Raw genomic sequence first — 230,686 nt, forward strand, 5'->3', positions numbered from 1 at the left:
AGCCTACGCGTGTGCATTAAGCAAAATTTATACCTTTGGCCCGACATTCCGTGCTGAAAATTCCAATACCAGCCGCCACTTAGCGGAATTCTGGATGGTCGAACCCGAAGTCGCATTTGCAGAGTTGAATGACATCGCCAAACTTGCTGAAGATATGCTCAAATATGTCTTTAAAGCGGTTCTTGAAGAACGTCGCGATGATCTGGAATTCTTCGCCCAAAGAATCGACAAAGATGTGATTAGCCGTCTGGAAAGCTTTGTTGAATCAGATTTCGCACAAGTTGATTACACGGACGCGATTCAAATCCTATTGGATTCAGGTAAAGAATTTGAATTCCCGGTTGAATGGGGCATCGACATGTCTTCCGAACATGAGCGCTACCTTGCTGAAGAGCACTTTAAAGCGCCTGTCGTTGTGAAAAACTACCCGAAAGATATCAAAGCATTTTATATGCGGATGAATGATGACGGTAAAACCGTTGCCGCGATGGATGTACTCGCACCGGGAATTGGTGAAATTATCGGTGGTTCTCAGCGTGAAGAACGTTTAGACATCCTAGATAAACGGATGCTCGATATGGGGATCGAACCAGAAAGCATGGGCTGGTATCGTGACTTACGCCGTTACGGCACAGTTCCTCATTCAGGCTTCGGCCTCGGATTCGAACGGTTGGTCTCTTACGTCACCGGCATGGGTAACATCCGCGATGTGATTCCGTTCCCGAGAGCACCACGTTCGGCTAACTTCTAATTCAAATATGAATTCGAATCCGAAGATTCGTTTTAATCTGCACAATGCCATCGTCCGCGGTGGCATTTTTTATTGTTCCTTTGATAATTTTTGGTAACGGCAAAACACCGAAAGGTCGTTTTCCATGCACGAAAAACAGAATCAGCAATTATTTAACTTTTTTCACCGTGTGACGGTTGTAACAAGATCGCCGTAGAGGTATAAATAATTGCATCACGATGTCACGAAACTGGCATAAAAATTCACTATTTCCTTTCAATTTTACACGGATGAAAAACATGTTTGAAAAAGTTGTCGCAGCACCGGCCGATCCCATTCTTGGACTCACTGAAGAGTTCAAAAGCGATCCCCGTCCAGAGAAGATTAATTTAGGGGTCGGAATTTATAAGGATGAATCCGGTCAAACTCCGATCCTTGCGACAGTAAAAAAGGCGGAAGCCATACTGCTCGAATCAGAAAAAACCAAGTCTTATCTGACCATTGAAGGTATGGCTGATTATGCACTGGCCGTGCAAAAACTTCTGTTTGGAGCAGATGCGGAAATCGTCACCAGCCAAAGAGCCAAAACCTCTCAGGCACCGGGCGGAACCGGTGCACTCCGTGTCGCGGGTGAATTCATCAAACGTCATATGAGTGGCGCTAAAATCTGGATCAGCAATCCGACTTGGGCGAACCATAATGGCGTGTTCAAAGCTGCCGGTCTCGAAATCGCACAATACAGCTACTACAACGCAACAACCAAAGATAAAGATTTTTCAGCGATGGTTGCCGACCTGCAAGGCGCACAAGCCGGCGATATCGTGTTATTACACGGTTGCTGTCATAACCCGACCGGTATCGACCCGACGGTTGAAGAGTGGGAAACCCTCGCTAAGCTTGTGGCAGAGAAAGGACTGATTCCGCTGTTCGATTTTGCTTATCAAGGCTTTGCAACAGGGGTTGAAGAAGATGCCGCAGGTCTGCGTATTTTTGCCCGCTACAATAAAGAACTCCTCGTCGCTAGCTCGTTTTCGAAAAACTTCGGGCTGTATAACGAACGGGTCGGTGCATTCACACTGGTGGCAGAATCAAAAGAGATTGCAACGACTGCATTCTCTCAAGTGAAAGGCATTATTCGCTCAATCTACTCCAACCCACCGGCTCACGGTGCTGCTGTCGTCACGACGATTCTGAATCATCCGGAACTCTATGCTGCGTGGATTAAGGAAGTGGCAGAAATGCGTGATCGCATTCAGGAAATGCGCGATCTATTTGTTGCAACGTTGAAAGAGCAAGGCGTTCAGCAAGACTTCAGTTTCATTGCCCGTCAAAATGGCATGTTCTCATTCTCAGGCCTGAGCCCTGAACAAGTGGCACAGCTAAAAAATGAGTTTGGTATCTATATTGTCGGCTCCGGCCGGATTAGTGTCGCTGGCATGACCAAGAACAATATGTTGCCTTTATGTAAAGCGATCGCAGCGATCATTTAATTCGTCGCGACGATATCAATAACCTATTGGTGCCCATAAAAAATATCCCGGAAATCTCCGGGATATTTTTTATCAACAGACTGATATCATTAAGCAATATGATAGACTGCACACAATTTGTTACCGGATGGATCGCGCAGATAAGCTAAATATAACTCCCGTTCGGAATGAGCACGTACCCCCGGTGGATCCTCACAAGTGATGCCACCATTTTCGATTCCCGCTTGATGCCACGCATCAGCTTGTTCTGGGCTTGAAACGCTAAAACCAATCGTCATCCCATTCCCCGGCGTTGCTTCCTGACCATTAATTGGCGGAGTGACAATCAGGACACCCTCGGAATTGGCATAGATACAACGCCCTTTCTCATCAATCACGCCTGCCGGGTAATCTAAAGCGGCCAAAATGGCATCATAAAACGTTTTTGATTTTTCAATATCGTTTGAACCAACGACGATGTGACTAAACATGATATATCCTTTTGTGCATAAAATCCGAGTTATCTTGCTATAAGGATATCCAACTGTCTAGGGGTTGTTGACCTTTCGTGGTTGAATCTTGTTCAATCTGAACGGGTATTGATCGCGGCGCGGGGCATGGCGCTTAGAGATGTTCTCATAAATCTTAATGAGTCCGGCAGTCCCAACGTTTTGAAGAACGCATTCTTTGCTGAATCATTTCGACACGCATTGGTTTGTCAAAATAATATCCCTGAACCAGACACCCTGTCGTCGTCTGGTTGGTCAATGCCAGTAGTTGTGCGTGGGTTTCGACACCTTCAGCAACCACACCAAAATGAGCTGACTGCCCAATCGCCAGTACGGTTTTAATCAGAGTGCAACTCTCTTCACTACATAACATTTTATCGATAAAACTTTTATCGATTTTAACTTCATCAATCGGGAGTTGATTGAGATAACTAAGAGAGGAGTAACCTTTACCGAAATCATCCAGTGAGATGCGAATCCCCACCCGTTTCAAAGAGAATAAAACCTCTCTGGCCTGCTGAAACTCGCGAATCAAAACACTCTCTGTAATTTCAATATGGATACGACTGATATCAATCCCCACATGTTTAATGATTGCGACAATATCATCGACAAACCCCGGTGTCAGAAGCTGTTTAGCGGATACATTGACATTCAAACTTAACGCATAACGACCATTGGGGCTCAACATCAGAACCTCCCGACAAGCGCGTTCAAAAATATAGTTTCCCAAGGTATAAAACAGACCGGTATCTTCCGCAATATGGATAAACTCCTCTGGTTTCACCGTACCAAGGGTATCATTATCCCATCGCACCAAAGCCTCCAGACCAAGCACATTCCACGTTTTGACATGGACTAACGGCTGATAGCAGATAAACATTTCATGTTTACGTAAGGCATGTTGCAACTGAGATTCAATCGCGAGGAAATGTTGCAAATGTGCATGAATCTCCTGATTGTAGAAGACAACGCTCCCTCTCTGTTTTTTCTTCGCCTGATAAAGCACAACATCGGCTTTATTTAATAATTCCTCGGCCAGCTTCCCGTCATCGGGATATAAACTGGCTCCGATACTGCATGTCGTTTGTAATTGAGTTCCGCTCAACTCAAAAGGCTCATCGAACACCCGTTGTATCCGCGAAACTTTATGTTCCGCATCCGCTTTGTGGGAGAGCGACGAAAAGCAAAAGACAAACTCATCGCCCCCAAATCTTGAAACCAAATCATGCTCACCCAGTAAGTGGCGGAAACGATCAGCCACGTTCATCAATAACTGATCGCCCAGCGCATGACCATAGGTATCATTAATTTTCTTAAACTCATCCAGATCAACAAACACAATCACCAGGTATCGCATCTGTGATTGAGTATGCAGCCTGGATATTTCCTTTTTAACACCCTTCAAAAACATCATCCGGTTGGGTAATGAGGTCAAGACATCATGCATGGCCATAAAATGCATCTGATCCCGGGAATCTTCCACATGCTCAATATGCTGACGAATTTTTTCCTGATATCGGTGAAAACGGCCTGCGATCAACCGACCAATATAAAAAGACAGTAGTAAAACGATACCGGAGAACAACACACTGAAAATAACGATATTCCACAAGGCCTGATCACTTTTCTGTTTAATCTGGGTGAATTTCTGCTGGAAGTAATCATCAAAACGCACCATCGGGAATCCGGCAACAACATGCCATCCCCAATCCCCCAGACTTTCGATATAAAGCATGGACTCATCATCCAATGAATTGTCATTGAACATCATTTGTCCGCGTACAAAACGGTTGGGAAGATGTGATTGTACCAATGACTGCCAAGTATCGGTGAACCCTTCAGGTAACACGATACCTTGCAGTTGTCTGCCGATGTAGGTTGATTCATTATCCGCCAAAATCCGACCAGACTGATCAGCTACCGCTATCATATATGCCCCACCATTTTGGTGGCGAACATGTTCATATGGGTATTGGTTAATCCACTTAAGTAATGACTGCTGGACGTTGTGTTCCATATCCGCGACATTCTCAACCGCACCAACAACCCACCCCAATGGGGAAAAATACTTACCGAATCCCATTTTCTCTCTCTGGCTTGGCTTCGACAAAGATGAGGAAAATTGGGACTGAACATCCCAGCGAAAAAAAGATTCGCCCTGATGTTCAATCTGTCTCAGAAAATCTTCCGAGACGGATGTGTCGGGGTGAAAAGAGGCCGGTAAAACTTGAACATCCTCCGGCTGTGTACGCAACATTCCCGATCGATGACGGGACTGAATGAAGAAATAGCTAGAACGAGGGAGCTCACCTTGAGATTGAAGCGCCTGCGTGACCGCAAGTTTAATCTCTTCTGGAGAAAGGGTATTATTCTGATAATAAAGGTGACGAATGAGCTCATACGCGTCGTAGACCCGTTGACGGACTTGATACTGAAGGTGTTGCATCAAGTAAGCTTTTTGCCGATCGAATTCTTTATGAATCAATGCAACATGCTGCTGCGTCAACAACTTCTCTGAGAGCATCATCTCATGGTACAACGCACTGCTATTTTCAGCTAACCGCTGCCGATCCGCTTCATACAAATAACCATTCAGCACAAGTGCCAAACAACCAACGACAAATATTGGCGCCAGTTGAATAATCCTCAATAAATGTCGCTCATTTTCCAAAGGCGAATTTGCACGATTCATAGCCGCGAATTCTCAAATCATATTTAGCATTGTTTTTTCAACCGCCTCCCCACTATTGCGGGAGGTTTAATAAAATACGTATTATCAATTTATTATTTAATAAGTTATTTATAGCAGATTAACTTGTTTAGATTATAAAATCATCAACAATGTTGCACTCAAGAATTGATTTTAACCAAGTGTCTCAAAATTGATGGCTGACGCTCAATGAGGATTTTCCCGGCTCTGACAGACCAAAGCACCTCACTCTGATTTCTCAAAACAGAAACATCATCGGTACCATCCAAAATAATCAAATTCCCAGGTTTTCCTTCAGCAATCCCATATTGATCAGCAATATTTAACACTCGAGCACCATGGTCGGTAATAAAGCTTAATGCGTTCACCAAATCTTCATACCCCATCATATGACAGGCATGAATCGCAAAATCTAATTCACGTAATAATTTCCCATTTCCTAAGGTGTACCATGGGTCTTGTATCGAGTCTTGCGCCAACGCAACATTGATTCCGGCCCGATGAAGCTCCTTAACCCGAGTAATTCCTCGTCGTTTCGGAAATTCGTCAAAACGTCCCTGTAAATGCATATTCTCCGTCGGACAAGAAACAAAATTGATTTGTGACTTTTTCAATAAACGAAATAATTTTGAACAGTAGGCATTATTATACGAGTGCATGGCCGTTGTATGACTGGCGGTGACCTTAGGCCCCATATCCTGTTCTAATGCCACGGTTGCCAACACTTCAAGAAAGCGAGAATTTTCATCATCAATTTCATCACAATGTACATCGACCAACTTCCCGTTCCGACGGGCAAATTCGACCACCCAGTGCATCGACTCAACACCGTATTCTCGGGTAAATTCAAAATGTGGAATACCACCGACGACATCAATACCAATCTCTAACGCTTTTTCCATCAATGCTTTACCATTCGGGTAAGAAAAAATACCTTCCTGAGGAAAAGCAACGATTTGCAAATCAAGATAAGGTTGAAGTATCGGTTTCAGTTGATTGATCGCTTTCAGCGCTGTTAATTCAGGGTCAGTCACATCGACATGGGTACGGACATACTGAACCCCGTTGGCAATCAGCAATTCAGCCGTAGTAAGCACGCGTCGTTTGACATCATCGATATCCAGCAATGCCTTTCTTTCTGCCCAGCACTCAATTCCCTCAAAGAGCGTGCCACTCATATTCCAACGCGGTTCACCGGCAGTCAGCACCGCATCTAGATGAATGTGAGGTTCAACAAATGGGGCGCAACATAGTTTCCCCATGGCATCAATATCCGCAGCTTCCTCAAGCAAACCGGACTGCAATTGAATCTTTTGAAAAATCCCTGATTCAATTTGAATCGAGTACAGTCCTTCAGAGCCTCTTAAACGCGCATTGATAATTTTCATCTCTTATTTCCCTTGATCATCGCTTTTATGGCAACTTTATCCATAAACTTGCCCATAGGCATAAACGTGTCCATAAAAAAGAGCCCCGTTCGAGACTGACCAGAGCCTTCCTATTACGTAACAGTCATTGAATGATTGACCGTATTTCAGAGTTTGAAGCGAGAAATTTCTCGACCCAATTCAGTCATCAGACGATGCACTTCCTGCGCTTCTTCAGCCGCCAATTGCGCTTCATGGGTCATTTGATCGCTCACTTCACGAACAGATTCGGTATTTCCATTAATATCCGCCGTCACCAAAGATTGTTCTTCTGCTGCGGAAGCAATCTGTGCTGCCATATCACTGATCATCGTAATCGATTCACTAATCATCTGCAGTTTGTCACCCGTGTGATTGAAATCTTGCACACTATTTTCAACTAAATGATGGCTGGCCTGCATGACGTTGACAGCATTGTTGGTGACTTTCTGCAACCCTTCAATCTTCGACTGAATTTCTTCAGTGGATGCATGCGTTCTTTGCGAAAGCACGCGCACTTCATCAGCAACAACGGCAAAACCGCGTCCTTGATCACCCGCTCTCGCCGCTTCAATCGCAGCATTCAAGGCTAACAGATTGGTCTGTTCGGCAATCGCCCGAATCGTCGAAAGAATGGTTGATATTTCGTTCGCATGAACTTCCAGATCACCGACAATCCCGGCCGCATGTGTCAGTTCTTCAGCCAACTGGTTAATCGATTTCAGGCTCTTCTGCATCTGCTCATAACCTTCCGCACCCAACTCGACTGACTGGTTGGCATTTTTCGCGGTATTTTCAGCATTACCGGCAATTTCAGCCGTTGCAGAAGCCATTTCAGTCACCGCGGTTGCAACCATGGTGATTTCATCTTGCTGGGTCTTCAACTGCTGACTACGCTTCGTCGCAGCCGATGCTGCACTGTCTGCTTTCTCATTCAGGCCAATCGACACATCGTGAACTTTTTCCACCATCGCATGAAGCCGATCGACAAATTTATTGAATCGATCGGCCAACATACCGACTTCATCCTGACGATTAACATCCAGACGCTTGGTCAAATCACCATCGCCTTCGGCAATCTCAGCCAGTGCCTCGCTAATGTCACCAATCGCTTTGAGCTGGCGGGAGAGCACCCATGATATGAATAGGGCAATGACGACAAGGATCACGACAGCAATGATGATTTGATGCAGCAACAACGAATTCATCGGTTGTTCCAACGTGGCCCGATCCATAATCATGATCAGCATCCAGTCAGTGTGTGCAATGTTTTGCCCCATCACCACTTTATCTTTACCGTCGATATCGACGAACAGTGGTTTCCCGGAATCAGCGGCCTGAGACAGAGACTGAGTATTCAACTGTGGGATCGCTTCGCTAATCGGTTTTAGGATGAGGTCTTTGTTCGGATGGGCAACGACTGTCCCTTTCTTATTCACCAGAATCGAATAGCCGTTTCCTAATACTTTCATGTTTAAGACGTCATGGATTAACTGATCCAACGCCAGATTCGACGCCGCGACACCAATGAACTGACCATTCTGCCGAACCGGATCGGCCAAGGTCACAACCAGCTTTTTCATCGTCACACTGACATACGGATCAGTCGTGACCGCTTCGTTCTTTGACTTCGCCAGTTTATACCAACCTCTGACTCGGGGATCATAGCCGGGTTTGTTCAAAGAAGGGTCTTGTCGATACATCTCCCCTTTCTCATTACCGTAATAACTCAAACCGAATCCACCAGATTTCAACGTTTGTCTTAAATGAGGGACGACATCTAAAGACGGATCGCGTTCGATTTCTGCTTTTAATCCTTCGATAGCCAGTTGCTTGTCATGAAACCATCCGGCAATGCCTTTCGCATAAGCCTGTAATGTATTGCGACTTTCACTCTGAATCGCACGCCAACTGTCTTGCTTAAATGATTGATAGCTGATGACCACTAAAATGGTTGCTGTCAAAGTAATTGCAGCAACCACAGAAAGAACTATCTTCCGCTTCAAACTCAATTGCATAGGAAAAACTCCCTAAGTTTGTGAAACATTTTTATCTGTTATTTTTAATCAATAACTCATAATGAAGTGATGGCGGAATCACTTCCCCCTACCCATAATTTTTTATTACTGACTTATTTCTCACGACCAACTCATTTCGTATACACTGATGTACTTACTTCCCATCAGTAGATAAACAATACAAAAATACAAGAAAAGATATGTGAAGCGTCTCTAACTCAAGCATTAAAAGACGTTCCATATCTAATATATTGCAGTCCATCATATCGCTTAATACCAAAATTCCATCCCACCTAGCCGTACGTTCATGAGATAAAAATCGTTATTTGCCGCCTTTTAACGACATGGATTAAGTTTTCTTGAGTAAAAATGTTTATGAATGCGACACTTATCGTTGTGAGCCAGAAAATAGCTCGGGGATAAAGATAGCAATTGAAGTAAACAGACGCAGATGACGCCATGAAGACATCACTAAATGGAGAGGAAAACGCCGGACCGTTATTCGAATCCGGCGTCAGATCAGAGTTTGAAGAGTTCAGAGTTTGAAGCGAGAAATTTCTCGGCCTAATTCAGTCATCAGACGATGTACTTCCTGCGCTTCTTCAGCCGCCAATTGCGCTTCATGAGTCATTTGATCGCTCACTTCACGAACAGATTCGGTATTTCCATTAATATCCGCCGTCACCAAAGATTGTTCTTCTGCTGCGGAAGCAATCTGTGTTGCCATATCACTGATCATCGTAATCGATTCACTAATCATCTGCAGTTTGTCACCCGTGTGATTGAAATCTTGCACACTATCGTCAACCAAATGATGGCTGGCCTGCATGACGTTGACAGCATTGTTGGTGACTTTCTGCAACCCTTCAATCTTCGACTGAATTTCTTCAGTGGATGCATGCGTTCTTTGCGAAAGCACGCGCACTTCATCAGCAACAACGGCAAAACCACGCCCTTGCTCACCCGCTCTCGCCGCTTCAATCGCAGCATTCAAGGCTAACAGATTGGTCTGTTCGGCAATCGCCCGAATCGTCGAAAGAATGGTTGATATTTCGTTCGCATGAACTTCCAGATCACCGACAATCCCGGCCGCATGTGTCAGTTCTTCAGCCAACTGGTTAATCGACTTCAGGCTCTTCTGCATTTGCTGATAACCTTCCGCACCCAACTCGACTGAGTGGTTAGCACTTTTCGCTGTATTGTCGGCATTACCGGCAATTTCAGCCGTTGCAGAAGCCATTTCAGTCACCGCAGTTGCAACCATGGTGATTTCATCTTGCTGGGTCTTCAACTGCTGACTACGTGTCTTCGCAGCCGATGCTGCACTGTCTGCTTTCTCATTCAGGGCAACCGACACATCGTGAACGTTCTTCACTATCGCATGAAGCCGATCGACAAATTTGTTGAATCGATCAGCCAGCATACCGACTTCATCCTGACGATTAACATCCAGACGCTTGGTCAAATCACCATCACCTTCGGCAATTTCAGCCAGCGCTTCACTAATGTCACCAATCCCTTTGAGCTGTCGGGAGAGTACCCATGATATTAATAGGGCAATGACAATCAGGATCACGACCGCGATGATAATTTGATTCAGCAACAACGAATTCATCGGTTGTTCCAACGTGGCCCGATCCATGATCATGATCAGCATCCAGTCGGTATGTGCAATGTTTTGGCCCATCACCACTTTATCTTTACCGTCGATATCGACGAACAGTGGTTTTCCGGAATCAGCGGCCTGAGACAGAGACTGAGTATTCAACTGTGGGATCGCGTCACGGATAGGTTTTAGGATCAGGTCTTTGTTCGGATGAGCAACGAATTTCCCTTTCTTATTCACCAGAATCGAGTAGCCGTCTCCTAAAACTTTCATGTTTAAGACATCATGCGTTAACTGATCCAACGCCAGATCCGACGCTGCAACACCAATGAACTGACCATTCTGCCGAACCGGAGCGGCCAAGGTCACAACCAGCTTTTTCGTCGTCACACTGACATACGGTTCAGTGGTGACCGCTTCGTTCTTTGACTTCGCCAATTTGTACCAACCTCTGACTCGGGGATCATAGCCGGGTTTGTTCAAAGAAGGGTCTTGTCGATACATTTCCCCTTTCTCATTACCGTAATAACTCAAACCGAATTCACCAGATTTCAACGTTTGTCTTAAGTGAGGGACGACATCTAAAGACGGATCACGTTCGATTTCTGCTTTTAATCCTTCGATAGCCAGTTGCTTGTCATGAAACCATCCGGCAATGCCTTTCGCATAAGCCTGTAATGCATTGCGACTTTCACTCTGAATCGCACGCCAACTGTCTTGCTTAAATGATTGATAGCTGATGACCACTAAAATGGTTGTTGTCAAAGTAATTGCAGCAACCACAGAAAGAACTATTTTCCGCTTCAAACTCAATAGCATAGGAAAGACTCCCTAAGTTTGTGAAACATTTTTATCTGTTATTTTTAATCAATAACTCATAACGAAGTGACGGAGGGAATCGCTGCCCTCTATCCATAATTTTTTATTGCTTATTCAATTTTTTACGACCTACCCAAATTTTCACGACCAACTCATTTCGTATACAGTGATACTCTTATTTCCTGACGATAGATGAAAATCCCAAAAGATATGCGAAGCATCTCTAGTTCAAGCATTAAAGAGAGGTTCCACATTTGATATATTGCACTCAATCATTTATTAAAACCAAGATCTCATACTACTTATTTGTATAATGACGAGATAAAAATCGTCATTTGCCACATTTTAACAACATTGAATACGTATTCTTGAGTAGACATGTCAATGAAAGCGATACTTATCGTTATGTGTCAGTGTCAAAAAAACTGCTCGGGGACAAGATAACAATTAAAGTAAACAGACGTAGATGACGCCATGAAGACATCACTAAATGGAGAGGAAAACACCGGATCGTTATTCGAATCCGGTGTCAGATATAATTCACTGGCGGGCCGCTAGCGTTGCAGCAATCGGATCAACAATTTGGGTCAACCAAAGATGAGAAAGCTGTTGGGTCATGGCTGGATAACCACTCTGTTGCATCATCTCCACACTTTCAAATGACGCTTCATGGAGCAACTGTTTTGACGGTGACCAAAGTGACCAGTGTCCGGATGCGGTGATTTTTCCATGTCTGTCAGCATGAAAGCGATAGACCTCAATATCCAACAGTAAGTGAGGCCGGATGTATTGATAAGAAGGAATCCATGTGAGCATCGGTAATCGTTCTTTCAGTCGTCTCAATGTCATTTTTTCCAACTGAGAACTCAGCGACTCCGCCCATAAATGTTGTGATGCCAGATAAACCTGCCCGTCGGGATCGACCATGACAATATTGGGTTTTTCCAGATATCCCGGTATCTTGATTGCTTTGATCTGGATCGGCTGACTCATATTCATCTTAGCCGATGTTTTCAGCGCCGAAACCCGTTCCGGCATCGGAAGCAGGTATTGCATCGTTTCTAATGCGGCGTTATTTGCACATCCACCAAGTAATATCAATATGACCGCTAGTACTACAACTTGCCCTGTCAATCTCATTTAGCACTCCCTTTGGTCACTTTCGGCTCAATATCCGCTTCACTCTGTTTGCCGAAAATAATCGAGTTCGGCTGGCGATGTAAATCCTGTAGTAGTGGATATAATGTTTCAAGGTTACGCTGTACGGCATCAAGGCTTTGCTGAATATTCTGCCCTAAAGCACCTTGTGCCTGATAATCACTTAACGTTTCATTCAAGGTTTCCAATACACTTACCAACCGATCCGGAATCTCCTGGGTATTTTGTTGCGACAACAGTTTTTTCAGGCTCTTGCTTGCTTCATGTAACTCGTTAAAAGTGTCATCGGCCGCAGCCAGCGTTTGATTCAGCCGCCCGACAGTTTGCTCCATCGGCAACGCAGCCAGATGATCGAGAATCAGCGTGATTTTCTCCTGCATTGAAGCCAGAGAACTACTGACCGTCGGGAAAACCGGATATCCGAGATACATCGTTTCCGTCATCGGTTTGGGATCTTTAACAAACACCACCGACACCACTTTTGCGCCGGTCAGCAAATTACTGCTGCTCAATGTGGCTCGCATCCCCTGATCAAATCCTTGTGCCAACATCTTGCGCCACTCATCCAGCTTAATGATTTTTTCACTCAAATGAGATGCGATTCTTTGCGGCTCCAAACGGACCAAAATCGGAATCGACGGCATACGAATATCCTCGGAACTTTCAATAACCCCCCCACGAAACGGTACTTCTTTCACCGTTCCCAGACGGATCCCGTTATATTCCAGTGGTGCCCCCGGTAGCAGACCACTGATACTCCCCCGAACTAACATGATGTAATCAATGTATTTGTCATAGCGATTATTGGCTGCTGCCTCTTTAGAAGAGAACAGACGAAATTCGGTTAAATCTTTAACGGATGAACCAGCGTCCCGAGCGTTTGTCATACCAAATGAAATCCCACCGGAAAACAGCGTCTGTAAAGAGTCCATCCGCACTTCCACCCCTTTTGCGGTTCCTTCAACCACCAGTCCCGGTGTCATCCAGAACTGCACATTGCTACGGACTAAAGCATCATAAGGCGCATTCACAAAAATATGATACGTAATCGCTTTTCGTTTCACATCGAAACCAACATTCTCAATGTAGCCGACTTCAAATCCACGAAAATGGACCGGTGAACCCACCTCCATTTTCGCATTGTCCGTTGAATAGAGTTTCAGCCGAATCCCCTGATTATCAGCCGTCGATAACGGGGGTTGTTTCAACATGGTAAAGTGTTCGCGTTTTTCACCACCTCTCCCCGGATGGATGTTAATAAACGCACCGGAAAGAATCGTCCCCAAGCCACTGATACCTTCTTTACCGACTCTGGGTTTCACCACCCAAAACTTGCTTTTACTGTTTAACATCGCCTCGGAACCCTGCTCCATCCGGATGCGGATAATCGCATGATTAAAGTCATCACTGAGATGAATATCGGTGACTTCTCCGACATCCACATTGTGTGCTTTCACTTTGGTTTTTCCCGCGACCAGCCCATCTGCACTTTCTGCGACAACGGTAACCTCCGGTCCTTGCCGGGACCAGTTTTCAACCAACATCCACCCAGCGACAATCGCGGCAATTAAAGGCACGAACCAGATCGAATTAAAATGCATCCGGTGAGCGGATTCCGTAACAGATGATGAGCGACTCAAATGGTTATCTCCTCAGATTTATCCCAGATCAGACGGGAATCGAACGACATTGCTGCCAGCATAGTCAGAATAACCACAGCAGCAAAAGAAATAGCGGCAACACCGGGAATAATATTCATCATGGCGCCAAGCTGAACCAACGCTGACAAAATCGCGACCACAAACACATCAACCATTGACCAGCGACCGATAAACTCTGTGATGTGGTAGATCTGCTGAGTCGGTTTTTCACGCTCGCCATGACCAAACCGAATTTGCCAACAGAGCCAGAACAACATCAAAATTTTCATCACCGGCACCAAAATACTGGCCACGAAAATCACACCGGCCACGAGATATGACTTCATTCCCCACAATAAAATAACACCGCCCATGATGGTTGACGGCTCACTACTCCCCAGAAAGGTCGTAATCATAATCGGAAACAAATTGGCAGGAAGATATAACGCACAAGATGCAAATAATAACGCGAGCGTACGATTGATGCTGCCCTGTTTACGCTGATGGAGAATATGATGGCAGCGAGAACACTTATGCGTGTCCGCTGGCACCAATGCACCACAATACTGACACCCTTTGAGTCCCTGAGATAAGGCGGAGCCGGAACGGACAGCGACCGTTGGCGCCGGGCCACATAAACAATGCCAAATCCAACGCTTATCGACAAAAGAAACCGTTCTGAATAAACAGATAGTAAAGGCACAGAAAGCCCAAAAAGACAGCCCCAACTCAATTTCAGCCAAACTATGCAGTTTGACTAATGCAACTAACCCGCCGAGCAAAAAGACATCGACCATCAGCCAAGGTTGCAGAGCACTTATCGTATGAGCCAACCCATAATGAATGGCTCTAAGTCGCCCTTGTTGCAAAGCCAGGGCGATCAAAAGTACCGAGATCAGATAGACAATCGGTAACACCAGCAAAGTAAGGGCCACAATAATACCAAGTGAGATGTAATGTTCTCCCAGAAGGCCATAAACACAATCTAACAAGGTGATCCGCTGATGACTGCCTTGCGAAGAAAACCCGAGAAAAACAAAACAAAGCGACATGATAAACATCAACACCGCTGAACATCCGTTACTCAGCAACTGCTGTGGTGCTTTCGGATGACACGTGACAATCAAATGACCACAACGGGCACAATGCAGTTGTTCGCCGGCCTGCATCGCTGGCATCACATTCACCCAGTCACAGTGATCACAAGCAGTTGCTTGTTCATGGCATTTCCCACTACTCATCCCTGTTCCTCTGTCACTATTTGGTTTCCTAGCCGCCAAAATTCGTGAATCATTCGCATTCATCGTCGAGTTTACCCACGATATGCAAACCTGTAAAAGTAATTGTTATCACAAATTTGCGCTGATCCGTTATTCCATTTTATGGACGGTGAATGCACTTTTGTGGACAACGATGCCGACACCCACTGACCACCCTCTCTCATTCACCGCTAGATGACATCATCCAATACCGCCACTTTGCATTCGGTTCATACCTATTATTCTCAAAAGTAAGGCAGTCATAATAAAATATTGCAAACAAACGCGAGTCATCTCTAAAGAATATATTGATGTGTGATTTATCAATGCGTATGATTATCGGTATGTACAGATTCATATGAGATCAATCCCTTATTGTCTCTGTTTGTCTGTTGTCCTTATATCCTTGTTTTCATGCATCAATATCACCAGTATACGCGCCTGATATGATATAGCTCTTCTCATACTGACAGCCATGTACGATGCATGTGTTTGTTGCGGTAATTTAATTTGTTACGGTAATCCAACATGAAAGAAAAAATAGCAACGCTCTGTGGCTGGATGTTGATGCTCAGTTTAACGCTCTCCGTCACATCCACGTTTAGTGATTCGGTTCCGGCCTACTGGGCTGGCGTCCCGATCTGGCTGGCTTCCTGCTTGTTAATTCCGGTCCTGAAAGCCACGCAGAAAAGGCAAATATTCATTTTACTGGGGATCGGCTTGGCGGGATTGCTGTTCGGGATGTTGAATCAAGCTGACATGACCTACGTCTTCAAAGCGATAGAAGCCAATCAAAAAGTTATTAATATGCTGATTGGTGTCGGTTTTCTCAAAATTTTTGCCACCGCAAGTATCCACAGCCAAGAAAACTTACCAAAAGGTAAAGGGGCACTGCTTCGGACCTTGCTTGGCACACACCTCTTCGGTGCCGTGTTAAATATGTCTTCGGTGATTATTGTCGGAGATCGGCTTGCCAGTCAGCGCCGTATGACACCATTACAAGGGATATTATTGCTCCGGGCATTCTGCATCTGCGCATTCTGGTCGCCTTTCTTTGCTGCGATGGGATTAGCGCTGATCAGTTCTCCTGGCGCACAACTCAGTACACTGGTGCTGTATGGGATTCCGATTAGCATTGCCGCAATCGCTTTCAGTGCCTGGGAAATTCTCAGGCAGCCGGACGCGGGCGAACTACACGGTTATCCGATTGCCCGTCACTCATTGTGGATGCCTTGTTTACTGGCTTTCATCGTGATCGGAATGCATGAATGGCAACCGCAAGTCAGTGTTCTAACACTGGTCACGCTGACAGCGATTCTGTTTATTTTCATTTGGTTACTTACCTGTGATGGCGTTATAGGGCTATTTCGCTTCAAGCAACATATAGAGTCAGGTGTTGTCGGCTCCGCGGGTGAAGTGGTGTTATTCGCAGCCGCAGCGTTGTTGGCGTCAGGAACGGCTGCAACCCTAACATCTCTGGATATCCACCTTGCCCCGGCGCATTTCGGCCCCATGGAGGCCAGTATGACCTTGATGATTCTGGTTACGCTGGCAATGACGGGGATGCATCCGGTCACAAGTGTGGTACTCGCCGGAAGCCTGCTCGCGCCATCCGTTCATGATCCGAATCTGTTAGGTATGACTTTATTGATGGGATGGTCACTCGGCATCTTACTTTCTCCGTTCTCCGGTGTTCAACTCAGCATTCAATCCCGCTATGACATCAGTGCGATCAGCCTGCTGAAAATGAATTGGCGTTACGCGATTACCATGCTGTTATTGTGCTTTGCATTGCTGTGGTTTTATCAGTTTTCGCACTGATGAGTTGATAGAAAAGATAGGGTCATGACCAAAAGATGGGTTAATTGTCCTGTCACCGACTGTTCCGGAGGCCGTCTGAACTGACACAAATCAGATACGACATGGTGACGAGCAGCCTCCGGTAACAGTATGCGTAACGCGTTGTTCGATTCAATTTCTGATTCTGAACGATTCGGTCAAAATCACGCCGCCGATAAAGACAGACCGAGTGATTGTCTCAGGTAGGCACCGGCTCCCAGTAGGCCCGGCTCTTTATGAGTAATCAGGAAAACGGGAATATTCTCTAGATAAGTATTGAACCGCCCTTTATCTTCAAACGCAGTCCGGAATTCAGAATTCAACAAGAAATCGACAAAGCGCGGTACAACCCCACCGGCAATGTAAACCCCGCCCAAAGTTTCCAGATTCAATGCCAGATTTCCGGCAAAGCGCCCCATCAAGACACAAAATAGATTCAGAGCTTTGCGACAGTCCGCTTGCGTGTCTGCCTGTGCGTGTTCAACTACATCTTTCGGAGTGAATGCTTCCGGTGTACGTCCGTCAGCACGAACAACCGCATGATAAAGGTTGACAATCCCCTGCCCCGATAGGCATCGCTCCGCCGAAACGCGACCAAAATCTTTACGTAACTCAGCTAAAATCCGGTCTTCTTCCGGACTTCCCGGAGCCAGATCCACATGACCACCTTCACCCGGCAGGCTGAGCCATTGCTCACCCACTGGCAGCAAATGCGCCACACCCAGCCCCGTACCGGCACCGTAAACGGCAATCGGCTTTCCTTTGACCGCAGCCCCGTGACCCACTTTCACCACATCGGACGCCGCCAGAACCGGAATCGCCATCGAGACCGCCGTAAAATCATTGATCACCTGAAATGTTTCCAACCCGAGGTTATGTTGCAGGGCTTCAATCGAAAATTCCCAACTATGATTGGTCATCGAAACCCAGTCACCTTGTACCGGACAAGCAATCGCAATACAGGCTTGCTGAATTGCCACTTCTGAGTCGTCAATATAATGCTTGATCACGGACTCAAGACTCGGATATTCGGCACAAGCATATGTTCTGGCTTGACTCACTTTCCCTGATGCCAGTTCGCATAATGCCAAACGAGCGTTTGTGCCACCAATATCGCCAATCAACGCAAATTGATAGGACATAAAATCCTCCATTAAAATTCAAATCCAAAAAATCAAAAATGCCGGCAAAATGCCAACACAAAAAACAAAACGACACAACTGACGACACAACTGGAGAATCGCCAGATGAGGTTGGGAGTTCCTCCCTATTCTCTCGCGTTAATATCACGTTCGGTTATTTTCACAACGAATGCGGCATTCTATCGATTTCAACCCAGCGAACCTGAGATATGCGTCAAAGCTAACGGATAAATCATCCGTCGCTACACATTTTTAGCTGTGCCATTTCAGTCAAACCATTTTCACTCAAATCATGTTCAACGAAACCATATTTGGCAAAACCATTATCATTTGGCAAAACCATTGTCATTTGGCAAAACCATTGTCATCTGAACCGAGCGGATAGGTAATACAGCTACTGAATCACCAGACTACCATCATCATTGAAATCCCAACAATCGCCATACGCGACTTCCCATAAGTAACCATCGGGATCAGAAAAATAGCCACTGTAGCCGCCCCAAAATGCGTCCGTTGCCGGTTTTTCCAACCGAGCGCCAACACTAACCGCCAGTGCCAAGACTTCGTCAACTTCTTCTTTCGAACGCGTATTATGAGCCAATGTAATGCCAGAAAAACCCGGGCTGTGGGATGCATACGCCGGTGAAATATCCTCGGCCAGCTCATCCAACGGATACAGTGCCAGACACACGCCACCGGTTTTAAAGAAAATGATACCATCCGCTGGTTTCTGGGGGGAAGAAAAGCCAAGTGCTGAATAAAAATCATATGAGGCTTCTAAATTTTTCACACCAAGTGTGATGATACTAATCCTAGGTTCCACCGAATACTCCTTGATACATCAATCACTCATATATCACGCAACCATGTGTCGGTAATCAATCCTTGACCAAAACATAGTGGTGAAATGACACGCCCTCTATTCTAGCCTAGCAAATCTGTGAAAAAACATCGTTAAAATGCAAATAGTCAGGCGTGTTCTCAAAAAATCAACATGGCTTACTGATAACAATGAAATTGAATCCATATAATTATCAACAGACTTTAATTTTTGAAGCACAATGTTACAGCGGTATGATCGCAATATCTTTTTGAACCCGAGAACATATACATTTGAGACACTCAACTCATACGCCATGCTCGGAATACTCATTTTCCGTATGGCTATCGATGGTAATCATGACGGCATCCGGACGCCAGTATTCAAACTCACAATCGATAATGGCTCCGTCTTGTTTATAATTGACTCGACAAATTTTCAGAACCTGTTGTCCGGCAGCAATATTCAACGCTTTCGCAACGATTGGTGTCGCTGCTGTAGAGATCACATCAAAACGGGAACGACTCGTCACATAACCATATTTGTGCTGATATAGCCCCGTCAGTGACTGCGTCAGATTTTCTTCGAGAATGCCGGGGAACCAATGTGCAATCAGACAGTTTTCAACATACAGCACCACTCGGGTATCGATAAAACGTAATCTTTGAATAATGTGGAGTGGCGTCATCTCGTTGAGTGCCAACAATTTAGCCTCCTCACTGGTCGCCATTCGGCTCTGAACTTGAATCACCCGAGTCTCAGCAAGGCGGTTTTGTTCGTTGACCATCTGATGAAAGTGACTCCGTGACAATGGGTTATAATGTACTCTTGGCGGTGAGACAAACCATCCCCGCCGCTCTTCCCGATAAATTAAACCTTCCGTTTCTAAAGACGCCAATGAATCTTTGACGGTAATTCGTGTCGTTGAGAACAAGTCACATAACTCTCGCTCTGAAGGCAATTTCTGGCGGCTGGTCATCGTCCCCCCAAGAATCTGCTCCCGAATGACATCTCTGATTTTAGTTAACTGTGTCATCTGTATTTTTCACCTGAACTAGTCCAAAGCAGACATGATTCAATGTAAGAGTTCATCTCAAAGCAGGCAAGAAGACCGCGCTAATATTCATCAATCTGTCATAAATAATTTAGAAAACAGCCAAGGAATCGTCACATTTGCCGCATAGGATGAAAATTAAACAAACTGAACTAGTCCAAAGGATGGCTTTATGAAACCATGTCGCACTTCCCGAATGATATGCACAACATCATCACTGATTACCCTCGCGCTGACATTTAATGTCACAGCACAAACACAATCTATAGATGAACTGGCTGCGGCCGCAAAAGCGGAAGGAACCGTTTACAGCGTCGGCATGCCTGATAGCTGGGCCAACTGGAAAGATACCTGGCGCGATCTGAATACCAAATATCACCTCAAGCACCAAGATACTGATATGAGTTCAGCCCAAGAAATAGCCAAATTTGCGGCAGAAAAACACAATGCCACCGCAGATATCGGTGATGTTGGCTTTGCTTTTGGGCGTATTGCCGTGCAAAAAGGTGTCGCACAGCCTTACAAACCGTCAACTTGGCAGCAAATTCCTGACTGGGCAAAAGATAAAGACGGCTATTGGGCGCTCGCCTACACGGGCACAATTGCATTCATGTCAAACAACAACTTGGTTAAGAACCCGCCCAAAACTTGGGCCGATTTACTCTCCGGAAACTATAAAGTGACCATCGGCGATGTGGGTGTCGCATCTCAAGCCAATAATGCTGTTTTAGCTGCTGCATTTGCCAATGGCGGCAATGAGTCCAATTTAAAACCAGCACTAAAGTTCTTCGGAAAACTGGCAGAACAAGGCCGTTTATCTTTCACTGATCCCAGTCTGGCAAACCTTGAAAAAGGAGAAGTCGAAGTCGCAGTGTTGTGGGATTTCAACGCCCTCAACTACCGCGATAAAATTGACCGCTCTCGTTTTACGGTCAGCATTCCACAAGATGGTTCTGTGATTTCCGGCTATACCACCATCATCAATAAATACGCAAAACACCCAAATGCGGCAAAACTCGCGCGGGAATATATCTTCAGTGATCAGGGACAAATCAATCTTGCGAACGGTTATGCGCGGCCGATCCGTACCAACATTGCGCTCCCGGCAGAAACCAAAGCCAAATTACTCGATAATAAACAGTACAAAAGCGTCCATCCTATCCGCAACTTTAATGCTTGGGAAAAATCAGCCCGCCGTCTGCCACGTCAATGGCAGGAAAATGTCCTCATCCATCAGCAGTAAGGCAGCACGATGAACAATAAAGTGATCCTTGTTGTTCTCGACGGCCTCAATCTTTCAGTAGCCCAGCAATGTCTGGGCTACCTGAATAGTTTGACTACGTCTCAGCAAGCGATGTTATATCCAATCACCTGTGAACTCCCGTCTTTGTCTCGCCCTCTCTATGAGTGTTTGTTAACTGGCATCCGTCCGGTTGAAAGCGGCATTGTTCACAATCATATTCACCGCCGCTCTCATCATGAGTCGGTCTTTAGTCTGGCAACGCAGCAAGGCAAAACAACCGCGGCTGCGGCTTATCACTGGTTCAGCGAATTATATAACCGCTCACCGTACAATCCGGTCGAGGATCGTGTCACCGATGATCCGGCGCTCAATATTCAGCATGGGCGGTTTTATCACTGGGATCACTACCCCGATGAAGCACTATTCTTGGATGCCGAATATCTGCGTCGCCATTATGATCCGGATTTTTTACTGATTCACCCAATGAATATTGACGATGCCGGTCATCAGGCAGGCCTCGATTCAGCGCATTACCGGAATATGGCGCGCAAAGCCGATATGATTTTGTCCGACTTCTTGCCGCACTGGATTGAAGCAGGTTATCACATTCTGATCACCAGTGACCACGGTATGAACAATGATTGTTCTCATGGCGGAACCCTGACAGAAGAACGCGCCGTCCCACTGTTCGTCATTGGTGAGCGCTTCAGTCATCAACCGACACATATTGCCCAAACTGATATTTGCGGAGTCGTCTGCGAATTGCTCGGACTGGTTCACAACAAACCGATTGCCAGAGGCCTGCTGCAATGAAGCCAAAAGAAACCCCAATGCTCCCGTTCACACCCCGCTCCCGAATTCGGCTGAAAAAATGGCAACCATTGTTGTGGTTGATACCATTTGCGGTGGTGTTCTATCTGTTTCAGATCTCGCCGATGTTGTGGGTCGTCACCAATAGTTTCAGCGACGGCACACAACTTTCATTTGACAATTATCGCGAGATCTTTGACTCACCGTTTATTCTGCAAGGCTTCAGCAATAGTTTATGGCTGGCATTATGGTCCAGTTTGATAGGTCTGTTCATTGCAGCGTTGTTGGTCTCATCCCTACGGCATCTGAATAACGGCGTCCGAGATGCCGTTATTGCATTTACCAATATGAGCAGTAACTTTGTCGGCGTGCCGCTCGCGTTTGCTTTCATTATTATTCTCGGCACCAATGGCGCCCTGACGCTGATTTTACGTCAGCTCGGTATCTTAGATGACTTCAACCTGTATGGCCGCTGGGGGTTGTTGGCAATTTATACTTATTTTCAGATCCCACTCGGCGCATTGCTCCTTTACCCGGCATTCGACGCCCTGAAAAAAGACTGGCAAGAAGCCGCAGCATTACTCGGGGCTGATACCCGTCAATACTGGTTCAAAATTGCATTGCCGATTCTGGCTCCGGCGTTGTTCGGAACATTCATTATCTTATTCGCCAATGCCATCGGCGCTTATGCCAGCGCGTATGCGCTCACCCTTGGTAACTACAACTTGATCACAATTCGAATCGCGAGCCTTGTCTCCGGTGATTTGTTCCTCGAACCGAACCTTGCCGCAGCCATCTCGGTCTTGCTGATCGTCATTCTGGCCTTTGTCACCATAATTAACCAGTGGCTAATTGTGCAAAGTGATCACACCCAAAGTGACCGCCGTCGTCGTCGCTCAACAAAATCCCGTTCACTCATAAGGAAAGACCATGCAAAACACGCATCAGATCTATCATAAAAGTGTCGTGTACGGCATTCTCCTGACGTTACTGATCCCCATCGCAGCCACATTTGTCTATGCCCTTTCGGCCCGCTGGGGGGCTTCGATCCTGCCTGAAGGGTTTACCTTGCACTGGTATTTACAGCTGCTCAGCGACCCGCGTTTTCTCGCTGCATTCGGCCGTTCATTATTTGTCTGTATCACAGCACTGCTCCTTGCAACGGTGCTAATTCTACCGATGATTTTCGTCATTTTTTATTACTATCCGAAATTGGATAAAGTGATGAACATCCTGATTTTACTACCATTTGCCGTACCACCGGTGGTCTCTTCCGTCGGTCTGCTTCAGCGCTACGCGGATAGTGAGATTGTGTTGGTCGGTACGCCGTGGATTCTGATTGGCACCAATTTCACGATTGCTCTGCCCTTTATGTACCGGGCGATTGCCAACAGTATGATGGCGATTCACCTGCGAGATTTGATTGATGCCGCTCACCTGCTCGGAGCCAGCACCACCAAAGCATTTTGGTTCATTATCTTACCCAACCTAAAAAAAGGGCTGATGGCCTCACTCTTTCTGTCTTTTTCATTCTTACTGGGCGAATTTGTGTTTGCCAATATTCTGGTCGGTACCCGCTATGAAACATTGCAGGTTTATTTGTACAACATGCGCCAGACCAGCGGTCACTTCACCTCAGCATTAGTGATGACCTATTTCTTCTTTATTTTTGTCTGTACGTGGCTTGCCAGTCGCTTCAACCGAGGAGTACAACAATGAGTTATGTCCGCATCAATCACCTTACCAAAGCATTCGGTGAGCATACCGTTTTTCAAGACATTCAGTTGACTATCGAGCAAGGAGAATTCATCACCCTACTCGGCCCCAGCGGTTGCGGGAAATCCACACTATTGCGTTGTATTGCCGGACTTGATCCCATCAACAACGGTGAAATCTGGGTCGATGGCAACAACATCTCCCATCAGGTACCACAGAAAAGGGCAATTGGCATGGTGTTTCAATCTTATGCTCTGTTCCCGAATATGACAGTGGCCGACAACATTGGCTTCGGTTTGAAAATGAAAGGGACCGACAAGTCAACGATGCAGCAAGAAATCCAACGCTTTATCGAATTGGTGGAATTGAAAGGCAAAGAAAAACATTACCCGCATGAACTCTCGGGGGGCCAAAGACAACGGGTTGCTTTAGCCAGAGCCCTGATTGTCCGGCCAAGAATTTTGCTGTTGGATGAGCCACTTTCAGCCCTCGATGCCAAAATTCGTAAGATCTTGCGCCAGCAAATCCGAACGATCCAAAAAGAGTTGAATCTCACCACGATTTTTGTCACCCACGATCAAGAAGAAGCGATGCAACTCTCGGATCGGATTTTCCTTATGAATCAGGGTGAAATTGTGCAGCAAGGCCGTCCTGAAAGTATTTACACCCAACCTGCCAATACGTTTGTGGCCAAATTTATGGGTCACTACAATCTTATCGATGCGCAAACGGCCAACGCATGGTTTGGGCTCGAAAGCAGCAGTCAGGTTGCCATTCGTCCTGAATCGATTTACGTCAGAGAACCCGGACGCCACTATGAATCACATATTTCAGCCCCTCAGACCGCAACAGTGGTAAGTCATCAGTTACTTGGTAATGTGATTCGCTATACAACCGCGATTGGGACTCAGCATCTGACCGTTGATTTGCTCAATCGCTCCTCAGAAAGGTTGTTTCCCGTTGGACAATCGCTGGAACTTTTATTTAACCTGAACGAAATACAACCCGTGAGAGACTGATATGTCTAACCCTTTGTACGTTTTTGATATGGATGACACCCTCATTGACGGTGACTGTGCCATGATCTGGAATGCGTTTTTAGTTGAGAAAGGCATTGTCACTGACCCTGAGTTTCTGGCAAAAGATCATGCCATGATGGATTTATACGCAGCCGGAGAGATGGATATGGCAACATATCTGGACTTTACCCTCGCCCCACTGACCAAACTGCCGCAAGCCACGGTCGATGCACTGGTCGAAGAATGCATCACGACGCGAGTGCTGCCACGACAATTCCGGGAAGCACAGCAGCTCATCGGGCAATTGACGGCACAACACAGACCGATGTTAATTATCTCCGCCACCGTCAGTTTTATTGTCCGTCAAGTCGCACAGAAAATCGGCATTCCCGATGCGATCGGGATTGATTTGGTCGTCGAGAATCAGTGCTATACCTCGCAAATCGATGGCATTCCCAGCTACCGAGAAGGCAAAATCCGACGACTGAACGACTGGATTGCCGCCCAGCCACAGTCATTCTCAGCAATTCATTTCTATACCGATTCAATCAATGACTTACCGCTTTGCCAGCAGGCTGATTACGTTTACCTCATCAACCCGGCACCGGTACTCAGTCAACAGGCCGAAGGTAAGCCGCACTGGCATATTTATCATTGGGAAAAGACTGAGTCGAACGTCGAAAAAAAGACAGGATCGAAAAACATTGTGAGCGGTAAAATGATGCTTGAATAACAGATAAAAGCTCATCATCAATACTGATATTCACCGCCGTTCATGTCCTCAATTCACCGCGCCAGCGTCTCAGGTCAATTCTTTCATTCTGCTCGTACTGGCGCATCCCGTGTGAATCCGCTACATTGTCAGCCATTCATGGCAAAGCATTACACCGACGATTCAATGGCAAAAAGCGGACAACATGGCGGTAACACACGGCAAATGGCCGAAAAGTATGGCCAAAAAGCAGAAGACATATTAGATTTTAGCGCGAACATCAATCCGTTGGGAATGCCTCAATCCTTACGGGATGCCATTATCAGTCAAGTGACTTGTGTTGAACGCTATCCGGACATTGACTACCAACATCTGCATCAAGCAATTGCCCGTCACCATGCTGTGCAAATCAATCGTCCTGACAGCGATTTTCCAGCCAGTTATGTCATCGCAGGCAACGGGGCAACCGAACTGATTTTTCAGTGGGTACAACAGACACAGCCCCGCCGAGCATTGATTGTTGAACCGACATTTGCGGAATACCGTCAGGCACTGACACGTATCGGGTGTGACATTGAGCGTTTTGTCTTAGTCGAACAGGAAGGATTTGCTGTCACCGAGCGCTTATTGGCAGCACTGCATGAGGGATTGGATTGTCTGTTTCTCTGCACACCGAATAACCCGACCGGCCTGATGCCGCCGCCAGCCCTGCTGCAACGGATTTTAAACCGCTCGGCTGAACTTGGGATTCAGCTCTTTGTCGATGAGTCCTTTATTGATTTTCTGCCGCAACATCGGGGACTCGCCGATGTCCTTGATCGTTATCCAAACCTGTTTTTACTCCGTTCCATGACGAAGTTTTACGCCATTCCGGGGCTGCGGCTTGGCTATCTGTTATCTGCCAATCAACCCATGCTGGCAGCACTGCGTGACACACGAGAGCCGTGGACGATCAATGCATTTGCGGCACTGGCAGGAGACATCCTCTTACAGGATCACACCTATGCGCAGCAGACTTATCATTGGCTGCAACGTGAGCAGCACACATTATATCAAGGGTTATCACAATTTCCGGCGCTAACGGTCTACCCGCCAACGGCCAACTATATTTTCTTTCGCCTCAACCAGGCCGATTTCGATTTACAACATGCACTGATGCAGCACAACATTTTGATTCGTCACTGCGCCAACTACCACGGCCTGTCGGCACAATACTATCGCGTGGCAATTCGGACTGGTGAGGACAATCAGCAATTACTTGAGGCACTCAGGGATGTGCTTTCCCATGGCTAAAATTTAAGCGCCTCTCAGCAACGTCTTTTAACAACGTCTTTTAACAACGTCTTTTAACAACGTCTTTTAACAACATGGGTAAACCGGCAGCCATAAACGTCACTTGTTCAGCCATCTCAGCAATCGCCTGATTCATCCATCCGGCATGATCGACATACAGCCGAGAGATCTCCCCCATCGGAATAATGCCGAGACCGACTTCGTTGGAAACACACAAAATTGTGGCCGGAGAGTCCTGCAACGCACTGACTAAGGCCTGCACCTGCTGCTCGATCATCGCCTTAGATGCCGTCTCGCCATCGTTGTAAATGACGTTATTGAGCCACAAAGTCAGGCAGTCCACCAAGACGATATCCTGCGGCTGAAACTGTGCCAGCGTTTGTGCCAACATGAGCGGAGATTCGTGGTTACACCATTCGGGCCCGCGGCGACGCTGATGCTGTTCAATTCGCTGCGTCATCTCCGGATCAAACGCAATTGCGGTCGCAACATAATGCAGTTGTGCGGTGACGCCTTGTGACACTCGCTGTTTGAGCAGCGCCAATGCCTGCCGTTCCGCATAGCTGGATTTTCCGCTCCGCGCCCCACCGATAAAAAGAGATACTGCCATAGATAGATTGCTCCCCCGAGTTAACCCAATGATTCTGCCCGAACGGGCAGGAAAATCAATGAGATTGGGAGACGGTTTTAGTCTTATGGGGATGAAAGCGGCTTATTGACCGCTTTTGATTGTTGGATGTGAATATGGTGGAAATATAGGTGTTTGGGACGCAATCACATTCATTGATTTCATTAGCATTTTCGAACACGCCCCAGTTACTTTTGATAGATGTCAAAAGTAACCAAAAGCATCTTTTTGGGTTCAGCGCGCGTAATCAGGGGCGGATTGATTCGCATCCTGCTCAAGCAATCCTGAAAAATCGTCCATGATTTTTCCCCTGAGAGCATCGATCAATTTGGCTTTAAAAATGTTTCACCCAATTCAAATCAACCACCAAACCAAGAAAACCATTCAAGGATGAATGGTTAGGCTTTTCCGGGCAGGACGTCCGTAAAAGCTGGTTCTGGACAACGCACGACCAAGCCAAACAAAAAAAGATTTTCTGGTTCGTCTTTCATCTCTGAAAGATGAACTGGCGCACAGAGCACCGATGCATCTGAAATCACTGACGCTGATTGTGCGTCAAATTTGGGAGCCAAAGGCTAAGAAGATAAAAGGTGTTTGGGGGAGAAATGGTGGCTCTGTGGTTTGGAACGCAATGACTTTCTTCGGTTTCATTAGCATTCTCGAACGCGCCCCAGTTACTTTTGATAGATGTCAAAAGTAACCAAAAGCATCTTTTTTGGTTCAGTGCGCGTAATCAGGGGCGGATTGATTCGCATCCTGCTCAAGCAATCCTGAAAAATCGTCCATGATTTTTCCCCTGAGAGCATCGATCAATTTGGCTTTAAAAATATTTCACCCAACTCAAATCAACCACCCTACAAAGAAAACCATTCAAGGATGAATGGTTAGGCTTTTCCGGGCAGGACGCCCGTAAAAGCTGGTTCTGGAAAGCGTGTGACCAAGCCAAACAAAAAAGATCTTCTGGTTACTCTTGCATCTTGGCAAGAATAACTGGCGCCCAAACAACATTCATTTTTTAATACGTTCCAGTACATTAGCCCGAGCGTCTTCGTTAGAAACTCCCATACCTGAAGCAAGTTGTGCTTCTGCCGCTCGCATTTCTTCAAGTAATTCTATTTTTTCTTGCATTGCTTCATATTCTTCTACATCCAGAACCACAGCAACCCCCTTGCCCCTTTGAGTAATCACCAGCGGACGCCGAGTCTCATTGATTTGTTTGATAAACGAAGCCACACCGGAACGAAATTCAGATAACGGTTTGATGTCTTGGTCAAAGCGAATACGTTTCATTGCAGAAATCTCTATTTGTACGTAATTATGTACAAATAATAGTTCAACCAACCGTAACAAACAAGGTGACAGGGAAGCCAGCTTGAAATGATTAAATTGTGGTTTGGTGTGACCAATAGTAAATCTGTTGGTTTGGGACGCAATGACTTTCTCCGATTTCATTAGCATCCTCGAACGCGCCCCAGTTACTTTTGATAGATGTCAAAAGTAACCAAAAGCATCTTTTTGGGTTCGGTGTGCGTAATCAGGGACGCTTTTATTCGCTCCTGCTCACGAAAAGCTTAAAATTCATCCATGAATTTTACCCTGAGTCTAGTAAATCCTCTCCCTGTCTCTCTGCAAAGAAAATTAATGAAATCTGAATCATTAGGGAGAAAACCTCAGGACGAGGTTTTCAGGATTTTCCGGATAGGGACATCCGTAAAATCCGTGCCCGGACAGTACGTGACTCAGCCAAACAAAAAGATCTTCTGGTTACTCTTGCATCTCGGCAAGAGTAACTGGCGCACAGAACACCGATGCCTCTGAAACCGAAAAACGAGATTGTGCGTCACATTTCAATGCCAAAAGCTACGAATCAAACGATAGCCCTCAATCCCCGATTCTCCCCCGACAAACCTGCTCGGTTAACACCTGCAAGCGCTGTACTTCTGTCTCCAGATAATTCAACTCTTCTTCGGTAATTTCATAATGCTCCGAATAGCGCGCATCAATATAGGCGCGTTGCAGACGCCGGAAGCTGCGGCGGTGGAATTTGTTGTCCATCGGGAAAATCTCAGCAAAGGCCAGATCGATTTGTGAACAGAATTTCCCCAACTTTTCGATATTGTGGGATTTGGGTAAGTAATTGGTGCAGGTCAGTAGCGTGCAGGCGAAAAACCGTTCCGTCGATTGATGCAAGAGAAAAGCCGCTTGTTTTAACTTACCGCGATTTTTATCAAATCGATAAGTCACCAGAAAATCAGAAGCACTTTCAAACCACTGCTCATAATGCTTACGGGCAATCTCCCGTAGCTCGGTTTCGCTCAAATCCCCCGGCTCCGCCAACGGTTTCGGCGTCGCGGCAAACAGTTCGATTCCCTCTTCGCGGATATCTTTAAAGAAATAATGACCCTGTTGCAGTCGATTATTCACTTCGTTCAAATCATGCACAATCAAGCCCAATGGTGCCGATTTCACTTTGCGATCAATTTGCTCTTCCGCCCGCTGCCAGACCACATAATCTTCAACCAAAGCAGCTTTGTTGACGATCACCAGAATATCGTAATCGCTGATATAACCATTGACCGGATCCTTGACCCAACTGCCTTTGGCATGGCTGCCGAACAGAATAATTTTCAGAATGCGAAACTCGCTTTTACTCCCCGTTTTACCTTCAAGATAGTCGTCCAGCGTATCGCGCAGAATAGTCGAGATCGTGGCAAGCTCTTGCTGTTTAAATTCAGGCAGGTGATCGAGGGAGGTTTTCATAAAACGTGCTTCGCTTTGGTGGATAACATAGCTATAGCATAAAAGAAGCATTCAGCAAAAAACACTGTTTATCATAGTTTTAGTATTGTTGAAGGATAAAATGCGACGGATTTCTTGCTTTATCTTGTTGTCAGTGCTGGTAAGAGCGGACGATACAAAGATAAAACGAACGCTAACATAGGTAAAAATGAATGATTACCGCCATACTCGTTAGGTGCGTAGCCAAAGTTGGTAAAAGTCTGTTTCATTGTGCTTGGGATTCTTGCGCACGAACTCCCAACCATGGCGCTTATAGAATGTGAGAGCTCGATGGTTAGTTCTGCTTACTGAAAGTACAGCACGCAAACAACCCGCTTTACTCAAAGTGCTTACAATATAATCCTGCACTTTTGGAGCGAGTCCTGAACCACGAAAATTCGGCTTTAAGTAAATGAGATGCACATAGCCAGTCTCCGGCTCAGGTGAAAAACTGCGAAACTCTAACTGCCCTGCAAACTGACCATCCACAAATACATGGATATAGAACCATTCTGATGTTGCTAACCGGTCTAAGACTCGTTCACGATAACCGCTGATGAAGTCGTCGAAACCATCGTAATGCCCAAAACTACAAAAGTATGCATCTTTTCTCGCAGCAACGCATAATTCAAAATCATCAATGTTTATCTGCCGAAAAGCAATTTCCATACTTACCTTTTCCTTCAAGCACCTAACGCCGCAATAAGCGGACTAAAATAGTGGGTTAAAATGTGGAGCAAAGCGAAACGTAACCTACCGTTTTAGTTCCGTTTAATTGCCTTGTTAGCTTTTATTTAGTTAGCCGTTATTTGGCTTTCTATTGGTGGTATCTTCCAATCGCTTCAAAAGCAGTTTTTTTAATTCGTTCATGTTTTTATATTCAGGGCAATTGTATGCAGCCAAATCGAAATGAATAGAAGTGTTTTTCTTTCGGTAGAGAATAACTCTCCTGCCCAAAGAATGTGCATAACCAATTTCGTAGTAGACACTAGGTCGCTCGTTGGTTAAATCACCAAGTAAAAATTCACTTGTCTTTATCTCTTCGATAATTTTTTGGTTATGACATCCTCGTGTTCAATATCATCCGCGCGAATAGCTTTGATACCAAATTTACTGAAACATTCTTTATAAACCTCATAAATATCTTCAAGTTCAGGGTTATTCTGATCAATTGGCATCATTATAAAAGCCGTATTTGGCCTATATAATTGATGAAGATTTGGATTTTTTGTTATTAACCCGTCAGATATTTGAATTGGAGCAACCTCAATAAGTTGAAGCATTCCTTCTAATTGTTCTAAACAATAAAAAAATGTTTTACTTGCATCATCAGGGTGGTCAGGTTCGTCTTCTGACTGTCCAGGAGGATTCACACCTAAAACTGAGCCTTCATCATGTATTACTTCTATTTCCCACGATTTATACTTTCTGAGCCTAAGAGCGGATCTCATTTTTTTTGCATAACGCCCAATATCTTTTTCATCTGATTTATCAAGTATTGGTGAAGCTTTGAGGAGTGGTAAGATCAATGATATTGCTTCGAGCATCGTCTTCTGCGTATCTAGTGAGTCATCTTGTAAAACCTCTGATAATTTATCCCAAAAAGTACTTGCGGTTTTTGCTCTCACAGGCCAACCATGCTCGTCTACTTTTTCTCCACAAACTATCTTCGCAGAAGAAAAGAAAGAAATGGCTTTTTCTCTAAGGTTTTCTATTTTTTCTTGTAATTTTTTGATTTCCAAAAGACTCATTCCTTATGAAAGCTAATGCCACGCTAAGCGGACTAAAATAGTTGGTTATAATGTGTAGCGAAGCGGAACCTAACCAACTGTTTTAGTTCCGTTTAAGCGTCTTGTTATGCACTTATCTTGTATTCCTCAAGGGATACTGCATTTTCTATATCAGTTTTATATGAGCGAAGTAAGAAGAGTATTTCATCTGCTAATTCCCTAAAGCCTTCTGAGTCAACATCCAAATATTCACCATGAGCTATATAATTTCTCCTATTTAATAGACTCTCATCAATGAGATGATATCGAGATTCATAAGCTTGAGTGTTAATACCAATCGAGTTGGCTATGTTCGCGAAAACCTTCGAACTAAGATTAAATTCAGTTCGAATAGCAGATTCAATTTTCAGTTTAGCCCTTTCATCAAGCTCGTCACGCAGGAACTCTAGAGTAGATATAGATACGTTAGAGTTCTTCGAACTCACCAAATCGTTGATTTTTCGTTTCACTCCAAATACAACAAAGCAAGATTTTAATTTTCTATACGTCAATGACTGCCCGTTAACGAACTCTAGATAATATGTTGATGCGTTTTTTACAAATCCTTCCCAGTGGCCATACAAAAGCGGTATAGCAGCCCTGACAGCAGTCTTCTTATTTAGATTTTCAGAAGTTCGGACGACAATTTTGAGATTTGCGATTTCTTTTAACCGCCATGAAAACTCGCTATCTAAAGCATTTTGCAATTGATTTATCGTTCTAATTTTACTCATGGCTTGAAAAAACCTTTAGCCATAGGAAGAAGTTTAGAAAGGCGTGTTGTACCGCGAATCCCTGCACCAGAATTTTTCTCAAATACAGGGTCACTCCATAAGTCTTTCGCTCTAGTAATTACGAATTCCTTTTGCTCGTCTCGCCCTTTATGTTCGATTTCGTCAAGGTTTTGAGAAATTCCAAATGCAATTGTTTCATAGAGTGACATGAGAAATTTTCCACCAAAACTATGGCCACCCCAACGTTTAAACGCATTATCCCCGAGCGAGTCATTCAGCAAGCTAAACGTTTTCTTAAATCGTGTTTCCTCCTCACCCCAGTCGATTTCATCATTTTTTGAGATTTCTACTAGAGCTTCATCAAGGTATTCATGAACATCTAAGCCTTTTTTATATGGATGATGTTTAAATGCAAAAAATCTAAGAACAAGCTCAACCCCAGCTTGTTTTTCAACTGCTTTTTCTGTTTGATTTACTGTTTTTGTAAAGTCGTCAATTTCAGCTAACTTTTTCAAGAGCTTGTAAAATTCAGCGTTGATCATAACAGCAACACAATTTCTAACTTCTTGTTCAGAGAGTTGTGCGCCACCCGTATTTAATCGCTGAAACAGTTCATATTTGGCATTTTCATCGCTTTCTTTAAGGAGAATTTCGACACGAATTCTGGCTCTCTTAATCTGCATTTGCATGCTCTTGTCTATTGCCGAGTCTCCTTCATTCCAGACTTGCCAACGTTTATCAGACAAGCTAGGCAAAAACTTCGTCCCCTCTAGTGTACTTGGTTCTACTTTTTCTCCTTCAGGGCCTTTTAAAACCCCTGAGAACTCTAAGATAGTGGATAGCCGCTGAAGGCCATCAATTAACTCCCAATTCCCATCTTTATCTTGGAATACGAAAATTGGGGGGATTGGAATACTTAATAGTATCGACTCAATGAATCGCGTTTTCCTAGTGACATCCCAACGAAATAGCCTCTGAAACTCTGGGTTGATCTTTAATTCGTCATCTTTATACAAATTCATGACTTCGCCTAAAGACATATCATAGCCGTCAGATACGATCTCTTTCCTTGCTTTCTTAATTTCTTTCTCGAGACTCATTAATTTTCCTTTAGGATTCTAATCTTTGATTTGCATAACGCCGCCTTAAGTGGTGAGTAATAGTTGGCTAAATGTGAAGCGAAGCGGAACCGAACCAACTGTTACGAATCCGACTTTAAGGCCTTGTTAAGTGGCGAACACACAAACATGATTAGCATTAACTTGCACTACTGAAAAGCAATAGCTAGAAACACCTATTATTTCATATTTTCTTCGCAGTATAACCAAGTTTATTTTTTTAAAATTTACACATTATGAATAATAGTCACATGCAATGGCAAAAATTTCAGAAGATAAAATTAAAATTATCAAGGAGAAAGCATGAGTATACCAAAAATCGTTCATATTATATGGGTTGGAGGGAAAAGCCCTATAACAAGTGCAACTGGACTTAAATCAAATTTAGCCAGAATTATTAATTGGAAAGAAAAACTTACAGGTTGGGAGGTAATTCTATGGACCGAAACTGAGAGAGCATTAACTGGCCCTGCATTTAATACATTAATCGAAAATAAAATCAAAGTGCAAGATATATCATCAGTTTTAAAAGATTTTGAAGAACCCTGGTCACAGTTTGTTCATGATGAACTTTTCGGCAGTCAAGCTAATTTTGGGGCGGCAAGTGATATTTTACGAGTTGCCATTTTGGTCAAATTTGGAGGTTTATATACAGATCTTGATAACTTTCCTGGAACCAATATAAATAGCATGAATACACTTGCATCCAGCCAAGACCTCTATGTAGGTTTATATGAAAATCCAGCAGTTTTTTGTAATGCAGTTTTGGCGGCAAAGAAGGGTAGCCAGTTTATGAAAGATTATATGGCAGAAATAGTTAATGAATATAGGCGAATGTATTCGCCATCATTAGCCGACATTGAGTCAATGCCGATACTCAGCCCTCTTAAAGAAAAAATAAAGGAAAGTTATAATTCATTCAAAAAAGTTGGCAATGAAAAATATACAAATCGACTACTCGATGCTTTGACTAACTTTAACATTATATACCACAGGAAAATAGATCGATTAAACACAACAATCAACATGACTGGACCAAGAATATTAAGGTGGTGCATAGAACGTCACTTCTTCAATTATTCAGATGATTACGTTGAATATATAAAATCATATAAAGATTATGAAGTCTTTACCACTCAAGCCAATAAATTAAAAGATAATTATATTCCCATTGATGTAATCAAAATAACATCCGAAAACAGCTGGGGGGGAAAAGATAACTTAGATTTATTAATTGATCAAGCTAACAAAGATCTTGAAAAACTGGTTGATAATATTACTAGTGACTGGTTAAACGATGTCGATTAGCCATTTAACAGTTTATTATACAGAACCACTCTACAGGAATACTTCTGTATAACTTACTGACACTCGATGAAATTTCTGTCCTAATCGCATGAAAATACAGACAAAATGCCAGTAAAAAATAACATTACATCAGAAATCACAGCATTGTGCTGTCTAATCTGCGCACGAATGATTTACCAGTGCTACCACCATTCGGAACATCTCGTATAAGTTCCATTTGTTCTCGAATAAGCATCGAAACACCATACATAGCATTGAATAAGTTGTAGAAAATCGCCAGAAAAAATTGACATAAACATGGCATTTTTTTTGATATGGATAATGTTTGTACAAAATTGCAGCGTTTTAATCATCAGGAAATTGTTTTTTTAGCACCTCGTTCCCACGCTCCGCGTGGGAATGCATGCCTGACTTAGAAGTGGCACGCAAAGTTCAGCGCTTGTACCACCCCCGGTTATCATCCAGTGCATCATCCGCAGTAAGCGATCAGTTTTGGCAGGAAGGTGTACACCCTGAATGAATACAAAGTGATGAAATGATGCATCAGAAGGTTGAATCGATTCACCAACCTCCGGTTAAAATAGGCTAGGTCGATAAAGAGACCCACTAGCGTTATTTCAGTGCTCGTCATTATGAAAACGAAACAGGACGAATTGATATCTGCCAATCATGGTAATTTTTGGCTCGGTATGTATTCCCACGGAGGACCGTGGGAACAAGAGTAAAACAATCAAGTCGGCTTCTAAAATGTTTCACCCAATTCAAATCAACCACCCAACCAAGAAAATCATTCATGGAAGAATGATTAAGCTTTTCCGGGCAGGACGCCCGTAAAAGCTGGTTCTGGAAAGCGTGCGACGCCGTCAAACAAAAAAAGATTTTCTGGTTCGTCTTTCATCTCTGAAAGATGAACTGGCGCACAGAACACCGATGCCTCTGCAATCGAAAAACAAGATTGTGCGTCAAATTTGGGAGCCGGAGGTTAGGAGGGGGAATATTAAAAACAGATTCTAGACAACGTGCGACGCCGTCAAACAAAAAAGATTTTCTGGTTCGTCTTTCATCTCTGAAAGATGAACTGGCGCACTGAGCACAAATGCCGCTGAAACCGCAGAAAGAAATTGTGCGTCAAAATTCATAGCCAAAGGCTAAGAGGGGGAATATGGAAACTTACGGTAAATCTCTTAACTTTCTGGCCGGGTTCCCCGCGTAAATCCCTTTCTCAGTAATGTCCTTGGTCACTACACTCCCGGCACCAATCACAGCACCATCACAGATATGAACAGGCAGCACGGTTGCATTCGACCCGATTGTCACGTTGTCTTCAATCACGGTACGCCCCCAATTATCTGGGTTTGGATCTGGCTGGCCGTTCTTAAAAAGGTCGTTAGCAAACATCACCCCATGCCCGACGAAACAGTCGTTGCCAATCGTGACGTACTCACAAATAAAAGTATGCGACTGTACTTTTGTCCGGGCACCAATGACTGCGTTCTTTTGTATTTCGACAAACGGCCCAACAAACACATCATCCTTGAGCTCACAGCCATAAATATTGGCAGGCTCAACAATCGTGACGTTTTCACCACAGGTTATATCTTTAATTTGAGCGTTTAAAATTCGTGGGGTTGTCATCGTGTCTCCAAATTTGTAGGGCCGTTGTATAAAGCATTCTGAGCCGATGTTGTAACGACATACACCTAGGTGGTTTTTACTTTCCCGTTGGGAAACATATCAACTGCTTCTTGTTAAGTATGCGTATTAATCTTATTTTTTTAATACTTCACTGTTTATAATTGCCACCAATTCATTAGAACTAATGCCGACTCGAAATGGCGCTGGTATGTTCAACAATATTGCTGACGGATCATCTCCTGTTTGCTGTCTAACAAATGCCATCTGTTCAGCTATTTCATCAAATGATTCTCGACTATCTAAAAGATAAAGCAGGCTGTCTAGGCCAAAATCAATACTGCCCTCCTTGCCAATATTCAAGGTCCGTTTCAGTAGTTTTATGAAAATACGAGAAAACAATCCGACTTCTGAAGTGTAATTGTCTATCCCTTTAACAATAAAAACAGCTTCATCTGTTTTGCCACCATCATGACTAGTGGTATTGATCCATGCAGGACCAATAGCGTGCCAAGGCAAAGTTATTCCTATTGAGGATAACCAAAGGCCACTTTCTGAAAATTCGACCAAGCCTTTATCCCTCCCGCGAAGCAACACACTGACAAACAGAGCAAGAGCAAAACCAGAAAAGACCATCCCGAGAATTCCAATGAGGTTGATTTTAATATCATTATCGCGTAGTGCCAGAAAGCAGCATAATATAAGAAACAACCCGCCCCCCCAGACTGAAAGATGCATTTTTAAAGTCGGCTTAAGTGCTATCGGTTTAGATAAACCATTTTTTTTATACTGTTCATATGGATTCATAATTTTTCTACCAAACAAAAATTACAGAGTTTTCGCCTAATCCTGAGTATAGAGCTCAGTTTTAAAAATAGATTGCGCTATATTTATCGCACCTAAATCATTGATTTTTAATATTATCAATTACAATAATTATTACAAGGCCATTATTTCTCAAAATATCGATACCTCTGAAACCGAGGAACAAATTATGCGTCAAATTTCGGAGGCGGAGGCGGGGTATATATAATTGAGATGTAGCAGTTTAGTGCGCAATTGATTCCATTTCACAAGATTCGCCTTGTTACATAATACAAAACTTTGAGGCGGCTGGTGCACAGCGTAAGCCGTTCCAGCCGCAGTCGTGCCTTATATGGCACACACCGTTCTCATGGCAGCGGTGTCAGTTTTGCATTCTGGTATTGGTCATCAATCACAATCGCCAATCAACGTCCAGGATGCATCACTGCCAGGGACACTGTTGGTGTACCAGTTCGCTTGATATAGCGTGTTTTGATAAACCATTTGATCACCGGCATTAGCGTGATTATAGCCACTACCGGGCCAGTCACTAGCAGGCCAGTTGGGGTAAACATTAATACCGTTGCAACTGTTGCCCGGAGGGTTATCCGATGCACCGATCTCGATATCACCCGCAGCCGTTAATAGTGTAATAAAGTCCAGTTTGGCGCCATCTTCGCGACGTTCGATACGCAATGTATGGTTGCCTGCCGCAAGGTTATCGAAAGTCCCCAGTGTGAAAGTGTTCCAGCCACTGGTTTGTTTGTTGTTTTGAACCATCCAGTTGCCATCATCCAGTTTGAAATAAAACGAGTCATCGTTGGCGTTTGGCAGGTTGGCGCGGATCTGCAGTTGGATAGCAGTCGACTGCGATAAGCTAAAGGGGATTAAAACTTGGCCACTTGCATCATCCGATGCGGAATTCAGGAATTGATCACCGTTATTGGGCCAGACAATATACTGCGCTCCGGCATCTGATAACACGGAAAACGGCGCGAATCGTTCTTGGCTCGACAAGCTTTCCAGTTCGACTTGAGCGGAGGAACCTTCGGAGCCGAAACCCTGCCCGTTAATCGTAACTCGGTAACCATAAAGCGGATTAAAAACATCAACGGGTACAGTGAGCGAACCGTTAAACACAGTTTCTACCGATTGCATCGCGGTAACGGGCCCGGCAACAGGTGTATCTTTATTTGCCCAAGTGACATATTCCACTGTCACATCGACAGTATCGCCAAAACTGGCAGGGATATTGTTGAATACAACATTCGCAGTACCGGTAAAATTACCGCCGAGACAGATACTGGCGGAACCGGACTGGGTGTCTAAGTTGGCGAAGCCATCCAAACCATCACCATTTTGATGGGGCGGCGTAACATTGAGCATGTTGCCCGTCATATCCCCATACCATTTGTACAGCCACCAGCCACCACCGCGTTGGTTATTGGCCGTTAGCAGGCTACCGAGTCTGCCTGGCAGGTTGGTGAACCACCAAGAGATATTCGCCGATTCCACCCGATTGCGCTCAAATTTTGCAATAAATGGTACGGATACCCCGGGTGCGCCTTCATATTTGTGCGTGTCATGGGAATATTCGTTGATGCTGATGGGACGGGGTGAAATACCCAGCGCCCTTTCCCGGGCACGGTAGTCGGCAATATTTGCCGTGATATTGTCTGAGCCACCCAGTTCGTGCCAGCTGATCACATCGGGCAGACAGTTGTTTGCAACGCAGTATTCGAGAAACGCCTGAATGTATGAGGCATGATACCAAGCCGCTGATGGGCCGATAATGCGTTCACCGGGATCCTGACTGCGAATCAGGTCATAGGTGGGTTTCCATAGTGATGATTTGAAGTTTCCGTTCGCATCGTCATCCCAGGTAATATTGGGTTCATTGAAAATTTCATAACCGTAGTAATTATCTCTTCCTGAGGCACGCTTGTCTGCGATAACCGAGCGAACTCTCGCAGACCAATGTGACCAGCCCGACCACTGATAAGGCCAGCCGGGCAGTAAATCCGCTAAGCGGACAGTCACTTCGGCGGTGGTATTCGCTAATCTTTTCGACACGGGGATAGCAGCACCAATCGGCTGCTGGTACCCCGCCCCACTTCTGGCGGGTTGCGTATACATTCTGGGATGAAGCGGCGCGACATCGCCATTGATGTCTGTGGGTAAACTATCAGTGATACCGTAAAGTGCGCCAGATGCGGCGTGTGTAACGGGACCAATCGGATCTGACATGTCGACAGTGAGTGTTTCATTTTGTGCGTAAACACTCGTACAAAATAACAACAGCGCACCGCACAAAGCCGAAAATCGTTTTTTGATCATCGTTTTGAATCCTTGACTAAGTTGAGGTAAGTACCGACATTCTTTTGAAATGGCGTGTTTCATCAGAAAAACATGCAGGGAAAACTTTTCTCTTTATTGCTATGGTCGAGCGTGGACTCGCCTATCCATGCTCACATATTGAGAAAGCCATTGTTTAAGATGCTGGAGAATAAGAAAATAAACAAAAAAGGTTTAAATGTTTGTAATCCAAATCGTTAAATACTTTTTTTAAATCGTTAAAGTTTATGAAATAAATTGCACCTTAATCGTTGAGATTCTCGCCAGTACGCTTAGGAGAATAGCGACACTCAAAGGCCACATTTTGTGGCACAGATCACTAATACTCCGTCTTAGAGTCCTTAAAGCGGTTCAGCCTGAATGTTTTCGGTGCGCAGCCGTACTCCTTTTTAAACAGCATATTAAAGTAAGTCACATTCGCATAACCAACACCAAGGGCGATCTGTTTGACGCTAAGATGCTGCTCTTCAATCAGTAGTCGCGAAGCCTCTGCCAGACGAAGTTTATTCACGTATGCGGTAAAAGTGAGACTGAATTCAGCTTTTAGGAGCTTATTAATTTTTGAGCGGGTTGTTCCCAGAGTGGCTGCGGCACTTTCAATATTGATCTCTGGGTTGATGTACTCAACGGCAATATGGGAAAGAAGCGCCGACTTCGGATCGTCAGGTTGCTGTTTGACCGACAACTGCTGATAAGCAATGAAGGGACGATTGGTATTCACTTGTTCTTTTGCGCAGCATATTTTTTCCTGTACATATAATTTCATTAAAAAATATGCCAAGACTAACCAAGCAACGACGATGAGCGCAACACTCCCCCACACATAGCTGACGTTCTCCGAAACCAGTACCAAATCGGATATTTCAACTTTCGAGTGACTTCCTCTTGGGCTTTGGAGCGAGTTATTGATAGAAAAACCGTGCGTCCTTCGTAAATCTGCAGTGCGATCTGTATACGCCAAACCATAGCGCTCAAGCCACCAGTCAGCGGAATCCAGATCATTTAATTCGAATGATATTTTACGGCTTTGCTTATTGCAGGTTAGAAAATCGAGGCTAACGCGATAGGTTTCTGGTTTTCCAAGTTTTGTCACATGGTCAACATAGGTATAGAGCGCAAAAACGAGAATATTTTCAGGATCACATTGAATACGAAAACTGATTCTGGAATAAGAACTGAGATCGATCAAATCACTCACATCTTGTGGGTCGGCAAGATTGATAATAAAAGAGGTATAGGGATATTTCTCCTCCGTAGAAACCCAAAAATCGAAGGTGATAGGCTGCGACGTTTCTCCACTGTTTAACACCACGACCTTGTCGTCTTGTTGCTGATCTGGCGGCTCAGTCCCGTAAAACCAGTTGATATCACTATTCTCCAGCGGCAAAAAAGCGGTTTCATGGGTGGAAAGGAGCACCCCTGCGTATAGCAAAATAGCGGATAGAACAAGGAGAACAGCAACACAAAGTAACGCTTTGCGATAAAATAATGTCATTCTTTTGATATTCTTTTTATCCATTAATGAATGTCTGATATATAAAAACATGCGAACCGGAAATAACAGACGTCGACCCATAACTCTGGGTATTTAAATCCAAACAGTGTGACGTCAAAGCCGCAACACTGTGTAATTCAGTCAAAGGTTACCCCATGTCGCTATATATTATCCGTTAATAGCGTTTGATTTTTCAGTAGCCGTTCTACTGTCTGCCGTCGGTATTTAAATCACCACCAATCATAAATTCCATTTGAAATTGTATACAATCTGCATCATGCTCTGAAACTTGTCATCATCCAAACTTTTACTCATGGAGAGATTAAAACAATGCGGATTCTCGTTGTTAACCCGAATACGACAGCCAGTATGACCGAAAAAGCCTGTCTTGCTGCCCGGCAAGTTGCCTCTGAGGGGACTGAAATTATCGCCGTGACTTCGGCACACGGGCCGGTTTCAATTGAAGGATATTATGATGAGGCGCTGGCTGTCCCCGGGATGCTTCAAGCCATTCAGGCACACGAGAATTTCGATGCAGTGGTGATTGCCTGTTTTGATGACACGGGTCTGGACGCCGCTCGTTGTGTCACCGATAAACCGGTGATTGGCATTGGTGAAGCGGGTTATCGGGTTGCTTCGATGCTCGCCAACAAATTCAGCGTCGTCACAACCCTCGCCCGCTCTGTGCCTGCGTTGGAACACAATTTATTGCGTTATGGAATGGAAAGACAATGTATCAGCGTGCGTTCTTCTGAAATCCCAGTGCTTGAATTAGAATGCGACGGCTCAGATGCGATGCAGAAAATCGGCCAGGAAATTGAGCAAGCGATTGTCGAAGATCGGGCGGAAGCAATTGTCCTTGGTTGTGCCGGGATGGTTGATCTGGCGGAAAAACTATCGGCTCAGTTTGCAATCCCGGTGCTTGATGGGGTCACTTGTGCCGTGTCGCTGTGTGAAAGTCTGGTCAGACTCCGAGTCAAAACCTCGCGTCAGGGCGGCTATGCGCCGCCACCGACTGAGAAAATGGCAGCATCAGCCTTTCACGCCACCAGCCGTCAGACCACCGACTAACCAGCGTTGCGCTAACAAGAACACCAGAGTGATCGGCAGTGCCGATAATACCGCTGCCGCAGCAAAATCGCCCCACAAGTAGTTTTGCGGATAAAGGTACTGCTGCATTCCGACCGCTAGTGTGTACTGATTAATATCAGACAGGAGCAGGGATGCTACCGGAACTTCACCGACTGCGGCAATAAACGACAGAATGAAAACCACAGCAAGAATCGGTACGGACAGCGGTAACAGCACCAGACGGAAGGCTTGCCACGGGGTTGCACCGTCCAGTGCTGCGGCCTCTTCCAGCGAGCCATCAATGGTTTCAAAATAACCTTTGATGGTCCATACATGGAGCGCAATTCCCCCCAGATAAGATAAGATCAGCCCACCGTGGGTGTTCAATCCGAGGAAAGGAATATACTGACCTAACTTATCAAACAGAGCGTAAATCGCCACCAGCGCCAGCACTGCCGGAAACATCTGGAAGATCATCATCGCCTTTAAGATGAGACTTTTTCCCCCGAATTTCATCCGTGCAAACGCGTATGCCGATGTGGTGGATAAGGCGACGATCAGCACCGAGGAGATCGTCGCAACCTTGACCGAATTCCACAACCAGGTCAAAACCGGAAATGGTGGTGGAGTTACACTCCCGTCAGCATGAGTAACTGCAAATCCCAATGCTAATTTCCAATGCTCCCAAGACGGATGTTCCGGAATGATACTCCCAGTGGCAAAGTTACCTTCCCGTAATGAGATTGCCACGATCATCAGCATCGGAAAAATAATCAGCGAGAGAAAGAACCATAAGCCAATATGGGTTGCCCAGACTCGGTATTTCAAACTTTTTCCTTGAACCATTGCCATCATGCAACTCCTTAATCTTGTCCTGTCCGAGTGAAACGAAGATTGATTAATGCCAATGCACCCACCAGTAAGAAGATCAGTGTTGCAATCGCACTGGCCAGACCGAAGTCCCGACCGCCACTGCCCTCAAAGGCAATCCGATAGGTGTAGCTGACCAGTAAGTCCGTATAGCCGGCCGGCTCGGTCGTCCCGATCATATTTGGCCCGCCGCCGGTCAGCAGATAAATCATCACGAAGTTATTAAAATTAAACGCGAAGCTGGCAATCAAGAGCGGCGTTAACGGCTTGATCATCAACGGAAGCGTGATTTTCGTAAAATTGTACAACGGCCCTGCGCCATCAATCGCTGAGGCTTCATAGAGATCTTCGGGAATCGCTTTCAGTAATCCCATACACAAAATCATCATGTAGGGAAATCCAAGCCAGGTGTTGACCGCAATCACCATAACCCGAGCCATGATGGGATCGGAAAACCATGCCGGTTTGAGACCGAACAGCGCATTCAACACCATGTTGATTTCACCGAAACTCTGATTAAACAACCCTTTAAAAATAAGAATCGAAATGAATGCCGGTACTGCATAAGGCAAGATCAGTAGCACACGATAAGCCGACCGTCCGCGCAGCGCTTCCCATTGCACGACGCTGGCAAGTACCAAACCGATGATCAGGGTCAGCCCGACGGTTAGCGCGGAAAAAGCCACCGTCCAGATAAAGATGCTGATGAACGGTTCTTTAATCCCATCGTCCTGCCACACCCGCTCAAAGTTAGCCGTCCCGATTTTGACAATAAATCCCGGAGATATCGGGGTCTTATCAAACTGACCATGCTGATCAACCGGCTGATAAAAGCCGATATCCATGTTGGGCTTGAGTAATTCACCATTTTGCTGATTACGCAGCGTCATCCCATCATCGAGCAACTGATATTTGGGGAAAATGGCTGAAAACCGACGTAACCCATTCATCCGAATCGTTTGTTTGTCCGGGGTAACTAATTTCAGCCCGGACAGTGTATCCCGATGTTGAATCACGGTTTTGAGTGACTCTTTTGTCCATCCTTGCGGAGACTGAATCGGTGTTAAGGCCAACTGTTTAGCCGGATGGCGACCCAGTGAAAATGCCGGAGTCGCCAGTAACTGCTCTCCGTTGCGGATCACCAAACGGTAGCCGTTTTGCGCGTGATACAGGGTAAAAGGATAGTTCTGACCGCTTTGATAAGTCTGATCAAGTAAGACTGACTGCGCGCGTTCTAAAGAAAGCTGGTTTTTTGCGCTGTAATTGGTGAAGGAGAGTCCGATGGTGTAAACCAGCGGAAACATAATAAACAGGATCATGCCTGCAATGCCGGGATAAATATAACGATGCGCATATGTTTTCCGGCTGCCAAAAATGTACAGTGCCAGCGCTGTCAGAACAATGGTCAACAACGCAAACGCAATTTCACCACGCGCATACATCATGATACTGGCATAACCGTTCAGGCTGCCTATCGCAAACAGTATCACCCACTTGATTTTATGACCGGTACTCAAACTGCCGGGGTCTGCTTTCTGAACGAATTGCATAAAACTTCCTGAAATTTAATCAAGCTAATTCAGGTCAGGTGAGACCAAACCACGAACCATCATCGATGGCGCATACCGGTTTCATATCACCTGACTCATTTCCATTAATGTGCAATTTGCTTTTGCGCATCAGCTAATGCCGAGTCAACCGACTGACGTCCATCAACCACATTGATAATGGCATTTTTCATCGAGCTCCAGAATGCATTCATCTGCGGTATATTCGGCATAATCTCACCATCGGTCGCATTGTACATCGTGGCAGCAATGCGCGGATCGTTGGCAAGTTTCTTCTGATAAGATTTCAGAGCAACTGCGCCCAACGGCTTATCTGCATTCACCATCGCCAGACCGTCATCAGTCAACAGATAGTGCTCAAGAAATTCAACGGCAAGATCTTTATTGGGTGAGGCGGTACTGATCCCGGCGGACAACACACCAACAAATGGTTTGGAATTTTTGCCATTAAATTTAGGTAGCGTGGTGACACCGTAATGAATACCGGATTTGTCAATGTTGCCCCAGCTCCACGGCCCGTTAATCGTCATAGCCGTATTGCCCTTGGTGAACTCAGACTCAGACACGGAATAATCCATATCCGGTGAAATGACGTGACTGTCGATCAGCCCTTTCAAGAACGTCATCGCTTTGCGAACGCCGGGTTTATTCACCCCGATATCCTTGATGTCATAGCCCTTATCACTGCTGAATTTAAACGCGTACCCGCCATCAGCCGCCAGCAATGGCCAAGTAAAGTACGGTTCTTTCAAATTCCACATAATCGCGCTTTTACCCTGTTTGCTCAGCTTGTCATTCAGTTTAGCAATATCCTCCCAGTTTTTGGGCGGCTCAGGTACCAGATCTTTGTTATAAATCAGCGACAGTGACTCTACCGCGACCGGATAGCCGATGAACTTGCCGTGATACTGGACCGCATCCCATGCGAAATCGAACATGTTTGCTTTCAGTTCCGGGGACGGATGAACCTCCGCCAGCAATCCGGCTTCAGCGTATCCGCCAAACCGATCATGCGCCCAAAACACGATATCAGGCCCGTCACCGGTTGCTGCGGTCTGCGGGAACTTATCCTGTAACCCGTCCGGGTGCAGTACCGTAACCGGAATCCCCGTGTCTTGTTCAAATTTTTTACCAACTTCCGCCAGACCGTTGTAGCCCTTGTCTCCATTAATCCATATTGTGAGCTGTCCTTCCGCAATGGCAGCATTTGCACTCAAACTCAGACTCAACGAGCCTAAAGCTGTACAGGTACAAATCGCGACAGCATGTAGGGTCTTTTTCATGCGCTTATCCTTATTTTTCAACTTGTCGTAGGAGGTGATGACATATGATGAAAAATATTGCGTCGTTCCTCATCATCCTGAGCCCTACGCCCCTGAGATATAACGGTATTTTCGTGACTCCCATCAACATCTGTGCCACTGAATCACTTAAATGTTGGATAAAATGTGATTGATGACACTTTTCCGTCTGATTTCCGGCCAACGCAAGCCTGCCGTTCTCTCATCCCTCCCCTGATGCTAATCCTTCGCCGTCCACCCTGAGGTTCCGTGCGGCAGGAGGATGCACCGCAGCGTCCTTTCACGCATACTGTTCTCAAATCACCGCGCATTCCCAAATTATCGCGCCAGGTGGAACAATACCCGATAATGAGTCACAGTTACTGAGTATGACTGCACCCATTACATGTCACAAATCTATATTTGAGTTAAGGATGATCGAGATGGCAAGTGTCACCCTGAAAAATGTATCGAAGGCTTACAATGATGTCGTGATTACCAAGGATGTGAATTTGGAAATCAACGATGGTGAGTTTGTCGTTTTCGTCGGCCCGTCAGGATGTGGTAAATCCACCCTGCTACGCTGTATTGCCGGCTTAGAAGATATCACCTCGGGTGATTTATATATTGGTGAACAACGCGTCAATGATATTGAACCATCCAAAAGAGGTGTCGGGATGGTTTTTCAATCCTATGCCCTTTATCCCCATCTGAATTTGTATGACAACATGTCGTTTGGCCTCAAACTCGCCAAAGCCGATAAAAAAGCAATCCACGCCCGCGTCGTTGAAGCGGCTGAAATTCTCCAACTCGGCCACCTGCTGGACCGACAGCCCAAAGCATTATCCGGTGGGCAACGTCAACGAGTCGCCATTGGCCGGACATTGGTCTCAAGACCGAATGTATTTCTCCTTGACGAACCGCTCTCGAATCTCGATGCGTCGTTACGGGTCAATATGCGCAGTGAGATTACCAAATTACAGCGCCAGCTCGGTTGCACCATGATTTATGTCACGCATGATCAAGTTGAGGCCATGACTATGGCCGATAAGATCGTTGTGCTTCAAACGGGGTCTGTTGCTCAGGTCGGCCAGCCGCTGGCGCTCTATCATTATCCTAAAAACCGTTTTGTGGCAGGGTTTATCGGCTCACCGAAAATGAATTTTATGACGGTGAATGTCGAAGCTGTGGAGTCCGAGCGAGTGATGGTGCAATTACCCAACGGTGAAACGTTCTGGATTCCGGTCAAAGGCGATCAGGTTCATCCGGGAGAACGGATGTCTTTAGGGATTCGTCCGGAACATTTAATCAGTGCTGAATCCGCCTCATTTACGGTATCGGGCACCGTCCAGATCGTCGAAAAACTCGGTAACGAAACGCAGATCTATCTGCATTTGAAAGGCGCTGATGCCAATGTAATTTATCGGGCGATGGATACTCTTGATGTCGAAGTCGGTGATGCATATACGATTGGTATCGAACCGAACCGCTGTCATCTGTTCCACAGCGACGGCAGCGCTTGTCCGAGATGTTATCGTGAAAAAGGTGTAGATTTCGAGGCTGCTTATCACGATTGATACCAATGAATTCGTCGCGTCATGATTCAGGCGTGATGTCTCCCAAACCAAAAACCGGTTCTCATCTGAGAACCGGTTTTTCATCTCTGCATGACCAATCACTTCAGGCAGCGCGAATCTGAGTAAGCTTCACCAGCATTTGCCGAATAGCCGGTGACGAAAACATCGTGGTTAAATCAGCCGTAAGTTTTCTCCGCCAGTTAGGATATTGATCAACAGTCCCCGGCACATTAACCGGCTCATCCATCGCCAGCAGGTCTTCAAGCTGAATACTGACCAGCGCCGAACGACCCGAGGCCACATGCAACTGGATTAACTCACCCAATAATGGGTCCATGACCAGATGTTCTTCAGCCGCCGCCGTTGGCACCTGACCGGTGCTATCTTGTCCTTGCGCGTTTAACATCCCCAGCGCTTGCAACACGCCATGACGAATTTGTGCACGGTCTTGACGCAATTGTTCGAGTTGCGTCTCATCGGGATAAAGCCCCAGTTGCTGCCCCAATGACAGATCAGAACCATGCCAAAACCCTCTCAGTGTCGGCATATCGTGTGTACATAAAGCCGTCATCGACTGATAAGGATAGTCTGACGGTGGTGTATACACGCCTTGCTGAGATTTTTCGAAGAAAAATACTTTATATGAATGGATGCCTGCGGTTGCGAGAATCTCCGCCATCTGCGTCGGAACCGTGCCTAAATCTTCACCAATGACCGCACACTGATGTCGGTGGGATTCCAAGGCCAGAATCGCCAGCAGATGCTCAACCGGATAGTAAACATAAGCCCCCTCTTTCGCTGTTTTCCCCTCGGGTATCCACCACAGCCTTAACAATCCCAGCACATGATCAATGCGCAAAGCCCCGCAATGCTTCATATTGGCTCTGAGCAAATCAATAAAAGGGCGATACCCGTGTTCCCGCAGCGTGACCGGATGAAATGGCGGTAGTCCCCAGTCTTGTCCGAGCGGCCCGAGAATATCCGGTGGCGCACCGACACTCACCGCTTTGACCAGCGTATGATGATTGCCATCAACCCAGGTATCACAACCATTTCTGCTGACACCAACGGCCAAATCGCGATATAAGCCAATCGCCATACCCCGTTCCCGTGCCATTGATTGTGCTTCTTTCAACTGGCTTTCAGCAATCCACTGCAAGTATATGTGAAACTGAATTTCGTCCTGATGTGTCTCAATAAAGGCTTGTACCGTCTCGCTCTGATAATCTTGATATTCCGACGGAAACTGTGCCCATCCTCGAGGTTGGGGCGCCTCATTCGTCTCGTCCCCGCTCTGGCCGAATGTTTCGGACAGCACATGAAACACCGCCAGCGCAGTCAAACTATCCCCGCCCTGCGCCACAAACCGCATAAACGCTTGTGCCCGCTCAGAACGATGCGTCAGATGACGATGACGAAACTCCTGATACAACAACGGCAACACCATCATTTTGAGGGTGTTCACTTCGGTGTAATCAACCCATGGTTTGGCTCTTGTCTGCTCCAGCCGGTGCTGAAAATCGGCACTGCCGACCAACGACTGCGCGGCATGGCTGAGGACAAATTCAGGCACCGAACTGACATCGATATAGAGCGTATTTAACCAGAATCTTGAAGAGGGGCTATAAGGACTGGCAAATTCCGGACAAGCCGGGAAAAGCGTATGCAGTGGGTTGAGCCCGATAAACTGAGCCCCTTGATCTGCAACTTCGGTGATCAGCTGTTTCAGATCACCAAAATCGCCGATTCCCCAGTTATCTTTACTACGGAGCGTATAAAGCTGAATACTCAGCCCCCACATTTTCTGGCCTGACAATAATGCGGGCTGTTTATAACACGCAACCGGCGCAATGATCAGCAGACTCTCCTCAAAATGACCATTACGTTTGTCTCTCACCCACAATTGATGGTAGCCCTGTGCTAACCCGGTGATCCGCAGCGTCACGGTGCCGTCACTGTCGCGGTGATCCGCAAGGAGGTGTGTGGCCACTTCCCCATCAAGATACTGATGGTCTTCTGTTCGGATCTGCCAGGAGAAATGCTCATATGAAGCATCGCGGCCGATGCTAAGTGTGATATCGACGGGTTGCCCGTCGCCACGAACAACGATGACCGGCTCTGACAACCGAGATTGATGTTTGTGGATTGCTGATGCCATGAGTCGGGCATCTTCTGACATATCATAGCCCATAATGGCAAGAATCTGACGCAACGTCTGCTCGGGAACTTCCGTTTCATTACCCCATGCATCCGTGTAGCACTTGGCAATCCCGGCGAGATCGGCCACATGCTCCAATGTTGGTTTTGTTATCATGTTTCACTCCAATGACATTGCATTGATAAAAATTCATAAGATGAATGAGCCGAGGCGAAATACTCGGCTCCGATACACCATGTCATTCGATTGCTGAATTAACGTTTGACGGGTTGCAGCCGCCAGATCGTCTCCACATAATCGCGAATCGACCGATCCGAACTGAATTTACCCACCAATGCCGTATTTAAAATCGCTTTGCGGGCCCAACCCTGCACATCACGGTACTGGCGGTCCACCGCTTCTTGTGCGTCAACATAAGCGCGGAAATCGGCCAGACACAGATAAGGGTCACCGTCACGTAATAAGGTGTCGTACACCGCTTTTAATCCGTGTGGACTTCCCGGTGTGAAATCGTCAGTGTTAAGCCAGTCAAGGCTTGCTTTCAGGAGCGGGTCAGCCCTGTAGTAAGTGTCGGGGTCATAACCGTCTTTCAGGCATTGATTCACCTGATGCACGTTTAAGCCAAAGATAAAGATATTTTCGTCACCGACCTCTTCGCGAATTTCCACATTCGCCCCATCCATCGTCCCGATCGTCAGCGCACCGTTGAGTGCCAGTTTCATGTTGCCGGTCCCGGATGCTTCTTTCCCTGCGGTTGAAATCTGCTCAGACAGATCCGCAGCGGGAATGATCAATTCTGCAATGCTGACCCGGTAATCGGGAATAAACACAACTTTCAGTTTATCGTTGACTCGCTCATCTTGATTGATGGTCTCAGCCACCTGATTGATGGCATAGATAATCTCTTTGGCAAGGTGATAACCGGGGGCGGCTTTGGCAGCAAAAAAGACCACGCGGGGCACCATATCAAACGTCGGTTCATGTAACAGACGGTGATACAAAGACAAAATATGTAGCAGATTTAAATGTTGACGTTTGTACTCATGCAGACGCTTGATTTGTACATCAAACAACGCATTGGGATTAATCTCTAACCCGAGATTGGTCAGCACCCATTGCGCCAAACGTTCTTTATTGGCTTTCTTCGTCGCCATAAATGCAGCCTGAAAATCCGATTCTTCGGCATAATCAGCCAACGCTGCCAGATGGTCGAGATTGTCTTCCCACCGGTATCCGATTTTATGACGGATCAGCGTCGCCAGATCGGGGTTGCAATAGGTTAACCAGCGACGCGGGGTAATCCCGTTGGTGACATTACGGATTCGGTTAGGGAATAACGTATTGAATTCAGGGAATAATTCTTTTTGCACCAGCTCCGTGTGCATTGCGGCAACACCGTTGACCGCATAAGAACCGACGACACACAGATTGGCCATTCTCACCATTGGCTCTTTCTCCGTGGAGACGATCGCAAGCTTCGCTTGCTTGTCGGTATCACCCGGCCACTGTTGCTCGACCTGTTTCAGGAAATACTGATCAATTTCCGTGATGAGCGCCATATGTCGAGGCAGTAACTTGGTCATCAGAGATTTGCGCCAAGTTTCTAAGGCTTCTGGCATCAGAGTATGGTTGGTGTAAGCAAAAACCTGCGCACAAATCGACCACGCAGTTTGCCACGCCAGATCTTTCTCATCGATCAAGAGTCGCATCAGTTCGGGAATCGCGATTGCAGGATGGGTGTCATTCAATTGGATGGTTTCATAATCGGGTAAACTCTCCCAATCGCGTCCGGCTTGTTCGTGACGAGCAACAATGTCACCGATGGATGCCGCACTATGAAAGTATTGTTGCATCAGGCGCAAAACTTTACCTTGTTCATGGTTATCATTCGGATAAAGCACTTTGGTCAGGTTTGCCGCTTCAATCATGCGCCGCTGCGCTTCAATATAAGCACCTTCATTAAACTTATCGAGCGAGAACCCTTGTTCTGCCCGGCATTCCCATAAACGCAACGGGTAAACCGTGTGACTCTTATATCCGACAATCGGAATATCCCATGCGATCGCTTTTACAATTTGGTCCGGCAGCCAACGGTGCTTGGTTTTACCTTGATGTTGATAGGTTTCAACATGGCCGAAGAACCCGACTCGCCGGGTCAGTTCAGGGCGCATCCGTTCCCACGGGTAGCCCTCTTCTCCGCGCCATTCATCCGGTGCTTCCTGTTGTCGCCCAGCGACAAAAGACTGTTTGAACAATCCATATTCATAATGTAACCCGTATCCGACTGTGGGGTATTCCTGAGCAGCGCAGGAGTCCATGAAGCAGGCGGCTAAACGCCCCAACCCACCGTTGCCGAGTGACGGATCACGCTCATGCTCCAATAAATCAGACAATGATTGTCCCAGTGTTTGCATGACATGCTCAACCTGCGCATACACATTCATGTTAATCAGCGCATTGCCCGTCAGACGTCCCATCAGAAATTCGAGTGACAGATAATTCACATGTTTTGCGTTGCGAACCCGAGGATCATGTTCCGTATCGACCAGATCGGCAATGGTCATTTCAGACAACACTCTCACCATCGCCAAGTACCATGACCGGGTGCTTGCATGTTCAATCTCTTGCGAATAGGTGGTCTTCAAATGATGTAAGACACTCTGTTTGAATGCCTCCGGCTCAAAAAGATTGGTTGGTTCATTGTTCATGACTATCTCACTCTTTACAGCATCTTGCGTAATTTAAGGACTAAAGGTATGGGTATATCCTGCATAGTCCTGCGTCATGAAACATCCTCCCGCTGAAAGGGAATTGTGGTAGGAGTCAGTGGGCGTAGAGCCTGATGATGGCCCGATGGCTCAAAAAGGCAGCATCCAATTCATAAAATTGTTATAAATTTGTGTATTAAGAAGTCGATCAAGTTCCAGACCGTACGCACCACGCTAAACTACCGAGCATTGATGCAACTTGAAGATATAGTGCAGAATTTATGTGGATTCCATCAAAACTGACACGTCCGAGTCGTCTACACCATGCGATCTCTCGACAACGGGTACTCGATACCCTGCGCCATGCGCATCGATGTAAAGTAGTGTTGTTTCGCTCACCAGCCGGTTATGGTAAGACAACCATGGCAGCACAGTGGCTTGCCGATAGCCCTGCTGTCGGCTGGTATAGCATCGATGACGGTGACAATGATTCGTTTCGTTTCATCAATTACTTTATTCAGGCGATTAATATCGCCACCGGCAATGGCTGTCCGAATAGTCAGACCCTTGCCGAACGCAGCCAGTACTCTTCCGTCTCTTCTCTGTTTGCTGAACTCTTTCATGAAATTCAGGATGTCACGCAACCTTGCTATCTGGTTCTTGACGACTACCACTTGATTGATGATGAGAAGATCCACGAAGCAGTGCGTTTCTTTATTAAACATATGCCGGACAACATGACGGTGGTCGTCACCAGCCGTGCCAATCCGCCGTTGGGTATTGCGAACCTGCGTGTTCGCGATCTGCTCATCGAGATTGATCACGATATACTGGCATTTGATGAAGAAGAAACAACCCGCTTTTTCAGTCAGGTGGTTCACGATGAATTTGATTCGGAAACCGTCAGTGAGCTGCGGCATTATGTCGAAGGCTGGCCTTCCGCCCTACAATTGATCGCGTTACAGGCCAAGCATCAGAATCGCTCGTTGGCTCAGTCACGGCAGTCGGTCGCTCGGTTCAATCATGATCATCTGTGGGAATACTTAATTGAAGAAGTGTTTGCTTATATTGATAGCGACACACGGTTGTTTCTGTTGCAATGTGCGGTTCTGGAGACCTTCAACGATGTATTGGTTGCTGAACTGACCCAGCGCAGCGATGCATTGAACATGATTGAGTCTCTCAACCGTTATGGCCTGTTCATTCATCGGCTGGAAAGTGAACAAAACTGGTATCGCTTCCATCACCTGTTTGCAGAGTTTCTGACCCATCAACGGCATAAAATCATTCCTGATGAGGAACAACGATTACATAGCCGGGCCGCTCAGGCTTGGCTTAAATTGGATATTCCTCATCAGGCGCTGAAACACGCACAGCAAACCAATAACAGTGATTTGACCACCCAGATTTTGCTCGCTCACGGCTGGCGCATGTTCAATCATGGTGAGTTAAATATTCTGGAAACAGCAATGGATGAACTCGATGCCGAGCATCTCTACGCCGGTGTGAAATTGCCGTTACTTCAGGCGTGGTTAGCCCAGAGCCAGCACAGCTATCCCCGGGTCGAGGATATGCTGACGCAGGCCGAACATGAGATGTGTCTGAGAAACATCTCGATTTCTCAGCCGGAGCAAGGACAAATCAACACGCTCAGAGCTCAGGTTGCCATCAACAAGAATGATCCGGAACTCGCATCGGAACTGGCTGAACTCGCCCTGAGTCAGTTGGCAACGACCGATTTTCGCAGCCGGATTATTGCTACCTCGATTGTCGGAGAAGTCAATCACGTGCATGGGGAGCTCAACCGAGCGCTTTCTCTGATGCAACAAACCGAGAAGTTAGCCCGACAGCATCAGGTTTATCATCAGGCATTGTGGGCTTTAATCCAGCAGAGCGAAATTTTGCTCGCTCAGGGGTATGTTCAGGCCGCCTTCGAGCTACATGAGTCAGCTTTCAAACTGATTGAAGCCCAACAGTTACATCAGGTACCGTTACATGAATTTCTGCTACGGCTCCATGCGCAGATTCTCTGGTGCTGGAATTCACTGGATGAAGCGGAAGTCTTTGCCCAAAAAGGGATTCGAGTACTGGGTAACTTAGACATCAGTAAACATCTGCATAGTTACTCGATTCTTGCCCGTATTGCGATAGCCCGCGGAGAAATTGATCGCGCGGCAAAGTTTGTGGCGCAGATAGAAACGTTGTTGAGCCAATCCAGCTACCATATTGACTGGACTGCAAATGCCTCGTTCGCTTTACTGCTCTACTGGCAAGTCCGGGATGATGCCGACGCAATCGAAACATGGCTCGCTCAGGCTTCCCGCCCTTCGGAAGCGAAAAATCATTTTTTACAACTCCAGTGGCGTAATATCGCACGGGCTCAGATCTATACCGGCCAACTGGAGAAAGCGCAGCAGAGTCTGGCGTTTTTGCAGCATGAAGCGCAACAATCCGAACTCTTTACCGATACCAATCGTAACCTGATTGTCGAAGCGGTACTCGCGGTGCATCAGCAACAACCACAAGTGGCTGAAACCGTGTTACGACAAGCCTTAAAGATGACCAATCAGACGGGTATGGTGGCGGATTTTCTCATCGAAGGACAACACTTATATCCGATCTTACAGCAACTGCTGCAAGGTGAAACGCTTGAGGATTTAGAAAAGCATCGCGCTAAATATTTGCTCCGTGAGATCGCCCAGAAACAGCGGAGTCGTTCATTGCATTTCGATGAGGAATTTATCGATAAGCTGCTGAACCATCCCAAGGTTCCTGAGTTGGTTCGCACTAGTCCATTGACACAACGTGAATGGCAAGTGCTTGGCCTGATCTATTCAGGTTTTAGCAATGAGCAAATCTCTCAGGAGCTGGACGTTGCGGGAACCACGATCAAAACCCACATTAGAAATCTCTATCAGAAACTGAATCTGACCAACCGTAAAGAAGCCATAGAAACGGCTGAACGATTACTGAGCTTAATGGGATACTAAATAACCTCGCCGACGGACGTGTGGTGACCGCTGCACGGCCGTTTTTTTGTTGACCGGCCAGTCACCAAATCGGGTGTATTTCACATTTTTGCACATTGATGTTCAAGGTAATCCCGGATTGCTAAACGATTAAATGCGATACGGATCACTCAATTACCGGGAGTTTGTCACTGCGCTTCCCCTTCCTCCACCCCAGATTTGTGATTCAGCTAACATTGTATCGCGATTCCTTTTTTTCTCCGCCTCTCTCATCCCAACGCTTCCTCCATAGATTTCACGCCAGAAGAGGAAGTCAGGCCCTGTCGCATTCCTTATCTTGTTCTCTAGTCAGAACAAATTCGTGATGAGTCGGGATTTGTTCGAACGACGCAATCACATTTTTCCTCTCCGCTGCCCCCCGGTTCGGCACCATCCATGGGTATCAGCGGAGAACATAGGAATAATCACAATAAACAGGAGCAAATCACATGAAGAAGGTAAGCTTAATTGCTTTAGCCATTTCCGGAGCAGTGCTTTCAATGCAATCCTCAGCCGAAGACAAAGTTCATGAAGGCTGGACAGTCAATGGTTATGGTCACCTACTATACAATGTCGGCGAATCACTCTCTTTAAACGACAGCTATGGTCACCGCAGAGACTATCACGCGGCTGGCGCTGCATTTTCCGGTAACCCGACACAGATCGAATTCACGGTCACCAAAGGCCAGAATTTTGATTCCGGCTCCTGGGCGAAATATGTGTTAAAAGCGGAGTACGGCAATAATGAAGGAGGGAATGGCCGCGGATTTTATACCTCATCTTCAGGCAATGAAGGACACTTGGAAAGTGGTCAGGTGGAATTCAAAGAGGCTTACATTGAGCTGGGCGATTTATCCTACTTTGCCGATGGACTCAGCCTTTGGGCAGGTCAACGTTATCTGAACCGTCAGTCAGGCATCATTACGAAAGAGTTCTGGAAGCAATCTTCGGGTGTCGGGGCCGGGGTTCAGTATCATGACGCCGGATTTGCGGTCATGTCAGCGGATCCCGGTGAAGGCAGTTGTACACTCTCGGGGGCAAACGTCAATTCCAAACAGTGTTCTTTAGATAGTGACGGACGGAGTACCACCCTCACTTCGGCTGATTTTTACTATTACGGTGTTAAAGGATTGGGGGGGAAATTCGATTTTGATCTGAAAATCACTTCGCGTAAACATGTTGATGAGTCGAGTACCGCCAAAAATGGTGTCGGGGCGGCGATTACCTACCATCGCGACTATTACGGCTTCGATGGTTGGTCAACGACGGCTATTACTTACGGAAAAGGCGTTTCTGCCAACCGGGGGGTCAACTTCGGTCAGTGGAGCGGCAACTGGAAAAAAGATGACCGTTCTCTGTTTCTGACATCTTATGGGGTCGCCAATATTGCTCAGGATATTCAATTGGGTACCGAAGTCACTTATTGGCAACTGGATAACAACACCACTCACGATGTCTGGGGCTCTAAAGACGGGGTGTCACGCCTGATTGTCGGTGTCACTCCCTCTTATCGAGTGAATGACAACTTCCGTATGGAAGCAACCCTGACCTACGCACTGGAAAGTCTCGGTGCAGCCGGAACATGGGGACGTGAAGATGCCGATACATCATTTTATACCGCCACTTTAGCGCCGGTTCTGACGGTTAATGCAGATTACTGGGGACGCCCACAGATCAAACCCTATATCACTTATATGAAATCAAGCGATAATGGTTATGCTTGGACCTCCGGTGATGACAACACGGAAACGCGTGTCGGCATCGAGGCTGAAATTTGGTTCTGATACCAGATAAACCATGGTGAAAACAGGCAACCGCATGGTTGCCTGAATCGGCCGTTACCGAACATAACGATTGTCGAACATAACAGGAAGCAGGAAGTCACTATGCAGAAAATGCAGCAACTGATCCATTTCTCCTTGGCACTATTGATGGTCTCTGGGTGCTCAGCAACAAAACAGGTTCAGAATATCGTTTCCCCGCCTGCTGAAGACGCCGTGTGTTGTACCCGTTATCAAGATGTTTACTGGACGCCACTGAATGCCAACGACGACATCAAACTCAAGATTGATTCATCGTCTCCGGTGCGGCATTTCAGCAGCGGGCGCTCATATTTTGGTGCATTTCAATTTTCGCCACGTTCCGGCACGGTCAAACTGACGCTCAAGAGTTTGGTATTCCATGATCAGATATTCATGCCAACGCTGGTGTTCCTTGATGCCGACTACCATCCGCAAAAGACGTTTCAGATCGATTCACATCAACTTCGGTTCAGCGATGTATTTGAAACCGATCGACTCGAACAGAGCTACCAAATTAATGCCGAACAGACGCCCTATCTGATTATTTTTACCCAACCGAATCAAGTCGGTAAAACCATCACCATTCCCCACCCCGCAAAACGACGCGCGATTGAAGATGGTGCACCACTGCCGATTGTCACAGATATCTCAGTCACCACCGGCTATCAGGGCTCCCTGACGATGAGTGTGGCAACAGAGTCGATTCGTCAACATGCTCTCCAACAATCTCTGCCCACATCAGGTAACCGTACGATGGTAAATCGACCGATATCTCCGAAGCCAGATGTTAAGAGCAATTCATGGCAACATACTGCACCACCACAAACAGAATCCACGCATTATTATCAGTCGGCCATCGAACATGCGGTGAGTCATCACGATATCGCCAAAGCACTGGCGCTGTTAGATGAGGCAAAAACACTCCGCATACCAAATATTCAGCAGACGTTTATCCATGCAATCAATACGATGCAAGCTGAAAAATGCGGGAAGTAACACGACGGTTTCGTAACATAACCCGTTTGATAGTGCTGGAATGGTTCAGTAGACTGAAGAATAGAGGGAGAAGGTACAATAAAGCTCGTTATTGTGACTGCACCCATCAAAACATGCGACCAATCTAGATAGATAAAGATTGAACTTATTGAATGATTTACTATTTTTACCAGAATAAAGCATAGAATGGTTGTTATATCGTATAATCAATCACCACGATCTCGACTCAAACAATCATAGATGAATACTATGTCGGTTTATGTCGACAAAGCAGAGTAACGAAGAGTTGTACAGAAAAGAAATACAGAGGAGATAGTAAGAATTGGTGCGTCTGAGTGGACTCGAACCACCGACCCCCGCCATGTCAAGGCGATACTCTAACCAGCTGAGCTACAGACGCATAGAGATGTAGATATACTGTTGCATATGGTGCGTCCGAGTGGACTCGAACCACCGACCCCCGCCATGTCAAGGCGATACTCTAACCAGCTGAGCTACGGACGCATAATAATGCAGATATGTTCTTGTATATGGTGCGTCCGAGTGGACTCGAACCACCGACCCCCGCCATGTCAAGGCGATACTCTAACCAACTGAGCTACGGACGCATCAATTAAGAACGGAGAGGATATTAACGACAGTCTTAACGTTGTGCAAGAAAAATTTCCCTGAAAATTAACCGATTGCCTTTAAGTTCATCAACATGAATCTTTTTTGCGCAACCCCAAGCATTTTTCGTCGAAATTTCATTACTTTTCCCGATGCATACGAATTGTAATTCGAATCCAATTTTGTGACATTAACCCAAAAAACTAGTTGAAGTATTACAATGATTGCGTAACATACCTCAATTGGCTAGAACATATGCAGAACGCTCTTAAAATGGATGACCGATTACCTAATAAATCATATTTGCTCAGAACTTCTGTGCTTTCCGGTATCAGTCTATTTTTAACATTGATAGCATTGTTCTACGCTCTCTTCCACGTCATTCATCGAAACGAGTTATTCCTGGCCTCCATTGAAGGTATTCTGTCCGTTTATTCTTACTTCATTTATAAGCAGCTCAAACAAAAGCGATATCCCAAGCAGTACATTCTTTATTACGCTTATTATCTGATGTTCATGCTGCTGGTCGGGACCTACTTTCAACCGATTGCTCAGGGATTATTCGTCTGGAGCTGCCTTGCCCCGATCGTGCTGTATCTATTACTCGGTATCAAACACGGCATGTATACCAGTGGTTCGTTCTTGATAATTCAGTCCTCAATTATTGTGATGAAGCTGAGCCAAGACGGCAGTTACAGCATGATAGAAAGCATGTTTAATCTAGTCCTCTGCTATATCGGGATTTGGATTGTGTCGCATCTTTATGAATCCAATCGTTCCGATATTGAAAACTCACTGATGTATCTGGCTTCCAGAGACTCCTTGACCGGTGCACATAACCGCTTATCGCTGTCAACATCGTTCCATCGTTTTACGAGTACAAAAAAAGAGCAACAGCATTTGAGCTTGCTGATCCTCGATATTGATTACTTTAAACAGATTAATGATCGCTTTGGCCATGATATCGGTGATAAGGTTTTAATCGAAACCAGCCTACTCATCAGCCGGATCGTCGGTGATGAAAACCTATTTCGAATTGGCGGAGAAGAATTTTGTGTCACTTTGCTTGATATAGACTTGGATGAAGCGAAAAAAATCGGTGAACAACTTCGCCATACCATCAGTAATCATTTGTTCAGCTTCGGTGACAAACGTTTACAGTTAACGTTAAGTATCGGAATTTGTCGTTACCGCAATGGAGACAACCTTTCTGATATTTTGAAACTGGCAGACATTGAACTTTATAAAGCGAAAAAAAATGGCAAGAATCAAGTGCGGATTTGTCAGGGAGATTCACAGACCTCACTTAACGATGATGTTGAGTATAAATCGGCTTAATACCTCATCGTAAACTTAGTTCGTTTCCTCATTATCTTCATACACGACGTTGTAATTCTCCGTATAATTGCAGTGAGGTTGGCGACTACATGTAAAGAATCGTCTCCCTTTATGGTCGCCTTGCGTCGCCACCCGAATGATCATCGGGCTACCACATTTTTTACAAAACCGAACTTCTTTATCCGCTTCAATCAGATCGATATGCGCTGCCAAAAGTCGCCGCAAGCGACTCACCTGATAACTATATTTGATGGTCGTGCCAATCAGAGGGATATTGGCAGACCGACAGACACTCAATAATAGTTTTTCGCGCTCGATCTTAGCTTTACTTAACGATTTGCCATTATCGAGTTCAATGACCGCACGAGCTTCAAATGTTCTGGGGTCACAGACAACAAACTGAAAGCTATGTTTTGAAATCTTATGACTGGCAATAAAAATATCTTTTTTCTTTTTCAGTCCCGTGGGGACCAATACCTGCGCCATATTCACTTTGGCAAATACAACACCCTGATCTCCGACCGCTTCAATTAATGCACGGTAAAATATACTTTCAGCGGGATTGAGCAGCGGTCCGAATCGTCGATAACTGAACTCTTTCGTGTCATCTTTTTTAATGATGTAACGCTGAGCAAAAAGAAAGAACAAGACTAACAATGCAACAATAATAAAAATGTTCAGCATCGTAATTCAATCCCCCCAGTGATGCACCTAAATACAGACCAGAAACGTACCACCAAAAACATCACATAATAAACAGTCTGATAAAACAACAGCATATCCAATCAACAGAAACGCTGAATCAAAACCGGACAATATGAAATAACTGCTTTAAGTCTGATTACTCAGTCTCAAAAATATACTGATCCATCATACCCACCAATCTACCGATCTCCGGTTTGGTAATTGTATCATTGGCTCCCAATGTCAATGCTTTATGACGGTTATCATCACTCATCAGCGAAGAGAACATCACAATGGGAATATCACGATATGAGTTATTATCTCTCAACCGTTTCACCAAATGCATCCCATCCATACGAGGCATTTCGACATCGGTCACCACAGCATCAATCAGTTCCCGAACCTGTACACCTTCTTTCGCTGCGGCTTGTTCAATATTCATGAGTTTTTCAAAAGCTTCACCACCATCTTTACAAGCAATAACGTTGTAACCGGCAGAACTCAGTGTGTCTTGGATCAGACTACGAATGAATGCGGAATCATCGACAACCATCACGGTTTTCGCATTTCTCTTGCTCACCATTTTCTGGTTCAGGTCAATGCTTTTATCCACTCTGACATCATATTTCTCCATGCTCAGTTCAGGGTTAATATCTGCAATGATTTTTTCAAAATCCAAAATCATAATCAGATGCCCTTCTTTGCGCACAACGGCAACAACACAATCCTGCTCACCAGCTTCAAGAAACTGGCTTGGCGATTCGACGTCATTCCAAGAAATACGATGAATTCTGCTAACACTGTCGATTAAGAAGCCATTCGTCATCCGGTTAAAATCCGTCACGATAACAAACTTGCTCTCAACATCCGGTGACTTCGGGATACCAAGCCAACCGGCCAGATCAACCAACGGGGTTAATATATCCCGAGAAGAAAATACCCCGATCATATGAGGCTGAGCATTCGGATAATCTGTAGTATCCGGAACTTGAATGACTTCCCGGACTTTTGCAACGTTAATACCATAGTAACAAGTTTTAGTGCCACCATTCGGTAGACGTTTCTCTATATGAAACTCGATAATTTCAAGCTCATTGGTGCCGCTTTCTGTCAAGATTGTACTAGTTGGATTACTCATACCGCTCTACTTCTATTCTGGATTGACCCGGGCTGTAAAAAAACAGCAATTTTAGCATTGTTATTGTAGATCTTATCTACCCGACTATCGCTATTTTATTGATGAATAAACGAAAGAATATGACCAGTATCTGATTGTTTCATCTCAAACAAAAAGTTTTTTTCATCAGAGCAATGCCGATCACATAGATGTTCCGCATTCATATTGTCAGGGTTTTGTAAAAATAACAATAAATTCATCAGCTAAGTCAGCGTCAGTATTATGGACAAATTGACTGAAGCACACCACAGATGCAAGAGACTGTTATTACGAAAACAACTTTAGAAATTTCATTATAAATTTTGGCAAAGATCACAAGGAAATGATGATTTATGTCCTCGGTCTCACCATATAGATTGTATACTTTTTATACGAAGTGTTGGAACTATTGCATATATTATAAATATCATCCAAAAAGTATGTGATACACCGAGAAAAGATTGGAAGAGTAATAATAGAAGGAACATATAATGAGACGTGATGAGCTAGGTATTTGTTTATCCCATGAGATGCTGGTAGACAATTTAGATTCAACTTTTACTTGTATCCGGGCTTATAAAGCCGTAGTCGATGATGTCGATGATTTACCGCCTTTGCTTGCATTTCCTCAAATGAAAGGCAAAGACGTCCTATTGTCGATGAAAGGCAAACATAAGCTTACATGGCGCGCAGATTTCTTCTGCCCAAGTTTTCATAAATAAATCTGACTACGATTCTGTCATCTCATCTCTTGTTACCACAGATAGGCTAATCATTCAGTGTGAGCGTTTATCTGTGGTGATTTTCGTCATATTTGTCTCTACGATTTTACTTTTTCCATCGTTCAGTATGAAATTGGCAGCCCCTAATAACAATCAAATATCAGCTCACATGTAGACTTGATTTTTTCTCGACATATGTGATCGATTCGGTTAAGTTTAGATGTATAGACGTCCAGATAGATTTATTGTGAGAATGATACTGTGCCGATAAAGATTCCTGATCAACTTCCTGCAACTGATGTTCTTCTGCATGAGAACATTTTCGTCATGCATGAATCTCGAGCTTCTACTCAAGAAATCAGACCCCTCAAAGTACTGATACTAAACCTGATGCCTAAAAAAATTGAGACCGAAACTCAATTTTTACGCTTGCTCTCCAATAGCCCCCTGCAGGTAGATGTTGAACTTTTGCGAATTGATAATCGTCCGAGCCGCAATACGCCCGAAGAACATTTAGATATGTTTTATCGGCAATTTGAGATGGTGAAAGACCGTTACTTCGACGGATTAATTGTGACGGGTGCACCGCTGGGATTGGTAGCTTTTGAGGATGTCGTCTACTGGCAGCATCTGGAATCCATCATCCAGTGGGCGAAAGATCATGTGACTTCAACTTTATATGTCTGTTGGGCTGTTCAGGCAGGACTCAATATTCTCTATGGATTGCCAAAACTAACACGTAAGGAAAAGCTCTCCGGAGTCTATACCCACTCCTTACAGAAAGATTTTCATCCCCTGATTCGTGGATTTGATGACTCTTTTCTTGCCCCGCATTCCAGATATGCAGATTTTCCTGTCGATTACATTCGAGAAAATACCAGTCTCGATATCCTTGCGGCTTCAGAAGATGCAGGGGTGTATCTGGCAACCAGCCCGGATAAACGTCATGTGTTTGTGACCGGTCATCCTGAATATGATGCCTTCACACTACACGGTGAGTACGTCCGGGATCTAGGCGAAGGCTTGGAGCCAACCATTCCGGTTAACTATTACCAGAATGATAACCCCGACAATCCACCCATCGCCAGTTGGCGAAGTCACGGACATTTGCTGTTTTCAAACTGGCTTAACTACTGTGTTTACCAGCAAACGCCTTATGATCTGGAACATTTCAGTGAAGATAAGTTCACCAACGACGATTAAAACAACGCCATTTCATCCAAGAGCGGCCGGTTGAGGCCGCTCTTTTTTTATCTGCGTCGCAAGATATTCACTGCCATATTTCATCGCTGCTGAATCGCTATATCATCCGTCGGATAAATAAGAGCGTGATTGAGCGGAGGCCATATGACACGTCGATTCATTCTAGGGTGCTGGTTTGTCATTTCAGGTTGCAGCCATACGATCCCCTCATCTTCTGAGCATGACCGGATTGCAGATGCCAGAATTACGCTAAGTATTGCTTACCTTCAACGTCATGAACCTCAAAAAGCGCGGTTCAATCTGATACAGGCTGCCAAAATCGCACCTCATTATATTCGATTACAACTCGCACAAGCCTATTACTATGAAACGGTAGGTGAAACCGATAGAGCCAAACAACAATATGTACTGGCACTGAATGAGCACCCGAACCATCCGGATGTATACAACAACTATGGGACATTTTTGTGTAAACAGGGGGAGATCAAACGGGCCCAACACTATTTCGCTCAAGTTTACTCGAGAGCAAACTATCCTCAGATTGCCGCCAGCTATGAGAATGCCGCACTCTGCTCACTTAAATCCGGAAATGCATCACAAGCAAATCAATATTTTTTACAGGCACTGAATCATGATCCCAAACGATTCCAGTCTCAGTTCTACCTCATCCAGATGGCAATCAAGGCCCGGCAATTTACTGTTGCCAGAACTCGTCTTGCTACGTTTATTCAAGATTTCGGAACAACAAAACAATCGCTGGCATTTCAGCATCAATTAGAGCAGGAGATGAATCGCCATCGCTAATCACGAGGTGTTCTCGGCCAACGCATGGGATGATAGGGTTTCAACTTATGTCGTTGTTTGTAATGGAGGCGTCTGCGTTTTAAAACATATTGTGTGCGGTGAATCCGCAAATATTCTCGGATGATCAGCCGAATGAATAAAATCAGTCCAACCGCAAGCATAATCCCAATCACGATCAGAGCCGGGCGGCATAACCAATCAGGTTTACATGGCGCGTAAAAAAAAACCTGAATATCCATTATTATGCTCCTTTCAGCATAGCGGACTCTACATATTATTCAGGCACAAGTAACGAATTACCTTCGCTTTCTTGGTCGCTTAGGTCGTTTTGAACGTTGGATGACGCGTTCAGATTTCAATCGATGCCTTTCTTTGTAATGCAATCTACGACGTTCCTGAACATATTTGGTTCGATTTTTAATACGGATATATTCACGAATAACGAGGATAATTATCCAAATAACCACACTCGCCACAACAACGTAGAATGTCAACATCAAAGACCGACATAACCAGTAAGGTTGACACGGCAAGTACATATCAGCATTCATTTCAACCTCCCCGATTGCTAGTTCAGTCTGAAACGAGCTGCTTTAAACCTAGCACGATTTCAACGTATGTACATTGTTCTGACTAACATTTTACACTCTCATATTCACTGCATCTTTAGACACATGGTTTTTCACAAACTGAATAAAGGCCTGATTTGCATAAGACAGATAACCATCATTACGCCACGCTAATGCCAAATTCACTGGCACCGGAGGGTCAAAAGGAATCGCACGAACACTCGGTTCCTGATCTGTCACCAACTCCAATAATGCACTGATTGCATATTCACATTTTACAATCCTTAAAATCATCGGTAACAGATTGGTCTCAAATGAAATCTGAGCATGAAAATTATGAGTCAAACAGGCTTGCTCAATAAATTCACGATGGTAATACCCTGATTGAAAGGTAACCAATTCATGTTGTAAAAAAGTATCTAAGCGGATATGGGAGGAATCGGACAATTCATGGTGTTGACTCACAACAGCGACCATCTGAGATGTCAGTAAGGGATCAACACTCAGTCCCTCCGGGATATCTCGGTTTAAAATCACACCGATATCCAACTCTCCGGTCAACAACATATTTCGGATAGATTGACCACCAGCCTCAACCACCGTCATTTTCAGATTCGGATAGTGACTCTTAAAAGCCATGACAATTTCAGGGAAAAAATAAGACCCGGTCATACTCGGCGTTCCCAGACGAACTTCCCCTTTCACCAGACCTTTCAGCTCATTCATCGCCAAATGCGCATCATCAACCTGTTGTAAAATACGTTGCGCGTACTCATACAGTATCTTTCCTTCATCAGTCATACTCACTTTACGCTCATCTCTTTTGAGCAAACGCGTTCCCAACTGCTGCTCAAACTTTTTAATCGAAATGCTTAAAGCTGACTGAGCAATATGCAGCGATCGAGCCGCTGCGGTAAAACTCCCGAATTGGACAATTGCGGTGAAATGTTTCAGCTGACGAATTTCCATAATATATAAATTATATAGCAACAATATTTTTAATATATTTTATTAATTAAGGTACTAATGTTACGTTGGTCACAGGATAAACGACAGGACAAATGAATGATCGAATGCCATACCCCCCAATATCGTCAGGTTTCTTTTGGATTAGCTTTCGGTGCTTTCATTGTCTTTTGTAATTTATATCTTTTTCAGCCTATTCTCCCCCATATGGCCGAGCTCTATCAGTTATCGGAAACGAAAGTAAACTGGCTTTTTGCAGCATCGACCTTAGCGTTAGCTGTTACATTAGTACCTTGGGCAATCTGTTCCGAAGTATTCGGACGCCGAAAAATCATGATGATTGGCTTACTGACTTTTCCTTTACTTGGCCTTGCCCTTTTGATTCATCCGACATGGTGGACTCTTATCACGGCACGGGCACTGACCGGTGTCGCGATTGCTGCTTTTGCCTCCGTTGCTGTCGCTTATATGGTTGAGGAATTTTCACCTCAGGCTTTTCAAGCTGCGATCGGAAGCTATATTGCAGCGAATTCTTTGGGAGGGATCTGCGGACGGATTGCAGGAGGCAACCTCACCGATCTGTTCAGTTGGCAAACCGCTGTCGCGGTGGTCAGTGTCTTGAGTATCGCTGGCACATTATATGTGTATTTCAAGCTCCCGCCTCAGCAACACTTCACCCCCCGGAAAGGACAGCTTTTACAACATCAACGTTCCGTATTAATGCATCTTCGCCAACCTAAGCTATGGCTGGCGATGTTGTTTGGTGGGGCAAATTTTGCTCTGTTTGTAAACTTGTACTCCGTGATGGGATTTCGTTTAGTTGCTGCACCCTATTCGATTCCTGTCGGACTGGCATCACTGATCTTCGTTTGTTATCTGGGAGGAACACTGAGTTCACGTCTTACAGCTCGCTGGCTCAGACATCACAGTACCGTTGCCGGCATGATTGCCGGAACATGCCTGAGTTTATCCGGCATGTGGCTTGCAATGATTGAATCACTGCCAATGCTCGTTATTGGTTTAATTTGTATTAGCTCAGGCGCCTTCTTCAGCCATACATTGGCTTACGCTTGGGTAAGTCAACATGCCAAACAAGCAAAAGCAACAGCGACCGCGCTTTATTTGGTGCATTATTACTTGGGAGGAAGTCTTGGCGGGTTCTTTCTGATTGCATGTTGGCAGCATGGCGGCTGGCATATGGTCGTTGCCGGAGGTACGGTCATTTATCTGCTGCTGTTTATCTTATGCTGGCGCCTGAAAGAGTTTGAAACTTTCCAGACACAACAACATACGAACTCGATCTAAATTTCATGGTATTCTGCCTGCAAATTTTTCCACGCAGTGACTTCATACTATGAACTCCCAATCAGAGCATGCATTGATTCATCAAATGGTCGAACAATGGCTGACGCAAGTTGTCATCGGCCTGAATTTATGTCCTTTTGCAGCCAAACCGTATAAAAAGAAACAGATCAAAATCCATATCAGTCAAGCGCGGCAAGATGAGCAATTACTGGAAGATATCTATCAGCAATTGCTCGAATTAAACACGACTCCACCTGAACAATTGGAAACAACACTGGTTGTTGTACCTCATTTTCTTGCATCATTTGAGGATTACAATCAGTTCATTGACTGGATCGACGCCCTCATCATGCAATATCAATGGGAAGGCATTTATCAAGTTGCGACTTTTCATCCCGATTATTGCTTTGCCGGCAATCATCCTGAAGATGATGACAACCTCACCAACAAATCCCCCTATCCGATTTTTCATCTCATCCGTGAAGAAAGCATCGAGAAGGTTCTGACTCACTACCCCCACCCCGAATTAATCCCTGATCATAATATTCGGCGGATAAAAGACCTCGAACCTGAAGAAAAAAATCGATTATTCAGCTATTTGATGACCAATCATTGCAAGTAATACAGACAAAAAAGCCAGTGCGGAACTCCCACACTGGCTTTAATATTTCCGCAAAAATGCAGCGACGTGATTAACCGTGATATTTCACCGAGAACTCATGGTCATTAATAATCACTGCAATGGTGCTACTCGCATTAAAGCTGGAATCATAACCAAAGTCAGCAACATTCACATCGTTGATACTCAGGTGAGTCTGTCCATGCTCAGTTGTCACTTCAACATGTTGATCCAGATATTGCTGAATTGCATCATTATCCTGGTTATCTAAGGCATCGGCTAGCAGATTAGACAAGTCAATCGCATCTTCAGAACTTTGGAAATCCTGAATTTCATCAACAGAAGAAGAGTCCAGAACAAACAGATCTTCACCTGCGCCACCAATCATCACATCAGAGCCATCCCCATGAGCGTCATCTTGTGAACCACCAATCAAGATATCATTACCAGCACCACCGGAGAGATAATCATCCCCCATACCACCAATCAAGATATCATCACCGACACTACCAGAGAGATAATCATCACCCTGACCACCAATCAGAATATCATCGCCGTCCCGGCCATATAAATAATCATCACCTCTTTCACCCTCAAGCAGATCGCCATCACCACCATAACTACTGATAAGTGTGTCATCACCATTTCCGCCGTTTAGCCAATCGGTACCACCGAGTCCACCATCAATCCAGTCGTCACCGTTATGGCCATCAATATGATCATTGTCGGGTGAGCCGACTAAGTGATTGCTGTGATTGTCACCGTCAGTTTGCCAATAATGGTCAGCTGCAAATTGATCGATTCGGTCCTCATACCCTGCTGCCATTGCCTCATGATCAGTGATCACATCAACAGAACCGGCAGCAGTTACATCACCATTTACAGTTGGATAAGCGTCACTGCCAAGTACGGAATAATCACCCGTAACACCGTCCGTTACATCAGCCAACGAAACCGTTAATTGATGGGCTTCACCCTGATCCCAATAAATTATTTCAACAGTCTGATAGCCGGATCCATCCACGGTAAAGGTAAAGGTATCGGTTGTCGCAGACTGAATACCGTCATATGCAGCGACAACGACGCCATTAATCTTAACCTGATAACCGTCATCCGCGGTGACTTTCATTGAATAAGTGCCACTATCAAGCGCAACACCACCAGTCAAACGAACAACAGCATCTGATGAATTTTCCTTATTGTTGAAAACCACAGAGCTATCATCACCGGTATCTTCCAGCCACTCTTCGAGATTGGTGCGACCATTCAACCAGTAGGATGCATCATATCCCCCTAAGTCATGCGCAAATAAATCACTCTGATAATTGACTTGGGTCGAGGTAAATTCAGCATTCGGATCCTGATTCTGGATAATCCCCAATGCATCAGCAAGGCTATCGACATTATTCCAGTGATTAGACCAATCTTCCTGATAATTATAAAACTCACCATGAAGGCCTGAGCTCAACGGTGCGGCAGAATTTCCGGACACTTCGAAGTTGAGTGAACTGGTTGCACTATCGCCATCATTGTCCGTGACCACATAGTTAAATGAATCAGTTGCCGTTGTCCCTTCATCCAGAGCCGCCAGAGCATCTTCATTGACATCGTAGGTATAATGACCATCAGCGTAGACAGTAAGTGTACCGTATTCCCCATGGATTACCGTGTCACCATTATTCTCTGTCCCTGATTGCCACACCACGGAAGCCATGCCGTCAGCACCCGCATCATAATCGACCGTTCCTGTTACCATTTGGTCAGGATGAGAATCCGGAGGAGTGTTCAGACTAGCAACGAGCGTATAGGTTTCGGTTTCACCTTCTGCTGTCACGACAGATTTCGAAATTGTACCGTCGTCATTCTTAAAGCCTTCAATATCCAATCGATACATAACCCCATCGATTTCGACATCAACGTAATCCGTCGTCAACGTAATTGAATCACCATCAGTATTCGTGTTATTTGAAGTCTCATCATGATCAACATTTAAGTGAATGGTAATCGACTGGGTCACCCCATTCACTGTCACCTGAGTAACGACTGTTAATACCGTACTATCCAGTGTCGACTCATTGCTCAATACCGAACCATTGTGGTGCACTAAGGTCGCCAGTTCAAATGGCTGCCCCTCAGTATAATGATGCGATCCTTGCTGTGATGACACTTGATAAGAGGAGTAACTACTATCCCCCGGTCCCGAGGTTCCCCAAGTAATACTTGAATCCGTTTGTTGAGTGTGCCAACAGCCATTATCAAAAACAGAATTCCCCAATGACACTGTCGTCCCGGAAACCGAAAAATCAAAAGGCGCACCATCAGTTTCAACCACAACGTCTGTCGTATGGGAATCCGGTGAATCATCTTCAATCGAGACTTGAATGGATTGAGTTGAAACCGTTTGACCATCATCTGCAGAGATACCGAAATCAACTTGAAGTGAATCTTCACCTGATGAGTCAGGATGATCAACCGGACCTTGCATATTAACCGTATATGAATAGTCGCCATCTCCCTCATCGGAAAGACTAATCGTCATCACGGTTTCACCATTTGCCTGACCAATCAAAGAACCATCTTCCAGCAACGTCCAGATGATCGCGATACCATGGCTATATAATGCCGTTGTTGGCGCAACAAGTGACAATGTCACAGAAGAAGAGTCCGGATCAGAGACAGAAAAAGATCCTGAAGCTTGTCTGGCATTTGTTGTATCACGACTACCGGTCGTATCGGGGTTCCCCTGATTTAAACCTTCCTCAGAAATCGAGACTTGTTTTGCCGAATCATCCAAAGCAATAACAGGCGCATTATTCGTACCGGTAATATCAATCTCGATTTGCTTAGCGGTGCCGTCACTTGCCGTCAGGGTAATGGTATCAGTGACCTGCTCGCCATCCGCTAGGGACTGGGCTTTACTTTGATCTAAGGTATAAGTCCATTGACCGTTCACCAAGGTCAAACTACCGTAAGTACCACTGACCGTCGTATCGGCAAACGTCGGATTATCACTGGCATCTGCATCCGTAATCGCGATCGTACCACTGACCTGTGCCACATCACCGATATCCCCTTCGGTCACGCTGCCGCTGAAGGTGCCGGTCACCACCGGCGCATCATCGGTACCGGTCACGGTAATGGTTAGCGTCGTCGTCACCGTCGCATCATGATCATCAGTCACAGTGACAGGCACTTGAATGACTTGCGTCTCGCCTTCCGCCAAAGCGTCATAATCAGAGGCATCAAAACTGTAGGTGCCATCGGCATTTAAGGTCAAACCGGGCACGTATGATTCGGTGCTATATGTCAGACTGGCATCATCCGGTAAATCCACATCGGTCGCCGTGATACTACCGGTAATCGTCGCGTCTTCAGTCACCGAGTCAGTCACGGCCTCTGCTACCGGTGCATCATTGGTACCCACCACCCGAATAGTCAGTGTCGTGGTCCCTGTCGCGCCAAGATCATCAGTCACCGTGACCGGTACTTCGATTATCTGTATTTCACCCGCAGTCAACGCATCATAGCTGGATGCATCAAAACTGTAAGTGCCATCAGCATTGAGCGTCAAGCCTGCCACATTCGACTCGGTACTAAACGTCAGACTCGCGTCATCCGGTAAATCGACATCGGTGGCGATAATGCGACCAGTAATCGCATTATCTTCCGCTACAATCCCCGCAGTTGTATCCACCACCGGTGCATCATTGGTTCCGGTCACAGTAATTGTCAGTGTCGTACCCGTCTCCGCACCGAGATCATCGGTAACCGTGACAGGCACTTCAATCACCTGGGTCTCGCCTTCCTCTAAGGCGTCATAACCGGAAGCATCAAAACGATACGTCCCATCAGCATTGAGCGTCAGGCCTAACACATTTGATTCGGTGCTATACGTCAGACTGGCATCCGCCGGTAAGTCTACATCGGTCGCCGTAATACTGCCGGTAATGGTCGCGTCTTCCGTCACCGAGTCAGTCACTGCCTCTACTAGCGGCGCATCATTGGTACCCACCACCCGAATAGTCAGTGTCGTGGTCCCCGTCGCGCCAAGATCATCGGTCACCGTGATCGGTACTTTGATTATCTGTATTTCACCCGCAGCCAACGCATCATAGCTAGATGCATCAAAACTGTAAGTGCCATCAGCATTGAGCGTCAAGCCTGCCACATTCGACTCGGTACTAAACGTCAGACTTGCGTCATCCGGCAAATCAACATCGGTGGCAATGATATGACCGGTAATCGCGTTATCTTCCGCCACTATCCCCATCGCCGTATGAGCTTGTGGCGCATCATTGGTGCCGATTACGGTAATCGTCAGTGTAGTGGCCGTCTCCGCACCCTGATCATCCGTCACTGTGACAGGCACTTTAATGACTTGCGTCTCACCTTCTGACAAATGGTCATAACTGGAGGCATCAAAGCTGTAGCTGCCGTTCGCATTGAAAGTTAGGCCGGACACTGTTGATTCGGTGCTATACGTCAGACTGGCGTCATCCGGTAAATCCACATCGCTCGCGGTGATATTGCCACTGATAGTCGTATCTTCACTAACCGAGCGGGTTACCGCCTCGGCCACTGGTGCATCATTGGTCCCGGTGATGGTAATCTTGATATCTTGTGTCGTGCCATCACTGGCCGTCAGGGTAATGGTATCCGTGACGATTTCATCCTGAGCCAGAGACTGGACTTGCTGTTGATTTAAGGTGTAGGTCCATTGACCGTCAACCAGAGTCACACTGCCGTAAGTGCCACTGACCGTGGTATCGGCAAACACCGGCGTATCCCCGGCATCCGCATCCGTAATCGCAAGACTGCCACTGACCTGCGCCACATCACCGATATCCCCTTCGGTCACACTGCCGCTAAAAGAGCCGGTCACCACCGGCGCATCATCTGTGCCGGTCACTGTAATCGTCAGGGTGGTGGTCGTCTCCGCACCCTGATCATCAGTCACTGTGACAGGCACTTTAATAACTTGCGTCTCACCTTCTGACAAATGGTCATAGCCGGAGGCATCAAAGCTGTAAGAGCCGTCCGCATTGAGTGTCAGGCCTAACACATTTGATTCGGTGCTATATGTCAGACTGGCGTCATCCGGTAAATCCACATCGCTCGCGGTGATGCTGCCACTGATGGTCGCATCTTCACTGACCGAGCGGGTGACCGCCTCGGCCACCGGCGCATCATTGGTGCCCACTACCGTAATGGTGAGCGTGGTCTCGGCTGTCGCACCGCGATCATCGGTGACCGTGATCGGTACTTCGATCACCTGTTTCTCACCTGCGCCCAGGGCGTCATAACCAGAGGCATCAAAGCTGTAGCTACCGTCCGCATTGAAAGTCAGGCCGGACACCGTTGATTCGGTGCTATATGTCAGACTGGCGTCATCCGGTAAATCCACATCGCTCGCGGTGATGCTACCGGTAATGGTCGCATCTTCACTGACCGAGCGGGTCACCGCCTCAGCCACCGGCGCATCGTTGGTGCCCACCACCGTAATAGTGAGCGTGGTCTCGGCTGTCGCACCGCGATCATCGGTGACGGTCACGGGTACTTCAATCACCTGTTTCTCACCTACAGCCAACGCATCATAGCCGGAGGCAGCAAAGCTGTAGCTGCCGTCCGCATTGAGTGTCAGGCCTAACACATTTGATTCGGTGCTATACGTCAGACTGGCATCATCCGGTAAATCCACATCGGTGGCGGCGATATTGCCGGTAATGGTCGCATCTTCACTGACCGAGCGGGTTACCGCCTCGGCCACCGGCGCATCATTGGTGCCCACCACCGTAATGGTGAGCGTGGTCTCGGCCGTCGCACCGCGATCATCGGTGACGGTGACAGGCACTTCGATCACCTGTTTCTCACCTACAGCCAACGCATCATAGCCGGAGGCATCAAAGCTGTAGCTGCCGTCCGCATTGAGTGTCAGGCCGACAACATTCGACTCGGTGGTAAACACCAGATCTTGCCCGTCGGGTAAATCGACATCGGTCGCCGTGACACTGCCGGTAATAGTCGCATCTTCACTGACCGAGCGGGTCACCGCCTCGGCCACCGGCGCATCGTTGGTGCCCACCACCGTAATGGTGAGCGTGGTCTCGGCTGTCGCACCGCGATCATCGGTGACGGTCACGGGTACTTCAATCACCTGTTTCTCACCTACAGCCAACGCATCATAGCCGGAGGCATCAAAGCTGTAAGAGCCATCCGCATTGAGTGTCAGGCCGGACACCGTTGATTCGGTGCTATACGTCAGACTCGCATCATCCGGTAAATCCACATCGGTCGCGGTAATATTGCCGGTAATGGTCGCATCTTCACTAACCGAGCGGGTTACCGCCTCGGCCACCGGCGCATCATTGGTGCCAGTGATGGTAATGGTCAGTGTCGTGGTCACTGTCGCGCCGCGATCATCCGTCACGGTCACGGGTACTTCAAACTCTTGTGTCTCACCCACACCCAGCGCGTCATAACCAGAGGCATCAAAGCTGTAACTGCCGTCCGCATTGAGTGTCAGGCCGGACACCGTTGATTCAGTGCTATACGTCAGACTGGCATCATCCGGTAAATCCACATCGGTGGCGGTAATATTGCCGGTAATGGTCGCATCTTCACTAACCGAGCGGGTTACCGCCTCGGCCACCGGCGCATCATTGGTGCCCACCACCGTAATGGTGAGCGTGGTCTCGGCTGTCGCACCGCGATCATCGGTGACTGTGATCGGTACTTCAATCACCTGTTTCTCACCCGCAGCCAGCGCATCATAGCCGGAGGCATCAAAGCTGTAAGAGCCGTCCGTATTGAGTGTCAGTCCAGACACCGTTGATTCGGCGCTATATGTCAGACTCGCGTCATCCGGTAAATCCACATCGGTGGCGGTGATATTGCCGGTAATGGTCGCATCTTCACTAACCGAGCGGGTCACCGCCTCAACCACCGGCGCATCATTGGTGCCCACCACCGTAATGGTGAGCGTGGTCTCAGCCGTCGCACCGCGATCATCGGTGACCGTGATCGGTACTTCGATCACCTGTTTCTCACCTGCGCCCAGGGCGTCATAACCAGAGGCATCAAAGCTGTAGCTACCGTCCGCATTGAAAGTCAGGCCGGCCACCGTTGATTCGGTGCTATATGTCAGACTGGCGTCATCCGGTAAATCCACATCGCTCGCGGTGATATTGCCACTGATGGTCGTATCTTCACTAACCGAGCGGGTTACCGCCTCGACCACTGGTGCATCATTGGTCCCGGTGATGGTAATCGTCAGGGTGGTCGTTACTGTCGCACCACGATCATCCGTCACGGTCACAGGTACTTCAATTTCTTGTGTTTCACCTGCGCCCAGGGCGTCATAACCAGAGGCATCAAAACTGTAGCTGCCGTCCGCATTGAAGGTCAGGCCGGACACTGTTGATTCGGTGCTATACGTCAGACTGGCGTCATCCGGTAAATCCACATCGCTCGCGGTGATATTGCCACTGATAGTCGTATCTTCACTAACCGAGCGGGTTACCGCCTCGGCCACTGGTGCATCATTGGTCCCGGTGATGGTAATCTTGATATCTTGTGTCGTGCCATCACTGGCCGTCAGGGTAATGGTATCCGTGACGGTTTCATCCTGGGCCAGAGACTGGACTTGCTGTTGATTTAAGGTGTAGGTCCATTGACCGTCAACCAGAGTCAGACTGCCGTAAGTGCCACTGACCGTGGTATCGGCAAACACCGGCGTATCCCCGGCATCCGCATCCGTAATCGCAAGACTGCCACTGACCTGCGCCACATCACCGATATCCCCTTCGGTCACACTGCCGCTGAAAGAGCCGGTCACCACCGGCGCATCATCTGTGCCGGTCACTGTAATCGTCAGGGTGGTGGTCGTCTCCGCACCCTGATCATCAGTCACTGTGACAGGCACTTTAATAACTTGCGTCTCACCTTCTGACAAATGGTCATAGCCGGAGGCATCAAAGCTGTAGCTGCCGTCCGCATTGAAGGTCAGGCCGGACACCGTTGATTCAGTGCTATACGTCAGACTCGCGTCATTCGGTAAATCCACATCAGTCGCCGTGATATTACCGGTAATGGTCGCATCTTCACTAACCGAGCGGGTGACCGCCTCGGCCACCGGCGCATCATTGGTACCCACCACCGTAATGGTGAGCGTGGTCTCAGCCGTCGCACCGCGATCATCGGTGACGGTGACAGGCACTTCGATCACCTGTTTCTCACCCGCAGCCAACGCATCATAGCCGGAGGCATCAAAGCTGTAAGAGCCGTCCACATTGAGTGTCAGGCCGGACACCGTTGATTCGGTGCTATACGTTAGACTGGCATCATCCGGTAAATCCACATCGCTAGCGGTGATATTGCCGGTAATGGTCGCATCTTCACTGACCGAGCGGGTGACCGCCTCGGCCACCGGCGCATCATTAGTGCCCACCACCGTAATGGTGAGCGTGGTCTCAGCCGTCGCACCGCGATCATCGGTGACTGTGATCGGTACTTCAATCACCTGTTTCTCACCTACAGCCAACGCATCATAGCCGGAGGCATCAAAGCTGTAAGTACCGTCCGTATTAAGCGTCAGGCCGGCAACATTCGACTCGGTAGTAAACACCAGATCTTGCCCGTCGGGTAAATCGACATCGGTCGCCGTGACACTGCCGGTAATAGTCGCATCTTCACTGACCGAGCGGGTCACCGCCTCGGCCACCGGCGCATCGTTGGTACCCACCACCGTAATGGTGAGCGTGGTCTCGGCCGTCGCACCGCGATCATCGGTCACGGTGACAGGCACTTCGATCACCTGTTTATCACCCGCAGCCAACACATCATAGCCGGAGGCATCAAAACTGTAAGTGCCGTCCGTATTGAGCGTCAGGCCGGCAACATTCGACTCGGTGGTAAACACCAGATCTTGCCCGTCGGGTAAATCGACATCGGTCGCCGTGACACTGCCGGTAATGGTCGCATCTTCCGCCACTATTCCCACCGCAGTCTGCGCCTCCGGTGCATCATTGGTACCCACCACCGTAATGGTGAGCGTGGTTTCAGCCGTCGCGCCGCGATCATCGGTGACGGTCACGGGTACTTCAATCACCTGTTTCTCACCTACAGCCAACGCATCATAGCCGGAGGCATCAAAGCTGTAAGAGCCATCCGCATTGAGTGTCAGGCCTAACACATTTGATTCGGTGCTATACGTCAGACTCGCGTCATCCGGTAAATCCACATCGGTGGCGGTAATATTGCCGGTAATGGTCGCATCTTCACTAACCGAGCGGGTCACCGCCTCAACCACCGGCGCATCATTGGTGCCCACCACCGTAATGGTGAGCGTGGTCTCAGCCGTCGCACCGCGATCATCGGTGACCGTGATCGGTACTTCGATCACCTGTTTCTCACCTGCGCCCAGGGCGTCATAACCAGAGGCATCAAAGCTGTAGCTACCGTCCGCATTGAAAGTCAGGCCGGCCACCGTTGATTCGGTGCTATATGTCAGACTGGCGTCATCCGGTAAATCCACATCGGTGGCGGTAATATTGCCGGTAATGGTCGCATCTTCACTGACTGAGCGGGTGACCGCCTCGACCACTGGTGCATCATTGGTCCCGGTCACGGTAATCGTCAGGGTGGTCGTTACTGTCGCACCACGATCATCCGTCACGGTCACAGGTACTTCAATTTCTTGTGTTTCACCTGCGCCCAGGGCGTCATAACCAGAGGCATCAAAACTGTAGCTGCCGTCCGCATTGAAGGTCAGGCCGGACACTGTTGATTCGGTGCTATACGTCAGACTGGCGTCATCCGGTAAATCCACATCGCTCGCGGTGATATTGCCACTGATAGTCGTATCTTCACTAACCGAGCGGGTTACCGCCTCGGCCACTGGTGCATCATTGGTCCCGGTGATGGTAATCTTGATATCTTGTGTCGTGCCATCACTGGCCGTCAGGGTAATGGTATCCGTGACGGTTTCATCCTGGGCCAGAGACTGGACTTGCTGTTGATTTAAGGTGTAGGTCCATTGACCGTCAACCAGAGTCAGACTGCCGTAAGTGCCACTGACCGTGGTATCGGCAAACACCGGCGTATCCCCGGCATCCGCATCCGTAATCGCAAGACTGCCACTGACCTGCGCCACATCACCGATATCCCCTTCGGTCACACTGCCGCTGAAAGAGCCGGTCACCACCGGCGCATCATCTGTGCCGGTCACTGTAATCGTCAGGGTGGTGGTCGTCTCCGCACCCTGATCATCAGTCACTGTGACAGGCACTTTAATAACTTGCGTCTCACCTTCTGACAAATGGTCATAGCCGGAGGCATCAAAGCTGTAGCTGCCGTCCGCATTGAAGGTCAGGCCGGACACCGTTGATTCAGTGCTATATGTCAGACTGGCGTCATCCGGTAAATCCACATCGGTGGCGGTAATATTGCCGGTAATGGTCGCATCTTCACTGACTGAGCGGGTGACCGCCTCGACCACTGGTGCATCATTGGTCCCGGTCACGGTAATCGTCAGGGTGGTCGTTACTGTCGCGCCGCGATCATCCGTCACGGTCACAGGTACTTCAATTTCTTGTGTCTCACCCGCGCCCAGCGCGTCATAACCAGAGGCATCAAAGCTGTAGCTGCCGTCCGCATTGAGTGTCAGGCCGGACACCGTTGATTCGGTGCTATACGTCAGACTGGCGTCATCCGGTAAATCCACATCGGTCGCCGTGATATTGCCGGTAATGGTCGCATCTTCACTGACCGAGCGGGTGACCGCCTCGGCCTCCGGTGCATCATTGGTCCCGGTCACGGTAATCGTCAGTGTCGTGGTCACTGTCGCGCCGCGATCATCCGTCACGGTCACAGGCACTTCAATTTCTTGTGTCTCACCCACACCCAGCGCGTCATAACCAGAGGCATCAAAGCTGTAAGTACCGTCCGCATTGAAGGTCAGGCCGGACACCGTTGATTCGGTGCTGAATGTCAGACTAGCATCATCCGGTAAATCCACATCGCTAGCGGTGATATTACCGGTAATGGTCGCATCTTCACTGACCGAGCGGGTCACCGCCTCGGCCACCGGCGCATCGTTGGTACCCACCACCGTAATGGTGAGCGTGGTCTCGACCGTCGCACCGCGATCATCGGTGACGGTGACAGGCACTTCGATCACCTGTTTCTCACCCGCAGCCAACGCATCATAGCCGGAGGCATCAAAGCTATAACTGCCGTCCGCATTAAGCGTCAGGCCGGCAACATTCGACTCGGTGGTAAACACCAGATCTTGCCCGTCGGGTAAATCGACATCGGTCGCCGTAATACTGCCGGTAATCGTCGCATCTTCCGCCACTATTCCCACCGCGGCCTGCGCCTCCGGCGCATCATTGGTGCCCACCACCGTAATGGTAAGCGTGGTCTCAGCCGTCGCACCGCGATCATCCGTCACGGTCACAGGCACTTCGATCACCTGTTTCTCACCCGCAGCCAGCGCATCATAGCCGGAGGCATCAAAACTGTAACTGCCGTCCGCATTAAGCGTCAGGCCAGCAACATTCGACTCGGTGGTAAACACCAGATCTTGCCCGTCGGGTAAATCGACATCGGTCGCCGTGACACTGCCGGTAATCGTCGCATCTTCCGCCACTATTCCCACCGCGGCCTGCGCCTCCGGCGCATCATTGGTGCCCACCACCGTAATGGTAAGCGTGGTCTCAGCCGTCGCACCGCGATCATCCGTCACGGTCACAGGCACTTCGATCACCTGTTTCTCACCCGCAGCCAGCGCATCATAGCCGGAGGCATCAAAACTGTAACTGCCGTCCGCATTAAGCGTCAGGCCGGCAACATTCGACTCGGTGGTAAACACCAGATCTTGCCCGTCGGGTAAATCGACATCGGTCGCCGTGACACTGCCGGTAATAGTCGCATCTTCCGCCACTATTCCCACCGCAGTCTGCGCCTCCGGTGCATCATTGGTACCCACCACCGTAATGGTGAGCGTGGTTTCAGCCGTCGCGCCACGATCATCGGTGACTGTGATCGGTACTTCAATCACCTGTTTCTCACCCGCAGCCAACGCATCATAGCCGGAGGCATCAAAGCTGTAGCTCCCGTCCGCATTAAGCGTCAGGCCGGCAACATTCGACTCGGTGGTAAACACCAGATCTTGCCCGTCGGGTAAATCGACATCGGTCGCCGTAATACTGCCGGTAATAGTCGCATCTTCCGCCACTATTCCCACCGCGGCCTGCGCCTCCGGCGCATCATTGGTGCCCACCACCGTAATGGTAAGCGTGGTCTCAGCCGTCGCACCGCGATCATCCGTCACGGTGACAGGCACTTCGATCACCTGTTTCTCACCCGCAGCCAGCGCATCATAGCCGGAGGCATCAAAACTGTAACTGCCGTCCGCATTAAGCGTCAGGCCGGCAACATTCGACTCGGTGGTAAACACCAGATCTTGCCCGTCGGGTAAATCGACATCGGTCGCCGTGACACTGCCGGTAATAGTCGCATCTTCCGCCACTATTCCCACCGCAGTCTGCGCCTCCGGTGCATCATTGGTACCCACCACCGTAATGGTGAGCGTGGTTTCAGCCGTCGCGCCACGATCATCGGTGACTGTGATCGGTACTTCAATCACCTGTTTCTCACCTGCAGCCAGCGCGTCATAGCTGGAGGCATCAAAACTGTAACTGCCGTCCGCATTAAGCGTCAGGCCGGCAACATTCGACTCGGTGGTAAACACCAGATCTTGCCCGTCGGGTAAATCGACATCGGTCGCCGTGACACTGCCGGTAATAGTCGCATCTTCCGCCACTATTCCCACCGCAGCCTGCGCTTCCGGTGCATCATTGGTGCCTACCACCGTAATGGTGAGCGTGGTCTCGGCTGTCGCACCGCGATCATCGGTGACCGTGATCGGCACTTCGATCACCTGTTCCTCACCTGCGCCTAGGGCGTCATAACCAGAGGCATCAAAGCTGTAGCTGCCATCCGCATTGAGTGTCAGGCCGGACACCGTTGATTCGGTGCTATACGTCAGACTCGCGTCATCCGGTAAATCCACATCGGTGGCGGTAATATTGCCGGTAATGGTCGCATCTTCACTGACCGAGCGGGTCACCGCCTCGGCCACCGGCGCATCATTAGTGCCCACCACCGTAATGGTGAGCGTGGTCTCGGCTGTCGCACCGCGATCATCCGTCACGGTCACGGGTACTTCAATCACCTGTTTCTCACCTACAGCCAACGCATCATAGCCGGAGGCAGCAAAGCTGTAAGAGCCATCCGCATTGAGTGTCAGGCCGGACACCGTTGATTCGGTGCTATACGTCAGACTCGCGTCATCCGGTAAATCCACATCGGTGGCGGTAATATTGCCGGTAATGGTCGCATCTTCACTGACCGAGCGGGTGACCGCCTCGGCCACCGGCGCATCATTGGTCCCGGTCACGGTAATCGTCAGGGTGGTAGTGACTGTCGCACCACGATCATCCGTCACGGTCACAGGTACTTCAATTTCTTGTGTTTCACCTGCGCCTAGGGCGTCATAACCAGAGGCATCAAAACTGTAGCTGCCGTCCGCATTGAAGGTCAGGCCGGACACTGTTGATTCAGCGCTGAACGTTAGACTAGCGTCATTCGGTAAATCCACATCGGTGGCGGTAATATTGCCGGTAATGGTCGCATCTTCACTGACTGAGCGGGTGACCGCCTCGACCACCGGTGCATCATTGGTCCCGGTCACGGTAATCGTCAGGGTGGTAGTGACTGTTGCGCCACGATCATCCGTCACAGTCACGGGCACTTCAATTTCTTGTGTCTCACCCGCGCCTAGGGCGTCATAACCAGAGGCATCAAAGCTGTAGCTACCGTCCGCATTGAAAGTCAGGCCGGACACCGTTGATTCAGTGCTGAATGTCAGACTGGCGTCATCCGGTAAATCCACATCGGTGGCGGTAATATTGCCGGTAATGGTCGCATCTTCACTGACTGAGCGGGTGACCGCCTCGACCACCGGTGCATCATTGGTCCCGGTCACGGTAATCGTCAGGGTGGTAGTGACTGTTGCGCCACGATCATCCGTCACAGTCACGGGCACTTCAATTTCTTGTGTCTCACCCGCGCCTAGGGCGTCATAACCAGAGGCATCAAAGCTGTAGCTACCGTCCGCATTGAAAGTCAGGCCGGACACCGTTGATTCAGTGCTGAATGTCAGACTGGCGTCATCCGGTAAATCCACATCGCTCGCGGTGATGCTGCCACTGATGGTCGCATCTTCACTAACCGAGCGGGTCACCGCCTCGGCCACCGGCGCATCGTTGGTCCCGGTCACGGTAATCGTCAGTGTGGTCGTTACTGTCGCGCCGCGATCATCCGTCACGGTCACAGGTACTTCAATTTCTTGTGTCTCACCCGCGCCCAGCGCGTCATAACCAGAGGCATCAAAGCTGTAGCTGCCGTCCGCATTGAGTGTCAGGCCGGACACCGTTGATTCGGTGCTATACGTCAGACTGGCGTCATCCGGTAAATCCACATCGGTCGCCGTGATATTGCCGGTAATGGTCGCATCTTCACTGACCGAGCGGGTGACCGCCTCGGCCTCCGGTGCATCATTGGTCCCGGTCACGGTAATCGTCAGTGTCGTGGTCACTGTCGCGCCGCGATCATCCGTCACGGTCACAGGCACTTCAATTTCTTGTGTCTCACCCACACCCAGCGCGTCATAACCAGAGGCATCAAAGCTGTAAGTACCGTCCGCATTGAAGGTCAGGCCGGACACCGTTGATTCGGTGCTGAATGTCAGACTAGCATCATCCGGTAAATCCACATCGCTAGCGGTGATATTACCGGTAATGGTCGCATCTTCACTGACCGAGCGGGTCACCGCCTCGGCCACCGGCGCATCGTTGGTACCCACCACCGTAATGGTGAGCGTGGTCTCGACCGTCGCACCGCGATCATCGGTGACGGTGACAGGCACTTCGATCACCTGTTTCTCACCCGCAGCCAACGCATCATAGCCGGAGGCATCAAAGCTGTAGCTGCCGTCTGCATTGAGTGTCAGGCCGGACACCGTTGATTCGGTGCTATACGTCAGACTGGCATCATCCGGTAAATCCACATCGGTGGCGGTAATATTGCCGGTAATGGTCGCATCTTCCGCCACAATTCCCACCGCGGCCTGCGCCTCCGGCGCATCATTGGTGCCCACCACCGTAATGGTAAGCGTGGTCTCAGCCGTCGCACCGCGATCATCCGTCACGGTCACAGGCACTTCGATCACCTGTTTCTCACCCGCAGCCAGCGCATCATAGCCGGAGGCATCAAAACTGTAACTGCCGTCCGCATTAAGCGTCAGGCCGGCAACATTCGACTCGGTGGTAAACACCAGATCTTGCCCGTCGGGTAAATCGACATCGGTCGCCGTGACACTGCCGGTAATGGTCGCATCTTCCGCCACAATTCCCACCGCGGCCTGCGCCTCCGGCGCATCATTGGTGCCCACCACCGTAATGGTAAGCGTGGTCTCAGCCGTCGCACCGCGATCATCCGTCACGGTCACAGGCACTTCGATCACCTGTTTCTCACCCGCAGCCAGCGCATCATAGCCGGAGGCATCAAAACTGTAACTGCCGTCCGCATTAAGCGTCAGGCCGGCAACATTCGACTCGGTGGTAAACACCAGATCTTGCCCGTCGGGTAAATCGACATCGGTCGCCGTGACACTGCCGGTAATAGTCGCATCTTCCGCCACTATTCCCACCGCAGCCTGCGCTTCCGGTGCATCATTGGTGCCTACCACCGTAATGGTGAGCGTGGTTTCAGCCGTCGCGCCGCGATCATCGGTGACCGTGATCGGCACTTCGATCACCTGTTCCTCACCTGCGCCTAGGGCGTCATAACCAGAGGCATCAAAGCTGTAGCTGCCGTCCGCATTGAGTGTCAGGCCGGACACCGTTGATTCGGTGCTATACGTCAGACTGGCATCATCCGGTAAATCCACATCGGTGGCGGTAATATTGCCGGTAATGGTCGCATCTTCACTGACCGAGCGGGTCACCGCCTCGGCCACCGGCGCATCATTAGTGCCCACCACCGTAATGGTGAGCGTGGTCTCGGCTGTCGCACCGCGATCATCCGTCACGGTCACGGGTACTTCAATCACCTGTTTCTCACCTACAGCCAACGCATCATAGCCGGAGGCATCAAAGCTGTAAGAGCCATCCGCATTGAGTGTCAGGCCGGACACCGTTGATTCGGTGCTATACGTCAGACTCGCGTCATCCGGTAAATCCACATCGGTGGCGGTAATATTGCCGGTAATGGTCGCATCTTCACTGACCGAGCGGGTCACCGCCTCGGCCACCGGCGCATCATTGGTCCCGGTCACGGTGATGGTCAGGGTAGTAGTCACTGTCGCGCCGCGATCATCCGTCACGGTCACAGGTACTTCAATTTCTTGTGTTTCACCCGCGCCCAGAGCGTCATAACCAGAGGCATCAAAGCTGTAAGAGCCATCCGCATTGAGTGTCAGGCCGGACACCGTTGATTCGGTGCTATATGTCAGACTGGCGTCATCCGGTAAATCCACATCGGTCGCGGTAATATTGCCGGTAATGGTCGCATCTTCACTGACTGAGCGGGTGACCGCCTCGGCCACTGGTGCATCATTGGTCCCGGTCACGGTAATCGTCAGGGTAGTAGTCACTGTCGCACCACGATCATCCGTCACGGTCACAGGTACTTCAATTTCTTGTGTTTCACCTGCGCCTAGGGCGTCATAACCAGAGGCATCAAAACTGTAGCTGCCGTCCGCATTGAAGGTCAGGCCGGACACTGTTGATTCAGTGCTATACGTCAGACTAGCGTCATCCGGTAAATCCACATCGGTGGCGGTAATATTGCCGGTAATGGTCGCATCTTCACTGACTGAGCGGGTGACCGCCTCGACCACCGGTGCATCATTGGTCCCGGTCACGGTAATCGTCAGGGTGGTAGTGACTGTTGCGCCACGATCATCCGTCACAGTCACGGGCACTTCAATTTCTTGTGTTTCACCTGCGCCTAGGGCGTCATAACCAGAGGCATCAAAGCTGTAGCTACCGTCCGCATTGAAAGTCAGGCCGGACACCGTTGATTCAGTGCTGAATGTCAGACTGGCATCATCCGGTAAATCCACATCGGTGGCGGTAATATTGCCGGTAATGGTCGCATCTTCACTGACCGAGCGGGTCACCGCCTCGGCCACCGGCGCATCATTGGTGCCCACCACCGTAATGGTGAGCGTGGTCTCAGCCGTCGCACCGCGATCATCGGTGACGGTCACGGGTACTTCGATCACCTGTTTCTCACCTACAGCCAACGCATCATAGCCGGAGGCATCAAAGCTGTAAGTACCGTCCGTATTAAGCGTCAGGCCGGCAACATTCGACTCGGTGGTAAACACCAGATCTTGCCCGTCGGGTAAATCGACATCGGTCGCCGTGACACTGCCGGTAATAGTCGCATCTTCACTGACCGAGCGGGTCACCGCCTCGGCCACCGGCGCATCGTTGGTGCCCACCACCGTAATGGTGAGCGTGGTCTCGGCTGTCGCACCGCGATCATCGGTGACGGTGACAGGTACTTCAATCACCTGTTTCTCACCTACAGCCAACGCATCATAGCCGGAGGCATCAAAGCTGTAAGTACCGTCCGTATTAAGCGTCAGGCCGGACACCGTTGATTCGGTGCTATACGTCAGACTGGCATCATCCGGTAAATCCACATCGGTGGCGGTAATATTGCCGGTAATGGTCGCATCTTCACTGACCGAGCGGGTTACCGCCTCGGCCACCGGCGCATCATTGGTGCCAGTGATGGTAATGGTCAGTGTGGTCTCAGCCGTCGCACCGCGATCATCGGTGACGGTCACGGGTACTTCAATCACCTGTTTCTCACCTACAGCCAACGCATCATAGCCGGAGGCATCAAAGCTGTAAGAGCCATCCGCATTGAGTGTCAGGCCTAACACATTTGATTCAGTGCTATACGTTAGACTGGCATCATCCGGTAAATCCACATCGGTGGCGGTGATATTGCCGGTAATGGTCGCATCTTCACTGACCGAGCGGGTCACCGCCTCGGCCACCGGCGCATCATTGGTGCCCACCACCGTAATGGTGAGCGTGGTCTCAGCCGTCGCACCGCGATCATCGGTGACGGTCACGGGTACTTCGATCACCTGTTTCTCACCTACAGCCAACGCATCATAGCCGGAGGCATCAAAGCTGTAAGTACCGTCCGCATTAAGCGTCAGGCCGGACACCGTTGATTCGGTGCTATATGTCAGACTGGCATCATCCGGTAAATCCACATCGGTGGCGGTAATATTGCCGGTAATGGTCGCATCTTCACTGACCGAGCGGGTGACCGCCTCGGCCACCGGCGCATCATTGGTACCCACCACCGTAATGGTGAGCGTGGTTTCAGCCGTCGCGCCGCGATCATCGGTGACTGTGATCGGTACTTCAATCACCTGTTTCTCACCCGCAGCCAGCGCATCATAGCTGGAGGCATCAAAGCTGTAAGTACCGTCCGCATTAAGCGTCAGGCCGGCAACATTCGACTCGGTGGTAAACACCAGATCTTGCCCGTCGGGTAAATCGACATCGGTCGCCGTGACACTGCCGGTAATGGTCGCATCTTCCGCCACTATTCCCACCGCGGCCTGCGCCTCCGGTGCATCATTGGTGCCAGTGATGGTAATGGTCAGTGTGGTCTCAGCCGTCGCACCGCGATCATCGGTGACGGTCACGGGTACTTCAATCACCTGTTTCTCACCTACAGCCAACGCATCATAGCCGGAGGCATCAAAGCTGTAAGAGCCATCCGCATTGAGTGTCAGGCCTAACACATTTGATTCAGTGCTATACGTTAGACTGGCATCATCCGGTAAATCCACATCGGTGGCGCTGATATTGCCGGTAATGGTCGCATCTTCACTGACTGAGCGGGTCACCGCCTCGGCCACCGGCGCATCATTGGTGCCCACCACCGTAATGGTGAGCGTGGTCTCAGCCGTCGCACCGCGATCATCGGTGACGGTCACGGGTACTTCGATCACCTGTTTCTCACCTACAGCCAACGCATCATAGCCGGAGGCATCAAAGCTGTAAGTACCGTCCGCATTAAGCGTCAGGCCGGACACCGTTGATTCGGTGCTATATGTCAGACTGGCATCATCCGGTAAATCCACATCGGTGGCGGTAATATTGCCGGTAATGGTCGCATCTTCACTGACCGAGCGGGTGACCGCCTCGGCCACCGGCGCATCATTGGTACCCACCACCGTAATGGTGAGCGTGGTTTCAGCCGTCGCGCCGCGATCATCGGTGACTGTGATCGGTACTTCAATCACCTGTTTCTCACCCGCAGCCAGCGCATCATAGCTGGAGGCATCAAAACTGTAAGTACCGTCCGCATTAAGCGTCAGGCCGGCAACATTCGACTCGGTGGTAAACACCAGATCTTGCCCGTCGGGTAAATCGACATCGGTCGCCGTGACACTGCCGGTAATGGTCGCATCTTCCGCCACTATTCCCACCGCGGCCTGCGCCTCCGGTGCATCATTGGTGCCAGTGATGGTAATGGTCAGTGTCGTGGTCACTGTCGCACCGCGATCATCCGTCACGGTCACGGGTACTTCAAACTCTTGTGTCTCACCCACACCCAGCGCATCATAACCAGAGGCATCAAAGCTGTAGCTGCCATCCGCATTGAGTGTCAGGCCGGACACCGTTGATCCAGTGCTATACGTCAGACTGGCATCATCCGGTAAATCCACATCGCTCGCGGTAATATTGCCGGTAATGGTCGCATCTTCACTGACCGAGCGGGTTACGGCCTCGGCCACCGGCGCATCATTGGTACCCACCACCGTAATGGTGAGCGTGGTCTCAGCCGTCGCACCGCGATCATCGGTGACTGTGATCGGTACTTCAATCACCTGTTTCTCACCCACACCCAACGCATCATAGCCGGAGGCATCAAAACTGTAAGAACCGTCCGCATTAAGCGTCAGGCCGGCAACATTCGATTCGGTGGTAAACACCAGATCTTGCCCGTCGGGTAAATCGACATCGGTCGCCGTGACACTGCCGGTAATGGTCGCATCTTCCGCCACTATTCCCACCGCAGTCTGCGCCTCCGGTGCATCATTGGTGCCAGTGATGGTAATAGTCAGTGTCGTGGTCACTGTCGCACCGCGATCATCCGTCACGGTCACGGGTACTTCAAACTCTTGTGTCTCACCCACACCCAGCGCATCATAACCAGAGGCATCAAAGCTGTAGCTGCCGTCCGCATTGAGTGTCAGTCCGGACACCGTTGATTCAGTGCTGAACGTTAGACTGGCATCATCCGGTAAATCCACATCGCTCGCGGTAATATTGCCGGTAATGGTCGCATCTTCACTGACCGAGCGGGTTACGGCCTCGGCCACCGGCGCATCATTGGTACCCACCACCGTAATGGTGAGCGTGGTCTCAGCCGTCGCACCGCGATCATCGGTGACTGTGATCGGTACTTCAATCACCTGTTTCTCACCCACACCCAACGCATCATAGCCGGAGGCATCAAAACTGTAAGAACCGTCCGCATTAAGCGTCAGGCCGGCAACATTCGATTCGGTGGTAAACACCAGATCTTGCCCGTCGGGTAAATCGACATCGGTCGCCGTGACACTGCCGGTAATGGTCGCATCTTCCGCCACTATTCCCACCGCAGTCTGCGCCTCCGGTGCATCATTGGTGCCAGTGATGGTAATAGTCAGTGTCGTGGTCACTGTCGCACCGCGATCATCCGTCACGGTCACGGGTACTTCAAACTCTTGTGTCTCACCCACACCCAGCGCATCATAACCAGAGGCATCAAAGCTGTAGCTGCCGTCCGCATTGAGTGTCAGTCCGGACACCGTTGATTCAGTGCTGAACGTTAGACTGGCATCATCCGGTAAATCCACATCGCTCGCCGTGACACTGCCGGTAATAGTCGCATCTTCACTGACCGAGCGGGTCACCGTCTCGGCCACCGGCGCATCGTTGGTCCCGGTGATGGTAATCTTGATATCTTGTGTCGTGCCATCACTGGCCGTCAGGGTAATGGTATCCGTGACGGTTTCATCCTGGGCCAGAGACTGGACTTGCTGTTGATTTAAGGTGTAGGTCCATTGACCGTCAACCAGAGTCAGACTGCCGTAAGTGCCACTGACCGTGGTATCGGCAAACACCGGCGTATCCCCGGCATCCGCATCCGTAATCGCAAGACTGCCACTCACCTGCGCCACATCACCGATATCCCCTTCAGTCACACTGCCACTCACCGTACCGGTCACCACCGGCGCATCATCCGTACCGGTCACGGTAATCGTCAAAGTGGTAGTTGTCTCCGCACCCTGATCATCGGTCACGGTGACAGGCACTTTAATCACTTGCGTCTCACCTGCGCTTAGGGCGTCATAACCAGAGGCATCAAAGCTGTAGCTGCCGTCTGTATTAAGCGTCAGTCCGGACACCGTTGATTCGGTGCTGAACGTCAGACCGGCATCATCCGGTAAATCCACATCGCTCGCGGTAATACTGCCGGTAATCGTGGTATCTTCACTAACCGAGCGGGTTACCGCCTCGGCCACCGGCGCATCGTTGGTCCCGGTGATGGTAATCTTGATATCTTGGGTGGTGCCATCACTGGCCGTCAGGGTAATCGTATCCGTGACGGTTTCATCCTGAGCCAGAGACTGGGCCTGCTGTTGATTTAAGGTGTAGGTCCATTGCCCGTCAACCAGAGTCAGACTGCCGTAAGTGCCACTGACCGTGGTATCGGCAAACACCGGTGTATCCCCGGCATCTGCATCCGTAATCGCGATGGTGCCACTCACCTGTGCCACATCACCGATATCCCCTTCGGTCACGCTGCCACTCACCGTGCCGGTTACCACCGGCGCATCATCCGTGCCGGTCACGGTAATCGTCAGGGTGGTGGTCACTGTCGCACCACGATCATCGGTGACGGTCACGGGCACTTCAATTTCTTGTGTCTCACCCGCGCCTAGGGCGTCATAGCCGGAGGCATCAAAACTGTAGCTACCGTCTGTATTGAGTGTCAGGCCGGCCACCGTTGATTCAGTGCTGAACGTCAGACTGGCATTATCCGGTAAATCCACATCGGTGGCGGTGATACTGCCGGTAATGGTCGCATCTTCGCTCACTGAATCCGTTGCGGCTTGGGCGACAGGGGCATCATTGGTGCCGGTTACGGTAATCGTCAGTGTCGTGGTATCGGTCGCGCCGCGCTCATCAAGTACCGTAATCGGGACTTCAATTACTTGCGTCTCACCTTCTGACAAATGGTCATAGCTGGACGCATCAAAACGATATGTTCCATCCGGATTTAAGGTCAGACCGGGTACAGTTGCGTCGGTGATAAACACCAGACTTTGACCAGCGGGTAAATCCACATCGGTGGCGGTGATACTGCCGGTGATGGTCGCATCTTCGCTCACTGAATCCGTTGCGGCTTGGGCAACAGGGGCATCATTGGTGCCCGTTACGGTAATCGTCAGTGTGGTAGTATCGGTCGCACCGCGCTCATCAAGTACCGTAACCGGGACTTCAATCACTTGCGTCTCACCTTCCGACAGTTGGTCATAGCTGGACGCATCAAAACGATATGTTCCATCCGGATTTAAGGTCAGACCGGGTACAGTTGCGTCGGTGATAAACACCAGACTTTGACCAGCGGGTAAATCCACATCGGTGGCGGTGATACTGCCGGTGATGGTCGCATCTTCGCTCACTGAATCCGTTGCGGCTTGGGCGACAGGGGCATCATTGGTGCCCGTTACGGTAATCGTCAGTGTGGTAGTATCGGTCGCACCGCGCTCATCAAGTACCGTAACCGGGACTTCAATCACTTGCGTCTCACCTTCCGACAGTTGGTCATAACTGGACGCATCAAAACGATATGTTCCATCCGGATTTAAGGTCAGACCGGGTACAGTTGCGTCGGTGATAAACACCAGACTTTGACCAGCGGGTAAATCCACATCGGTGGCGGTGATACTGCCGGTGATGGTCGCATCTTCAGTCACCGCATTCGCCGCCGCTTGTGCCACGGGAGCATCATTAGTGCCTGTTACGGTAATCGTCAGTGTGGTAGTATCGGTCGCACCGCGCTCATCAAGTACCGTAACCGGGACTTCAATCACTTGCGTCTCACCTTCCGACAGTTGGTCATAGCTGGACGCATCAAAACGATATGTTCCATCCGGATTTAAGGTCAGACCGGGCACGGTTGAGCCAGTGGTAAACACCAGGCTTTGACCAGCGGGTAAATCCACATCGGTGGCGGTGATACTGCCGGTAATGGTCGCATCTTCAGTCACTGAACCCGTTGCAGCTTGGGCGACAGGGGCATTGTTGGTACCGTCAGCGGTACCTCCAGTTAATGCATCAGATGCAGAATCAGGAGTATTCGTAGAAGTAGATGTTAATGTATTGAAAACATCAAGCAGCGCTAAACCTTGTGTGGTTGATATCGATAAACTGGAAAAACGATAGAGACCTTGTGTGCTAAAGTCGGTTTGTGCAATAAGCTCGTCATTAACAGCTTCAACCGTCGCACTTTCTGATAAACTTGAGCCAGAAGTAGTGCCAGCTGCCGGCGCAAACGTTTCACCTAATTGTGTCGGGTCGTTCCCTTGCTCGATCGATGTAAGTAATTGATTAACATCATCCGTAATATCAACTTTATCACCATTGGGTCCAACAACCTTAGCGTGAAGAGCCGTATATTCATCATGATTTAAAAAGTTCCCGCCTTCTAAAATAACCACGCCTGGCGGTATAATTTCTCCAGGGTTGATAGTAATGACGTTTCCATCCTGATCGATGATAATAACTTGGTCTTTTGCTACATCAGGTAGAGAAATCTTTGACTCAAACCTCATAAACGGCGCCTCTAAATCACATGTATATCAATGAAATGCTAATCAACTTAACGTATAACTATCGGTTCTTAGTCGATACACCTGACAGTCGCTGTATTGTGTATATTTCCTGACTATATATCATACAGCAGTTTAACACCATATTCGTGGCACGAGTCACATTATTAAGAGGGTGTTTTTACAATAATAGCCCGACCCTCTCATGATGCTACTTTTTTTGAAAATTTAAGACACAATAGCTTTTAAGCCTCGGAAACAACTTAAAAAACGTTATATACTTGTATTTCCATGTATTAATGTCAGTGATACTCATGGATACAGTATAAAAAGTTAGATATTAATATAACCACATTCTCATTAATGAGATCGTTTTTTGCGTAGGCTGAGTACTTTAAGACGATGTTTTGTATATTTAATGCAATTAGTCGAATAATAGGGGGTTCTTTGAAAACATTCCTGCTCAAAGTTGTTGTATTGTTTACTGTAATTATGAATAGCAATGTTCTCGCGCAGTCACTTGAGCAAGCAGTTTCTGTTGCACTGGCGACAAACCCAGAACTGGAAAGTTCATTCAATCAATATCAAAGCAAGTTACAGAATTCGAGGGCATCTCAGGGAGCTTACTTACCTAAAGTCGATTTAGATGCAGGGATAGGATACGAAGGGATCGAGCCTGCAGCTGCAAATGCCAAAGAAAATACTGATTTAACAAGGAAAGAAGTGAGCATATCCTTGACCCAGTTAATTTGGGATGGTTCTTCAACCCTAAATGATATGGGTAGAACCTCAGCAGAAGCAGAAGCGAGTCGTTATCAATTATTAGCTGATGCGGCAGATAAAGCGCTGGACGTGACAAAATTGTATCTGGATGCAGAGAAAGCGAATGATGTATTAAAACTATCTGAAGCGAATTTACAAATACATAAAAAAATATACCGGGATATAAAGCGCAGGACAGAGTCTGGACTGGGATCTACTGCTGATGTGACCCAAGTTGAAGCGCGTGTCTCAAAAGCCGAATCAAATCTGTTAGCCGCGCAAAACAATCTCTTTGAAACCCATTCGAAATTCAAAGAAACCGTTGGAGAAGAGCCGATTGATCTGACTTTCCCCCAAGCTGACCAAAAACAAATTCCTCGCAGTTTTCAGGATGCGAAAGCTCTGGCATTTGAATTACACCCAATTCTGAAGGTAACACAACAAAATATTGCGGCAGCCCGTTACCAATATAAACAAAATCAATCACCGTATTACCCGAGTATTTCTTTGCAAGCGAATCATAGTATCAAAAATGATGCTGCGGGCTACCTTGGTAGTAGCTCTGAAACAACAGCGATGATACGGATGCATTATAATCTCTATAACGGTGGCTCAGATCGTGCAAATGAAATGAGTGCAGCCTATGCGTTGAATAAAGCAAAAGATTTACGGGAAAAATCATACCGAGAAGTGTTAGGTGGGCTTGAACTAGCTTGGCAAGCACTTGATTTTTCAAGTCAACGAAAAACCTTCCTTGCTGATCTCGTTGACGCTGTTTCAAAGACCGTAATTGCATATGAAAAGCAATACCAAATCGGTCAAAGAACATTACTTGATTTATTGAATAGTGAGAATGAGCTCTTTGAGGCACGTAAAGACTATCTTGAGGCAAAATACACTCAAGCATATGCACAATATCGTGTTATGAATGCTGTGGGAAACTTGCTCGATAGTCTGAAAGTCACGGTCCCACAAGAATGGGCTGCCCACTCAGGTGATTAAGATGAAATTCAGTTACTTGTTATTTTTAATCTCATTGCCGGTTTGGTCAGAGGATATCGCTGACCAAAGTCAGGATGAATATGATTACATTGCTCCCCCGAGCGTCGTGCAAGCTTTTGATCTTGCAGATTCAGATCATGACGGTGTCATTAATGCGCGGGATTTATGTCCGAAAACCCCTCAAAATGCCAAGATAAATAACGATGGCTGTGAAACTTATCACCGGAGTAAAACTCAACAGCAGCTACGAATTTTATTTGAGAATGATTCCAGCAATGTTAATTCAATCTTTAATGTACAGATTAAGCAGATGGCGAATTTTTTAGCGAGCTACCCTGAAACGTCAATCGAGCTTAGAGGCTATGCCAGCCCCAGTGGTAAAACACAATACAACCAAGCATTATCCAAACAACGGGCAAACAGTGTAAAAGCTCGACTGATAGAAGAAGGTGTCTCTGCGGATAGAATCAGAATTGTGGGATTTGGCGAATCCAACCCTGAGGAAAGGGGTAAAAATCAGATTAGTGATGCCAGAAATCGACGAGTTTCTGCAACAGTTGTTGGCTATAAAGGTGATGTTGAGAAAAGATGGACTATTTTTTCCACACTCCCACCCAATCGGCACACCTATTAATTGCTCTGCACTGGGCAGAAAAGAGATAACTGCTGGTTGTTGTATGATTCACGAACATGCGATTGATAAGGATGAGGTGTACCACTTTTCGGTCTGGGATGATACTCTCCTCTAATTATATTTCTTGGGCTGAAACCATCGCAACCGATGGTTCAGCCTGATTTTTGCATCAAATAGTTTTGAGATGACACCCATGTATTTATCTAAGTTAACACCAGTTGTGTTCACGCACTTATATAACGATATCGTTGAATTCCGTCGTACCTTTGATCTCCCAGTGAGTCAACCAGAGAGTCTCGACGAAGATGCAGATACGCTCCATACATCACTAGCAATTGAAGAGCTCACTGAACTCGCTGAAGCTCAAGATAAAATTGAACAGGCTGATGCGATTGTTGATACCGTTTACGTTCTGATGGGACGACTGGTACATCTTGGACATGATACACCAGCGCATAATCCGGGTATTAGCTACTTGATTGATTTATTGCTGAATGTTGCAACTCATCGCAACATTGATTTCATTCCCTGCTGGGATGAAGTCCACAGTTCAAATATGAGTAAAGTCTGTCGTAACCAAACCGAATATGATGAGACTGAATCATTTTATGCGAAACAAGGCATAAAATTATCTCCGGTTATCAAAGGTGATTATATTATTGCCAAATGTGCAGCAGATTTTGTCAGTGCGGAAAAAACGATTCGTCAGGGAAAAGTCCTTAAATCGGTCTATTATCGCCCGGCTGATCTGACAAAGCTAACTCAATAGCATAAAAAAAAGGCCACTTTGTGGAGCAAGGTGGCCAAGGAGACTATAAAAAGCCTAACAAGAACGAGAATGTATCAATCATGTTAATGCGATTTGTATGCCAACTTTTTATTTAAACATAACTAATTGATTTATATTAAAATAATCCAAAGTACTCCCAAGTGGCATTCATTTCATCCTCATCCCTGCTCTAGCATTGTGCTTGATGCACCAAAATTATTCATAGATAACCCTAACCCACATACGACGACTAATCGAAAAGCAAATATGATTTCCCTTGGATTTCTACTGACTGGACCGTGGTTTGGAAGACTTCTGCAACATGGTCAGGCGTCAGAACGGATCGCGTCTCTCCCCACTGTTGCAGAATACCTTGATTTAATAATAGGGTTTTGTCGGCATATCGAAGTGTTCGATTCAAATCATGATTCGCCATAATGACGGTCAGTCCCATATGGTTGATGTCTTGTAATAATTCATACAGCATATGCTCCTGCCCAACATCGAGTGCGGCGGCCGGTTCATCTAAAATCATTAGGCGAGCATGAGGATTCAGTGTCGGCCATACTTGTAAACAGCTGCCAGCCAATCTGACCCGTTGCCACTCGCCTCCGGAAATCTGGTGAATCGAACAGTGTAATTTATCCTGCAAATTTAATCGCTGAATCAGTAGTTCAATAACGTCAGATGACTGTTCGGCAGTGACGGATAGAGCCGACGGAATGGAGAGCGCAAGATATTGACAGACATCAATCGCAAAAGCCGGACGTTCCTGTTGCGACAAGTAGGCCCGGAACTGGGCTAATTCCGGCAAGGTAAGACGCGTCAGATCTATCTCCCCAAGTTGTACACAGCCTTGATGAGGGATCATGCCAGCCAAAGCAGCCAGTAATGTGCTTTTACCGCTACCATTTGGGCCGACAATATGGATCAATTCACCTTGACCACAATCAAACCCCAGAGGAAGCAGGCGCGTACCGACACAGAGATTTTTAACGTGAATCATGATTTTTCAATAACATCCATACAAATACGGGAGCACCGATCGTTGTCGTCACGACTCCCAAAGGTAATTCAGCAGCATCTAGTGCCGTCCGGGAAATTAAATCAGCAAAGACCAGTAACAATGCCCCTGCGACAGCTGAAAGCGGTAAAAGATAACGATTTTCAGTCCCGAAAGCCAAACGTAACAAATGCGGTACAACCAGTCCGACAAAGCCGATGATTCCACCTAAAGCGACAGATGCACCCACCAACACTGCCACAGCGACAACCAACTTCCAGCGGATACGATGGACATCAATTCCCAACTGCTTGGCATGCATCTCCCCCATCATTAACCGATCTAGTACTCGTCCTTGCCCCATCAGCCATATCAACACGGGTAAGATCAACAATGAAAGTAAATGGTAAGACCAATCGATACCGCCAATACTCCCCATCAGCCAGTACATCAATTGTCTCAAACTCAAATCATTACTAAAGTAAAATGCCCAAGTGACGACAGAGCGAGTCAGAATCCCCAACGCGACGCCAACCAACAATAGTCGAATTGTCGTCAATTTCATACTTCGGGCGATCCCGACTAAGATAACCGTAAAAACCATAGCACCAATAATTGCACCGAACATAAAAACCAACGGTGTAGCTGCAAATGGGAAGAAAAACAGAATGACCACCATCGCCACACTTGCACCACCGGAAACACCAATAATTCCCGGCTCAGCCAGGACATTGCCTAACAACACCTGTAACGTTGCTCCTGACACAGCCAAACATGCACCAATCACCATCGCCGCAAGTAATCGAGGCAAGCGTAGTTCCAAAATCAATTGCTGCTCAAACCCTGTCATCTCGTGCCACGGTGCAATAAAGACCTCTCCGGCAAAAATATAAACGGCACCAGACACCAGTAGCAGCACACTCATCGTGATCATTGCACGATACCAGCGCTTCCTTTTTTCAAAAAGAAGTTGTGTAAAATTCATGGACTATCAAATCAGAGAAAACAGATGGGCTCACCTTAACGTTTCACCCGAGAAATAGAAAGAGGTCATGCCTATGATTGCTCCTATCCGGCAGACCTCTGCTTTGAAATATATCCGAGGACGACAAATACTGTCGTATCACAAATAACAATTAGTCATAAACCAATTGATTCTGCTCATACCTCACGGTTACCGGGCAGACCATCAATAAAGCAGGTTCACCAATCGGAACATGTTTATCCGGGAAGAGAATCGCCTCTCCCTCATTTTTGGCCATTAACGGCTTATCACCGTCATGACCGAACACTTCTCCGTGCATGAAAGCAGTAAAATTTTCGACATCATCTGAAAAAATAAAATCAAAATCATCGTTAAGACGAACAATTGTCCGGCTGACCCGATAAAATTTTATCTTTCTTGGCAAGTGTTCATTCACTTCCCGGGCACACAAATCACGCAGCGTAATGTCAAATGCATTAAAGCCTTCTAATGGACTTTGCCCTAGTCGGGATGATTGACCCAATTCAATCGCCAAAGCGCGAGCGGAATAACAATCCGCGGTATACCAGCTGAAAGAGCTAGAAGGCGCATTGGCTAAAACCAGTGCGTCAAGATGGGCTAATTCAACAAAATGGATCAGTTCTTTTGGCCGAACAGGATGTCGAACTTTGGGACTAATGGCGAACGAATGATAGAGGGAGGAATTCAATGTACTGTGTAAGTCAAAATGCCAGCGTTGATCACTGGGGGTGTCTTTCCAAAATGATTTGAGGAGAACTTTTAGATTATCTGCGATCACAAGTTCTTGTGAAGACTCTCTCGGCTTATCATCAAATAAACGTTCCAGATTTTCCTCAAAAAACTGCGTATGGTGTTTAAGCGCTTCTAAATGAGCAATGATAAACAGACAGTGCTCCCGGACTGGCTGGAATCCACTGTCGATATCAGAAACAATACGATTGACTAATTCAACCGGCCCGGCATCTTTACCGTGAATCGCACACGAGACGACAATATGCTGTGTCAGTTCATCCATTTGTGGTGGAATGACTTCCAGAATCCCCGGACCATGTAGCTTTAACAACACCCCATCATCCGTTGTATATTCACTCGATAAAAGAGCACCATCACTATATAAACTATCAATCAGAAATGATTGACGAAAAAGTGAATTGCTCATGTGTTACTCCTTCAACCGATAGAACAGCAATATTAAGGCCTGACGAACCGCAGTGCCCAGTGACTCAACAAAGCGCAATTTTATCATTTAGTTGCAGAAAAGCATCGCGTGATTATCCACAATGTGACACCAATGCTTTTTACATCATATCCGCCGATGACCGAACCATTGTCCGGGCATCATCCTATCCACATCATCCCAGTCAAGTTTTGGTAATTCAGCAACCGTTAAGCCGTTACCTGAAGCATCATCATCGCTGCAAATATCAGATAAATCGCCAATTCTGTGATCTGCTGAACCCCACCCAGACAATCTCCCGTAAAGCCACCGATGCGACGGAGTAACCACTGTTTTAAAGCAAATCGTAATAAACAACTGACCGAACCGATGATCAACAGTATCGATAAATCCAATCCGATACACGGAATTATACCGAAAAACAGTAAGATTCCTAACTCCCGGGCGGTCTGACGACTGGCCAATGGCTTACTCTTACTGGTGTGGATATCCGATACATAAGGCATGTCATAAATAAGCGAAGCGGCGACGGCTCTGCTCAGTCCATTACCCACCAACAAAATCTGTAACATAGAAGCATGCATTGCCAGCGAAGAGAGCACACTATATTTCATAAGTAAGGCCATGATTAACGCCGCAGCGCCATAAGTACCAATTCGGCTGTCTTTCATAATGGCCAGACGTCGCTCCGTCGTCATGCCACCGCCGATGCCATCAGCCATATCGGTCAGGCCATCTTCGTGAAACGCACCCGTCAATAGAAGACTGCATCCCATCATCAGTAGAATGCTCAAGTGTTCCGGCAGTACCAGAGCACAAAGACTATAAACGCCATAGCAAATCAATCCGAGCAACAAACCAACCAATGAAAAATAGCGACCGGACTGATTCATCCGTTCAGTTGAATAAGGCACGGATGCAGGCACAGGAATCCGAGTGAAAAAGCTCAATGACAGCAGAAACAATTCAAGCTGATACGTGGCCCGACTTAACATGTCACCTCAACGCCAGCTTGTGCAAAACTGGCCATGGTATTATAAAATTCAGCCGCAGCGCGGACGAGCGGCACAGCAAGGACAGCACCGGTCCCCTCTCCCAAACGCAAATCAAGATCCAGCAACGGATTTGCACCTAATAATGCCAACGCGCGTTGATGCCCCGACTCTTGTGAGTGATGCGCAAAAATCATGATCTCTCGACACTCGGGTTGCAGTTGCGTGGCAACCATCGCTGCAACGGTGACAATAAAACCATCAACCAGAACAGCGATCTGTTGCTCTGCGGCAGCCAAAAAAGCACCAACGATCTGCACAATTTCAAAACCACCGACTTCAGCAAGAACCGCTTTGGGTGCAAGTCCTTTTGCCCGATGAACTCCGGCGGCAACCAATGCCACTTTTTTCCGATACTGAGTCTGTGAAATACCGGTTCCCAGACCGACACAAGATTCAACATCATCATCGGATAATGCCGCTAAAATGGCCGCAGCACTACTGGTATTGCCGATTCCCATTTCACCGAACATAACCAAATTAGAGCCGTTCTGAATGGTGTCTAATACCACTTGTCGTCCCAGAGCGATCCCTTGCTCAACCTGTGCCATGGTCATTGCGGGTTCTCTTGCCAAGTTCCCCGTCCGTTCCCCGAGACGCTGGACAATCAATTGCTCCGATTCTGATTCAACCGGTAGCAAAATCCCGGTATCAATCACCTTGAGTGCAACTTGATTCGCCCGACAGAAACAGTTCACACCAGCGCCTCCGGCAAGAAAGTTGAGGACCATCTGTTGTGTGACTGCGCTCGGTGCAATGCTCACGCCTTCATCCGCAATACCGTGATCGCCAGCGAACACCAGAACGGTCGGTTGATTGATACAGATTTGCCCAATCGGCTGAGCCAGTCCCTGACTCTGGAGCAGGGCTAATTGATGGGCCACAGCCTCTAATTTACCTAAAGCACCGAGCGGTTTGGTTTTCTGGTCAATTCGGTTTTGAATCATATCGCTCAGACTTGTATCCAACATTGCTTATCCTCTTATGCCTCGCAACAGCAGCAAACTTGCATCATCCCTTCATGTATTCCAGTCTAACCGGAATCACAGGTTTCGGCTATGTTACTGTTTTGCCGGACACAAGCTGTGACGGGAGTAAGAAAATAGGGATAACTGAATGGATGGCAATGCACAAACAAACGGTTATTCAGCCCGCTTTACGGGTCGCGTCGCAACAACAGCACAACGATAACCACCAGAACTATCGCCACGGGCAGTCACTTGGTCAATTGACCATTGACCAACCATTTCCGGGGGGAACGATTGATTGAGTTCGAGTATGCCTTCTGCTACTAAATAAGGGTCACCGGGCAGATCGATACGGATACTATCTTTCTCACGCATGATTTTCTGCAGTTCATTATCACATGCCTGTTGAGCTTCAGATGACGTTTCATAAGATTGTGGCAACACCATAAAAGGTGCCTTACCTGAAAACACTTCATATTCAAGCCCAGTATAACTCTCAATCCATTTGGCTTTGACACCCGAAACATTTCTCCGACTCGCCAATTCAAGCTGACAATTGATAAATCTTCTGAAATCTGAAGGATGATTATTATCGGATACATCAACAGTTACTGAAGGTACATCTTGGCCTGTGATTGTTTTGGTCTGTCCTTTTTCTGCCAAAACATATAACCCATCGACAGGTTTAGCAATTGCATCGTGACGCTTTGCCAGACGGGATAAAAATGCGCTATCCGTTTCGTTCATCTGATCAAGGTGTTTAAACCATACGGTTTCAAATTTCGATGCCACTCTCGGACTAAAACCATGTGATGTCACAATTTGACGGAAGATTTCAGCCAGCGATATGGCAGTAAATGTCCGTGTATGGCGTTCTTTAAACCCCGTTTTATCTTGAACCTGAAAGGGCGCTGCAGTTGCAACAATCGTCACGGTTGGTGGAAATAATCGCGGAGAGATGCGGGTAATTTTATACTTGCCCTTATGAACTAACTGGCCTTGATACCCTTCAGAAAATATTAATTCGGCCCCCTCTTTTGGTAACCCGGTCTGACCGGCCGTATCAACATGCAGCGTGATCACATCAGATTGGTCAGAAGAGACATCAACCCGCTCCCAAGAGGTTAACCGTGAATTAATAATTTCCTCCCCGGGGCCACTAATTCGGACTTGAGGAATACTGCCTAATCCCATATATTCACCACCGTCGTTGGCATCAGCTCGGGTAATACCGGTAACTTGATTGTAATACCAGCCGGAAGCACTGGCCCATAAAGCTCTAAACCAGGATTGAGCATATAAAGCGCCTCTTCCGCTTCATCATCATCCCGACCCAATGATAACCATAATAATTGTGGGACTAAGTCCCCGTCACGACTGAGCATGGTAGTCATCTGCATCGTCCTCTAACTCACATATTCCTCTAACTCAATGGAGAACCCCACCACAAAGGCGGTTCCATCATCAATGATTCGGTCTTGTTTTTCTTGCAATACTTTGATGACCCATTGGCCCATGGATTGCCCGTATCCATCCATTAAAACCAAAGGCTTTCGCTGAGCCTGTAGCTGTCTCAACGCCTGCATGTTTTTCATACCCTCCCCATGAAACCAAGTACCAGTCATACTGATTTTGTCCAAAGGCTGACCCAGATTTTGACTGATTGGTTTCTGACCATAGCGGGGGACAGTCACCCATCCCCCATTACTGGTGCGCTGTAAACCTTCATAAGGCGTATGTTTACTCAACGAGAAAGCAAATCCACCCAATGACATCATTTCTTTCATGTATTACTCCTGTCTAGAAGACTGGCATCAGCCCGAGTTGCAACATCATTATTTCCGAGCAAGATCGGGCTCAGCTCAGCTTTCATTTGCTCTAACAGCTGCGTACTAAACCCTTGATCATAAGCTGGATTCCCCGATGGTGTGACATGAATAACAGGGGCAAAATTGATTTGTTGCTGAGAAGATTGTTCTAATTGCTTGCTCTGCTCTGCAACAGCTGCAGGCGCTGCTTTGTCGGTTTTATCTTCACCGAGCAGAGAGTTAAAACTCTCTCCCAACCAGCGACCAACACTACTACCGCCAAGTCCGCCCACAACAGAACCAACTAATCCCCCTACAGCGGTTCCAAGAATTGGAACAACGGATCCTATCGCGGCACCAGCCATTGCACCGGCTGCTGCACCGCCCATCCCGCCAAGCATATCTCCTGCAGTCCCTGCTATCTCTTTTTTATTACCACTGGCAATCGCAGACGCCAGTGTGACGCCATTGAGCGCAATATCTAACGGTTTAAATAACTTGCCCGCACCTTTAAACACTGCACCGCCCACGCCTTTAAATACACTACCGACTTTTGACATGGCACCCGATAGGCCGGACTTCAGTTTTGCACCGCTGAACATAGAACCAACAATTTGAGGCGTTCGGGCAACCCACTGAGCAAAGCGAGCGGATTGACGACGCAGCCCTCCGGCATTGTGGGTACGGGGCCCTCCAGTATTGTGGGTAGGGGCCCGAGGACGTGTGACGCCATTGAGCGCAGTATCTAACGGTTTAAATAACTTGCCTGCACCTTTAAACACTGCACCGCCCACGCCTTTAAATACACTACCGACTTTTGACATGGCACCCGATAGGCCGGACTTCAGTTTTGAACCGCTGAACATAGAACCAACAATTTGAGGCGTTCGAGCAATCCACCGAGCAAAGCGAGCAGTTTGACGACGTAACCCTCCGGCATTGCGGATACGGGGTCGTTTCCGAGGCCGTTTCCGAGGCTGTTCTTTACGCTTGCGACGTGATTCATCGCCATCACTACCGCCTGAATCACGGCCACCGGAATCACTCAATGATTGTGATCCAAGTCGATTCAATTCTCGATTCAAACGAGCTAGTTGCAATGTCGCTCGCTTGGCTGCTCGACGAGTTTTATTCAATCCGGCAGCAAAAATATTTTTTTGATCAACTTTGAGACGATCTTGACCGCCTCCCTTCATTAATTGAGAGAATTTAACAATGGCAGAGCCAGCTTTGAGTAATGGAATGACGGCCGCTGTCGCAACCAATAAACCGGTGGCAAGTTTGGGGTTCGCTTCAGCGAATTTATTCATACTATCGACCACACTGAGCAATGGCGGCAGCATGTTATTTACAATCGGTAACAACCCCTGACCAAGTGCGACAGATATTTGGTCAAAACGCACACTGAGCTGTTCCAACTGATGGGCAGGAGTTTTCGCGAATATGTCATAATCAGTGTCGATACTATTTGAATAGTTGCTTTTGTTATCCACTTGTTCGAACGCTGCGTTTAAGCTTTTATTCCCCCGTTCCAGACTCCCGACTAACTTTAAGATCGCGGCTGTTGATTTCTCACCAAATAGATCTGTAACAACATCTTCGCGTTGATCAGGCGAAATATTTTTCAAGCGATCGAAAACATCAAGCAAGGTTCCTCGGGCATCTGCTTCCATCCGTTGAGCTAAATCGGCGGGCTCGATACCAAGCGTTGTCATTGCTGCTTTCTGTTGCGTGTTTTTCGCTTTCCCTGCTGTGAGTGATCCAAGAATATTGCTGATGGCCTCACTGGCCTGTGCTTCAGTGGAGCCACTGGTAAGCAGGCTGGCTGATAATGCCGCTGTTTCTTGAACATTTAAGCCAGCCTTGGTCCCAGCTTCCCCTTGCTGTGTCACGACTGCGGCTACAGATTTAGCCTTCACCCCCATACTATGACTCAAGGCATTGGTTGCATTCGCCAACCCCATCGCTTGCTGTTGTGAAAGCTGCATTGAAGCACGCCAATGTGCAAGTGTTGCCGTTGCATCTTTTGCCGAGACATTCCATGCAACGGCAACTTTTGCCGCCGATTTAGCAAATGATAGCAGTTGATTTTTTTCAATGCCGGATTGGGCAGCATCACTCACAATTTGAGCAACAGATTCCTGTTTTAAACCCAGATCACCTGCCAAACGCATCATATCGCTTTGATACTGATTGGCTTCTTGGTCATTGGAAAAGTGCACTGATTTTTTAACATCGGCAAATGCACGTTCAGATGCAACAACACGTTTTCCCACTGCCAACACAGGTTTCAGCGCCGAACTTATATCCGTTTTCACTTGCTTGACCAACTGTGTCATTTCACCTTTGAGATCTGTTTCTCCTGAAGGTACAACACCAGAATTGGGCAGCTGCAAATGATCAACGCGGAGCGTTATCTCGCTTTGACGGTTAGCCCCCGCCATTTGGGGCGTTATTTTCGAATCAGCCATGACTTATCCCTTCTTAATCCCCAGTTTTGCCGTAGCCAAATAGTAACGACGCAGCGCATCATCAATACGCCAATCCATGATCTCCTTCGGGGATACGTGGTAGACCAGTGGGATAACATCCGTCAGGACTTCAACATCTCTTGGCGAAAGTAGTCCGCCGGTTGTTGCAAAAAATCGATGAGCCGCTCTTGAAGCTGATTCCAGTCTGGCAGACTCAAGCGCATCAGCTCTTGATGCGTAAAACCACAGCAACTGGCACTGATGAACAGCGTTCTTTCCCATTCATCCTGATGGGTTTCCATCAGTTCCGTAGTCGCAACCGTTGGTGGACGCAATTTATAGTGCGTTTTTTCCTGACCATCATCGCCTTGAATCGGGATCAGTAATGTGGGTTCATCACGATTGAATTCATCAGCCATAAATGTTGCAGCGCCTGATTGCATCAGTTCCAGTACGTGTTCTCGAATCGAATTAAAATCAGGGGTCACTAACTTTTTCAATTCAGATGGTGTCAATCCGGTACTCAAACAGACACACTCCCAGAGCAATTGATTGTCATCATGCTGATGGTTCCGGCTGAGCTCTCGCTGTTGCCCGACGGTAATGGTATGAATTTGTACGTGATTTAGTTGTTGACCCTTATCATCTTCAATGGGCCAAACTAGATTGTGAATATGCAACATAGAGTAAAACTCTCCTCAAAAATACCTTATAAAAAAGGCCCCGAAAGGGGCCTGATTGGTAGTAATTCCAGAAAAATCAATCCTGAACTTAGGCTATACTGACATTAAGGCGATGAACTGCCATCAGATCGCCATTGCCCAGATTGAGAATTTGAGCCTTACGATTGATGTCATAAATGACTTTGCCATTTTCAGTTTTCTTATATGCATTAACGGCCATTTCCATTTCGTGATCCGGCAATTCCCCCATTTTGCTGGCCGATTCAGTCACGGAGACAATTTCCCCAGTCAGGCTATAAACGATTGCAAAACTATTGCCATCTTCATCCTGATGGGATTCTTTGATATCAACCTGACAATCTTCTCCGGGGGCTAATCCATAAGCAGATAGAAGCGCTTGGTTGGCGCCTTTGACTTTCCACTTACTATGCATCTTTTCAAGACCAACCATGATCTCACCGGGAATGAAAGAACCACCACGGGTTTCTTGCATGACCTTTTTGATCTCTGGTGGGGTAAATTCGTCTAGCTCTTTGATTAACGGATGCCCCTTAATCATTGCATAACGAGTAATGCGTGAACGTTGGCCTGCCATTAAAGGACCTCCTCAAGAAATGATTCAACGATACCGGTGTCCTCAATCATGTGGTACACCATATGTTCATTCGGCGCATAGCCGTAATATTTAATAGCAATATGCCATTCGCCATTGCGGTAATTTTCAACGTTATTGAGTGTCGGATGCAGATAGACTTGAGCACCCATCACGGTTTCATCCGCTTGCAGTGATTTCAGCCAAACATTGAGTTTGGTGATTTCCTGCTCCATGAAGGATTTACTCAAATTTATTGCCATCGCACTCTGAGCCGTCTTGGCCAACTTACGCACAATGGCGTATTCCAGACCAACCTGAGAGACGAAGCGCCCCATAACACAGCGGTTACCGATCAGTGAGAAACCACCCAATGATGTCCGAGCGAAGTAGGACACGCCATTACGGTTTAACAAATCCCCATTCGTGGATTTATCCATAATATTGTAATCAATCGTCCGGGCCGTACCGTTGATCAATGCGCCCATTCCCCCTTTCGCCGGGCTTTCCCATGCTTTGACTCGTGCGAAACAAGACAAAGCAATCGCAGCACCAGAGAAAGAGACATTACCTTTTGCCGCCTGACTGTAAACAGAGACCTGTGGGTCAACCAGATAGAAAGATTCATAACCGGTTCCTTCACCACCAAGACTTTGTGAATAGGCAACGGCCTCGTTGTCATTGGTATTCGGACCATCACCGACAGGAATCGCAAATAAACGTTTCCCCATAGCAGCCAAAGCATCAGCCACCGGTTTGGTGTTAAATCCCGGCGCACTGATATGTGTTGGTGTTTCCATGCAGTCGGCCAAGGCTTGAATCCCGGTTCGCTGACCAGTGGTTGCATCAACCTTACCAATCACATTGTTAATCGTATCCGACAGCTCTGGGCCTTCTTCAACAATCACGACATAGATCGGCACAGACACCAAACGGAATGTTTCATAACAAGTTCGCCACAACGTCCCTTTTTCTTCCCCGGTCATATCAAGTTTTGCGACATCAGCCATATTCGCAATACGAATCGGTGTATTTTGGGTCAATGATGTATCAGCATTGGGTGCAGTCCCGACGACACCTAAAACGATGTTGCCCAGAGGCCCCATTGGTGGTGGTGCGGGATGATTCTCGACACTAATACCATTATGCACAAATGATGCAATCTCAGGCATTCGCCTTCTCCTTCTGTTGAGTGGCCAGCACAGCTTTCACCTTGCCGCCCAGTTTTAAAAATTCAGCTTCACAGGGAAGCAAATCGACGCTGTCGCCTTTCTGATACCAGTGCCGGTGATTCGGACATTGGTATGGCAAAAGCACTTCATACGCCAGACGCTCTGCCAACTTTGATTTTTGGGTTGCCATATCGGCCTCCAGAAACTAAAAACCCAGCTCTAGGCTGGGATTCGGGTACAAAAAAACCGCTTTCGCGGCGCTTCAGTTTTTACTTATGGATGATGAGAAAGGTCTCTCATGCTCCTCTTAATGACGCTACACCTGTCCCGGCCAGTGATCAAATACATTGATCGACGAGAAGTTCAGTGTGTATTTATTCAAATCGATCACGACATGTCGAGCGTTGAACTATGTTTCCGACGTAATATCAACGTCTGATAATAGTTGAACAGCCAAATAAGAACCGTACGGCATTACTCGCGTTAATACTGCTTTAAGTGTCTTATAGGACGCTGATGCTGATATACCATCATTACTGTCATTACCATGTTCAGCATCGACATAAACCCTTACGAGAGTCTGATTTACAGTGGTATTTTTTCCAATTACAGCAGTCTGGATGACTGCTGAATGAAAATGTTCATCATTGTGAAGCGAAGTGGGCTGAGATGAATCATCGTCCTCGGATATATTCCAACGTCGGTATATGATCCAGATTACGCGACGTCTTCACTTCAGTCACGATATGAGATTCGCCGATATCTATATCAAATCCAGACTTGAATACCCGAATATTGTGATGGTCAAAAACATTTGTTGTAATAAGTTCATCATGCGTAATCACTTGCTGAAATTCTTTTTTGGTCGATGAAATTAAATAACGGTGCCCCCCACGCAACCAAAATATCGCCCCCAGAACATAAGCACTACCATTGATAAAATCAGCAATAAACCCATCCGTTTTAACTGCATCTGGTGTCATTTCATTAAATTTATGTCCAAATATATCAACCAGTAAAATATCAGATAAAACACCCCAGCCATTATTCTGTAATAAGTACCGAGCAGTGAGTGCACCGGCACCTTCTCGGTCATCGTGCAAACTTCGACTAATTTGTAATTCAGTGATACCGGGTTGTGCTGCAGGAATGTAAACCGGATAGAATTTATTATCCTCTCCAGAAACATCTACATATATCCCTTTCCGGGTGGTATAACGTTCATCAGCGTCAGTTAAAAACTGCTTGAACTCTGCTTCAGCCAACGCCATCCGCTGGTCAATCTGCCCTATTTTTCCTGTGACGGCTTCTGTCACTGCATTCACTGATTCCGTTAATGCTGCAAGTTCTTGCGCGAACATAAACAACTCCTTCATTCTATTTGAGGATAAAAGCACCTTGATTTCGGCGCTGGTTAGATAGTTGGTTTCAGACCATACAACAGCATTCGGGTCGCTGTTGTGTTGTGGAATATCACGTAATGTTTGGCGCTATTCCATGAACTGCGCCTGATACGCTGCTGCTTAAATGAGTGACATGTTCAAAAAATGGCAGTTCTTTGAGTCACCAAGACCCTTTATTACTTGTTTTCCAACTCCAATATCCGAAACTCGTGGAGGATTTGCCGGTGCATGGTATCCACCTGAACTTTCGCCATCTGAGCAAATTCATCATCGATAAGGATATTGAAGTTCTCCATACCGACCACCACTGTAACCGTGTCACTTGGAAGAACACTCAAGTCCAGTGTAAACGGCTGAATACAATGGCCATTTCTCGTTTTGTAGTTCAATGTTGTATCAGGGGCAGAGATTACCCCCAACAGTGTTCCTGACTCAAGCCAGACCCCTAATTCTCGAATTGGGTATTCCAGCTCACCGCTAAACTTAGCTATGGCTTGAATCTGACCAAGCCCCATGTCTTTATATTCACCAAATTCGACTCGCTGCAATTCATTCTGTAAAGTCGCCTGGTCAGGATTTGGGGTATAGGCACGATCACCAGCTGATACCCACTTTAATGATAATTGGATTCCCTTTGCTTTGGCGCTGATACACTCTTCCAGGCCTTTGTGGGTGATCACTAACTTAATTATGTCTTCACTCATAGTGTTGCTCTCGCATTGATGGCTAAAATAGTGATATTGTCATGCCCTGAATAGCCAGTCATATTGATTTAACCATGTCCAACAATCGCTGGAATAACAACGCTTGCCTCGACAGCATTTGCATTCAATTCGGGTGCAGTTGCACCACTGACAGAAGGGGCAATTCCAGCATCAGCCATTCGCCTTCTCCTTCTGTTGAGTGGTCAGCACAGCTTTCACCTTGCCGCCCAGTTTTAAAAATTCAGCTTCACAAGGAAGCAAATCGACGATATCGCCTTTCTGATACCAGTGCCGATGATTCGGACATTGGTATGGCGAAAGCACTTCATACGCCAGACGCTCTGCCAACTTTGATTTTTGGGTTACCATATCGGCCTCCAGAAACTAAAAACCCAGCTCTAGGCTGGGATTGGGGTACAAAAAACCGCTTTCGCGGCACTTCAGTTTTTGCTTGATGTTACCTATCAAAACTCAGGAAATGACGGCCAGACAACCGCATCAGGATCACTGTATTGCTGCGGAATATCAGCGAGCGTCTGAACATAATCATTCAGTTTGGTTAAATTGCCTGATGACAGCGTTGTCGGGTTATCTGCATCATCAACATATCAACGTTTGATGTGAGGTTAATCTCCAAAGAGGACTGGTAATGGCATCGATCACGCTAGTGCCGCTTTAAGTATCTTATAGGGTGCCGATATACCGTCATTACTGTCATTACCATTTTCAGCATCGACATAAACCCTTACGATAGTCTGATGTAGTTTTTGTACTCATCTTTGTCACCTAACAGGTTAGTTTTTCCAATCGCAGCAGTCTGAATTGCTGCAGAATGAATATGTCCATCATTTGAAAAGTAGCCATAATTTCAAATCCAGCATTTAACTGGGGCTGGATGTAAAAAACCGCCTTAATTTAGGCGGTAATTAAATGGTTGGTTTGGATGGCCAAGTGACAGAGTCCGGATCATCATGATTTTGGGGAATGTCACGCAGTGCTTGACGGTAAGCCGTGAACTCGGCTTTCTTCTCAGCAGTCAAAGGCGCGTCAGGAATCTGAGTCCAATCGGTCTCAGAGACCAAGCGATTGCGCGCCACTCGGATGTCATCCCAACGGGACGTCTTATAGGCATCCTCTAATTGATCAAAAGAAAATTGAGTTAACTGGTTGCTGTCTGTATCTCGGTTCGATACCGGAAGGTTAAAAACTTCTTTCCCATCAATAACAGCAAACTTAATAATACGTTCCATTAATCACCTCGTTTAGTTGAATGAGTTTCAGTGGAAGATACAAACTGGCCATTTCGGAACCAAATATTCTGACCGAATACGTTAGCCCCTTCACCTTTAGCCACAACAGAATTATACAGTGATGCCCGAACAATGGATGCCTGATAGGGTTCAACGTGATGGTTACCATCAACTAAAATCGCGTTATCACCAAGATCAAGGTTTGACGATATCAGATTGAACGAATTGTAATGGGAAACCCCATCGATATTACCAAATGAAACGAAAGCCGCTCGACTTGATATTACTCTTCGTATACCAAGACTGGGAGAAAGAGTTAACCAATAGGTCACAGATGGGATAATCAGATCAACATTCTGAATTGTCATACTTGCTGCACAATTCAGACCAAACATCTTGCACATGTAGTAAATCGTCTTAGTGCTACCATCGGTAAGCAAATGATTCGCCGACTCCACCTGTTTTGCCGTCAACTTAGCTCGGCGGCCATTTGCTTGAGTGAAGCGAGACGTTGAAGTAATAATAATATTGGCCGCAAACATAACATTACTATCCAATAAAAAATCACTATCCAAATAAATAGTTAAAACACCGCCGACCATTCCCTCATTAATAGCGGCCTGCATTGTTCTCTTGGGTTTATCTATCGTCAATCCATTATTTGAATCACTACCATTTTCGCTCAAAAAAATGATTTTGCTTGCCTGTGCCCGTACAATTGCCGGGGCATTTTTCTCGAAATAATCTACCTTCAGATCAATCTGCCCCATCTTACTCGCTACTGTAGCCGTCATATCATTGACAGATTTAATCAGATTCCCGATTTCTTGCGTACTCATTAAGTGCTCCTTATACGCTGTTCATTAAATTTGTGCCGTTTTTAAAAAGTGGCAGTTAAAGATAGTCAACACCCCAGTAATTCCAACATCAGGCATTCGCCTTCTCCTTCTGTTGAGTGGTCAGCACTACTTCCACCTTGCCATCCAGTTTTAAAAATTCAGCTTCACAAGGAAGCAAATCGACGATGTCGCCTTTCTGATGCTAGTGCTGATGATTCGGATATAGGTATGGCGAAAGCACCTCATACGCCAGACGCTCTGCCGATTTTGATATTTGGGTTGCCATATCGGCCACCAGAAACCAAAAACCCAGCGTCTGGCTGGAATTCGGGTACAAAAAAACCGCCTTGATTGAGGCGGTTAGTTACGATGCTGATGGTAGTGGATAACGGGCTTTAATCTCAGCGACTTTATCTCGCCAAGCTGTCTCTTTGGCTTCAGTTTGATCATACTGCCACTCCATGAAGAGGGCGTCTGACTCAAGGCGGTAAGCTTGTTGTCGTTTGACGACATTTTGAGCCGCCTCAAAATTCTTTTGCTGCAAAACCGACTCGATCTGCTCCTGAGTCATACCCAATGAATTCATATAGCTGCGGGTCGTATCTGTTTGAGTTTGACCCTGAAAAATGTAACTAAACATCTCTTTTACTCCTGTTACACAAAGAAAGCGGGGCGAAAACCTATGCTATTGAGCGAGTACCACCGCGCATTGAGCAGATTGAGCGCGCCCAGCCCGGTGTTCGATCCACTGCCCCAACTGCCCCCGAGAAGCGGGAATCGGTCGCCATAGTTGCGACACCAGAGGCTGCCGCCAACTGTCGTTGTGGTTGCTGATTCGATGAGTAATCGACGCAGCAGCTCGTTAGGTGTATATCCAGCCGATTTTGTGATCGCGGCAAAATGCGGGTTGATCATGTAAGGATAGTCGTGACTATCGTCGTCAGTTGGCCCGTTGCGCTTGGTCACTGCGTTGCTGAGCACTGGTGAACCGTTGCTGCCAGAGCCGCTTTGGTTGTCGGATGTCGAATCAAAATAGGCTGGGTGGCGATGCCAGTTAGCCTCAGCAACCGCCGGATTGTTATCTAGCGTTGTCAGGATTTGACCGTCATCCAATTTCATCTGGTCAATCCATTCCCACACATTGCCGACCAGGTCGCATACGCCGGACTCGGTATGATCGTGATTCCACGTTGTCGGGCCTTTGCCTGTATCGGTTCGTCCGATACCGCTAACGTCGCCAGGCAATCCGTTGTCGTAACGGCGAGCGGTCTCCCACTTCGCCTCATGGCTGCGGCCATAGTTCGTATTACCGCGAGGTACAGTACCGTTAGCCAGAGACCAGAGCGCAATCGCAGCCGATTCGTGAATCGACATCAGGTGCCAGTCGTCCCCTTTCTGTGTGCAAAGCTGCTTTGCCGTGTCGTAGTTAACCGAGGTTCGCGGCTGTGACCCACCGATAACGGCGGAGCCGCCTGCAGCCGATGATGCCAGATACTTACCGATGAGGATTTCGCCACGAGGCACTCCGTTCGTTACAAATGCCGGATGCACACCTGTACCCAGCTCAAGCGCCGTTAATCCCAGGTCTTCAATGTTGAAGCGCGGAATAACGCACATGATATTAGGATTTCCCTGAGCATCATAAATAACCGTGTTTCGACCGCCTGAGTTATGCTCGACCGCTTTGCGATAGCCGTCTGTGGCAATAATGGTCAAGCCGTTGGCTTTTTGGTCATACGTGTTTTCAGCCTTGGCTATCGAGTCATTGACCTTTTCATCAATGACCGCCATTTTGCCAGATACTTCCTGTACGATAGCTTGAGAAGCTGCCGTTTGTTCAGCAGATACTTGTTGCATTTCTGCGATTTTTTGCTCTATAGACATGATGAAAGTCCCTCAATATGATGTAGTCGCTCTGTGATTGACATTTGATTATGTATTTGTCTTATACTCACTCATTTTTCGGACCTCATACGCCAAACGCTCTGCCGACTTTGATATTTGGGTTGTCATAGCGGCCTCCAGAAGCTAAAAACCCAGCACTAGGCTGGGATTGGGGTACAAAAAAACCGCCTTAATTGAGGCGGTTAATTACGATGCTGATGGTAGTGGATAACGGTCTTTAATCTCAGCGACTTTATCACGCCAAGCTGTCTCTTTGGCTTCAGTTTGATCATACTGCCACGCCATGAAAAGGGCGTCTGACTCCAGGCGGTAAGCTTGTTGTCGTTTGACGACGTTTTGAGCCGCCTCAAAATCCTTTTGCTGCAAAACCGACTCGATCTGCTTCTGAGTCATACCCAACGAATTCATATAGCTGCGGGTCGTATCTGTTTGAGTTTGACCCTGAAAAATGTAACTAAACATCTCTTTTACTCCTGTTACACAAACAAAGCAGGGCGAAAACCTATGAAATTATCAGAGTACGACCGCGCAAATTTCAGAGCGAGCGCGCCCAGCCCGGCGGCCGAACCATCGAACCAGAAGCCCCCGTGATGCGGGAACCGCTCGCCATAGTTGCAACACCAGATCCCGCCGCCAACTGTAGTCGTGGTTGCTGATTCTATAAGCAATCGACGCAACAGCTCGTTAGGCGTATACCCAGCCGACTTTGTGATCGCAGCAAAATGCGAGTTATACGTGAACGGATAGTCGTAACTATCGTTGTCAACAGGCCCGTTACGCTTGGTCACTGAGTTGCTGAGCATTGGTGAACCGTTGTAGACATCACCGCCGCTTTGGTTGTCAGACGTCGAATCAAAATAGGCTGGGTGACGATGCCAGTTAGCCTCAGCAACTGCCGGATTGTTATCCAGCGTGGTCAGGATCTGGCCGTCATCCAATTTCATCTGGTCAATCCATTCCCACACATTACCGACCAGATCACATACGCCGAACTCGGTATGATCGTGATTCCACGTTGCCGGGCCTTTGCCTGTATCGGTTCGTCCGATACCGCTAGCGTCGCCAGGCAATCCGTTGTCGTAACGGCGAGCGGTCTCCCACTTCGCCTCATGGCTGCGGCCATAGTTCGTATTACCGCGAGGTACAGTACCGTTAGCCAGAGACCAGAGCGCAATCGCAGCCGATTCGTGAATCGACATCAGGTGCCAGTCGTCCCCTTTCTGTGTGCAAAGCTGCTTTGCCGTGTCGTAGTTAACCGAGGTTCGCGGCTGTGACCCACCGATAACGGCGGAGCCACCTGCAGCCGATGATGCCAGATACTTACCGATGAGGATTTCGCTGCGAGGCACTCCGTTCGTTACAAATGCCGGATGGACACCTGTACCCAACTCAAGCGCCGTTAATCCCAGATCTTCAATGTTGAAGCGCGGAATAACGCACATGATATTAGGATTTCCCTGAGCATCATAAATAACCGTGTTTCGACCACCTGAGTTATGCTCGACCGCTTTGCGATAGCCGTCTGTGGCAATAATGGTCAAGCCGTTGACTTTTTGGTCATATGTGCTTTCAGCCTTGGCTATCGAGTCATTGGTCTTTTCATCAATGGCAGCCATTTTGCCAGATACTTCCTGTACGATCGCTTGAGAAGCTGCCGTTTGTTCAGCAGATACTTGTTGCATTTCTGCGATTCTTTGCTCTATAGACATGATGAAATTCCCTCAATATGACGTAGTCGCTCTGTGATTGACATTTGATTATGTATTTGTCTTGTGCTTATGGCTTGAGACTTAATGAAAGCGCAAGCAATTGTTATCATCTCTTCCGTCAAGATAATATTCAGATTCTCAGTGCCCACTTCGACTGTAATTGAGTTCGTTGGTATGGCCGATAGATCTAAAGTAAACGGCTGAATACAATGGCCATTTCTCGCTTTATAGTTCAGCGTTGTATTCGGCCCTGAGATCACACCCAACAAAGTGCCGTCTTCTAGCCAAAAGCCAAGCTCGCGAATAGGATATTCATCAGGTCCAGAGAACTTAGCCACCGCCTGTATCTGGCTCTCACCTATATCTTTGAACTCACAAAACGCAACTCGCTGTAATTCATTTTGCAAAGTCATCTGATCAGGGCTTGGGGTATAGGCACGATCGCCAGCTGATACCCATTTTAATGATAGTTGGATCCCTTTTGCTTTGGCGCTGATACACGCTTCCAGGCCTTTGTGGGTGATCACTAACTTAATTGTGTCTTCACTCATAACGTTGCTCTCGCATTGATAGTTAAAACAGTGATGTTGTAATGCGCTGAATAGCCCATGATATTCATCTGGACATGAGCCGCCATGATAGGAATCGTTGCCTCTGCATCAATAGGGCTAACGCTTACCGCTGGTGGCACAGCACCAGTTATCGCAAAGCTCATCTTGGCGTCAGGCATTGACCATAAAGTGGCTTGCCCGGCTGTTTCTTTCACGCTAGTCGCTGGGGCTTTGGCACCAGCCATGCCCATGCTCGTTTCGACACCAAACATCAGGGATAGCTCGATCTGATCCCGCTCTGATTTAGTGTCTTCGATATAAGCCAGCAGCTTTTTCACATTGGCCACGTTCACTGGTTTGTTGCCTTTTTCCCAGGCAACAATCTCCAGACTGTACGGTTGACCTTGTGGCTGTTGCTGATACCACGGTTTGATTTGGCTCTGAAAATCAAAGGACTCCAGTGCGAGCTTGAGCCCGGCACGGGTACCACTCATTTTTCGGACCTGCCATGCATGTCCGGCTAAGTTGCGTTTAACGGGCTCTGTATCAGAGGTATCCCACACCGGCAATTGAAATTCAGATGCAATATAGGGGACGATTTCAAACGCAGTCTTTTGGGCATCCAGTAGATGCGGGTATGGATTGCCAATGCCATAAATTTGCTGACTAAATGACAACTCCATTGAACGTTCGAGCGGACTTCGGTTATCAGGAAGGACACTATACGTTTTCAGTGCCAACGGTAATTTTGACTGATTCAAGATAAGGCGCCTCACTGTAAGCACAACGCAATGGCTGCGCAGGTTGAATGATTTCTCCGCGGTGCGCTCCGGTTGACTCCAGTAGAACACTGTAGAGCATAGATGGCTCGATACTGCCACCAAGCCGATGCTGTTTTAGTGCATAGGCTCGGACCGCTTTCTCTGCTGCAGCCAGCACGACATCAGCATCGGGGCCGGGACGAGTATAAAGTTTCGCTTCACATTGCCATTGGCGAATTTCCGGTGACTTTACAGTGATCAAATCAGTTTCCTGAGCAATATCATCCCGCGCTAGGTAAGATTGAGTGGCTTCGATTAATGACGAGCTTGGCATACCATTGCCTTCATGTGTCAGAATGAAACAATCCACGACACCGGGAGAAACTTGTCGGGCTTGTGCATCCTTGGTCAAACCGGCCATTTCATGTTCTAAATATTCATAAGTCACGACCACTCGCTTCGGCTCATGACTGTCAATTTGAACTTCGGGTCTGCCCCCCAAGGTCATCGCATGGAAACGATACCCTGAACGTGTGCCGGTACTCGCCAAGGCATAAGCTGCTAAATAATATCGAGACAGCAGAGAGTCATTACTTTCCATGACGGGTGGAATCGGAGGAAATGCACTAGGGTCTCCGGGATCAAGAACTTGGCGGGTTACACCTAACTGGCTCACAATCAAATCAATCATGTCATCATCGGTCGCATACATACCAAACATCTGTTGCGCCTGACCATTCAACTGCCGGATATGATTTTGGAGAATCACCGTAAATGCTTCGACAAATTTCGTCAGCAATTCAGCTTCATTGCCGAGTGTTTCACCCAACGCTGTCGCATCATCTGGCGCGTGTTCGGTAAAATATGCCAGAATATCCTGCTGCACTTGTTGGAGCAGGACTTCAAACGGTGGGGTCTTAATAATTTCTGGTTTAGGTAATGGATTCTGATGTGGAAACATTCAGTGGCACCTCAAACTTAACTGTTCGTCCCTGCCAACGACCTGAAAAGAAAAGGCTCAGGCCAGTGGCATGACGTTTGGCGATACATCTGTCTGGAATAAAGTCTGACAGTCCGTTTTCTGGGTTATAAAATGCGTCAATCGCGTCTGATTGGATACGAACCAACATACTGTCGGTCATATTCGCCGCCAGATTTTCCCGGACTCGGCTCCCGAAACCCGAACGCTTGACCCGACCGCCTAACGGCGTGGTCATCACTTGGGTGATCCGACTGACCAATTGTTCATAACCATCAATTTTTCTGCCAGTGATACGATCAATACCAATCATCAGCTCACCTTATATATTCCAGCTGATGAGCCGCTGGTGACGCTCACTTCAGCTTGATTCGAAATATGTTCAACAACGGCCTCAGCGACTGCGTTAGCCATCACTTTCGCATAGGCATGTTTTCCGCTGGTCTTAAAACCCATATTTTCTAATTTATTGATAATTAAACCTTCTAACGTAGTTACATCCATCGCCATATTATTTCCCCGCTGTTACTGTACTAGAGCCATCGCCATGTGGATTGCCTGTAAAATGACAAATGTGTGCTGTCGTTACACAGGGCGATCCACCATTCAAAGCAATACTTTTCGCATCCACTGTCGCGGCATCTCCGGCAACGATATGAGCACTCTTGTCAACGTTGATATGAGCATCGCCTTTGATATCGACTGTCAGCACGTGATTCTGTGCGTGATAGTTGATACGGCTGCCATCAGGATAAACCCGTAAAATTTCATTGGGATCGCCACTCGGAGAAGGAAAGCTATCGCTAAATAATCCCGTCAAAGCCACCGTCTGACTGCCGTTATCACCGGCCCCATAGTTCAGTACCAAAGTCTGTTCACCAATCGATGGACAACGATAGTCTCTGGTTTCACCGGCAGAAGAAGCAAACCACCGAATGAATGGTGTTGTTAAGTCACCATGCTTCACTTTGATCAAATAGCCGTTTTCATGGATTGCAGCAACCTGACCTAATCGGACCAGACTTCGGTTGCGGCGGCGTAAATCTTCAAGTTCATTGGAAAGCGTTTCGATTCGTTCTAAATATGGGCTCAGCATCTCGCGGACGAGTAGCTCAATTGCCTGACGCATACTGTACCTCCAATGACTGATATTCATCCGCATCATCTAAATTGACCGGATTCACCGCCCAAGCAATCCCTTCTCGCACTTCGTCTGACTGATTAAGACCTTCGCCGAGATACAAGTTTTGTCGCCAAGTAACGGCTCGGGCAACAACTTGGTCTAACTGATACTGCAATCCACTCGGCTCTGAGCGCAAAAATTCAGGCGCATCAATTTGACGAATATCGATGCCCCAAGAGTTACGATCAACAAAACGCTCAATCGCTGCAACCTTGTCTAAGACACGTAAAAAAGAGCGCTCAGCTGAGCGCGGTAACAGACAATGAATCCGAATGTGATAGCCATGGCAATATTGTCCGCTGCTATTTCGGGCGCCAGCTCTGCCAAAGCGAAACTCAATCAGGAGAGTCAGAGACTCAATCGTCATGGTGCGATATTCATCATAGTTTTTCACCACCACATCACTTCCCAATAATTGTCCAAGGGATTGTTCAATCTGCTCATAAAGCTGACTGGGGTATTCAAGCTGTAATGTTCCTGAGTTCAAAATACATCTCCTGTATAAAGGAAGACATCCACGATATGGTGTATTAACCTTTCAAATTGACAAATAATTCAATATTCATAAATACAATTAAATATAAATAAGCTTTCACGTCTACCTGACGACAATAACCCATCAAATCCTGAGTAGGATCTAATGGGTTATTTAAATGAATAGAAAGAACAATTTAAATCTTACACGAATAAAAAATTAATTATTCAGATAGTTCTTTGCATTGTGGATATCATGCGCCATTTAAATGTATATCTCAATACTTCCCTTCGCATCATTGCGAACAGATAATACTATAGGTTCAAATGGTAAAAATAAAAAAGCTCAACCATTTTAGCAGAGCTTTGCATTGTGGGTATCATGCGCCATTCAAATGTATATTTCAATACTTTCCTTTGCATTATTGCGAACAGGAAATATAACAGATCCACGACAGTAAAAATAAAAAAGCTCAACCATTTTGGCAGAGCTTTGCATTGTGGACATCATGCGCCATTCAAATGTATATTTCAATACTTCCCTTCGCATCATTGCGAACAGGAAATATAATAGATCCACAACAGTAAAAATAAAAAAGCTCAACCATTTTGGCAGAGCTTTGCATTGTGGACATCATGCGCCATTCAAATGTATATTTCAATACTTCCTTTCGCATCATTACGAACAGAAAATATAACAGATCCACAATAGTGAAAATAAAAAAGCTCTACCATTTTGGCAGAGCTTTGCATTGTGGATATCATGCGCCATTCAAATGTATATTTCAATACTTCCCTTCGCATCATTGCGAACAGAAAATATAACAGATCCACAATAGTGAAAATAAAAAAGCTCCACCATTTGGGCAGAGCTTTGCATTGTGGATATCATGCGCCAAACAAATGTATATTTCAACACTTCCTTTCACATCATTGCGAACAGGAAATATAATAGATCCACGACAGTGGAAATAAAAAAGCTCAACCATTTTGGCAGAGCTTTTCATTGTGGATATCATGCGTCATTCAAATATATATTTCAATACTTCCCTTCGCATCATTGCGAACAGATAATATAATAAATCTACAACAGTAAAAATAAAAAACGACCTTTTTTACAGCGCTTTTCATTGTGGATATTATGCGCAAAAAAATCATGTGCTTTGATATATTCGCTCACACTATTAAGAAGTTAAATTACATTCAAATATAAGTATTTTTATGTGGTATGAAAATATTTTAATTCATAAGAGCATACGCTTCTTCTTCTAATTTTATTCTTTCCATCAACGTCAACATAGCAGCATTACGTTGTGCCGCAAGCCACTGACTCAACTGTTCCAGAACGACATGGTATCGTTTGAATATCGGGTACGAACAAATAAAGTGATTAGAACACATCGCAACATAACGTGATTCAGGACTCCATAATACGCGGCCGTCTTTACAATGCGTACACTTTCTCATCTGCCGGTGGGGTGTCTTATAAAGACCAGTACCACCACAGGATGAACAAATACAGCCTTGTGGATGAGTCGCTTCTTCAATTGCCGCGTTGACCATTGCTGCAAATGCTGACTCACTGCGCTGACCACGCCAGTTTGTCGTTAGTGTGACAATTTCAGACTGGATCTCTTTTTCCAACGCCCGGCGAGAATGAAGACATCCCTGTGTTTCGACAAATAAAATGAGAAAGCCAATCGGTGAGGCTTTCCAGCTTACACCGACCATTGAGAGCTGTTCCTCAACACTGAATCTACTTTTTCCTCCCTGATGCATTTTTTGATAATCCATACTTTTCAGATTAAATTTTGCCAGTAATGTTTCAGGTCTCATGATTTTCCCTTATAAAAAATAAATGGTTACACATACAAAGTGTTGCTGGTCTTATCATGATCCCGTTTCATTCAAAACAGTATTCAGGCAGTAGCAATTCTGATGCAACTTCATTACAATAAGAACCAATAGTTACAAAATTAAATACAACTATCGGTTTGTTTTCAAGCCCACAATGCGAACAATTAGTTTCATATTAGAGATTTAATCATGACTAACCATAATGTTCTCACTTTTGCGCAACGGCTCAACACAATCTGCGATGAACAAGGGATTCCTGTACGAGGCAGAGCCCGGTATCTACAGGAGAATCTCCCCTACCGGCTCTCACTAACTGGAATCAGAAAATGGTTAATCGGTGAAGCCATACCAGAGACGTCAAAACTGATCAACATCGCGGAATTACTGGGCACGACAGTAGAGTGTCTACTCGGGAGCAGGGATACACTGGCGATCAAAAAACCAGAAATGAGCTATCAATCATCGAGTGTCATCACAGCAAATACAACGCCAGACAAGAGTATTCAAAACTTTAAGCCACTGGCGAAACATCAATCCAGAGTATTACCTCTATTGACGCCAGAGCAAGTCCTCGAACAATCGAACGCACCTCTTCCCACCCGTTCTGTGACAAAGTGGATAACCGTCAGCGATGATATTTCAGCGCAAGCATTCGCGATGCAAGTGCATGGCAACTCAATGTGTAATCCGAATGGTTTTCCAAGTATCCCCGAAGGTTCGATCGTGATTGTCGAACCCAATCATGAGATGCAACACGGTAAAATCATCGTCGTCGTTGACCATCATTCGCATGATTATGTTTCTGTCAAAAAACTAGAAATTGACGGGCCACATCAATTACTGGTATCACTCAATGCAATCTATCGTCCCCTTGAGTTTGATACCGATCGATTCCGTATCATCGGCCACGTCAAACAAATTATGATGACACTCTAAGACATTCTGTTTTCTCTTCACCACCGAAATGATAGTATTCGCCTTGTTGGCAATGACAGTCGGCATCGGTATACATTGATGAATTGTCTTGCCTTTCGATGACTGATTATCGGATACTTATTGAAATAGAATCACTGCCAACGAGATGATCATCTCTACCAGTTGTGAAGTCCATCCTGCCGTTGTTCCAATGGCCTGTCGTATTCATTCAATTGGTTGATTTAGCTGATTTAATCAACACATAAAGCATATGAAAAACAACGCACAACCAACATTCTTCTTTTTCGATTATGAAACCTGGGGAGTCCATCCCGCAAAAGATCGTCCCTGTCAGTTTGCCGGGGTCAGAACAGATATGGACTTCAACATCATTGGCGAGCCGCTGGTCATCTTCTGTCAACTGCCGGTCGATTATCTGCCGACACCGGAAGCTGCACTCATTACCGGTATCACACCACAGCAAGCCAACAACAAAGGTTTATCAGAGCCCGAGTTTATTCAACGTATCCATCAGGAATTGTCTCATCCCAATACCACCTGTCTGGGTTATAACAATATCCGTTTTGACGATGAAGTAACTCGCTATACCTGTTATCGCAATTTCATTGATCCTTATGCATGGAGCTGGCAAAACGGCAATTCGCGTTGGGATCTGCTCGACGTCGCACGAGCCTGCCATGCATTACGCCCGGAAGGGGTTGTGTGGCCTGAAAATGAAGATGGCAATACCAGCTTTAAACTCGAACATCTTTCCGTTGCAAATGGTATCGAGCATAGCAATGCCCATGATGCGATGGCCGACGTGTATGCAACCATCGAATTGGCAAAAGTCATCAAGAATGCGCAACCGAAATTATTCGATTATTTCTATTCCATGCGACATAAACGCAAACTGAATGCTTTAATCGATATTGTCAGTATGACGCCATTAATGCACGTGTCCGGTATGCTCGGCAGCCACTGCCAATATACCAGTTGGGTTGTGCCACTGGCTTGGCATCCGCATAACAAAAATGCGGTTATCATGGTTGATTTGGCGAAAGATCCTCAACCACTTTTTGACCTCAATGCTGACGAAATTCGGGAGCGGCTCTACACAAAACGTGATGATTTACAAGAAGATGAGTTACCGATCCCGGTGAAGCTGGTTCATCTCAATAAGTGCCCGATCCTCGCTCCTGCCAAGACGCTCACGGCAGAAAATGCGCGTACGATTGGCATCGATAGGGACAAATGTTTACATCATTTATCTCTCATAAAACAAGCTCAGGATATCAGAGAAAAGCTGGTTCAAGTATTTAGTGAAGAGAGAGACTATCCAACGGATACTGACGTCGATACGATGTTATACCAAGACTTTTTCAACCCGGCTGACAAAGCCGCGATGGAGATTATCCGCCAAACATCGCCCGAAGCCTTACAAGATTTATCAATCTCTTTCCAAGATTCACGGATCAAGCCCTTATTATTCCGTTATCGAGCCAGAAACTATCCTGAAACACTCACCTTACATGAACAAAAACAGTGGCAATCACACTGTCAGGACTACTTCTCCCAACATATGGATGATTACAGTCTTCGTCTGGAAAATCTGGCTCATGAACATGAGCAGGATCCCCACAAGATGCAGATTCTGAAATCAATCTACCAATATGTGCTTAACCTGACATCATAACGGGCCACTTGCTGAATCGCTACTTCATGCAAGTCCTACACATCAATATGACTTGCATGAACCAAGAATCAATCATCACTCAATTTCGGAACTCGACATGATCATCTCACTACTCAAATTGGTGGTTTCTTTGGGAGCAATCATGGCCTCCCTATGGCTTGGAACACTCATCCAGGTTTGGTTACATCTTTCTATTCCCGGAAGTGTTTTGGGAATGCTGATTCTATTTATCGCACTCGCCAGTGGCCTGTTACCCGTCTCGTGGGTAAAACCGGGGGCGTCACTATTTATTCGCTATATGGTTTTTCTCTTTGTACCGATCAGTGTCGGTTTGATGACCCATTTCGACACACTGATTGAGAATGCACTCCCCATATTTGCCAGTGCAATTGGTGGAACAGTCATTGTGTTGGTCTGTATGGGTTTGTTACTCGATCGTATGCTGAAAAAAGAACATCACTGAGGAATTTCACCCATGTGGCTTTTGATTACTATTGTTATTTTCTTTGCCATTCGCTGGCTATGTCAAAAATGTAATACCCCTTTAGCGAACCCACTACTCATTTGTGTCGTCATTATTATCGGCATTCTGCTCTATTTTAACGTGCCTTATGAAACTTACGCAGCAGACAATCAGTGGGTGAATTTTTTACTCCAACCCGCGGTTGTCGCCCTTGCCTATCCCCTGTATGAGCAATTACCGCAAATTCGTGCCAAATGGCGAATTATCCTATTTGCCTGTGTTTTTGGCAGTGTCATGTCAATGCTGACCACAGCATTGATTGCGGTTTTATTCCATGCAGATACACCGCTCATCGCTGCGTTACTTTCCAAATCAGTCACGACACCGATTGCCATGGAGATCACCAATAATCTTGGTGGGGAGCCATCAATTGCTGCAATTTTGGTGCTGATCGTCGGGCTATTCGGCGCTATTTTCGCTTATCCGGTTTATCGCTTGCTCCATATCACCCATCCAATCGCAAAAGGGTTAACTATGGGAAGCATTTCCCATGCATTAGGCACAGCCAGTTGTGTTGAAAATGATCCCCGCGATGCAGCATTCAGTTCACTTGCGCTCGTGCTTTGTGGCATTATCACTTCAATACTGGCGCCACTCGCTTACGCATTGGTGCTGTGGTTAGGCCCATTACTGACAACTTAACGAGTGATTACGCCTCTTAATATTGATTAATATCTCATTATTAATGAAATGGAAGTAACATACATCACTATAACAGGATTTCAGTCACAACATTTTCATCAAACTGCGTTAGTATGAAATGCCTGAATTGATGAAAGAGATGAACATATGACCCAAGACCGACTCACTGTTCTCAGCCAATTACCAGAGGCACTGGCTAAACCACTCGAAGAGATTGTCATCAATCCGAAATTTTCAGCCACTATCACCGCGCAACAGGTTGAGCATTTAATGGACGCAACTGGTTTTAATGCCGTCACCCTTGCTCAACATTTGCTCCCACTGGCTGCTATTTATGCGGATACGCCAGTTTCCAATTTCCATGTTGGTGCCATCGTCCGAGGTGGGTCCGGTGCGCTATATTTTGGTGCCAATATCGAATTTTCCGGCGTACCACTCGGACAAACAATTCATGCCGAACAAGCCGCCATTGCTCATGCATGGATGTGTGGTGAAAACAAACTCAGCGATATTATCGTTGATACACCACCATGCGGCCATTGCCGTCAGTTTATGAATGAGCTCGCCGACGCCGAGGCACTCCAAATCACGCTTCCCAATCAGGCAACGAAAAAACTGCACGATTACCTTCCGGAAGCTTTTGGCCCAGCAGATCTGGGCATGAAGATTCGCCTCATGGATCAGCAAACACATCAGATCCAAGCTGATTATTCAGATCCATTACAACAAGCAGCATTGAAAGCTCTCAATCACAGTTATGCACCCTATAGTCATTCACTGAGTGGTATCGCCATTGAACTCAAAGATCAACACATTTATCTCGGGTCTTATGCCGAAAATGCGGCTTTCAATCCGAGCCTTCCGCCTCTGCAAGTTGCAGTGATCTTGCTTAGAATGGGTGGCTATTCATTGAACGATATCAATCGTGTCGTGCTTGCTGAAACCCAAAAAGCAACCGTCACCCATTTGGATACAACCCGTTCGGTATTGCAAAAAATTGCGCCACATATTCAGCTGGAACATATTGAGATATAGCATCATAAATTTATAAATAGCTAATTATTAAAGATAAAAAACAAACTCCTATCTAAACCCCAAAAAAGCAAACGTTTGCTTTTTTGGGGTTTTTCAGTATGATTGCCGCAGTTTTCAAAATGAGAAGAGGTAATCAGAGAATGTTAGGGACAGCGACAAGAGAAAGTGCAACACGAGTTCTGTTACTTGGCTCCGGAGAGTTAGGTAAAGAAGTCGCAATCGAATGCCAACGATTAGGACTGGAAGTTATCGCTTGTGATCGATATGCCAACGCACCGGCTATGCAAGTTGCGCATCGTTGCCATGTCTTTAATATGTTGGATGGTGATGCCCTGCGTCGCGTCATCGAACTCGAAAAACCCGATTATGTTGTCCCTGAAGTAGAAGCGATTGCCACGGCAACACTTGTCGAATTGGAAGGCGAAGGCGTTCATATTGTACCAACAGCCAAAGCAACTCAACTGACAATGAATCGCGAAGGCATCCGCCGTCTAGCCGCCGAAACATTATCTCTCACAACCTCTCCTTACCGTTTTGCGGATAGCTATCATGACTTCCGCGATGCAATTACCGAAATCGGGCTTCCCTGTGTTGTTAAGCCAGTGATGAGTTCCTCAGGTAAAGGCCAGAGTGTCCTCAAATCGGAACAAGATATCGATAAAGCTTGGCATTATGCACAAGAAGGGGGTCGCTCCGGTGCCGGTCGAGTGATTGTTGAAGGTTTTATCGATTTTGATTACGAGATCACCCAACTCACGGTAAGCGCTGTTGATGGCATCCATTTCTGCGCACCCATTGGTCATCGGCAAGAAGATGGCGACTATCGTGAATCTTGGCAGCCTCAAGCGATGTCTGAAGTTGCCCAAAAAAATGCTCAGACGGTTGCAGAAAAAATTGTTACGGCACTCGGTGGATACGGAATCTTTGGTGTTGAACTATTCGTTAAGGGTGATCAAGTCATTTTCAACGAAGTCTCCCCTCGCCCCCATGACACGGGACTCGTTACTTTAATCTCGCAGAATTTATCTGAATTTGCCTTACATGTCCGTGCATTTACAGGATTACCTATCCAGCAGATTGTATCGTATCAGCCTGCCGCATCAGTGGCTTTACTCGGCCAGGGCACATCCGACAATGTCCGTTTTGATGGCGTGGCGAATGCGCTGATGGTTCCCAATACACAAATCCGTCTGTTCGCGAAACCAGAGATTGATGGCAGAAGAAGACTCGGGGTAACGCTCGCCACAGGCGAAGATACCCAACAAGCGAAAGACGCTGCACTGGCGTGTGCGAGTCATATTGTCTTGCATTATTGATATCATCTCATCAACCAAAATATGTTCTTAATCGATAGGGTGATGCAAACCACGTTAGACGATTTCAATAAAAAAGAGCAATAGAACGAAAACAGGCCGGAACGTGCATCACGTCCCGGCCTGAACTTTGCTCTAATATATCAACTAGGCTTCAATCAACCACACTTCATCTGCAAATCGACTCAGCTTTTGTTTCGCAATTTTCGGATGCCCCGAATCCGCTTCTTTACGGCAGAGCAGTGTTGTTTTCATCCCCTGAAACAAATGCTGGATCTGGTTACGATCAACACTAAACGGTGGTCCGGCCAATTCTGTCTGCTCATAGTCAACAGTAATCAAAAGCATTCGCCCGCCTGGCTTTAACAAAGCGCGCAACCGCTGTATATACGCATCTCGCTGGGATGGCATGATAGAAACCAATGCAGCCCGATCATAAACTAGCTCGACACAGTCAAGTGGTGTTGTAAACACATCACCCCGATAAATTTCTAGTTCATCAAACTCATAACACTGATGAAATGAATCAATTTGTGTGACTAACGGTGTATAAAAGTGTTCAGAGAAAAACGATCTCACGGCAATCTCACTGAGTTCAACACCGATGACTCTGTCATGTTTTGCTGCCAACCAAACGAGATCTTCACTTTTACCACACAAAGGAACAAAAACTTGCTCCTCTCTCTGTGGCGACAATGCAGGCCAGTACTCCAACAACAATGGATTCACATCTGTCATATGGAAACCTATGCGGTTGGAAGCCCACTTACTATGCCAAAATTCTTTATCCATGAAACGCTTCTCTAATATAAAAACAACAGCCACTGACCAGCAGAACTGTTTATCAGTGGCAAAAAAACTAGAGATCGAAAAATAGATTCACTTTGATGAAAGCGGCATGATCACCACACTTTCAGAGTATTCTACCTTTCATTCGGATCGATATTTTCGACACGAGCTTTCAATTTTTGTCCTGGACGGAATGTAACAACACGTCTTGCAGTAATCGGAATATCCTCTCCGGTTTTCGGATTCCGCCCCGGACGCTCGTTCTTGTCTCGCAGATCAAAATTACCAAAACCAGACAATTTGACCTGCTCGCCATTTTCCAGAGCTTTACGGATTTCCTCAAAAAATGCTTCAACCGTTTCCTTGGCATCCCGTTTACTAAACTCTAGCGTTTCAAACAGGTTTTCAGCCAAATCGGCCTTTGTGAGCGCCATAAAACTTCCCTCAAAGCTATATTGAACCTTACTGTCGATGTGACAGCACCAAAGCATTTTTACTCAGCCAATCAACAACATATCGGCTTTATTGTAAATAGTGTATGCCAACCTTCTGATTTACGCCAACTTTTTTATTAAATCGCTTTCAAAAGAAACACGTTATTCGTGACTATTGTGGGAGCATGTCACATTTAAATCAGCAAAAATTGATGATTCAATCGAGAAGAAATAGCGTAATTTGTAGAAACCATACAATATAACCATTTGATTATTATCATAATAATGTCAAATTTATATCAAAAGTTCAAATTTGTGAACTCAGCATATTTGAATATTTTTTCTTTCCGATAAAAAACAGGCTGGTGACATACATTCACCAGCCTGTTTATACAATGATAACAAAGATTAATCGCGCAAAAATGCACCATGTTGCTCAGAAACAGCAGCAATAATTTCGCTAACCACAGCAGAAATTTCAGCTTCTTCAAGCGTCCGGTCTACAGACTGCAGTGTCAACGCAATCGCAAGACTCTTCTTACCGTCTTCAATCCCTTTACCGACGTATACATCAAAGAGTTTCGCTTCTTTCAGAAGCGGTCCACCAGCATTGGCACAAGCCACGACCACTTCACCAGATGTCACCGTTTGATCAACCACTAAAGCGATATCACGACGGTTCGCCGGGAATTTTGAAACCGATGCAATTTCCGGAATCAAGCGTTGATTCAGCCCACTCCATTCAATCTCAAACACAATGGTTCTGCCATTCAAGCCAAACTTACGTTCAACTTCAGGGTGCACGGCACCAATCACACCGATTTGCCGTCCTTCATAGTAGATAGCGGCTGCCTGTCCTGGGTGCAATGCCGGATGCTGGGTCGCAGCAAATGAATAAGCGCTTGGATTTGATGTCAGCTCCAGAATCGCTTCCACATCACCTTTTGCATCAAAGAAATCAACGGTACGGCTCTCTACATGCCAGTGTTCTTCTGTCTGAGGCCCAGCAATCACACCGGCAATCATTGCTTCTTGACGGATACCCTGCTCAGCGTGTTGATCAGGAATAAAGCGTAAACCATGTTCAAACAAGCGTACGCGAGGTTGCTGACGCTTCTGATTATGAGCGACAGTATTCAATAGCCCTTGAATCAAGCCTAATCGCATTGCTGACATATCCACTGAAATCGGATTTGGCAGTACCAGTGGCTCAACGTCAGGAACAATCTGTTTTTGTTGTTCCGGCTCAACGAAGCTATAAGTAATTGCTTCGTAATAACCACGATCAACTAACAGATCCCGAACGCGTTTCAATGGTAAATCAGCTTCTTTATGCCGGTTCATTGTTAACCCAGCTTGTGGTGCTTGAAGCGGAATATTGTCATAGCCGTACAGACGACCCACTTCTTCAATCAGATCCTGCTCAATGGCAATATCGAAACGCCATGTCGGTGCAACAGCACACCAACCGCCTTCAACTGTGGTCACATCCATCCCCAAACGAGTCAGAATTTCAACCACATCTTCATCAGCAATCACATGTCCTAACAGACGGTCAAGCTTTTCACGACGAAGCGTCACTTGATTCGGTTTTGGCAGATGTGATTCAGATTCAGCGACCACAATGGATGCGGCTTCGCCACCACAGATGCTCAGTAGCAGCGCAGTTGCCCGCTCCATCGCATTGGTTTGCAGAGCATAATCAACACCGCGTTCATAACGCATTGAAGAATCCGTATGCAAGCCATAACTTCTCGCACGCCCACGAATACTATCCGGCGTGAAAAAGGCACATTCCAACAAGATATCTTGAGTCTGTTCGTTAACGCCAGACGCTTCACCACCAAATACCCCGGCAATCGCCAGTGCTTTCTGATGATCAGCAATGACCAATGTATCATGGTTCAGTGACACTTCAGCACCATCTAACAGAGTCAGTTTTTCATCCTGCTCTGCCATCCGCACCACAATACCACCTTCAATTTTAGCCAAATCGAAAGCATGCATGGGTTGGCCTTGCTCTAACATGATGTAATTGGTCACATCAACAACCGGATCAATCGAACGTAATCCACTACGGCGCAGTTTTTCTTGCATCCATAATGGGGTTTTCGCATTCAGATTAACATTTTTCACAATGCGGCCGAGGTAACGAGGACATGCATTCGGTGCTTTCACATCAATCGCAATCTGCGCATCAATTGAAGGCGAGACAACTTGAAAATCCGGAGAAGCAACATCCATCCGATTCAAAGCCCCGACTTCACGAGCCAGACCTCGTAAACTAAAACAATCGGCACGATTTGAGGTTAAATCCACATCGATAGTGACATCATCTAATTTCAGGAACGCACGAAAGTCCATGCCGATCGGTGCATCAGCAGACAGTTCCATGATGCCGTCGGATTCAACATCGATACCGAGTTCTGAAAATGAGCACAACATGCCGTGAGAAGGTTGACCACGTAATTTCGCTTTTTTGATTTTAAAATCACCCGGCAAAACAGCGCCGACTGTTGCGACCGCGACTTTCAAACCTTGACGACAGTTTGGCGCACCACAAACAATATCAAGCAACTCGTCTTCACCAACATCAACTTTCGTCACACGAAGCTTGTCGGCATCTGGGTGTTGACCACATTCGACCACATGGCCAACTTTTACACCGGTGAATGTACCGGCAACAGCAGTCACATCATCAACTTCAAGACCTGCCATTGTAATTTGATGCGCCAGTTCATCTGTCGTTACAGAAGGATTCACCCACTCGCGCAGCCATGATTCGCTGAATTTCATTCTAATTTCACCCCTGAATTACTTGAACTGTTTGAGGAAACGCAGATCATTTTCGAAAAATGCCCGCAGATCATTGACCCCGTAACGAAGCATCGTCAGACGCTCAATCCCGATTCCGAAAGCAAATCCGGAATATTTTTCAGGGTCAATACCAACACTACGCAAGACATTCGGGTGAACCATGCCACACCCTAATATTTCAAGCCATTTCCCGTTTTTCCGTTTCACATCAACTTCTGCTGACGGCTCAGTAAACGGGAAGTAAGAGGGACGGAAACGAACTTCAAGCTCTTCTTCAAAGAAGTTACACAAAAAGTCATGCAAGATGCCTTTCAAATGCGCAAAATTCACATTTTCATCAATCAGCATACCTTCCACCTGATGAAACATCGGTGTATGCGTCTGATCATAATCGTTCCGATAAACACGGCCAGGGGCAATAAAGCGTAGCGGTGGCTGGCTGGCTTCCATCGTTCTGATCTGTACACCAGACGTATGGGTACGGAGCATTAACTTAGGATTAAAGAAAAAAGTATCGTGATCGGTTCTAGCCGGATGATCTTCTGCAATGTTCAGTGCATCAAAGTTGTGGAAGTCATCTTCAATTTCCGGACCGGACTCAACGGTAAAGCCAAGTTCACCAAAAAAGCTTTCAATGCGCTCAATCGTCCGAGTAATCGGATGAATGCCACCATTCTCAATCCGGTGTCCCGGCAGCGTGACATCAATGGTTTCAGCAGCCAATTTTTGTTCTAATTCTACACGCTGTAGTGCTTCTTTTCTGGCAAAAATAGCCTGCTGAACCGTATTTTTGGCAGCATTGATTTCCTGACCGGCAGTTCGGCGCTCTTCTGGGGGTAATTTACCCAGATTTTGCAACTGAGCAGTCAGCTCACCCTTTTTTCCCAGATACTGAACACGAACTTCATCCAATGCATTCAGCGTGTCAGCAGCCTGAATTGCCGCACTTGCACTGGCAATAATCTCTTGTAGATGTTGCATCGTTTCCTCATCTGCCTTGCTTGGCAGTTCCCACAAAGGTTCTTTCGGTTTCCCGAACAATTTTTAGGTCTAATAAAATAGCTATACATAGTACCCAAAGCGGCTTATAAAGCCAAATTGTAATCGTTTTTCATGTGGTTATTGAGCAATAATTCGACAGAGTTTGATGACAAAAAATTAACGACTAGGGTTTTATTGAAAAATCTTTTCGGAAGAATAGGATGACATCAGGGCTTTGGTAGATGGTATATGACGGATCGAATCAAAACAGGATCATCAAAATCCAACAAAAGATAATAAGTTGTGCGGAGACGAACATTGAAATATTGAATTATTGAATTATTGAATTATTGAATTAAGAAGAGAGATGAACTGAAATTTGGAGCGACATACGAGGTTCGAACTCGTGACCTCAACCTTGGCAAGGTTGCGCTCTACCAACTGAGCTAATGTCGCATTGTCTTTGATGGTGCCCCGGGCCGGACTTGAACCGGCACAGCGCGAACGCCGAGGGATTTTAAATCCCTTGTGTCTACCAATTCCACCACCAGGGCAGAGCATATCAAAGCATTACCTCACTTGAATGATTCCTAAAAGGCAATCACCACTGAGGAACGAGAGGTACTTTACTGGATTCAAAATTTTCGTCAACAAGAAAATCCACCATGATGAACTGTATGGCTAAAAATCGGTCTATTTCCTCATTTTCTATGCGTTTCCTCATGCTGATTTGTCTTGATCAGCTGCGATATGAGGCGATCCAAGATACATCTGAGGGTTGAATAGTGTGACGAAGTTCACCAAAAGAACAAGTTTCAGACGGTCTGTCCTGGCCCATTCCATTCGATATCATAAGTTGATGCCTGACTGAGCGAAATTCGGTGTTTTTTAGCTTGTCGATAGAGTTCTGAAAAACTCAATACGGGGGCGAATATCGACAATTCTTTGTGATGGCGCTTCATGACATTTTTACCCGCAAAATAGCCTTGCCATGTTTGATATCGAAATAACGACGTCACACCACCGGCTAAAAACACCATCGCACCGAGATGATAAAGTGATGCGAGTTTTGGCTCAGAGAACACAAAATGGGGCACGACAGATTGACAAAATGGCGCGACCAAATGCAACCCACTGGTTGCCCGCGGGTTACACTCAATCACATATAAACCGTGCGAGTCACGCATAAAATCAAATGAAACCTGCCCGTGATAACCAAATCGCTGTCCAAATGCGCGCATAAATTGTTCGATTGCCGGATCATCAATGGGCTGAAAAGCACTGGCCGCAGACTGATTGACACACAGTCTCGGTTGATAAGCCTGATGAATCTGCATTTGCCCGTTCTCAAACAAGGCATAGTTACAAATCGGCTGACCCACTATTTTTTGTTGTTGAACCCAAGGCACATCGGTCGATATGTTGATCTGTGCCAAGGCTGGTGGTGTGACATCACAGATCACTTGTGCGCCAAAACGAGAATAAACCGGCTTCAATACGGTCTCCGAACCACACACCACATCATGGCGATCAGTGACTAAATGAGTCGCTGGCAGCACGACGTTGGGCAGTCCGGATAAAGCTTCAAAGACTGTCAATTTATTGTGTAATACCAGTAATAATTCTGCATCCGGCATGAACCAGTTCACATGGGGTCTTTGCTTTACGAGCTCAGCGAGAAAAAACACTTCTTCACAGGTCGGTACGACCATATCAATATCAAATTGATCAATGATATCGAGTATCTGCGTCTGGTAATCAGCAAAAGAAAACCGAGGTGAACTGGTTTGAATATAATCTTCAATCTGCTTCAGAAATGATCCCAACGGTTGTTTTAAAGCATCGGTCATGACCACCCGATGTCCCTGACGACAGAAAATGTTTGCCCACTCTAATGCCACTGGTGCACGCGCGCCGGTAATCAAGACTTGCATTCATTCACCACTCGTCGTTGTTTATTCATCGGGTGCCAGTCAGGCGGTGGTGCATATTCACATGTTACAGACACCTGCCCCAATCGCTGTAACAACCCCGATAACGCCTCCTGAATCACTAGATGAAACTGGGGAGCAGCTTCAATCTTTAAGTGATTGGCGCTGGTTTGGGTAATGCGATAATCCACGCGTTCTTCTATCGCCACTGTGACCGCGCGATAGACCAGATCCGGTAATACGACGGTCTGTGCCCCACCCTGCTCTAACACCAGACAATCACCACAGCGTCCGGCAATCGCACCGAGCGGCTCGAATGGCGCGTCATCTTGTTTCGCAGCAATCACATCATCAAGCTGATAACGAATGATCGGCTGGGTTCGGCGCCGGAAATCGGTAATGATCGGGCTGTAATGGGTTTTTTCCGGATTTAACCAATGCTTCTCAATATGAACGATATCCTGATTCCAACGCATCTGCCCTTGCATATCCGTACAGGCAAGAAAACCTTCCGTACACTGATAAACTTCATGAAGTTCACTGGCAAATGTCTGCGTTATCAGGGTGCGGTCAACGGGGGTTAAGACTTCTGCCCCGGAGATGATGCGTGCAGGAGACATCTTCCGCTCACCGAATGTCCCACTGTACATTGCGCAGAATTGCAATGCCTGCGCACTGCCAATCAGGAGTGTGGGCTGAAAACGATCCAACGCCCGAATCCAAACCTCATAAGGTTGATTTAAATCCGCGTAAAAGAACTGAATCGGCCCTTTGGCAACGGATTTATATAACGGGCTATTTGCTCGGAGTGCCAGCGCAATCCGATGTTTCTGCCATAGATGAGGCAGTAGCTTGGCAAGTATGTTACCGGCCCACAGCTGTTTTTCGCGGTCATCAGCCAAAAAGAGTCCTCGTTGGCCCGAGGTTCCCGAAGAGAGCCCGATCGTTACATCATTGACAACCGATTGTTCAAACCGTCGTGATTGCTCCGCTTCGAGTGCAACTGACATCAACTGATCTGTTTTTAATCCACGGGTATTGATCGTCTCCAGATTCGCCATCATTAGCGATTTATTCATGATGGGAAATGCTTCAAGCGGCTGATTACGGAACGACTGATAAAAAGGTGAATGTTGACAGACCCACTGCAAGTGGCGCTCTAGCTGTTTGTCTTGCCAAGACAGCACTTGGGAGCGAGAAGCAAACCGATGATAGCGTGCAAAAGCAAACTGACGTAACAAGGTGATCATCGTAGCCATCCTTGCTCACAGAGTGCCCGAATACTGGTCAGGCAATGGGAAGGCACAAACTGAATCTCCGCTTTAGCAAGTCGATAACATAACCTCAATTGTGCCAATGTCTGACGGTATGCTTTGGTGTCTTCACAGATAATATTCGCCAGCCAGTGCTGATCCAGATTGTCACTGAGGCTCTCAATCAACCAACAGGCATCGGCTAACAAGAATACCCATTGCGCCTGCAATCGGACTAACATCCCCATCTGCCCGGCAGCATGTCCGGGCAAGCTGACCAGATAGAGTGAGCCGTCATCAAACAAGTCTTTACAATACAGCTCAACACCGTGAAGCTGTGGTAAAAGTTCCTCGATACGGCGATCAAATCGATCATGAAAGTGCAACTGTTGGTGAATATCATCCGGAATCAGTTGACGCAAATACCCTTTCCTGACGCCGCTAAAACGACCTCGATGCTTGATCGCATCAAACCCCGTTTTTGAGCAGTGGATCGCAGCATGGCCAAATTCACTCATCGCAGCGATATGATCGGCATGGAAATGAGACAACACCAAATGGTTCACTTGCGGTGTATCAATCCCTATGCGACCAAGCTGCGCAGTAATATCTTCTCCATGTTGCAAATGGCACGGTGTTGTCCATGCATAAAACCTTTCCGGAAAGGTGCGCGTCGCATCGAAGAAATGCTGATGATATCCCGTATCAAAGAGCACATAGCCCTGCTCAGGGTGCTTGATCAAAGCCACCGCAGCGGGAAAAGCCCTTGGCTTGAGACCACTGCCGGGTTTGACGACAAACCCCGGATGAACACAATAGCCACCTTCAAAGATTCTGAGTTGCAAACCATCTGACATATTGCTCGATTCCTTGGTTGATTGTGACATGTGGCTGATAACCTAATATTTCTCTGGCTTTCGTGATGTCCAGCGTCTGGTGGTGATGGAGAAGTCCGGCGCTATAGTGAGTCAAACGGGGCTCAGGATGAGAAGGAAGCCGCTGACGGATCCATTCATTCAACGTCAAGAGTGGCCGCAAAACCGAATACGGGAGTCGCCGAATGGTCACCGGATGATTCAGGGCAGTCAGTAACTGTTGCAACAGCATCTCAACAGGCATCGGTTCACCGTTACTGATATTGAAAATTTCCCCGTGTGACAAATCTTCAATTTGGGTGCAGGCCAGCATCGCAGCATGGGCAACGTTATCAACACACGTTAAATCAACCACCGGATTACGGCCTGATGGTAACAGCAACTGCCCGCAGAATACGCTACTCAGCACTCGGGGAATGATCGCTCGGTCATTCGGTCCGAAAATACCACGCGGACGTAAAATAATACTTTTGACTGGATTATTCTCGACCACGCGTTCCGCGAGATATTTCGTTTTCGCGTAGTCATTACACCATTGACGCGCCAGCGCATCTTTCTCGGTAATGGCCCATCGGTCAGCATAGTCAAAATAGACACTGGTGGTTGAGATATGAACCAGACATGACACATTCTGAATTCGGGCCGCTTCAACAAGATTCTGGGTTGCCGCAACGTTCGCTTGAAAGAATTGCTCGTAAGTTCCCCAAGGGCTGGATAAAGCGGCACAGTGAATGATGGCATCCACGCCCTGACAAGCCTCTATCAACGCTGCCCGATCATTTAAATCCAGTAAATATGCGACGGCATTATAGTCGCGTTCCAGCTGACGCGCGATATCAGTATTTCTGGCGATAAAACGGAGTTGGTGCTGCTGATGGAATAACCGTATCAGCGCACTACCCAACATACCGCTGCCGCCGGTAATGAGAATTTTCATAGATAAATCAATCCCATCCCAAGTGATAGTCCGGCAGCAGAACCGATCAGTAATACACTTTTGCCCTTCGTATCCGGCTCATTTCTCAGCAGATGGAGATTAATAGGAATGGAAGCGGCAACCTGATTGCCTAACGTTGAAAAACGGTTGACGACTTGCGAGGCAGAAAACCCTGTCATTTGGGGCATTTTTTCTAATGCCCGGAAGCTCGCCTGATGCGGCAGTAAATAATCAATATCGTCTTGTGTCATCTGTGCCTGAGCCAACCCATGTTGCAGAAACGCCGGTAAGACCTGAACCACCTTGCGAAATAAATTTTTACCATCCATAAAAAACCGACAAACATTGAGATTCTCATCGTGAGATATTCGATGAGGATTAAGAAAACTACCTCCGCCCGGGATCTGACAATATTGATATCCCGAATGATGGGTTTCAAAGCGACGAGTAACTAATCCGGGGCTCTGCTCATTGGCCGCAAGTAAAAATGCAGCAGCACCGTCGGCAAATAACGTCGCAATTTCTTTCTGGGGAGGAAAAGAGCGATTTAACGTAATTCCCGTTGCGACTTCACTCGTCACAATCAGAATTCGTTGATAACGCTTTGCCAAAAAAAGGCTGTGGGATAGATCCAATGCCGTTAAGAATGACAAACAGGTGCTATTTAAATCAAAGCTTTCGATACCGGACGGTGCATCAAGGGCGGCAAGTAATGCGGAAGCATCATAGGGTAACGATTGATGATGTGTCCCGCTGGCATAAATGACCAAATCAATATCAGAGAGACTGAATTCGGTCTGACTGAAACAATCTTCGACTGCCCTGCGTCCCATCTCGATCGCACTTTCCGTGTCTCCGGCAACATGTCGGTACTCAACGCCAAACCTTTTTTTGGCCGTCCCGGTGGGCAGTGCCAGAAAAGCGTCCATTTGCTCCGAAGACCACCGATTTTTAGGTAAATAGATACCACTAGAAACAATATCGAATGCCATAAGTTCTCATTACACTAAAATAAAAAACAGTGTTCAAAATACTATGAGGGACGATGTAAGTCTAGTCTGTTTCATCGGTTGTCATCACAATATGGGTCAAGTTCACATTCTGATTGACTGATGTGATAAACAAAAAACAGGGGAAATGAAACGCCGATAAGGGATATTGAAACAGATTCACGATAGTGACATGTTTTTATCAGAAAATGAAAAATGAAGTTCAGGCAAGAAAATCTGGAGCGACACACGGGGTTCGAACCCGTGACCTCAACCTTGGCAAGGTTGCGCTCTACCAACTGAGCTAGTGTCGCATTGAAATCTCAGAAGAGAATGGAGGCGCGTCCCGGAGTCGAACCGAGGTCCACGGATTTGCAATCCGCTGCATAGCCACTCTGCCAACGCGCCAACTTTTGTATCGAAAAGATAAAATCACCATCTCTGATACGGGTTCGCATTCTACGGATTCACCCAATCCAGTCAACAAAATTTTTTGCTTTTTGAATCATTTGCCTATTTTACACTCAAATGTTGTAAGCTTCGCCGATCTGCCCGACTTGACCGGTCAGATTCTTCTTCTGACCTAACAATTTCAACATTCAACTGTTGCGATATACAGCGGTTATTTCTATGGTAATGTCATCCATTTGTGAATAGGTGAAAACGCCATGAAATTTACTACACAACTGCTTAATGAACTTAACTTACTGCTTCAATTTGATCTGAATAGTCGTGATACAGGTATTAAAGTCCACAAAACTGCTGAAAAGAAAGTCCAAGATGCCGTTGAAGCCCTCTATCGGAAAAACCTATGCACCCACCCGGACGGTGGTTATTTAACCGATGAAGGTATCGAAATGGCTCAGGATGCCGATCGCATTCTCCGAGTACTGGCTCCGGAACCGGAATAAAAAACAAACATGATGAAACATATCACAATCATTGGTGCCGGCTGGCTTGGTTTACCACTGACACATCATTTATCTGATTCTTGCCGTGTTTTCGCCAGTAAAACCACACCGGCCGGAGCCGATGCCCTGAAACTTGAGGGCATTCGCAGTTTCTGCTTTCATTTCGAACAGTCCGAAAGCCCCTTATCCGACAAACTGATCGCACAGCAGGCTGAAGTCGTGATTGGCTGCTTTCCGCCTGGATTCAGACAGAATAAACAGGATGAATACGCGCATTATTGGAGCTGTCTGGTCGAACAGTGCAAAATCGCACAAGTGAAAAAATTAATCATGATCAGTACGACCGGTGTTTATCCCAACCATCCCGGAGTGATGACAGAACAAGATGCAAACCTGACCCTCGCGCAAGATAATGCTGATTTCAGTACATCAGCCCGAGTCTTACTTACGGCAGAGCAGCATGTGATCGATAGTGGGCTCGACTATGCAATCCTGCGCTTTAGCGGATTAATCGGTCCCAAACGCCATCCGGCTCGATTTGTCCCTAAACTCAAACAAGTCAGTTCACGTGCACCCGCCAATATATTGCATCTTGATGATGCCATTGGCAGTGTTCGTTATATTCTCGAACAAGAACTCTCCGGGATTTTTAATGTCACAACGCCGGAAACCGTCAGCAAAGCAGAATTTTATCAAGCAGCACTAGACACCGTGTCATCAGAAGCGGCTTTGCCACCGATTGTCGCGCAAGAAGATAAGCAAATCAGCGGTGATAAACTTTGCCGTTGCGGCTATTCATTCCATTATCAGCACACGCTGGATGCACTCCGTTACCTATAATCTTTTCAAGAAGGGGCCAATCACAGACGCCCCAATGCCTCTTTATAGTGTTTCCGACAGACGGAGACATAACGGTCATTACCACCAATATCAACCTGAGCACCTTCGGCAATCGGTTGTCCTTGAGCATCGACACGTACCACCATATTGGCTTTTTTACCACAATGACAGATGGTTTTCAGTTCAACTAACTTATCAGCCCAAGCTAACAGATGCTGACTTCCCGGAAAGAGTTCACCTTTAAAATCAGAACGCAGCCCATAGCAAAGCACTGGGATACCAAGTCGATCCACGACATCTGTCAACTGATACACCTGCTCTTTCGATAAAAACTGGCATTCGTCGACTAAAATACAGTCGACTTTCATCTGCTGATGTAATTGATCGACTTCCTCAAACAAATTGGAAGACTCGCGAAAAAGATAAGCCTCTTCCTCCAACCCGATTCGGGAGCTGACTTTACCCACTCCGAATCGATTATCAATGGCTGCGGTATAAATCACGGGATTCATGCCTCGCTCCCGGTAGTTAAAAGAAGACTGAAGGAGTGTGGTCGATTTCCCTGCATTCATTGCAGAGTAATAAAAATACATCTGGGCCAAAGTATTTTCCTGTGTTCATTACCAGACAATTCAAATATGCATAAAAATACCTATGCAAATCGTTTCTTTTCTTAGCGCCGAATACGAAAAAGGTGGCAATAAGCCACCTTTGTTACATCATGCCGCTGAATCAAACATTTTCCGCTTTAGCGCGTACAGCAATCGCCAGCTCTTCAAGTGCCGCAGGGTTTGCTTCACTTGGTGCTTCAGTCATCGGGCAAGCTGCCGCGGTGGTCTTCGGAAATGCAATCACATCACGAATATTCTCGGTACCACAAAGCAACATGACCAGACGGTCAAAACCAAAGGCTAAACCTGCATGAGGCGGTGTACCGAATTTTAGTGCATCCAACAGGAAGCCGAACTTCCGGCGCTGCTCATCTTCTTCGATCCCTAGAATATCAAACACAGCGGTCTGCATTGCAGAGTCATGAATACGCACCGAGCCACCACCGACTTCATAGCCATTCAAGACCATGTCATAGGCATTTGAGTTTACATTGGCCGGATTGGCTTTCAGCTCATCAGCCGTGACACCTAATGGTGAAGTGAACGGATGGTGCATCGCATGAAGTTGCCCTTCATCGTCTTCTTCAAACATTGGGAAATCAACCACCCATAACGGTGCCCAGGCAGACTCATCTGTCAGTGATAAATCTGTACCCAGTTTTAATCGCAATGCACCCAATGCTTCTGATACAACATTAACTTTATCGGCACCAAAGAGAATGATATCGCCGCTTTGAGCCTGCGTACGTTCCAGAATCGATTCAATCACGGATTCAGACAAGAATTTAGCCACAGGAGACTGAATGCCTTCCATGCCGGCTGCGCGATCATTGACTTTCAGCCATGCCAACCCTTTCGCACCGTAGATCGAGACGAATTCACCGTACCCATCAATCTGTTTACGCGTCAAGCTTGCGCCACCCGGTACACGAATCACGGCAACCCGACCTTTAGCATCATTCGCAGGACCGGAAAAGACTTTAAACTCAACCTCTTTGACTAAATCGGCGATATCGACCAATTCCAGCGGGTTACGCAAATCAGGCTTATCGCTACCGAAACGACGCATCGCTTCACTATATGGCATCACTGGGAATGTGCCCAAATCGACATCCAGCAGTTCCTGCCACATTTCCCGGATCATTTTTTCGGTCACTACACGGACTTCGTCAGCGGTCATAAATGATGTTTCAATATCGATCTGAGTGAACTCAGGCTGACGATCGGCTCGTAAGTCTTCATCGCGGAAACACTTCACAATCTGATAGTAGCGGTCAAACCCTGACATCATCAGCAATTGTTTAAACAACTGTGGTGACTGAGGCAACGCATAAAATTTACCTTTATGAACCCGGCTCGGCACAAGATAGTCGCGCGCCCCTTCCGGGGTGGCTTTCGTCAAGACCGGTGTTTCGATATCGAGAAATCCCTGCCCATCGAGGAAGCGGCGCACAAAGCTGGAAGCCCGCGCACGCAATTTGATGCGATCACTCATTTCCGGACGGCGTAAGTCCAGATAACGATATTTCAAACGCTGTTCTTCAGAGTTTTTCTGATTAGAGTCCAATGGCAATACATCAGATCGGTTGATAATTTCCAGCTGAGTGGCAAGAATTTCGACTTCTCCGGTTGCCATATCGCGATTAACCTGAGAGTCCGGACGTGCTCTGACTTCACCGATCAAACGAATACAAAACTCACTACGCAGTTGGTTCGCAACCTCAAAGACATCTGCCATATCAGGGTCAACAACAACCTGAACCAGCCCTTCACGATCTCGCATATCAATAAAGATCAGTCCGCCCAGATCCCGACGACGATTCACCCAACCACAAAGTTCTACATTCTGCCCGACAAGGGACTTGTTTAGGTGACCACAATAATGGCTACGCATAATGAGTTTCCCAATTTCCAATAACTGATTCAAATCTTCACTGCCCGCTTGTATATCCAGACCAGCGGACAACAACAAAATATCCTAAATAACCGTGCGACTGTTCAACCAAACTATTCAACCAAGCTATTCAACCAAGTAATTCCGACATACAATGCCGAATCAATATTTGATAATAACGTTGCATTGGATCTCGCAGTATTTGATGACTTGGTAAACCTTGAAGATCATCGCTGCACCCATGACTCAGTCGCAATCGTCACCGTGTACGTGTATAACGGTGTAAAGAAATAGGCGCTGATTATAGCGCTAAAAGACCGGCTTCTTCAAAACGATATCGCGCATTTGACACAATTTAAATTGAAAAAATGACAAACACACTTCCTATTCGACTCGGACTCACGCTCTGGTCACACCCACAATGGCAGCAAACCCTGTATGGGCGAGGAACGGCCGTTTCCGAGAGACTCGAAAAATATGCTCAAGTTTTTCACACTGTCGAAGGGAATACAACATTCTATGCATCCCCTTCACCGACCACTGTTGCCAATTGGAAAGCAGCAACCGGACCAGACTTCAGGTTTACCTTTAAATTACCGAAACAAATTACACATGAATTGATGTTGAGTGGCTGTGAAGATTTACTGAACCATTTCATGCAGTTGATGGCGCCTCTTCACGAACGGGTTGGTCTATGGACGATTCAGCTCCCTGCAGCTTTCAGTCCGGCCCATTTTCCTGCATTGCAACGTTTCTGTCGTTACTTCCCGGCTGATTATCCTCTGGGCGTCGAAGTCCGTCATCCGGCATTTTTTCACAAAGGCCCCGAAGAAAAACAGTTTAATCAATGGCTGGTCGAAACTCAGACGGATCGAATTATCATGGATAGTCGCCCCGTGTTTTCAGCAACACCGGACAACGATGTGATCATCGATGCACAAAAGAAAAAACCTCGGGTTCCCGTCCATGCCATTGCAACGGCGAATCGTCCGATGATTCGTTTTATCGGCCACCCGGAGATTGCGGAAAATGATGCTTTTTTCTCGGCGTGGATCCAAAAACTCCCGACATGGGTCGCACAAGGTAAACAGCCCTACCTGATGATTCATACGCCGGACAACCAATTGGCTCCTGAACTGTCGCTGCGCCTTTATCAGCAGTTGCAACAGCATATCGCACTCCCTGAGCTCCCCTCTTTTCCCGGAGCGGATACCGATAACCAGATCAGCATGTTCTAACCCGCTCATGATGACAATCACTCGGTTATTGCATAAAATACGCCCCTTTTCTTGGTTCCGCCCCCGATGGGCGGTTTGTCATAGAGATATCACGAGGCTTACATGAGTCATAAAGACACCATCTATTCAGCACCGATTCAACAGGTCGGAGACTTTACATTCGATGAGCGGGTTGTTGAGGTCTTCCCTGATATGATTCAGCGTTCCGTTCCCGGTTACAATAATATTATTTCTACAATCGGGATGCTGGCTGAGCGCTTTGCCAAACCCAATACCAATGTTTATGACCTTGGCTGCTCTCTGGGTGCGGCTACGCTCTCGATGCGTCGCCATATTCATCACGAAGGCTGCCACATTATTGCGGTCGATAATTCATCAGCCATGGTTGAACGTTGTCGCATGCATATTGAAGCGTATCGCTCCGATACAGCGGTTAAGGTGATTGAAGCCGATATCCGGGACATTGAGATCACCAACGCCTCGATCGTCGTACTGAATTTTACCCTTCAGTTTCTCTCTCCGGATGATCGCAGCCAGTTATTGGAAAATATCTACCGTGGGTTACGTCCGGGCGGCATTCTGATCTTATCTGAAAAGTACAGTTTCGCTGACACGACAGCCAATGATCTGCTCATCGATTTACATCACGAATTCAAGCGTGCCAATGGCTACAGTGAGCTGGAAATCAGTCAGAAACGCAGTGCCATTGAGAACGTTCTACAACCGGATACCATTGAAACCCACAAAAATCGTTTCGCCCAAATTGGTTTCAGTAGTTTTGATGTTTGGTTTCAGTGTTTTAACTTCGGTTCGATGTTTGCTATCAAATGATATTTGCCGCTCAAATAGAGTAGGCAACCATGGTTTACTCTACGTCAGGCGGGACACTCCCTTTCTCTGCTGAGAATATTTCCAGTTTTATTTTTCGTTCGCAGGATACTCGATTCAATGTTTAATTTTGCTAATTTTTATCAGCTCATCGCGCAAGATCAACGCCTCCAGCCATGGCTGAATGTTTTACCTCAGCAACTGACGGATTGGCAAAACGATTCACACGGAGATTTTGAGCGCTGGCTCCGATCATTGAATAAGCTCCCGACTTTCACCCCTGATCAGGTTGAGCTGAAAACTGAGGTTGCCATCCGGAATCAGACGCCCTTGCCAGCCGGAGAACAGAAGAAGCTGGAAAGCCTGCTGAAAACATTCCATCCATGGCGAAAAGGGCCTTATCACATTCATGGTATCCATATTGATACAGAGTGGCGTTCAGATTGGAAATGGGAGCGTGTTTTGCCGCATATTTCTTCGCTGAAAAACCGAAATGTGCTCGATGTCGGCTGTGGTAATGGCTACCATATGTGGCGGATGTTGGGAGAAGGTGCCCGTTTGTGTATTGGTGTCGACCCATCTCACTTGTTTCTGATTCAATTTGAAGCAATACGACGGTTAATGGGCAATGACCAGAGGGCCCATCTATTACCATTAGGTATCGAAGCGCTTCCCAAACTAGAAGCATTTGATACGGTATTTAGTATGGGGGTGCTGTACCACCGTCGTTCACCGTTGGACCATTTATTACAGTTGAGAGATCAACTGGTTGCGGGTGGAGAATTAATACTGGAAACGCTGGTTATCGAAGGGGATGAAAGCGCGGTGTTAGTTCCGACGGATCGCTACGCGCAAATGCGAAATGTGTACTTCTTTCCTTCGGCACTGGCGTTAAAAGCGTGGTTGGAGAAATGTGGATTTATTGATGTCGTCATTGCCGATGAAAACGAAACATCAACAGAAGAACAACGCACAACCACATGGATGACACATAACTCATTACCTGACTATCTGGACCCGGCGGATCCGAAGAAAACAATTGAAGGCTATCCAGCACCGAGAAGAGCGATTCTGATTGCCCGTAAACCATAATTGACATACATCTAACGCGCAATATAAAAATTCAGAGTACGCTAGGCCGTGGAAATCACTACTGAATGCTTTTATCAATCATAACAACTCAAGAATTAGGTTACTCATGTTTAAACGACTTGCACTTGTGGCCGCAATATCCACACTAGCGGGATGCGTCACAACAGAGGAAAGAAGCTTGCATCAGCAGACAATCGCAGCAATTCATGGTTCAGAAAGCAATATTAACCAACGCCTGACCAATCTAGAATTGCAGTCCAGTAATCAAGTCGATTACATCGATAGCCTGGAAAATGAAGTTTCTTCTTTAAAACAGCAAATACATAAACTCAATCAGAAGCACTATCAGCATTCATCACCACAGGAAATTAGCCCGACTCAATCACTGCAACATCTCGCTTCGTCTGATCCTGTACCTGCAAATAAGGTCGTCCTTGGTCAGGTTGAGCGGATCAGTATCGAATCGATCAAACAAACATTCGATGCCCGGGTCGATACGGGCGCTGCAACGTCTTCTCTGGACGCAACAGATATTGAAGAGTTTGAAAGAAATGGGAAAAACTGGGTTAGATTTCATTTATCTGGCCGGACACAGGATACGGACAAAGCAGCAGATAAGAAAAATGCTGACAATAAAGCCGCCAAGAAAGAAGCGAAGGACAACTGGATCGAAGCTCCCGTATTACGTTATGTCAAAATTCGACAAGCCTCGACATCGGAAACCGAGCGACGAGCCGTTGTTGAATTATGGATAAATGTCGGAAAGATTCGTGAACGGACAGAATTTACCCTTGCCGATCGCTCCCATATGTCACACCCGATTCTATTGGGACGTGAATTCCTTCGCGATATTGCGCTGGTGGATGTGAGTAAAAAGTACATTCAATCCACAGCCAAATAATTATCTGGTGAGTATTGACCATGACCTCCCGAATTCCATTTTATATTTCAATCATCCTGCTGGTTGCGATCGGCATTTATTTAAGCATTTTTCGCCATCAAGTTTATGGTGTTCCCTGGACGCCCGGTGAAACCAGACAAGTCTGGGAAATTGAAGCACGTATTCAATTTAATGCGCAGGGCAAAGAAGCGAAGGTTTCCCTCGCTGCACCATACACACAAGATGGATTCACACTGATCAGTGAATCCGCATCTTCGCCGGGGTATGGGGTTTCTTACCTTGAATCGACCCCAGGAAGTCGCCGGGCCGAATGGTCGATTCGTCAGGCCAGTGGCCCACAGACCATCTATTATAAAACACAGTTCCTTGTTGACCCAGAGGCCAAAACACGTCCTAAACCGCCACATGGACCGGTCGATCCCCCGACGTTTGACAGTCCCGAAGAAGCAGCGGCTGTCTCCCTGATTACACTGGCAAATGAACGCTCGGCCGATGACATTTCGTTTACCAGAGAGCTCATCAAAGCCCTGAATGACGAGGAAAGTCAGAACGCGCAACTTCTGCTAAATCAAATGACCAAATATAAAGCAACGCAGAAGATGCTTTCATATTCAGGGATTCCCAATAAGATTGTCGGTGTCCTGCAACTGGAAGATGGCCGTCGTCGTCAGAGTATAGAGCCGATGAATGAAGTCTGGGACGGGGAACGTTGGATCGTCTTTAATCCGGACACAGGCAAACAGGCAAACCATCCGAACTTGTTGGTATGGGATGAATCCAATGTCTCTTTGCTTGATGTGATCGGCGGAAAAAACAGCCGGGTACAATTCAGCATGATTTCCCGCGAGGTTTCACCGCAGGAAGCGACCAACAGTAAAGTCAATGCAGATGGATTGCTTAATCTATCGATTCATAGCCTACCGTTAGAAGAACAAGCGATGTTTAAAACCATCATGTTAATTCCTATCGGTGCCCTGATTGTGGTATTTCTTCGCGTCATTATCGGACTCAAGACCTCCGGGACTTTTATGCCGGTTCTTATCGCTGTGGCATTTGTTCAGACGCAATTGCTCACAGGTATTATCGGTTTTCTATTGATTGTGGGTACGGGGCTATTTATCCGCAGTTACCTGTCCAAACTGAACCTGTTACTTGTCGCCCGAATATCGGCCGTCATCATCGCTGTGATTCTGATGATCTCGCTCTTTACAGTCCTCTCTTTCCGGCTGGGGATTACCGAAGGACTCACGATTACATTCTTCCCGATGATTATTCTTTCATGGACCATTGAACGGATGTCGATTCTCTGGGAAGAAGATGGTGCCAAAGAAGTCTTCCTGCAAGGCGGAGGGTCGCTGTTTACAGCCATTCTTGTTTATCTGGGAATGACAAATCCATATGTTCAGCATCTCACATTTAATTTTATCGGATTACAGTTGATTGTGTTGGCGCTCATTCTGTTACTGGGAACTTATACCGGCTATCGTGTCAGCGAGTTAAAGCGCTTTAAACCTCTGGTAGATGAACTATGATTTTCGAAAAATATACCTCCCCTTTTCGCTTAAGGCATAAGGGGATTCTGGGGATGAACAAGCGTAACCATAGCTATATTGGTCGTTATAATGATCGCTCTAAATATCCTTTAGTTGATGATAAGCTCCGAACCAAGATCATTGCCGAGAAAGCCGGATGTACCGTGCCCCAGCTTATCGGTGTGATCCGTAACCAGTCTGAAGTCAAACAAATTCATCGACTGGTTCAGCAATGGCCAAGTTTTGTGATTAAACCTGCCCGCGGTAGTGGCGGAAAAGGGATTTTGGTCGTCACTTCCCATCAAGATGGTGTTTATGTCAAACCATCCGGTGCAACATTAAGTGCTGAAGATGTGGAAAGACATGTCAGTAATGCGCTTGCCGGACTCTTTTCCCTCGGGGGGAAAAATGACGTGGCAATCATCGAAAATCTGATTCAGTTTGACGACTGTTTCGACGGCTTCAGTTATGAAGGTGTACCGGATGTCCGAGTCATTGTGTTCAAAGGCTACCCTGTCATGTGCATGATGCGTCTTTCCACGCGGGCATCGGACGGAAAAGCAAACTTGCATCAGGGCGCGGTTGGTGTGGGAATTGATATTGCGACCGGTCGCGCGGTACGAGCGGTTCAGTTCGGGCAGCCCGTTACCCATCATCCGGATACAGGGCGAGCATTAATTGAATTGGATGTGCCTCACTGGCAACGTCTGCTTGAGCTTGCCGCACGCGCATGGGAAATGACCGGTTTAGGTTATATCGGAACCGATATGGTGCTGGATAAAAATAAAGGCCCGATGGTACTGGAGCTCAATGCGCGTCCCGGTCTTGCCATTCAGATCGCAAATGGTGCAGGCTTGCTCCCCAGACTCAGACATATCGAACATATTGGCTCACCTGAATTACCATTAACCGCTCAGGAACGTGTTGAATATGCCATGCAGCATTTTGCAGCGGCATCACAACATTTAATTTAATTCAATAAATCGGCCACCGCCCCCTGCCCTTTCTGCATACCTATCGTGATAGAAAGCTCGAACCGAGATAGCATCAGGGGGCGTACGACATCTATCTTCATAGGTTGCCGATCTTTTCACCTCACTTTGTCATGATTTTTACATTCGATTGCTAGTCTGATTGCATGTCGTTATCCATGATGGAGCTATGTGACAGACTATGAATATGAAAAAGAAAATATCCGTGATCATTCCCTGTTTCAATGAAAGTGAAGTGATTGATTTCACGGTCAAAGAGCTAATTTCCGTCACCAATGCAATTCCCGACTACCGTTTTGAGTTAATTTTTGTCAATGATGGCAGCTCGGATAACACTGAACAACAATTACTGGCGCATAGCCGTCGATATCACCAGGTGAGCCTGCTCTCTCTTTCACGTAATTTCGGCCACCAGCAAGCCGTGACCGCAGGACTGGATGCCAGCAGCGGAGATGCCGTGGTGTTAATTGATGCCGATTTACAGGATCCACCGAAACTCATCGAGCAGATGATCGCCAAATGGGAAGAGGGTTATGATGTGGTCTACGGTACTCGTGATCATCGGGCAGGTGAATCCGCCTTTAAACTTGCTTCAGCCAAGTTGTTCTACCGGATGCTCAACCGCCTGTCAGAAGTCCCGATTCCATTAGATACCGGCGATTTTCGGCTCATGGACAGGCAAGTTGTTGATCAACTGACAGCCATGCCGGAAAAAGCACGCTTTATCCGCGGCATGGTCAGTTGGATAGGCTTCAACCAAACGTCGATTCTTTATGAACGCTCACCTCGCTTTGCCGGAGAGTCAAAATATCCATTGCGTAAAATGCTCAAATTCGCATTGGATGGCATTCTTTCCTTTTCTGTAAAACCCCTGAAATTATCTATCATGATGGGCTTTCTGTGCTCCGGTGTTGCCTTTGCAATGCTGATATACTCGATTTATGTTCGGATGATGACCGACCACTGGGTTTCCGGCTGGACATCGTTATTCGTCGCGATCTTGTTTATTGGTGGTGTACAGTTAATCTCAATTGGCATCCTCGGTGAATATATCGCTCGTATCTACAATGAATCGAAAGGTCGCCCGCTTTATATCCTGAAAAAAGGAAGAGCTCTTGAATCTACCAAGAAGCATGCCGTGGTTAAATAATCGGATTCACCCCGAATTCCGGCAGACGCTCCGCTTTGCATTGGTCGGCGTATTGAATACCGGGGCGAGTTATATCCTATTCGTCCTTCTATACCAGCTACTCGGTTATTATATTGCTGCATCGGTTCTGGCTTATCTGGGCGGGATGCTGATCAGTTTCATGCTTAACCGAGGCTTTGTATTCAAAAGTACCGCGAGGCGCGGTCAGTTACTGCCGTTCTGTCTGGTCAATCTATCATCACTCGCCTGTAGTACCGGTATGTTGTATCTGTTCGTCGAACAACTCGCGATGTTCGTTTATTTTGCACAGGTTATTGCTATCGGTGTTTCAATGACCATCAACTACCTTGGTTATCGCACCGTGTTTTCTTCTCGGAGGACAAATGATAAATAATCATGCTTCATCCCCCTCAATGCCATACAATCCGTTCGATACCGTCTCACTGCTAAAATGGGGTATTTTGGCATTTGGTCTGATATGGACAGTATTCAATTTACATGAATCGATGTTAGAAAATGTGGCACATGATGCGCTGCCTTACATGGACAGTTATGTGTCTAAATTTGTCTCTGAAGGGCGTTGGGTTAATTTTGCTTTATTCGACACGTTGCGCCTTGTTCCTGCCGTGGTTGCCGGTACTTTATGTAATGTGTTTATTTTCATTTTTGGCTATCAAGTCGCCATGGGCGTCAGGAAAGATCGCTGGCTCGCCTGCTGCTTTGCACTGCTGATGATCAATGTTCCCTATTTTACCATGTTGTTCAAATGGCCGATGACACTGATCCCCGGTACTTTGATGCTGGCGTTGTTCAGTTGCATCAAAGACCGCTATTCACGCCCGGTGATCTTACTCACTTCAGGTATCTTGTTGTTTGCAACCTATCCTGCATTCTACTTCTTAATGCCTTTACTCTTTATCCGTCAGTTGAATGAAGAAAACTTCCGCAGTCTGCTGCAATTTCTGTGTCTCTGGATTGTCGGTTACGTCCTCGGCTACGCTGTCGCAAATTTAAGTGTTTATAGCTATACCTTGCTCCAGAACGGCACCGGTCACTTTATTGAGTTTGTGTCGTGGCGAAAATCAACCCCATCAACGGATATCAGCGGTATTATCGCCAATATCGCGAAAAGTGCGGGAAATTTTGAACGCAATGCCCGTTATCTGGCAGCGTTGAGTCCGTTGTTCTATATCCCGGCCGCCATCACCTTGATCTGGGCACTCAAGCATCATCTCAAATACACGCTGGTGGCTTTGCTGGTGGTCTTTTCCATCTATGCCAGCGTGATTCCTCTGGGCGTGAAAGTACCGCTCCGCTCCGGGGTTACCCTACCACTGGGGATGGCGATGCTGATCTTGTTGGTGCCTCACTTCTGGTGGAGAGCCCTGTTGTGGGTGACATTATTTGTCCCGTTTGCCTGGCAGATGCATCAATACAACTATGGCTACAACGAAAAAAGAATTCTGTTTGCTGAAATGGTGACAGAGCATGATGTCCACAATTATCTGCAACAACCGCAGCAATTCAGAAAAATCATTGTCAGCGTGGATGAAACCAAGACTAGTGCTTACTTCTACAAACTCACCGGTTCTGATGTATTTAAGAACCTGTCCAACCTGAGATTGCACTATATCAGACCTTATCTGTATCAATACGGCTGGCATGATAAGGACATTATTGTTAAAGATGTCCCGAGAGCACAGGTTCGGGGAGAAGCAACTATTGAAAAGCAAGGTGATCAATTATTGGTCTCTATCGATTAAATCGATATATCGTCATCTCAAACGAAAAAACCATCTGTTTTCAGATGGTTTTTTATTATTTGACCAATAATAAATTCAGCGAACCTCAGGATGCTTCTGCCGTCAGATCACCAGATTCAGGCGCATGATTCTGGCCGAATCCACGCAAACCAACGACATGAACGTGTTCATGGTTTTTGTGAATTTTCCGCACTAATTTATAGGTGGTGCCTTTTTCCGGGCTGATATTTTCCGGTGCGGCAATCAACAATTGCATATCTAACCGATCACACAACTCAAATAGTGTTGAAATCGATTTGCCATCAAGACGCGCAGCCTCATCGAGGAATAAGAGACGACATGGGACGATATCTTTACTGCGCAATCGACGGGATTCTTCCTCCCAGCTCTGCACGACCATCAACAGAATCGACTGACCGGTCCCGATCGCTTCTCCTGTCGAGAGCGCACCAGATTCCGCCTGTAACCAACCATCAGCGCCTCGGTTTACTTCAACATTCAGTTCCAGATAGTTCCGGTAGTCAAGTAACTCTTCCCCTAAAACCTGAGGAGAACGCTGCCCCATATCAATATGCGGATTGACCCGTTGGAATAATTTCGCCATCGATTCTGAGAACGTATAACGCGGACTGTTGAACAAATCTTGATGCTGCGCTTGTTGTTCCGATAACCCGGTCAGTAACATTTCATGACTTTCACGGACTTTGACATTCAAACGCACGCCATTCACCTGACCAAAATGGATATTGGACAAACCTTGGTTCAGCATCCGAATCCGGTTCTGCTCACGTTGAATGGTCTTGAGAATAATGCTGGCAACCGACTCAGAACTGATTGCCAAACGCGATTCTCGCTGGGTCAACTCTTCCGTCAACCGGCCAAGCTCCACTTCCATTTCTTCAATCGCTTCAACCGGATCATCGGTACGAATAATATCCTGACGAATCCGTTCACGCAGATGCTGATACACTTCGATATAAAAGAGCACCTTACGTTCCGGTCTGGCATTATCCTCAGACTGACGTAAAGCGTCTCTCAGCGTATCATTATCGGCAACCGCCAGACGCAGAGAACCTAATGCCTTATCGGACATGGAACGCAGTTCACCGGCTGACAAATAAGCCAGTTCCCGTCGATGTAAACGTCGCTCAACATCATGCTCCCGTGCCAGTCTCAGCACCGAGCACCATCCGGCTTTGGCATTCACAATAAACGTTCTGAGCTCACGATACTCTTTCTCAACCTTCTTCAGTTGCCGGCTCAGCGATGCCATCTCCATTTCGGTCGATGTCCGCGTTCTCTCCAATTCACTCTGTCGTTGCCGAGAAACATGTAAACGCTCATAAAGCTCATTTTTACGGCTTTCTGCGCGTTCCAGTGCGCTCGCATCGGTATGTACACCCAACTCTTGTAACTCTTGCTCAAACTCCCGCACGGTTTCGAGTTTTGACTGATGCGCACTCTTGAGTGAGGCCAGTACTTGGTTGTACTGACTGACCTGACCCTGCCGCTGTTTCAGCGTTTCTCTTGCCACGCCGCGCTGTGACTCGGCAAGTTGTAATTTTTCTTTCAGCTGTTCACTCAGAGCATCGCCCTGATTGACCAATGCTACGGCATCGGAATACTGTAGATGATGGCGACGCTCAATCAGATCTGAGATCGCAAAGATTTGAGTTTTCACCTGCTGCAACCGTTGATCAGCCTCATGATACTCACTTTCCAGTGCATCAAACTGCTCCGGATCGTTTTCGAGGGCATTGATACAATGACTCAATTGCTCAATAGTCGTACCGTGTTGCGTTAAAAAGTGTTTGGCCTCGTCCAGCTCCGCAAGTCTTTCTTCAATCTCACTGGCTTGATCCTGTAATGTGTCATCAGCCAATAAGTGAACAAATGGGGCAACCTTTTCAAGACTTGATAATGCATTTTTACTCTGCTGTTGTCGCGTCTGTAACTGTTGTTCCTGATGTGCCAACTCAGTCAAAGAACGACCAAACTGATTTAACTGTTCACGGCACGTCTGAAGTGCCTGTTCCGGATCGGCTTCAAACACGGTTGTCATATGAGAAGCAACAAAAGTCTGATAGGCCTGATACAAACGTTGGCTCTTTTGAGCATCAAATGACGCTTTGGCGTGCAACTCAACAATATCATCTCGCTGCGCCCGCAGTTGTTCCAATCGCTGCTCTCTTGCAGCCCGGCCAAATAAAGGAATCTCAGGGAAACGGGAATAACGAATCTGACGGTCATTCAGACGAACACATACTGCACCTTCAAGTTCATCGGCATCAAATGAACTGTCATCAAAAGCATCGACATCCCCTTCAATGATGTATACATCTTCAGGACAATCATCCAACTCGGCTAAACGCGCCTGAATTTCTGACAAATCAGAAACGACGATAGCGTGTCTGGCAGGACCGTACATCGCACTAAAATAAGGTGCGTCTTCCAGCGTAATATCATCATAAATTTCAGATAACAACATGCCGCCTAATGAGTCGGCCAGCGATTTTAACCGGGCATCATTGGCTCCTCCGGGAGAAGCCAGACGTTCAATGTCTTGTTCAAGATTGTGACGCTGTAATGCTAATTTTTCTTTCTCTGATGTCTGCTGTTTTTCTCGTTCCAGCGTATGCTGCATATGAGAAAATACGGCCTGTGAATTTTCCAGCGCTTCGCCGCTCTGTGCTCGCAAATCATCCAACGCATTACGCGCAACAATCCATTGTGGTGCAATCTGTTCTAATCGCTGAATTTGCGCTCGGACATCTTCTTGATTACGGCGTAAATCACTGCGTGATTCCCGCAGTGCGATCAACTCTTCTTCGACAACATCCAGCACTTCTTGATGCTTCTCACGCGCTTCATCAATCGCGGATTCATCCTCAAGACTTTCCCGATGTTCCTGTTGGTAGGACTCTGCCAGTGCGACGATATGGTTCTGCCGCTCTAACTGACGAGAAACTTCACTTTGACGGGTGTACCACTGGTTTTCCTGAGCAATCAATTGGTTGCACTGTCGCGATTTTTCAATCAGTGACACACCGTGCTCATGGGCGGTTTGGCGAGTTACATCACCGAGTACGGATTGAACTAACTGAAATGCCTGCTCAAACTGAGATGCGACAGCAGCCGACATATCCAAACGATGTTTCAGTTGCAAAACTCGCTCGGTCATCTCGTGTTGTGACTGGTTCAACGTCTGAATTTTCTGCGATGCATTTTCAGCCGTCAGACTTTCATCATCCAGTGCTGTTTTCGCTTTTTCGAGTGCCTGAACCGCTTGCTGATACTGGAGTGCTCTGGTTTGTTGAACATCCAGTGCCTGCTGATAATCAGCCAGTTGCGACTTCAGACTATCGACTTCATCTTCTAGAATCGTGGCATTGTACTCTGCTTCATGCGTCTGTTCCTGAGCCTCCTCAACCACCATCAGTTGTTCTTCTAGCCGTTCATTCAGCTCTTCCAAATCGTCTCGGTAACGCTCAATTTTTTCCTTTTGACGCAAAGCGTTATGAACCAATTGCAAATAATCAGATGCACTTTGGTGATCTTGTTCCAATGCCGATTCATGCGCTGTCAGTTCATCCAGTTCCTCTTTCACACGTGTGAGCAACTCACTTTGCGTGACTAAGGTTTGCTGCGCTCCAAACAAGGTCTGGCGGAATGTTAGGGCCTGTTCAACTTTACTACGGCGCTCATTCGCATGACGCATGTAATCAGACGCAACATAGTTGGTCGATTCAGTAATCAGGTGTTTGAACAAATCCCGATCCGCTTGGGTGGTTTTGATCGCTTCAAGCGTCATCCGGTTTTCCCGAAGAGCTGCTTCCATATCCTGAAACGCTTTTTTCACACCACCATTTTGCGGTAATAAATAGTCCCGCAACGAGCGCGTTATCGCACTGGAAATCCCGCCATACAAGGATGCTTCAATCAAACGATAGAATTTGGAACGATCACTGCTCGAACGCATTTTCTTCGGGATAACGCCAAATTCAAACATCTGGGTGTGATAATCCACCACTGAGCTAAATGTTTTGAACTGCGTCCCTTCCAAACCTGCAACAGCATCTTTGACTTCACTGACGGCCCTAACCCGCGCCTGTTGATCGGAGAGTGTTTCAATCAAAATATCAGTGGGCCGGATATGGCTGGGGATTCCCTGCACCAGAAACGGTTTAATATCGACTTTTTTATCCCGACCGGCAACCTGTTGTAACCTGACGGCAAACAACACTCTCTGCTTGCGCGAGTTGACCACGTCCAACGCTGCATAACAGGTGCCGGGTTGAAGTTTACCGTGTAATCCCTTGTCTCTCGAAGACTGAGAACTACCCGCTTCAGTGGTATTACGAAAATGCAGCAGGCTTTGATCCGGGATCAGTGCGGTGATAAAGGCCGCCATTGTGGTTGATTTCCCCGCACCATTCCCGCCGGAAAGCGTGGTGACCAAATTATCGATATCAAATGTACGGGCAAAAAAACCGTTCCAGTTGATCATGGTCAGCGATTGATACTTACCTCTTTCAATCATGCTTCACCTTCAAATCCTGTTAATGCTTCTGATGAGGTCGTTTCTGCTGCCGCCTCATCGATATCTTCCGCCACTTCATGAACGTCTTGGCCTGGAATGACCGCTTCACCGTCACGAATCAATCTCAATTGTGCTGCTTGCATGTCATCACCGACACGGACATCTGCACCAAAACGGAAGACCGCCTCGGTAATCCGAAACTTTTCACTTTCTCCCAGAACGACCAGCATGCCCATTCGGCGCAGTTTTCTTAAGGACGTCCTGACTTTTTCAAATAGCTTTTCCCGATCCAGATCCGACCCGCCGGCCCGGAAAGTCACCAACCGCATCAGCTTCTTCTCATCGACCAGCGTGAGTAACTCTTCATACAATTCCTGATGTGTAAAAATCCCTTCATGGGCCAGTCTTTCAGGACTGAGATATAAAAAGCAAAGCACCTTGCCGACCAACATATCGAGTTCGGATAACACACTCCGGTTAAGCAATGATGTGGAACGCGGTCTTAAATAGAAGAAACCTTCGGGAGCACGCACCAACTCAGTATTATAACGCTGATAAAATTGAGCCAGCTCAGGCTCAAAATCGGACAAAAATGTGTGATTATCCATATCTTCACCGGAAACATGCCTGCCGGCACGTAATAAACTATCCAGTGCCGGAAATAACGGATTGGAAAGTGCTTTAACCAGTTTCTCTGGCATGTATTCATTCATATCTGTCGATGACATTTGCTTGTACCTTTGCACCAAATTCATTGATTGCCTGCCAATCCGGTTGAATCGCCTGATAATCAGACGCTGAATATCCTAACCGGACGGCCTGATCGACCACGATTCTGGCTAAATCAAAATGATGCGTTTTTGGATGTTCTGTGAGGTAATTCTTTAAAATGATGCCGAGATCAATCGGTGTACCTTGCTCTTTATGCACGGTCAGCATCTCACCGATCTGCTCTGCCAGCACATCGTTGACCTGTTGAAACTCTTCGTATTCAACATCTTCGGGGACTTGTCCTGTGACTTCATCGTCACGGAGAACCAAGGCTTCATCCCGCATATCCATGAAGCGCTCAGCATCGGCAAAAGTGAGGAACCAAGGGGCCTCAAAGTAGTCGTTCATCGACTGACGTAAGCGCTGACTAAACGCACGGTTTTGGTCCATATCAATCGCGGTCCGGATGAATTTATGCACATGCCGGTCGTAACCGATCCATAAATCAATAGCCTGTTGACCCCAACTGATAATTCGATCGAGTTTGAGCTGCAACTGAAATAATGTTTCTTCAATAAACGTCAGTCCGGATTCACCATAAACACATTCCTGAATATCAAGGATCTGCGTCTGCATTTCATCACCGGCAGTCTGAAGCGTATCCTGCAACTCTTTCAACGTCGATGACGTCTCTGACAAGAGTGATTCACAATTTTGAATGGCATCACGCCAATCTTTATTCAACAACTGGGCAATCTGTTCTTTGATCTCTTGTTGCTGCTCATCCATCACTCGCTGGTTGAGATCGATCTGATCAAAAATCTCACCCACGGAATATTTCAAGATGCCATAAACATTCTTTTGCCAGTGAGACTCCGTGCCACCTTTTTCAGCCGCTTCTCTGGCTTTTGCCATTTCATCCGCAACAATCGACAGTTGAATCGACAACTTCAGTTTAGAAAATTCACGATGACGCAGATAATAATCAGTGATGCCTATTGCCAATGGCGACAATCGATAGATACTCGCACCATCGGTCACTTCACTGGTAAAACGCCGGATAAGCCGCTGGTGAACCAATTCATTGATCGCATTATTGGCCCGAAAAGCGGATGCTTCACCGGTCTCATCAAATAACCGAGTGACGATCGCAAATGCATCATGTAATTCCCCTTCACCGAGTTCGTCATCAAAGCGATCCCGACTCAATACGGCTATCGCAATCAAAAATGCGAGCCGCTCGGTATCCAGGTTGAGAGACAAGTCATGCTGCCTGACCCATCCAACCAATTCATCGATTGGTTGTACTTCGGCTTGTTGCGCCAATTCGTCTATCATTGTTTCCATCATTTTTACTTTTTTCTGGCCCATACATGAATATAACGACCCAGAGATAAATAAGGCTCTTGCCGACATAATTGCCTTTCAAGCGCCAGTAAATCTTCTTCCGTGTATTCTCCCATATTCTGGCGATTACCAATGTAATCACTGAACGAGCGAATACCACTTTTGCCTTCAATACTGAATCCACAAGCTTCTATCCATTGATAGACGACCTCTGGATTCAGGCCTTGCTGCGGCTGCAACTTAAATCGTTTGCGATATGGCATACCCTCTAATACATGGGGGATATTCCCGCATATGACATTTTTCAGAACTAATCCGTGATGATTGTAAAACATGATAGACGCAACGCCACCGCTCCGAACCTGAGCCAGTAATTTTTCCAACGCATCCTTCGGATCGGCTAGCCACTCCATCACGGCGTGAAACATCAAGAAGTCAACCGGATCAGTGAGATATTGTTGCATATCCTGTACTGCCGCATGGACAAAGCGATACTGCGCAAGCAGACCATTTTTTTCAATATCGGTTTGCGCCAACTGCAACATTTCAGAAGAAAGATCACATAATGTCACCTGATGTCCCTGCATCGCGAGCCGTTGCGATAGCTGTGCCAACCCGCCACCGGCATCCAGCACCGAAAGTGGCAGCTGTTCCGGAGGAAATGATGTTAAAATAGTTTGAATATCTTCCCATACGATGGTCTGTCGGATCATACCTTTGTCAGAGCCATATATATTTTTTGCAAATTTGTGGGCAATATCGTCGAAATTGCGATCTTCAGTCACAGTAGCTTGAGTTATGATAACGAATCGTGCTGCTATTCTGTCATAGGAATGGCAGGAATAAAGAGGATTATTCGTTTTTAATCTCAATTGCTGTTTTTTCGGACTATTTCTTATATGTTTGAGCTTAAAAAAATCATAGCTGCATTAATGATGCCCCTTCCCGCCTTGCTCATCATCGGTTTTATTGGCCTCATGATGATTATGTTTTCAACAAAAAGGAAAACCGGTTGCCTGATTGTTCTGTTCTCTTACTCGTTGCTGTTTCTAGCATCATTTCAACCCGTTTCAGATCGCCTTCTCGCACCATTGGAACGTAAGTATTCAGCTTTTTTACCCGTTGAGGGTAGCATTGACTACATTATGGTTCTCGGCAGTGGTCATATCGTCGATGACCAACTCCCACCGACATCTCAGCTCAGTCGCTCAGCGCTGATGCGGCTTACTGAAGGGATCCGAATCATGCGGATGTATCCGGGGTCTCGCCTAATTCTTTCCGGATATGCAGGTGGTACTCGATTCAGTCATGCCCGAATGCTGGCAAGAGTAGCCTTATCACTCGGTGTGGCAAAATCAGATATTGTGTTACTGGAAAGTGCCAGAGATACTTGGGAAGAAGCCCAGTTAGCCGCGAGTTTTGTCGGATCGCGAAAATTAGTGCTCGTCACCTCTGCCAGTCATATGGATCGTGCGTTGCATGAATTTCAATCAGCCGGACTAACTCCGATCCCGGCACCGACCAACTACCTGTCCTATAAAAATATAGCGCAACCGTGGATAAAATATGCCCCTAAGGCGATTTATCTCGAGCAGACAGAAAAATATTGGTATGAAACGTTGGGAAGGTTTTGGCGCTATTTGAAAAACTGGGTTGCTAATCAGGAAGCGACCGTCGAAAAACCGTTAAAACAAGAGCGGTAGCATGATGTTATCTCTGCATGTGAATCAAGACTTACGGTCTGGATTCAGCCGTTGAGTGGAACGAGTGCTTCATTTTGATTGCTATTACTGAATCGGCAGTCTAAAATTCGCGGTTAAAGCATATTCTATACTAGGGGCTGTTGACCTTTCGTGGTTGAATTTTGTTCAATCTGAACGGGTATTGATCGCGGCGCGGGGCATGCCGCTTAGCTATCCTAAGCAAATGACCCGTAACAAAGAGCAAGACACGTTCAGATGAACCCTTTGGGCAGCATTTGTCGCTCATTTATCCAGCGTTAGGTCATGGTTCATGTAGATCGCTACACTTCACATGACCTGCCTTGACTAAATGCACGACAAATTGCTGCAAAAACCATCACGAAAGGTCAACAGCCCCTAGACAAAAACCGCTAAATTTAGCGGTTTTTGTCCTTATCGCAGAATAACCTCGGAATGTCATTTCTGTGCGGGTTATCCGATTATACAAATAGATAAAATCTTCATAACTAAACATTCAATTGTGATTTGCTCCGGATTGCTGGATCTTCAGCATAAGCGACAGGACAATACCTATGGCTACGATAAAAGACGTTGCCCGCTTGGCGGGAGTTTCAACAACAACTGTTTCACATGTAATTAACAAAACTCGATTTGTGGCAGAAACGACTCAAGAAAAAGTCATGGAAGCCGTGAAAACTCTGAACTATGCACCAAGTGCTGTGGCTCGGAGTTTGAAGTGTAACTCAACGCGTACAATCGGCATGTTAGTAACTCAGTCGACCAACCCCTTCTTCTCTGAAGTCATCGATGGTGTTGAAAGTTATTGTTACCGACAAGGCTACACGCTCATCTTATGTAATACCGGTGGCTTATACGAAAAGCAACGCGACTACATCCGGATGCTGGCTGAAAAACGGGTCGATGGCATGTTAGTCATGTGTTCTGACCTGACTGCCGAGCTTCTGGAAATGCTCGAAACCTATAGTGATATTCCCAAAGTCATTATGGACTGGGGGCCTGAAAGCTCACAAGCCGACAAAATCATCGATAACTCAGAAGAAGGCGGCTACCTTGCAACTAAGTATCTGATTGATAAAGGTCACCGCGATATTGCTTGTCTGAGTGGACATTTATCAAAAGCGGCTTGTCAGGAACGGATTCAAGGGTTTTACAGAGCCATGGCAGAAGCTGGTTTGACCCCGAATGAAAACTGGATACTAGAAGGTAACTTCGAATGTGATACAGCAGTTTTGGCTGCTGATAAAATTATTGCGATGGATGAACAGCCCACTGCTGTTTTTTGCTTCAATGACACGATGGCTTTAGGACTCATAAGTCGCTTACAACAAAGAGGCATCAAGATTCCTGAGGATATCTCGGTGATCGGTTACGACAATATTGAGATCTCTGAATATTTTTCTCCGCCACTGACAACGATTCACCAACCGAAACGTCGGGTCGGGAAAAACGCTTTTGAAATCTTATTGGAACGGATCAAAAGTAAAGAGCATGAGCGCCGCACGTTTGAAATGCATCCTGAAATTGTGGAACGCAATACCGTAAAAGATTTAAATAAAAAATAACATTAATTTTACATTTCGTTGGAGGGTGGTCATTCCTCCAACCACTTTCTTTCTATTGATAACCTTTATTAATTGGACTAGAATCACACATTGTGGAGTGGTTATTAGCATACTTACTTCATAATTCCGTACTGGAAAAGTGTCACGCACAGGGCAAACCATCTGAAAAGATGGGACGCAAAGCCTCCGGCCTAAACCATGAAAATGATAGGTAGCGGGGTTACCGATGGCAAAAATGCATTTCATGTTCGTCAATCATTTGACGTTCTGTTAACATATCTTCTGCATTCTTTTGCTACATTCTCGGACCTGACTTTGGTGGCGTATTCATTTAAAAATACACCGAGACGTAAAAGCATGGATAAACCAATTCTTAGAGATTCAATGCGGCTTTTTGAACAACTAGGCCGTGTCAAATCACGCTCAATGTTCGGCGGGTTTGGTATTTTCGTCAACGACATCATGTTTGCACTTGTCGTTCAAAACAAACTACATATACGGGCGGACAGTCACTCACTGGAAACATTTAAAGCAAAAGGTTTTGAACCTTATGTGTATACAAAACGTGGGTTTCCTGTTGTGACTAAATATTTTGCACTGCCCGCAGACTATTGGAATGATGCGGACACGATTTTCAATATTGCAAAACAAGCCTATTTGAATGCAAAAAATGAAAAAACGACCCATGTAGAGACAAAACCGAAACGCTTGAAAGATCTGCCTAACCTTCGCTTAGCAACTGAACGCATGCTACGTAAAGCAGGGATTAATTCAGTTGAAGAGCTTCATCAAAAAGGTTCTCTCAGCGCATATAAAGCGATTTTGAGCTCTCATCCCGCTACACAACCACCACTAGAGCTCCTATGGGCATTAGAAGGTGCGATTGAAGGAAAACATTGGTCTGTGATTTCTCAGGCAAGACGCGACGAGCTAGCTCGGCAAATTTAATTTGTTGAATAAGCTTTTTACTATCGTATACATTTCCCGAAGTATACAACTCCCGTTTGCTCGTCGAGCCGGAATAAAAAAGCACCGTTAACGGTGCTTTTTTTACTCAATCATTTTCTCAATAGAATAAAAATCAATTCGTATGCGAGTAGCCCATCAATGCAGCTTCGTACATTTGGACATACTGCTGAGCAGACTCTTCCCAACGAAAATCTTGCTCCATCGCCCGCAGTTGTATCGCTAACTTTTTCTCTGGCTGCTGCAAATAGAACAGTAATGCACGTTGCATACAAATGAGTAATGCTTCCGGTGTCGGTTCAGTAAAACTGAACCCTGTCGCTTTATCGGGAAAGTGGTCATAATCAAAAACAGTATCTTTCAGTCCACCAACCTCTCGGACAATCGGCAACGTGCCATAAGCCATGCTATAAATCTGGTTTAATCCACACGCTTCAAACTCAGAGGGCATCAGAAAGAAATCAGAGGCAGCTTCAACCAAATGAGCAAAACGGTTGCTGTAAGCATCAACAAACGCAAATTTCTGTGATGATGTTGCAGATATTTGGTGCAGGCGATTTGCTATCTCCGGCTCCCCTGTCCCGACAATCACCAATTGCACGTCATTTCTCAGAAACTGTTCCAGAATCGGCAGCAAATAGTGAAATCCTTTCTGATAGGTCAAACGACAAACCATTCCAAACACGGGGACATCACGGGTTGGCAATAACAATTCTTCTTGTAGCTGACGTTTACAGGTTACTTTCCCTTCTTGTAAAGAGTCGGGCTCATTGGTGTAATTTCGTGGAATATAACTGTCAATTCGGGGATCCCACTCCGAGTAATCACAACCATTAATAATACCGAACAAATCTCTCTCGCGACGGACAAAATCATCGACTAATCCGTGGGCACCAAGTGGTGTCAGTAACTCAGCAGCATAGTGACGACTGACAGCATTAATCTTATCCGCATACGCGATGCCAACTCTCAGTGCACTCACATAGCCGTGCCCATACTGTAGGGCCCCCATACCACTTAAATGCAATTCAGGGATGATTTCTAATTCATCATAAGAAAATACCCCTTTAAATAGAGCATTATGGATCGTCAATACACTCTTCATCCGCTGAAAATAGGGATCATTGGCATAACGTGTTTTTAATAAGAAAGGGACGAATCCGGTATGCCAATCATTGGCATGAATGATATCAGGCTGAATACCCAATTTTGGTAAAACATCCAATGCCGCAGCAGAAAAGAATCCAAACCGTTCTCCATTATCGGCATAGGCTCGATTATGTTCAGAATACAACTCCGGCCGATCAAAATATTTATCACAGTCAATCAAGTAAATTTCAACACCGTCTCGGTCAAACTTACGAACTTGATAAGCCGTATGAGGCCAGTGAGACAATTCAGTCTCCAGAATCACGGCTGTGTCAGTTCTGTTCGGTACGAGACGATAACCCGGCAATACAATTCTTACACGATGTCCCATGCCACTCAAAGCTGTCGGAAGCGCTTTTGCGACATCGGCTAAACCACCACTTTTTATAATCCCTTCAACTTCTGAAACGGTAAACCATACATCGATTTGTTTCATGTTAGAATCCAACTTTCGTTCCTTTTGCAATCACAACAATTCCTCCTTCAGAGACATAGAACCGTTTCCTGTCCAATTCTAAGTCTTCACCAATCACGGTGCCGGGAGCAATTTCAACATACTTATCAATAATCGTCCGTTTGATAGTACAACCTGCACCAATCTTTCCATCACCTAAAATAACAGATTCACTGATATGAGAACCAGCTGCAATATTACTCCGATAGCCAAGAATTGATTTAAAGATCGTCGCCCCTTGAATGTAGCTACCTACCGACACCAGACTATCCGTGATCTTGACGCGACGATCATCGGCATCCACAAATGTTGCCGGTGGTAACGGTGGATAATAGGTATGGAGTGGCCAACTCCGGTTGTATAGGGAAAATAAGGGCTCATTACTCAACAAGTCCATGTTGGCAGCCCAATAAGAATCGATGGTTCCGACATCTCGCCAATAGGTTGCTTTTTTTTCACCTTTGATTTTATTTGTCGAGAAATCGTAAACATAGACATGACCTTCAGGGAAAAGTTTCGGAATGATATCTTTCCCGAAATCATGGCTGGAATATTCATTGACTGCATCTTTTTTCAATTCATCGCAAAGAACGTCTGCATCAAAAATATAGTTGCCCATTGAAATTAACGCCCACTCCGGTTCTCCGGGAATCGGCTTAGGGTTGTCCGGCTTTTCTTCAAAACCGATCATCTTTCCATCATGGTCAACTTCAATTACACCAAACTGGGATGCCTCCTTGATTGGCATTCGTAGCGCAGAGACAGTCAGATAAGCATCTGTTTGTTTATGGAAATCCAACATTTGGCGGACGTCCATTTTATAGATATGATCCGAGCCAAATATACAAACATAATCAGGTGAGGCAAGTTCGATAAAACGAACATTTTGATAAATAGCATCAGCGGTTCCTTCATACCAACGTCTCCCATCTCTCATCTGAGCAGGAATAACATCAATAAATCGATCCGTAATACCAGACACATTCCAACCTTTTTTCAGGTGGACATAAAGTGATTGGGACTTAAATTGGGTCAATACGTAAATCCGCATTAAATCCGCATTAACAAAGTTGTTCAGAGCAAAATCAATTAGTCGATAGCTTCCTCCAAATGGAACTGCGGGTTTACTTCTGCCTTCAGTTAAAGGTCTCAACCGAGATCCTTCACCACCAGCTAGGATCATACTCAATACACCAGCCATGATTGAAACTCCATATTACTTTTTATAATCTGCTGCAACCTAGTGCCATAGGTCGGTACTTACTTTTTAATCTCTCTCATGTTACAAAAAATAATGCAACACATTGTTTATAACTGTTTATAAGTTATCGGGATTACCACAGAATACAAAATTGAAACATCAAACTAGTGAAGCACTTATCGGTTAGCCTCTCCAACTCCCAAGCTAGTTCACAGAAAGGAAAAAAAGTAAGAATATTATGAACATCATGCTACGGCACTGAACAAGGGACTGGTATGAAATCTTCACTAAGCCGCTCTACCGATCCCGATACTGCCGAAATATCCAAACAATACATCAATCATAATATAAAAAAGGCAGCGATTTGCTGCCTTAGTTCTTATGATTTTGCTTTTTTTCTCTTATCTGTGACTTGCCACTGACCATCAACATACAAAACGGTCCAGCCAGTAGGTTTGCCGTCAACTTCCGTACGCACATAATGCTCTTTCGATTTACGGCTAAACCGAATGACGGCGGGAGCGCCATCAGGATCATGGGTTGGCGCAGAAGCCAGGTACTTAAACTTATCAGGGATACGCTCTTCAAAACGCACAAATTCTTCAACTAACGGCGCCCGGGTTTCTCTCGACTTAGGGAAATTACTGGCAGCCATAAACAGCCCGGATGCCCCATCACGCAAAACAAAATAAGCATCCGATTTCTCACAGGGTAACTCTGGGAAATGAACCGGTTCTTCCTTCGGTGGGGCAACCTCACCATTTTTCAGGATCTTACGGGTATTTTTACACGACTCATTGGTACATCCCATATATTTGCCGAAACGACCATTTTTCAGCACCATATCTGCGCCACATTTGTCACATTCGACAACAGGCCCATCATATCCTTTAACTTTGAATTCACCATGTTCGACGATATAACCGTCACAATTCGGGTTATTACCACAGACATGTAATTTCCGCTTATCATCGATCAGATAAGCATCCATTGCTGTTTCACAAATAGGACACCGTTTTTTTGCCCGTAAGGCAGCGGTTTCAACATCCTCTTCAAGGACATTAATCACCCCATCTTCATCACCCAGATTGATCGTCGTCTTACAACGTTCTTTCGGTGGTAAAGCATATCCCGAACATCCGAGGAATACTCCAGTGGACGCGGTACGAATCCCCATCGGCCGAGAGCATGTCGGACACTCGATATCCGTCAAAACGATATGATTCGGCTTCATACCTCCATCTTCTTCCTGCATCTCTGCTTGCTCCAGAGAGACAGAAAAATCGCTGAAGAAGTTATCAAGAACACCCTTCCACTTCACATGCCCTTCAGCAATCTGATCCAACTTCTCTTCCATTCGGGCAGTAAAATCATAGTTCATCAGGTCATTGAAACTATCATCTAAACGATCAGTGACAATCTCACCCATTTTTTCAGCATAGAAACGTCGTTGCTCAATTTTTGCATAACCGCGATCTTGGATTGTGGAGATAATCGATGCATAAGTCGATGGGCGACCGATTCCGCGTTTCTCAAGCTCTTTTACAAGCGCGGCTTCGGTATATCTTGCTGGTGGTTTGGTAAAGTGTTGCTTCGGATCCAATGCCTCTAAAGATAACGTTTCTCCGATTTGCACACCCGGCAGAATTTGATCTTCATTCTTACCCATAGGTCTCTGAACACAAGTCCAACCATCAAACTTCAGAATACGCCCCTTCGCTTTCAGGGTATACTCAGCAGCTTTCACACTAATTGTGGTTGAATCATAGCGTGCTGGCGTCATCTGACAAGCAACAAACTGATTCCAGATTAATGTGTATAGTTTATGTGCATCGGCTTCCATCCCTTCGAGCGAATCAGCCAGAACATTGACATCTGAGGGACGAATTGCCTCATGGGCCTCTTGAGCCCCCGCTTTACTGCCATAGACATTGGGACTGTCGGGTAGATACGCGTCTCCGAAGTTTGTCTGCACATAATCCCGGACAGCATCAACAGCTTCGGAACTCAGATTCGTCGAGTCCGTCCGCATATAAGTGATATAACCCGCTTCGTACAAACGTTGCGCGAGCATCATGGTTTTCTTCACACCATATCCCAAACGCGTACTTGCGGCTTGTTGCAATGTCGAGGTAATAAATGGTGCAGAAGGTTTGCTCGATGTGGGGCGGTCTTCCCGCTTACACACCTCATATTGTGCCGACTCAAGCACGCGAACCGCTGTTGTTGCATCCTGCTCATTCAATGGCTTAAATGCCACACCATCTTTCTGTGCAACAAGCAAGCGTAGGGCTTTACTATCCGGGGTTTGAGTATCAGCATGAATATCCCAAAACTCTTCCGGCACAAATGCCTTAATTTCTCGTTCTTTTTCAACCAGTAGCTTGACCGCCACGGACTGAACCCGACCTGCCGACAAGCCACGAGCAACTTTCTTCCACAACAGCGGAGAAACCATGAACCCCACAACACGATCCATAAAACGACGTGCTTGCTGAGCATTCACACCATCCATATTCAGTTCACCGGGCTCATTGAAAGCCTGTTGGATCGCATTCTTGGTGATTTCATTAAAGACGACGCGTTTGTAGCGGTCTTCTTCTCCGCCGATAATCTCACGTAAATGCCATGCGATAGCTTCCCCCTCACGGTCCAAATCCGTTGCGAGGTAAACGCAGTCAGCATCTTTTGCTAACTTCTGAAGTTCAGAAACGACTTTTTCCTTGCCCGGAAGCACCTGATAATTCGCTTCCCAACCATGGTATGGATCAACCCCCATTTTTTTAATCAGTGCATTGCGTTCTTTCTCTTTTTTTAAACGTTCTTTTTCTTCTGCACTTAAATGTTTCGTTGAAACAGGTGTTGATTTTTTGGTTGAACTTGCTTGACCAGAGGTAGGAAGATCTCGGACATGACCGACACTAGACTTCACAATATAGTCTCGGCCAAGATATTTATTAATCGTTTTAGCTTTGGCTGGAGACTCCACTATAACCAGTGATTTACCCATAATTGACTCAAATGTCCTTAATCCAAATGCGAACTTGGCCGCAATTACACTCAAAATTAGCTTCTTTTTACTATCGAGCGAGATAACAAGAAGATCAACCTGTTTTTGCAAATTGATACTTAATTGCTCGACAATTGTCCGAATCGAATTTTAGCTTAGTCTAAAATTCAGATAGACACTCAGGTAATCTCACTCAGGATACCGTCTTGTATGCTGGTGCATATTCTCAAACGGCTATCTCAAACTGCCTGCGTATACTAAATGGACTCTCGACATCTCTCGAAAAAAATCCACCGTTCTATGGGATAAGTCACAGAATAAGCCATGATAGCCACCATAATTCTGGCTTCTGAACAAGCTCTTCCTCACAAAAACTGCATATCAGAGTCATTTCGGTATAAAATGGGCCGACTTGGATGAAAGGAGGTACGAATGAACAATAAGAAAGCCATTTCCACTTCAGATCTGCTAATGATTGCCAATCAATTGATTCAGGAACATGAACATTACATTGAAGGGATGCGTGCAGAGTCCGTTGAAGAAAAAGACGGTGTACTGGTATTTAAAGGCAACTATTTTCTTGATGAACAAGGCTTACCAACTGCAAAAACAACCGCGGTATTTAATATGTTCAAATATTTAGCACATCAACTGTCTAAAGAATTTACGCTTCAGAGTGAGGCCAGCGCAACACGATAGAAGCGCATTCATGTCGTTGATTTATGCCACTTACGTCATGTAAGCGGCATATTTTGGTATATAGATGCTATTTGCTGCGCTCTGTCATCCGTGATTACACATCATGCGAACGACTTAAGCCCTTCAAACGGTCAAAATAATCAGGAAAAGTCTTCGACGTACACCCCGGATCATTAATCGTCACCGGAGTTTCACTCAAAGCAACCAATGAAAAGCACATTGCCATACGATGGTCATCATAGGTGTCAATTGCCGCATGTTGCAAAACCACGGGTGGGGTAATCACGATATAATCTTCCCCTTCTTCAACCTGAGCTCCGACTTTGCGGAGTTCCGTGGCCATCGCGGTCAGACGATCAGTTTCTTTCACTCGCCAGTTATATACATTACGAATTGTCGTGGTGCCTTCAGCAAACAATGCTGTGGTTGCGATCGTCATTGCCGCATCAGGAATATGATTGAAATCCATATCGACAGCCTTTAACGTACCACGGTGAGCACAGATATAGTCGTCTCCCCATTCAATCTTAGCGCCCATTTTTTCTAGCGCATCGGCAAAATGAATATCACCCTGAATGCTGTTTTTTCCGATCCCTGTGACTTTCACCGAGCCGCCTTGAATCGCAGCAGCGGCAAGAAAATAAGAGGCTGACGAAGCATCGCCTTCAACGAGAAAATCACCGGGCGACACATAGGACTGTCCGCCTTGGATGATAAATTCGCGATAATCGTTATTGGTAACAGAGATACCAAATGTAGCCATAATATGCAGCGTAATATCGATATAGGGTTTAGAAACTAATTCACCGACAATCTCAATCCGCGTTTCACTATCAGCCAATGGGGCTGACATAAGGAAGGCCGTTAAAAACTGGCTGGAAATAGACCCGTCAATACGAACGGTTCCACCTTTCAGTCCCGTCCCTTGGATCCGCAGTGGCGGAAAGTGTTCATTCTCCAGATACTGAATATCCGCACCCGCCTGACGTAATGCATCGACCAAATGGCCAATCGGCCGCTCTTTCATACGGGGTTCACCGGTGAGTGTATAAGTGCCGGTTCCCAGACACAAAGCCGCTGCTAAAGGGCGCATCGCTGTACCGGCATTACCGAGAAACAGTTCCAGAACATCACGCTCTGATTGAAAAGCATGACCCAGTCCATCCACTTCACAAATCGTTTTATCTTCGGAAAGACGATAGGATACACCCAGTGATTTCAACGCATTCAACATATGGCGAATATCATCGCTATCGAGCAGATTGGTCAAACGCGTCGTCCCTTTGGCTAAGGCGGCCAACAGTAACGCTCGGTTGGATACACTTTTTGAACCGGGTAAATTGATTTCACCCTGAATACTTTTGATCGGTTGTAATGTAAGGCTTTCCATCTAAAGATTGTTTTCCTTGCACCGCTCGTGTTTATTTTGATGAGCAGTGAAAATTTTTCGTATAGTGAGACTATCGAAATTCCTGAGTGAAAACTAGTCTCAAAAACGCCAATTCAATAGAAAAAGCACCTTGTTAGAATCGATCTTCTGCGCTTAATAGACTTTATCGACGCGAACCCCATCATCGAAATAAAGAATACGAACCCGATCAGACTGAGTAAAAATCATGTTGGGATCGACTTCCTGAATCACATCGATATACCGTTTTCCTTCAACTTTAATCAATAATTCAACCGCCTTATCCTCTCTTTGATAAGAGCGAGTCGCATGATGCCGGGCAATACCGCCACCAGCAATCGAGCCCACAATCGTCGCCAGTGACTGACCATGCCCATCACCAAATTGATGACCGATGATGCCACCGGCGACTGCACCAATGAAAGTTTGCCAACCATTGTCGCGGGCGTGAACCACTTCTGTCTGAGAAAAATAACGCACCGACTCGATCTGACCAAAAACAACTTGATTTACTGGACGCGCAACATTTCTTTCATAAGCAGCATTTGCAATCAGAGGAAAAACAAATAAGATCAGGATTAACAAGCGCATAAATAGATCTCCGATGAACTGAATTGATATGACAATCTATCTCCCAGAACTGGCCATGGATGAGTATTCATTCCCACCGCTCAATCAAGCACTGGACGACCCAAACGGGTTACTTGCCTTTGGTGGCGATCTCCATCCGGATCGACTTCTGGCTGCATACCGTTCGGGCATTTTTCCCTGGTACAGTCCAGGAGAGCCAATTCTGTGGTGGAGCCCTTCACCAAGAGCCATTATCTCACCTAAGACATTTAAACCCGCCAAAAGTCTCCGTAAATTTCAGAGAAAAGCGAGCTATGCCATCAGTATGAACCAGTGTACTGATAAAATTATAGAATTATGTGCCGACACACGCCCCCCCTCTGAAACTTGGCTAACGCCTGAAATGAAATCTGCTTACCAACGGCTATCTCGCTTAGGCTACTGTCACTCAATTGAAGTCTGGCAGGACTCGGAAATTATTGGCGGATTATATGGGATTCAAATCGGGCAGCTCTTTTGCGGTGAATCCATGTTCAGTTTAAAAACTAACGCTTCTAAAATCGGATTGTGGGCCTTTTGTCGGCATTTTTCCCGGTATGGCGGACAATTGATCGATTGTCAGGTCATGAATTCTCATTTGGCATCTTTGGGTGCTGAAGAGCTTGAGCGTGACCAATTTATAAAAACGTTATCCAAACTTAAATATAAAGAGATAGATCCCAGCTGTTATTCACCACAGTGGATATCATTGGACTTATCAGCAGACTGATCGAATTTTATGCAAAATATACGAATAGGATTAAGCCATAATCATTCATGCAGCTACTTACCGGATCGGCAAGAGCGGGTCGCGATTGCTATGGATGGTGATCTACATACACCTGCCCAGTATGAAATGTTACTCGCCAACGGATTCAGAAGAAGTGGCGATACGATCTATAAACCTCATTGTGATAGCTGCCAGTTATGTCAGGCGATTCGCGTATCGATCACCGCATTTCATCTCAGCAGAAGTCAAAAACGCCTCTTAAACAAGTCAAATCTGTTTCGCTGGGAAGTCAAAGAAAGTCTGGATCCAGACTGGTATGTTCTATACAAACGCTACATCAACCAGCGTCATCGAAATGGCTCCATGTACCCTCCCAACCGAGAAGATTTCGCCCAGTTTTCTTCCTGCAGTTGGCTCAAAACAGTCTATCTGCATGTTTATAAGGCAGAACAACTCGTTGCGATTGCCGTCACTGATCTCTTACCGCAAAGTGCAAGCGCTTTCTACACTTTCTATGACCCGGATGAGAGGCTTTCACTAGGAACACTGGCTGTCCTATTGCAGGCTCAATATTGCCATCAACAGCAAAAAACTTGGCTATATCTGGGTTATCAGATCGATGAATGTCCAGCAATGAATTATAAAACACGCTTTCAACCGCATCAAAGGCTAGTAAATCAACGTTGGCAAGGGTAGAATACGCGCAACTTTACTATTTTCAGAGATGACGGCAAAATACATGCCGGATTTTTCGCCACATTTTGAAGAGGATTAAATGGCTAAAGAAGACGTAATTGAGATGCAAGGAACAGTCCTTGATACATTACCTAACACAATGTTCCGTGTTGAACTGGAAAACGGTCACGTCGTTACTGCACATATTTCAGGAAAAATGCGTAAGAACTACATTCGTATTCTTACCGGAGACAAAGTCACGGTTGAAATGACACCTTACGACTTATCTAAAGGCCGTATCGTCTTCCGCGCCCGTTAATCCCTCATGTAGTCTGCCAAAAAGAAAACGGAGCAAAATGCTCCGTTTTTTATCACCACAATTCACAGATGATTAATGAATTGCGGCTTCTTTTGCACCGATATACTCGAACACAGGCTCATCATCTTTCAGAGAAACTTTCACGGTTCCACCATCCACAAGAGCACCGAACAGTAATTCGTTTGCCAATGGTTTTTTCAGTTTGTCCTGAATGACTCGTCCCATCGGACGTGCACCCATCTCTTTATCGTAACCTTTCTGTGCCAGCCAGTGTCTTGCTTCTTCAGAAACCTCCAACGACACTCCGCGTGCATCCAGTTGAGCTTGCAATTCAACCACGAACTTATCGACAACCTGATGAATGACTCGCTCATCCAGTGCATTAAACCAGATAATATTATCTAACCGGTTTCTAAACTCTGGACTAAAGACCTTCTTGATCTCTGACATCGCATCATGGCTATGATCCTGCTGAATCAAACCAATTGATTTCTTCACCGTTTCTGCAACACCGGCATTGGTCGTCATGACCATAATGACATTGCGAAAGTCCGCTTTGCGTCCGTTGTTATCTGTCAGAGTACCATTATCCATCACTTGCAATAACAGGTTAAAGATATCTGGATGCGCTTTCTCAATTTCATCAAGCAAAACGACTGAATGAGGATGTTTAATTACAGCATCCGTCAATAATCCCCCTTGATCGTATCCGACATAACCCGGAGGAGCACCGATCAGGCGACTGACTGAATGACGCTCACCGTATTCAGACATATCAAACCGCAGTAGTTCAATTCCCATCAACTTCGCAAGCTGAATAGTCACTTCGGTTTTACCGACACCTGTCGGGCCTGCAAACAGGAATGAACCGACGGGTTTGTTTTCGGCACCTAACCCGGCTCGCGACAACTTGATTGCTTCGCTTAGTGCATCAATCGCATTATCCTGTCCGAATACCAACATCTTCATTTTCTGATCGAGGCTTTGTAAAACATCCTTATCAGAAGAAGACAGTGATTTCTCAGGAATGCGAGCCATCTTCGCAACCATCGTTTCAATGTCCGAGACACCGACAGTTTTTTTACGCCGACTCGCAGGCACCAAACGCGCTCTTGCACCGGCTTCATCAATCACGTCAATCGCTTTATCAGGTAAGTGGCGTTCGTTGATATATTTCGCCGATAACTCAACCGCAGCCCGAAGCGCTTTATTGGTGTAACGCACTTCATGGTGAGCTTCATATCTCGCTTTCAGTCCCATCAAGATCTTCGTGGTGTCATCCAACGATGGCTCTGCAATATCAATTTTTTGGAAACGACGAGAAAGCGCTCGTTCTTTTTCAAAAATATTACTGTATTCCTGATAAGTGGTAGACCCGATGCAGCGTAACTTACCGCTACTCAGGAGTGGTTTGATTAAATTTGCGGCATCAACCTGTCCGCCCGATGCAGCACCGGCACCAATGATGGTGTGAATCTCATCAATGAACAAAATTGCGTCTTTTTCTTTCTCTAACTGTTTCAGGATATTTTTGAAACGTTTTTCAAAGTCACCGCGGTATTTTGTCCCTGCCAGCAAGGAACCGATATCCAGTGAATAGATCACGCTGTCTTTGATAATTTCGGGAACCTGTCCTTCGACAATTCGCCAGGCAAGTCCTTCAGCAATGGCAGTTTTACCAACACCGGCTTCGCCAACCAATAGTGGGTTATTCTTACGACGACGACATAAGACCTGTACAGTTCGTTCCAGTTCATAGTCCCGTCCAATCAATGGATCAATTTGACCATTTTTCGCTAACTGGTTCAGGTTGCTTGCAAAGTTTTCGAGACGTTCTTCAGAAGGTGTATCTTCTGTGCTGTCTGCACCGAAAGAATCAGGTGCAGATTCATCACTGCCTCCGGATGTTTTAGTAATACCATGAGAAATGAAATTAACGATATCCAGACGGCTAATATCATGTTTTTTCAGCAGATACGCTGCCTGAGATTCTTGCTCACTAAAAATTGCGACCAGAACATTCGCACCAGTGACTTCATTTCGTCCGGAAGACTGAACATGAAAGACCGCGCGTTGCAATACCCGCTGAAAACTCAGGGTTGGCTGTGTTTCCCGCGTCTCGTCACTTTCCGGAATCAGGGGTGTGGTTTTGTCGATAAACACATCCAACTCTGAACGCAAAGCATCCAGATCCGCTCGACAAGCGATTAATGCTTCTTTCGCTGCTCCATTTTCTAACAATGCAAGCAACAAATGCTCGACAGTCATATACTCATGCCTTTTATCCCGGGCTCGGGCAAAAGCATTGTTCAAACTAGATTCTAGTTCTTTGTTAAGCATTGGGACCCCCTTAAGGAACAACCTTGTTGTTCGGCAAGTACTAAGCTCGCTCCATGATACAAAGCAATGGGTGTTCATGTTTCTTCGAATGTAGTGACACTTGTGTCACTTTCATCTCAGCAACTTCAGCAGTATACGTTCCACAAATCGCCTTCCCTTCGTAATGCACCTTTAGCATAACTTGAGTCGCTTGATCGATATCCATCGCGAAAAAACGCTCCAGTATCTCAATCACGAAATCCATCGGTGTATAGTCGTCATTCATCAGAATCACGTTATACATAGACGGGGGCTTTACTGCTGTTTCTTCTTTCTCCAGTAATTCTGAGTCTGGAGCCACCCATTCAAAATTTTTACTCATAACGGTTGTGAATCAGAGAGTTTTCCATTTAGATTAATTATTTAGGCTTCTAGCAATAGAACTATGTTTCTTAGCCAACTGATATGAAGTTCCGAGCGCCGAAGCGAAAACATCTCATACTTAGAGACTAATGCACCAATTGTATCGCTGCAAATAAAAGATTGCTAATTCGAATCACGATATCGATGCCAACTACGTTTTCACGACAGATGTCTGCTTATTGTAGTTATAGAAATGTAAACAATAACGCAATTTGTTGCAAAGATGTCGATGTTTACACACTTTTTCTATTGACTGTCACTAATGATTGTTTAAATTGGTTAATTAGTGACTGGTTAATTTGGCAGCAGCGCTGAATTAAAGATCACAGCAGTGAAAACAAAATTGTAAAAAAGCAGTAACGTTTTCTTGTCGACAACATCAGTAACAAAATGCATGAGGGATGTAAAGCATGGCTACCGGTAAAGTAAAATGGTTCAATAACGCCAAGGGATTTGGTTTTATCTGCTCTGAAGGAGGAGACGGTGACATTTTTGCTCACTACTCAACGATCCAGATGGATGGGTATCGTACCTTAAAAGCAGGTCAGCATGTTTCATATGAGATTGAACAAGGACCAAAAGGCTTCCACGCTAGCTCCGTTGTACCAATCGAGGCTCAACAAGCCAAGTAAACAGAGTAATCATTGTCGCTGCCAAACATGTCTATACATGGTTGTAATAAACCCGCCTTTGGCGGGTTTCGTTATTTATGCGTGTCGGTCAATGTTCAATTGACCGACAACACGTTTACTAACTAATAATTGCGTTCAGCGTTTGGCTTGGACGCATGATCTGGACAGCCTTGCTGAAATCAGGTAGGTAGTATCCACCTAAATCTCCGGCAACCCCCTGAACCTGACTTAACTCAGCAACAATTTTCTCTTCCTCAGCCGACAACTGTTGTGCAATTGGCGCAAATTCAGCAGCAAGATCAGCATCATCAGACTGTGCAGCCAGCGCTTCAGCCCAATATTTCGCCAGATAGAAGTGACTGCCCCGGTTATCCAGCTCACCGACTTTACGTGAAGGTGACTTGTTTTCATCAAGAAAAACACCGGTGGCTTTATCCAACGCATCGGCAAGAACCTGAGCTTTATTGTTGTTCATCGTCACGCTAAGATGTTCTAACGATGCCGCCAATGCTAAAAATTCGCCCAGCGAGTCCCAACGTAAGTGGTTCTCTTTCAGTACTTGTTGAACATGTTTCGGTGCAGAACCACCCGCGCCAGTTTCAAACAGACCACCACCATTCATCAGTGGAACGATAGACAGCATTTTTGCTGAAGTACCCAATTCCAAAATCGGGAACAAATCCGTCAGATAATCGCGCAGTACATTCCCTGTCACAGAAATTGTATCTTGACCGTCTTTCATCCGTGCAAGGGTGTATTCAGTCGCTTCTACTGGTGACATGATTTGAATATCAAGCCCAGTGGTATCATGTTCCGGTAAATATTGTTCAACTTTCTTAATCAACTCAGCGTCATGAGCACGCTCTGGATCCAACCAGAAAATTGCCGGTGTCTGAGATAAACGCGCACGTGTAACCGCCAGTTTGACCCAATCTTGGATCGGTGCATCTTTCACTTGGCACATCCGGAAGATATCACCGGCTTCAACCGTTTGTTCCAATAGGGTGTGGCCAGCACGATCAACCACGCGGACAACACCATCATTATCCATGACAAATGTTTTGTCATGTGAACCGTATTCTTCTGCTTGTTGAGCCATCAGACCAACGTTGGGTACACTACCCATTGTAGAAGGGTCAAATGCACCATGTGCTTTACAGAAATCAATCACAGTCTGATAAACGCCGGCGTAACAACGATCCGGAATGACGGCTTTGGTATCTTTCTGCTGACCATCCGGTCCCCACATCTGTCCGGAAGCGCGAATCATCGCAGGCATCGATGCATCAACAATGACATCACTAGGCACATGCAAGTTGGTGATACCCCGATCAGAATCAACCATCGCTAATTCAGGACGATTCTGGTAAACAGCCTGAATACTGGCTTCAATCTCAGCTTTCTGTTCTGCCGGCAGTGACTGAATTTTCGCGTAAACATCGCCCAAACCGTTGTTGACATCCACACCTAACTGCTCGAACAACTCACCATATTTGGCAAAAACGTCTTTATAGAAAACTTTCACTGCTTCGCCAAAAATCACAGGGTCAGAGACTTTCATCATGGTCGCTTTCATATGCAGAGAGAATAGAACATCTTGCGCTTTTGCAGCTTCAATCTCTTGCTCAAAAAATGCATTCAAAGCTTTTTTACTCATGATCGAAGTATCGATAATCTCTTTATCGAGCAAAGCAAACGGCTTTTTCAGGACTTGAGTCTGACCATCTTGTGCAACAAACTCAATCGTGACTTCAGTGTCACCCTGAATCGTCAGAGATGTTTCAGTGCCAAAGAAATCCTGTGCTTCCATTGAGGTAACATGTGATTTTGAATCAGCTGACCATGCCCCCATTGAGTGTGGATTTTTCTTTGCATAGTTCTTCACAGATAAAGGCGCCCGACGATCAGAGTTACCTTCGCGCAATACAGGGTTAACCGCACTGCCCTTAATCTTATCGTATGTCGCTTTCACTGCCGCTTCTGCATCATTGCTTGGTTCAGCAGGATAATCTGGCAAGTTGTACCCTTTTTCCTGTAATTCTTTAATTGCAGCTCTCAACTGAGGAATCGATGCTGAAATGTTAGGTAACTTGATAATGTTAGCTTCTGGCGTTTGAGCCAAATCACCCAACTCACTTAAAGCATCACCAATACGCTGTTCTTCTGTCAGGCATTCAGGGAAATTAGCAATAATACGACCAGCCAGTGAAATATCCCGAGTTTCAACCTCGATCCCTGACGATGCGGTAAAAGATTTGATAATGGGCAATAAAGAATAAGTTGCAAGAGCGGGTGCTTCGTCCGTAATAGTATAGATAATAGTAGGTTTGTTTGTAGGCATGAACTTTCCCTATCTGTTCTTAACAACCCCATGTGATTGTGGCAGTTAGTTATGTGAATATCTGAGATGTCCTGAGTGATTGTTCAGGCCACTCTTCATGAATCACTCATACTGTATCGAAAGCCTTTCGCAAATATTCGATACAGATTCGTGAGTGAATGATTGCCATACCCAAACGACTTCGGACCATCGTGTGGTGTTTTTCTGTTCACTCTGTACGACTTGCGAGCATCATCGTACCAGAAGCAATCTGGGTATATTACGGCCTATCGAATGACAGGCTGATTGAGTATAATTAAACGAAACTGAAGAAATAGTCTATTATCCACACTTCATTATCGTATCAGAGCGCGCAAATAATAGCTTAAACTCAACATTGTGAAAACTCAGAAATACAGTTCATTTACAAATTTGCAAGGAAGTTAACATGTCTTTCCCGTCACGCAATCCCTCATCGTTGCGTCGCTCCACTCATCAACGGTCAAAAAACGCAAAACTTTCTCAGCGTTCGTCCCATCGTGCCAAACAACCAAGCCAGAAAAAATCACGGTCCTTTTCTACGCCTGAAGAAAGAAGAGTCATTTTATTCAATAAACCCTACGATACATTGAGTCAGTTTACGGATAGTGACGGTCGCCAAACACTAGCTGATTTTATTCCGATCAAAGATATCTATGCTGCAGGTCGTCTGGATCGAGATAGTGAAGGTTTGATGGTGTTAACCAATGATGGTCAGTTACAGGCCAAGCTGACACAACCGCAATCAAAATCGCCCAAAACTTATTGGGTTCAGGTTGAAGGAGCACCTGAAGAGTCAGATCTTGAGCGACTCAGGGGTGGTGTAACACTCAAAGATGGTCCGACCCTGCCTGCAGTTGTCGAAATCATCCCGGATCCTCAGATATGGCCACGCACACCACCTGTCCGGTTCCGCGCTGCCATTCCGACCACTTGGCTAGCGATTACCATTATTGAAGGGCGAAACCGTCAGGTTCGACGGATGACGGCCCATATTGGCTACCCAACCTTGCGCCTGATTCGTTATTCAATCGGCGAAATGACATTAGGTGCTTTGCAACCGGGAGAATGGCAAGAAATCAGCACCTCTTGAAGTGCTGATTTCTTTGAGTCCCCAATCAGTTAAGTTATCGATGGCGCTCTTTGAGTTTATCGATCACATCGTTCATCGATAACCCTTGATCTTGCAACAAGACCAACAGGTGATAGATAAGATCGGCAGATTCACAGACTAACTCCGCCTTATCACCCGACGTCGCTGCAAGCGCGACTTCAACGCCTTCTTCACCCACTTTTTGCGAAATACGCTTGGTGCCACGGGCATACAAACTGGCTGTGTAAGAAGACGCAGGATCGGCTTGTTTGCGCTCACCCAAAAGCTGCTCCAGTTGATGAAGCCACACCATCTGTGATTCCTCTTGCTGATCACCATCCCAACAACTGGTTGTCCCGGTGTGGCAAGTCGGCCCGATCGGATCGACTTTCACCAGCAATGTGTCATTGTCACAGTCCAGCGCAATATTTTTCAGCTGTAACACATTGCCGGAGGTTTCACCTTTGGTCCATAACCGCTGTCTCGTCCGCGAGAAAAAGGTAACTTGTTCCGTCAACAAGGTTTTTTCCAGTGCTGAGGTATTCATATATCCCATCATCAACACCTGACCTGATTTAAAATCCTGTACGATGGCAGGAATCAATCCCTCAACTTTATCCCAATCAATCCGCTTTGAAAGGGATGCCAGGGTTTCGCTACAACTCATAATCTCACCTCGATCCCTTCTGACTTCAAATACTGTTTTAATTCAGCAATGTGAATTATTTGTTTGTGGAATACCGATGCTGCTAATGCACCGTCAACATTGGCCTGTAAAAATGCCTCGGCAAAATGCACCATTTCCCCTGCGCCACCGGAAGCAATCAAAGGAACATCACAGACTTCACGCACCATGTTCAGTTGCTGGATATCATATCCCTGACGCACCCCGTCCTGATTCATCATATTCAAGACAATCTCACCGGCTCCGCGTCGTTGGACTTCCTGCACCCAATCTTTTGTTTCCCATTGCGTTGCTTTGGTTCGATGCTCGTCTCCGGTAAACTGATAAACCTGATATTTACCGGTTTGCTGATCAAAATAGGAATCGATCCCGACGACAATACACTGCACCCCAAACCGATCCGCGAGGGTTGTAATCAACTGAGGATTGGCTAATGCCGGAGAGTTAATCGACACCTTATCCGCCCCGAATTCAAGAATACGGGCAGCATCTTCTGTGGATTGAATGCCGCCTGCAACACAAAACGGTATATCGATGACTTCAGAAACCCGCTGAACCCAACTTTTATCCACGACGCGGCCGTCACTGGATGCCGTAATATCATAAAAGACCAGCTCATCGGCACCTTCTTCAGCATAACGCTGTGCCAAAGGAACAATATCACCGATAATCTCATGATTACGGAACTGTACACCCTTCACCACCTGACCATCTCTGACATCAAGACAAGGGATTATTCGCTTTGCCAACATGCAAATGCCTCCTCTGCGGTAAATTTCCCATCTAATAGTGCCCGACCGACAATCACACCAGCCACACCTGAACCTTTCAACGCTTGGATATCATCCAGAGAACCGATTCCCCCTGACGATTGAAATGCGATTTGCGGATATTGACGACAAAGATCAACATACAAACCGACATTCGAACCAGTCAATGTGCCATCTCGTGAAATATCGGTACACAAGACATGTTTCAGGCCAACGGTCAGATAGTCTTCAATCAAGGCTTCAATCGTGACCCCGGAATCTTCCTGCCAACCCGAAATGGCCACCCGACGCTGTCCCGTGGCATCAATATTAATATCCAGTGCCAGGACAATTTTTTCCGGGCCGTACTTGTCCATCCACGTTTTAACCATGGCAGGTTGCTTCACGGCAGTAGATCCCACCACAACCCGTTGCGCACCAGCCTGAAGCAGATCTACGACATCTTGCTCTGTTCGCACCCCACCACCAATCTGAATGCTTGCCGGGGTTCCGGCCAGTAAACGGGCAATCAAGTCTAACTGACGAGCAGCCGTATCTTTTGCACCAGTCAAATCGACAAGATGCAACCAGTCAGCACCGGCCTGATGATAACGGTTGAACTGCTCAACCGGATCAACTTTATATTCGGTCACTTGTCCATAATCTCCCTGAAACAGGCGGACAACCTGACCGTCAATTAAATCTAATGCAGGTATAATCACAACAATATCCCTTGTCTGCTTCTCAGAGTTCTAAGAAGTTCTGAATCAATTTTGCACCGGCTTTACTGGAACGCTCAGGGTGGAACTGAACACCGTAATAATTACCACTCTGAATTGCGGCACTGAATGGCTGACCATAATCACACTCGGCAATGGTATAGTCTCCGATTGGCATCGCATAGCTGTGAACAAAATAGAAATGATGGCCGCTTTCAATCCCTTTAAATAGAGGGTTATCCATCGCAGTCACAGTATTCCATCCCATATGCGGCAACGGTAACGAACCGCTGTCCATCCGTTTCACGATTCCGTCACAGAGGCCAAGACATTCGACCGTATCACTACCATCAATGACTTTCTCTTCAGAGAGTTTGCCAAGTAGTTGCATGCCCAGACAGATACCTAATAGTGGTTTCTCAACCTGTTTGACTAAACCGATCAAATCTCGCTCTTTGAGATTTTTCATCGCTTCTTTCGCGGTACCGACGCCGGGCAGAAACAGTTTATCCGCCGCTAACACGACTTCCGGTTGCTTGGAAATCATGACCGGATAACCGAGTCGTTCGACAGCGAACCGGACGGACGACACATTGGCACACCCTGTATCAATAATGACAACTTTTCCCTTCGTCATTACAAAACTCCTTTACTGCTGGGTAATTCATTCCCTTCGACTTTGATCGCCTGACGGAGTGTCCGGCCGAACACTTTAAACAAACTCTCGATAATATGATGATCATTATCACCGACAGAAGAAAGATGCAGTGTACAAGCCAGAGTATCTGTCAGCGAGCGGAAGAAGTGGTAAGTCATTTCTGTTGAAAAGTCTCCGACTTGCTCGCGAGAAAACTGGGCGTCAAACTTAAAATAAGGGCGACCGGACAAATCCAGAGCACATTGTGCCAGACACTCATCCATCGGCAGCGTAAAGCCGAAACGACCAATCCCACGTTTTTCTCCCAACGCTTCTTTGATCGCCTGCCCTAAAGCTAATGCGGTATCTTCCACCGTGTGATGGTCATCGATATGCAGATCACCTTGCACCTGAGCCGAGAGGCTGAATCCCCCATGTGTGGCAATCTGATCAAGCATATGATCAAAGAATCCGAGCCCGGTTGCGATTCGATTATCACCTGCTTCATCGAGATTGACGGCAATCGCAATATCTGTCTCTTTCGTTCGACGAACCACTTCTGCCGTTCTCGGTGCAGTCGTCAGTTGCTTAACAATCGCTTTCCATCCCATGGTTTGTGGGTTGTACTGAATACCGCGAATCGCCATATTTTCAGCCAACTGCATGTCGGTGGCACGATCCCCGATCACTGCAGAATGTTGAAAATCAACCCGCCCTTCCTGCAAATACTTTTTGACCAAGCCGAGTTTCGGTTTACGACAGGTACAATTGTCCGCATCAAAATGCGGGCAGATCAGGACATCATCAAACATCACCCCTTGTGATGTAAAAATATCCATCATCATCTGGTGCGGGGCATCAAAATCCGCTTGAGGGTAGCTCTCCGTTCCGAGACCGTCTTGGTTGGTCACCATCACCAAACGATATCCGGCATTCTGGAGTGACAATAGTCCAGGAATTACATCCGGCTCCAGCTTCAGTTTATCGAGGCGATCCACCTGAAAATCAATCGGCGGCTCAACGATTAATGTGCCATCCCGATCAATAAATAAAATCTTTTGTTGTTTGCTCACAGAGTCATCCTTTTGTTAACGGTCAAACCGTCCATTACTGATAAAAGCGACGAATAAATCCTAAGGTTTTTTCACACTCTTCCCGGCTGCCGGCACTAATCCGGACACAGTTTTCAATCGGTGAATTGCGTAAGATCATCCCGTTATCCCATGCAGCTTGAAATAACGCATCGCCATCCGGAAATGCAACCAACAAATAATTCCCCCACCCATCGAAAACCGTTACCCCGGGAATGGCCGCAAGCCCTGCCTGTAGGTAAGCGCGGTTGGTATTAATTTCCAAAGCCTGATATTTCATCCGGGCCAAACCACTTTCTGAAAGTGCTTGCTGAGCAATTTCAGAGACCGGATATGGCACAGGGTAAGGCGCAATGACTTTCAGTAACACTTGGATTAATTCGACATTGGCCAATGTATATCCGCAACGTAAACCAGCCAACGCGAATGCCTTCGACAGTGTGCGCAAAATAGCCAGATGCTCATACTGAGCCAACAAATCGACCGTCGATGCTTGCGGGCAAAAATCTATGTATGCTTCATCCATAACCACAATGGCACAGTCTTTGGTCAGCTCCAGCAGTGCTACAATGTCTTCCCGCTCGACTAGATTACCGGTCGGGTTATTCGGACTGCAAACAAACACGACCTTGACCCCATCTAAATTGGCTTCGATGGCTGGCAGATCCAGCTGCCAATCGGATGTCAACGGCACCACTTTTCTTGCAACACCAATTGTCTCAGCACTAATGGCATACATACCGTAAGTCGGCGGGCAGTAAAGAATTGCATCTTCATTCGGCTCACAAAACGCCCGAATAATCAGCTCAATCCCTTCATCTGCACCGCGCGTTGTCAAAACCTGATTCGGCTGGACACCGGCATAAGATGCATAAGCGGTGATCATTCCTTCAGGCTGACAGGAAGGATAACGATTCAATCCGGATAAGTTCAGTTGGTACGCATTATCAAAAGGCGATTCGTTTGCATTGAGCCACACATCACCACTACCCCCGATTCGTCGAGCGGAGAGATAAGGGGTTAATTTTTGAACCTGTTGTCTCGCCAGTTTTTCCATTACGATTCCGCCTGATTTAATTGTTCAATTCGAATAGTCACGGCACGTTTGTGTGCATCCAATCCTTCAGCTTCTGCCATTGTCACGACTGTCGGCGCCAACTTACGCAGTCCATCGGCTGACAGTTCCTGAACCGTCATACGCTTACTAAAGTCAGCCAGACCGAGACTGGAATAGGTTCTGGTGTAGCCATAAGTCGGCAAAACGTGATTGGTTCCGGAGGCATAATCCCCGGCAGACTCCGGTGACCAACTGCCTAAAAAGATCGAGCCGGCATTATCGAGTAATGGCAATAGTTCTCGCGGATTTTTCGTTTGAACGATCAAATGTTCCGGGCCATAGATATTAGAAATAGAAATGGCCTGCGTCATTGATTCGGAAATAATCACCAGACTAGATGCCAGTGCCTTTTCCGCCGTAGCCGCCCGAGACAGAACACTGAGTTGAGATTTCACAGCATCGGTGACTTGATCAGCGATAATCGGTGATGGTGTCACAAGCACAACTTGAGAATCGGGACCATGCTCAGCCTGACTGAGTAAATCAGCAGCAATAAAGTCTGGGTTAGCCGTCTCATCGGCAATCACCATCACTTCAGAAGGGCCTGCCGGCATGTCAATCGCGGCCCCACGAAAATCATTACTAACCTGACGTTTGGCTTCGGTGACATATGCATTACCAGGGCCGAAAATCTTATCAACTTTGGCGACAGACTCTGTGCCGTAGGCCATCGCAGCAATCGCTTGTCCACCTCCGACGTTATAAATTTCATCAATCTGACATAACTTGGCTACATACAGAATTTCATCAGCAATCGGTGGTGGCGAACACAAAACGACCTTCCGGCAACCGGCAATCCGAGCCGGAACGCCTAACATTAAAACTGTTGAAGGCAGAGGAGCACTACCACCGGGAATATATAAACCAACGGTATTAATAGAACGCGTGATCTGCTCACAAACAACCCCGGGCATCGTCTCCACTCGAATCGGCTGAGGGATTTGTGCTTTATGAAATTTCGCAATATTGGTGTAAGCCTGATCGAGTGCCTGTTTCATTTCGTCGGAAAGACGGGCTGAAGCGGCTTGAATTTCCTCTGCTGAGACACGAATATTCTCAGGGCGCACCCGATCGAATTTCTCCGTCAGCTCTCGGAGTGCCTGATCACCATTCTGGCGAACTTGCTCAATCACCCCTGCAACCGCTGCCGTAACATTTGCGCCTTCAATGATCGCAGGACGCTCCAAAATCGAAGCTTGCTGGTCCTTATTTAAAGATTGCCATACAACCGTTCTCATTATGATCACTCCATCATTTTTTCAATCGGCAGAACCAGAATCGAACTGGCTCCCAAGGCTTTCAAGTCTTCCATCGTTTCCCAGAACAGGTTCTCTGAACTGACGAGGTGCACCGCAACTTTTGATTTATCGGCTGACAGTGGTAATACCGTTGGGTCTTCTGCTCCGGGCAATAATTGCTTAATCTCTGTCAATTTTTCCGCAGGGGCATGGAGCATGATATATTTCGACTCTTTCGCCTGCTGAACACCATGCATCCGAGTCAGGAGTTTGTCGATCAGAGCAACCTTATCAGCGGCAAAATCGCCACGACGCTGAATCAGTGTCGCTTTAGACTGAAAAATCACTTCAACTTCTTTCAGGCCGTTGGCCTCCAGTGTTGCCCCGGTTGAAACTAAGTCGGCAATCGCATCAGCAAGCCCTGCTCGCGGAGCAACTTCAACCGAGCCGGTCAACATACAGGTGGTAAATGGAATATCTTGACGATCCATATACGCTTTGAGCAGATGAGGATACGTCGTCGCAATTCTCATCCCATTCAAATCTTGTGGACCGTTGTAACTCTTGTCTTTATCAATCGCAATCGACAGGCGGCATCCACCGAACTCCAGACGTCTTAAAGAAACGAATTCGTTCGGTTCATTCAACGCCAGACGATCCAAACGGACTTCTTCGAGTACGTTTTCACCGACGAATCCCAAATCGACGACGCCATCCATAATCAATCCCGGGATGTCATCATCACGGACTAGCAGTAGATCAATCGGCATATTCAATGAGTGAACGACCAGTCGCTCCCCCATCACATTAAACTTCACACCACACTGTTTCAGGAGTGCCATACATTCCTTACTCAGGCGACCTTTTTTTTGGACTGCAATTCTCAGGCGTTGTTGTGCTTGCATAAATAATTCCTTGTCAATCATTGTTCTTTTCAGTATCCAATCAGCTTTTGAATGTCAGCTGTTTCTTGATGTAAAGCATATAAAAAAACCCTCGGAATTACTCCCGAGGGTTCATTGAATTTTTTCATTTCACCTCCGGGAGAATTTTATCTCCCGGGTATGCGCTCACCTCCCGAAAGATAACTTAGGGATGATGATGGTGATGAATGTTCATCACGAAACTGTTTTTCACAATAAAAGTTTTCATAATAAAACCGCGCATACTTGGATAAATCTTTAACTTGCCTATCAAGCTTCCTTCACACTATACAAGCTTAAGGGGTTTTGCAACCCCTCTTGTGACTTTTTATGCAAATAATCTTCATAAGACAAAATCACACCCGATAAGGACAAATCATCATCAGATGTGTTCAGAGCGATTATCTTGAGATTGCAGTCGTATCCGAAAACCAAAGCAGATAACAATAAACACAGCAAGTGTCACCAGCAGGGATAAACCAACAGAATCACTCAACCCTAACACGATATAGCCAATCAACGAGATAAACGCCACTAATAACGCATAAGGGAGCTGGGTCGAAACATGATCAATATGCTTACACCGCGCCCCGGTGGACGACAAAATCGTTGTATCAGAAATCGGAGAACAGTGATCACCAAAAACAGAACCGGCGAGCACTGCGGCCAACATTGGCATCATTAGCGCCAGTTCGGTTGCACCAGCGATATCCCCGGCAATCGGTAGCATAATACCAAACGTTCCCCACGATGTACCAGTCGCGAATGCCATAAGACCTGACAACACAAACAGAATTGCCGGCAACCAGTGTACCGGAATGTTGCCTTGCGTCATCGACGAGAGATAGAGCCCTGTCTGCATGTCTTTAATCACCGCCCCAATCGTCCATGCAAAAAACAGTACTAAAATCGCACCGAACATCGACTTCAGACCAATCCATAACGTTTTCAGGATGATGCCCAGTGGCATTCGTTGTCTCAATACCGAAAACAACGCCATCAATAGTCCGACCAAACCACCGTCGATCAAAGACATCCCTACATCCGTATTCTCAAACGCCCCTAAAACACTAAATGTTTCACCAGCAGCAGTAAGTGACTGCCAGCCGGTGAAGATCATCGCGCCAACGGTAGCAATGACCAATGCGATAATCGGCACAATTAAGTCACGAACACGCCCTGATTCACTTTCTTGAATATCGAGCTCATCTTTGAGTTCTACCGCCTGATCATTACGCCCGATGCCCGATGAAACACGATGCTCATGATGTTTCATCGGGCCGATATCTAATTGAAAAACGATCATCGCAAACACCATAAGCAAGGCAAAAATGGCGTAGAAGTTCATGGGAATTAACTCAACATATGCATTCAACGGTGTATATTCGGTCATACCGTGGGACACTAAAATCCCACCGATAATGGTCATAATATACGCGCCCCAGCTAGAAGCAGGCATGATAATACACATGGGTGCTGCGGTTGAATCAAGAATATACGCGAGTTTTGCGCGTGAGACACCGAACCGGTCAGTCACCGGACGAGCAATCGAGCCGACCGCCAGACTATTAAAATAGTCATCGACAAAAATAAAAACGCCCAAAAAAGCAGCAAGTAATTGTGCACCTTTATTACCTTTCACTTTTTGATCCGCCCACAGTGCAAATGCACGTGTACCACCAGAAAGCGTCAGCATTGCAGTCATCATTCCTAATAGAAGGAGAAAACCGATGATACTCATGTTCCAACTGTTTATTGCGCCGTCTTCAATGACCAACGCATAAACTTTGCCTTGAATATAATCCAATGAAGAAAACAGTGAATAGCCGTTCAACAGGCAGGCCCCTAACAGGATGCCAACGCCTAAAGAAAGCAGCACTCGTCTGGTTAGGATCGCCATACCTAAAGCAACAACCGGCGGAACAAGAGATATTAAGGAGGAGGAAAAATCAACTAATGTCATGATCTTCAATAACCAATAATTTAATATGGTAAGAGACCTACTGCATTGCCATGATATGAATAAGCGGTTTGCGTCATTCAAATGATGAACTAAGTGAAAAACATCTAGTTTCACCCAATCCTACAGTAGCGCTCCATAGTTATACAAAATAAATAGACTATGGCAGTGTTGCCCCTATTTGAGAACAACCCCAGCAAACGGCCTCGGATAAACTCGTTCACTTCGGCAAAAAAGCCTTTCAATCAAGGTCATAGGCATCACCCTCGCTTGATTTACTGATCTTGATTGCACCTCTACACGGGCTAGCACAATTCACTACCGTTTTGACAAAGCAACGGCAGTATATGTCGATGACCGAATTAGAACGCGCCCATTGTACGAATACCGGAACCATTTGCAATAGGTTTATCCTTTCTTCAAACCAAAAGGATCAATCAATTGCATCGTATTAATCTCCATCAATAATTCAAGTTAACAAATCAAGCTCATATATGATATTCATCGTAATTAATGATAACTTGACACATGTATTTACAATAATTTACGATTCTGCCAATTTTTTTATATATTATTAGTTCGCTAATGTTGTCATAATAAATATCTACGTTTATTATTACATTGTGTTTAAATAAAGTTGTGGGAATAACAAAATGTCGGAACTAACTAAAACTCTACTGAATATTCGTAGCTTACGTGCCTATGCACGTAATTTAACACTCGCTCAGTTAGAAGAAGCTTTAGAAAAACTGACCTCTGTCGTTGAAGAGCGTAGAGAATCAGAAGAACAAGAACGAGCAGAAAGAGAGAAGCAAGAAGAAAAACTGGCTCAAATTGCTGAACAAATTGCACAAGATGGTATCGATGTAGACGCGTTAATTTCTGCACTTTCCACCGAAGGTAAGACAAAAGGTAAACGTGCACCACGCCCAGCGAAATATAAATATATCGATGAAAACGGTGCAGAAAAAACTTGGACAGGTCAAGGTCGTACACCATCAGTAATTCAAAAAGCCCTTGATGAAGGCAAATCTCTAGATGATTTTTCGCTCTAATTCCAGAAGCGAAAAAAATAAAAGGCTCCGTATGGAGCCTTTTTATTGTTTCGCATTCAGGAGAATTATATGAACCTTTGTGCTAAGCCAATTATTTTTCGCGAAACTGTTTAACCACTTTATTGAACTCAATTATTTTTGTTATCGTTCCCAATATGCTTCTTCCAGACTATCTTCTCTTTCCGGTAAGCCTTTTGATAACCTCGGTGAATGCTGAGTTAAAACTTCATAGCTTGCTCTATTAGAATACTTACACACTTGGGAGAACGATGAATAAGTAATAGCATCATATTGATGTTTAATTGAATTCGGTACATTCATTTTATGATATCGATTCGCCGCCATGTCATGTAATAAAGCAGATAATGCAGCATCCCCAGCACCATTGGTATTTTGAATCACTTCCGGCCCCCCCATATAAGGTGCAATATGTGAGTACACTTTGATCGGGTGAGTACAACTCTGCTTCATCATTGGCCGACTAAATTCGTAGCGATTAAATTCGGGAATACTACCCGGTAATAAAGGCAAGCTGGTTTGACGCTTGGCGTCTTCTTCTGTATATCCAGCCATAAATAAACCGAGCGGTCCTGCGGTACATAGCACCAAATCCACCCATTCGAGGGCTTTATTTGCAGCCATCAACGGATCGATTTCTCCGGTTAAAGCATTGCCTTCATCTTCATTCATCGCAACGACCGTGACGTGCTGCTTTAAGAAATCTTGCCAAAAGACCGGATCCTGCTCAATAACATGTTTTGTCCCGAGCGTTAATACCACCGGAATATGATATTTCTTCGCATATTCGATAGCCTTCATCGTTGCCTGAGGCATCGGATCATCCGGTTGACAACGAATTAAATATGACGTTAAGACTAAAGCAGAGGCCGATTGAAAAATATACTCCGGAATGCTTTCTGCCTTAAGCTGATTCATCTGACCTTCACTAATAGCAAAAGTTCGTTCGCCACTTGAAGTAACCAATGTAAAGCAACGCCCAATCGCACCATCAATCCCCTGTAAATGATTCAAATCGACTCGACTGGACGTATTACACAAATAGCGATAACCGTAACTACCGATCCCAATATTCTTGCACATCACACCTAATAAAGTAGAACGGTCATCGGCTAATACGGAATAGTTATGCAAGGTATTACCGATTGTGCCACCAGCATATTCATTAGTAATCAAATGCCTTTCAACCAACTCAGAATAAAGTGACTCAGCGGTTTCATCCTGAATAACTAAAGAGTGTCCGATACTTAACCCATAACGTTGAATTAAATCCTCATCAACCGTCGCTTCAATATCAACCAGTATTTGATCAATACCAATAACGTGTGTATGGGGAGCGGTTTTTCGTTGGGAGCTGCGTAGAATGAGTAGATCTCGCTCATCGACAGGAAAATAATGTTTTGACTTGCGCTGGCCGGGAAACTTCATATTTAAATTATCGTGAATTAAAAGACGGCGTAAGTTTAGCCGCCAATATAGTCCTCGGCAATGGCTCGAACAACAGTAATCGATTTCACATCAAAAATTAAGACACCGATGATAGCAACATATGAAATCTGGCGCCTAAATATAGATGTAACAAAAATTAATTTTATAAAACTATTACATCCGTTCCACATTTTTCAGTATTTTTCGCCAAAGATAAACTTGACAAATAAACCATCAATGCATATCAAACATCAAAAACATCATATGCGTTCTAAACAACTATTTTTATAACAATCACATATATTTCGTACTTATTCGATAGCTATTTTCATCTCTCTTTTTTTGTGACTAAAAATATCGCCCACACCAGAACAACAAAAATTTCTCACAAAAAATCACATTTTATATATCAATACGTTAGTGATCTTTATTTCTAGCAAATATTAACGATTTCTCTATCACCATCCGACGCCAATTCATCCAATACAACAGATTAATTCTGAGCGGAATACACCCAGCGCTGATTGACCTAAATCCCTCAAGATAACCACGCCAGATCAGGCTGTAACCGCCACATTCTTTCTGATAGAATCAGCTGCCTCAACAGAACGAGTGGTATTGAGAGATGTTAGAAAACCGAGAAGCAAACGCACAGAAAAAAGTTATCGTCGGCATGTCCGGTGGGGTTGATTCATCCGTTTCAGCTTTTCTTCTCCAGCAACAGGGCTATCAAGTCGAAGGCCTGTTCATGAAAAACTGGGAAGAAGATGATAACGAAGAATACTGTACAGCAGCCGAGGATTTGGCTGATGCTCAGGCTGTTTGCGATAAATTAGGTATTTATCTTCATACGATCAATTTTGCTGCTGAATACTGGGATAATGTATTCGAATATTTCCTTGCCGAATATCAAGCAGGAAGAACACCAAATCCCGACATTCTGTGCAACAAAGAAATCAAATTCAAAGCCTTTTTGGAGTTTGCTGAAGAGATTCTGGATGCCGACTACATTGCCATGGGACATTATGTCCGCAGGACATTTCCGTCAGGCCATGACAAACCACAAATGTTAAGAGGCTTAGACAACAATAAAGATCAGAGTTATTTCCTCTATACCTTAGGTCATGAACAGATAGCCAAAAGCCTGTTTCCGGTCGGTGAACTGGAAAAACCGCAAGTCCGCCAGATCGCCGAAGAGCAAGGCTTGATTACCGCGAAAAAGAAAGATTCCACGGGTATCTGCTTTATTGGGGAAAGAAAATTTACCGATTTCTTGTCACGTTATCTTCCTGCTCAGCCGGGTAAGATAGAGACGCCAGAGGGTAAAGTCATCGGTGAACATCAAGGGCTGATGTACCATACACTTGGCCAACGCAAAGGTCTCCATATCGGCGGGCTTAAAGACAGTAGTGAACAACCTTGGTATGTTGCCGAAAAAGATTTACAACGGAATGTGCTGATCGCAGTCCAAGGGACCGATCATCCGCTGTTAAAATCTGAAGGTTTGATTGCTTCACAACTATACTGGGTGGATCGTCTCGTACCGGAAAATTCGTTTAAATGCACCGTGAAAACGCGCTATCGTCAAACGGATATCCCATGTACTATCATCCCAGCCGATAATGGCAAACTGAAAGTCATGTTTGATGAGCCTCAAATCGCTGTGACACCCGGACAGTCCGCTGTATTTTATCTCGGTGATGTCTGTCTCGGTGGCGGGGTCATCGAAACACGAATTCCATACACAGTATTATAAGATTTAGGAGTTTTACGTGGCGAACACAAACTATGACCGCACCATCGCTTTTGCAGGAATTTGTCAGGCAGCATTTCTGGTACAACAGGTTGCGAAAAACGGTTACTGTGATTCTGACGCCTTTGAAACTTCAATCAAAGCGATTCTGAACATGAATCCGACCAGTACCATTGATGTGTTTGGCAACGAGGCAAACCTGAAAGTCGGGCTTGAATGTCTGACGAAAGGACTGGACAGCACCCCATCCGGTAGTGAACTGACTCGCTACATTATTAGTCTGATGTCCTTGGAGCGTAAGCTGAATAGTCGTCGGGATGTGATGTCACAACTCGGTGATCGCCTTGAAATGCTTGAACGCCAATCCGCTCACTTCGAGATTCTGGATGAACAGATGATGAGTAATATTGCCAGTGTCTACCTCGATGTCATCAGTCCAATCGGTCCCCGTATTCAAGTCACTGGCACACCATCCGTGTTACAACAAACCTCGAATCAACATAAAGTCCGTGCTTTGCTCCTTGCCGGGATCAGAAGCGCGGTCTTATGGCGTCAAGTCGATGGCAAACGCCGTCATCTTATTTTTGGCCGGAAGAAAATGGTCGAACAGGCTAGAATTCTTTTAGCCCGAATTTAAAATATCTCGCGTTCAGGCGAACTAAATTCACTCTCAAATCTAACTCAATATCAATATTCAGGAGAAAAACATGGAACTGTCAGCACTGACTGCTGTTTCACCGGTAGATGGCCGTTACGGAAGTAAAACGATTGCGTTACGCAGTATCTTTAGTGAATATGGCCTCCTAAAGTATCGAACTATCGTTGAAGTCCGTTGGCTACAGAAGCTATCCAGCACCCCCGGCATCCAAGAAGTCCCTGCCTTCAGCCAAGAAGCAAATCATATTCTGAATGAGATCGCAGCCAACTTCAGTGAAGCGGATGCAGAGAGAATCAAAGAGATTGAACGCACGACGAATCACGATGTAAAAGCGGTTGAGTATTTCCTGAAAGAAAAAGTCGCGGTACATCCTGAATTGAATGCGGTGAGTGAGTTTATCCATTTCGCATGTACTTCTGAGGATATCAACAACACATCTCACGCGCTGATGCTGAAGGAAGCCAGAGAGACCGTAATTCTCCCTGGAATTCGCAAAATTATTGATGCCATTCGGGCGCTTGCAGAAGAGTACCGTGATATTCCCCTGCTTTCTCGCACGCATGGTCAACCGGCATCTCCAAGTACCATGGGCAAAGAGATGGCCAACGTCGCTTATCGTATGGAGCGTCAGTACCAACAAATTGCGAATGTTGAAATCTTAGCCAAAATTAATGGTGCAGTAGGCAACTACAACGCCCATGTATCGGCTTATCCTGAATTAGACTGGCATCAGTTCAGTGAATCGTTCATCACCGAGTCTCTTGGTGTGACATGGAACCCATACACAACACAAATCGAGCCACACGATTATATCGCTGAACTATTCGATGCAATTGCCCGTTTCAACACGATTCTGATTGATTTTGATCGGGATGTCTGGGGTTATATTGCTCTGGGTCACTTCAAACAAAAAACCATTGCGGGTGAAATTGGTTCTTCGACCATGCCACACAAAGTGAACCCGATTGATTTTGAAAACTCAGAAGGCAACCTTGGATTAGCCAATGCCGTGTTCACGCATTTGGCACAAAAACTGCCGATTTCACGCTGGCAGCGTGACTTAACCGACTCAACCGTACTCCGTAACCTCGGTGTGGGTGTCGGCTATGCAGTGATTGCGTATAGTTCGACAATGAAAGGCATCAGCAAACTTGAACTCAACCATGATGCATTGCTGGCCGAGTTAGACCAAAACTGGGAAGTCCTCGCAGAACCCGTTCAGACCGTTATGCGTCGTTACGGTATTGAAAAGCCTTATGAAAAACTGAAAGAACTCACTCGTGGTAAACGTGTTGACGGCGAAGCAATGCGCCAGTTTATTGAAGGGCTCGAGATTCCTGAAGCAGAAAAAGCGCGTCTGAAGCAGATGACACCAGCAAGTTATATCGGTCAGGCTATCGAACTCACGGACAAACTTTAAGTTCTGTTCGACTGCTGTTTGAGAAAAGCTGTCAGAAAAAAGGCTTCCAATCGGAAGCCTTTTTGATGTGCGAAGTAACCTTACGTTACAGTTGACGTAATGCTGCGATTCTTTTTTCCAGTGGTGGATGGCTCATCAACAGTTCGGTCAGAGAACGCTTCCCATTGATACCAAATGCCATCATTGATCCTTCCAACTGAGATTCGTGGCTCATGCTCAAACGCTCTAAAGCCGCTATCATTTTCTGTTTACCAACCAGTTGGGCTGCACCGGCATCTGCATGGAATTCCCGATGACGGCTATACCACATCGTAATCATACTCGCCAAAATACCAAACACGAGTTCCAAAACGATAGAGACCGCAAAGTAGACCATCGGATTACCGCTCTCCCCTTCATCGGAATCCCGGGAAGAGACAATGCCAGCGATAAAGCGCGCCATAAAGATGACGAATGTATTGACGACACCCTGAAGCAGCGTCATGGTCACCATATCGCCATTCGCGACATGACTCATCTCATGAGCCAGTACCGCTTCCGCTTCATCCCGGGTCATGTTGTGTAATAGTCCGGTAGAAACCGCAATCAATGAATCATTGCGTTTTGCGCCGGTCGCAAATGCATTCATGTCGGGTGAATCATAAATTGCAACGGTCGGCATACCGACCCCCACCTGCTTCGCCTGACGCTTCACGGTCTCAAATAGCCAGTGTTCAGTCTCATTTCTTGGATTCTCAATCACCATACCACCGACAGAACGTAATGCGATGCCTTTAGACATCAGCAATGAAATCAGTGATCCACCAAAACCAAACACAGCGGCCAGCACCAATAAGCCGGATAAACTCCCCGGTCTGATTCCCGTTACGACATAAACAACATTCAAGACAATACTGAGCACCAGTATGACAGCAAGGTTGGTTGCCAAAAATAACAAAATGCGTTTCATGACTCACTCTCCCAAGAGAAACTACACAAACTGACCGTTCGCTGAATTCACACCGTCACGATCTATTATTTAATTGTTATACAGAGCTATCCGCCACTTTTATTGATGGTAAACTTTTGTTTACCACCAAATAAAGCGCACTGACCCATATATCCATAAAGTATGGTCGTCTATTTCAAAAACAAGGTGAAGCGGTAAATTGCAACATTTGATGACAGTATCACACTAGCCAGACTCAGATTGAACACACTGATGTGTAACGCCCAAACGTAGGAATGGTCCTCATTCAATGATAAAAATAGTCCTATAAATTAGACTTTAGTCTTATTGTCAATTCACGGAAAGCCATCTACTTTTAGCGTGTACGATGTCGTTCCCATACATGATAAAAAAGGAAACCGTCATGTCAGAAGCTAACAACTATCAAATGGCCATTGATTTATTACGCTGTCATTTGGGTTTGTCCGAAGAAGAAGCGAAACAACAGCTCGGTATAGACCAATCGATATATGAGCAGAAAAAACAAAATCAATCACATGCGAAGTCTGCTCAATATACATATCCGGCAACCCACTAGCGTTTCTTCTACCAAAGCCGTCATCTTGCCTGATAACGGCTTTGGTTCTTATGGTTCAGCCATTGCTTCGGTACTCACATTTTTTCGGAACATTCTCCTACCAATCAAGTCTTACTAAAACCAATAAGATTGATACCTGTTGATATTTTTCATTACTATTCAAGAAATAACTTGAAGCATACTCAGTAAAACTCATACAATCGGTTGAATTTTAGATATTTTATCCATTTGATAGCTCATTATTCGAACACTTTTGCCAACCACAACGGATTATAGCGATACAATAATGCTTCGATTAAATACCGAGGAACGGCCACACTGGCGGGATTTAGCTAAAAAATTCGGCTTTGGATTTCATACCGCTTATGGTGAACCTTACTGGGATGAAACGGCCTATTACCAATTCACACTCAAACAGATCGAAGATGACTTAGAGAAACCAACCGAAGACATTCATCAAATGTGTCTGGAAGTTGTTGATACCGTTGTTGGGAATGAATATTGGCTCCGTAAATTTCAGATCCCGGAACCCATGTGGCAAGACTTGTATGATTCATGGCAAAAACGTGAGCCGTCTCTGTATTCTCGCGTCGATTTTGCATACAACGGAACGCAACCTGCCAAGTTATATGAAAATAATGCAGATACACCCACCAGCCTTTATGAAACGGCATTCTGGCAGTGGCTATGGCTGGAAGATATGGTCAACCAAGGAAAAATCCGCCGCGATGCCGATCAATGTAATTTACTGCAAGAGTTGCTGATCAGCCGCTTTCAACAGTTGGCAACCTACCAACCCGGTCAAACACTTCATCTCTGTTGTTGTAAAGACTCCGTTGAAGATCGCGGCACCGTTCAATATTTGGAAGACTGTGCGCGAGAGGCCGGACTATCCACCACTTTTGTTTATGTCGAAGATATTGGGCTAAACACCCAAGGTCAATTCACTGATTTAACCGATAAACCGATCCATTGGATATTTAAACTCTATCCTTGGGAATTTATGTTCCGAGAAGAATACGCAGCCAATATTCAGACGGCTTCGGTCAACTGGTTAGAACCGATGTGGAAGTCAATTATCAGTAACAAAGCATTGCTACCTTTGTTATGGAAAATGTTTCCGAACCATCCGAATCTTTTACCGGCCTACTTTGCCGATGACAGAGATCTGAGCACGCTGAAGGACTATGTGATTAAACCGATTTTTGCCCGGGAAGGTGCCAATATAACCATCGTCCAAAATGGCCGTCAGACGCTCAGAACCGAAGGGCCGTATGGCGATGAGGGCGTGATCTATCAGGCTTACCACCCTTTGCCGAAATTCGGACAACACTATACTTTGGTCGGCAGTTGGTTAATCAATCAAGAAGCGGCAGGGATTTCTATCCGGGAAGATGTCTCGCGGGTCACACAAGATATGTCACGCTATGTGCCACATATCATTATTGACTGACAGATACCACCGCCAAGCTGCGGATATCATCAACCTGATGACCAATAAAAAATAATGTAGGGGGTTGTTGTTTTCCCTTGATAGTGACAAGGTAGCATCAACCATAATTAACAAGATGAAATGCGTCAACACGCCCGTTTTCAGGCTGTCGATCATAGCCTGGCTTTTAGTTGATTGTATTTTCAAAAACAAGGAGAAACCTATGTGGCAAATTCATGAAATGATGCCCATTCTTCAACACAACGACGATTGGCAAGTTCAAACTCAGGGAGATGCCCTGGTTGTAACCAATGCTGACGGTATCGAAGCTTATATTGCAGTCGCTGGTGAACAGATTCTTGCTGAAGTGGTGTTATTTCCAGCCACACATGCCAAAGATCAGGCACAACTCAATGCGCTGATTCTAAAAACGCACAAGATGTTTCCTCTCTCAACCATCGCGATTAACGAAATCAATCAAGCAGATTACTATGTGGCTTTCGGTGCGTTGTCATCTCAGTCCAAAGCAGAAAGCATCCTCATCGAGGTTGAAACCCTGTTTCGTAATGTTGAAGCATTTATCGAGTTGTATCAGGAAGAATTAATCACGGAGTAATGACTATGAGTGTCTGGAAAAAATTATTTACCGCGATTAAAGGCGGTGCCAACGAAACTGCAGAAGCGATTGTCGATCAACAAGCACTGCGTATTTTGGATCAAGAAATTCGAGAGGCGAAAGCAGAGTTGAAACGTTCAGATGAAGCACTGGTCGGTATTGTCGCTAAACGTAAACTATCCGAGCAAAAAATAGCCTCGCTGGAGCAAGGGATCGCAGAATACGAAACCCATGCTCGTAACGCGATGGAAAAAGGGGCGCAAGAGCTCGCACTTGAATGTGCTCAAAAAGTTGCCGAACTCAGAAATGAATCTTCAACGGAAAATAACTATCTCGAAGAATTCAAGAAATCTGAGCAAGTGATGCGAACCAATATCACGCAGGCGAAAAGTAAGCTCCGCCAGTTGGAACAGCAGATCGATGTGGTCAAAGCCAATGAAGCGGTACAAAAAGCACAAAGTGCTATTTCAGCGACAAACGTCGGTGCCAATGCGAAAATGCATACTGCCGTTGAATCGCTAGAGCGGATTAAGAAACGCCAGGCTGAACGGAGTGCTCAATTAGAAGCAGCCGCTGAAATGGCCGAAGAAAATAGTAACCAAAGTCTGGATCGCAAATTGGCAGAAGCAGGGATTACTGCCGGTGGCACAAGTTCAGCCAGTGATGAACTTGAGCGTATCCTGAAAGGCGGCCAGTCATAAGGTCACGTTTTTCACAGGTTGGCAGTTGTGATGAACAACTGCCACATCCACCGTGATCCTCACTGCAACAGAACTAAACGATTATGCCTATCTTTATTCAATTAAGACGTTGGATATATATACAAATTACCCAGATGAACGATAAGAATATTATTCTTGCATTTGGTGGTTATCTGCTGATTAGCTGGCTGGGAATGAATGCTATAGGCGAGACAGCAATTACACAATCATTTACCGATTTCGTCTACTATCTCGTAGTCACGTCTTCAACGGTCGGTTATGGTGATTTTTCACCGGTGACCGATGCGGGTAAATGGTTTGTCGCATTGTTTATTATTCCGGTCGGACTGGGGCTCTTTGCCCTGACGGTTGGTCGCATCGCCACGCTGTTCATTCTGTACTGGAAACGTAGTTTACTTGGCAAACGGAAAATAAAAGTGAATGACCATATTTTAGTGTTGGGCTGGAACGAACAACGTACCCTTCACCTGCTCAATATGCTACAACACGAACAAGATACACCACGTACCATAGTGCTTTGTGTCCGCCCGGAAATCGAGAATCCTCGTCCCGGAGAAATAGAGTTCGTCCGCGTGACCAGTTTCACCGACCAGGTCGGCATGAACCGAGCCGGTGTCCAACACGCAAGCTGTATCATTATTGATAACCCGGAAGATGATATTACCCTCTCTGCCGCTTTATTCTGTGCCGGTCAAAACCCGAATGCCCATATTCTGGCTTATTTTAATGATGAAGGGCTCAGCACTCTTCTGAAACACCACTGTCCGAATGTCGAATGCATTCCTTCCGTTTCTGTCGAAATGCTCGCGAAAGCAGCGGTTGATCCGGGCTCAAGTACACTTCATCATGAATTGCTCAGTTCAGATAAAGGAATGACCCAATATTCCGTCATTTACCCGACCGGACAGTGCCAAACATCGCTTGAAGCGTTATTTCTGCAATTCAAGCAGCAATATGAGGCGATTCTGATTGCGGTTGATCGCGGACAAGGGATTGAACTCAACCCACCACTGAACACATCGATAACCGGTGGTGACAAACTATTTTATATCGCTGAAAAACGCATTCATCAATTTCGATGGTCTGTCTAACTTCGCTTGAATAAGCGCTCGTTATTCAGCGCATCGTCATGACTTTAATCAAGGTGATACATGTTTAGCTGGCTGAAGAACAAAGTAACTGATTCACAAACATCTGAACCGACAGCACCTGAAGTGCTCGGTTTTCGTCTGGGAGGCGCATTTGAGTTTGATACCCTCAAACTCAAGTTAATCGAACCGGAATTGATTATCGAAGGGGTCTCGCCTACACAACTGATTCAAGCTGTCGGTGAGGTCAAGCTGGACGAGCAAACCCGCTTACTGCGCTTTTATACCGATGACGATGGTTATGTGCAGGTCTTACAAGAAGGGACGCAAGACGCAGACGTCCGCGAAGTGAAAATGTTTTATTACTATGACACATCCCCCATCGATACTGAAAATCAATGGCAGACACTGCTTGAAAGTGGCATCGTCAAAACAGACTGGTCATTAGAAGGCCAACAATTTCAAAAAGCCTGGGATAATATTGTGCCCATCGCTATGACAGAGAAAACTTGGCACAAAGATGGCACTGTGACTGAAACCGATCAGTTTGTCATGGTTTACGAACGCGAAACTGAGTCTGGTTATTTTGAAGGCCTGATGGTGGCTGGAGAAGAAGTGATCAATCAGTACAACGCTGAACACTGTCTGGTGTTAAGCACTTATTTTGAACTCACACCGACTGATTTTAAAATCATTGGATAATCATTGCTGTATTAGGAAATATTTATGGAACTTATACGTCACTCACTCCTTGGACTAGGTAATTTTTCACTTTACTTTGTGATGTCGCTGGTCTTTCTAATCCTGTTTAAACTGATCTATGTACGAATTACGCCTTATGATGAGTGGAAACTGGTTAAAGATAATAAGAATACCTCAGCAGGAATTGCCTTGGCCGGTTCGATGATCGGCTTTTCTCTGGCACTTGCCGGAGCCGCGAGCAACTCGGTAAATCTCGTTGATTTTTGTGTCTGGAGTGTGGTCGCGCTGATTGCCCAAATTGTCGCTTTCCTAGTGGTTCGCTTTGGTTTTATGCCAAAACTCGCTGAGCGAATCGAAGCCGATGAAATCCCTGCAGCCATTATGATGGCCGCAATGTCTATCTCTGTCGGTCTGTTAAATGCGGCCTGTATGACCTACTAGGAGCCGGATGATGAAAAGAAGTAAACAAGTTGTTCTGGCACACATGAAGAAAGACTGGCATTGTGCCGCTTATGCCCCGATTACCGTTGCAATTGCCGGCCTTGCGTTGTCCGGTTGTGGTGACAGCGGTAAAGATGCCGTCATTTATAAGAATGTTAACGATTGTATCAACGACAATCCGAGCTATACCACGGAGTGTAAGGCTGCTTACCAAAATGCTGTGTCAGAATCAGCCCGAACAGCTCCCCGGTACAATTCACTCAATGAGTGTATTGCCGATTTTGGTGTTGATATGTGTCGCTCGGATCCGAACAATCATAGTTGGTTTATGCCAGCTATGGCCGGATTTATGTTTGCCAGAATGTTAGATGGTCCCCGGTCTTATTATTCACAACCGATGTTCTATTCCGATTACCCATACAGCCCTTATTACCATCAGTGGCGCAGTGCGAGCGGGAATAACTATGGTAGTTCAGGTTATCGAACCAATCCGGTTAAAATTCATCGCGATCAAATGAAACCCAAACCAACCGTGACTCGGACGATCTCCCGCGGTGGTTTCGGCTCGACATCATCGGCCAAATCAAGCTGGGGCAGTTCTTCAAATCGTAGCTTTGGTTCTTCCAGCCGGAGCTGGGGAGGCTAACGGAGCCGCGATGCAAAGTGAGGCGCAAGAACAATCCTCACGCGATAAAAAATGCCGAGAAAATCTCGGCATTTTTTATCGTGATTGGTAATGAAACGGGTTAAACCAGTAGTGGTGAGACATCAATAAACCGCCCTAGTTCCTGGCGTTTCGCACTTGGTACATAAGGGATCTCCCCCAGCTTCGGTGCGTTCATTTTCTGTTCCAGCATCTCAATAATATCGGCGTAATGCTCCGTTCCCGGATTGATACGATTTGCCACCCAGCCGATAATGTCCAAACCATCCGCCCGAATGCTTTCTGCCGTTAGCATCGCATGATTCAGACACCCCAACTGGATACCAACCACCAAAACGACAGGCAAGCGTTCTTGTTTCACCCAGTCAGACAAACACATCGAGTCTGACACAGGTGCACGCCAGCCGCCTGCACCTTCAATCAAAACAATATCGGTATTGGCTTTATGCTGTGCTAACTTGTCACTTAAGACCGAAAAGTCGATCGCAACACCCGCATGTTTCGCGGCAATATGTGGCGACGTCGCTAATTCGAGTGCATAAGGATTAATATCGTCATAATCACTCTGACAAGTAGAAACCTTGATGAGATGTAACGCATCAGAATTACGAAAACCGGATTCAGTTTTCTCACATCCTGACGCCACAGGTTTATAACCTATCGTTTTTAAATCCTTGGCAGCAAGTGCCTGTAAGATCGCTTTTGATGCGACCGTTTTACCGACATCCGTATCTGTACCTGCAATAAATAGTGCATCGATCATTGATGAATAACCCCAAAACAAACCTGATAAGTAGCAGGAAGTCGCCCTTCTCGGTTAGCAAATGTTTGATATGCCGCCTCAACCTGAGCAAGCATCCGATGACTGATAAGTCGACTCGTCCGCCCGTCAATATGTGTTGCACCAATGCCTTTTAAATCTCTCATGAGATGCATTGCTGAGTCGTACCAGAGCCCGAACGAATATAAGTCTATCTGATACTGTGTGCACTCAGCTTGCGCTAACGCAATTTTTACCGCATTCCCAGAGATAAAACGGTTCACATGTCGGGCCGAATCAACCTTCACCCAAGCTTGCTCCAGTTCGAGAAGAGAACCGGCAACCAACATAGAGAAATACCCCTTTCCTGCCGGTTTAAGCACCCGTTTGATTTCCCGGAATGAAACCGCCAGCGATTCACACCACTGCAGCGCTAAACTAGAGAACACGATATCCACGCTATGATCGGCCAAAGGCAAAGCTTCAGCATCACAGTGACAGTATTCAAATCCGGACATGCCGCAACGTTGTCTGGCTTGAACCAGCATATCCTGCGATATATCAGCACAAATGACTGCTGCACCTCGCTGACGCATCTGTTCCGAAAAGAAGCCTGTCCCACAACCTAAATCCAAAACAACATAGCCGTGTAAATCCTGTGGTAACTCATTGAGGAGTTTCAGCCCGACTTCACGCTGAAAAGCGGCATGGCGATCATAACTCTGTGCGGCTTTGCCAAATGCTGCGGCAATGCGCGCTTTTCTCTGCGAAGCAGACGATGATGAGGGATGTTGAATCATTTCAATATTCACCGAGCCGCTCCATCACTTGCTGCAATGTCATTGCCAGTTGACGAACCTGAGCTTCAGTGTGCCCGGTCGTCAAGGTCACTCTTAATCTTGCGGTACCTTCCGGCACCGTTGGCGGACGAATCGCATTCACCCAAATCCCCTGTTCCCGCAATGCACTCGCCAACTGTAAAGCTTGGGCGCTACTGCCAATAATCAAAGGCTGAATAGGCGTTTGTGACAGCGAAGTCGCGCCATGCCAAGCGAGACAATTATGATATAGCGCCTGCAGTTGCCGGAGTTTGTCACGTCGCCACTGATCTTGCTGAATCATCTCAATGGCTCGGCTCAGCGCATAAGCTTGTGCCGGTGGAATGGCGGTCGAATAGACATGATGCCGTGCAAACTGAGTGAGATAATCACCCGTGTCCCGATCACACAACACCGCAGCACCTGAGAGACCAAATGCTTTACCAAAGGTCACAACCAACAGATCGGGGTGGATTCCCGCAGCAGCGCAACTTCCCATACCACCGTCACCCAACACCCCGATACCATGGGCATCATCAACCATCAAGACCGCCCGATGCTGCACACAAGTGCTCAATTCAGCCAGCGGTGCACAATCGCCATCCATACTGAACACCCCTTCGGTGACCACCACATTGGTGTGTTCTGCGGACAACAGTGCCGACACATGGGCAACATCATTATGGCGAAAGCGCTTCATCGTCGCTGCCGAGAGTGTACCGGCTTCCATCAGCGAGGCGTGATTCAAGCGATCCTGAAGCAGCAAATCCCCGCGCTGTAGCAGACTAAATAAAACCGCTTGGTTGGCACTAAATCCTGAATTAAACAGAATCGCCCGCTCATACCCCAACCATTCACACAACATGGCTTCGAGCGTTTGATGCGTCTGGTGGAACCCCGTCACTAACGGTGAGGCACCGCTGCCACATCCGTAACGGCTGAGGCCTTCCTGCCATGCTGCAATCAGGGTCGGGTCGGTGGCAAGTCCGAGATAATCATTGCTGGAAAAGTTAAGATATTGATGCCCTTGATGAACGAACTGCGCCCCGTTTTGGCGCGCAATAGGCACCAACGCCCGCGTCAATCCTCGTGATTTGCGCTCAGCTAACTCGACCTTCAAGCGCTGTTTAAATGCTGGCTTCATAGAATAGGTCATCTTTTCCGGGACGCGCTGCAACACGTTCGACTACGCGATCAAGTAACTCGTTTTCCTCAATTTCGTCCGGTTTCTGTACCACTTGCTGACGGTTAATCCCCAATTTACGGAACAGTTGCATGTCGCTGTCTTCTGCCGGATTCGGCGTCGTCAATAATTTACAGCCATAAAAAATAGAGTTCGCGCCAGCCATAAAACAGAGCGTCTGCATTTGTTCGTTCATTTGCTCCCGTCCGGCAGACAAGCGGACAGCAGACTGAGGCATCATAATCCGGGCAACAGCAATCAAACGAATAAAGTCAAAGGGATCTACATCCTCAGCCGATTCCAGCGGTGTTCCTTTGACTTTCACCAGCATGTTGATCGGCACACTTTCCGGTTGTGTCGGCAGGTTTGCCAGCTCAACCAGCAGTCCGGCGCGATCATCAGTGCTCTCACCCATGCCGATAATACCACCGGCGCAGACCTTCATCCCTGCATTCCGGACATGAGCCAGTGTATCAAGGCGATCCTGATAAGTTCGGGTGGTAATAATGTTGCCGTAGAATTCAGGGGAGGTATCAAGGTTATGGTTGTAGTAATCCAGCCCGGCATGAGCCAGCTCCTGAGCTTGTTCAGCAGTAAGCATGCCCAATGTCATACAAGTTTCCATTCCCATCTCTTTCACGCCGGAAATCATCTGCTTCAACAACGGCATATCGCGTGCTTTCGGATTCTTCCATGCGGCTCCCATGCAAAAGCGCGTCGAACCGGACGTTTTCGCTTTTTGAGCCGCATCCAATACTCGCTCAACCTCCATCAGACGTTCTTTGTCAACATCGGTGCGATAATGAGCACTTTGCGGGCAATATTTACAATCCTCAGGACAGGCACCGGTTTTAATCGAAAGCAGTGTACTGACCTGAACATAGTTATGCGGTTGGTAATGACGATGTACTTGCTGGGCTTCAAACAATAAATCCATGAAGGGTTTATTGAGCAAAGATTGCACTTCTGCAACCGTCCAATCATGACGAACTTCCACGTGTATTCCTTTCTTTTTATGAGGACAACTTTTCTTGGCTAGTCTAAACAGAAGCGCTACACTGTCAACAAAATAAATATACAAAGGTTTACAATAGATTTAAATATGAACAAAATAGATTTAGATTTCGACCGAAATCACATCTGGCACCCCTATACATCCACCCTCTCACCACTCAATTGCTATCCGGTTAGTCATGCTGCCGGAAATCAAATTCATCTGGAAAGTGGTGAAATACTGATCGACGGGATGTCTTCGTGGTGGGCAGCAATTCATGGTTACAATCATCCCCGGTTGAACGCAGCCGTCACCGAGCAGTTGTCACGCATGTCTCATGTGATGTTTGGCGGTCTGACGCATCAGCCGGCCGTCGGTTTGTGCCAAAAGTTACTGCAAATGGTGCCCCCTTCACTACAACATGTTTTTCTCGCTGATTCAGGATCGGTTGCGGTTGAAGTGGCCTTGAAAATGGCGCTGCAATACTGGCATAGTCGCGGAGAATCCCGTCCTCGTTTCTTAACACTTCGTCACGGCTATCACGGTGACACATTTGCGGCGATGTCAGTCACGGATCCGGACAATTCGATGCATCGCCTGTATCGGGGTTTTCTACCGGAACATCTCTTTGCCGATTCACCAGAAACCGGTTTTTATGAACCGTGGAATCCACATGATATCGACGATTTTCATGCCCGACTTGAACAACATCACCAGACAATTGCCGCCGTTATTCTGGAACCGATTGTGCAAGGTGCCGGCGGTATGCGGATTTATCATCCTCGCTACTTACAGGAAGTCAGAAAGCTGTGTGATCAGTTCAATGTATTGCTGATTGCCGATGAGATCGCAACCGGATTTGGCCGGACGGGGAAACTATTTGCTTGTGAACACGCAGAGATCGAGCCGGATATACTCTGTGTCGGTAAAGCATTGACCGGTGGCTATATGACGTTGTCAGCCACTTTAACCACGCAGCACGTTGCACAAATCGTCTGTTCCGGAGAGGCGCAATGTTTTATGCATGGCCCGACATTTATGGGGAACCCGTTAGCCTGCGCAGTTGCAGAAGCGAGTCTGAGCCTGATTGAAACCGGTGACTGGCGAACTCAAGTACAGCAAATTGAGGATTTTTTTGCAGCCCGTTTGCCCCTGCTTCAACAATACCAGATGGTCAAGCATGTCCGCTGGCTCGGTGCTATTGGCGTTGTAGAAACCCATCGGGCAGTCAGAATGGAAGAAATTCAAGCTCATTTTGTCAGTCAAGGGGTATGGATTCGCCCCTTTGGCAAATTAATTTACCTGATGCCGCCTTATCTCTCGACCCATGATGATTTGGCGCAGTTGGTACAAGCCATTGAACGAGCATTGCAACAACCGGCTCTGTTTTTTCAGTGATGTATTGTGGCAAAAATCCGAGTGGATGCGTGATGTGACGGGTGGGCAGAGTCGAGTCTCTGGCCCACTGCGATGATTGGCTATTGTTGCCGGTCCTGTACTGACAAACAGAAATTCAGCGCCATAGCCAACAGCCAGCCACAAAGCAACCCACCGGCATTTGCTGCCAAATCCAACCACTCGCCATAGCGATTGACGTAAGGTTGAACCAGCTCAATCCCACCACTGTAGGCAAGTAAAGCAAGCCCAATCCATCGCCACTGCCGAGGCTGTCGTAATGCAACCGGAAACATTAAGGCGGCATAACCGATCAAGTGGTGGACCTTGTCAGTACCCGGCACGCTCGGTAAAGTGGCCAGCGGCCACAATGACAAAACCGTGATTGAAACGAGGATCGACCCCATGATGATTAACCAGTATTTTTTCACCGTTTGTAATAATGTGATAATGAGGGACATGGACTTACCTTAAACTGACCAGAATGCAACGTGGGGCTTATTCTCCGTGGATGTCCGGAGCAAGGCAAATATTTATTTTGGGTGGTCAAACGATTGCGTTATCGTTCACCTTCCCAAATTTTTTGACCAAGGATTGAATCAACATTTTCTACTGTTATAGTGCTCGCGAATGAATCGGACGAGGATCACAAAATGAATGCAAATACAGTAGAAATCATTGGTTACGCTGCATCACTGATGGTGGCGCTGTCATTTACGATGAAAGATATCATCAAGCTACGGATCGTCAATTGTATTGGTTGTCTGCTCTTCGTCACTTATGGCTTGATTATTGATTCATGGCCGGTAACACTGGCAAACCTGTTTATTACTGGCGCAAACATTTACTATCTGCGCAAAGCCCGCTCAGAAGCCGATAAAAAACTCAGCAGAGCTTAAGCCCCCAATGTGATCAAACTGGCTACAACGGATAGTGTTTGGCAATGTATTTCTTATTTCAGAAAAATGACACAATGAAAACCCTATCCATGATTCAGAATGGTACATAAAGTCCCTATCACAATTAGTTTACCCGGACTTATGTACAACAGAAATTTAACATTGGATATTTTCAAAATCGTTTTAGCTTTGATGGTCATCGGAATCCACAGCAACTTTCTCAACGAACTGACCACGGAAGGATACTATCTCATCACCGCAGGTATTTTCAGAATCGCGGTTCCAATCTTCTTTATTATCAATGGTTATTACTTCATCTCCATTGCCTCCACAGATAAGTTGCTCCAATGGAGTAAAAGAGTCGCAATCCTCTATCTGTTCTGGACCATCTTTTATGCTTATTTCTGGATGAAACCGCTCACCCTGAATTTCATCGGTATGATGACCGTCGTCGAAACACTCATCGTCGGCTATCACCATTTATGGTATTTGGTTGGAATGCTCGGAGCAGGACTGATGACCTATGTGTTCAGAGAGCGAACTCGGACTGGCGCACAATTGGCACTACTCTGTTTTGTGCTTGGTGTGATGGTGCAGTACATCGGCAATTACCATCTGATGTCTTCGACATTCGCCGATAGGCTTTTCAACATTGGTTTTACCCATCGCAATTTTTTATTATTAGGCTTTCCATTCTTCTATATCGGTTTCTTCATTCGCAAACATCAACTGTTTGCAAAAATACCGACCAGTACACTCCTCATCGCAGCACTGATTGGCATCGTGCTGTTACTGGGAGAAAGCTGGTATAACCTCAACCAACCATCTCGTACCGGCGTGTTTGACAATTATCTTTCATTGATATGGGTCTGCCCTGCATTATTCTTACTGGCCATGCGTTCTCAGCGCACCACAACAAACAAGCATCTGGCACATCTCTCTACGGCAATTTATCTGATTCATCCGTTTTGTTTAAGTGTGCTGATGAAAATCCATCATTGGGAGAATACCCCCATGGCGATCGGATGTATGCTGCTGTCGCTGGCCTTCTCTTATGTACTGATACAGATCTATAAACGGGTGGGTTATATCTTGTAAATCATATGTGTCAGTAAATAAACGGCACCAATTTTTTGGTTTTTGCTGCGTATTGGCGGAAGTCGTCACCATAACGATCAGCCAGATAACTATCGAGCGCCGGAATGTGCATTGCGACAAAAGAATATCCCATAGCGAGCGGCAATAATAACGTCCAGTAGTTACCGGTCAGCAAACTCCAGCCGGAAAACAACACGACATCCCCGAAATAATTGATATGCATGGAATAACCGAACAGACCTTCCGTATAGATTTTTCCTTTGTGACTCAGATCCTTTTTCCACCATTTACGCTGAAGCTCAGAGTAAGTATTCAAGAACGAACCAAGTAGCAGCAAAAGCGCGGCAAAAACATCCTGAGAACCGAGTGGGATAATATTGTTGCGAAATGCACCGCCCCCAACCACCAATAGCCCGATTTCAAAAAATGCAATAAAACAAATCAGTCCGAACACTTCACTCCAATCGATCATTCGCTGCAAAATGTACAAAACCGTAATCGTATGGCGAATCCAATATAAAACAACACAGCCAAAAAGAAGTTGTATTCTGACATCATCGGTTAGTGTCCACTCCTGTCCGATAAGCTGGCCGAGGGTCGTAAAACCATCATTAAAAGCAAGCCAAGCACACAAAACAACGAGCATAAAGTGTAAGCCAACAAAAGTAAGACGCTGGGCAACAGCACTACCATATTCCCGGTTGACGCCCCCGGATTTTGGCTTTTGTTTTACATGTTCCATTATTTTTCCTTCTGTGTCAGAACAAACATACTATAGTGTTTCACTTTGTGGTAACAAACGCCCTTTCAGCTCGCGACCCTGCCGATAAATAATATAATTCAACAGCGTAATTACCATCAGAATCACCGTACTGATGATCAGTAAATGATTTTGTTCAGTACTCACCGCCCAATACAAGAATATTCCGGCGAATCCTTGTGAAATAATTTCAGCGCCCCACCCAACATTTCTCCCATCAAGTACAATACCATTATAGTGACTTAACCAGAGAAATAATAACGACAACGCTGTAACAGGTAATATCGGGAAATCACCGAAATAACTCATCAGATAGCAAAATAGAATTAGCGTCACAAAGAAACGCACAAGTGTTGTTAATTTTGTTCTTAAAGAAATGTAGGGATCTCGAGGTTTAAACTGTGAACACGGAATTCTGGCAACATCACTATAAAAATGTCTTCTTTCAACACCTTTTGGCAACCATCCCGGTGATGCAAATACCGAGCAAAAAATTTCCCAAGGTGAGTGGGAAAGCTGTATTTTTTTCCAGATAGTCTTGAGATAATAGCTATTAATCACGAATGGGCTGAAACTTGGATAAGATTCCCGCACGCCATAAACAACCGGTTCCTCTTCAAGTTCACGCTGATAAGTCCCGAATAATTGATCCCAGACGACCAAGATTCCGCCAAAATTCTTATCAATATATTTCCCATTCCTTGCATGATGAACGCGGTGTAATGAAGGTGTGTTAACAAACTTATCCAGCCGTGGTGTATTCTTCAAATACTTTGTATGAATACAAAATGCCCAGAGCACCTGAATATAGCTAGCAACAAGAAAGACCTCTAACGATATCCCCAGAAACGCCATTACAATGAAACTCATCCACATCGTCAGCTCGGTAAAATAACTGATGCGGATCGATACACCAAAGTTGAAATTTTCTGCGGTATGATGAACAAGATGATCAGTCCAAAACAATCCGATCATGTGATGAATTCGGTGATTCCAGTAGTAACAAAAGTCATAGGCAAAAAAAGCCAGGATATAAGTCAGAGGGCTAGACTGATCCAACTCAAATATTCTAAATTCCTTATAAACATAAGAATAAGCTGCAACCACACCAAGTAACATAATAAATGAAAAACCTAAGTTACCCAATGCAATTGATGCATTTGTCAATGTATCATTAAAACGATAATTTTTATGCTTTTTCAAATAACTTAGAATTGATAAAATAAAGAGTGGCCCAAGATAAAAGGGAAGTGTATACATCACTTCATCTGAAAAATCCAAATTCATAATCAATACCTCACGTGGCGTGAATTATCCGCCTGATTTTTAAAATCAATGAATAAAGGTCATTTTGCTTCATTTTTTCGTGACCAGCGTGTTAAGTGAATTGAATAAATGTTAACCAAATTAACTTGAATATGTAAATACACAATAAGCGTTTTTTTGAGTTGAACTTCACATGCTCACTAATAATAGTTTTATTTTTAATTTGAAATAATTCTGAAATTAAATTGAAATGATATCGGTTGTTGTTTATAAGAATTCCAATTAAAACATCACAAGAAAGATTATTTATTACATAATAATAATTTTATTTAAAGTACGGCATTCTATAAATGATAATCATTTATTTCTGTAATAGAATGATGTCATATAATAACTTAAACCGGATCACAACTTACTCATTTAATACGACCACTCTTTTAACTATCCACTGTGATTAAAATTAGATAGTTTATACTCTACTCAACATATGAATCACCATGCATTTAAGTGCTCGGTGTTGAGTGATTAATAATGAAGAGAGTACATGGAGACAAATCGTGAAATTAAAAACGATTCTTACATTCAGTTTGGCTGGTCTTGCCGCCGGTATGATCTCTCCGGCTAAAGCAGACACTGTATGCAGAACACCCAACATTGTCTGTTCGGGTCAGACAACGTCCGGAGATACAAGCTGGCAACAATACCCTAATGGTGCGGGAATATATGTAGATATCGATACTTCTGCATGTGAGTTAACTTCCATGCCGACATATATGACCTCGATGAACGGCAACAATACTCATTGGGAAGTCACTGGCACTACATCTATCTATAATGCGACAGAGACTGGTTTTCGGGTCTATATAAGGTATACGAATGGCAGAGCCCTTACTCCTGCAACGGCAAATGGATTCCAGTGGTCAATCAATTGGATCGCACTCAGCTCGGCGGATTGTCCGGAGTAATCTTCAAGTGGACATTTAAATTGTGAGACGGGCATTGATTCCCTGCATTATAACGACGCTCTTGAGCCACTTATTGCATGCAGACATCGACACTCCGTCGCTAACCAAAAGAACAGGCGCTTGATATACAAGCGCCTGTTTTAATCATATTGAACCTCATGCGTTCCGAATGTTATTGATTAACCGCAAACTGTTGATCGAGCCAGTTGAATGCAGCGTCTTGCATATCTGCGGTAAAGATATGCCCTTTATTCGGCCAGATTTGAGTGTGGAGCTTATCCTCTGCGCCATTCGCTCGCCAGACACGATGCAATTTATCGAATGCATTTTGGACTGAATCAACAGGAAACAACGGATCCAAGCCACCGGCAAAAACCAACATTGGCTTGGGTGCAGCAATCGCGGCAACATCGGGATAATCCAGATAACGCGCCATATACGGATGCAACATTGTAAACGCAGACTGACCTTTCAACTGATTATTACCGGGCACCATTAAACCTTTCATTGTCCCCATCCATGAATCCACAACACTGGCAGTAATGTCCTCCGATAACGCAGCCACTTGCCAAGAACGAAACGCGCCCATTGAGAAACCGACGGATGCGACACGCGATTGATCAACTTGGGGTCGGTTTGCCAGAAATTTCGCGGCCCGCAAATCATCCAGTGCAATGATGCCCGCGAACGAAGTGCCTAAATTAAATAAGTTCGATGCCAGCGCTTGCTGTGAATCGGTGCGAAATCCCGCTACGGAGCGATCCCCCCAGCCCAATGCATCGATGGATAAAACCACATAGCCACGCTTTGCCAGTTCATCACCGGGGAAACGATCCGTAAAATAACGGTGCGCCCATTCACGCGATGAAGATAAGCGGGCATCATCTCCCCAAGTCTCAACAAATTTCTCTTTACCAATATCAAACCGCGACCCGTGATCATGTAAAAATAACGCGGCAGGAAAAGGCCCGCTCCCCTTAGGCGTTAACATCAACGCCAGCACTCGACTCTCATGACTGATATTGAATACGATTTTCTGGGCGATATAACTGCCCCGATCAATCTGGTCAATCACCATCGGATTAAACGGTGTGTCATCTTGATAAGGTAAAATAATTTCCTGCGCCTTTGCCTTGGCAAGGCTGTGCCACAATTCCGGGCTGTATCCATCGTGCCACGCGAGTTTGTACGGCATGCGCGCTGCTTTCAATTTTTCATAAAACAACGGAAAACTATTATCAGGCGAATCGATCGCTTGCGTAACGTAATCAGGCCCTGCCGGGGCATCATTGTCATAAGTACTATGGGCAAAAACGGCAGTGCTATGCGCCAATGCGGCTGAGCTGATCAGCGTGATCATGCTCGTCATAAGTATGGTTTTAATCAACTGATTCATTTGACTATCCTTAAGCAGAAAAGAGCGCTAAACCACATACACTCGATTTATTTTATAAAATTGAAACGATGTTTTATTTTACAGAAAAATAAAGTAATGGGTGAGTTAGCAGGATCACAATCAGGCGAATTACTCGTCATTCTTCACCTCGCGATTGAGAACCAATTCGATCTGCGCACCAGCAGTCAATTGCGCCAACAGAAAGCCCAGCCTTATCTCCCCGACGCTTTACGCGCTTCCCGCCATTGATCGATATACGGTTTTGCCTATGTCATAGATAGATATAATCAAATTTACTGAATGATAATAATTATCAATAATGACACCACAATATATGATTCAGGTGGACAACCCATGAAAAAGACCATTAGTTTTGCAACAATTCACTTCAGCATCGCGTTTACAGTTGCCTATATCTTGACTGGCGATGTAATTTTGGGGAGTTTAATTGCCATGCTAGAGCCGATGATCAATACCGTGGCATTCTACTTTCATGAAAAAGTATGGTCTCAATATGCACCGCTCCAGCGTTATGCCTCAGCGCCACATATTAAAACCGCCAGTTTCGCGGTGATCCATTTCAGTGTTGCCTTTAATGTGGCCTATTTATTGACCGGTAGCTGGCTGATCGGTGGCGTCATGGCGCTGATTGAACCGAGCATCAATACCTGCGCCTATTACTTCCACGAGAAAGTGTGGCAAGGAAAAGCACAGCATCAACCATGGCAGTGTACGCACCACAGTACCGTCACACCATCATAGTCACGTACCACATGAGGGGTGATGTCTATCACAGAATCTGTTAATATAACGCCTATCTATCAAGTTGGCCGCAAGGCCAGCTTTTTTCATATTCACCACTCAATCTGGAATTCCCTGTGCTATCAACTGCAAACATCACCATGCAATTTGGCGATAAGCCATTATTTGAAAATATCTCCATTAAATTTGGTCACGGTAACCGTTACGGTCTTATCGGCGCGAACGGTTGCGGCAAATCCACCTTTATGAAAATTCTGAGTGGTGAACTAGAAGCTTCCGTCGGAAGTGTTTCAATCGATCCCAATGAACGCATGGCAAAGCTGGGACAAGACCAGTTTGCATTTGAAACGTTCTCCGTCATTGACACCGTGATTATGGGTCATAAAGAACTGTGGGAAGTCAAAGAAGAGCGCGACCGTATCTATGCATTGCCTGAAATGTCAGATGAAGATGGAATGCGCGTCGGTGATCTGGAAACAGAATTTGCCGAAATGGATGGCTATTCAGCGGAAGCCCGTGCCGGAGAACTCTTGCTCGGACTGGGCATCCCAGAAGCACAACACTTCGGGTTGATGAGTGAAATCGCCCCGGGTCTGAAATTGCGAGTGCTACTGGCACAAGTATTGTTTGCCGAACCGGAAATCATGCTGCTCGACGAACCGACCAACAACTTGGACATGCACACCATTTCTTGGTTAGAACAGACCCTGCTGGCTCGCAACTGCACGATGATTATCATCTCGCATGACCGCCACTTTCTGAATACCGTCTGCACCCATATGGCCGATTTGGACTATGGTGAGCTGCGTTTGTTCCACGGTAACTACGATGAATACATGGTTGCCGCAGAACAGGCCAGAGAGCGTCTTCATGCTGACAATGCCAAGAAAAAAGCACAAATCGCGGAATTACAAACCTTTGTCAGCCGCTTCTCTGCAAACGCATCAAAAGCCAAACAGGCAACATCCCGCCAGAAGCAGCTTGAAAAAATTCAGCTTGAAGAGGTCAAACCTTCCAGCCGTCAGTCTCCGTTTATTCGATTCGAACAGGAAAAACCACTGTTCCGCAATGCACTCGAGGTCAACGCACTCAAACAGGGTTACGGCGACAATATTCTGTTTAATGACGTCAACCTGATGGTCGAAGTCGGTGAACGGATTGCCATCATCGGGGAAAACGGGATCGGTAAGTCAACCCTGTTAAATACACTGGCAGGTGTGATGACGCCCATGGCCGGTGAAGTCAAATGGTCTGAAAACAATAACATTGGTTTCTACGCGCAAGATCATGCCCACGAATTCAGTGAAGAACTCAATTTAATGGATTGGATGGGACAGTGGAAAAAAGAAGGCGATGACGAGCAAACCGTGCGGAGTATCTTGGGCCGGATGCTCTTTTCACAAAATGAGATTAAGAAGTCAGTGAAGGTCATCTCCGGTGGAGAACAAGGTCGCATGTTGTTCGGTAAACTGATCATGCAAAAACCCAATATTTTGCTGATGGATGAACCGACCAACCATATGGATATGGAATCGATCGAGGCTCTGAACCTAGCCCTCGAAAACTACCCGGGAACGCTGCTATTTGTATCCCATGACCGTCAGTTTGTTTCCTCAATCGCAACACGCATTATCGAAATTACCAAAGATGGCGTGAATGACTTCCACGGCACTTACGATGAATATCTGGCGAAACAAGGTCTAATCGGTTAATTGACCCCAGTTCGGCTGAATACAGGAGACGACGATGCATGAGTATCGTCAGTCTCCTGCTCAGCCAGCAATTTTAAACTGCAATCACCCGTACACTCGACTGAACGGTTCCGGCATACCCACCGCGGTCAACAACCACATGCCAATGTCCTGAATAAGGAATCAGCAATACACTCACTGTATCCGTCATATGCCCGCCATTATATTTATAATTGCGACGTTTCTTATATTTTTGAAAATTGTCATCATCGAGTAGCAGAACATTGGCCGTGTTATCTTTCAACGTCACTTCTATTTTTTGCCCTCGCTCACAAATGTCAAGATCGTAATGTGTAAATTTCATTATCTCTCCAAAAATACATATCCGAATCGACCTTATTGCCCGAAGATACATTTTCAATGCCTCGATCATATTGAATTTTGCATCATAGATCACGGCATAAATAGATCATAAAATCATATCTATCGCACAATATGAAACATCAACATGGCTTGAACCAGCCCGAAAATAGCCATTCAATATGCAACCCAGTGATAAAAAATAATGTTTTTTATTAAATTGATTTCATATTAATTCAGCGTCAATTGATTACACTTTTCAAGTGTGTTGCCGAGAGAAGGGAATAAAAAGAATTAGTTGAGTGGGTATATTAACAAAGAAAGAACGATATATATTTAAAGATGAAGGGTAATTGATTCACCATTACCCTTCATTCAATTATCCATCCAATTGAAAGACAGGGGACTGTTGATATTTTTTCATGACCAACATAGAGAGTTAAGTCACGCAGAAAAATAGTCGATTCCCCCCTGTCTCCCGATTTTCTAAACCACCCGCCTTACCCACCCACGCGTGTCAATAGTGCCCTGAAAGCATCCGCATCGACATTGAATCGTATGATCATTCATCTGTGCTCCTTCTGATTCCAAGAACTAGAATTAACGAGATTCAATCCAGTTAAAAGCAGCTTCAAGCCCTTTATCGATGCCATTGGTGCGATCATTTTTCGCAAAAAATGAAGTGGTGATCGCCGGAGGAATACCAACTTGGTCATAGTTCATCCGATCGGCTGATAAGGTCTTTATGTTCGATATACCAAAGCGAAACCCGTTAGGGAGCGTTTTACCTAAGCTGCCCGATAACATCCCCTGCGTTCTTTCACCAATCAAAATGACTTGATCCGAGGCACTGAGCATCAGTGCCGATAACTCAGCAGCGGATGCTGTCGTATGACTAATCAGAACAGCAACCGGCTTTCGATAACCTGGGAATTGTGGCTCAAGATAAATGTCATGCTCGGGCTCGAATCCAGCCCCGTCACGGGCGCTCTTGATATAGCCTAAGGTTTGATGATCAACAAAATATTCGGCTAAGGCTCTTGCAAGATATGCATAACCGCCACCATTAAAGCGCAGATCAATCACCATTCCATCGGTTAATGCAAAATCATCCATAACTTGGTTCATTGTTTGTCTGAACACCGCTAAAGTTTCGGCATGATCATTATCCGCGACAAAATCACTCCATCCATCAATATACAGGTAACCAATATTATCACTCTTTCCTTTTCCCCAGATAATATGCTCACCTAAACTCCCCGACAGATTCAGTTGATTGGTAATAATAGACTGAATGAGCACCTCGTTATCATCAATATATTGTTGAATTGCCGTATTCTCAGATTCGGAAAAAGGAGCAACCAGACCATGATCATCGATATACTCCTGCTGTAACCTGTCGAATAAAACCGGCCGATCCCGTTGTCTGAACCGAGCCAGCTTATCCTGATCGAATACATAAGCATGGCCGTTCTGTAATGGGCCAATCATTGATGACATCATATTGAAAAGTTGCTCTCGCGTTGAATCGTCAGAAACCTCGCCAAGTACATTTTGTTTCATCAGCGTCCAGTCAATACCGGGCACATCTAAATTATAATAATATTGATCAAAGGTCTGGAGAAACATATTCAAGTTTCGGGGCGGATCGTTTTCCGCCGCATTGACAACACTCAGATTGGTGAGACAACTATTCGGTAATTCAGCATGTTTCACATATTTTATCGTGTAATCATTTGGATAAGCATTCAAACCCGGATAAATATAGCTAACGAATTGATCACCCATTTGCTGATAACGTTTCGCAAACGTTTCTTTGCTGAGTGTTTCTTGATTTGTCAGTACACAGTAATCAGCAGTAAACTCATACTCGGTCACCGAATCAGATATAATTTTCAATGCAGACCCATAATTCTCTGATACCCAAATACTTGGTTCAACCGATTTATCGTCATTTCTATTTTCATTCAACTTATGATTACAACCGCTTAAAATAACCATTGATGCAACCACACTGATTTGTATTAATTGTTTCATTTACTACTCACCACTCAGTTATTGACTATGATGAATAAGTTAATGGATTTCATGATTTATTTGTGTAGCATATTGTTGCTCAATTAAGACCAAAATAGACAGATAAAACGAATCATAATATTGGATATATCTAAATAACTTTAACGATTAGATTTAATCATCAGGCTCAAATCCAGAGACAGAATCACTATTTTATCGATGATTCTATGGAAAAATAGAGTACGTTTATTCGTCCGCAGTATGCTCACGACTACAGTCACAATATAACCAGACCATACGATCTAAAAACCAGCTTTTGGCCAGATAAGTGATCAGGGTCGATAAAATACAGAGCTGTATATCGTACTGATAAACACCCCAAACCGCTAATATGAGCCCCACAGTTGATGTCAAATGGAGCATCATAAATAAGGGTAATTGATGATGCTCAGGCAATGGTTCTTTATCCCGGTTTAAATAAATTCGTTCTCCAAGCACCGACTGTGTTGCCCAGCTTTTTAACGAGACGGGTTTCGGAAATAAGATCGGATTTAAAAACATCCACACAACCGCCATAACCACAGCCAAAATACTCAACCAAACACTCCACTCTCTCAATAGCCCGGCAATGATAAAGAGTGGTAAAACGCTATATCGGGTCCAGACACTCCACGGATTGGCATGTCTATCCCACCCCTTGCCATCTAAATGAAACAGTGCCGCTAATTTACGTTCAAGAGTCATTTTTCACCTACCTATCAAATTGACTATAAAATAAATCACATTGACCAAAGCCATGATGGATGACGAGCAGAGCCATATCTATGTCCGATTTGGAAACTGAAGTGTAAATCGCGCCCCACCCAGTTCAGACCGTCCTGCGCATACCGACCCTTGATGCCATTGGGCGATATGTTTGACGATAGCCAAGCCAAGTCCATGACCTGAAGCGACGTGACTACGTGCGTTATCAAGTTGTTCGAATGGTAAGAAAATCCGCTCCCAGTCGCTTTCATCAATACCGATACCATCGTCACATACATCAATCACGAACATGTCTGTCTCAGCAACATATGACAGAGACACAAATACTCGGGTCCGGGTATATTTACACGCGTTGACGAGTAAGTTACTCATCGCCCGTTTCATCGCGATATGATCAATCAGAGCCAGTTTATCGATCGCTTCAGGTGCAATTTGCAACTGATACTCAATGTCCGGATAAAGTTGAAAAACACTCGCACACTCATCATCCATCAATTGGGCGAGGTGATGTTTAGCAAAAGAAAGCAATTGACTGTCGCCACTGTAACGTGACAAGACCATGGTCTGGTTAATTAAACTATCCAGGTCTTCAAGACTCTTCGAGATAGATCGTTGATATTTTTCCTTTTCAATGTCCGTCGTGGCGTGAGATAACATCTCAAACGCAAACCTGAGACGATAAAGCGGTGTCCGAAGATCATGGGCAATCGCATTGGTCAGTGTTCTTTGCCCTTTTAACAGTTGCTCAATACGATCCGCCATACGGTTAAAAGCATTCCCCAAAGTTGCCACCGTCGAAATCTTGTATACCACGGCCCGGCTATTCAAATCACCATGACCGAACCGCGATGTGGCTGCCAGCAGATTCTTCAAATCCCGCCATAGCGGATAAGTCCAGAAAAACATACACAGCGAAATGGAAAGGACGAAAACAAGAATCAACACAATAATGACTGACGAACTCACCGAAGACATCGGAATTAAATTGGCTAAAAGAAAAGAGTGCCCATCACTCAATCGTATATAAAATGTAATTTCGTCACTTGAATTGGCTCGCCAGAAAAAAGAATGGGTCATAAGTTGGTTCTGTTCGGTTTGACTGAGCTTGACCTGATTACTTGTGACAATTTGTAAATCAAACGGAAAGTGAGTTGAAATATCACGTAGCAACGTCGGCCAATATTCCGGTTCAGTCGATGCAAACTGTTGCTGAAGCAAATACACAGTTCCCTCTGAGCCCCGCCGTATTTTTTCTGCTTCTGGAGCATCCACAAATATCTTTAGCATGAAATGGCTGTTGCCAATCTTTTTAATTAAAAATTCAGGCTCTTCATTGAAAAAAATAATCTGTTGCTGCTCGATTTCCTCTCGGTTCTGTTGTCCAAGGTTGGATTTATTGATATCCAGTAATTGCAACGCAAAACCGAAATGTTGACTTAATTCATCAATTTCTTGCTGCCACGTATCAATTGGCATGGCTTCAAGTCGGGACTCGATCAACGTAAATGTCCCCTGATAGATCCGCTCATACCGCTGCCCTTCAATATAATTATTGAATGATAATATCGGATTCAAATGGCTTGGATAGAGGAGAAAAAATAAGGGACCGAAGACCAGAAACCATAGGCCTAAAAATGACTTTATCATCGATACTCACTCACTATAGATGCACAGTTGATAACCCACCCCTCTGACAGTTTTAATCAGATCGTCACCATTATCCAATTGAATTTTTTTCCTTAGTCTCGACACTCTGCGATCAATTGAACGATCGATACCATCGTATTCAAATCCTCTGAAATGGACTGAGGAAGTCTCTCATTAGCGCGGCTAACCCAATGTCATCTTCAACCACAGCAATCGTTTTCTTGCTGAGAATATCCATCATACTTGTATCTATCATCGAATTTAAAATGCTGAGTGATTCATTAAAATCATTTTATTTCAAATAGTTAAACCAGGTCTCAATCCTAATCTTGCCTGAATCCATCAATAATATACGCCTAGTATATCCATTCCATTTTTCGGTAACTGTGACGATTTGTGACACCCCCCTGATCACCACGCAGTCTCTCGTACATTCATGAGCAACTCAGTCACCGCGTATTGCACATCAAAAGCGCATAAAAAAGCCGGGATTAAATTCCCGGCTTTTACTGATCATTGATGATGTTGCTGAATGCCTATCCGATGTGAGTCAGACCACCCATATATTTGTGCAGCACTTCAGGAATCGCAATACGTCCATCCGCTTGTTGATTATTTTCCAAAATCGCAACCATGGTTCGACCAACAGCTAAACCAGAACCATTCAGGGTATGTACCAACTCTGGTTTTTTCTCACCTTTGCGGCGGAAACGAGCTTGCATCCGACGTGCCTGAAAATCCCACATGTTTGAACAAGATGAAATCTCACGATAAGTTTCCTGCGCAGGTACCCAGACTTCCAGATCGTAAGTCTTACGTGCCCCAAAGCCCATATCTCCGGCACACAAAATCACTTTACGGTAAGGTAACTCTAATAACTGCAACACTCTTTCAGCATGACCCGTCAGTTCTTCCAATGCATTCATCGAATCTTCAGGGCGTGTTATCTGTACCAGCTCAACCTTATCAAACTGGTGCATTCGGATCAGCCCCCGGGTATCACGACCATAAGAGCCGGCTTCAGAACGGAAACACGGTGTATGTGCCGTCATTTTCAGTGGGAGTTCAGCCTCATCCAAAATTGAGCCACGGACTAAGTTTGTCAGAGGCACTTCCGCAGTCGGAATCAGTGACAAGCGGCGTGGCTCTTCATCATTGACCTTTTCGGTCAACGGCTCGGTATGAAACAGGTCTTTACCGAACTTAGGCAATTGCCCGGTACCATACAAAGTATCGGCATTCACCAGATAAGGCACATACATTTCGGTATACCCATGCAGATCCGAGTGCAGGTCAAGCATAAACTGAGCAATCGCCCGGTGCAGACGAGCAAACTGGCCTTTCATTACGATAAACCGGGCACCGGTGATTTTCGTCGCGCTGGCGAAATCCAGTCCGTCACCCATTTCACCTAAGTCAACATGATCTTTGACTGCAAAATCGTATTGCTTCGGCTCACCCCAACGAGAAACTTCGACATTACTCTCTTCATCCAGACCATCAGGTGAAGCATCATCAGGGATATTCGGCACAGATAACGCAATATCTTCCAGCTGTTTCTGTACCTGCTCCAGTTCTGCTTTACGGGCATCTAAATCATTGCCCAGAGAACCGATTTGCTGTTTTACTGCTTCAGCACCTTCTTTATCACCCGCCGACATCAGTTGACCGATCTGTTTCGAAATGGAGTTGCGAGTGGATTGTAAATTTTCAACTTCGACTTGAATCGATTTACGCTGCTCTTCAAGTTGACGAATGGTCTCGACGTCGAGGGTGAATCCGCGACGCGCCAGTTTTATCGCTGTTTCATCCAGCTCTGTGCGAAGTAATTTAGAATCCAGCATTGCTAATCCTATGCTTAATGGGTTGTAAAAAAGCGCTCGGTGTTGTCCCAATCAGACGGCAACAACACAAAACGTCATGAAAATTGACATGCCCGGTTCCCTGACAGATAGCCCGACAGATAGCCTGAAGCAATTTGGGTATAAGAGATTAACGAAAAGTGGCTATTTTTCATAGCGCTTTCGTGTGCTTTTTGCGTCTAACTCAGCCAGATACTTGAGTTTCTCGTTGATTTTCCCTTCCAAGCCTCTTTCCGAGGGATGATAATAGCGAGTGCCAACCATTTCCGGCGGGAGATATCGCTCCCCGGCAGCATAAGCCCCCGGTTCATCGTGAGCATAGCGGTATTCATCACCATAGCCCATTTCTTTCATCAATTTCGTCGGGGCATTGCGTAAATGAAACGGCACTTCATATTCAGGTTCATCGCGGGCATCCGCCAATGCCTGCTTCCATGCTGTATACACGGCGTTACTCTTCGGCGCACACGCCAAATAAACCACCGCTTGGGCAATCGCCCTCTCACCTTCGGCCGGGCCGACACGCGTAAAACAGTCCCACGCAGATAAAGCGACCTGCATTGCCCTTGGATCAGCATTACCAATATCCTCGGAAGCAATTGCCAGCAAACGACGTGCAATATATAACGGATCACAGCCGGCAGCGATCATCCGTGCAGCCCAGTACAATGCACCATCAGGGTTTGAACCACGAATCGATTTATGAACCGCTGAAATCAGGTCGTACCAAATGTCTCCCTTATTATCAAAACGGGCGACTTTCTCACCGGCGACTTCTGCCAACAAGGACAGGTCGATAATTTTTTTGCCTGCCTCATCCTCATTGGCCATGTCATATAACAATTCCAAGTAGTTGAGCGCCATTCGCGCATCACCCTGAACCAATTCAGCCAGACGGTCTAACACCTGATCCTGAAAATCAGCAGCAATCCCACCGAATCCTCTCACTTCATCCGTCACTGCCTGTTGCAGGGCATCGGTAATATCTTGTGTATTGAGAGAGGTCAACTTATAAACCCGCGCTCGGGAGAGCAATGCGTTATTAAGCTCAAATGAAGGGTTCTCGGTCGTCGCACCGATAAAAGTGACCGTTCCGTCCTCAATATGTGGCAGAAAAGCATCCTGTTGCGATTTATTAAACCGATGCACTTCGTCCACGAATAAAATAGTGCGGAAACCTGCCAATTGATTTTCCCGGGCCCGTTCAATCGCAGCGCGAATATCTTTCACCCCGGAGGTTACCGCAGACACACGCTCAACACGAGCATTGGCATAGTTGCCTGCCAACTCCGCCAATGTCGTTTTACCGGTTCCCGGTGGCCCCCAGAGAATCATCGAGTGGAGATGACCACTTTCCAACGCCCTGCGCAGCGGCTTTCCCGGACCAAGGATATGTTGCTGACCGATGTATTGCTCGATCTGCTGTGGTCTCATCTTTGCTGCAAGCGGACGAAAATCTTCATCCCCAGAAAAATCTAAACTATAGTTATCCACAATGATGCTTATCCGTCATTCGTTAGAGCGACTGTTCTTTTGACACAATTTGTTCTTGTAACACAATTTATTCTTGTGAAGCTATTGCCGCTGATCATCCACTTCGACACCCGTGGGAATCTTGAACTGAAACAAATGGTTATCCGGCCGCTTCAGTTTGATTTGTTGAAACGAGAATAGACTTTTCTGCCCATCCTGTTCAATCACATCAAAACCTTTTACCACACCTTTTTTGTCAATTCGAATATGAAATTCCCCCTGCCGACTGTCTGTTGTTGTCGGAACAAGTGTAAATTCATTCCCTTGCTGCGAAACACGATAATGTTCCCAGTCTTGTTTGCGGTTTCTCGTCAGCAACACAAATGGTGTCTGCTCGGTTGCCTGAGATTGATTATAGATAGAGACCTGTTCTACAAAAGGATTGTAATACCAAACGGTTGTACCATCCGATACGAGTAGATTCTCATCCGGTGAAACCGTTTCCCAACGAAACAGACTCGGGCGGGCAATGTCCACTTTCCCTTCTCCCTGAGCAACGACATCACCATCTGGGCTGAGAACTTGCTGTTGAAAATGGGCACTGAATCCATCATTTAACGCAAGCCTCGTACTTAATTCATCCTTCGGATCCGCCAGTGCTGAAAAGCTACAGGCCATTGATATCAATAGAAAGAAGGCAACCAGTTTTTTCATGTGTTCTCCGTTGCTGAACAAATATGAATTGTTATTGATGGATATAGACCATTCTTTTCGGCTTTTTGTCATGTGTATGTCGAAAAAAATACGTCAGTTGAAAAAATGCCGTGCGATGGGCCAATCTCCAAGTCACCACACTCAAGTGAAATTACTCGGTTTGCAAGCAACACTGTTTAAATTTTTTACCGCTGCCGCACGGACAAGGATCATTTCTGCCGACCGTTTTATACGGGTTGACCCGGTGTGCCCGGGCACCACTTTGCTGTTCATCTGCAGCACAAGCGACTTCGTGAATCATCATGTCCAGATGACCTGTCATATCCGTAAGATATGGCGGTTCCTCTACTCCGGCTTCCTGCATTTGCTGACGCGTCCCGGATTCATCAATCGCCAGCATCAGCGTCGTCAGCAACGCCTGTAGCATGCGTTGTGTACCATCAGAGACGGAGGCCGTCTGCCAATGCTGTTCAGGAAGAGGCCATATCATCATAAATCCTTCCGCAAAATCAGCCAGCTCATCCCGATTCGCGACATCCAGAAAATCACTGACTGCATATTGGTTATGCAACAATGCTGAATACTGCTGCTGATAATGTGCGGTCAATGCTTGTTCTGCCACCTCAGTGACTTCTTCAGCAATCAGAGCAGACATCCATAAGTTCGCTTCTAGGGGCTGACAGGCCATATTGGCCGCAAGGATCGCGCCTTCAATAAAAAGAGGAGATTCCTCCGTCAGCAGTTCAGTTGCATTCAGCAATTGATAAGTCATGGTACTTCTTTCCTATTTTTCAGTCGCTGGGCATTATACCGAGAACGCGAATCAATGACACGTCGCGGAGAGATTCTGGCGTGACATTTGCGACGGACCCAATTACAATCGCGCGTCCTGATAGAAGAGCGGAAATTTATGCGTATTGTTCTGGGCCCGATGGAGGGTGTTCTCGATCATCTGATGCGAGAAATACTGACAGAAATGAATGATTATGACCTATGTGTGACAGAATTTGTCCGAGTGGTCCATCAGTTGTTGCCGAAACACGTTTTCTATCGTCTCTGTCCTGAACTGCACCACGGCTCCCGCACCCGTTCAGGCGTCCCCGTCAATATTCAATTACTCGGACAAGATCCGGACTGGATGGCGGAAAATGCTGCATTTGCTGCAGAACTCGGTGCACATGGTATTGATCTGAATTTCGGCTGTCCGGCAAAAACCGTTAACAAAAGCAAAGGTGGCGCTGCCCTCTTGGAGTTTCCGGAATTAATTTATCAGATCGTCAAAGCCTGCCGAGAAGCCGTCCCCGAGCAAATCCCCGTTTCAGCGAAAATCCGTTTAGGATTAGAAAATCCACAAGATTGCTTTGAAATAGTCGATGCCATTGAGCAGGCTGGCGCAAACGAACTGACCGTTCATGCTCGGACTAAAGCCGGTGGTTATAAAGCCAATGAAATCAAGTGGGAATATATTCAGCAGATTCGCCAAAAAACCCGTCTGCCATTAATTGCCAATGGTGAAATATGGGATGCTGCCGATGCACAACGATGTATTGATGTTACTGGCGCCGAGAGCCTAATGGTTTGCCGCGGAGCGTTAAATCGTCCGAATCTGGGCAACATGATCAAATACAATCATGCCCCGCTCTCCTGGCCTCAGGTCATCGAGCTCTTACTGATTTATTCTCGCTGTGAAGTGAATGGCGATAAGAGCAAATACTATTCAAGCCGGGTCAAACAGTGGTTTACTTATCTACGGCAAGCTTATCCTCAGGCAAATGCCTTATTCCGCGAGATCCGAACCCTGACAAGCGTAGAGCCGATTATTGAACGAATTAAACATCATCAATCTGAACAACCGCTGGAATCCGTGTAAGCTCGCTTTCGTGCCACACTCATCAACAACTTTAAAAAATCAGCTGATTTTTACCACTCTTTTTGGCGATGTATAATTTTTCATCGGCTGATTTCAAGATATCATCAATATCATGTAACTCAGAACAAGCCACTATTTCAACGCCACCGGAGATCGTGAAACCACCTTCAACAACGGTTCCAGACTCATCACACAACGCACCTTTCACACGAATTAATGTCTTCTTGAGATAACTTTTACGTTCAGCAGTCAGATACAGCACAAACTCTTCGCCACCATAACGGGCAACCGTATCGGTAGCACGAATATGACAGCGAATCTGATCACCGGTATAACGAATGACATCATCCCCGATATCATGACCAAAGTGATCATTGATCGCTTTAAAGTTATCAATATCAAACATCGCGATCGCGACATAAGACTGATGCGGTGAATGTTCAATAAAAGCTTGAAATCCGCGCCGATTGCGCAAGCCTGTCAATGGGTCCCGCACCGCCAGTCCTTCATAATAACTTTTCGCATGACGAGTATTCATAAACAGAAAAGACATGACAACCAGTACATACATGACAGTGATCAGTATTAATGTCTTTCGTTTCAGACTGACAAACTGATAAAGCTCATTCCCCCAATGCATATCGTAATACATGGCATGATGAAATGAGATCCCCTCATCCTGAAGGGAATGGGGTTGAAAAGCATTTGTTGGTAATGACTCTCTCTGTGTATCAATAAAATGCAGCTTACCCACAAAACGTTGGTTGGCATTCAATAGCTTGTCTAGCATGATATTCAGAGAGATGACCCCTTCAAATTGATGGTCCGAGTAAACCGGCAACATCAAAGAAATGAGGTTTTCTGTCGATTGCAACTCCTGAAGTATCGTCGGTCCACGAACTTTAATTGGTTGATTTTCGCCCAGATCCTGATACACATCCCAGCTTGGCGATTGAATCTGTTCGAGCACATCCGTCGTGGCATTCACCGACAGTGTATCAGGAGAAGAAATAATATAACCCGACGGATCAACATAATGAACGCCTATCAGATAATCATCCAGATCATGCAGCAATGAAATCACCGGGGCCAGTGCTATTCTGAACCCCACTTCGTGATAGAGTGAGCTATTCTTGTCGCACAGTGATTTATCACCAACGATAATGTATTCAAGCGCCCGCAGATGAGCATTGGGGCTGTCCCCTGCATCAATTTCCAGCTTTGGCCGCATATGGCATACGCCGTTCACAATCTTTGCCGTATGCGACAGTATCAAAGACTGACGGACTTTGATGTAATTATTCAAGCTATAATCCAAAATGGTCAACATCTTGGATGCGCGAAAGAATTCCCGTTCGATTCTTTCATACTCATCGCTCAGTTCTCTCTCCAATTGTCTGACATGCCCTTCAAATAGCATTCCTACAAGTGCAAAAGCAAAAACAAGCGGGGTCAGTAGTCGCCCTTTTATAGAAAAATATTTCTTCATTCACAAATATACACTAAGTAAGCGGTTGTTCTTTTAAGCTTAATACAAAGGAGAACAATAGGAATTCGAAAGGATCGACTTATATCAAAAATTGATATGAAAAGATAATAAGAATTGATTTTTGTTATATGATATTGGTGGATATGAAATGTGAGTTACCTTTCAAGATCTTAAATCTGTGTCCATACTATGTGGTATTTACAACCCCAGTACACATGTGATGAACTTCTGTAGTTGCCCATGTTTTTAGTTTCCTCTTACTTGTGGTGAATAAGAGATTTACTTCTAACATGGGCACTCCTTCGGGCAATAGCCCCAAGGGACAATCACCACCGCCCAAGGCGGTGGTTTAGAACTGACAATGAAAAAGACGCGCTATATTGCGCGTCTTTCTGGTTTAGACTTTCCACTTTAGAATATGAGCAGCAACAGACTCAACTCAAAAGTAAGCTATCATCAGCTAATGTTTCACCTCTGACTTTGGAAAACATATCCAGCAAGTCCGGCACATCCATATGTTGCCGTTGCTCTCCCGAAACATCGAGCACGATCTCACCTTGATGGAGCATAACCGTCCGATCACCGCAGGCCAGAGCATCTTTCATCGAATGTGTCACCATCATCACCGTCAGATTAAATTCTTTCACAATTTTATTCGTCAGATCGATAATAAATGCAGCCATACGGGGATCCAGTGCAGCCGTGTGTTCATCCAGTAGGAGTAACTTACTCTCTGCGAGAGTCGCCATCACCAAACTCACGGCTTGCCGCTGACCTCCGGAAAGCAGACCGATACTGTCACCAAGCCGATCTTCCAGACCCAGTCCCAAAATACTGATACGCTCTTGAAACAGCTGGCGCCGTTTGGAAGAAAGCGCATATTTCCAACTACGGTGGCTCCCCCGCTTGTAAGCCAGTGCCATATTCTCTTCAATGGTTAACGAGCCACAAGTTCCCGCAAGTGGATCCTGAAACACACGCGCACAGAAATTCGCGCGCTGATCAACACTTCGCCGCGTTACATCAGTATCATCAATCAACACTTTGCCACCGACCATGGGCGTTTCGCCCGTCACTGCGCCCAGTAGCGTTGATTTACCGGCACCATTTGAACCAATAACCGTCAAAAACTGATGTTCAGGTACTGTCAAAGACACCTCTTTCAAAGCACGGTTTTCCAGAATTGTGCCCGGATTAAAAGTGACTTGTATATTTTCTAGCCGAATCATGCAGCACCTCCGGCCCGGTTCGATTTCATTTTCTTCTTCATACGCGGCATGATAAGCGCAATCGCAACCAACACGGCCGTCACAAGATTCAGATCAGAAGCCTGCAAACCAAACATGCCTGAACTCAGCGCAAATGCGACAGCAAGGCGATAAAGCACTGAGCCAAGAATCACCGCGACCACGGCAACCCAGATACGTCTTCCGGGAATTAACGTTTGTCCCAGAATCACCGCCGCCAGCCCGACAACAATGGTGCCGACACCGGAAGTCACATCCGCAAAACTGTTAGTCTGCGCGAACAACGCACCAGCAAAACCGACAAAACCATTCGATAGCGCCAAGCCAAAATAAGTATAAAACGCGGTACTGCCACCCTGAGCTGCAACCATCCGCGCGTTCACACCCGTGGCTCGCAAACCTAAACCAAAATCGCTATTCAGCAGGCGGACAATGAATAAAGCGGATAGTAACACCAACACTCCAACGACCAGTGGACGGATGTACA

The 230,686-nt window shown here is 46.2% G+C and carries 185 protein-coding genes, 7 tRNA genes, 4 pseudogenes, 2 riboswitches and 1 other annotated feature (2 of these 199 cut by a window edge); of the genes and pseudogenes, 72 read left to right on the top strand and 124 right to left on the bottom strand.

What is annotated here, in order from left to right; translation table 11 throughout:
• Both asnS and MKS89_RS08740 read left to right on the top strand, forming a co-directional pair.
• Positions 1-751 carry the 3' portion of an asparagine--tRNA ligase gene (gene asnS / locus MKS89_RS08735; protein WP_072961478.1) on the top strand. It extends 650 nt beyond the left edge of the window, so 751 of the gene's 1,401 nt are visible here — the last part of the coding sequence; its start codon lies beyond the left edge, outside the window; its stop codon occupies positions 749-751.
• Between the two features lie 278 nt (positions 752-1,029).
• Positions 1,030-2,220 carry an amino acid aminotransferase gene (locus tag MKS89_RS08740; RefSeq protein WP_072961481.1) on the top strand — a complete coding sequence of 397 codons (1,191 nt, stop codon included), beginning with the start codon at positions 1,030-1,032 and terminating at the stop codon, positions 2,218-2,220.
• Between the two features lie 89 nt (positions 2,221-2,309).
• Here the strand turns inward: MKS89_RS08740 and MKS89_RS08745 are convergent, their stop codons facing one another.
• The 8 genes from MKS89_RS08745 to MKS89_RS08780 form a co-directional block, all read right to left on the bottom strand.
• Positions 2,310-2,690, bottom strand: coding sequence for a VOC family protein (locus tag MKS89_RS08745; RefSeq protein WP_072961482.1), 381 nt, complete (start codon positions 2,688-2,690; stop codon positions 2,310-2,312).
• 154 nt (positions 2,691-2,844) lie between these two features.
• Positions 2,845-5,403 (bottom strand): bifunctional diguanylate cyclase/phosphodiesterase, encoded by a 2,559-nt coding sequence (locus MKS89_RS08750; protein ID WP_072961484.1) that lies wholly within the window; start codon positions 5,401-5,403, stop codon positions 2,845-2,847.
• A gap of 158 nt (positions 5,404-5,561) precedes the next feature.
• Positions 5,562-6,809 carry a cytosine deaminase gene (gene codA / locus MKS89_RS08755; protein ID WP_072961487.1) on the bottom strand — a complete coding sequence of 416 codons (1,248 nt, stop codon included), beginning with the start codon at positions 6,807-6,809 and terminating at the stop codon, positions 5,562-5,564.
• Between the two features lie 146 nt (positions 6,810-6,955).
• A complete protein-coding gene (locus MKS89_RS08760; protein ID WP_077316213.1) occupies positions 6,956-8,845 on the bottom strand; it encodes a methyl-accepting chemotaxis protein in 1,890 nt (629 codons plus the stop codon).
• A gap of 535 nt (positions 8,846-9,380) precedes the next feature.
• Positions 9,381-11,270 (bottom strand): methyl-accepting chemotaxis protein, encoded by a 1,890-nt coding sequence (locus MKS89_RS08765; protein WP_077316214.1) that lies wholly within the window; start codon positions 11,268-11,270, stop codon positions 9,381-9,383.
• Between the two features lie 540 nt (positions 11,271-11,810).
• Positions 11,811-12,410: a PqiC family protein gene (locus MKS89_RS08770; RefSeq protein ID WP_072961492.1), complete on the bottom strand. Its 600-nt coding sequence runs from the start codon at positions 12,408-12,410 to the stop codon at positions 11,811-11,813.
• Positions 12,407-14,068 carry an intermembrane transport protein PqiB gene (gene pqiB, locus MKS89_RS08775; RefSeq protein ID WP_131814924.1) on the bottom strand — a complete coding sequence of 554 codons (1,662 nt, stop codon included), beginning with the start codon at positions 14,066-14,068 and terminating at the stop codon, positions 12,407-12,409. Before pqiB ends, MKS89_RS08770 begins: the two co-directional genes overlap by 4 nt.
• Entirely contained in the window at positions 14,065-15,309 is a 1,245-nt protein-coding gene (locus MKS89_RS08780) for a PqiA/YebS family transporter subunit (RefSeq protein ID WP_072961498.1), read from the bottom strand. Before MKS89_RS08780 ends, pqiB begins: the two co-directional genes overlap by 4 nt.
• A gap of 546 nt (positions 15,310-15,855) precedes the next feature.
• On the opposite strand from MKS89_RS08780, the gene MKS89_RS08785 reads away from it, so the two are divergent.
• On the top strand, positions 15,856-17,148 hold the full coding sequence (locus tag MKS89_RS08785; RefSeq protein ID WP_072961501.1) for a hypothetical protein: 1,293 nt from the start codon (positions 15,856-15,858) through the stop codon (positions 17,146-17,148).
• Positions 17,149-17,330: 182 nt separating this feature from the next.
• Here the strand turns inward: MKS89_RS08785 and glk are convergent, their stop codons facing one another.
• The 3 genes from glk to MKS89_RS08800 form a co-directional block, all read right to left on the bottom strand.
• Entirely contained in the window at positions 17,331-18,308 is a 978-nt protein-coding gene (gene glk, locus MKS89_RS08790; RefSeq protein ID WP_072961504.1) for a glucokinase, read from the bottom strand.
• 394 nt (positions 18,309-18,702) lie between these two features.
• Positions 18,703-19,131: a VOC family protein gene (locus MKS89_RS08795; protein WP_072961507.1), complete on the bottom strand. Its 429-nt coding sequence runs from the start codon at positions 19,129-19,131 to the stop codon at positions 18,703-18,705.
• 304 nt (positions 19,132-19,435) lie between these two features.
• Positions 19,436-20,164, bottom strand: a complete 729-nt coding sequence (locus MKS89_RS08800; protein WP_072961509.1) for a UTRA domain-containing protein — start codon at positions 20,162-20,164, stop codon at positions 19,436-19,438.
• Between the two features lie 190 nt (positions 20,165-20,354).
• Here MKS89_RS08800 and MKS89_RS08805 point away from each other — a divergent pair, with 190 nt between their 5' ends.
• The 7 genes and pseudogenes from MKS89_RS08805 to cobD all read left to right on the top strand — a co-directional run bounded on the left by MKS89_RS08805 (position 20,355) and on the right by cobD (position 26,975).
• Entirely contained in the window at positions 20,355-21,425 is a 1,071-nt protein-coding gene (locus MKS89_RS08805) for an ABC transporter substrate-binding protein (RefSeq protein ID WP_072961511.1), read from the top strand.
• 9 nt (positions 21,426-21,434) lie between these two features.
• The gene (locus MKS89_RS08810; RefSeq protein WP_072961514.1) at positions 21,435-22,238 is read left to right on the top strand and encodes an alkaline phosphatase family protein; all 804 of its coding nucleotides are present in this window, start codon (positions 21,435-21,437) and stop codon (positions 22,236-22,238) included.
• A 17-nt stretch (positions 22,239-22,255) separates the two neighbouring features.
• Positions 22,256-23,098: pseudogene (locus tag MKS89_RS08815) on the top strand (ABC transporter permease); the annotation flags it as partial.
• Positions 23,099-23,165: 67 nt separating this feature from the next.
• Complete coding sequence (locus MKS89_RS08820; RefSeq protein WP_072961518.1) at positions 23,166-23,954, top strand: ABC transporter permease; 789 nt, start codon at positions 23,166-23,168, stop codon at positions 23,952-23,954.
• Positions 23,951-24,970, top strand: coding sequence for an ABC transporter ATP-binding protein (locus tag MKS89_RS08825; RefSeq protein ID WP_072961521.1), 1,020 nt, complete (start codon positions 23,951-23,953; stop codon positions 24,968-24,970). Before MKS89_RS08820 ends, MKS89_RS08825 begins: the two co-directional genes overlap by 4 nt.
• Before the next feature lies 1 nt (position 24,971).
• Positions 24,972-25,628: pseudogene (locus tag MKS89_RS08830) on the top strand (HAD family hydrolase); the annotation flags it as partial.
• A 186-nt stretch (positions 25,629-25,814) separates the two neighbouring features.
• Positions 25,815-26,975 carry a threonine-phosphate decarboxylase CobD gene (gene cobD / locus MKS89_RS08835; RefSeq protein WP_205409095.1) on the top strand — a complete coding sequence of 387 codons (1,161 nt, stop codon included), beginning with the start codon at positions 25,815-25,817 and terminating at the stop codon, positions 26,973-26,975.
• A 40-nt stretch (positions 26,976-27,015) separates the two neighbouring features.
• On the opposite strand, the gene cobU is transcribed toward cobD, so the two are convergent.
• The 7 genes from cobU to MKS89_RS08870 form a co-directional block, all read right to left on the bottom strand.
• Positions 27,016-27,585 (bottom strand): bifunctional adenosylcobinamide kinase/adenosylcobinamide-phosphate guanylyltransferase, encoded by a 570-nt coding sequence (gene cobU, locus MKS89_RS08840; RefSeq protein ID WP_072961527.1) that lies wholly within the window; start codon positions 27,583-27,585, stop codon positions 27,016-27,018.
• A gap of 1,026 nt (positions 27,586-28,611) precedes the next feature.
• Entirely contained in the window at positions 28,612-28,893 is a 282-nt protein-coding gene (locus MKS89_RS08845) for a type II toxin-antitoxin system Phd/YefM family antitoxin (protein ID WP_072961590.1), read from the bottom strand.
• A gap of 591 nt (positions 28,894-29,484) precedes the next feature.
• Entirely contained in the window at positions 29,485-30,363 is an 879-nt protein-coding gene (locus tag MKS89_RS08850; protein ID WP_072961592.1) for a HEPN domain-containing protein, read from the bottom strand.
• A 210-nt stretch (positions 30,364-30,573) separates the two neighbouring features.
• Complete coding sequence (locus MKS89_RS08855) at positions 30,574-31,050, bottom strand: GNAT family N-acetyltransferase (RefSeq protein WP_021021931.1); 477 nt, start codon at positions 31,048-31,050, stop codon at positions 30,574-30,576.
• Between the two features lie 365 nt (positions 31,051-31,415).
• On the bottom strand, positions 31,416-32,123 hold the full coding sequence (locus MKS89_RS08860) for a hypothetical protein (protein ID WP_072961529.1): 708 nt from the start codon (positions 32,121-32,123) through the stop codon (positions 31,416-31,418).
• Between the two features lie 113 nt (positions 32,124-32,236).
• The gene (locus MKS89_RS08865) at positions 32,237-32,884 is read right to left on the bottom strand and encodes an MAE_28990/MAE_18760 family HEPN-like nuclease (protein ID WP_072961532.1); all 648 of its coding nucleotides are present in this window, start codon (positions 32,882-32,884) and stop codon (positions 32,237-32,239) included.
• Positions 32,881-33,984 carry a DUF262 domain-containing protein gene (locus tag MKS89_RS08870; RefSeq protein ID WP_072961535.1) on the bottom strand — a complete coding sequence of 368 codons (1,104 nt, stop codon included), beginning with the start codon at positions 33,982-33,984 and terminating at the stop codon, positions 32,881-32,883. Before MKS89_RS08870 ends, MKS89_RS08865 begins: the two co-directional genes overlap by 4 nt.
• A gap of 321 nt (positions 33,985-34,305) precedes the next feature.
• On the opposite strand from MKS89_RS08870, the gene MKS89_RS08875 reads away from it, so the two are divergent.
• The gene (locus MKS89_RS08875; protein ID WP_072961537.1) at positions 34,306-35,310 is read left to right on the top strand and encodes a TcdA/TcdB catalytic glycosyltransferase domain-containing protein; all 1,005 of its coding nucleotides are present in this window, start codon (positions 34,306-34,308) and stop codon (positions 35,308-35,310) included.
• Between the two features lie 1,170 nt (positions 35,311-36,480).
• Here MKS89_RS08875 and MKS89_RS08880 read toward each other — a convergent pair.
• The 4 genes from MKS89_RS08880 to MKS89_RS08895 form a co-directional block, all read right to left on the bottom strand.
• Positions 36,481-36,945, bottom strand: a complete 465-nt coding sequence (locus MKS89_RS08880) for an acyltransferase (protein WP_072961540.1) — start codon at positions 36,943-36,945, stop codon at positions 36,481-36,483.
• A 132-nt stretch (positions 36,946-37,077) separates the two neighbouring features.
• The gene (locus MKS89_RS08885; RefSeq protein ID WP_072961542.1) at positions 37,078-37,749 is read right to left on the bottom strand and encodes a hypothetical protein; all 672 of its coding nucleotides are present in this window, start codon (positions 37,747-37,749) and stop codon (positions 37,078-37,080) included.
• A gap of 405 nt (positions 37,750-38,154) precedes the next feature.
• Positions 38,155-40,083, bottom strand: a complete 1,929-nt coding sequence (locus tag MKS89_RS08890; protein WP_235862457.1) for a cellulose-binding domain-containing protein — start codon at positions 40,081-40,083, stop codon at positions 38,155-38,157.
• A gap of 337 nt (positions 40,084-40,420) precedes the next feature.
• Positions 40,421-41,596, bottom strand: coding sequence for an AraC family transcriptional regulator (locus MKS89_RS08895; protein ID WP_072961594.1), 1,176 nt, complete (start codon positions 41,594-41,596; stop codon positions 40,421-40,423).
• 330 nt (positions 41,597-41,926) lie between these two features.
• On the opposite strand from MKS89_RS08895, the gene MKS89_RS08900 reads away from it, so the two are divergent.
• Positions 41,927-42,667 carry an aspartate/glutamate racemase family protein gene (locus MKS89_RS08900; protein WP_072961545.1) on the top strand — a complete coding sequence of 247 codons (741 nt, stop codon included), beginning with the start codon at positions 41,927-41,929 and terminating at the stop codon, positions 42,665-42,667.
• On the opposite strand, the gene malG is transcribed toward MKS89_RS08900, so the two are convergent.
• From malG to malE, 3 genes are all read right to left on the bottom strand, one after another.
• Positions 42,629-43,519: a maltose ABC transporter permease MalG gene (malG, locus tag MKS89_RS08905; protein ID WP_021021919.1), complete on the bottom strand. Its 891-nt coding sequence runs from the start codon at positions 43,517-43,519 to the stop codon at positions 42,629-42,631. The two genes, MKS89_RS08900 and malG, sit on opposite strands and share 39 nt — an antisense overlap.
• 11 nt (positions 43,520-43,530) lie before the next feature.
• On the bottom strand, positions 43,531-45,087 hold the full coding sequence (malF, locus tag MKS89_RS08910; protein WP_072961548.1) for a maltose ABC transporter permease MalF: 1,557 nt from the start codon (positions 45,085-45,087) through the stop codon (positions 43,531-43,533).
• Between the two features lie 104 nt (positions 45,088-45,191).
• Positions 45,192-46,388: a maltose/maltodextrin ABC transporter substrate-binding protein MalE gene (gene malE, locus MKS89_RS08915; protein ID WP_072961551.1), complete on the bottom strand. Its 1,197-nt coding sequence runs from the start codon at positions 46,386-46,388 to the stop codon at positions 45,192-45,194.
• A gap of 440 nt (positions 46,389-46,828) precedes the next feature.
• On the opposite strand from malE, the gene malK reads away from it, so the two are divergent.
• On the top strand, positions 46,829-47,962 hold the full coding sequence (gene malK, locus MKS89_RS08920) for a maltose/maltodextrin ABC transporter ATP-binding protein MalK (protein WP_072961553.1): 1,134 nt from the start codon (positions 46,829-46,831) through the stop codon (positions 47,960-47,962).
• Positions 47,963-48,065: 103 nt separating this feature from the next.
• On the opposite strand, the gene malQ is transcribed toward malK, so the two are convergent.
• Positions 48,066-50,276, bottom strand: coding sequence for a 4-alpha-glucanotransferase (gene malQ / locus MKS89_RS08925; protein WP_072961555.1), 2,211 nt, complete (start codon positions 50,274-50,276; stop codon positions 48,066-48,068).
• A gap of 98 nt (positions 50,277-50,374) precedes the next feature.
• Positions 50,375-52,828 (bottom strand): glycogen/starch/alpha-glucan phosphorylase, encoded by a 2,454-nt coding sequence (locus tag MKS89_RS08930; RefSeq protein WP_072961558.1) that lies wholly within the window; start codon positions 52,826-52,828, stop codon positions 50,375-50,377.
• A gap of 281 nt (positions 52,829-53,109) precedes the next feature.
• Here MKS89_RS08930 and malT point away from each other — a divergent pair, with 281 nt between their 5' ends.
• From malT to MKS89_RS08945, 3 genes are all read left to right on the top strand, one after another.
• Positions 53,110-55,818, top strand: coding sequence for an HTH-type transcriptional regulator MalT (gene malT / locus MKS89_RS08935; protein WP_072961561.1), 2,709 nt, complete (start codon positions 53,110-53,112; stop codon positions 55,816-55,818).
• 467 nt (positions 55,819-56,285) lie between these two features.
• Positions 56,286-57,620 carry a carbohydrate porin gene (locus MKS89_RS08940; protein WP_072961562.1) on the top strand — a complete coding sequence of 445 codons (1,335 nt, stop codon included), beginning with the start codon at positions 56,286-56,288 and terminating at the stop codon, positions 57,618-57,620.
• A gap of 102 nt (positions 57,621-57,722) precedes the next feature.
• On the top strand, positions 57,723-58,634 hold the full coding sequence (locus MKS89_RS08945; protein ID WP_072961565.1) for a MalM family protein: 912 nt from the start codon (positions 57,723-57,725) through the stop codon (positions 58,632-58,634).
• A gap of 323 nt (positions 58,635-58,957) precedes the next feature.
• Here MKS89_RS08945 and MKS89_RS08950 read toward each other — a convergent pair.
• The 3 genes from MKS89_RS08950 to MKS89_RS08960 form a co-directional block, all read right to left on the bottom strand.
• Positions 58,958-59,034: transfer RNA gene (locus MKS89_RS08950), tRNA-Val, on the bottom strand.
• A 27-nt stretch (positions 59,035-59,061) separates the two neighbouring features.
• Positions 59,062-59,138 (bottom strand) — tRNA-Val (locus MKS89_RS08955).
• A 27-nt stretch (positions 59,139-59,165) separates the two neighbouring features.
• Positions 59,166-59,242: transfer RNA gene (locus tag MKS89_RS08960), tRNA-Val, on the bottom strand.
• Between the two features lie 274 nt (positions 59,243-59,516).
• On the opposite strand from MKS89_RS08960, the gene MKS89_RS08965 reads away from it, so the two are divergent.
• Positions 59,517-60,581: a GGDEF domain-containing protein gene (locus tag MKS89_RS08965; RefSeq protein ID WP_072961596.1), complete on the top strand. Its 1,065-nt coding sequence runs from the start codon at positions 59,517-59,519 to the stop codon at positions 60,579-60,581.
• Positions 60,582-60,596: 15 nt separating this feature from the next.
• On the opposite strand, the gene MKS89_RS08970 is transcribed toward MKS89_RS08965, so the two are convergent.
• The gene (locus tag MKS89_RS08970) at positions 60,597-61,265 is read right to left on the bottom strand and encodes a DUF2726 domain-containing protein (protein WP_072961566.1); all 669 of its coding nucleotides are present in this window, start codon (positions 61,263-61,265) and stop codon (positions 60,597-60,599) included.
• A 157-nt stretch (positions 61,266-61,422) separates the two neighbouring features.
• Positions 61,423-62,403, bottom strand: coding sequence for a chemotaxis protein (locus tag MKS89_RS08975; protein WP_072961569.1), 981 nt, complete (start codon positions 62,401-62,403; stop codon positions 61,423-61,425).
• Between the two features lie 509 nt (positions 62,404-62,912).
• Here MKS89_RS08975 and MKS89_RS08980 point away from each other — a divergent pair.
• The 3 genes from MKS89_RS08980 to pilW all read left to right on the top strand — a co-directional run bounded on the left by MKS89_RS08980 (position 62,913) and on the right by pilW (position 65,150).
• Complete coding sequence (locus MKS89_RS08980; protein ID WP_072961570.1) at positions 62,913-63,143, top strand: hypothetical protein; 231 nt, start codon at positions 62,913-62,915, stop codon at positions 63,141-63,143.
• Between the two features lie 261 nt (positions 63,144-63,404).
• The gene (gene metA / locus MKS89_RS08985; RefSeq protein WP_072961573.1) at positions 63,405-64,346 is read left to right on the top strand and encodes a homoserine O-acetyltransferase MetA; all 942 of its coding nucleotides are present in this window, start codon (positions 63,405-63,407) and stop codon (positions 64,344-64,346) included.
• Positions 64,347-64,490: 144 nt separating this feature from the next.
• Positions 64,491-65,150 (top strand): type IV pilus biogenesis/stability protein PilW, encoded by a 660-nt coding sequence (gene pilW / locus MKS89_RS08990; protein ID WP_072961575.1) that lies wholly within the window; start codon positions 64,491-64,493, stop codon positions 65,148-65,150.
• Here pilW and MKS89_RS08995 read toward each other — a convergent pair.
• Together MKS89_RS08995 and MKS89_RS09000 are read right to left on the bottom strand one after the other, a co-directional pair.
• Positions 65,147-65,389 (bottom strand): hypothetical protein, encoded by a 243-nt coding sequence (locus MKS89_RS08995; protein WP_072961577.1) that lies wholly within the window; start codon positions 65,387-65,389, stop codon positions 65,147-65,149. The genes pilW and MKS89_RS08995 overlap by 4 nt on opposite strands.
• A 402-nt stretch (positions 65,390-65,791) precedes the next feature.
• On the bottom strand, positions 65,792-66,688 hold the full coding sequence (locus tag MKS89_RS09000) for a LysR family transcriptional regulator (protein WP_072961579.1): 897 nt from the start codon (positions 66,686-66,688) through the stop codon (positions 65,792-65,794).
• A 96-nt stretch (positions 66,689-66,784) separates the two neighbouring features.
• On the opposite strand from MKS89_RS09000, the gene MKS89_RS09005 reads away from it, so the two are divergent.
• The gene (locus tag MKS89_RS09005; RefSeq protein WP_072961581.1) at positions 66,785-67,990 is read left to right on the top strand and encodes an MFS transporter; all 1,206 of its coding nucleotides are present in this window, start codon (positions 66,785-66,787) and stop codon (positions 67,988-67,990) included.
• Positions 67,991-68,039: 49 nt separating this feature from the next.
• On the top strand, positions 68,040-68,612 hold the full coding sequence (locus MKS89_RS09010; protein ID WP_072961584.1) for a DUF1415 domain-containing protein: 573 nt from the start codon (positions 68,040-68,042) through the stop codon (positions 68,610-68,612).
• A gap of 70 nt (positions 68,613-68,682) precedes the next feature.
• Here MKS89_RS09010 and MKS89_RS09015 read toward each other — a convergent pair whose 3' ends face one another.
• Positions 68,683-92,604 carry a cadherin-like domain-containing protein gene (locus tag MKS89_RS09015; RefSeq protein ID WP_252518329.1) on the bottom strand — a complete coding sequence of 7,974 codons (23,922 nt, stop codon included), beginning with the start codon at positions 92,602-92,604 and terminating at the stop codon, positions 68,683-68,685.
• Positions 92,605-93,048: 444 nt separating this feature from the next.
• Here MKS89_RS09015 and MKS89_RS09020 point away from each other — a divergent pair, with 444 nt between their 5' ends.
• From MKS89_RS09020 to MKS89_RS09030, 3 genes are all read left to right on the top strand, one after another.
• Complete coding sequence (locus MKS89_RS09020; protein ID WP_072958836.1) at positions 93,049-94,365, top strand: TolC family outer membrane protein; 1,317 nt, start codon at positions 93,049-93,051, stop codon at positions 94,363-94,365.
• 1 nt (position 94,366) lies between these two features.
• Positions 94,367-94,999, top strand: coding sequence for an OmpA family protein (locus MKS89_RS09025; protein WP_072958444.1), 633 nt, complete (start codon positions 94,367-94,369; stop codon positions 94,997-94,999).
• 193 nt (positions 95,000-95,192) lie between these two features.
• Positions 95,193-95,768, top strand: a complete 576-nt coding sequence (locus MKS89_RS09030) for a nucleoside triphosphate pyrophosphohydrolase family protein (RefSeq protein WP_072958447.1) — start codon at positions 95,193-95,195, stop codon at positions 95,766-95,768.
• Between the two features lie 250 nt (positions 95,769-96,018).
• Here the strand turns inward: MKS89_RS09030 and btuD are convergent, their stop codons facing one another.
• The 16 genes from btuD to MKS89_RS09110 all read right to left on the bottom strand — a co-directional run bounded on the left by btuD (position 96,019) and on the right by MKS89_RS09110 (position 110,176).
• Positions 96,019-96,774, bottom strand: coding sequence for a vitamin B12 ABC transporter ATP-binding protein BtuD (gene btuD, locus MKS89_RS09035; protein ID WP_072958451.1), 756 nt, complete (start codon positions 96,772-96,774; stop codon positions 96,019-96,021).
• Positions 96,761-97,756: a vitamin B12 ABC transporter permease BtuC gene (gene btuC, locus MKS89_RS09040; RefSeq protein ID WP_072958454.1), complete on the bottom strand. Its 996-nt coding sequence runs from the start codon at positions 97,754-97,756 to the stop codon at positions 96,761-96,763. The genes btuD and btuC overlap by 14 nt, the downstream gene beginning before the upstream one ends.
• Before the next feature lie 151 nt (positions 97,757-97,907).
• Positions 97,908-98,936 (bottom strand): succinylglutamate desuccinylase, encoded by a 1,029-nt coding sequence (locus tag MKS89_RS09045; protein ID WP_072958457.1) that lies wholly within the window; start codon positions 98,934-98,936, stop codon positions 97,908-97,910.
• Positions 98,937-99,163: 227 nt separating this feature from the next.
• Positions 99,164-99,949, bottom strand: coding sequence for an adenosylcobinamide-GDP ribazoletransferase (locus MKS89_RS09050; RefSeq protein WP_072958459.1), 786 nt, complete (start codon positions 99,947-99,949; stop codon positions 99,164-99,166).
• Entirely contained in the window at positions 99,943-100,977 is a 1,035-nt protein-coding gene (cobT, locus tag MKS89_RS09055; RefSeq protein WP_072958461.1) for a nicotinate-nucleotide--dimethylbenzimidazole phosphoribosyltransferase, read from the bottom strand. The genes MKS89_RS09050 and cobT overlap by 7 nt, the downstream gene beginning before the upstream one ends.
• A gap of 171 nt (positions 100,978-101,148) precedes the next feature.
• Positions 101,149-102,168, bottom strand: coding sequence for a contractile injection system protein, VgrG/Pvc8 family (locus tag MKS89_RS09060; RefSeq protein ID WP_072958463.1), 1,020 nt, complete (start codon positions 102,166-102,168; stop codon positions 101,149-101,151).
• Positions 102,159-102,368, bottom strand: a complete 210-nt coding sequence (locus tag MKS89_RS09065) for a tail protein X (RefSeq protein WP_027694413.1) — start codon at positions 102,366-102,368, stop codon at positions 102,159-102,161. Before MKS89_RS09065 ends, MKS89_RS09060 begins: the two co-directional genes overlap by 10 nt.
• A 12-nt stretch (positions 102,369-102,380) precedes the next feature.
• Positions 102,381-102,761 (bottom strand): phage tail protein, encoded by a 381-nt coding sequence (locus MKS89_RS09070; RefSeq protein ID WP_072958466.1) that lies wholly within the window; start codon positions 102,759-102,761, stop codon positions 102,381-102,383.
• Positions 102,758-105,253: a phage tail tape measure protein gene (locus MKS89_RS09075; protein WP_072958468.1), complete on the bottom strand. Its 2,496-nt coding sequence runs from the start codon at positions 105,251-105,253 to the stop codon at positions 102,758-102,760. The genes MKS89_RS09070 and MKS89_RS09075 overlap by 4 nt, the downstream gene beginning before the upstream one ends.
• A 122-nt stretch (positions 105,254-105,375) precedes the next feature.
• Complete coding sequence (locus tag MKS89_RS09080) at positions 105,376-105,936, bottom strand: phage tail assembly protein (protein ID WP_072958471.1); 561 nt, start codon at positions 105,934-105,936, stop codon at positions 105,376-105,378.
• 88 nt (positions 105,937-106,024) lie between these two features.
• Positions 106,025-106,531, bottom strand: coding sequence for a phage major tail tube protein (locus tag MKS89_RS09085; RefSeq protein ID WP_072958473.1), 507 nt, complete (start codon positions 106,529-106,531; stop codon positions 106,025-106,027).
• Positions 106,531-107,700: a phage tail sheath protein gene (locus MKS89_RS09090; RefSeq protein WP_072958476.1), complete on the bottom strand. Its 1,170-nt coding sequence runs from the start codon at positions 107,698-107,700 to the stop codon at positions 106,531-106,533. The genes MKS89_RS09085 and MKS89_RS09090 overlap by 1 nt, the downstream gene beginning before the upstream one ends.
• Positions 107,693-107,890, bottom strand: a complete 198-nt coding sequence (locus MKS89_RS09095; protein WP_072958478.1) for a hypothetical protein — start codon at positions 107,888-107,890, stop codon at positions 107,693-107,695. Before MKS89_RS09095 ends, MKS89_RS09090 begins: the two co-directional genes overlap by 8 nt.
• Before the next feature lie 484 nt (positions 107,891-108,374).
• Positions 108,375-109,061, bottom strand: coding sequence for a hypothetical protein (locus tag MKS89_RS09100; protein WP_072958481.1), 687 nt, complete (start codon positions 109,059-109,061; stop codon positions 108,375-108,377).
• Between the two features lie 218 nt (positions 109,062-109,279).
• Complete coding sequence (locus MKS89_RS09105) at positions 109,280-109,807, bottom strand: phage tail protein (protein ID WP_072958482.1); 528 nt, start codon at positions 109,805-109,807, stop codon at positions 109,280-109,282.
• A 171-nt stretch (positions 109,808-109,978) separates the two neighbouring features.
• Positions 109,979-110,176: a hypothetical protein gene (locus MKS89_RS09110; protein ID WP_072958485.1), complete on the bottom strand. Its 198-nt coding sequence runs from the start codon at positions 110,174-110,176 to the stop codon at positions 109,979-109,981.
• Positions 110,177-110,261: 85 nt separating this feature from the next.
• On the opposite strand from MKS89_RS09110, the gene MKS89_RS21035 reads away from it, so the two are divergent.
• A complete protein-coding gene (locus MKS89_RS21035) occupies positions 110,262-110,426 on the top strand; it encodes a hypothetical protein (protein ID WP_235862510.1) in 165 nt (54 codons plus the stop codon).
• A 307-nt stretch (positions 110,427-110,733) separates the two neighbouring features.
• On the opposite strand, the gene MKS89_RS09120 is transcribed toward MKS89_RS21035, so the two are convergent.
• From MKS89_RS09120 to MKS89_RS09185, 14 genes are all read right to left on the bottom strand, one after another.
• Positions 110,734-111,057, bottom strand: a complete 324-nt coding sequence (locus MKS89_RS09120; RefSeq protein ID WP_077316462.1) for a tail fiber assembly protein — start codon at positions 111,055-111,057, stop codon at positions 110,734-110,736.
• Positions 111,057-111,896: a hypothetical protein gene (locus MKS89_RS09125; RefSeq protein WP_072958488.1), complete on the bottom strand. Its 840-nt coding sequence runs from the start codon at positions 111,894-111,896 to the stop codon at positions 111,057-111,059. The genes MKS89_RS09120 and MKS89_RS09125 overlap by 1 nt, the downstream gene beginning before the upstream one ends.
• 364 nt (positions 111,897-112,260) lie before the next feature.
• Positions 112,261-112,536 (bottom strand): hypothetical protein, encoded by a 276-nt coding sequence (locus MKS89_RS09130; protein ID WP_072958489.1) that lies wholly within the window; start codon positions 112,534-112,536, stop codon positions 112,261-112,263.
• Positions 112,537-112,550: 14 nt separating this feature from the next.
• Entirely contained in the window at positions 112,551-113,780 is a 1,230-nt protein-coding gene (locus MKS89_RS09135) for a hypothetical protein (RefSeq protein WP_252518330.1), read from the bottom strand.
• A 207-nt stretch (positions 113,781-113,987) separates the two neighbouring features.
• Positions 113,988-114,263, bottom strand: coding sequence for a hypothetical protein (locus MKS89_RS09140; RefSeq protein ID WP_072958492.1), 276 nt, complete (start codon positions 114,261-114,263; stop codon positions 113,988-113,990).
• 14 nt (positions 114,264-114,277) lie between these two features.
• Positions 114,278-115,510 (bottom strand): SUMF1/EgtB/PvdO family nonheme iron enzyme, encoded by a 1,233-nt coding sequence (locus MKS89_RS09145; RefSeq protein WP_252518331.1) that lies wholly within the window; start codon positions 115,508-115,510, stop codon positions 114,278-114,280.
• Positions 115,501-116,061 carry a phage tail protein gene (locus MKS89_RS09150; RefSeq protein ID WP_072958495.1) on the bottom strand — a complete coding sequence of 187 codons (561 nt, stop codon included), beginning with the start codon at positions 116,059-116,061 and terminating at the stop codon, positions 115,501-115,503. The genes MKS89_RS09145 and MKS89_RS09150 overlap by 10 nt, the downstream gene beginning before the upstream one ends.
• Entirely contained in the window at positions 116,058-116,822 is a 765-nt protein-coding gene (locus tag MKS89_RS09155; RefSeq protein ID WP_072958498.1) for a phage tail protein I, read from the bottom strand. The genes MKS89_RS09150 and MKS89_RS09155 overlap by 4 nt, the downstream gene beginning before the upstream one ends.
• Positions 116,782-117,783, bottom strand: coding sequence for a baseplate J/gp47 family protein (locus MKS89_RS09160; RefSeq protein WP_072958501.1), 1,002 nt, complete (start codon positions 117,781-117,783; stop codon positions 116,782-116,784). Before MKS89_RS09160 ends, MKS89_RS09155 begins: the two co-directional genes overlap by 41 nt.
• Positions 117,755-118,114 (bottom strand): phage baseplate protein, encoded by a 360-nt coding sequence (locus MKS89_RS09165; protein WP_021021776.1) that lies wholly within the window; start codon positions 118,112-118,114, stop codon positions 117,755-117,757. The genes MKS89_RS09160 and MKS89_RS09165 overlap by 29 nt, the downstream gene beginning before the upstream one ends.
• Complete coding sequence (locus MKS89_RS09170) at positions 118,114-118,311, bottom strand: hypothetical protein (RefSeq protein WP_072958503.1); 198 nt, start codon at positions 118,309-118,311, stop codon at positions 118,114-118,116. The genes MKS89_RS09165 and MKS89_RS09170 overlap by 1 nt, the downstream gene beginning before the upstream one ends.
• Before the next feature lies 1 nt (position 118,312).
• Entirely contained in the window at positions 118,313-118,930 is a 618-nt protein-coding gene (locus MKS89_RS09175) for a phage baseplate assembly protein V (RefSeq protein WP_159439580.1), read from the bottom strand.
• A complete protein-coding gene (locus MKS89_RS09180) occupies positions 118,914-119,471 on the bottom strand; it encodes a hypothetical protein (RefSeq protein WP_072958508.1) in 558 nt (185 codons plus the stop codon). Before MKS89_RS09180 ends, MKS89_RS09175 begins: the two co-directional genes overlap by 17 nt.
• Positions 119,472-120,697: 1,226 nt before the next feature.
• Complete coding sequence (locus MKS89_RS09185) at positions 120,698-121,294, bottom strand: hypothetical protein (RefSeq protein ID WP_072958514.1); 597 nt, start codon at positions 121,292-121,294, stop codon at positions 120,698-120,700.
• Positions 121,295-121,504: 210 nt separating this feature from the next.
• On the opposite strand from MKS89_RS09185, the gene MKS89_RS09190 reads away from it, so the two are divergent.
• From MKS89_RS09190 to purT, 6 genes are all read left to right on the top strand, one after another.
• Complete coding sequence (locus MKS89_RS09190; RefSeq protein WP_072958517.1) at positions 121,505-122,251, top strand: S24 family peptidase; 747 nt, start codon at positions 121,505-121,507, stop codon at positions 122,249-122,251.
• A gap of 250 nt (positions 122,252-122,501) precedes the next feature.
• Positions 122,502-123,926 carry an exodeoxyribonuclease I gene (sbcB, locus tag MKS89_RS09195; protein WP_072958519.1) on the top strand — a complete coding sequence of 475 codons (1,425 nt, stop codon included), beginning with the start codon at positions 122,502-122,504 and terminating at the stop codon, positions 123,924-123,926.
• A gap of 97 nt (positions 123,927-124,023) precedes the next feature.
• Entirely contained in the window at positions 124,024-124,389 is a 366-nt protein-coding gene (locus MKS89_RS09200; RefSeq protein ID WP_072958522.1) for a CidA/LrgA family protein, read from the top strand.
• A 12-nt stretch (positions 124,390-124,401) separates the two neighbouring features.
• A complete protein-coding gene (locus MKS89_RS09205; protein ID WP_072958525.1) occupies positions 124,402-125,091 on the top strand; it encodes a CidB/LrgB family autolysis modulator in 690 nt (229 codons plus the stop codon).
• 147 nt (positions 125,092-125,238) lie between these two features.
• Positions 125,239-126,126: a cytidine deaminase gene (gene cdd, locus MKS89_RS09210; protein WP_072958528.1), complete on the top strand. Its 888-nt coding sequence runs from the start codon at positions 125,239-125,241 to the stop codon at positions 126,124-126,126.
• A 140-nt stretch (positions 126,127-126,266) separates the two neighbouring features.
• Complete coding sequence (purT, locus tag MKS89_RS09215) at positions 126,267-127,442, top strand: formate-dependent phosphoribosylglycinamide formyltransferase (RefSeq protein ID WP_072958531.1); 1,176 nt, start codon at positions 126,267-126,269, stop codon at positions 127,440-127,442.
• 144 nt (positions 127,443-127,586) lie between these two features.
• On the opposite strand, the gene MKS89_RS09220 is transcribed toward purT, so the two are convergent.
• The 13 genes from MKS89_RS09220 to MKS89_RS09280 form a co-directional block, all read right to left on the bottom strand.
• Positions 127,587-128,231, bottom strand: a complete 645-nt coding sequence (locus tag MKS89_RS09220; RefSeq protein WP_072958537.1) for a thiopurine S-methyltransferase — start codon at positions 128,229-128,231, stop codon at positions 127,587-127,589.
• A gap of 131 nt (positions 128,232-128,362) precedes the next feature.
• Positions 128,363-128,662 carry an integration host factor subunit alpha gene (gene ihfA, locus MKS89_RS09225; protein ID WP_021021763.1) on the bottom strand — a complete coding sequence of 100 codons (300 nt, stop codon included), beginning with the start codon at positions 128,660-128,662 and terminating at the stop codon, positions 128,363-128,365.
• A gap of 408 nt (positions 128,663-129,070) precedes the next feature.
• Positions 129,071-131,458, bottom strand: a complete 2,388-nt coding sequence (pheT, locus tag MKS89_RS09230; protein WP_072958540.1) for a phenylalanine--tRNA ligase subunit beta — start codon at positions 131,456-131,458, stop codon at positions 129,071-129,073.
• Positions 131,459-131,476: 18 nt separating this feature from the next.
• Positions 131,477-132,460 carry a phenylalanine--tRNA ligase subunit alpha gene (gene pheS, locus MKS89_RS09235; protein WP_072958543.1) on the bottom strand — a complete coding sequence of 328 codons (984 nt, stop codon included), beginning with the start codon at positions 132,458-132,460 and terminating at the stop codon, positions 131,477-131,479.
• Positions 132,461-132,840: 380 nt separating this feature from the next.
• Positions 132,841-132,916: transfer RNA gene (locus tag MKS89_RS09240), tRNA-Gly, on the bottom strand.
• A gap of 11 nt (positions 132,917-132,927) precedes the next feature.
• A tRNA-Leu gene (locus MKS89_RS09245) sits at positions 132,928-133,014 on the bottom strand.
• A 261-nt stretch (positions 133,015-133,275) separates the two neighbouring features.
• On the bottom strand, positions 133,276-134,394 hold the full coding sequence (locus MKS89_RS09250) for an ATP-grasp domain-containing protein (protein WP_072958546.1): 1,119 nt from the start codon (positions 134,392-134,394) through the stop codon (positions 133,276-133,278).
• Entirely contained in the window at positions 134,382-135,641 is a 1,260-nt protein-coding gene (locus MKS89_RS09255; protein ID WP_072958549.1) for a F390 synthetase-related protein, read from the bottom strand. Before MKS89_RS09255 ends, MKS89_RS09250 begins: the two co-directional genes overlap by 13 nt.
• Entirely contained in the window at positions 135,638-136,501 is an 864-nt protein-coding gene (locus MKS89_RS09260) for an MBL fold metallo-hydrolase (protein WP_072958552.1), read from the bottom strand. The genes MKS89_RS09255 and MKS89_RS09260 overlap by 4 nt, the downstream gene beginning before the upstream one ends.
• Entirely contained in the window at positions 136,470-137,456 is a 987-nt protein-coding gene (locus MKS89_RS09265; protein ID WP_072958555.1) for an NAD-dependent epimerase/dehydratase family protein, read from the bottom strand. The genes MKS89_RS09260 and MKS89_RS09265 overlap by 32 nt, the downstream gene beginning before the upstream one ends.
• Entirely contained in the window at positions 137,453-138,448 is a 996-nt protein-coding gene (locus MKS89_RS09270; protein ID WP_077316458.1) for a ketoacyl-ACP synthase III, read from the bottom strand. Before MKS89_RS09270 ends, MKS89_RS09265 begins: the two co-directional genes overlap by 4 nt.
• 235 nt (positions 138,449-138,683) lie before the next feature.
• Positions 138,684-138,759: transfer RNA gene (locus MKS89_RS09275), tRNA-Gly, on the bottom strand.
• Positions 138,760-138,779: 20 nt separating this feature from the next.
• Positions 138,780-138,853: transfer RNA gene (locus MKS89_RS09280), tRNA-Cys, on the bottom strand.
• A gap of 260 nt (positions 138,854-139,113) precedes the next feature.
• Between MKS89_RS09280 and MKS89_RS09285 the strand changes: the two genes are divergently transcribed.
• Both MKS89_RS09285 and MKS89_RS09290 read left to right on the top strand, forming a co-directional pair.
• Entirely contained in the window at positions 139,114-139,356 is a 243-nt protein-coding gene (locus tag MKS89_RS09285) for a TIGR02647 family protein (RefSeq protein ID WP_072958557.1), read from the top strand.
• 12 nt (positions 139,357-139,368) lie between these two features.
• Positions 139,369-140,196: an NAD(P)H-binding protein gene (locus tag MKS89_RS09290; RefSeq protein ID WP_072958844.1), complete on the top strand. Its 828-nt coding sequence runs from the start codon at positions 139,369-139,371 to the stop codon at positions 140,194-140,196.
• Positions 140,197-140,216: 20 nt separating this feature from the next.
• Here the strand turns inward: MKS89_RS09290 and MKS89_RS09295 are convergent, their stop codons facing one another.
• Positions 140,217-140,798 (bottom strand): thymidine kinase, encoded by a 582-nt coding sequence (locus tag MKS89_RS09295; protein WP_072958560.1) that lies wholly within the window; start codon positions 140,796-140,798, stop codon positions 140,217-140,219.
• Positions 140,799-140,928: 130 nt separating this feature from the next.
• On the bottom strand, positions 140,929-142,701 hold the full coding sequence (gene aspS, locus MKS89_RS09300) for an aspartate--tRNA ligase (RefSeq protein WP_072958847.1): 1,773 nt from the start codon (positions 142,699-142,701) through the stop codon (positions 140,929-140,931).
• Positions 142,702-143,069: 368 nt separating this feature from the next.
• Between aspS and MKS89_RS09305 the strand changes: the two genes are divergently transcribed.
• From MKS89_RS09305 to MKS89_RS09345, 9 genes are all read left to right on the top strand, one after another.
• Positions 143,070-143,939, top strand: a complete 870-nt coding sequence (locus tag MKS89_RS09305; RefSeq protein WP_072958563.1) for a DUF72 domain-containing protein — start codon at positions 143,070-143,072, stop codon at positions 143,937-143,939.
• 102 nt (positions 143,940-144,041) lie between these two features.
• Positions 144,042-144,770, top strand: coding sequence for a carboxy-S-adenosyl-L-methionine synthase CmoA (gene cmoA, locus MKS89_RS09310; protein ID WP_072958565.1), 729 nt, complete (start codon positions 144,042-144,044; stop codon positions 144,768-144,770).
• Between the two features lie 117 nt (positions 144,771-144,887).
• Positions 144,888-145,859 carry a tRNA 5-methoxyuridine(34)/uridine 5-oxyacetic acid(34) synthase CmoB gene (gene cmoB / locus MKS89_RS09315; protein ID WP_072958568.1) on the top strand — a complete coding sequence of 324 codons (972 nt, stop codon included), beginning with the start codon at positions 144,888-144,890 and terminating at the stop codon, positions 145,857-145,859.
• Positions 145,860-145,965: 106 nt separating this feature from the next.
• On the top strand, positions 145,966-146,760 hold the full coding sequence (locus tag MKS89_RS09320; RefSeq protein WP_072958570.1) for an ATP-dependent zinc protease family protein: 795 nt from the start codon (positions 145,966-145,968) through the stop codon (positions 146,758-146,760).
• 20 nt (positions 146,761-146,780) lie between these two features.
• Positions 146,781-148,292, top strand: coding sequence for an inactive transglutaminase family protein (locus tag MKS89_RS09325; RefSeq protein WP_072958573.1), 1,512 nt, complete (start codon positions 146,781-146,783; stop codon positions 148,290-148,292).
• Positions 148,289-149,266, top strand: coding sequence for an alpha-L-glutamate ligase-like protein (locus MKS89_RS09330; protein ID WP_072958575.1), 978 nt, complete (start codon positions 148,289-148,291; stop codon positions 149,264-149,266). The genes MKS89_RS09325 and MKS89_RS09330 overlap by 4 nt, the downstream gene beginning before the upstream one ends.
• 205 nt (positions 149,267-149,471) lie before the next feature.
• Positions 149,472-150,434, top strand: a complete 963-nt coding sequence (locus MKS89_RS09335; RefSeq protein WP_072958850.1) for a glycosyltransferase family 2 protein — start codon at positions 149,472-149,474, stop codon at positions 150,432-150,434.
• Positions 150,400-150,828 carry a GtrA family protein gene (locus MKS89_RS09340; RefSeq protein ID WP_131814898.1) on the top strand — a complete coding sequence of 143 codons (429 nt, stop codon included), beginning with the start codon at positions 150,400-150,402 and terminating at the stop codon, positions 150,826-150,828. The genes MKS89_RS09335 and MKS89_RS09340 overlap by 35 nt, the downstream gene beginning before the upstream one ends.
• On the top strand, positions 150,818-152,197 hold the full coding sequence (locus tag MKS89_RS09345) for a hypothetical protein (protein WP_077316456.1): 1,380 nt from the start codon (positions 150,818-150,820) through the stop codon (positions 152,195-152,197). The genes MKS89_RS09340 and MKS89_RS09345 overlap by 11 nt, the downstream gene beginning before the upstream one ends.
• A gap of 85 nt (positions 152,198-152,282) precedes the next feature.
• Here the strand turns inward: MKS89_RS09345 and mukB are convergent, their stop codons facing one another.
• The 4 genes from mukB to cmoM are packed head-to-tail and all read right to left on the bottom strand — an operon-like array spanning position 152,283 to position 159,580.
• The gene (mukB, locus tag MKS89_RS09350) at positions 152,283-156,737 is read right to left on the bottom strand and encodes a chromosome partition protein MukB (RefSeq protein WP_072958578.1); all 4,455 of its coding nucleotides are present in this window, start codon (positions 156,735-156,737) and stop codon (positions 152,283-152,285) included.
• Positions 156,734-157,465 carry a chromosome partition protein MukE gene (gene mukE / locus MKS89_RS09355; RefSeq protein ID WP_072958580.1) on the bottom strand — a complete coding sequence of 244 codons (732 nt, stop codon included), beginning with the start codon at positions 157,463-157,465 and terminating at the stop codon, positions 156,734-156,736. The genes mukB and mukE overlap by 4 nt, the downstream gene beginning before the upstream one ends.
• Complete coding sequence (gene mukF / locus MKS89_RS09360; protein WP_106406958.1) at positions 157,443-158,786, bottom strand: chromosome partition protein MukF; 1,344 nt, start codon at positions 158,784-158,786, stop codon at positions 157,443-157,445. Before mukF ends, mukE begins: the two co-directional genes overlap by 23 nt.
• A gap of 14 nt (positions 158,787-158,800) precedes the next feature.
• Positions 158,801-159,580 (bottom strand): tRNA uridine 5-oxyacetic acid(34) methyltransferase CmoM, encoded by a 780-nt coding sequence (cmoM, locus tag MKS89_RS09365; protein ID WP_077316493.1) that lies wholly within the window; start codon positions 159,578-159,580, stop codon positions 158,801-158,803.
• Positions 159,581-159,667: 87 nt separating this feature from the next.
• Here cmoM and elyC point away from each other — a divergent pair, with 87 nt between their 5' ends.
• The 3 genes from elyC (at position 159,668) to MKS89_RS09380 (ending at position 163,029) form a co-directional block, all read left to right on the top strand.
• Positions 159,668-160,498 carry an envelope biogenesis factor ElyC gene (gene elyC / locus MKS89_RS09370; RefSeq protein ID WP_205409174.1) on the top strand — a complete coding sequence of 277 codons (831 nt, stop codon included), beginning with the start codon at positions 159,668-159,670 and terminating at the stop codon, positions 160,496-160,498.
• 572 nt (positions 160,499-161,070) lie between these two features.
• On the top strand, positions 161,071-162,081 hold the full coding sequence (gene purR / locus MKS89_RS09375; protein WP_072958583.1) for an HTH-type transcriptional repressor PurR: 1,011 nt from the start codon (positions 161,071-161,073) through the stop codon (positions 162,079-162,081).
• A gap of 142 nt (positions 162,082-162,223) precedes the next feature.
• Positions 162,224-162,309: riboswitch (cyclic di-GMP riboswitch) on the top strand.
• A gap of 129 nt (positions 162,310-162,438) precedes the next feature.
• Positions 162,439-163,029, top strand: a complete 591-nt coding sequence (locus tag MKS89_RS09380) for a TfoX/Sxy family DNA transformation protein (protein ID WP_072958862.1) — start codon at positions 162,439-162,441, stop codon at positions 163,027-163,029.
• A gap of 133 nt (positions 163,030-163,162) precedes the next feature.
• Here the strand turns inward: MKS89_RS09380 and glgA are convergent, their stop codons facing one another.
• The 3 genes from glgA to topA all read right to left on the bottom strand — a co-directional run bounded on the left by glgA (position 163,163) and on the right by topA (position 168,861).
• Positions 163,163-164,632, bottom strand: coding sequence for a glycogen synthase GlgA (gene glgA / locus MKS89_RS09385; protein WP_072958586.1), 1,470 nt, complete (start codon positions 164,630-164,632; stop codon positions 163,163-163,165).
• Position 164,633: 1 nt separating this feature from the next.
• On the bottom strand, positions 164,634-165,851 hold the full coding sequence (gene glgC / locus MKS89_RS09390) for a glucose-1-phosphate adenylyltransferase (RefSeq protein ID WP_072958589.1): 1,218 nt from the start codon (positions 165,849-165,851) through the stop codon (positions 164,634-164,636).
• Positions 165,852-166,230: 379 nt separating this feature from the next.
• Entirely contained in the window at positions 166,231-168,861 is a 2,631-nt protein-coding gene (gene topA / locus MKS89_RS09395; protein WP_072958592.1) for a type I DNA topoisomerase, read from the bottom strand.
• Positions 168,862-169,293: 432 nt separating this feature from the next.
• On the opposite strand from topA, the gene MKS89_RS09400 reads away from it, so the two are divergent.
• The gene (locus tag MKS89_RS09400) at positions 169,294-169,560 is read left to right on the top strand and encodes a YciN family protein (protein WP_072958595.1); all 267 of its coding nucleotides are present in this window, start codon (positions 169,294-169,296) and stop codon (positions 169,558-169,560) included.
• Positions 169,561-169,654: 94 nt separating this feature from the next.
• Here MKS89_RS09400 and aroA read toward each other — a convergent pair whose 3' ends face one another.
• Both aroA and MKS89_RS09410 read right to left on the bottom strand, forming a co-directional pair.
• Positions 169,655-170,950 (bottom strand): 3-phosphoshikimate 1-carboxyvinyltransferase, encoded by a 1,296-nt coding sequence (gene aroA, locus MKS89_RS09405; protein ID WP_072958598.1) that lies wholly within the window; start codon positions 170,948-170,950, stop codon positions 169,655-169,657.
• 153 nt (positions 170,951-171,103) lie between these two features.
• On the bottom strand, positions 171,104-171,559 hold the full coding sequence (locus MKS89_RS09410) for an outer membrane lipoprotein (RefSeq protein WP_072958600.1): 456 nt from the start codon (positions 171,557-171,559) through the stop codon (positions 171,104-171,106).
• Positions 171,560-171,587: 28 nt separating this feature from the next.
• On the opposite strand from MKS89_RS09410, the gene aat reads away from it, so the two are divergent.
• From aat to infA, 3 genes are all read left to right on the top strand, one after another.
• Positions 171,588-172,307, top strand: a complete 720-nt coding sequence (aat, locus tag MKS89_RS09415) for a leucyl/phenylalanyl-tRNA--protein transferase (RefSeq protein WP_072958603.1) — start codon at positions 171,588-171,590, stop codon at positions 172,305-172,307.
• Positions 172,308-172,316: 9 nt separating this feature from the next.
• Positions 172,317-173,003: an arginyltransferase gene (locus MKS89_RS09420; RefSeq protein WP_072958606.1), complete on the top strand. Its 687-nt coding sequence runs from the start codon at positions 172,317-172,319 to the stop codon at positions 173,001-173,003.
• A 79-nt stretch (positions 173,004-173,082) separates the two neighbouring features.
• Complete coding sequence (infA, locus tag MKS89_RS09425; protein WP_001040192.1) at positions 173,083-173,301, top strand: translation initiation factor IF-1; 219 nt, start codon at positions 173,083-173,085, stop codon at positions 173,299-173,301.
• 72 nt (positions 173,302-173,373) lie between these two features.
• On the opposite strand, the gene clpA is transcribed toward infA, so the two are convergent.
• Together clpA and clpS are read right to left on the bottom strand one after the other, a co-directional pair.
• Positions 173,374-175,641: an ATP-dependent Clp protease ATP-binding subunit ClpA gene (clpA, locus tag MKS89_RS09430; protein ID WP_072958609.1), complete on the bottom strand. Its 2,268-nt coding sequence runs from the start codon at positions 175,639-175,641 to the stop codon at positions 173,374-173,376.
• A gap of 40 nt (positions 175,642-175,681) precedes the next feature.
• Complete coding sequence (clpS, locus tag MKS89_RS09435) at positions 175,682-176,002, bottom strand: ATP-dependent Clp protease adapter ClpS (protein WP_072958611.1); 321 nt, start codon at positions 176,000-176,002, stop codon at positions 175,682-175,684.
• Between the two features lie 451 nt (positions 176,003-176,453).
• Here clpS and cspD point away from each other — a divergent pair, with 451 nt between their 5' ends.
• Positions 176,454-176,675: a cold shock domain-containing protein CspD gene (gene cspD, locus MKS89_RS09440; protein WP_072958614.1), complete on the top strand. Its 222-nt coding sequence runs from the start codon at positions 176,454-176,456 to the stop codon at positions 176,673-176,675.
• Positions 176,676-176,793: 118 nt separating this feature from the next.
• Here the strand turns inward: cspD and MKS89_RS09445 are convergent, their stop codons facing one another.
• Positions 176,794-179,016: an NADP-dependent isocitrate dehydrogenase gene (locus tag MKS89_RS09445; RefSeq protein ID WP_072958616.1), complete on the bottom strand. Its 2,223-nt coding sequence runs from the start codon at positions 179,014-179,016 to the stop codon at positions 176,794-176,796.
• Positions 179,017-179,443: 427 nt separating this feature from the next.
• Between MKS89_RS09445 and MKS89_RS09450 the strand changes: the two genes are divergently transcribed.
• Entirely contained in the window at positions 179,444-180,127 is a 684-nt protein-coding gene (locus MKS89_RS09450; RefSeq protein ID WP_072958618.1) for a pseudouridine synthase, read from the top strand.
• Between the two features lie 34 nt (positions 180,128-180,161).
• Here MKS89_RS09450 and hisIE read toward each other — a convergent pair whose 3' ends face one another.
• The 9 genes from hisIE to MKS89_RS09495 all read right to left on the bottom strand — a co-directional run bounded on the left by hisIE (position 180,162) and on the right by MKS89_RS09495 (position 189,249).
• Entirely contained in the window at positions 180,162-180,794 is a 633-nt protein-coding gene (gene hisIE / locus MKS89_RS09455; protein WP_072958621.1) for a bifunctional phosphoribosyl-AMP cyclohydrolase/phosphoribosyl-ATP diphosphatase HisIE, read from the bottom strand.
• A complete protein-coding gene (hisF, locus tag MKS89_RS09460; RefSeq protein ID WP_072958625.1) occupies positions 180,791-181,564 on the bottom strand; it encodes an imidazole glycerol phosphate synthase subunit HisF in 774 nt (257 codons plus the stop codon). Before hisF ends, hisIE begins: the two co-directional genes overlap by 4 nt.
• Positions 181,546-182,283 (bottom strand): 1-(5-phosphoribosyl)-5-[(5-phosphoribosylamino)methylideneamino]imidazole-4-carboxamide isomerase, encoded by a 738-nt coding sequence (gene hisA, locus MKS89_RS09465; RefSeq protein ID WP_072958629.1) that lies wholly within the window; start codon positions 182,281-182,283, stop codon positions 181,546-181,548. Before hisA ends, hisF begins: the two co-directional genes overlap by 19 nt.
• A gap of 22 nt (positions 182,284-182,305) precedes the next feature.
• Positions 182,306-182,917, bottom strand: a complete 612-nt coding sequence (hisH, locus tag MKS89_RS09470) for an imidazole glycerol phosphate synthase subunit HisH (protein WP_072958632.1) — start codon at positions 182,915-182,917, stop codon at positions 182,306-182,308.
• Positions 182,917-183,990: a bifunctional histidinol-phosphatase/imidazoleglycerol-phosphate dehydratase HisB gene (hisB, locus tag MKS89_RS09475; RefSeq protein WP_072958634.1), complete on the bottom strand. Its 1,074-nt coding sequence runs from the start codon at positions 183,988-183,990 to the stop codon at positions 182,917-182,919. The genes hisH and hisB overlap by 1 nt, the downstream gene beginning before the upstream one ends.
• A 34-nt stretch (positions 183,991-184,024) precedes the next feature.
• Entirely contained in the window at positions 184,025-185,065 is a 1,041-nt protein-coding gene (gene hisC, locus MKS89_RS09480) for a histidinol-phosphate transaminase (RefSeq protein ID WP_072958636.1), read from the bottom strand.
• A complete protein-coding gene (gene hisD / locus MKS89_RS09485; protein ID WP_072958638.1) occupies positions 185,065-186,363 on the bottom strand; it encodes a histidinol dehydrogenase in 1,299 nt (432 codons plus the stop codon). The genes hisC and hisD overlap by 1 nt, the downstream gene beginning before the upstream one ends.
• A 5-nt stretch (positions 186,364-186,368) precedes the next feature.
• Positions 186,369-187,268, bottom strand: a complete 900-nt coding sequence (gene hisG / locus MKS89_RS09490) for an ATP phosphoribosyltransferase (RefSeq protein ID WP_072958640.1) — start codon at positions 187,266-187,268, stop codon at positions 186,369-186,371.
• A 79-nt stretch (positions 187,269-187,347) separates the two neighbouring features.
• Positions 187,348-187,474, bottom strand: a sequence feature (His leader region).
• A 194-nt stretch (positions 187,475-187,668) separates the two neighbouring features.
• Positions 187,669-189,249 carry a Na+/H+ antiporter NhaC family protein gene (locus MKS89_RS09495; RefSeq protein ID WP_072958643.1) on the bottom strand — a complete coding sequence of 527 codons (1,581 nt, stop codon included), beginning with the start codon at positions 189,247-189,249 and terminating at the stop codon, positions 187,669-187,671.
• A 118-nt stretch (positions 189,250-189,367) separates the two neighbouring features.
• Positions 189,368-189,553: riboswitch (Lysine riboswitch) on the bottom strand.
• A 346-nt stretch (positions 189,554-189,899) separates the two neighbouring features.
• Between MKS89_RS09495 and MKS89_RS09500 the strand changes: the two genes are divergently transcribed.
• Positions 189,900-190,301: an H-NS histone family protein gene (locus tag MKS89_RS09500; protein ID WP_072958646.1), complete on the top strand. Its 402-nt coding sequence runs from the start codon at positions 189,900-189,902 to the stop codon at positions 190,299-190,301.
• 141 nt (positions 190,302-190,442) lie between these two features.
• Here MKS89_RS09500 and MKS89_RS09505 read toward each other — a convergent pair whose 3' ends face one another.
• On the bottom strand, positions 190,443-191,747 hold the full coding sequence (locus tag MKS89_RS09505) for an inosine/guanosine kinase (RefSeq protein ID WP_072958648.1): 1,305 nt from the start codon (positions 191,745-191,747) through the stop codon (positions 190,443-190,445).
• Positions 191,748-192,372: 625 nt separating this feature from the next.
• On the opposite strand from MKS89_RS09505, the gene mnmA reads away from it, so the two are divergent.
• The 3 genes from mnmA to purB all read left to right on the top strand — a co-directional run bounded on the left by mnmA (position 192,373) and on the right by purB (position 195,578).
• Complete coding sequence (gene mnmA / locus MKS89_RS09510; protein WP_072958651.1) at positions 192,373-193,503, top strand: tRNA 2-thiouridine(34) synthase MnmA; 1,131 nt, start codon at positions 192,373-192,375, stop codon at positions 193,501-193,503.
• A gap of 16 nt (positions 193,504-193,519) precedes the next feature.
• The gene (gene hflD, locus MKS89_RS09515) at positions 193,520-194,137 is read left to right on the top strand and encodes a high frequency lysogenization protein HflD (protein ID WP_072958654.1); all 618 of its coding nucleotides are present in this window, start codon (positions 193,520-193,522) and stop codon (positions 194,135-194,137) included.
• 70 nt (positions 194,138-194,207) lie between these two features.
• Positions 194,208-195,578 carry an adenylosuccinate lyase gene (gene purB / locus MKS89_RS09520; protein ID WP_072958657.1) on the top strand — a complete coding sequence of 457 codons (1,371 nt, stop codon included), beginning with the start codon at positions 194,208-194,210 and terminating at the stop codon, positions 195,576-195,578.
• A gap of 85 nt (positions 195,579-195,663) precedes the next feature.
• Here purB and htpX read toward each other — a convergent pair whose 3' ends face one another.
• Positions 195,664-196,527 (bottom strand): protease HtpX, encoded by an 864-nt coding sequence (gene htpX / locus MKS89_RS09525; RefSeq protein WP_072958659.1) that lies wholly within the window; start codon positions 196,525-196,527, stop codon positions 195,664-195,666.
• A 403-nt stretch (positions 196,528-196,930) separates the two neighbouring features.
• Here htpX and MKS89_RS09530 point away from each other — a divergent pair, with 403 nt between their 5' ends.
• From MKS89_RS09530 to MKS89_RS09565, 8 genes are all read left to right on the top strand, one after another.
• Positions 196,931-197,104, top strand: coding sequence for a hypothetical protein (locus MKS89_RS09530; RefSeq protein ID WP_162841354.1), 174 nt, complete (start codon positions 196,931-196,933; stop codon positions 197,102-197,104).
• 286 nt (positions 197,105-197,390) lie between these two features.
• Positions 197,391-198,557 (top strand): glutathionylspermidine synthase family protein, encoded by a 1,167-nt coding sequence (locus MKS89_RS09535; RefSeq protein WP_072958662.1) that lies wholly within the window; start codon positions 197,391-197,393, stop codon positions 198,555-198,557.
• Positions 198,558-198,759: 202 nt separating this feature from the next.
• A complete protein-coding gene (locus MKS89_RS09540) occupies positions 198,760-199,152 on the top strand; it encodes a DUF2170 family protein (RefSeq protein WP_072958665.1) in 393 nt (130 codons plus the stop codon).
• A 5-nt stretch (positions 199,153-199,157) separates the two neighbouring features.
• Entirely contained in the window at positions 199,158-199,853 is a 696-nt protein-coding gene (locus tag MKS89_RS09545) for a PspA/IM30 family protein (RefSeq protein WP_072958667.1), read from the top strand.
• An 83-nt stretch (positions 199,854-199,936) separates the two neighbouring features.
• Positions 199,937-200,965 (top strand): potassium channel family protein, encoded by a 1,029-nt coding sequence (locus tag MKS89_RS09550; protein WP_072958671.1) that lies wholly within the window; start codon positions 199,937-199,939, stop codon positions 200,963-200,965.
• Positions 200,966-201,025: 60 nt separating this feature from the next.
• Positions 201,026-201,664, top strand: a complete 639-nt coding sequence (locus tag MKS89_RS09555) for a YjfK family protein (protein ID WP_072958674.1) — start codon at positions 201,026-201,028, stop codon at positions 201,662-201,664.
• A gap of 24 nt (positions 201,665-201,688) precedes the next feature.
• Complete coding sequence (locus MKS89_RS09560; RefSeq protein WP_072958676.1) at positions 201,689-202,105, top strand: DUF350 domain-containing protein; 417 nt, start codon at positions 201,689-201,691, stop codon at positions 202,103-202,105.
• 7 nt (positions 202,106-202,112) lie between these two features.
• The gene (locus MKS89_RS09565) at positions 202,113-202,751 is read left to right on the top strand and encodes a DUF1190 family protein (RefSeq protein ID WP_235862526.1); all 639 of its coding nucleotides are present in this window, start codon (positions 202,113-202,115) and stop codon (positions 202,749-202,751) included.
• A gap of 100 nt (positions 202,752-202,851) precedes the next feature.
• Here MKS89_RS09565 and bioD read toward each other — a convergent pair whose 3' ends face one another.
• The 4 genes from bioD to bioB are packed head-to-tail and all read right to left on the bottom strand — an operon-like array spanning position 202,852 to position 206,527.
• Positions 202,852-203,532: a dethiobiotin synthase gene (bioD, locus tag MKS89_RS09570; RefSeq protein ID WP_072958681.1), complete on the bottom strand. Its 681-nt coding sequence runs from the start codon at positions 203,530-203,532 to the stop codon at positions 202,852-202,854.
• Positions 203,529-204,329, bottom strand: a complete 801-nt coding sequence (gene bioC / locus MKS89_RS09575; protein WP_072958865.1) for a malonyl-ACP O-methyltransferase BioC — start codon at positions 204,327-204,329, stop codon at positions 203,529-203,531. The genes bioD and bioC overlap by 4 nt, the downstream gene beginning before the upstream one ends.
• Position 204,330: 1 nt before the next feature.
• Positions 204,331-205,491, bottom strand: coding sequence for an 8-amino-7-oxononanoate synthase (bioF, locus tag MKS89_RS09580; protein WP_072958684.1), 1,161 nt, complete (start codon positions 205,489-205,491; stop codon positions 204,331-204,333).
• The gene (gene bioB / locus MKS89_RS09585) at positions 205,475-206,527 is read right to left on the bottom strand and encodes a biotin synthase BioB (protein WP_072958685.1); all 1,053 of its coding nucleotides are present in this window, start codon (positions 206,525-206,527) and stop codon (positions 205,475-205,477) included. Before bioB ends, bioF begins: the two co-directional genes overlap by 17 nt.
• Positions 206,528-206,641: 114 nt before the next feature.
• Between bioB and bioA the strand changes: the two genes are divergently transcribed.
• Positions 206,642-207,922, top strand: a complete 1,281-nt coding sequence (bioA, locus tag MKS89_RS09590; RefSeq protein WP_072958868.1) for an adenosylmethionine--8-amino-7-oxononanoate transaminase — start codon at positions 206,642-206,644, stop codon at positions 207,920-207,922.
• An 80-nt stretch (positions 207,923-208,002) separates the two neighbouring features.
• Here bioA and MKS89_RS09595 read toward each other — a convergent pair whose 3' ends face one another.
• Complete coding sequence (locus MKS89_RS09595; RefSeq protein ID WP_235862525.1) at positions 208,003-208,380, bottom strand: VanZ family protein; 378 nt, start codon at positions 208,378-208,380, stop codon at positions 208,003-208,005.
• A 192-nt stretch (positions 208,381-208,572) separates the two neighbouring features.
• On the opposite strand from MKS89_RS09595, the gene MKS89_RS09600 reads away from it, so the two are divergent.
• Together MKS89_RS09600 and MKS89_RS09605 are read left to right on the top strand one after the other, a co-directional pair.
• The gene (locus MKS89_RS09600; RefSeq protein WP_072958688.1) at positions 208,573-208,818 is read left to right on the top strand and encodes a YgjV family protein; all 246 of its coding nucleotides are present in this window, start codon (positions 208,573-208,575) and stop codon (positions 208,816-208,818) included.
• 162 nt (positions 208,819-208,980) lie between these two features.
• The gene (locus MKS89_RS09605; RefSeq protein WP_159439610.1) at positions 208,981-209,916 is read left to right on the top strand and encodes an acyltransferase family protein; all 936 of its coding nucleotides are present in this window, start codon (positions 208,981-208,983) and stop codon (positions 209,914-209,916) included.
• 10 nt (positions 209,917-209,926) lie between these two features.
• Here MKS89_RS09605 and MKS89_RS09610 read toward each other — a convergent pair whose 3' ends face one another.
• Complete coding sequence (locus MKS89_RS09610) at positions 209,927-210,658, bottom strand: methyltransferase family protein (RefSeq protein ID WP_072958695.1); 732 nt, start codon at positions 210,656-210,658, stop codon at positions 209,927-209,929.
• A gap of 30 nt (positions 210,659-210,688) precedes the next feature.
• Positions 210,689-211,963 (bottom strand): sterol desaturase family protein, encoded by a 1,275-nt coding sequence (locus tag MKS89_RS09615; protein WP_072958698.1) that lies wholly within the window; start codon positions 211,961-211,963, stop codon positions 210,689-210,691.
• Between the two features lie 536 nt (positions 211,964-212,499).
• Here MKS89_RS09615 and MKS89_RS09620 point away from each other — a divergent pair.
• On the top strand, positions 212,500-212,907 hold the full coding sequence (locus MKS89_RS09620; RefSeq protein WP_072958701.1) for a hypothetical protein: 408 nt from the start codon (positions 212,500-212,502) through the stop codon (positions 212,905-212,907).
• Positions 212,908-213,079: 172 nt separating this feature from the next.
• Here the strand turns inward: MKS89_RS09620 and MKS89_RS09625 are convergent, their stop codons facing one another.
• Positions 213,080-214,303, bottom strand: coding sequence for a dienelactone hydrolase family protein (locus MKS89_RS09625; RefSeq protein ID WP_072958704.1), 1,224 nt, complete (start codon positions 214,301-214,303; stop codon positions 213,080-213,082).
• Positions 214,304-214,399: 96 nt separating this feature from the next.
• Here MKS89_RS09625 and MKS89_RS09630 point away from each other — a divergent pair, with 96 nt between their 5' ends.
• The 3 genes from MKS89_RS09630 to MKS89_RS09640 all read left to right on the top strand — a co-directional run bounded on the left by MKS89_RS09630 (position 214,400) and on the right by MKS89_RS09640 (position 216,777).
• A complete protein-coding gene (locus MKS89_RS09630; protein WP_159439609.1) occupies positions 214,400-214,552 on the top strand; it encodes a hypothetical protein in 153 nt (50 codons plus the stop codon).
• 105 nt (positions 214,553-214,657) lie between these two features.
• Positions 214,658-215,065, top strand: a complete 408-nt coding sequence (locus MKS89_RS09635) for a DUF2061 domain-containing protein (protein WP_072958707.1) — start codon at positions 214,658-214,660, stop codon at positions 215,063-215,065.
• A gap of 116 nt (positions 215,066-215,181) precedes the next feature.
• Positions 215,182-216,777 carry an ABC-F family ATPase gene (locus MKS89_RS09640; protein ID WP_072958709.1) on the top strand — a complete coding sequence of 532 codons (1,596 nt, stop codon included), beginning with the start codon at positions 215,182-215,184 and terminating at the stop codon, positions 216,775-216,777.
• A 73-nt stretch (positions 216,778-216,850) separates the two neighbouring features.
• On the opposite strand, the gene MKS89_RS09645 is transcribed toward MKS89_RS09640, so the two are convergent.
• The 9 genes and pseudogenes from MKS89_RS09645 to MKS89_RS09685 all read right to left on the bottom strand — a co-directional run bounded on the left by MKS89_RS09645 (position 216,851) and on the right by MKS89_RS09685 (position 226,365).
• Complete coding sequence (locus MKS89_RS09645) at positions 216,851-217,120, bottom strand: DUF1883 domain-containing protein (protein ID WP_072958712.1); 270 nt, start codon at positions 217,118-217,120, stop codon at positions 216,851-216,853.
• Positions 217,121-217,716: 596 nt separating this feature from the next.
• Positions 217,717-219,153 (bottom strand): S41 family peptidase, encoded by a 1,437-nt coding sequence (locus MKS89_RS09650; RefSeq protein WP_072958714.1) that lies wholly within the window; start codon positions 219,151-219,153, stop codon positions 217,717-217,719.
• A gap of 225 nt (positions 219,154-219,378) precedes the next feature.
• A complete protein-coding gene (locus MKS89_RS09655) occupies positions 219,379-219,876 on the bottom strand; it encodes a DUF6653 family protein (protein ID WP_072958717.1) in 498 nt (165 codons plus the stop codon).
• A gap of 78 nt (positions 219,877-219,954) precedes the next feature.
• Positions 219,955-221,544 (bottom strand): ATP-binding protein, encoded by a 1,590-nt coding sequence (locus MKS89_RS09660; RefSeq protein ID WP_072958720.1) that lies wholly within the window; start codon positions 221,542-221,544, stop codon positions 219,955-219,957.
• Positions 221,545-221,550: 6 nt separating this feature from the next.
• Positions 221,551-221,700: pseudogene (locus MKS89_RS09665) on the bottom strand (winged helix-turn-helix domain-containing protein); the annotation flags it as partial.
• A gap of 380 nt (positions 221,701-222,080) precedes the next feature.
• Positions 222,081-223,388 (bottom strand): serine--tRNA ligase, encoded by a 1,308-nt coding sequence (serS, locus tag MKS89_RS09670; RefSeq protein ID WP_072958722.1) that lies wholly within the window; start codon positions 223,386-223,388, stop codon positions 222,081-222,083.
• Between the two features lie 162 nt (positions 223,389-223,550).
• Positions 223,551-224,900, bottom strand: coding sequence for a replication-associated recombination protein A (locus MKS89_RS09675; RefSeq protein WP_072958724.1), 1,350 nt, complete (start codon positions 224,898-224,900; stop codon positions 223,551-223,553).
• Between the two features lie 81 nt (positions 224,901-224,981).
• Complete coding sequence (gene lolA, locus MKS89_RS09680) at positions 224,982-225,593, bottom strand: outer membrane lipoprotein periplasmic chaperone LolA (protein ID WP_072958726.1); 612 nt, start codon at positions 225,591-225,593, stop codon at positions 224,982-224,984.
• 151 nt (positions 225,594-225,744) lie between these two features.
• Positions 225,745-226,365 carry a YecA family protein gene (locus MKS89_RS09685; RefSeq protein ID WP_072958728.1) on the bottom strand — a complete coding sequence of 207 codons (621 nt, stop codon included), beginning with the start codon at positions 226,363-226,365 and terminating at the stop codon, positions 225,745-225,747.
• A gap of 138 nt (positions 226,366-226,503) precedes the next feature.
• On the opposite strand from MKS89_RS09685, the gene dusC reads away from it, so the two are divergent.
• Entirely contained in the window at positions 226,504-227,463 is a 960-nt protein-coding gene (dusC, locus tag MKS89_RS09690; protein ID WP_072958731.1) for a tRNA dihydrouridine(16) synthase DusC, read from the top strand.
• 31 nt (positions 227,464-227,494) lie between these two features.
• On the opposite strand, the gene MKS89_RS09695 is transcribed toward dusC, so the two are convergent.
• From MKS89_RS09695 to MKS89_RS09710, 4 genes and pseudogenes are all read right to left on the bottom strand, one after another.
• A complete protein-coding gene (locus MKS89_RS09695; protein ID WP_072958733.1) occupies positions 227,495-228,952 on the bottom strand; it encodes a sensor domain-containing diguanylate cyclase in 1,458 nt (485 codons plus the stop codon).
• Between the two features lie 154 nt (positions 228,953-229,106).
• A pseudogene (locus tag MKS89_RS09700) lies at positions 229,107-229,194 on the bottom strand (IS200/IS605 family transposase); the annotation flags it as partial.
• A 192-nt stretch (positions 229,195-229,386) separates the two neighbouring features.
• Positions 229,387-230,181, bottom strand: a complete 795-nt coding sequence (locus tag MKS89_RS09705; protein WP_072958736.1) for an ABC transporter ATP-binding protein — start codon at positions 230,179-230,181, stop codon at positions 229,387-229,389.
• A protein-coding gene (locus tag MKS89_RS09710; RefSeq protein WP_072958738.1) for an ABC transporter permease crosses the window boundary here: on the bottom strand, positions 230,178-230,686 show its 3' portion. The gene runs 388 nt beyond the window's last position; only the last 509 of its 897 coding nucleotides appear in the window; the start codon falls outside the window, past its right edge; the stop codon is at positions 230,178-230,180. The genes MKS89_RS09705 and MKS89_RS09710 overlap by 4 nt, the downstream gene beginning before the upstream one ends.

This window comes from Vibrio gazogenes (assembly GCF_023920225.1).
GTDB classification, from domain to species: Bacteria; Pseudomonadota; Gammaproteobacteria; order Enterobacterales; family Vibrionaceae; genus Vibrio; species Vibrio gazogenes.

What these genes read in the sequence shown, in the direction of transcription:
- MKS89_RS09085 (WP_072958473.1), bottom strand. Translation starts at nt 106,531, where the DNA reads ATGGCAGGCCAACGTTCACGCATTACTCGTTATGCAATGATTAAGGGG.
- MKS89_RS09600 (WP_072958688.1), top strand. Translation starts at nt 208,573, where the DNA reads ATGAATGCAAATACAGTAGAAATCATTGGTTACGCTGCATCACTGATG.
- MKS89_RS08805 (WP_072961511.1), top strand. Translation starts at nt 20,355, where the DNA reads ATGAAACCATGTCGCACTTCCCGAATGATATGCACAACATCATCACTG.
- hisC (WP_072958636.1), bottom strand. Translation starts at nt 185,065, where the DNA reads ATGGAAAAACTGGCGAGACAACAGGTTCAAAAATTAACCCCTTATCTC.
- MKS89_RS09270 (WP_077316458.1), bottom strand. Translation starts at nt 138,448, where the DNA reads ATGGCATTCGATATTGTTTCTAGTGGTATCTATTTACCTAAAAATCGG.
- MKS89_RS09070 (WP_072958466.1), bottom strand. Translation starts at nt 102,761, where the DNA reads ATGAAAGAAATGATGTCATTGGGTGGATTTGCTTTCTCGTTGAGTAAA.
- MKS89_RS09305 (WP_072958563.1), top strand. Translation starts at nt 143,070, where the DNA reads ATGACAAACACACTTCCTATTCGACTCGGACTCACGCTCTGGTCACAC.
- MKS89_RS09005 (WP_072961581.1), top strand. Translation starts at nt 66,785, where the DNA reads ATGATCGAATGCCATACCCCCCAATATCGTCAGGTTTCTTTTGGATTA.
- btuD (WP_072958451.1), bottom strand. Translation starts at nt 96,774, where the DNA reads ATGATTCACGTTAAAAATCTCTGTGTCGGTACGCGCCTGCTTCCTCTG.
- purB (WP_072958657.1), top strand. Translation starts at nt 194,208, where the DNA reads ATGGAACTGTCAGCACTGACTGCTGTTTCACCGGTAGATGGCCGTTAC.
- MKS89_RS08810 (WP_072961514.1), top strand. Translation starts at nt 21,435, where the DNA reads ATGAACAATAAAGTGATCCTTGTTGTTCTCGACGGCCTCAATCTTTCA.
- lolA (WP_072958726.1), bottom strand. Translation starts at nt 225,593, where the DNA reads ATGAAAAAACTGGTTGCCTTCTTTCTATTGATATCAATGGCCTGTAGC.
- MKS89_RS09065 (WP_027694413.1), bottom strand. Translation starts at nt 102,368, where the DNA reads ATGACTACCATGCTCAGTCGTGACGGGGACTTAGTCCCACAATTATTA.
- mnmA (WP_072958651.1), top strand. Translation starts at nt 192,373, where the DNA reads ATGTTAGAAAACCGAGAAGCAAACGCACAGAAAAAAGTTATCGTCGGC.
- htpX (WP_072958659.1), bottom strand. Translation starts at nt 196,527, where the DNA reads ATGAAACGCATTTTGTTATTTTTGGCAACCAACCTTGCTGTCATACTG.
- topA (WP_072958592.1), bottom strand. Translation starts at nt 168,861, where the DNA reads ATGGGTAAATCACTGGTTATAGTGGAGTCTCCAGCCAAAGCTAAAACG.
- aroA (WP_072958598.1), bottom strand. Translation starts at nt 170,950, where the DNA reads ATGGAAAGCCTTACATTACAACCGATCAAAAGTATTCAGGGTGAAATC.
- MKS89_RS08885 (WP_072961542.1), bottom strand. Translation starts at nt 37,749, where the DNA reads ATGAATCCATATGAACAGTATAAAAAAAATGGTTTATCTAAACCGATA.
- MKS89_RS09595 (WP_235862525.1), bottom strand. Translation starts at nt 208,380, where the DNA reads ATGTCCCTCATTATCACATTATTACAAACGGTGAAAAAATACTGGTTA.
- MKS89_RS09190 (WP_072958517.1), top strand. Translation starts at nt 121,505, where the DNA reads ATGACTAACCATAATGTTCTCACTTTTGCGCAACGGCTCAACACAATC.
- MKS89_RS08875 (WP_072961537.1), top strand. Translation starts at nt 34,306, where the DNA reads ATGAGTATACCAAAAATCGTTCATATTATATGGGTTGGAGGGAAAAGC.
- cmoB (WP_072958568.1), top strand. Translation starts at nt 144,888, where the DNA reads ATGTTTAATTTTGCTAATTTTTATCAGCTCATCGCGCAAGATCAACGC.
- MKS89_RS09205 (WP_072958525.1), top strand. Translation starts at nt 124,402, where the DNA reads ATGTGGCTTTTGATTACTATTGTTATTTTCTTTGCCATTCGCTGGCTA.
- MKS89_RS09110 (WP_072958485.1), bottom strand. Translation starts at nt 110,176, where the DNA reads ATGGTAACCCAAAAATCAAAGTTGGCAGAGCGTCTGGCGTATGAAGTG.
- MKS89_RS08780 (WP_072961498.1), bottom strand. Translation starts at nt 15,309, where the DNA reads ATGAGTAGTGGGAAATGCCATGAACAAGCAACTGCTTGTGATCACTGT.
- MKS89_RS08895 (WP_072961594.1), bottom strand. Translation starts at nt 41,596, where the DNA reads ATGACATTATTTTATCGCAAAGCGTTACTTTGTGTTGCTGTTCTCCTT.
- MKS89_RS09165 (WP_021021776.1), bottom strand. Translation starts at nt 118,114, where the DNA reads ATGATTGGTATTGATCGTATCACTGGCAGAAAAATTGATGGTTATGAA.
- MKS89_RS09100 (WP_072958481.1), bottom strand. Translation starts at nt 109,061, where the DNA reads ATGTTCGCGCAAGAACTTGCAGCATTAACGGAATCAGTGAATGCAGTG.
- MKS89_RS09610 (WP_072958695.1), bottom strand. Translation starts at nt 210,658, where the DNA reads ATGGAACATGTAAAACAAAAGCCAAAATCCGGGGGCGTCAACCGGGAA.
- serS (WP_072958722.1), bottom strand. Translation starts at nt 223,388, where the DNA reads ATGCTGGATTCTAAATTACTTCGCACAGAGCTGGATGAAACAGCGATA.
- glgA (WP_072958586.1), bottom strand. Translation starts at nt 164,632, where the DNA reads ATGAAACAAATCGATGTATGGTTTACCGTTTCAGAAGTTGAAGGGATT.
- MKS89_RS09175 (WP_159439580.1), bottom strand. Translation starts at nt 118,930, where the DNA reads ATGCGTCAGGCAATTGAGCTACTCGTCCGCGAGATGCTGAGCCCATAT.
- MKS89_RS09135 (WP_252518330.1), bottom strand. Translation starts at nt 113,780, where the DNA reads ATGTCTATAGAGCAAAAAATCGCAGAAATGCAACAAGTATCTGCTGAA.
- MKS89_RS09060 (WP_072958463.1), bottom strand. Translation starts at nt 102,168, where the DNA reads ATGGGATTAGGCAGTATTCCTCAAGTCCGAATTAGTGGCCCCGGGGAG.
- MKS89_RS08855 (WP_021021931.1), bottom strand. Translation starts at nt 31,050, where the DNA reads ATGGAAATTGCTTTTCGGCAGATAAACATTGATGATTTTGAATTATGC.
- MKS89_RS09150 (WP_072958495.1), bottom strand. Translation starts at nt 116,061, where the DNA reads ATGAGTGAAGACACAATTAAGTTAGTGATCACCCACAAAGGCCTGGAA.
- MKS89_RS08970 (WP_072961566.1), bottom strand. Translation starts at nt 61,265, where the DNA reads ATGCTGAACATTTTTATTATTGTTGCATTGTTAGTCTTGTTCTTTCTT.
- pilW (WP_072961575.1), top strand. Translation starts at nt 64,491, where the DNA reads ATGACACGTCGATTCATTCTAGGGTGCTGGTTTGTCATTTCAGGTTGC.
- MKS89_RS09555 (WP_072958674.1), top strand. Translation starts at nt 201,026, where the DNA reads ATGTTTAGCTGGCTGAAGAACAAAGTAACTGATTCACAAACATCTGAA.
- cobU (WP_072961527.1), bottom strand. Translation starts at nt 27,585, where the DNA reads ATGGCAGTATCTCTTTTTATCGGTGGGGCGCGGAGCGGAAAATCCAGC.
- purR (WP_072958583.1), top strand. Translation starts at nt 161,071, where the DNA reads ATGGCTACGATAAAAGACGTTGCCCGCTTGGCGGGAGTTTCAACAACA.
- MKS89_RS09075 (WP_072958468.1), bottom strand. Translation starts at nt 105,253, where the DNA reads ATGGCTGATTCGAAAATAACGCCCCAAATGGCGGGGGCTAACCGTCAA.
- MKS89_RS09535 (WP_072958662.1), top strand. Translation starts at nt 197,391, where the DNA reads ATGCTTCGATTAAATACCGAGGAACGGCCACACTGGCGGGATTTAGCT.
- MKS89_RS09645 (WP_072958712.1), bottom strand. Translation starts at nt 217,120, where the DNA reads ATGAAATTTACACATTACGATCTTGACATTTGTGAGCGAGGGCAAAAA.
- MKS89_RS08745 (WP_072961482.1), bottom strand. Translation starts at nt 2,690, where the DNA reads ATGTTTAGTCACATCGTCGTTGGTTCAAACGATATTGAAAAATCAAAA.
- MKS89_RS09255 (WP_072958549.1), bottom strand. Translation starts at nt 135,641, where the DNA reads ATGATCACCTTGTTACGTCAGTTTGCTTTTGCACGCTATCATCGGTTT.
- clpS (WP_072958611.1), bottom strand. Translation starts at nt 176,002, where the DNA reads ATGAGTAAAAATTTTGAATGGGTGGCTCCAGACTCAGAATTACTGGAG.
- MKS89_RS09330 (WP_072958575.1), top strand. Translation starts at nt 148,289, where the DNA reads ATGATTTTCGAAAAATATACCTCCCCTTTTCGCTTAAGGCATAAGGGG.
- aspS (WP_072958847.1), bottom strand. Translation starts at nt 142,701, where the DNA reads ATGCGTAGCCATTATTGTGGTCACCTAAACAAGTCCCTTGTCGGGCAG.
- purT (WP_072958531.1), top strand. Translation starts at nt 126,267, where the DNA reads ATGTTAGGGACAGCGACAAGAGAAAGTGCAACACGAGTTCTGTTACTT.
- MKS89_RS09500 (WP_072958646.1), top strand. Translation starts at nt 189,900, where the DNA reads ATGTCGGAACTAACTAAAACTCTACTGAATATTCGTAGCTTACGTGCC.
- MKS89_RS08750 (WP_072961484.1), bottom strand. Translation starts at nt 5,403, where the DNA reads ATGAATCGTGCAAATTCGCCTTTGGAAAATGAGCGACATTTATTGAGG.
- MKS89_RS09130 (WP_072958489.1), bottom strand. Translation starts at nt 112,536, where the DNA reads ATGTTTAGTTACATTTTTCAGGGTCAAACTCAAACAGATACGACCCGC.
- MKS89_RS09010 (WP_072961584.1), top strand. Translation starts at nt 68,040, where the DNA reads ATGAACTCCCAATCAGAGCATGCATTGATTCATCAAATGGTCGAACAA.
- hisD (WP_072958638.1), bottom strand. Translation starts at nt 186,363, where the DNA reads ATGAGAACGGTTGTATGGCAATCTTTAAATAAGGACCAGCAAGCTTCG.
- MKS89_RS08870 (WP_072961535.1), bottom strand. Translation starts at nt 33,984, where the DNA reads ATGAGTCTCGAGAAAGAAATTAAGAAAGCAAGGAAAGAGATCGTATCT.
- codA (WP_072961487.1), bottom strand. Translation starts at nt 6,809, where the DNA reads ATGAAAATTATCAATGCGCGTTTAAGAGGCTCTGAAGGACTGTACTCG.
- bioC (WP_072958865.1), bottom strand. Translation starts at nt 204,329, where the DNA reads ATGATTCAACATCCCTCATCATCGTCTGCTTCGCAGAGAAAAGCGCGC.
- MKS89_RS09080 (WP_072958471.1), bottom strand. Translation starts at nt 105,936, where the DNA reads ATGTTGCATATTCACAATCTAGTTTGGCCCATTGAAGATGATAAGGGT.
- MKS89_RS09705 (WP_072958736.1), bottom strand. Translation starts at nt 230,181, where the DNA reads ATGATTCGGCTAGAAAATATACAAGTCACTTTTAATCCGGGCACAATT.
- MKS89_RS09530 (WP_162841354.1), top strand. Translation starts at nt 196,931, where the DNA reads ATGTCAGAAGCTAACAACTATCAAATGGCCATTGATTTATTACGCTGT.
- MKS89_RS09445 (WP_072958616.1), bottom strand. Translation starts at nt 179,016, where the DNA reads ATGCCTACAAACAAACCTACTATTATCTATACTATTACGGACGAAGCA.
- MKS89_RS09140 (WP_072958492.1), bottom strand. Translation starts at nt 114,263, where the DNA reads ATGTTTAGTTACATTTTTCAGGGTCAAACTCAAACAGATACGACCCGC.
- MKS89_RS09095 (WP_072958478.1), bottom strand. Translation starts at nt 107,890, where the DNA reads ATGGCAACCCAAAAATCAAAGTTGGCAGAGCGTCTGGCGTATGAAGTG.
- ihfA (WP_021021763.1), bottom strand. Translation starts at nt 128,662, where the DNA reads ATGGCGCTCACAAAGGCCGATTTGGCTGAAAACCTGTTTGAAACGCTA.
- MKS89_RS08770 (WP_072961492.1), bottom strand. Translation starts at nt 12,410, where the DNA reads ATGAGATTGACAGGGCAAGTTGTAGTACTAGCGGTCATATTGATATTA.
- MKS89_RS09170 (WP_072958503.1), bottom strand. Translation starts at nt 118,311, where the DNA reads ATGGCGATGGATGTAACTACGTTAGAAGGTTTAATTATCAATAAATTA.
- mukB (WP_072958578.1), bottom strand. Translation starts at nt 156,737, where the DNA reads ATGATTGAAAGAGGTAAGTATCAATCGCTGACCATGATCAACTGGAAC.
- MKS89_RS09015 (WP_252518329.1), bottom strand. Translation starts at nt 92,604, where the DNA reads ATGAGGTTTGAGTCAAAGATTTCTCTACCTGATGTAGCAAAAGACCAA.
- MKS89_RS08765 (WP_077316214.1), bottom strand. Translation starts at nt 11,270, where the DNA reads ATGCTATTGAGTTTGAAGCGGAAAATAGTTCTTTCTGTGGTTGCTGCA.
- MKS89_RS08760 (WP_077316213.1), bottom strand. Translation starts at nt 8,845, where the DNA reads ATGCAATTGAGTTTGAAGCGGAAGATAGTTCTTTCTGTGGTTGCTGCA.
- MKS89_RS09335 (WP_072958850.1), top strand. Translation starts at nt 149,472, where the DNA reads ATGAAAAAGAAAATATCCGTGATCATTCCCTGTTTCAATGAAAGTGAA.
- clpA (WP_072958609.1), bottom strand. Translation starts at nt 175,641, where the DNA reads ATGCTTAACAAAGAACTAGAATCTAGTTTGAACAATGCTTTTGCCCGA.
- pheS (WP_072958543.1), bottom strand. Translation starts at nt 132,460, where the DNA reads ATGCAACATCTACAAGAGATTATTGCCAGTGCAAGTGCGGCAATTCAG.
- MKS89_RS09635 (WP_072958707.1), top strand. Translation starts at nt 214,658, where the DNA reads ATGAAAAAGACCATTAGTTTTGCAACAATTCACTTCAGCATCGCGTTT.
- aat (WP_072958603.1), top strand. Translation starts at nt 171,588, where the DNA reads ATGACAATCTATCTCCCAGAACTGGCCATGGATGAGTATTCATTCCCA.
- MKS89_RS08930 (WP_072961558.1), bottom strand. Translation starts at nt 52,828, where the DNA reads ATGAACAATGAACCAACCAATCTTTTTGAGCCGGAGGCATTCAAACAG.
- hisF (WP_072958625.1), bottom strand. Translation starts at nt 181,564, where the DNA reads ATGTTGGCAAAGCGAATAATCCCTTGTCTTGATGTCAGAGATGGTCAG.
- MKS89_RS09345 (WP_077316456.1), top strand. Translation starts at nt 150,818, where the DNA reads ATGATAAATAATCATGCTTCATCCCCCTCAATGCCATACAATCCGTTC.
- MKS89_RS08820 (WP_072961518.1), top strand. Translation starts at nt 23,166, where the DNA reads ATGCAAAACACGCATCAGATCTATCATAAAAGTGTCGTGTACGGCATT.
- MKS89_RS09550 (WP_072958671.1), top strand. Translation starts at nt 199,937, where the DNA reads ATGCCTATCTTTATTCAATTAAGACGTTGGATATATATACAAATTACC.
- MKS89_RS08865 (WP_072961532.1), bottom strand. Translation starts at nt 32,884, where the DNA reads ATGAGTAAAATTAGAACGATAAATCAATTGCAAAATGCTTTAGATAGC.
- MKS89_RS09540 (WP_072958665.1), top strand. Translation starts at nt 198,760, where the DNA reads ATGTGGCAAATTCATGAAATGATGCCCATTCTTCAACACAACGACGAT.
- MKS89_RS09660 (WP_072958720.1), bottom strand. Translation starts at nt 221,544, where the DNA reads ATGATAAAGTCATTTTTAGGCCTATGGTTTCTGGTCTTCGGTCCCTTA.
- MKS89_RS09400 (WP_072958595.1), top strand. Translation starts at nt 169,294, where the DNA reads ATGAACAATAAGAAAGCCATTTCCACTTCAGATCTGCTAATGATTGCC.
- malE (WP_072961551.1), bottom strand. Translation starts at nt 46,388, where the DNA reads ATGAAAAAGACCCTACATGCTGTCGCGATTTGTACCTGTACAGCTTTA.
- MKS89_RS09160 (WP_072958501.1), bottom strand. Translation starts at nt 117,783, where the DNA reads ATGTTTCCACATCAGAATCCATTACCTAAACCAGAAATTATTAAGACC.
- malT (WP_072961561.1), top strand. Translation starts at nt 53,110, where the DNA reads ATGTGGATTCCATCAAAACTGACACGTCCGAGTCGTCTACACCATGCG.
- malQ (WP_072961555.1), bottom strand. Translation starts at nt 50,276, where the DNA reads ATGATAACAAAACCAACATTGGAGCATGTGGCCGATCTCGCCGGGATT.
- MKS89_RS09495 (WP_072958643.1), bottom strand. Translation starts at nt 189,249, where the DNA reads ATGACATTAGTTGATTTTTCCTCCTCCTTAATATCTCTTGTTCCGCCG.
- MKS89_RS08945 (WP_072961565.1), top strand. Translation starts at nt 57,723, where the DNA reads ATGCAGAAAATGCAGCAACTGATCCATTTCTCCTTGGCACTATTGATG.
- bioD (WP_072958681.1), bottom strand. Translation starts at nt 203,532, where the DNA reads ATGATCGATGCACTATTTATTGCAGGTACAGATACGGATGTCGGTAAA.
- MKS89_RS08845 (WP_072961590.1), bottom strand. Translation starts at nt 28,893, where the DNA reads ATGAAACGTATTCGCTTTGACCAAGACATCAAACCGTTATCTGAATTT.
- mukE (WP_072958580.1), bottom strand. Translation starts at nt 157,465, where the DNA reads ATGTCATCGACAGATATGAATGAATACATGCCAGAGAAACTGGTTAAA.
- MKS89_RS09545 (WP_072958667.1), top strand. Translation starts at nt 199,158, where the DNA reads ATGAGTGTCTGGAAAAAATTATTTACCGCGATTAAAGGCGGTGCCAAC.
- MKS89_RS09220 (WP_072958537.1), bottom strand. Translation starts at nt 128,231, where the DNA reads ATGGATAAAGAATTTTGGCATAGTAAGTGGGCTTCCAACCGCATAGGT.
- MKS89_RS09625 (WP_072958704.1), bottom strand. Translation starts at nt 214,303, where the DNA reads ATGAATCAGTTGATTAAAACCATACTTATGACGAGCATGATCACGCTG.
- MKS89_RS08785 (WP_072961501.1), top strand. Translation starts at nt 15,856, where the DNA reads ATGAAAGAAAAAATAGCAACGCTCTGTGGCTGGATGTTGATGCTCAGT.
- MKS89_RS09030 (WP_072958447.1), top strand. Translation starts at nt 95,193, where the DNA reads ATGTATTTATCTAAGTTAACACCAGTTGTGTTCACGCACTTATATAAC.
- MKS89_RS08940 (WP_072961562.1), top strand. Translation starts at nt 56,286, where the DNA reads ATGAAGAAGGTAAGCTTAATTGCTTTAGCCATTTCCGGAGCAGTGCTT.
- MKS89_RS09045 (WP_072958457.1), bottom strand. Translation starts at nt 98,936, where the DNA reads ATGAGCAATTCACTTTTTCGTCAATCATTTCTGATTGATAGTTTATAT.
- MKS89_RS09105 (WP_072958482.1), bottom strand. Translation starts at nt 109,807, where the DNA reads ATGAGTGAAGACATAATTAAGTTAGTGATCACCCACAAAGGCCTGGAA.
- btuC (WP_072958454.1), bottom strand. Translation starts at nt 97,756, where the DNA reads ATGAATTTTACACAACTTCTTTTTGAAAAAAGGAAGCGCTGGTATCGT.
- cspD (WP_072958614.1), top strand. Translation starts at nt 176,454, where the DNA reads ATGGCTACCGGTAAAGTAAAATGGTTCAATAACGCCAAGGGATTTGGT.
- MKS89_RS09260 (WP_072958552.1), bottom strand. Translation starts at nt 136,501, where the DNA reads ATGTCAGATGGTTTGCAACTCAGAATCTTTGAAGGTGGCTATTGTGTT.
- MKS89_RS09145 (WP_252518331.1), bottom strand. Translation starts at nt 115,510, where the DNA reads ATGTCTATAGAGCAAAGAATCGCAGAAATGCAACAAGTATCTGCTGAA.
- MKS89_RS08980 (WP_072961570.1), top strand. Translation starts at nt 62,913, where the DNA reads ATGAGACGTGATGAGCTAGGTATTTGTTTATCCCATGAGATGCTGGTA.
- hisG (WP_072958640.1), bottom strand. Translation starts at nt 187,268, where the DNA reads ATGCAAGCACAACAACGCCTGAGAATTGCAGTCCAAAAAAAAGGTCGC.
- MKS89_RS09265 (WP_072958555.1), bottom strand. Translation starts at nt 137,456, where the DNA reads ATGAAAATTCTCATTACCGGCGGCAGCGGTATGTTGGGTAGTGCGCTG.
- MKS89_RS09090 (WP_072958476.1), bottom strand. Translation starts at nt 107,700, where the DNA reads ATGCCTGAGATTGCATCATTTGTGCATAATGGTATTAGTGTCGAGAAT.
- MKS89_RS09185 (WP_072958514.1), bottom strand. Translation starts at nt 121,294, where the DNA reads ATGAGACCTGAAACATTACTGGCAAAATTTAATCTGAAAAGTATGGAT.
- MKS89_RS09450 (WP_072958618.1), top strand. Translation starts at nt 179,444, where the DNA reads ATGTCTTTCCCGTCACGCAATCCCTCATCGTTGCGTCGCTCCACTCAT.
- MKS89_RS09250 (WP_072958546.1), bottom strand. Translation starts at nt 134,394, where the DNA reads ATGCAAGTCTTGATTACCGGCGCGCGTGCACCAGTGGCATTAGAGTGG.
- MKS89_RS08800 (WP_072961509.1), bottom strand. Translation starts at nt 20,164, where the DNA reads ATGACACAGTTAACTAAAATCAGAGATGTCATTCGGGAGCAGATTCTT.
- infA (WP_001040192.1), top strand. Translation starts at nt 173,083, where the DNA reads ATGGCTAAAGAAGACGTAATTGAGATGCAAGGAACAGTCCTTGATACA.
- hisH (WP_072958632.1), bottom strand. Translation starts at nt 182,917, where the DNA reads ATGACGAAGGGAAAAGTTGTCATTATTGATACAGGGTGTGCCAATGTG.
- cmoA (WP_072958565.1), top strand. Translation starts at nt 144,042, where the DNA reads ATGAGTCATAAAGACACCATCTATTCAGCACCGATTCAACAGGTCGGA.
- MKS89_RS09410 (WP_072958600.1), bottom strand. Translation starts at nt 171,559, where the DNA reads ATGCGCTTGTTAATCCTGATCTTATTTGTTTTTCCTCTGATTGCAAAT.
- MKS89_RS09290 (WP_072958844.1), top strand. Translation starts at nt 139,369, where the DNA reads ATGAAACATATCACAATCATTGGTGCCGGCTGGCTTGGTTTACCACTG.
- MKS89_RS09505 (WP_072958648.1), bottom strand. Translation starts at nt 191,747, where the DNA reads ATGAAGTTTCCCGGCCAGCGCAAGTCAAAACATTATTTTCCTGTCGAT.
- pheT (WP_072958540.1), bottom strand. Translation starts at nt 131,458, where the DNA reads ATGAAATTCAGCGAATCATGGCTGCGCGAGTGGGTGAATCCTTCTGTA.
- MKS89_RS09050 (WP_072958459.1), bottom strand. Translation starts at nt 99,949, where the DNA reads ATGTTAAGTCGGGCCACGTATCAGCTTGAATTGTTTCTGCTGTCATTG.
- MKS89_RS08890 (WP_235862457.1), bottom strand. Translation starts at nt 40,083, where the DNA reads ATGATCAAAAAACGATTTTCGGCTTTGTGCGGTGCGCTGTTGTTATTT.
- cobT (WP_072958461.1), bottom strand. Translation starts at nt 100,977, where the DNA reads ATGTTGGATACAAGTCTGAGCGATATGATTCAAAACCGAATTGACCAG.
- MKS89_RS09125 (WP_072958488.1), bottom strand. Translation starts at nt 111,896, where the DNA reads ATGAGTACGCAAGAAATCGGGAATCTGATTAAATCTGTCAATGATATG.
- hisIE (WP_072958621.1), bottom strand. Translation starts at nt 180,794, where the DNA reads ATGAGTTGTAGCGAAACCCTGGCATCCCTTTCAAAGCGGATTGATTGG.
- MKS89_RS08880 (WP_072961540.1), bottom strand. Translation starts at nt 36,945, where the DNA reads ATGACAACCCCACGAATTTTAAACGCTCAAATTAAAGATATAACCTGT.
- MKS89_RS09565 (WP_235862526.1), top strand. Translation starts at nt 202,113, where the DNA reads ATGATGAAAAGAAGTAAACAAGTTGTTCTGGCACACATGAAGAAAGAC.
- MKS89_RS08850 (WP_072961592.1), bottom strand. Translation starts at nt 30,363, where the DNA reads ATGAAAACCTCCCTCGATCACCTGCCTGAATTTAAACAGCAAGAGCTT.
- MKS89_RS08825 (WP_072961521.1), top strand. Translation starts at nt 23,951, where the DNA reads ATGAGTTATGTCCGCATCAATCACCTTACCAAAGCATTCGGTGAGCAT.
- bioF (WP_072958684.1), bottom strand. Translation starts at nt 205,491, where the DNA reads ATGAAGCCAGCATTTAAACAGCGCTTGAAGGTCGAGTTAGCTGAGCGC.
- MKS89_RS08965 (WP_072961596.1), top strand. Translation starts at nt 59,517, where the DNA reads ATGGATGACCGATTACCTAATAAATCATATTTGCTCAGAACTTCTGTG.
- MKS89_RS21035 (WP_235862510.1), top strand. Translation starts at nt 110,262, where the DNA reads ATGTTACCTATCAAAACTCAGGAAATGACGGCCAGACAACCGCATCAG.
- MKS89_RS09285 (WP_072958557.1), top strand. Translation starts at nt 139,114, where the DNA reads ATGAAATTTACTACACAACTGCTTAATGAACTTAACTTACTGCTTCAA.
- MKS89_RS08900 (WP_072961545.1), top strand. Translation starts at nt 41,927, where the DNA reads ATGCGGATTCTCGTTGTTAACCCGAATACGACAGCCAGTATGACCGAA.
- MKS89_RS09615 (WP_072958698.1), bottom strand. Translation starts at nt 211,963, where the DNA reads ATGAATTTGGATTTTTCAGATGAAGTGATGTATACACTTCCCTTTTAT.
- dusC (WP_072958731.1), top strand. Translation starts at nt 226,504, where the DNA reads ATGCGTATTGTTCTGGGCCCGATGGAGGGTGTTCTCGATCATCTGATG.
- glgC (WP_072958589.1), bottom strand. Translation starts at nt 165,851, where the DNA reads ATGGCTGGTGTATTGAGTATGATCCTAGCTGGTGGTGAAGGATCTCGG.
- MKS89_RS09000 (WP_072961579.1), bottom strand. Translation starts at nt 66,688, where the DNA reads ATGGAAATTCGTCAGCTGAAACATTTCACCGCAATTGTCCAATTCGGG.
- glk (WP_072961504.1), bottom strand. Translation starts at nt 18,308, where the DNA reads ATGTCCTATCAATTTGCGTTGATTGGCGATATTGGTGGCACAAACGCT.
- MKS89_RS09025 (WP_072958444.1), top strand. Translation starts at nt 94,367, where the DNA reads ATGAAATTCAGTTACTTGTTATTTTTAATCTCATTGCCGGTTTGGTCA.
- MKS89_RS09120 (WP_077316462.1), bottom strand. Translation starts at nt 111,057, where the DNA reads ATGGAACGTATTATTAAGTTTGCTGTTATTGATGGGAAAGAAGTTTTT.
- MKS89_RS09695 (WP_072958733.1), bottom strand. Translation starts at nt 228,952, where the DNA reads ATGAAGAAATATTTTTCTATAAAAGGGCGACTACTGACCCCGCTTGTT.
- MKS89_RS09655 (WP_072958717.1), bottom strand. Translation starts at nt 219,876, where the DNA reads ATGACTCTTGAACGTAAATTAGCGGCACTGTTTCATTTAGATGGCAAG.
- MKS89_RS09325 (WP_072958573.1), top strand. Translation starts at nt 146,781, where the DNA reads ATGACCTCCCGAATTCCATTTTATATTTCAATCATCCTGCTGGTTGCG.
- sbcB (WP_072958519.1), top strand. Translation starts at nt 122,502, where the DNA reads ATGAAAAACAACGCACAACCAACATTCTTCTTTTTCGATTATGAAACC.
- mukF (WP_106406958.1), bottom strand. Translation starts at nt 158,786, where the DNA reads ATGATAGACGAATTGGCGCAACAAGCCGAAGTACAACCAATCGATGAA.
- MKS89_RS09420 (WP_072958606.1), top strand. Translation starts at nt 172,317, where the DNA reads ATGCAAAATATACGAATAGGATTAAGCCATAATCATTCATGCAGCTAC.
- cdd (WP_072958528.1), top strand. Translation starts at nt 125,239, where the DNA reads ATGACCCAAGACCGACTCACTGTTCTCAGCCAATTACCAGAGGCACTG.
- MKS89_RS08975 (WP_072961569.1), bottom strand. Translation starts at nt 62,403, where the DNA reads ATGAGTAATCCAACTAGTACAATCTTGACAGAAAGCGGCACCAATGAG.
- MKS89_RS09685 (WP_072958728.1), bottom strand. Translation starts at nt 226,365, where the DNA reads ATGACTTATCAATTGCTGAATGCAACTGAACTGCTGACGGAGGAATCT.
- malG (WP_021021919.1), bottom strand. Translation starts at nt 43,519, where the DNA reads ATGGCAATGGTTCAAGGAAAAAGTTTGAAATACCGAGTCTGGGCAACC.
- MKS89_RS09560 (WP_072958676.1), top strand. Translation starts at nt 201,689, where the DNA reads ATGGAACTTATACGTCACTCACTCCTTGGACTAGGTAATTTTTCACTT.
- MKS89_RS09320 (WP_072958570.1), top strand. Translation starts at nt 145,966, where the DNA reads ATGTTTAAACGACTTGCACTTGTGGCCGCAATATCCACACTAGCGGGA.
- malF (WP_072961548.1), bottom strand. Translation starts at nt 45,087, where the DNA reads ATGCAATTCGTTCAGAAAGCAGACCCCGGCAGTTTGAGTACCGGTCAT.
- MKS89_RS08740 (WP_072961481.1), top strand. Translation starts at nt 1,030, where the DNA reads ATGTTTGAAAAAGTTGTCGCAGCACCGGCCGATCCCATTCTTGGACTC.
- MKS89_RS09380 (WP_072958862.1), top strand. Translation starts at nt 162,439, where the DNA reads ATGGATAAACCAATTCTTAGAGATTCAATGCGGCTTTTTGAACAACTA.
- MKS89_RS08995 (WP_072961577.1), bottom strand. Translation starts at nt 65,389, where the DNA reads ATGGATATTCAGGTTTTTTTTTACGCGCCATGTAAACCTGATTGGTTA.
- MKS89_RS09200 (WP_072958522.1), top strand. Translation starts at nt 124,024, where the DNA reads ATGATCATCTCACTACTCAAATTGGTGGTTTCTTTGGGAGCAATCATG.
- malK (WP_072961553.1), top strand. Translation starts at nt 46,829, where the DNA reads ATGGCAAGTGTCACCCTGAAAAATGTATCGAAGGCTTACAATGATGTC.
- MKS89_RS09630 (WP_159439609.1), top strand. Translation starts at nt 214,400, where the DNA reads ATGGGTGAGTTAGCAGGATCACAATCAGGCGAATTACTCGTCATTCTT.
- MKS89_RS09650 (WP_072958714.1), bottom strand. Translation starts at nt 219,153, where the DNA reads ATGAAACAATTAATACAAATCAGTGTGGTTGCATCAATGGTTATTTTA.